This window comes from Mucilaginibacter sp. (assembly GCF_028288185.1).
GTDB lineage: Bacteria > Bacteroidota > Bacteroidia > Sphingobacteriales > Sphingobacteriaceae > Mucilaginibacter.
This window is the reverse complement of the sequence record NZ_JAQBOF010000035.1, coordinates 1-230686: the sequence shown is the minus strand read 5'-3', so window position 1 is coordinate 230686 and position 230686 is coordinate 1. Positions and strand designations below refer to the sequence as shown.

Below are 230686 nucleotides of genomic sequence, written 5' to 3'. Positions count from 1 at the left end.
ATAATATTGTGCACTGCAATGGGATTACGTAGTACCATGCCGGACAAACTGCGGCAACGACTTAACGCAACATAAGCCTGGCCGTGGGCGAAGGCTTCGCTTACATCAATGATCGCCTTATCAAAACTTAGCCCCTGGCTTTTATGTATGGTGATAGACCAGGCCAGCTTGAGCGGGATCTGGGCAAAGCTGCCGACATTTGTTTCATTGATCTCATCATCGGCCATTTGATATTTGATGTTAGTCCATTCTTGAGCCTGTACCTCAATTTCCTGGCTGTCGCTTTGTACCGTGACGCTATCATTAGTTAATTTTATGACCGTGCCGATCTTGCCGTTGTAATACAATTTTGCGGACGAACTATCATTTTTAACAAACATCACCTGTGCGCCAATTTTTAGTTTTAACTCGGTTTCGGTAGGGTAGGCATCCTTAGGGAACTCACCTTTAATAGTGGCTTTAAATTCTATCTGTTCGCCGGCTAGGGCTTCAATAAATTCATTGTTAATTTGTTGAGTTATCGCATTATGCGTCGTCAGTGTAATATAAGGGTCGTCAGCCATCGGCTTGAAATTAGGTACATAGCGCGCATTCAATAGTGCCAGGCTCTGGTCACTGATCATTTGGTTTCGTACTTCATTCAATATATCAACAAATGCCTGTTCCTTTTGCCGGAAGACCTTATCCAATTCAATACGGACGTAGGGTGCCTTTTGCATCGCCAGGCTGCTAAAGAAATAGGGTGTCGTGTAATAACGGCCTAGCATCGCCCATTCCTCATCACGAATGATCGGGCTTAATTGCGATAAGTCACCGATCAATAATAACTGCACCCCACCAAAAGGGTGATTGTTGTCTTTAACGTTACGCAAGATCAGATCCACTTGGTCGAGCACATCCGGCCTTACCATGCTGATCTCATCAATAATGAGTAACTCCAGACTACTCAATAATTCTTTTTTCTCGGGACTATAATGTACCTCGGGCCTTGAATTGCCTGACGGAATAATAGGGCCAAACGGCAACTGAAAAAACGAATGGATCGTCATTCCACCCGCATTAATCGCCGCTACACCTGTTGGTGCCACTACAGCCAGTTTCTTTTTAGATTCTGCCCGGATGCATTGCAAAAACGTAGTCTTACCGGTACCAGCTTTTCCGGTAAGGAAGACTACAGTATTCGTTGATTCTAAATAATCATAAGCTAGCTGCATCATATACCCTGCAATTATACTAATAAATTTAGTAAAACTATAGGGCGATTATGGTGCAATCCCGTTTTTTGGTTTTAGTTCAAGTATAGGTGAGTATTTTATTCTCTTGATTTTTCAAACTCTTCAACTTTATTATCAAAAAAAAAACGTAAATAGGGTATTATTTATACTCGACTTTGTTTTTACTACCATGCAAACTAAAATAGAACTCTACGAAAAGGTAATACCCATTGCGCATTTAGGAATTTGGGAGAGGAATTTAGATACAGGCGAAATATACTGGAACCAGGTTGTGAGTGAAATTTATGAAATCGAACCGGGTTTCTATCCCAACTTGCAGGAAGCTGCTGCTTTTTATGTAGATCCGAATGCGCTTAATAGTTTGTATGAGCAGACGCGTTTGACCGGTAATGCTTCAACTGTTGAGCTTCAGTTGAGGATAGCCCCAAATAAATTGAAATGGGTTAAAATAAGAATACACGCAGATACCGAAAATAGATCAAACATTTACGGCACTATAGAGGATATTTCGGAACAAAAAAACCTGATTAACACCCTTGCGGAAAGAGAACAGCAATTTTATCATGCTTTTGAATTTGCTCCTATCGGGATGGCGATGGTATCAACAGCGGGCGCATGGATCCGGGTTAACCAAGTACTTTGCTTTATGCTTGGCATGGAAAAGGAAGACTTATTGCGTAAAACATTTCAGGATATAACCCATCCAGATGACCTGGATCTTGACTTGGCGCAAATGCATGCGTTACTTGAGGGGAAAACAACTTTTTATCAAATGGAAAAAAGGTACTTTCACAAAAATGGAAGTATTATATGGGTATTGTTAAGTGTAACGCTGGTAAGAGACCCGCAAGGTAATCCGTTATATTTTGTTTCGCAAATTAAAGACATTACAGAGCAGAAGAAGACGGAAATTGAGCGGGATAAAGCGTTGAAAACCGTTAAAGCGCAGAATAGCCGGCTTTTGAATTTCGCATACATTGTGTCGCATAACCTGCGTTCATATGCAGGAAATATTCATATGCTAACCGATATGATTTCACGGGAAGAGGACAATGTAGAAAGGGAAAACATGATAAATATGCTGGGTGTTAATGCGATGGGTTTACAGGAAACGCTTGAACATCTCAACAAGGTGGTTGATATTCAGCCCGGAGAAAGGCAAACGCTCAAATCGTTAAATTTATTAAATGAGATCAAAAAAGTTGAAGCCATATTATCGGAATCACTAAAGCAGACCAAGGCAGATATCACCATACAAGTACCGCCGGATGTCGAGGTAATGTACAATCCGGCTTACTTTGAAAGCATATTGCTAAATTTGCTTACCAATAGTGTTAAATACAGAAAAGCGGATAGCCAACTAAAGATCAGGATAACAGCGGAATCTTTAAATGACCGCATAACACTGACCGTAGAGGACAACGGAAAAGGTATAGACCTTGCCTTATATGGTGAAAAGCTATTTGGGATGTATAATACGTTCCATGGGAATGCGGACGCTCGCGGGGTAGGGCTATTTCTTGTGAAAAACCAGGTGGAAACCATGGGCGGCATTATTACTGTTGAAAGTACTCCGGGGCAGGGCACCAAATTTGAAATTACATTTTAAAACTTGGTGTGAAACTAAAAATTAGAATCGGTGCTGGACACTGAAAACTAATAGTTAAAAAATCAAAACTTCGAAAACGCCGGAGAACAAAGCAAGTCCGGATAACAATTTTTTACCACCAGTTATACATTAAACTCAGCGAAACAATACCCAAACACATAATAAATCAAATTCATGAAGCAGAAAATCAAGATAATAATAGGCACTCTTTTAATTCAAGTATTTGCTTTAGGACAAGCGTTCGCTCAGAAGTCATCATATATTTTCATCTTAAAAAACAGTTCCTCAACTAAGGAAATAGTAACCCGCAATTTGTTTGTCAGTGTTTCAAATACAGCAAATATGCATATGTTCAAAAGAGAGGAAGCAGAAAAAACGTTTGGAAAATTAGACAGCAATACAATTGTGCTAAGCGTAACGTTAAATCCCGGTGTTAAACTTGTTACATTAGGGGAATTTTATAAACGTCGTAATATCAGTGGGAAAGCAAAAAATGCTCCTTTTTTGATTGACGGCGAACTTATAAGAGATACAACTAACTTGTTAATAGACGAGAGTGTTGTTGAAACAGTTAATTCAAACGCGGATTCTATTGTAGTTAAGACACATGGCTATCCAAGGAGGCAGCAGGCAGGACATTAATAGACAAAAAATTATCGTCATCGATTATCAAAAGCACAAACCGATTAAGATCGGTTTGTGCTTTTTTTGCGTTTAGTTTTTCAGATCAGAATCCAACATATAAAAGTTGCAAGTGCGGATAACAATTTTTTCTCCATCGCTTATACATTAAACACAGTGAATCCAAACCCAGGACAATAAAATAAAACTTATGAAACAGACAATCAAAATCATAGTAGGCGCTCTTTTAATTCAAGTATGTGCTTTAGGACAAGCGTTCGCTCAGAAACCATCGTATATTACTATTGTAAAAAACAGTTCATCAACAAAGGAAATAGTGACTCGCCATTTGTTTGTAAATAGCCTAAGCGTAGCAGATATACATGGTATGACACAAATAGAAGCGGAAAAAAGGTTTGGAAAATTAGACAATAATACAAAAGTTATAATCTTAACATTAAACCCAAACGTTAAACTTACTAGTTTGGGCCAATTCTATAAACGTCGTAATATCAGTGGAAAAGCAAAAAATGCCCCGCTTGTGATTGACGGCGAACTTGTAAGAGATACAACTAACTTGTTAATAGACGAGAGTGTTGTTGAAACAGTTAATTCAAACGCGGACTCTATTGTAGTTAAGACACACGGCCATCCACATCAAAAGAGTCAGAAGGCAGGACATTAATAGACAAAAAATTATCGTTATCGATTATCAAAAGCACAAACGATAAGATCGGTTTGTGCTTTTTTGCGTTTAGTATCGATCCAAAGAAGTACTTGCCTTTTCCCGACAGAAGGTTTCGACTACCAAACATAGTGTCAAGATTTTATTTACAAAGTTTACATTTTAATTTACAATACAAATTCTTCAGGCTAAAGGATGTCAGGGTAGATTTGCTGATCAATTTTAATAAGATATGAAAAATAAAAGAAATGTTTTGTACGGTCTGGCTACCATCATGGTTGGACTAATTTATTTTCCTGTGCTGGCTCAGCAAAAAAGTGGCACTCATCGCGTTAGCTTTTCTGGCGAATGGAGAGCCAAAGAGTCGATAGCTATGGACGGAAATATTGTTTGCTGCTATAACTCGGGTGACCGTATGCTAGCTAAAACAATGAAAATAGAAGAGCAGGTAAATTTTCTAACTGTAGAGGTGTCAAGCTCGTTTCCTGGCACAGCTCCTGTTACCAGCCAGGAGAAACTGGCCTTCGACGGTAAAGCAGGCGAAATCGATAATGGCCCGGGAAGAGGAAAGAAGTTTACCGTAAAGTTGTCAGGTGATGGGCAAACGATGACTGTGAACTCAATTGTACATCTGATGGTTGCCACTCCTTACCATGTAAATGTTCAGAAACAAACATTTGTTTACATAACAGAGGTTTGGAAGTTGAGCAATGATGGCCGGTCTATTTCTGTGCAGGCCAGTGCAAAATCAAGCTTAATTGGCAGCGAGCGTTCCTGGAAGACCGTATTTGATAAAGTCGGTTAGCATTCAAATTTTTTTTGTACAAGCCAGACTTTGTTGGGCTAATGGTTTTTTCTTTGAAATGAAGGGGTAGTTAGAGCACCTTGGATACATCCGGCGTTCAATCATAACTTGCTGATTTTGAGACAAAAAAGGCTGCTCTTTTTAGAGCAGCCTACTGATGATTTTGCGGGAATCCGTTTCGTGGAGCCGGAGGGATTTATATTATCCTTGTACCGCTCTGATATTTAATATTTTATAATGGCTTAATTTCTTACTCACCGAAACACTCACCACTTTTTTAAGTACAGATTAATTGCAAATCTTATGAAATAAAGATACAAAAATGAATTGATATAAATCTAAAATTTGAAGTTTAACTCCAACGTGCATATAGAATAATCAAACACTTTTGGCGAAGATAGCCGAAGACTTTTTACCAAACTTTAGTGAGACAAGTCATCATTCTTGATGCCGCGCTTATTCTTTTTGATCTCCTCTTTGAGCTTACCAAAGCGGTAGTTTAAACTCACAGTGAATCTTCTATAATAAACTTGATAATTGCTGGTTTGCAGAAAATCGGGGCCGGTGAGTTGTTCGTTCACATAACGATATTTGGTAAATGGACTACTTACGGCTGCTGAAAGAGTTAATTTATTTTGAACTATATCCTTATTAACACTGAAAGATGATGCCGTAAAGCCGTTAGTTCTTCCCAGCGGTAGTAAAATACCCCCCTTCCTGTATGTAAAATCTGCATTGGCACGCCAACCTTTATTAAAACTGTAACCACTTGAGGCATATGCATAAGCGTCATAGCCTGAATTTTTGAGTGTTACGTTATCTACAAGCCCGTAAAAGGTCACATGTCGAATATCAGTATTCAGGTTAACGTTCCAATGGTCATTGATTTGGTAATTTATATAAATATTGGACTTAAGCACACGACCCTTACCATAATTCTCAAAGCGTGTGAGTGTTATGTTGGTAGTAGGATCATACGAAGAGAAGGCGTTGATGACTTGGTTAAAATATAAATACCCTAACGCTATATTATAGGTTAACTTACCTGATTTCAGGTAGCTTAACTGAAATGCGGTGGAGGTAATGGGCTTAAGATTAGGGTTACCACTTGTTTCGAAATTAGGATTAGATCTGTCGACAAATGGATTTAACTGCGATATTGCAGGACGCTGTATTCTTATTGAATAGGAAAAACTCAAACTGCTGCGATCGTTAAACTTCCTGTTGGCAACGATGGCTGGTAATACATTTAAATACCTTTGTTGTATTTGGTCGCTACCCTGGCTGTAATCACCATTGATAATAGTTTCTTCCGCCCTAAGGCCAGCTTTGAGTTGCCAGTTCGCAGCTTGGTAAGAATAACTATTATAAGCGGCCAGCACATCCTGACTGTTATTGAAAATATTTGAGCCTGTTTGATCCAGGTCATAATTACCAGTTAGCGGGTTCTTTGTTAAATATTGAAAGTCACTTTTATTCTTTCTAAAAATCCCTTTTAAGCCCGCCTCCATTATTATGTTACCAATTGGCTGCACATAATCGGCCTGCACGGTATGTTCAGTCAGGCTCTCGGCGTTGGTCTGATGATAATCCGGATTACTGTAATTGATTTCATTAGACACGTCGATATTATTAAACAAGGAATTGCTATTTTTTAAGTAGCGATAAGAAATGGTTAGCAACTGATCCTTATTCGCTTTAAAACCCAGCTGATAATTAATAGCAGCATCAAGGCCGCGTCCTTCACTGTTATTATCATTGGCCAGGTTGTACTGTTGTAAGTTTGAACCAGTTAGGATAGAAGTTTGAAAAGCCAGCCCTGTCTGTTTACTGCTGTTCCAGTTGAACTGGCTGGAAATCAGATTAAGGGAATCAATTTCATAACTAAGTTCCAGCCCGGCATAGCCTGTATGGCTGTTGCTTTGGTTAGTACTGTGCTGTTCCAGGTTGGTTGGATTGGTTCCTGTAGTTACTCTTGTTAGTTCTCCACTGGTTTCAGGTATGTTATTTCGGCTAATCCCGGCAAGTGTAGACAAACCAAACTTCCCTTCTTTAAAAGTAAAAGCACCGCCTGCGCCTGGCCCGCCTACAGGCCCTTTTTCGTTGATATTAACTGAGCCGTGATATCCGTTAGCGACGTCTTTATTGGTAATAATATTGATGATTCCTGCCAGTCCTTCCGCATCATATTTGGATGGAGGTGTAGTGATTACCTCGATACTTTTGATGGTTGAGGCTGGGATACTGCGTAGCACATCTTTAGGATTTCTTTCCACCATTGCCGATGGCTTGCCGTTTATAAAAACACGGTAACCCGAACTGCCCTTTAGCAGGATATTGTCATCGCCATCCACGGAGAGGTAAGGTACTTTTCGCATCATGTCCAATACGCTGCTTACTTTGCTTTGCGGATCTGCCTGAAGGTCATAAGTGATCCGGTCGGCTTCCTGCCTAATTAATGGACGGCTTCCTGAAATGTTCACGGTGGCCAATTGATGTGGAGCCGATTTTAAAACTATATCCGTTAGTTCAACCATTTTCGAATCAGCTACTGTGATTTTCATCGTTAAACTGTCTGTTTCGATAGAAGATACGGTCAATAGGTAATCACCTTGTTCATAAACAATTATATTGAACTTTCCACTGGTGTCTGCCAGTGTGGTTGAAATAATTTTGGTACTACCGACTTTGGCAATTCTCAAAGTAGCCAATTCAACGGGCTTATGATCTACTCCTGTTACCCTGCCTGTAATCGTATAATCAGTTTGCTGTTTTTTTTCCAGTAAAATATTCCCATCGATCTGCCTGAAAGTGAAACCTGTATTTTTTAGTAACTCTTCAAGTGTTTTTTCAACAGTACGACTGCCAGTGATCAAGTTTAAATCAGACAGCATTTGCACATCCAATCTGCGGTAATAAAACCGTAGCGACGTTTGTTGTTCTATCTTTTTAAGGCCGCTAACCAGATCCTCATGATTAAGACCGACCGTAACCTTCTCCTTGTGCATGTCTTGTCCTTTGGTTGTAGTGGCCCACAATACCTGTAAAGTGGTTAGAATAATTAATGTGACTACAACGCTGACACGCATTACTTGACGGATAATTTGTTTATTTGATATTAGACCCCCGAGGCAGGTATATAATGCCCCCGGTTTCCGCATATTTGCAGAAATATTCATACTTTTAAATGTTTTAAGTGACTACAGATTATTTAAAACCCCGGTTCTCCGGGATACCTGTAAGCCGATGACCGTCGGTTTACAGGTTCTTACTTTCTATCCCGCCTGGAGGACAAAAGCTTATATGAGCTTAAATACTTTTCATTTTAATTTCGGTTCATAGTTACTTGCAGCCTGCCCCGTCGATAACGATGCTGCCATCTGATTTAGTTTGATAAGTAGCATTATTAAATGCGCAGATGACTTTTAGGATATTATCCAATTTCTCGCCGTTTAATGAAGTTCCGGTAAAGCGGCAGCCTTTTAATTTATCATTGGCGAAATTGATTTTTACATTAAAACGCTGTCGTAACTGTGATACAGCATCGGCAAAGCTCACATCATCGAAATGCAATTCGCTTTGCTGCCATGCAATTACCAATTCAGCATTTACTGTTTCCTTAATTGCTTCCTCTTTTAACGTATTAAAGCTGATCTGCTGGTTTGGTGTAAGTACGCCCAACAGTTTTTCACCGTTTGCTACGCTAACTTTACCACGGGTTACAGTAATCTCGATGGTGTTTTTGCTTTTGTCTTCCCTGATATTGAAAGCTGTGCCCAATACGGTGGTTACCACGTTACCCGTGTGAATGATAAAAGGCTTATGGGCATCATGCGCAATATCAAAGTAAGCCTCCCCGGAAAGATAAACTTCTCTGACTTTGCCAGTAAAAACTTTCGGGTATTTTATTTCCGAGCCAGCATTTACCCACACCTGACTGCCATCTGCAAGGGTAATTTCCTTTTTTTGATTAACGGGTACTTGAAGTGCTGTAAGCTGTACAGGGTGTAAGCGGCTTTGTAAAGCTGGCCATTCTATGTATAGCACGGAAAAGATTATCAATACCGCTGCGGCTGCGGCAACGCTTCGCCACAAAAAATGCTTCCTTTGTGGCAACTGTATGACTTTAGCTTCCCCGCCACGAATAGTGTTTTTGATATCCCCAAAAACACTGGAAAGCCATTCGTCTTTACCTGATTGATCCAAGCTTGTCCAATCCGCATTGGAGTTGCCATTCTTTTCCAGCCAGCGTTCTACCAACGCATTTTCTTCCGTTGATGCTTCGCCTTTGATATAACGATCCAGTAAGGCTTCGATTTGGTTACGACTCATTTCTATCAGAATTTGACAGTAGTCGTTTGAAATGACGTTTGGTACTATAAGAAAATGAAATATTTTTTTTGAGTTAAAATAGCTCAGGAAAGCAACCACATTGTTAGGGCGGTAGTGGTGACTACAGTCAGTGATTGACGTAAATGTTTTAATGCAGCGGTCAACTGGTTTTTTACAGTTTGTTCCGAAAGTTTCAATTGCTTAGCAATATCAGGGGTGCTAAGATTTTGTTCCCGGCTTAATAAATAGATCTCTTTTACTCTCGGTGATAATTCTTCAAGGGATCTTTCGATGTTCTTCTGTAATTCTTTTGCGGCTATTTGTTGCTCAATAGTTATTTCATGAACGGTGCTTAATGCCATTACCATTACGGCGTATTCTTCGCGGGTAACATTTTTCCTGATCTTATCAACGATGCGATAACGTACTAAAGTAAACAGATATGCTTTTAAATTACTGTTAACCTGCAATTGCTTCCTATCCATCCAAAGTTTCACAAACAAGTCGTGGATAATATCCCTTGCATCTTCCAGGTTAAATAATTTGGATGATGCGAAACCTGCCAATTGCTCTGCATAACGGCCATAAATCTCGGCAAATGCATCCTTATCATCTTTTTTTAAAAGATCGATCAGCTGCAAATCGGTTAAAATATGATAGGCTCCCATTATTCGTTAAAACGAAAGTACAATCAAACAGACACATTTTAAGTATTGATTGTTACATTTTGGTAATAAAATAAGTATTTCGCACACCACCCCATTTTCAACGCTTAGGCACCAAAAGCGCAAGGCGGGTGAAATGTCAAGGCCGAAGCACCGCTAAAAAACAAATTAAAATGCTTCGCTTGTATAGCCCGCTTTGATAGTTTTTTGGCTTTTTTAAATAAAAAAGCAAGCTGAAATTAGTTTTCATAATGTTTTAAGCATTAAAAAGTGAAACAAAATTAAGCTTGCAATCACATCTTTACAAGATGTTCAAAATTTTAACACCTTGATTATCAAAGCAATAAGTCGTTTTGGCGAGTAGGTAATTTAAAATATACTCACCGAATCGCGCTCCTTTTTATTGCGAAATGGTGAATACTATAGTCATTTGACTAAAAACAAAAGCCTGCAATCATTTGATTTGCAGGCTTTTAGTCTGTTTTAACATTGAACTTTGTGGAGCCGGAGGGATTCGAACCCTCGTCCAAACATGGTACAAGATATGCTTTCTACGTGCTTAGCATCTGTTTAATTGTAGGGAAGGGGAAGGTCAGCTGCTTACCTGTACCGTCTTCCTTAGGTGTTTTGTTTCGCCTGCTATGCACACCGTTAAGCAGGCTAGTTTCATTTTTCGATGCCCCGGTTGCCGATCCAATAAAACGGAGAACCGGCGGGACAAAAGCTAGCTAAATTCTAAATTAAGCAGCTAAGGCGTAGTTATTTTCGCCATTTGTGATTTTGAACGTTCAGATTTAAGCGCTAATTCATCCAACGCGCTGCATGCTTACATACTCATCTCCATCCTGTCAATTCCGGTCGACCCCATTTTTGCAGAGTTGCCCTGTTTAGTGGCAGTAGCGGATTATAGAACAACAAATATACCAATTTTTGAGATGTTAGCTAACAATATCTCATTTCTGCCAAAATAACATCGCTAACCTAACACTGAGTAATTAAGCTAAACTTTTAAGACCCGGGCTGGTTTAATAAATGATTAGGTGATATTGGAAATCGCATCGAAAACACCATGGAAAACAGAAGACTTACCCTTGCAATTATTATAAGCGCTATAATAGGGGCTGTAATAATAAGTTGTAAAACACAATTTGCCACCACAAAAGATACCTATACGGCCACAGCGTCTGACGCTCGGTTTGAGCGTGGTAAGGTGTTAACCTATAGTATTTGCGGCGGTTGTCATTATGATAAATTGACTAAAAAATTTATCGGAGCGCCAATTCATGATATCCCGGGTATCGCCGGGAAAGTGGTTTCAGCAAATCTCACACATTCAAAAACAGGGGTTATTGACCACTATAACGATGCCGAAATACGGTATCTGCTTAAAACAGGAATCGCGCGCGATGGACGTTTTTTAAATTATATGCTACGCCCCAATATGGCCGATGAGGATATAAATGCCATTATTGTTTATCTGCGATCAAACGATGCCGCTGTACAAGCTGATGGCACTACTGTTGGGGTAACACATCTTACATTTATAGGCAAAGCTTATATGAATTTAAAGGCCAAACCCGTGCCGTATAAAGCAGACGTTAAGTTGCCTTCGGATGGTAATCATGTAGCTATGGGTTATTACCTGGTTGACAATTTGGGCTGCTTTCATTGTCATTCTAAAAAACTTACTTCATTAAATTATCAATATCCAAATCAAACTAAAGGTTATTTAGCCGGTGGTATCAAATTTAAGGGTGAAAATGGAACTATTGTAAAGGCCGCCAATATCACGCCTGATAAAAATACAGGTATTGGCGATTATACCCAAGAGCAGTTTTTACGGGCGATGAAAGAAGGGGTTACTCCCGATGGCGAGAAACTTAAACCTCCTATGCCTAAGTTTAAGATTTTGAAGAATGAAGAGATTAACGACATTTATGCCTACTTGCAAACAGTGCCGGCAAAAGCTCATACAATTAAATAAACTATAAAAAACGGCAACGATATTAATCGCCGCCGTTTTTTATAGTTTTATAAGCTTACGGCTAATAGTTCATTGTCAATTGTTCGTCCGGGATATACTTTCAGGGCTTCATCTAAAACGATCATGGCTTTTGCAAGGTCATCATTGTTTAAAACGTAAGCCAGGCGAACTTCTTTTAAGCCGGCACCTGACGTACTGTAAAACCCTGTGGCAGGTGCCATCATTACAGTTTGGTTTTGATAGCTAAATTTTTCCAGCATCCATTGGCAAAACTTGTCAGAATCATCAATAGGCAGTTGCGCCATCACATAAAACGCGCCACCGGGATTAGGGCAATAAACGCCGTCCATATTGTTAAGGGCTGTCACTATTGTATTTCTGCGGGTAGTGTACTCGGCTTTTACTCTTTCAAAATATTCGTCAGGCGTGTCAATAGCAGCTTCGCCGGCTATTTGCTCAACCATGCCGGGGCTAAGCCTTGCCTGGGCAAATTTTATGGCGGTATTCCAAAATTTACGGTTCTTGGTAATAATACAACCCAAACGCGCACCACATGCGCTGTAACGTTTGCTTACGGTATCAATAATGATCACGTTCTCGTCCAATCCATCTAAATGCATGGGCGAAACAAACTCCTGGTTGTTATAGCAAAACTCGCGATAGGCCTCATCAGCAAATAAATACAAATCATGCTTTAAAACCAGTGCTTTTAAGGCTTCCATTTCTTCGCGCGAGTACAAGTAACCTGTAGGATTATTAGGGCTGCAAATAAATATTGCTCTTGTTTTATCGGTTATGGTCTTTTCAAATTCGCTAATAGGCGGCAACGCGAAACCATTGCTAATGTGTGATAATATAGGTTTTACCACAATATCGCTCTGGCTTGCAAAACTGTTGTAATTGGCGTAAAAAGGCTCGGGTACTATCACCTCATCACCGGCATCAAGGCAGGTCATAAAGGTTATAGATATAGCTTCCGATCCGCCTGTGGTAACAATTATATCCTCTGGAGTAATATTATAGCCTGCCTTGTTATAGTACTTAGTAAGTTGTTTACGATAAGATAGCGTACCTTCTGACGGGGTATAGGCCCAAACTTTAAAATCGATATTTTTAATAGCGTCTATCATACCCACCGGAGTTTCAATATCCGGCTGACCGATATTTAGGTGATATACTGTTTTGCCTTCCAGTTTAGCTTTGTCGGCAAAGGGTGTTAGTTTTCGTATAGGTGAAGCGGGCATTCGCTGCCCCTTGTGCGATATATTTGGCATGTTGCAAAAATAGTAAAAAGATGATATTTTGTCGATGGAATTAGTAGATAATGTATAAACAAAAAGGCCCGAAATATTTCGGGCCTTTTTGTTATGTATTTAGACCCTTTATCTTTTTGCAGAGATCAAGGGTTGTGGTCTTAATCGCTATCTGGTGCTTGGTGCCGCAGCTTTGGCTACGACTTCGCCAACAATAGTTAAATATTTTTGTGGCGTTTTAGCGTTTGATGTTACTATAATAGCTTTAGTAAACGGCGCAACTACAGCCGCGTTATAAGTAATGGTTATTTTACCGGTTTCGCCTTTTTTAACAGGGGTTTTAGTATAATCAGCAATAGTACAACCGCAAGTAGGCCTAACTTCTGCCAAAATAAGCGGCTCAAAGCCAGTGTTTACAAAAGTAAATACAGTAGTTACAGGCGTGCCTTGTGGTATTTTACCAAAGTCATGCTTTTCTTCGTTAAATTTAAATTCGGCTTTTTGATTATCCTGTGCAGATACGTTAAACACAAAACCTAAAATTACAGCGCACATTAAAATTAGTTTTTTCATATTGTTGATTTGAGTATTACAAATATAAAAGGTTTAATGTAAAAACCATTATAACGGATAAATTTAACTATTTGTTGCAGATTATGCTAAGTGTAAGTAATAATGTCGCCCCCAATAATTAAAATCAAAATATTTTTTCATAAAATCATATTGAGTATTAGCAGTATATGTACAACAATGATGTTCCCATGTAAAAGTTATGGTGCCAATTCAAAACTTATCCATAAATTGTACCTTTTATTAGGTGTTTATACTAATTACAAAATAGATTTATAATTTTACATTCTAAATAAAATTCTATGCCCGAAACTGCAAATTCTGGTACCGGTAAATTAGATCTTGCTGAGCTAAGTTTTGATGATTTCAAGAATATTGTAATTAATGATTACCGGATAGCGTACGAGAGCAGGCAGGCCAGTTTAATAGGTCGGCGCGAAGTACTAACAGGAAAGGCTAAGTTTGGCATATTTGGCGATGGTAAAGAAGTTGCCCAATTAGCCATGGCTAAGGTTTTCCGTAAGGGCGACTGGCGCGCGGGCTATTACCGCGACCAAACTTTTATGTTTGCCACAGGCATGAGCAACCTGAAAGAGTTTTTTGGCCAGCTATATGCTAACCCTGATATTGAGGAAGATCCTGCATCAGGCGGCAGGCAAATGAATTGCCACTACGCTACCCGTTTTATTAATGCTGATGGCAGCTGGAAAAATCAGGTGGAGAGCATGAATTGCTCGGCTGATATGTCAACTACAAGTGGCCACATGCCGCGTTTGTTGGGCTTGGCTTATGCATCAAAATTATATCGCCAAAACAAAGAACTTAAATCGTTAGATACCTTTTCTGTTAACGGTAATGAAGTTGCTTTTGGCACTATTGGCAATGGCGCTACATCCGAAGGTTTATTTTTCGAGGTATTTAATGCCGCCGGCGTATTGCAGGTGCCTATGGCTATTTCTGTTTGGGATGATGCTTATGCTATATCTGTACCTGCCAGTATACAAACTACTAAAGAGGATATATCCGAAATATTAAAGGGCTTTCAGCGTGAACATGGTACAAACGGATACGAGATATTTAAAGTTCGCGGCTGGGATTATGTGGCGCTTTGCGAAACTTATGAACGCGCTATAGCTGTTTGCAGAGAGGAACATGTGCCGGTATTGATACACGTTGTTGAAATGACGCAGCCGCAAGGCCACTCTACATCTGGATCTCATGAGCGTTATAAAACTAAGGACCGTTTAACCTGGGAAGGTGATCATGACTGCTTGCTGCAAATGCGCAACTGGATGGTCGAATCGGCTATTATTACTGAAGATAATGTTACCGCTTTAGAAGACGAAGCGAAAAAATATGTGCGCGAATGTCAGCGCGAAGCCTGGAATAAACTGGGTGATAAAATAAAGATAGATATTGACGAAGCTGTACATTTAATTGGCGAATTAACCCATGTATCCGAATTAAAGAACGAATTAGAAGATGTTGTTGCCGAGCTATTAGCTTGTATTGACCCCGGCCGTAAAGACGCGGTAGCTGCTATACGCAAGGCACTAAGATTAACTGTTTGGGAAACGTCCACCGAAAAAACTGCTTTAGCTGAATGGTTGACCCGGGAGAATATAAAAAACCATGATCGATTTAACTCTAAACTGTTTACAGGGTCGCCTTCATCGCCATTAAATGTTAGGGTAAACCCTGTAGATTATGCAGAAGATGCCCCATTGATAGATGGGCGTGAAATACTAAACGCTTGTTTTGAATCTAATTTTGAGCGCGATAAAACCCTGGTAGCCTTTGGCGAAGATGTTGGCGCAATAGGTGATGTTAATCAGGGCTTTGCCGGTTTGCAAAATAAATTTGGCAATCTGCGTGTAACCGATACCGGTATTCGTGAGGCTTCTATAGTAGGTAAGGGTATTGGCCTGGCTATGCGCGGCCTTAAACCTATTGCCGAAATACAATATTTAGATTACCTGTTATACGCCATAACCGTTTTAAGTGATGACCTGGCGAGTTTAAGTTATCGCACAGCAGGCGGCCAAAAAGCGCCGGTTATTGTTCGTACGCGCGGACACAGGCTGGAAGGTATCTGGCATTCAGGCTCGCCGCTGGGTATGATATTAAATACGCTACGCGGATTATATATTTGTGTGCCGCGTAACATGACACAGGCCGCCGGTATGTATAATACGCTGATCCGTGGTGATGAGCCCGCATTGGTTATTGAGTGCCTTAACGGTTATCGCTTAAAAGAAAAGTTACCTGCCAATATAGGCGAGTTTACCGTTCCGCTTGGCAAGGCCGAGATATTAAGAGGAGGTACAGATATGACCGTAGTTTCTTATGGCTCGACTCTTCGTATTGTACTGGAAGCCGCGGTTGAACTGGAGAAGCTGGGCGTTAATATTGAAGTGATTGACCCGCAAACTTTATATCCGTTTGATACGGATAATATTTGTGGCGCGTCTTTACAAAAAACCAATAAGTTATTAGTGGTTGACGAAGATCTGCCTGGCGCGGCATCGGCTTATATCCTGCAAAAAGTACTGGAGGGCCAAAGCGGCTATTACGCTTTAGACTCGCCGCCAAAAACATTAAGCGCAAAAGAGCACAGGCCGCCTTATGGGTCAGACGGTGATTACTTTAGCAAGCCATCTGTTGATGACGTTGTGGAAGCAGTTTACGCCATGATGAGCGAGAGCAATCCCGGTAAATATCCGGCGATATATCGATGAAGCGCTTTTTTATACTTTGCTTAATAAGTATGCTGCACTTTGCTGCACATAGCCAGGATACATCAGGTACAAAAAAACAAGTTGTCACGGTTATAAGGCATTCTGTGCGCCTGGATACTAACCGTGTGGTTTATGATGAACAGGGTAATGCCTTACATTATTACCAATACAGTAAACTTTTAAATAGCGGCGACTATACCATGCGGTCAACAGGCGGGCTGTCTGACGCGACCGGCAGCAAAATTGTTTTGATGAAAATATCGCTGGAGCAAAAAATGGCAATGTACCAGAGGCTTAAAACGCAAATGGCCATTAAAAATTCGCCATTACGCGATGGCGCGCAATTTGATATTACCCCGCTGCTTGATATTGTTAATAGGGATGACCTAGAAAGAAAGGTTATTGTACTGATTTTTTGGGACCCGGACTGCCCGCCCTGTACCGAAGCTTTTCAAAGTCTGAATGATTTCCTGAAACAAATACATAACCCCGAGGACCTGATAGTATTGGCTATTACGAATAGTAATGAGCTAGTTGCCGCGACCAAATTAAAACAAAAGCCACTGTTGTACGCACATTTGATAGGCGGTGCAGGGTCGGTTAGCAATGCTTATCATGTTTACAGCCTGCCATCGTATGTAGTGGTTGATAAAAGCCGGGTTGTTCGTTTTGCGGTTTCGGGGCAGTCACCCATTACCCTGTCTGCCTTTAAGGATGTTATACGGCAGGTTTTGGAACAGTAGATTTAAAATTCATTCCACATGAAATTTTATTTGCGTTTTACTTTTATGGGTTTCATTTAAAAGCATTTTATGTCTGATACATTTTTCACCATACAAACCATCATCCAAAACCGCCGCACCATAAAACCCTTTATGATGAACGGGAATAAGATCCCTGATGAACAAATAACCGACCTGTTGGCTCTTGCCGATTGGGCACCAACCCATGGCCTTACAGAGCCATGGCGATTTGTTGTTTATACCGAACCGGCTGCGTTTTGCCATCAGCATGCCGAAATGTATAAACAAAACACTAGTGCAGATGAGTTTGCTCAAGGGGTTTATGATAACCTGGCGCACCAGGGCGATAAAGCATCGCATGTTATTATAGCCGTTATGCGTAGGGGAGATCTGGCTAAGATACCCGCGTTTGAAGAATTGGCCGCTACAGCTTGCGCGGTGCAAAATTTATTATTGGGGGCTACCGCTTTAAATCTGGCATCGTACTGGGGTACCGGTGGCATGATACTAAAACCTGCTATGAAAGCGTTCTTGAAATTACGCGACGAGGACGAAGTAATGGGTGTTTTATATTTTGGTTATGCCGATGAACATCCCAAAGGTATCAGAATGGTACCTTTGGCCGAAAAGGTTAAATGGATTAAATAAAAGTAACTTTCCGCCCATTATTTCGTAAAAGAAATTATAATTTAATTTAGATATAATTGCTTTGTCATAATTTGAATTATTGTTAATAAATTTTATTTATTAGTAATAATTGCGTATATTTGTATGACAATTATATCAACTCACTCCTGATTTTTTATTAAATTATTGACTTAAAACTCAACAAATATGAGAAAACATTTCTGGTGGATAAGCTGCGTTGCATTGATCTTATTTATAAGTGTTATTGGCTGGACGCCGGTAAGCGCCACAAAAAATTCTGTAATTACTAAAACTACACTTACTGCAAAAGAGTTATTTGCCCAATACGTAAATACGGTTTACCAAACGGCGCGTTTGCAGGAAACAGGTTTAAATGTAGAAGTTTTTCAGAAAGCGTTAACCGGTTATTTTAATTTAAAATCGGCTAATTTACTATCGCAAAGCAGTAATGTTATTACCGTGGTTGATTTTTCAAAACCAAGCCGCCAAAAACGTATGTGGATAATTGATGTATTAAGTAAACATCTTTTGTTAAATACATGGGTTGCACACGGGCAAGGTAGCGGCAATGATATGGCTACTCAATTTTCTGATACTAACGAGTCGCACCAAAGTAGTTTAGGCTTTTATTTGGCTGATGATATTTACGTGGGTAAACATGGTCGTTCATTAAGATTAGATGGCTTAGACGAAGGCTTTAACACCAGCGCGCGTGCTCGTGGTATAGTAATACATGCTGCCGATTACGTAAGCGAAGGCGCCATTGCCCAAATGGGCCGTTTAGGCCGCAGCTTTGGCTGCCCTGCCGTATCACCTTTGGTGGTAAACCAGGTAATTAATACGATAAAAGGTAAGTCGTTGTTTTTTATAAATGGCAACAACCCAACCTATACCTCAAAATATTTAAGTGAGAATGTATTAGCAAATTTTACCTCTCCGGATAGCGATTCAATGGTGGATTCTGTGAAGCTTTAAACCAATTATAAACTAACAAAAAACGCCCCCGAGTTATCGGGGGCGTTTTTTGTTTACATCAAATGTCATTTCGAGCGTAGCGGAGAAATCTATACAAGATAGGGGTGGTGACATGCTTGTGTATAGATCTCTCCGTTGGTCGAGATGACATGTAGAGTAGTTGCGATTATTTCACCTTTCCCAAAGCATTATATAACACCACATCCAATTCATAAATGTCAGGCCTTATTTGTAAGGTACCTGTGGTATCTATCCAACCGGTTACATAGGTTATATATACGGGTACTTTGGGTGTTAAATTAATGGTGGTGGGGTCTGGTTTGTCGGCTGCCATATCTTTGACTATCAGATCATACTTCTTACCCTCGCCAAATAGGTTGAGGGCTAATGCCTGCGGATCGCCTAAACGTACACAACCGTGACTAATCGCACGCATTTTTTTATTAAACGCTTCTTTAGCGGGAGTGTCGTGCAAATAAACACTGCTTTGGTTATTAAACAAGAACTTTATTTTCCCCAATGAATTATTATCGCCGGGCTGTTGTTTAAAGTCGTAATCGCCTTTTGATGCGGTTGTCCAGTCAATATTATCCGGATCGATCAGCTTACCGTCTTTGTAAACGTTAATGCCTTTATTCTCTAAATAATATCTGTCTTTAGCGGCTTCTACCATGATCTCTTTACTGGCTATGCTTTCGGGTATGTTCCAAACGGGGTTAACATCAACACTATGTATCATGCTGCTTAGCTGTGGGGTTGAGTGTATGTTAGGATTATCTACCGTGTTACTATCGGCATAATTCATTAGGGTTACGGCATTGCTTGGGTTACGCCCCTGGCCAACTACAACCTTCATGTTTAGTACTGATCTTCCGTCTTGCATCACATCCAACTGATAATCGGGGATATTAACGATCACGTATTTTTTATCTTGTGGTTTATTTTTCCACCTTAAACGTTCAAGGTTAGTAATAATAACGCGTTTGGTTTCTTCGGGCGATAATCCCGGAGCGGCAGTGCCGGTGGCTAATGCTTTTTGTAACCCAATATACGATGGGCTTTTAGGCTGAATGCTATCCAGGTATTGTTTGATATCCGTTACCCGAAAGATCTTTTGTGCCGATGTGCTATCCGGGCGCAGCGTAGTAGTATAATAGCGCGCGTAAATACTTTTCGGGTTAACTACGCCGTACTGCAACGCGTTGCTATATCTTATTAACGAGTTGGCTGTAAGCAATTCCAGTTCGGCAATGGCATGATAGGCTTGGTCAAGTGTTTTAATTTTTTTATTATTATAGAACTTGTTTATCAGCGTGGCCATTTCATCGGCCTTAAACATTGCGGGATCAAGGCCATGCTCGCCTGCTTTTTGATAATAAATGGTTAGCGTTTTTAGATCTTTATTAAAAATATGGTCCATTACAAAAACCGGGTCGTAACCATTGGCCTTATAAAAGGCGCTTATAGTTTGCGGGTAGGTGAGTTCAGATTTTTCGTCTTGAAGTACTTTTTGAAATACTTCTGCGCAACCATCCGGCGTTACATCTTTAAAAACTTTATTTTGGGTTTTGAGGTAAAGGGTTTTACCCATATCAGAACGGCTTTTTTTACAGCTTTGAAAAGTAAAGGTAAAAGCGAGAAACAAAATTATAGTTAGCCTAGTTAGTTTTTTAGTATCAGATAGCATAAGTTTAAATTAAATATAATTAGCTAATAGCAATAGCTATACCACTAATTATTAAGCATGCAATAATATTTACAGGCTAAAATATAGTTTATTTAAAATACTTATAATAAATGTATGGCAGATAACCACAAACCCGAAGTATGGCTGCGCGGTCCGCTGGAAGGGATACCACTACTATTACAGCCCATAGCACACGCTTTACTACAAGCGCGCGAGGAAGTGAACGATTTGATGTCCGGTTTCCCCGAAATATTATTATGGGTTAAGCCGGTGGGTATGGCATCGCCGGGGTTTCATTTACAGCATTTAGCCGGGGTGCTCGACCGATTATTTACGTATGCAAAAGGCGAGGCGCTTACCCAACATCAGTTAACCAAATTATCATTAGAAGGAAAAATGCCCGAAATAGACTACAGTGTAATTACTTTACTGGAGATATTTAACCGCCAGATTGACGAAGCCATTAAACAATTAAGCGAAACGGATGAGCTGATACTAACCGAAAAAAGAGGAGTGGGCCGGGCGCAACTACCGTCAACCGTAATAGGCTTATACACCCATGCTGCCGAACATATTATGCGGCATGTAGGGCAGTTATTGGTTACAGCGAGGATTTTGAGGGGATAAGCTAAAAAGCTATGTCATCTCGATCGAAGAGAGAGCTATACACATACATTCAAATATTGCGGGTGTATAGATTTCTCACTCGTTCCTCGTTCGAAATGACATTATGATTGTATAGTACCCTTGTACAGCCACCAATACCCTAATGATGATATTATACTCACTGCACCCAGTATCCACCACAATAAATTAAATCCGCCATAAAAAATAACATTGCTGCCCAAAAACGGCGCGATGATCTGTGCTGCCGACCATGACATGCTGTACAATGCCGCATACTCGCCGCGGTTTTGGGCAGTGGTACGGCTTATCCAAAACGAGTTCATGAAGGGCATACTTAACATTTCGCTAAAGGTTATGATGATGACGATAAAAATAGCTGCGACTTGCGTAGCAGGCAGGATGTTTAATAACATATAACCGCAACTACCAAGAGCTACACCACCGATCATGTAGATCATTCCATTTCTTTTGCCCTCCAACTTATGCACCAAAACCATTTCTACAACAGCAATGAGTACACCGTTTAATGCCATCAGGAAACCTATAAAGCGTTCGCTAAAATGCCATTCAATTTTAAAGAATACGGGTTGCATGATCATGAACTGGTAAAAGCACATGGCAAATAAAGTAGCTAATAATATGAATTTAAGGTACACTTTATCTTTATAAGCTGATACTGTAGCTATAGCCTTATCTACTTTCTTTATAGTTTTTGAAACCAGGGCACGTGGCATTAACAACAACAGTAATACAGCCGCTACTATGTTAGTACAACCATCAACCCAAAACAATAAATGATAATTTATAGATGCCAAAAAACCACCCAACGCGCCGCCGACCGCCCAACCCAGGTTTATTGCCAAACGGTTTAAAGAGAAGGAGCGGGTTTTATTAGCATCGCTGCTGTAATGCGCGATAGCGGTTGAGTTTGCCGGACGGAAAGACTCGTTACAAAAACTTAGCACAAAAGTGCCTATTGACATGGTAATAAAGCTATTTAAAAACCCTAAAAGTACAAACAGCAATCCGCCGCTTAACAAAGCGCCAACCTGCAAGTCATAAAAACCGATCCTATCGGTGAGTTTGCCACCTATAAAGGCACCCGTTAGCGCACCCACGCCAAACAACGCCATAATACTACCGGCCTGCACAATGCTAAAATGTAATTGCTGTATACAATAAATGCTTAAAAAAGGCACCACCATAGTGCCGCTACGGTTTATCAGCATCACAATGCATAAGTACCAACTGTTTTTAGACAGGCCGCTATACGCGTTTTTGTATAATTGGATAGTGTAGGTAAGCATTACACAAAGATAGTATTAGATGTGCAGAGATGCGGATATGCAGATGTGCAAATTTTCCGCCAGGTAATTCAAAGTGATTCACTTTTTTATGAATCACTTGAGCGGAATATCAGACTTACGAAGTTTTAAAAACTTCGTAAGTCTTTTGGTTTCGTAAGTCTTTTAAGCCTGCGATAATATCGTATTCCTATTCCTTAACCAATGGTCGGCAATAACCAGGGCGGCCATCGCTTCAACAATAGGTACGGCGCGTGGTACCACGCAAGGATCATGACGGCCCTTGCCTGATATTTCGGCGGCGTTGCCGGAGCTGTCAATAGTAGCCTGGGTTTGCATGATGGTAGCAACCGGTTTAAAGGCCACTTTAAAGTCTATAGGCATCCCGTTGCTTATACCTCCTTGTATACCGCCCGAGTAGTTGGTAATGGTTTTAACATCGCCTAAATGCGTTTTGACGAAGATGTCGTTATGTTCTGATCCGCGCATTTCGCTACCTGCAAAGCCTGATCCAAATTCAAAACCATGTACAGCGTTAATGCTTAGCATAGCTTTGCCTAGTTCGGCATGTAGTTTATCAAATACAGGTTCGCCTAAACCAACGGGGCAGTTTAGTATATGGCAGGTTACTTTGCCGCCTACAGTATCTCCATCCTTACGTACCGAATCAATGAACTCGATCATTTCTTCTGCTGTCGCCGGATCCGCGCAGCGTACGATGTTTTTCTCACGTTCGTTAATAAACTCCTGCGCGCTGGTTATCTCTACGTTAGGCGCGTTTATTTTGCCTACACTGCTAACATGAGCAACGATCTCGATTCCCTGCGTTTTAAGTAACAGTTTGGCCAAAGCGCCTGCCGCTACACGAGCTGCTGTCTCGCGGGCAGATGAACGGCCACCACCACGATGATCGCGGATGCCGTATTTAGTTTGATAGGTATAATCCGCATGCGATGGGCGGAATACATCCGTATTATGGTTATAATCCTTACTGCGCTGGTCCTCGTTAGGGATCAGCATCATGATAGGGGTGCCGGTTGTTTTACCTTCGAAAACGCCTGAAAGGATCCTAACCGTGTCACTCTCTTTACGTTGAGTAGTGATTTTAGACTGGCCGGGCTTACGCTTATCCAACTCGCCCTGGATGTATTCCATATCCACAGGTAATTGCGATGGGCAACCGTCAATAATTACACCAATAGCTTCGCCATGCGACTCGCCAAATGTAGTTATCCTGAATAATTGTCCGAATGAATTGCCTGCCATTTCTATAATGAGTGAATGAGTGATTTTTTGAATAAGTGAATGTTTTGTCATTGCGAGCGTAGCGTGGCAATCGCAAGGAGAAAGGTTCGCGATTGCTTCGTTCCTCGCAATGACAAGTTTTATATATCTTTTACTTCAAATCCCGCCTTTTCCAGATCTGTCCAGAAAGCAGGGTATGATTTTTCTACTACCAGTGAATCTTCAACTTCAAGCTCAGGTATCACTAAAGCCAGTGGCGCAAATGCCATTGCCATGCGGTGGTCATCATAAGTGTTGATAAACATACGTTCTGGTATAAATTTTTCGCTGCAATCCAGCTTGTAGGTTTGGCCCTTCTCTATCAGTTTAACACCCATTTTTCCCAGCTCGTTTTGCAAGGCCAGTATACGGTCTGTTTCTTTGATCTTTAGGGTTTCCAATCCGGTAAAAGTAGCTTCGTGATTTAAAGCCGCGCATACCACAATAATGGTCTGCGCCAGATCAGGGCATTCTTTCAAGTCAAATATTTTACGGCTGATAGGCTTTGCTTCCTTAACCAAATGTACACCACCATCCCTAAATTGCGAGGTGATACCAAAGTTAGCCATGATCTCGGTAATAACGCTATCGCCTTGTAAGCTATATTGGGTTAAGCCATGCAAAAACAGATCAGCTTGATCTGCCAATGCTGCTATAGCGTACCAGTATGAGGCCGCGCTCCAATCAGGTTCAACAGGTAAAAAGGTTTCTTTAAATTCCTGGTTAGCAATGCTGATAATATTACCGTTCCATTGGTGCTGTATGCCTGCCTGTTGTAACATGGCCAGGGTCATCTCCACATACGGGCGCGATGTTAGGTCGCCTTCAATATGCAGTTCTAAACCTTGCGGTAATTTAGCGGCAATTAGCAGCAGTGCAGTAATATACTGGCTGCTGATATTACCTTTTATGCTGATAACATTGGTTTGCTGCTTAATATTACCCTTTATGCGGATAGGAGGGAAGCCCTCGTTTTCCTCATAGCTGATCTCGGCACCTAGCTTGCGCAGAGCATCGACCAAAATACCTATAGGGCGCTGCTTCATGCGTTCGCTGCCGGTTAAAACAACTTCTTCATCCTGCAAAGTATAGTAAGCGGTTAAAAAACGCATGGCAGTACCGGCGGGGCCAATGTTTACTATTTTATGCTCCAACTGGTGGGTTATGGGTTGTGGCTCATAACCTACAGTCTGCAAAGTAAGGCCCAGTACTTTTGATAAAGTCACCGCATCTGCCGCGTCTGATATGTTTTCAACCCGCACCTTATCATTACTTAAAGCCTCAATAACCAGCGCACGGTTGCACTCGCTTTTTGAGCCGGTAAGGTGCACCTCGCCATTTACTGACTTCGATTTTTTAGAAAGCAGAATATTCTGACTCATTGTGTTATTAAACGTGCGTAAGTTTCTCTGCCTGCTGGCCAGCTGCCTGGCCCTCGTTCATGATCTCGGTTTGCTTCCGGATAGACTCGCTGTGAATCAACTCCAGCAATTTCTCTGTAAAATCAGGGCTTAATTTTAATGCTTTACCGTAATTGATACGTTTGTGTAATATCTCATCCCAACGGTTAACCTGTAAGATAGTGATGTTGTTATCTTTTTTGTAGGTACCTATCTGCTCAGCAATTTTCATACGCTCAGCCATTTTCTGGATAATCAGATCGTCAATCTTGTCGATGTTATTACGTAACTCGCTTAGTTTATCGTTTACCTGCGCGTTGTTGGTTTCCGGCTTGCGTAAAGTTAAGTGATCAATTAACTCGGCTAATGCAGCCGGGGTAACTTGTTGTTTAGCATCTGTCCAGGCTACGCTCGGGTCAATATGCGACTCGATCATCAAACCTTGCATATCTAAATCCAGTGCTTTTTGCGATACATAAGCAATCAGGTCACGGTTGCCCGAGATATGGCTCGGGTCGCAAATTAAAGGTAAATGCGGTGCCAGAGTTTTCATGTGGATAGCGATATCCCACATTGGTTCATTACGGAAAGCTGATTTCTCGTATGATGAAAATCCGCGGTGTATAGCTGCCAATTTGGTGATACCTGCATTGTTGATACGCTCTAAAGCACCTATCCATAATGAAATATCAGGGTTAACCGGGTTTTTAACCATAACGGGGATGTCAACACCTTTTAAAGCATCAGCAATTTCCTGTACAGTAAAAGGGTTAGCGGTTGAGCGGGCTCCCACCCATAAAATATCAACACCTGCCTTTAAAGCTTCTTCTACGTGTTTTGCTGTAGCAACTTCAACAGCTGTTGGTAAGCCTGTTTCTGCTTTAGCGCGTTTTAACCACTCTAAACCAATGCTGCCAATTCCTTCAAACTCTCCCGGGCGGGTACGTGGTTTCCAGATACCTGCACGTAACGCGGTAACGCGACCGGTGTTTTTTAATAAATGGGCTGTCGCCACCAACTGATCTTCGGTTTCTGCGCTGCACGGGCCGGCTATTAACAGTGGTTCTTTAGTTGCGGTTATCCAGGTATTTAATGGTTGGATGTTTAAATCAAGTTTCATTGTTTGTTTATATTATTATAATGTCTTTTTTACTATTTAATTGGTGTTTCTATTTTGCCAGTTTTTTAATGCTGATGTATTTTCTTTCGGGCTTAGCCGGTGCAATGTTTAACTGTTTTTCTAAATTGCCTTCGTCCTCATGGCGTTTATACTCACCCAGTATGTTAAAGTTGTGGGTGTATTTTAATATCTGTTTTACAGCTGTATCATAATGCTTGTTTTCTTCCCACTCTACATCAACATAAAAATTATACTCATTACGCTTACCCAATACCGGCATCGACTGTATCTTGCTCATGTTAACACCCTGGTTAGCAAAAATATTCAATACTTTAGCCAAAGCGCCAACCTGGTTGCTTACCTGGAAGCATAACGATGCTTTGTTGGCAGATGCTTGCTTAGCTGCCTTTTCATGCGTGGTTAATATCAGAAAACGTGTGAAATTCTTTTTATTAGATTCGATACGGCGCTCAATGATATCCAAACCATAAAGTTTGGCAGCTAGCGTGTTTGCTATAGCAACAGTATCAGTTAATTTTTCCTCACTTATACGTTTCGCACAGGCAGCAGTATCACTGCTTTCGACAATTTTTAAATGAGGATACTCATCAAAAAAGTCGACACACTGGCGTATAGCGATTGGGTGCGAAGTTACGTATTTTACTTGTTCAAATGCAACTCCCGGCAAAGCCATTAAATGTAACTGTATGGGCAGGTAAATTTCACCAATAACCGGGAAGTTATAATTTAACAATAACGAGTAGTTGGGCAGTATGCTACCGGCTATACTATTCTCTATAGCCATTACCACATAATCAGCCTCATTGTTCTCTAAAGCATCAAATGTTTGCTTAAAAGAGTTACACTCAATAGTCTGGATGTTTTCTCCAAAATATTTAAAGGCAGCCTCTTCGTGAAACGAGGCGCGTATGCCCTGTATGGCAACTCTTGGTTTTTCTTTCTTCATAATGTTGTTAAAACAAAAAATCCCGGCTGTATGGGCCGGGACTTTTAAATTCTTTATATGTGTTTAGTGCATATTAGTCCCGGCTCTTACTGTTAAAGTAAAAGTAGTAACCATAAAAATATGCGCTTGTTAATTTCATTGCTTTTATTTCGGCGTAAATGTAATAGTTAAAATTGACTTGTCAATAGATTATTTTTATTTTTTGTAAAAAAAATGATCAAAACGAATTTTATGTGGTAAATAACTTAAAAACCTATTTAAAATTGGTTTTACAAATTAGTGTAATAACTCAATCCCTCTAAAAGCTCTTCATCGGTACAAATATTATCAATTGTAAACTGGCCTATGGCACTTAGTAGTGTGCAATTTATTTTACCGTTTTGGTTCTTTTTATCTTTTAACATGTATTCTAAAAGCGTGTCGTTATTGGCGGCTTTCAGGTTATATCCAGGGTAAAGGTTAGTAAGTACTTGGGTTATCTCTTGTAGTTCTTCGGCGCTTAAACCGGTTTTTTTGTAAGACAGGTAAGCTTCGCAGATCATGCCGATGGCAATCGCCTCGCCATGTGATAATGAATCTTTGTCGTTGATCAATGAATAAGTCTCGACAGCGTGGCCAATAGTATGGCCAAAGTTTAAAGATTTGCGAATATTCTTTTCGTGCGGATCTTCCAGCACAACCTTGTTTTTTATAGCTACTGATTTATAAATCAGCCCGGCAGTTGTGTTTGACAGATCGCTTGCTTTAAGCTCATTCCAGTAATCAGCATCGCAGATCAGGCCGTGTTTTAACATTTCAGCAGTGCCGGATAGTATCTGGCGTGCAGGCAAGGTCTTTAAAAATTCATCCTCAATAAAAACAGCTTTAGGCTGGGTAAATGTGCCTATGATGTTTTTAATGCTATCAATATCAATACCTGTTTTACCACCAACAGACGCATCAACTTGCGAAAGCAGGGTAGTAGGTACATGCACAAAGTCTATACCGCGTTTAAAGGTAGAGGCTGCAAAACCACCCAGATCGCTTATAACACCGCCACCTAAGTTTATTAACAGGCTTTGACGGTCGGCACCAAAGTCAATCAGCATTTTCCAAACGCCTATACAAAAATCAATGTCCTTGCTTTCTTCGCCGGCGTTAATTTCTATAATATCAAAATTATCAGGGTTGCCTAGTCTTTCTCTTAGCAGTGGTAGGCAATATTTAGCCGTATTTTCATCAGTTAAAACAAAAAAGCGCGAGTAGCGGCCATTTGCTATAAACTGTTTAAGCTCGCCTAAACTATCTTCAAAATATATATTGTAATTGTTGCTTTTTATCGCATCCATAATATCAATTGTGTAGGTATCTGTATCTACTGTATTCATAAATTTTAAATCACTTTTATTTTGTTACCTCTAAATTCAACAATGTCGCCTTTTTTAACTTTTAAGCGTTTGCGATAATCAACTTCTCCATTGTGTTTTACTTCGCCCTCATCCACAACTATTTGCGCTTCGCCGCCGGTGGATACCAGATTGGTAGCTTTTAATAATTGTATCATCGGGATGTATTCGCCGGTAACTTTAAACTCTATCATTAGGCCGCAAAAATAAACTATTCGCAGAATAATGAGTTATATTCCCATCATTTTATAATTTTGCTGCACGCTAACGGGTCCATTTGCTTCTTATCTTATTGGTTTGATAGAAGCTAAAATACATGGATCATGAAAATTAACTATGACAAAACAACCCGGCTTGTCTTTTGAAAACACGGAAATTGCTTTCCGTCATTCATCAAATGCTGATCTGAAACGTGCCTATTGGCTATTCAAAATAATTAATATTAACTTTTTAGTGAAGATCGGTCCGCCCATAACCAACTTTGCTGTTAAGATAGGCCTGCCAATTAAAGGCCTGATAAAAGCTACCATATTTAAACATTTTTGCGGAGGTGAAACCATCCGCGAATGCGAAAAAACTATAAAAACATTAGAGAGCGGCGGTGTAGGAACCATCCTGGATTACTCGATAGAAGGCGAAGATGATGAACGGGTTTTTGATGAAACCTGCGAAGAGATAATCCGTACTATTAAACGCGCGGCTAAAGACAAAGCTATACCTATTACCGTATTTAAAATAACCGGCGTGGGGCGTTTTGGTTTATTGGAAAAACTGGATGTGGGCACTGTATTAACAGAAGATGAGCAGCAAGAATGGCAAAAGGTGCAGGACCGTGTACTGGCGATTTGCGAAAAAGCACACTCGGTTAATATCCCGGTGATGATAGACGCTGAAGAAACCTGGATACAGGATACTATTGACTTGCTGGCCTTGACCATGATGCGCAAATTCAACAAAGAAAAAGCCATTGTGTATAATACTTACCAACTTTACAGGCATGATAAACTGCAATCAATAAAAAACGATAACGAGGTTGCCATAAAAGAGCAATTTATATTAGGGGCCAAGTTAGTGCGCGGCGCTTATATGGAAAAAGAACGCAAGCGCGCCGAAGAAAAGGGCTATCCATCGCCCATACAACCTACCAAAGAAACCACTGATAAAGACTATAATCTGGCACTTAACTATTGCACTGACCATATTAAAACAATAGCTTTTATTGCCGGTACACATAACGAGGATAGCTGCCGGTTACTTACCGAACTGTTAGACAAAAAGAAAATAGACCATAAAGATACGCACGTATATTTTTCGCAACTACTGGGTATGAGCGATAACCTGAGCTTTAACCTGGCCGATGCGGATTACAATGTAGCTAAATACGTTCCTTACGGACCGATAAAAGCTGTATTGCCTTACCTTTTTCGCCGGGCGCAGGAAAATACCGCAATAGCCGGCCAAATGAGCCGTGAGTTGGGTTTAATATCTAAGGAAGTTAAAAGACGCAAGTTATAATTGTTATAAACGCAAGACTTAACTTATCAATAACCATTAAGTGCGTATTACATCCGTATCAACCGGTGTGTAACCTAATAAACGACTCATGGTAAGTATCTGTCCTTTATGATGAAACTCATGCGTTATACCATGCGTAAATAATTGTAAAGGAGTTACAGTTACAACATATTCTTTGCGAGGTAGGTTTTGTGTAAAAGGGAGTGTATAATCTGCGCTATAACGTATTAAAAAATCATTGACGATGGTATCAACCAATTGATATGTTTTTTCAATAGCATCCATACTCGTAATATCAGCAGTTTTTACAAATTCTATATCCGCACTTTTATCAAGCTGGGCCAGCCAATGTATATAGGTATTGGCATTATGAACCAGCAAGCTTATTATGGTTTTATCATTAAAATCAGCAACACCTTTAAACAGGTCGGCATTGTTCAGACTACGGCAATAGCTAAATAGTGCTCCTCTTGCACCTTTAATTTCATTATACTGTGCTGATAAAAGTGAGTTCATAACTATAATAATCCGTTGGTATTAAAATATTTTTGAATGGTATCGGGCGCAGTCATTAAATAAGTTTGCAGACCAAGTTTCTTAGCCGTTTCCAAGTGCTGCGGGCTGTCATCAATAAATAAAGTCTCGGCCGGGTTTAAGTTGTTTTCCTGTAAAACCTGCTCAAAAATTTCGGCATCGGGTTTGCGTTTACCCATTAAATGCGAATAATAGGTTTTTTCGAAAAGGCCGCTGTTATCGGTCATATTATATTCACGTTTTAGATAGTTGTGTACATAATCGTAGTGGATAGCATTAATGTTGCTCAGCAAAAAAGTGCGGTATTTATGTTTTAATTGCAGCAGTAACTCATGATTCCCCTTGGGGACGCCGACAAATATATTGTTCCAGGCACCGTCAATTTGCTCATCGGTTAGCTCGGGTTTATGAGTTAGCTCTCTTATCCTGTTTCTAAATCCCTCAGGCGTAATTTGACCACGCTCTAATGCATTAAACACATCGTCCTGCTGCCGGTGGCCATAAAACTCGTGCGCGTTGGTAATACCCAGTTTTTTCCAGGCTTCTGCAACCTTGTTAAAATCTATATTAAATATTACGTTGCCGTAATCAAAAATGATGTTTTTGATAGTATTCATAAACCTATTATTGATTTAGGGTAAGCCCTAAATTGCAATAATACCTAAAAAAAGCAAATTGACATCGATCATCATTTTCTACATACCTAACATTATGGTTAAATGTTTGTAGTAGTAAATACATATGCGATTTACTATAGGCTGTTACATTTTATTGGTTTCTTTTTTATCTTGTAATCCATCGGATGAAAATACAGATAAAACCAATATCGCAAACAACCCCTACAATAAAATTATCGGCTATCCCAAGGCAGATAGCGCGGGCTATATTACCCATATAAATACCGGAAAGACCAACCCGGCAGATCTTTTGGTCTTTGCCCATACACTGATCGGTATCCCGTACAAATATGCATCTACAGACCCCACAGTAGGGTTTGATTGCTCGGGCTTTATCAGCTATGTTTTTAATCATTTTGGGATATTAGTACCCAGAAGTTCGGTAGACTTTACACCGATACACCGCCAAATAAAACTTCAGGATGCCAAACCTGGTGACCTGATACTTTTTACTGGGACAGACAGCACCATACGCAAAGTAGGACATATGGGTATCATTATATCGTTACCTGGGCAGGAAATTAAGTTTATACACTCAACATCAGGCAAAGCCTATGGCGTTACCGAAACGCCGTTAAATATTTACTATATGGGGCGGTATGTTAAAACTATCCGCGTATTCCCTCAAAACGATAAAAAGTAATCGCTATAACCCTTCGGTTATGGCCTTCATTTTAGCTAAACTGGTTTTAGCAACAAATAACGCATCCTGTTTATAATAGCTTTCATTAAAAACCTCCAGCGAAATAACCACCGGCTTATCCGGGTTTTTAATGGTTTGTAATATTTGTTTAAGCGGAGCGATACCATCGTCCGGGTAAATCCTGTCGGGTTCTGATATTTTTTCGGGGGCTATACCTGCCGGATAATCATTAACATGAAAAATCTCAATGGCGCTTTTACCTACAAAAGGCAAACTATCCAAACTCGACCCACCTTTATAAATATGAAAAACATCCAGCAGCACTAACGCGTTTTTATGCTCGCTTTCGGTAGCTACATACAATACCTGGCTAATTTTTTTAAGGTTATGCGATGATCCCCACATTTCAACCATTGGCACAACGCCAGTTTGATCGCCCATTTGCAGAATAGTTCGGTAGCGATCAGTAATTACATTCAGATCTATCAATGGCAACCCTGTAGCGCCCGATGGGGGAGCAGCTATGCGATGGCAGCCAATTTGTGCTAACAGATCCATTTCATGCTGTAGCTGCGTTAGCGCGGCTTTGCGGACGGCTTCATCATCCACTATCCATTTAGCAAAGCCTATGGCGTTTTCAACAGTGATACCCAGGCCGGCAATTATTTTTTTTGCTTCGGATGTTGATCCGCCATTATGCAGATAAGTTTGAAAGGTATCCATCCAAATTTCGACAGAAGTAAATCCGGCTTTGGCGGCCACCTGCAACTCTTTTATAAACCCTAGTTTTTGGCCACGTATAGTACTCATATTTAATGAGTATTTAAATGCCGCATTAGTTTTTTTTGTAGTGCTCATGGCTGAAACAGAAGTATTTAATAAGGCGGCACCGGCTGTTAAACCTAAAGTTTGCAATGCCTGCCTGCGATTTTGTAGGTGATTACTCATGTAAACAATGGTCTGGTTTAAAAGTATATCGTCAAAAATATGTTATTTTAATTAAAATTGACTTTGTAAATTGAGGGGAAAGTTGTAACATTGCAGCCTGAAATTTAACAAAATTTCTGCGCGCCTATAGCTCAGTTGGTTAGAGTAGAAGACTCATAATCTTTTGGTCCCTGGTTCGAGCCCAGGTGGGCGCACGAATGAGGTCCTACGGTATTTACCGTGGGACCTTGTTATTTATCCCAAATAAAGATTTAAAGTGCCCTTACAAGTCAGAAATGCAGGTTTTTAAATTTAATTAGTAGTTAAGAGTATTCATTTTGCTGTAGCGTTATCGCTTTCATTTTCTACATAGGCATAACGTTTTAAGGTTTCTATTAGGTGTTTTGGCGCATTGTTGGCGCACGGATGGCGCGATTTCGAGTGTCTGTTTCATAAGATTTTAACTAAGTTAATAAATAATTATAAAGCCTACCCAGGTTTGGTGCGATAAAGCAAGGAAGGAAACGGAATAAATGGGCTGTGTAGAGATTGTGGGTTTATGCCGTAGTCTTTCTTGCGCTCAGAAGCACCAGTCCTAACTTTGCGTGCTTAATTATGTATTCTCTCTATATATATTCTAATCCAAGAATATGAGATATCTTACTTTATAAGCATGGTGTAAATCTTGGATTTGCAATTCAAGAAATATTAAAAATCTTTAGTTATACAGGTCGTATAAATCTTGAATTGACTTCTTACAACTTCCAATTTCTTAGTAATTCTTGTTTCTATATAGGGAGTTTACAAACTTTTAAGAATTATTGGAAATACAAAGCTAATTCTAGAGATAAGTCCTTTCCAACCTTACTATTTAAAAGGGAAATTGCTAAGTACTAGTATCGACCAGCTTTGCTAAATCGCGTCTTAACTACAACAACCCCTAACGAAGATGGAGCTTATACTATATGGATTGATACAGCATGCTAAGAATAAATTAGCTTACAAGAAATAGCAAAGCCCAACCGTATAGCTGGGCTTGTTGTAACAACTATTTTGATACACCATCAGTTATTTGCGTACCCTCTGAATTTTTCACAATCAATTCAAAATCAGAAGAATACCAAAGCCTTATATCATCAAGATTAAATTTATTTTCATTCGCTAAATCTAAAAAACAATATTCATGTAGGCGCTCCTTTATCTCGTTTAAATTATAATAATAAACTAAATTAAATTCAGTATAATCATACACTTTAATGGGTGACCTTGTATCATCTCTTGAGCAAAAAAGATAATTTGCGTTATAAAAATACAATTCATTATTTTCTTTTTTTATTAGTTTGTCTGTACTGTTTTTCGTTATAACCAAAACAGCCATTCTTAATTTATCAGGACTATAAATTATTGAGTCAATATATATACTGGTTTTATTATCAAATTGATTCTTAGTTTTAAATGGATGAATATGTTTATTTAACATTTTAATTAAGACTTTATATATTTCAAGCGAATCTTTCATATATAAAGTATGACTAACTATAGAAATATTTTTGTATTCTAGCGGTGTAATCGAAGATTGGTGTTTGCACGATATATTTACAAAGCATATGTTTATAAATAAAAAAATGGTTTTTTTCATAGTTTTTATTGTTTTACCCATTCTCCATCTTGAAAAACGTATGTACCCTCTTCTAATTGATTAATATTATTTATAAATGTCATTATAGAATGATCTGTTTTTAATGGGTCTTCTGTATAAGAGTTTCTATCTTTTTTACCTTGGTCATTATTAAGGCCTTGTTGTTTCCCATCTGCAATTCGATTCATGGGATCATGGACTCCATGTTTTTTAGCATTGTGCGTGTATTGTTCTGTATGCACTCCTTCAATCGCTCTTAATTCTGCACCTTGTAAAGGATCAAAGTCAAATTCACTGATTTTCAATCCATTACTCTGATCTGGATGGTTAATTGCCCATTGAACTATTGCATGGATAAATCCCTTTGCATATGCTCCGCCCATACTATGACTCACAATTTTTAAACTTTCTGTGATAACACCGCCAGATTTATTTAAACTTGTAATAATTGCTTCTGCATCAATTCCCCCTTGTTTCTTACCTGCTTCATACCGATCGCTTGAAAAAAGATTACCATGACCATTTAATCCGCCGGTTGCAAATTGATCAAATAAACTTGTTGCAGTGTTTAGCCATCCACCATCAGCACCATCATAGTATTTGGCTGGTTTCAAATCATTAAAATGCCATTGTACCTCCCAATCAAATGCACCGTTTTTATCTGACCAATATTGATGTGAGGCGCCATTACCAGAATTTTGTCCAGCAATAAAAATTACAAGATGTCCATTAGGGTCAATTGCATTGGTAGGTGTATTTAAAGCATAATTATACGGCGACCAATTAAAATACAATTCAGCCTTTGGGTCTATATGCCCCCACCTTGCAATTACAGGATCGTAGAACCTTGCGCCATAATCGTATTGTTTATCTAAGTCTTTTAGAATCTCCTTCCCGTTATAAAGATAGCGGTTATCATTCGAACTATCAAAAAGCCCGTTACGCAAACCAAAAGCATAATATTCATCTTCCTGTAAAACGCCATTAGCATCCATACTTACCCTAACATTACCTAAATGGTCCTTTAAGTTGTATTGGTATTTATACGTACCTCCGTTAGGTATCGCTCGGCCCTCTTCAGTACTGATAAAGCTTATGGTATTATTATGGTATATAATACCGTTTATGTAGTCCCAGGTGCCATCGGCAGTACTGGTGGTTCGTCGTTTGGTTCCGGTGCCATCGTAAATGTAATTAGCAATAGTTGCACCGCCCTGGCTTAAATTGGAAGGCAAATTAAGAATATTATAAATGAAAGTTTTTGTATTACTGATTTTTCCATCTGTGGTAGCATTACCATTTGGATCATAACCGTAACTGAGGCCTGCACCTAATGTATTACTTACAGTAACCAGCTGATTGCTTTGGTCACTATTGGCGTATGTATAAGAAAGATTTGCCGCGCCACTACCACCACGTATTAACGCTGTGATGTTACCCATCTTATCATAAGTTATAGCCTCATTAAGATTATTACCGGTTGATGTAGCAATTGTTAAACGGTTAAGCGCATCATAAGTATAAGTAAATTGATGGGTTGCAGAACTTGGGTTATGGACATTGTAAACCATAGTGCTGATGTTACCATTCCATTGCTGAATGATACCTGTTCCCGAATTATTATAGTTAAGGCTCAGGTTAAACAAATTACCATCAGTGGTAGAACTGGTTAACCAGCCACGCTCGTTATAATTATAGGTAGCAGCCTGTAAAAAGGTAGTACCATTATCGGTACTATGCAAATGTTTTATGTATTCCTGCCCAATATCGTTAAAGTCGTTTTGGCTAATTAGCGTATTGATGCCATTGTTTATTTGCTCAAAGCTTTGGCGCTTACGGCCCATATGGTCATATACATAAGTATTTGCTATGGTTACCGCAGGGGTGGTGCCGCCAACGGTAGTATAATGTGTCCGGGTGGTATTGGTTATGGCGTTTGTAAAATCATATGTGTTAACTATATGATCGTAATTAGCGGTGTTTAGGCTGGCTGTTCCGCCTAAATAGTGCTGCGTGTAAACATGAGCCATGCGGCCCTTATCATCATAATAGTTTACAGTCCAGAGCATATCATTAGTGCCCAGTATGTTTACCTTGCTAGCGGTAAGCAGCCCGGTAACCATTTGGCTGTTTTCGGTATGGTGATCATAAGGCAAGCCCGTTATATTATAATCATCATAATAGTTAACACTTAATATAGTGTTTAAGCTTGTGGGGTAGGTATTGGTTAGGGTGTAGCCGTAGATTTGGGTATTGTCTTTGGTTTCCCATTTGGTGGTTTGCGCATATACCAGGGTTTTTAAACTTTCCGGGGTTATGGTGGTGTTGCCGTTGTTCCAGATCCCTGTTATAGCTACCCTGCCTTGCCCATCATACTTGGTTATTATCCATTGGTTATTGGCACGCTGGTTAGCATCCTGCGTGGCTACAGGTTGGTCAAGCACGTTATAAACGGTGTATTCCCAACCTTTGCCGGGTAGTTTTTTCTTTGTTACGCGACCCAGCTCATCATACTGGTACTGGTAGCCCAGGTTATCCAGTATGGGTTGGTTCGCGCTACTTGTAAGGCCCGCATCTGGCTCGGCTTTAGGTGGCAGCACAAACGCCAGGTCGCCAAAATCATCATATACATAATAGGTAGACAGCATTTGCACGCCGCTTGTAATACTGTTATAGATGCGTTTTAGTATAACGTGGTTCTCTTTATCTGTATAGGTTTCGGTTGTACCAATACAGCCCAGTGTTGGGGTCCAGTTTTCGTCTTTGGTTATGGTTACGGTTAGCTCGCCATCGGCGTACGTACTGCTGTTGGTAAGCGTGCGGCTGCCATCGGTATTTACACTGGCGGCATAAAACACCACCTGCCTGCTGCCCAGGGTATTGCCGGCGTTAAAAGCTACATTATCATTTAAGGTAGTAATAGTTTTTACGGTATGGCCGTTGCCTGGCTGCCAATCGGTGCCCGGCGCGCCGGTTTCTAATGGCCTGTTCAGCGGCGAAAACTCGGCAAAGATTTGGCTGTACGGCTGTAGCGTGCGCACCACCCCTGGTATACTGGTTGCGGGGCTGTAATAGGTGGCCTGGTCGGCAAACGCCGTGGTACGCAGGCTGCCCGATGTACCCGTGGCGGCATAGGGCAGGTATTTGGTACCCTCTCTCCCGAAAACATCATAGGCATTGGGTATTACTACGTCCTTATCGGCATTGGCGCCGCCTTTGGTTTGCACGGTTTGCAGCAGCCTGCCCAGTCCATCCATATACTTGATGGTTTGCATAACTTGGCAAACATCAAGCAATGGTATGGTAGATGGGTTGGTAATGCCATCTACCCTTAACGTATGGGTTGCAATGTAGTTTTGACCGGCTGATGGAGTTGATGCAAGCGGCACGCAGTTAACCGCCAGCGGGTTTATAAATGCGTGGAGTGTTTGACCCGGTGCGGTAGTGAATCCGTTAGCTAATGTTATGCTGTTGCTAGCCGAATAGGTGCCCGAGGTATTAGGCGATGACAGGGTTAGGTTAGCCTGTGCATGCAAGTTGAGCGTACAGCCAACTAGGCAGGCTGTGCTTAATATGACTGCCCTTAGGTCTTTAAATATCTTCATGTTTCTTTTTTTAAAGAAATAATTTGCTGATTAATTATTTACACAGTTGGTTGACGATGTTTCGGTATAGTTATCACTGTAACTGCCATCGCTAAACAAGTAATGGTAAACACAGGTATACTGGCCGCCGGATGGTGTACTGCTGATGTACTGCTTAGTACCTGTTTCGCAGGTGCCGTTAACTACTTTTTGACCTTCGCCTCCGCATGAGCAGGTACCAAGCAGGTTGGCATTGGCCTGCCCATTGGCTGTAACCTTTGCCTGCGCTTTAGTATTGGCATCGGCAATGCTTATCTCTGACGATACTGTACCCACCGGCACATCATAGTGTACCCGGCTGCCGGTACCCTGGTCGGGTGGGCAATCGTTTTTAAAGAAATTTCCGCCGTAAGCCTGGTCATTATAAAACATGCACTTGCCGTTGGCATTGGCGTAGGCTTGTCCGTTCAAGTTTATCTCTTGCTGGGCCTTTGCATTTGCCGTTGCCTGGTCGGTACCGCTATATTTACCGTACGGAACGCTATAGGTAACGGTAGTCGGCGTAGATCCCGCAGGGCATCCCTGCTTTGTAAACACCTGTTCCATTTCGGCGTTGTAAGCCAGCGTTGTTGACGCCGGTGTGACAGCTACGCCGGGACCATAATTATAACTGTAATTTTGCCTGATACTTTTATACTGGTCCCTGATGTTCACCAGGCGGCTTAATCCATCATAATCATAATATTCTGCCTGTCCTGCTGCTGAAACTCGGCTGTTAGCGCCAATCAGGGGGCTATAGGTAATGGTCTGCATTTGAGCATCTTTCGGATATAGCCGCAGCTCATCGATATTAATGCCCGAGCCGGTAAGCTCTATCAATGTTGTGCCTGTTGGCAGCAGGTGTTCGTAATAGGTCCACCCGTTTATGGTGGTGCCCTGTTTGGTTACCGGGGCGGCTGTGGCTCCATTTACAGTAACCGTGGCCGCGGCGCTTGCCCAATAAGTAACCAACGGCTGATAAGCCTCGCTTGTCAATACCTTGCTTATTTTACTTGTTGAGGTAAATGTGCCCGATTGTTTACCCGTAAACGAAGAAGCTGTATTGATGCCTACCTGGTACAGCGTCCAGCTGCCGCCATTACTCGTGGGTTCAAAGCTGGTATAGGCCACCCTGCGACCGGGCGAATTAGTTACGGAAGCCGTGGGATACAGGGTATTGTAATCCCATACATAAGAAGCAATGGGTGTCGGTACTTTTGACTGCTCCGAAAGATTCCCGTCAGTCGTGTAGGCAAAAACTGCCTCTATCTTATAGGAGGTATTATAAGTGAATACGTTGCCGGTACTAATATCCGACTGCTGAACGGTCGTTAACGGTACCACGCTTTGCAATATCATAGTTGAGTCGATTGCGCCTAAATGGTTCGGCGAATAAATATTGATCATTCCGTCAATATACCGCTTGTTGCTTCCATCGGCCTTTTGCCTGTACTGAAGCACCTCCGCCTCTTTTCCATGCACTTTACTGCTATTTAACAATTTTAAGCCCATTGCCGGTGCATCTGCCGATGAGCCTGTAATGTTGTAATCCTCCGCGTATTTTTTTAACGTAACCACCTCGCCATCGCCGGTAGTGGTCTGCCTGATCTTGGTGGGGTAAATATGGTTAGGATTGTCATAGCTGTAATTATTTGTAAACGTTCTGTAATTATTACTTGCCATATCGTAACTCTTTTCCGTCGTCGATATCAAACTGCTGCGCTGGTTGTTGAACGAATATGTTTCCAGGTAGTAATAGGTGTCTACGGCTTTGCCTTGTGTGCAGTCCGTAGGAGAGTTTTCCCATGCATAGTGCGGGTCCCATACGCCATTGTGGAAGCAGTAAATATTATGGTTGTTTTGGACTGACTTTGGCTTAATATTAAATCCAGAAAAAGTATAGAGCGTGTTATATAAATAGGTGTTTGTAGTTTCTTCCAGTAACTTATTATCGCTGTTGTATATGGCTTTTTTTAAGAGATCGCCACTCGCAATATCATCATCGTGTGCATCAATATAACCTACGTTATAATTATAAACTGTGCGGCCCAATTGATGGCCCAGACCGTCCGTTTGGGTCTCGGTCACCTGCGTATAACCAATATGGCTGCCTTGAACGGAGCCTAGCCCGGTAATAGCGTTCGCGGATACGTTATAAATGACATTCTGATCCTGTGGCTTCCAACAAGGGTCTGGGTCAAACGTCCCCGGCCGCCTCACGTCTGATATGGTTTGCGTCAGGTAGTTTGGCGTTGTGCCGACAAGACCGCTTGTGGCGCCGTCATCGGCCAGGTAGGAATAAGTTTTCCTGGTCGCTATCATCCCGCTTGTCGAGTAGTCATCGATCTCGTTTATTCTCAGACCTCCTACGTTTACAATAGGCGAGCCTGAATCGCTTGCCCTGGCCTGATTGAGCGCGTAGTCAAAGGTGGTATATCCACCGGTAGGATATTGTATTTTATTGAGTATAGTGCAAGCCGAGCCGCCCAGGTCTGGTTCTCTGTTCGCGTTTCCACCCAGCGTAATAGGGCCATAAGAAGCTCCATTGCGCCCAATTACACTTACATTAGGCACCAGCGTGGTGTTGCCGGATGCATTAAAAAAGCCCCAGTGATCCAGGGATGCGGTAAAGCGCGGGGGCACATTCGTATTGTTGTAAGTAAACTGGTAGGGAGGTTTCGATGGGGTTACGCCATCTACAGACATCTCCTGCACCCCGTCTAACCTCAACTTGATATTGGTTCCAAAGTAGCCGTAAGTCAGGTTATACTGCTTTACGAGCGTGGCGTTGCCATCCGCGAAACTATAAACGCTAACCTGATCCAATCTCCGGTCCTCTGCAAAGTCCGAGTCGTTTCGGTTTTGCGATGATGTGAAGTTGATGAAGGAAACGGTTTGTCCGTTTCTTTTGAGCGTAACCTTGTTCAGGAACTTTCGTTGCACGCTGCTGGTTGGCGGGTCAGCAAAATAAGTGTTCGTTTCTCCATTAAATCCAGTACAACTTATCAGTGCAAGAACATCGTACTGATACGAGTAGGATTTGTTTTGGTACGGATTGGTATAAAGGCTTTGCTGTCCGGCTGTAGTGGTGTAATCGAAATCCATTTCCTCCAGGCCATCGGCAGAGGTTATCTTGCTTAGAAAGTAGGCGGATTTGTAGTAATACCAGATTCCCGTTGCGGAATTATTGGTGGCTGCCTGCTCGCCTTCGGTGAAAGAGTAGGTATTGCCATTTTCATCGATGACCGTAAAATAATCGTTATTAATATTATCCGGTATAACGTTCACCATGTCTTGTTTTTTCTTGATAACATTGCTAACAGGTGTCAGCAGAAATTTACCGGCATGTCCGTTGAAATTGTAATAATAGGTATCGGGTTGCGTTTCCAAAACACTGCCCTGGGCGTAATCAATGTAATTGTAAAATGCAGCAATATCAGACTCGTCCGGATGCACTAGTGGATTACTACTGGCATGAAAGTAATTGTTATTCACGTCCGGATTACCGGATACCGCTCTCGAAATTACACCACCTGCGTTCAGAGACCAGCTGCTGCCCACCCACGTTGCCAGTTCCTCAGGCTTGAAACCCGATGCGTTGTAGCTGAGAGAAATAGGTAAACTTAGCGAGTTACCCTTTAATTCGTATAGTGGGACGCTGATGCTGGGCGTACCTGTAAAAAGGCTGACAGGCACGTTGCCATATTTTCCCAATTCGGCCGCAATCGGTGCAGGTGGAATTACCTGCTTGGCCTGGAATTCGGATTTTGCTACGGTAACGTATAGAGCTTCTGTCTGGCCGTAACTGTTAAATACTATTAGCAAGTAACAAACAAGGAGTAGATATTTTTTCATGACAAGGAAATAGGTATTAATTATTAGTCTATTTATTATTGGCTAATTTGTTGATCTGATCCTGCAAAGACTGATTTATTTTTTGTTGTTCAATAAGATACAAGGTCAACTCTTCCACCTTTTTAAGTAACTTAATGTTCATTTCGCCGAGATTCAAGCCATTCTTTTGTATTTCAGCGGCTGATGGTATTTCAGGCAAATGATGGTTTGCATCCAAATAAGTTTTTAGCTCGCTTAATTGAGGAAGTTTATACGTTGGTTCAAACACATAATCAGGAACTGGGATGCTGGTATCTACTTTTACTTCTTTAGAATGGATAGTACCATTAACTGTTAATTTGGTATCAGGTTGAGTAGTGCCTATACCTACATTGCCAAACCTATCGATTCTTAGACGCTCACGAGAGTCAACACCACTGTTATGGGTTACAAATGCCAATTCCGTATTATTATTGCCAATTCCACCAGCGGTATGAACTATCGCCATTCCTGTTGCTCCGTTGTCGCCGCCGGTAAGGTTACCGCCATTAAATGTACCGTCAGCTCCCGTAGTGCCGACGAATGCGAATTGACCTGCGGAAAGAGATGAATATGTGCCTAAGCTAATGCCTCTACCATTTGCGGAAATGGGCATAGTGAGGGGTTGTGTAGGGTTTGTCGTGCCTATGCCTACGTTTCCCGCAGACACCATAAGACCTTTACCATTTATTATTTCTACATAACTTTTCCCAAAACCTGTATTATCACCGGTACCTGCTCCAAGCTGAATACCTGTATCAAATTGCAAACGCAATTGCTGATAAGGCGCACTCCATTCACCGGGCGTACGGTAAATTCCGTACTCAAGTCCGCTGTGCCAAAACAAACCATTTGTTGAGTTAGTAACGACATCGTCACCAAAAGTTATTTGACCAGCGTTGGAAAGATCAAGTTTGCGTTGAGGGGTAATTGTACCAATGCCTACGTTACCCGAACCATAATATATTCCACCAGTTCCTGGATTCCATTGTGCATAAGAAAAATGAGCGATTGCAAATATTGCAACTAGAGTTGTGTAGAGTTTTTTCATGATAAGGTTTTAAACTGCTGGGGTACTGGGTTAAAGATAGTTAGCAATAATCAAAAAGCCAAATAAATGTTAGTCAAATCATTAATCGTATTGAATCTAACATGATAACTACTTATTATCTGTTAACTTTGCCAGCGCTTTTTCTAAAACAGCTATGCGTTCGTCTTGTTGCTTACTCTTTTCTTGTTGTTGCTTTAGAAGTTCAATTTGTTTCTGTTGGTCAATAGCGTATAAAGTCAGCTCTTCAACTTTCTTAAGCAATTTAGTATTCATGTCACCTAGATTGATCCCTTCCTTAGCCATTTGTGCTGCTGACGGTATTTCAGGTAAATGATGATTCTTAACTACATAATCTTTTATCTCTGACAAGGTTATTGGCTTATAGTCGGCATTAAAAACATAGTCCGGACCTGGCACATTTAGATCTACTTTTACTTCTTTGGAATGGATCGTGCCATTTACGGTTAATTTAGCGTCGGGTGTTGTTGTGCCTATACCTATTCTTGCTGCATCTAAAATAAGCGGTTGATTTCCTCCTCCTGTTTTCAAAACTATAGGATAATCATTACTAATAAAATCGGGATTACTTATATCATAGTCTACTTGAAAAGATCGTGCATCTCCAGCACCTATTCTACGTGGAAAAAAAAGAGATTTACCATAAACAGTAAGTGGTGCCTCGGGATTTGTTGTGCCGATGCCGACGTAGCCTGTATTTCTTTGGAATGTCAGTAGCTGGGTGCTCGTGCCGGCATTTACCCTGTTGAGCTGCAGGTCTCCCGTTGTCAGGTCATCTTGCAAGAAGCTAAAGCCGTAGGTCGGGTTCCCGCCCTCCGTAAAAGAAAGCACGGGCGCATAAGCTGCTCCAGCAGGAGAATTGATTTGTAGTTTTGCGCCAGGGCTGGTTGTGCCAATACCGACATTGCCGCTTGATAGGTTTATATCCAATAAATCGTTCAAGGTCGCTGATCCTCCAACTGTATTTCCTGACGATCCCATTATTCGAAACAGGCCTCCGGCTTTGTACAACGATGCTACACTGGAGTTACGAGCAATCCATCCACCACTTGAGAAGTCAACGTCAAAGCCGATGCTCGTATTATCGGGAGCAAAATTAAGAGCAGAAAGGCTCCCTTGTCCATTGGTACTAATGCGAAACTGAGAATTGGACGGTGTAGTGCCTGAATTTATGTGAACCAATGCTTGCGGACTTGTTGTTCCAATACCAACATTATCCATTGTCGTCGTATTACCACTACTAGTATTAAATTGCGCATAAGAAAACTGGGTAAATATGGCTATAGCTAGTGTTAGAAGTATTTTTTTCATTGTGATGTGATTAAGTTTGCCTCTAAGGTAAATAATTGCCTATCAAATAACAATAGCCTTCTTTCTTTCGCGAACCGTTCTACGCGAATAGAGGGTTAGGTCCTTATAGAGATAGCCGCAAGGCGACTATAAGGAATGCATCACAAGGCATTGGCGCTGCATTTGAACAATGCGAGTAGCATTGTAATTGCAAATGCCGTGACAATGCTGATGCCTAACCCGAGGCGTAAGGTGAGCAAAATTATGATTTGCGACTTGATTCAAGCAGATTGAGTGTTGCAAGGTTTACCTGGTTGCAAACCAAGTAACCGAAGCATAAATGAAAATTGCTTAAATCAAGAGAGAGCAAATATGAAGCAACAACTTTGCTATAGTCAAAGCAGGGTGACAGATTGCGAAGTGTGGATCTTAAACAGCACATTTTATGAATGGGTGGTATATGTGTATAGGGTATGAAATAAAAATGTGCCGCAATCCACGCGAAGCATTACCTTATAATGTATGCGTATGCATTCTTTATCAGGTAAGACATCTGGCGACAGCTTTGAAAGCATTGGCAGTTGCGTAATACCATATTTCCTTGTGTGTGAAAGGCCCGGAGCGCCAACAGGAGCGTAGCTAACCTTACCCAATGTAAGCAACAGAAGCGGGTGAGGTTAGTGAAGCTACTGTCATACATTAGAGCCAATCTTTATGACCATCTAAAAATGAAAAATCTTTGTGTCCAAAAGCTTTTGCTTTATAACGTCTGATTACGTCCATTCCTCCTTCAATCAGTGTCCAGTCAAGATTCTTAAGTACGGAGTACTTTTCGACCAACGGCTTGAACTTTTCATCACCATTGGTTGATAGACAGTTATAAACTAATAACAAAAGCTCGTTAGATGATAATTGTGCTCTTATGATGTTCGCATATAGCTTTTTATTTGAAATGCTAGATTCATCAATGAATTTGAAGATATGATACAGATTTCTAAAGTAGTGGCCTAGTACATGCTGATATGAATCATATAGAGAAAGATATGTACTTATTATATCTTCCTCAGCCAGGTTTTTTAGGGGGTTCCACCTTTTAATAAGCCATCCATTGATAGCTATAAAGCTTTCTCGACCAACAGCAATTGCATTTCCTCGCTCATCCCTTGCAGCTGCTGAATTTACTAAATTATGATGCAATGTGACCATCTGAAAGAAGGTGCTTTCAAATCGCTGTAGACTTTGAGTAGCCAATTGCTCAGTATACACTTCTCTGCTAGCTTGAAGTTCAGCGGTTTGAAGTTCAAATTCTTTAATTTGATTAGTTAAAGCATCGGTTTGCAGGCCCAACGCTTTACGATTCACCTCCATGTCTTTACGTTGTTCTGTCAATGCTATGTAGAAAAGTAATACACCAGCTAAAGACCAGAATGTCCCTACTAACCCACTCATAATGGAACCTAAACTGCTCAATTTGCTGTGGTCTATTGTTGTCGATGTTGAGAATACTGTAGAGTCTTTCCAAAGGAATAAGATTAATAAGGTAATGAAGGAACTCGCACCTAAACCAATCAGCCAAAATGCATATGTATCTTTTACTTTCATAGGTTAAATATATACAATCACTAAGTAATGTTGCTATTACTTCTCACACATCTTATAGCACAGCGAACGAAGAGAGTTGCGAAGCAGGTCGGTGTCAGCCGACCATTATCGCAGGTCCGTCTTTTGGAACTTGTAGGATAAAGTCGTTACCATCCCAAGTTGCCTTACATGATGGTAATCGAAAGCAATCTCCTTGATTCCATTGTGCACCTACTATGTTTTCAATCAAGTCGTCTAACCATACATCCTCACCAGCTTTTAGGTTTTTAGGTACGAGGTAGGCTGCATAGGGTGATTGGTTGTGATGTGGGTTATAGTCGGTAAAGTCAATAACTGTTATCAATCCTTTATTGCTACTCTCGGCGCGGAAGTCATGTATTAATTCTATTTCACCTGTGATCGGGTTTTGTAAGACTGCGAACTTGCTTTTAATGGATGGGTTAGGCACTACCAGTTTAACTAAAGGCATATAACCTTTGCTAGCAGCCTTATTAATGGCTTCCTTTGTTCTTGCAGTTAATATTGTGCGCAAGCCTGTAGTTAAATCAATCAAATGTGAGCTTTGCTCCTTGCGGAATAATTTATGTATCATAAGTGATCGTGATGTTAAATTGGTTAATGTCGACCTTTAAGCAAGTGTTGGGGTTTAGCTGTAGGAGTCGTTGTAAATCCCTTTCATTTAAAAGGGCTGTATCTAAAACTTGATGCTGACAAGTAGCACATAGTCTGTCTTGACTATGTGCTATATTCGTTAGTTCGTCCCAATGTTTGTTTAAAGGGCAATGAAGTTTTTTTAAAGCTGTTAAGCTATCTGTAAATAGTGTTTGAGTGATTGGGTTATACTTCATGGTTAGTAAGTAATTGGTACTATTTCTTTAGAACCTTTTAGCAGTAAACGTACAGCTTGCGCTTTGATACTTTCCTCCTTTCTCCGCAACAGTTATAGTTAAAAGCGCGGAAGTTACTACCCCAAGTGTTTTATTGACTGTTAGACGAGCTGTCCACTTTTCCTTTTCACTTTCTTCTGTGACATCATAGTATTCATTAGCAGATATAGCTCTAAGAACTATTGGTTTGGCATCATCCGGCAGTTGTAATTTAACGCTTTTGTCGTAAATAGTGATGATAATCGCTTTGCCTAAGCCTTCAGATGCCTGTTTGTACATTTTATCATTTGATGAGTTAACATCAGTGATTTTAAGGCTTTGCGCATTGGATATGGTTAAAGTGCCAAATACAAGGAAGCATGTGAGAATTAGTTTGTTAAACATAAGATTGTGATTAGCAAGACAGACAAAAGTCTGCCTTGTAGGGTTTAAAGATTAGGTATTAACATAAATTCATGTTTGTCGTTACCAATAGGTACGTCAACGTAAATTTTTTCTTTAAAAGATTTACTTGTGTTAACAATTACATAGCCTTCAATGCTCTGTCCTTTTAAAAGAGTGTTGCTCCGAATAAGTTGCTGACTTATGTTTTGATTTTGCTGAGCAAAGTTTGTTGCCACGTGTTCTAATTCTTGCCTGCTTCTATAGTCTGCTTCTGATACCTTACTCGCATCGTAAGTTGTAGTGGATGAACTTCCTACCGCATAGCTGCCGTTGGATGAAACTACTGCTGCATTGGTTCTTGAAGTAGAATAGCCTGCAGCGGTGTTATTATAACCATCGCTGAACGCCTGCACAGCCATTGCGAAATTTTGCTTTCTCTGTAGCTTGTTGATGTATTGATCAGCGGAATATACTGCATAGGATTTAAGCTTCTTACCGTTTAAGGTATATACTTGAATTTGTTCCGGTATTGCGTCAACTCGGTTGGCGTTGTTGTTAACGTAACCTATTCTCAGTTCAAGTTCACCGTCGACTGGCTTAATGGCTGTTAAGATAACCGAAGTTTCACCCTTCTGCGAGATTGCATAAGCAACTCCATTATTGATGATGATATTATTTTGTCCGGTTGTAAATGGATCTGGTCTGTAGTAAAATCCATGACTACAAGCTGTGGCAAGCATAGCTATGCTTAAGATAAGTAAAGGTTTAAATTTCATTATATGATTTGGTACCATATCAGTCCTCTATGGTAGGTTGGTAAACACAATAAGCGCAAGGACTGAACTTAATTTGTGACTAAGAGGCCCTTGGAAAAGCCCAACACCAACAAACAAGTCTTCGCCCTTACGCTTATCGCGTAGGACGTTGAACTCATCTGTCTTTGGTGTAATTGAAATTTCCAAGGTTTCTTAGCCAAGACAAACAAAGCTTAACGCTTATATCTTAATAATAAAATTTTCTTGTAATGGTATGTTGGCGGTTTCCTCCTTTTTTATTGTAAAGTTAATAAACAGTTGTGATACTATGCAGCCTTCATTTGTTTTCTTCTTACAGCTGCTGGCTTGTACTTAATTAAATGAAAGGTGTGATGCTTCATCTGCTCTTCGAGATATGCGTACATTTCGTCAGGATTATGTATAAAGAAACTTGTTTTAATGCTATCCTCAATGTTCTGAGACGTAGCTTCCCGCATAGTGGCCTTATAAAGAAAGCGTGTAAATGCAACTGTGATATGAGCATAGTCCTCACATGGTTCAAATCCATAACGAATACTAAGCTTGCCGTCAATGTCGCTTTCAAGGCGTAGATAAAGCAACGGATTACAGAACTCGTGGATAATTCTGCTTAGCGAATCACTTAAGCGATCTTCTCTTATCAATGAGTATCTGAGTTCTTCGCGCTCCAATGTAGCAAGCAATGCCTTTGCTTCTTTAAGGATTTTAAAAAATACCGTTTGAACCTCTTTGTTAAAAGGGGATTGCACTGGTTTAGATGGTGTTTGTTTCATAAATTATTTGTTTAGTGAGTTAGTGTAAACGATAAAAGCCCTGGTCGTTAGACCAAGGCTTGATATGTTGTAAGGCAATCTCAAATGATTACCTTGTAAAGGAATGGATGTGTATTGGCTCTTGCACAGCCAATACAGAATTGTAGAAAGTATTAAAGTCAGGTGCAAATTGCTTCTCAATGGCTGCTCTGTCTAACGGATAGGCTTGCATCAGCTTTCTTATCTCTGACTCATAACTGCAATTGTTAAAGGCATAGGTTATTTCATAATTGTAGGTGAATGCACAATCAAGTCTCCAATAAAAATGAGGTGTGAGCAAGGCATGCATACCATAAAGTCCTTCTGACCTATCTTCTTTGTAATCACGTTCAAAATAGACATCTCCAGGCAGCATGTAAAGCGACTTTACGACATTGACAATGCGATGGTAAGCCACTTCAATGGGTTCATTGTGCGTCGTCATTTGGTCATACTTCTTGCGTTGATGAGCAACGGTCCAACGCTTGTTTCCTCGGCTTTGTGATAATGGAAAATGTTGTTGGATGATGTCTCCAACGTGTTTGATCTCTCGCATGTTATGTGGTTTTAGGTAAGTGAATAGAATGAGTTTGTGACTAAGGCATAAGCCGAATTGAAAGCCAGGCAGCAGTGATAGTATGAATGCAAAGCATTCACAGGGTTTCAGCTTTTGCTTGCAAAAGTGTGCTTTCAACATAGGCTGTGTGCCCTTAAGTCCCACACTCAATTTGATTTTATACCGGTATCAGGTAAGGGGGTGAAATTCTAAGCGGCCGATCTCCGGTTTGAACACTCAGAATATATTTCAGGGGAGAACATTTGTTAATACTAAAGCAAAGTGCTATTAAAAAGGGCGGGGTAAGATCATATGGAGCGCCTCAAAAAAATATATTTTGAAAATTGAGTTTGACGGTTATGTGTTTGCTCAGAAAGATGCCCTTGTAAAGTAAAGGGTTGGGAATGGGTATAAAACAAAAAAAGGTGCACTAAGGCACCTTTTTTATAAGTGTAACTTTCTAAAGTCTTCGTACAAGTTTCGGATGGACAGCTTAGAGATTTCATCAATTGCTAATTTTTCCATTTTCAAATTGGCTGCCATTATTGCGAATGAGCTGATCGGCTCGAGTGTCGTGTTTTCATAAATCACTTTGGCTGTTGCTTTAAATAAATCATTTAAAAAGCATTGAGGGCAACTTAAGTCTCCTGATTTACTTATCGAACAGTTAGCTTTCTCATGTCCAGCGATTGTTGTTGTATATTGTGTATCTGATTGCGATAACGTCTCGTTATCAAATTCCTGGGCGAAATAATCCATGGTCATATTATTTTGTGTTATAATAAACTTAAAATATCTTTTGTGGATGCTGCTTGAGCAAATGGAGATCTATAGAAGCGACGAAACGGTTATCATTGCTTTATTAACATAAAGATAAGCAAAAAAGCTCGTGTACACAAAGAAAAGATAAACTTGCAGATGTCAATTATCCAAACCTTTGCTTTAAAAAGGGTACCCTTCTGAAGGATGTAGCATCGAAGTGTTTTGTATTTATAATACCATGTTTCGTTTCGTAATACCAAAACACTGTTTTTACAAGTAAAACATGCTAAACGATGGTTTGAACGAATCGATGTGCAACTAGCTGCTTTGAAACAACAAAACCCGCTTTAAGGCGGGTCTTGAGGCTCTGTTCCTGTTTAGAAACAATTATTTTTCATTCCTCTATAAAGGTAAGTTTTGAACTCCGAGAGGAAACATCAAATTATCACTACTCACGCTGCTTTTAACAGGTTAAAGTAACAATGCTCAATGATGTAACCGTTTACTAGCTTACCGCCTTGTTCTACTTTGCATCCATGCAGTTTATACCTTCCTGGCTCGTTCAGATCGGTAGCATTTGCTTTCTTTACCACTCCAGTCTTGGGGTTGCGTATCTTCAATAGTGTATAAGCGAACTGTAGTATGTTTACCAATCCCTCTATTGAGCAACGTTGGCCAACATCTAAGTTGTGATCTAGGTGAGCCAGTAACAATACTTCTGCATCTGCATTATGCTTTTCAATGAGTGCCGTTCTCACTGCTTTCTGTTTGTATTTTAGTTCAGCTAGCTTTGTCTTGCTTAGTCCATTATAGGCTTCATAGGCAAGAGGATTACTTTTCTGTATGCGTGCAAGCTCCTTTGCAACATGACCCATTACATAATCACCCTGATGCTGTAACAGTTCTTCTATCAACTGAATATCCTCTTTGAGTTTATCAGCTTTAGACTTACGTTGCTTCGATGCTGCTGCGCCATAGGGTTTCATCTCTACTTCATACAACGCCTGTTCCCATGCCTCGTTTATGGTATCAAGGTTGTTAAATTGCTCATTACACACCAATCCGTTTAGCACCTGGTCTAATCTGGTGGTATTGAAAGTTGCGATTCCTGTCTCTTCATCAATATCTGCAAAGCACTCAATAGGCTTAGCATAACTTTCTAAAGGCTTTACTCCAAATGTATTGCAGCGAGCAACATAGCTGTTGTAGCTTTCTATAGGTTGAATGTGTATCTCATACTCTTTCCTGAATTGATCAATAGTTTTCATGCCTTGTATGTGTCTGTTATTAGTTATATGTATGATCTGTTGTGTCGGCTTCCTTAAGCGGCCAATAGCCTGTACACCTTTATTGGTAATACCAACTTTGGTGTGTGCCTTATGTATGTCGGTAACCAGCAGCACTGTTGCGTTCTCCTCGTTAATATCTATGCCCTCAAAGTATTTGCAAGTAAAGAAATTGAAGTCTGCGTACTTATTATCTGTTGGCTCACGTTGAAATACCAATAGGTTATCCGGTAACTTATCAAAGTTGTCTTCATTAGCTGCACAATAGATATGGGCCTGGTCGGCTGTCAACCTGTTACGTTTAATACATTCCGTCATTTCTGTAACTGAGTTATAGAAAATAAATAGCTTGCCTGTAAACGCATCCCTGTTGCTGATATAATAATCAACACAGGCATCAACGTTACCGGTAGGTCTTACGATCACTTTACCCAAGTATGTCTGATGGAACCTGATATAAATAGGCTGAAACTGTTCAAATCGCTTGTCGCTAAATTTAAATGGTGTAGCTGAGATAAAAGTCTTGCGTTTGAAATTCCATAGGTACTTGAATGGATTCAGTATATTCTTTCTGAATGCTTCAGTAATTGCAGTATGACACTCGTCCATAAGCAAGAAATAATCCTGATAGAGTTGTGTTGATTTACCGGTATTAATAGCTGCGGTTATAATTTTACCAAAGCTATCAGGCGTTGACATGATCTTTTTATATTTGGTGGGAGACTGCAGATAAGCCTCAATAGCTTCAACACTAACGTCTCCATCTACGCCGAATAACTCTGAGTGCTTATTGCACTTACTGGTTATAATCCCCTTTGTCGGTACAATTATAATAGAGCAACGTTTGGCTAAAATCTCTAGTGTGGTACCACCTATGCCACATCTTCCTTTATGTATAAACGCGTTTGAAGGTAAGGTCCTAAATGCTTTATCTAAGTAATCGGTGTTGTTCAGGGTAATAATTATTGGTTTTATCATTTCTTTGCATAATACAGTATTTACGTTGTTGATCTGTGGAGTGTAACATGGTGTATCTGGCTTTAAATGATTATCTGTAACAATTGGCGCGGGAGAGGAAATCTTAGGTAAAGAAAAAGCTCTGTTAGCTAAACAGAGCTTTTTATTAAGCCTGTACCGTACTCTGAAATGTTATGTAAATATAAGAAAATATCCCGACTTTATCAAATAAACATCTAAATATCAACATATTAAGTCAATATTCCATTTGCTGCACTTGCGGTCAGGTGAAGCCCCTGAAAACAGGAATTTCAGTTTATTTTACATTTTATTTGAAAATAATAAAATCAATACTATCTTTGTCACCAGCGGGAGCAACCACATGCTTACTTACCGAATTCCCGCTAGGCCGACTACCAAATTAACCAAATAGGCCGTCAATCAACCAACGTACATACCCTCTGGGTAACTGAATTTTTTATGTTCTTTGACATGCTGTATACACTTTAAGCTTATTGCTTAAATTTAAAATTGACCAATAGTAGCTGTACCGGCATGGCCATGCTTTGTACAGATTATATATTGTAGTTCCCTACGTGCACGTAGGGGATGCAAAGGCAGGCTATTGCCTGGGCTGTAATAATCCCATAGTAGCTAGATAAACATTAAGCAAAGAGATCATTAGACGTAACTTTTATATTTAAAAACTTATTCAAATGACAACAAACTTTAATGTTAATGATTTAACAACAACCCAACAACAGAGATACTATTCACTTATAGACACCTACGGTGATCGACAAGCAATAGATATAGTAAAAGGATTAACTAACCGTGGTAAGAGCTCTTATGCGGTCTTTGTAGACAAAAGCGAAGCCGTGATAAAGGCTAAGCACGATGAACAAGATTACTTTACTGCTCTGTATGAGGCATTCGAGTTAAACAAACCTGTTACACCTGGTGATGTAATTCGTATCGTAGGTATCGTTAGGCGTACTCTCGAATTGGATGCTTACAAAACGAAACTTAAGATTCGTAGTGAGGCTGATTTCTTCCAACTCTTTGTGTTTGAGGAACTATATGTAACGAACACTGATACCAATGGTAACGAATTTAGAACACTGACTGGCTATAGCCCGATTGCAAGGGTTAGACCCGAAGTTAGTGACGATGCATCGTAATATTAGGCCCACCCTGCTAAGGTGGGCCTTTTGTTTTTAAAGGGTAGGCGCTGCTTCTTTAAGTTCTTCACTATTGAATTCTCCTAAACTGCGCAGATACTTAAGGGTAACCATAATTGACGAATGACCTAAGAGCTTCTGTAGGAGATATACATCTTTGGTTCGCTTAAAGACTTGGACTGCTGCTGTATGTCTGAATGAGTAAATCGTTTGGTTGTTGAATACTAGGCCTTTCTCAAACATCTTAACCCAATGACGTTTCCATTGCGTATTGAAGTAGGCGTCGTTAAATGGTTTCGGACTACCTGTGAAGATATTATCTGACCGCTCTATGCGGTCTAGGACAGGGATAATCTCTGTTCTTATGTATTCAGGGAGATATACAACTCGGACCTTGCCTCCTTTATTTTCTGATCCCGATAAATGCACTTCCGTATAGTTGTTCATAAAGTGTTCTTTTGTTAATAATCTGACTTCTTCATGAGGTCTTAACCAAGCACCATAAGTGAATAGACAGCATAAGTATAAATTGTAATTCTTTGCTCTAAGATATTCAAGAATGGGCTTGATTTGTTCTTTGTCATACGCTTTATGTAGTCTAGCTTTAACCCTTGCAGGTTCAGTTCTTTTAACCACGTTCAGCGTTTTATCAAGCATGCGACCAACCGATGCAAATAGGACTCCTAAGTCTCTTCGTCTGTCCATGTAATAGGTTCCGGAGGAGTTATAATTAGATAGAAACGCTTCGATTCGAGTTGTAGTTAATGTAGTAATTGGGGAGTTCTGCTCTTGCTCAGTTAGAAATCTTATAAACTGTTCATAGATCAATCTGAGGTTTCGTTTGTAAGTCTTGCTTAGACTTGCATTCATCTTCTTATCAAGCGCGGCTTTTAAAAGGAATTTAGTCCCAGGCTCATCAGCAGGAGCGATATCGATTTCTTTCTTCGCAGGATAGTTGTTAGCTTGTAATGATTTGAGTAACTCAAATTGAAGTTGTCTTAAAAGCTTACCACGCTCCTCTAAAGTAGAAGCACGATTGGGATTGATTGTTAAATTAATGCTTTTCCCGTTGTACTCTCTAACTCGTTTGTTGTCGAGATAGAATGTTATATAGGATCTTGTTTGTAATTCACTCGTTGAAACGATCTTTGGTTCTGTATACATTTGGCGCACATTTGGCGCACTTCTTCATTTATAAGGGAAAATTAGCTCTGCTACGCTCAGTTGGTTCGAGGGTGCAACACTCATAATCTTTTGGTCCCTGGTTCGAGCCCAGGTGGGCGCACGAGGTTTGACAATGGCGGCAAAGCCGGAACCGGCGGGGAAAGATTTTTCTCCGCCGGTTTTTGTTTCTTCTTATTTGGTCTATAACATTGACTTTAACTAACCAAATTTTTGAAGACGATTAATTCGAGGCAATAATTCCCACGTTCATCGATAAATACTGTCTATTAAAGCAAAAATATGCGTGAAAGCAGAATTATGCTTATAATAGCATTTGATCATGTTCAACAGATCCAATTATCGACAAATCATAGATCGTTATCTCCCGGCGATGCTTCACAGCATTGCCTGGCTTGTCTATTTCGCGGCCGTATATAATGGTAATTTTGAGAAAAACGATCTTAATAAATTCATTGTACGTTATAGTCCTAAATTTCTTTTTCAGGCCGCTGTTTTTTATATTAACTATCTGTATTTAATCCAGGAGACACTGGCTAAACTCAAAGTTTTAAAATACCTGTTCTTTAATTGTTTATTAGTATTTTTATTCGCTTTATGCCTGTCTGGCCTAGCACATCAATTACTTTGGATCACGTTTCTAAATATTTCCTGGTTCTTAGTTTTGTCTATACTGATCCGTTTTAGTACCGACTGGTTCTTGCATAAACAGCTGGAAAAGGAAAAGGAAAATCAGCACTTAAAAACAGAACTTGATTTTTTGAAAGGACAAGTTAATCCCCATTTCTTTTTCAATTCTTTAAATAATTTATACGCACTGTCGTTAAAACAAGCGCCCGAGACGCCGGAGACTATTTTAAAAATATCAGGGATCATGCGTTATATGCTCTACGAAACAGATGCTGCCAGGGTGCCGATAAAGCAGGAAGTAGACATGATTAATACGTATATTTCCTTACAGCAGTTAAAAACCAAAACCGAGCATTATGCTCCAATTAAGGTTGTTGGCGAAATTGATACTTTACAGATCGAGCCCCTTTTATTGTTGCCGCTGATCGAAAACGTCTTTAAACATGGTGCGGTTCCGATTGAGATCACTTTGACGGTAACCGAAGGGCATGTACGGCTCACTACATCGAACAAGATAAATGAAGATATATTAACGACTACAGGAGGAATTGGTTTGATTAATTTAAAGCGCCGGTTAGCATTATTGTATCCAGATAGGCATTCATTGAAACTTCAGAAAAACGATGGTACTTTTACAGCCACACTTGCAATAAATTTTTCAAACAAATTATGATCCGGTGCATTGCCATAGACGATGAGTTTTTAGCCCTGGAGGTGATCGAGAACTACGTGGGACGATTGCCATTTCTGGAATTGGCGGGAACTTTTACCAATGCCCTTGAAGCTTTGCCTTTGCTAACGGGCGAACCTGTTGACCTGCTGTTCCTGGATATTGAAATGCCGGACATCAATGGCCTTGCTTTCCTGAAGACCCTTAAAAAAGCGCCGCTGGTCATTTTCACCACAGCTTATGCGCAATTCGCACCCGAGGGCTTTGAAGTGGACGCGGTGGACTATCTGATCAAGCCGATTCCGTTTGACCGGTTTTTAAAAGGGGTACAAAAGGCACAGCAAAGATTGCAGCCAACGGAAACGACTATCCAGCCGGATCATTTATTTATCAAATCCGATTATAAAACGCTCCGGGTTGCCTTAAACGAGATCCTGTACATTGAAGGCATGAAGGACTATGTTTGTATCCATACCATCGGACAATCCATTAATACCTTACTCAGTATCACCGCCCTTTTAGAAAAGCTTCCGGCGACAGGCTTTGTCCGGGTTCACCGTTCCTTTGTTATTGCTTTGAATAAGATCAATAGTATCGAACGCAATACGATTTTAATTGGAGCAATTAAAATACCCATCGGCGATCAATATAGGGAAGAATTGATGAAGCGGATTAGCCCCTAAATATTTGACGCCAAATTTCTGACCGTTGACGGCTAAAATCCCCCCTTTGATGATTTAATTCTTCGCCGGTTTTGCTAAAACATTCCTTTGTTGCTGTAAAACAAACAAAGCAATGGAAGCACGATCAAATATTATCGAAACCCGGAATTTGAATTTCTCCTTTCATCAGGGTGCATCTATCCTGAAGGATATTAACCTCCAGGTACCTGCCGGGAGCATCTACGGTTTTTTAGGGCCAAACGGGGCAGGTAAGACGACCACCCTAAGATTATTATTGGGACTGATCAAACAGGAGCAATCTTCCATTCAAATCTTTGGGCAGGATTTTTGGCCAAACCGAATGGCAGTTTTAAAACGCATCGGTTCACTGATCGAGCAGCCTTCTCTATACGGACACTTAACAGCTAAAGAAAACCTGGAAGTATTCCGGCTTTCTTTTGGGTGTGACAGAAGCCGGATAAGCGAAGTATTGGTTACAGTGGGCTTACAAGCTGCTGCGGATAAAAGGGCAAAGGAATATTCTTTAGGCATGAAGCAAAGGCTGGCTATCGCCATTGCCCTGCTTCATGAACCGGACTTGCTCATCTTGGACGAACCCACCAACGGGCTTGACCCCAACGGCATTGTCGAGATCAGGGACCTGTTACGGAATCTGAACCGGCAATACGGTACTACCATTTTAATTTCCAGCCACCTGTTGCCGGAAGTAGAAAAGATCGTTACGCATTTAGGCATCATTAACGAAGGTAAGCTGATCTTCCAGGGCACCCTGCCTGAATTACAGCAATTTAAAACCGCTAGATTGACATTAGCTGCCGAGGTAGATGATCCGATGAAAGCGACTTCGCTCATTAGCCGCAATTTTAATGTAAAACAAGCCGAAGGCCAGTTGCACATCAGCATCCAAAACAAAGAGCAGGTAGCCGAAATCGCCCGGATATGGATGCAACACCATATTAATATCTACCAGCTAACTTTACTAAAAAGCAATCTGGAAGACCTATTCATGCAAATCATCAACAACTAAGACCATGAACAATTTCTTTTTAAATACCCGTGCGGAGTTCCTGAAAGCCAAAAGGACGTCCGTGATATGGATCACATTGATCGCCGCCCTGTTTGTACCGGTTATCGATTTTATCATTTGCCTGGAGCGACCCGACGTGATGACCCACCGGATGCAGCCCGGTTTCTGGTTGCTTTATCTGCAGTTTGTATGGAAAAACACGGCGGCTATTATCGTGCCTATCTATGCGATACTCATCACCAGCCTTATCGTTCAAATTGAATACCGGAACAATACCTGGAAACAGGTTTATGCTTCACCGCGCAGGTTCGGTGATATCTTCTTTTCCAAACTGATCGTGATCAACACTCTGGTTCTATCCTTCTTTATTTTATTCAGCCTGTTCTTCACTTTATCAGGACTAGCGGTAGGCGCGGCCGATGCAAACTATCACGTTTCAGATCATGCCATCCCTTTTACCGAAATGATAGACACTGCGGCAAGAATCTACTTAGGTATCCTGCCGGTAATGGCCATACAATACTGGCTCAGCCTGCGCTTTAAAAACTTTGCCACGCCACTAGGTATCGGCATGGGTTTGTGGGTAACAGGCGTGATATTGCTGGATTGGGATAAGATCATCTACTACCCGTATATGTACGCGCCGCTCATGTTCTTTTCAGACTTCAGCAAACATCCTGAAAAGCTGCCGCAACTGATGATCAATTCATCGGTGTGCTTGGTCATTGCGCTCCTGTCCGGTGCCTGGAACATTCGCAACCTGAAAGAAAAAGGATAAGCAAGTCCCGTCCACTTACATTTTAAATGCTCATCAAATGAAAACATTATTGCTTTCCATAGCTACGCTATTGACTATACTTCCTGCCAAAGCGCAACAAATCAGCGGCATGGTTAAAGACCCGGACAACCGGCCGCTCAAAGGCACGTCCCTCATCCTGAAAAGAACAAAGGACTTCACCGCAGTTAAACTGGCCGTGACAGATGCCTCCGGGCTTTACCGGTTACCAGCTCCGGCAGGCAGCTACTTTTAACAGCCAGCCATGTCGATTATGAAATAATACGGATGCCCGATCTGGTTTTGAGTACTTGTGCATTGGAAGCCTTTTTACAGCAAGACTTTGACCTGGGCAAGGGTTACCGGGCGAAACTGACTACCCTATACAATTCACCGGCGATCTTACAGGGTACCTTTAAAAGCAAAGCCAATAGCGATGTTGACTTGGGGGTGCAAAAAAATCTATTTTCTGGCAAGGGCTCTCTAAGGGTAGCTGTGACCGATATTTTCCATACACAAAAGAACCAGGTTTCGAGCAATGTTTCCAGACAACAGCTCCAAACCAGCAGCGGCGGCGAAACAACCCTGTTGCGGGTAGCTTTCAATTACCGCTTTGGTAGCAACAAGGTAAAAGCTGGCGCCAGACATCGCACCGGAGCAGAGGAGGAGAGCAGAAGAACCAATTAATATAAGATATCCGGGAAATGGTGCAGATGTTACCCACTAAGGTTCTCACGAATCCTTTAGCAAATTGGCAAGAAGCCGCATGTCGTCTAAAAAATGGTGCGAAAGTTGCACATTTTGGAGCACAAAACGCATCCAGTGCGAAGTCGAAAACCCCTTAAATCACTGATTTAAGGGGTTTTTCATTAGGCTATTTGAGTTAGCTTTAAGGGGCAGATTAAATCAAATGATTTAATAGCATTGACCTCTTCCCTTTATTAGATTTATTATTGATACCCAGGGTTTTGTTGGGCAGCCAATACTGGGTTAGAACTAGTTTCTAACGATGGTATAGGGAATAAAAATCTAAAGTTTGTAGCAGGTAACGCCACAAATGATTTTGTTCCGGCAAAAGGTACACCAGCTGTATAGGTAGCAAATGTAGCATTAGCATAAGCCACTTTTGCAGGCACACCTAAACCACCAAACGTGGCATCTGTTGATAAACGGTGAAGGTCGAACCAGCGTTTACCTTCGCATAAAAATTCTATCCGACGCTCATCCAATATAGCTTGTATCAAAGCATTGCCATTACCAACAAAGTTGGCTGCGGTATATTGGTCTATAACGGTAGGAACAGATCTGTTTCTAATCGCGTTTAGCAATGCTAAAGCGTTAGAACTCGAAGGTGTAGTACGGGCATAGGCTTCGGCTACATTTAATAATACTTCAGCATACCTGGTTATAGGGTTATAATCTGTAAACGTAGCCGGGTCCTTGTATTTGCTGGTGAAATAGGCACGGCCATCATTTATACATAATAGCGTACGCCTTAAATCGTTTGTTTTCCAGAAAGGCATATCCCAAATAATTGGCGATATAGCAATAAGGCCACGGCCCGGAGTTTTAGAGTACATGGTACTTATAGAACCATTGGTGCCCGCATTACGGGTTGTAGAGTGTTCTATAGAGAAAATAGACTCTGCATTTGAACCATTGGCAGCAACAGTAGAGAACGGTCCGTCAGGCGATGCTGTTAAAGCATAGCTGCCGTAACCGGCAGGCGCTGTAAATGGAGCAGCCAAAGCGCTGGTGCCCATTTTTGCGCCTTCGGTAATTACACCGGCATAATCGCCTATGTCAAGTTTGACACGGGTTTTAATAGCTACTGCCGCCCCTTTTGTAGCTCTTGTAACCTTCAAACTCCCGGTACGGGTTGCCGGTAAATTAGTCTCGGCAAAATCAAGGTCAGCTAAAATCTGGGTGGTAACTTCTTTAACAGTCGCGCGGCCCTTTGCTTTTGCTTCGTCCACACGTGATGGTGAAGTGATGGCACTCAACTGAAGCGGAACACCTGCCGCAGCACCTGCCGACAATGAATAAGGCTGAGCGAAATGAGTTAATAATTCATGGTAACACAATGCTCTTAAAAAGCGGCATTCCCCTTCGTAAGCAAGCTCAGTCGCATCATTAATCACTCCACTTACTACCGCTCCTTTTAAACCCTCAATAACAATGTTTGCACGGTTAATAGTAGCATATAATGATGTCCATAACGCTGTATTGTTACCGGTTGTAGCATCATAAGTATTGCCATAAGTTATCAGGAAAAATGAAGGTACGGCAATTACATCTTCGCCACGTGCGTCACCCTGCTCAGTATTGGCAGCCCCAAACGGATAGCCACGGTTATTGCCATCGGTATACGGGCTTGATTGTGCCGCGCTATAAACGCCGGTTACAGCCAGTGCGATACGATCCGTTGATGTAAAAGCGGTAGTTTCTGAAAAACTGTTATTTGGCTGCAGATCGGTAAATTTTTTGCAGGACCCTACTACTATCAATAAGGTTAGCATTGGAATAGCTAAAGCTTTCCTAGGATAAAAATATTTTATATTCATTTTTTTTAATCTTTTAATTAAAAGCCAAGGTTAAGTCCAAAAGTAAATGTGCGTTGTTGCGGGTTACCATTATAATCCACACCAGTAGCAGCAATATTTGGCGAGTTAACAGTATTTACCGTACCTGTTGTACTGGTTTCAGGGTCAAGACCTCTGTACTTGGTAATAACAAATAGGTTTTGTCCGGATATATATAATCTTAAACGGCTAATTTTTAATTTGCTCACAATGTCTGCAGGCAAGGTATAGCCTAAAGTAACATTGTCTAACCTTACATAGCTGCCATCTTCAACAAAACGGGTTGATGCTTGTGTATCTAAATTGATAAATGTGCTGTTACCAAAGTATTGTTTTGGTGTAACACCATCGCCCGGTACAGCAACGCTTTGCCACCTGCCTAATATTTCGGTGCCATTATTTACAAAGTTCTGGTTCAACTCGTCAACACGGGCACGATTATAAATTTTGTTACCGCCAGAAAAACGTAAGAAAACATTCAGATCTAAGTTTTTGTAAGTAACGGTATTATTAAAGCCGCCATAATAGGTTGGCAATATATTACCTAATACTTTACGGTCTGTAGATGCTAATGTTGCTGCAGTAGTTAGCGCTGTTGGATTAGCAGGATCATAATTAAAATATGCCGAAGTACTTACGTTACCTTGAATTACCTGCCCGTTAGATTTAGTGTATAACGGGTTGCCGTTTGCAGGGTTAACACCTGAGTATTGATAACCAAATAACGCGTTCAGCGGTTCGCCTACGCGCCTAACGTTATAGGTACCACTACCAATGGTAAAGAACGAGTCTTGCCCGTCAACCAATGCTAATACCTTGTTATGTTGTGTGCTGAAGTTTAAAGTCGAGGTCCAGCGTACGTCCTTGGTCCTTAATACATCGCCGCTTAACGCTAACTCAATACCTGAGTTTCTAACAGCACCGATGTTACGGTTAATAGTATTACTTGGGATACCTAATGATGGTGGAGTTGGTGCCGCCAATATCAGGTCTTTACTATCTTGTAGATAATAAGCAGCTACTATGCTTGCCCTCCCGCCAAATAAACCGATATCCAATCCGCCGTCATACTTTGATTGTCTTTCCCATTTAAGCTGTGGGTTGCCTGTTTGGTTGTAACCTATACCGCTTTGCCCTGCATAAGCAGCCGCGCCGTAAGTGCCTAAATAAGGAAATGAGCCAATATCAACGTTGCCAACGTTAGCGTATGAACCACGTATGCGCAGATCAGAGATAAAACTTAAAGCCTTAATTTCACTAAAAAATGGTTCTTCTGATATCCGGTAAGCAACAGCCCCACCAGGGAAGTATCCTTTACGTGTTGATGCAGGTAAATTTGATAATTCATCAGAACGCAGTGATCCGCTTATGTAATATCTGTTTTTGTAGTTATAGTTTATACGACCTACGTAAGAGTCAATACTTCTGTACGTTAAACCGCCGCTTGCTGTAGGTGTTACGAAAGTGTTTGTAGTGATGTTTTGGTTAAAGAAAACATCTGATAAATTTGATCCTGTTGCCAGGAAGAAGGACAAACGTGTTTTTTGATACTCATTTACTAAGGTAACATCTAAATGATGATCGTCTGCAATGGTTTTTGTGTAGTTTAAAATATTTTGCCAATCCCAGCTGGTACTTGGTGTATAAGCTTGTTGCAAAAGTCCATTTGCTGCAAATCCATCGCCATGACGGGGGTCTCTAAACTGAAAATCATCAATAAATTGATCATCAATACCAAACACGGTTTTAAATGTTAGTCCCGGAGCCAGGTTTAATTGCATAAACGCATTGCCCAGCAAACGATAAGTTTGTGACCGGTTTTTATTTTTTTCCAATATAAATACCTGGTTTGGTGTATTATCAGATATAGGAGTAAGGTTTGCGCCCAATCCCAATGATTTTCTGTCCGCAGAAATATTGTATCCGGTTGGGTCTGCAGGATTAAAGATAGTTACGTTAGGTAACATACGTATACCACCATATATATCACCTGATATGGCATTGCCACTAACTGTCGGGCCTGTATTGTCCTGGTAAGTTACGCCTGCGTTTATACCTACGCTTATAAATTTATTTACTTTTTGATCTAAATTAGCTCTAAAAGTATAACGTTTTAACGCATTAGAAATAACCACACCTTTTTGGTCTGAGTAGCCTAAAGAGAAGAAATATTTTCCCTTGTCATTACCACCCGAAGCAGAAATAGAATGGTTTTGTTGCGATGCTCTTTTAAAGATATAATCCAGCCAATTGGTATTTACAAAACCGCCATTACCATCAGGAGTTTGAAAAGCCTGCGCTGGGTTACCTGCGTTTACTAAACGCTCATTTGCTACCTCAATAAACTGGTTGGCATTTAATAGGTCATATTTTTTAGAAACTTTTGCAGTAGCATAATAGGCATCATAGTTAAAAGTAGTTACACCCGACTTGCCTTTTTTAGTGTTAATTAAAATTACACCATTTGCTGCTCTTGAACCGTAAATAGCGGTAGCAGCACCATCTTTTAAAATTTCAAAACTTTCAATATCATTGGGGTTAATATCGGCCAATGGATTTGATGCAGTAAAGCCGCCCACATCGCCCGTGTTATTAACGGGTACAGGTATGCCATCAACCACAAATAATGGGCTTGCACCATTATTAATAGAGTTGGTACCACGTATGCGTATCTGGGTGGGTTGACCCAGTATGCCAGATGGGTTTGTAACTTGTACGCCGGTTGCTTTACCAGCAAGGTCCTTATCAAACGATGGAATTGCCCTGTCTGTAAATTCAGCTCCTTTTATGCTGGATAATGACCCGGTTACATCTTTTTTAAGCTGTGTGCCATAACCAACGACCACGATCTCGTTCAACGCGTTCGTCGCCGGAGACAGCGTTACATTTACAGTGCCTTTTGCAGCAACAGTTTGTGTTATAAAGCCGATGTAGGAGAATACTAATGAACTGCCGGTAGCAGCCTGAATGCTATAACGGCCATCTGCATTTGTTTGCGCGCCGGTATTTGTTCCTTTTACAATAACGGTTACACCTGCAATTGGCTGGCCATTATCGCTTGCTGTAACCCGGCCAGTTACTATTCGGTTTTGGGCGAAAGCACTGGTCAACGTGGAAAAGCAAAATAATAAAATAAGTAAATTTTGTTTCATGTTGATTTGTTTTAATAATACTTTAGATTAATGAGTATGGATTGCACGGGGGAGAATAAGTGGTGCCTACAGCCATAGTCATGGCGGATTTGATCTTTTCATAAGTTATAATAATATCAGTTAACAACAGGCCTTACAGGGTTAGCGGGGCCATAATTGTAATATTAGGGAATAAGCCAATGAGCGGATATGCGAAAATCACCATTCGTGACTTTGAGCCGCATTATGACAGCGAAAAAAGTATCAGGCAGGAATTTTAAACCTTGAGGGAGTTATTTGGTATTTGCTTTTAAAAAGCCTGATAAAAGAGCTTGAGCATTCAAAACCAACCAGGTTTACAATTTCATTAACAGAATAATCTGTGGTTTTTAGTAAAATGCGTGCCCGCTGTAGCCTCACCTGTGTTAAAAACTGATAAGGAGATTGGCAGTAAGCTTGTTTAAATGTGCGTAAGAAATGATTAACAGATAGACAGGAATGTTTAGCTATCATATCCAGATCAATACTGTTGTTGTAGTTACTCAGCATGTATTCCTTTGCCAGGTTTAATCGGCGCAAAATCTCAATCTTGGTGCTTTTGTTTAAAAACGTAAGGTTCTCTGATTTTTTTACGATCTCTGTATCATAGATATTATAATAGTTTACCAGGCTATGGTGCAGGTATTCGTTAATGAGCAACTCATCTTGTAAGCCAGCATCCAAGTGCCTTTTTAGGTGTTTAATATTATAATTTATATCTCCTTTAAACGGATAAATTGTTTCATCAAAATCAATAATGCTAATTCTATCCGTTGTATGGTCAAGTAGCTGACTGCTTTTTAACCGCAGGCAGTTTGTAAAATCCTGTAAAAACTGCTGGTCAAAATCAATAGAAAAAGACTCTACGGGTAAGTTTGATTCTATTGTGCTGGTAAACTCTGTACCTTTGTTAATTAATAAAAATGAATCCGGGTGTATAGCAAGCTGCCGTCTTCCCAGGCTATATTTTTCTTCGCCGGATAAAACAAATTTAAAGCTCAGATCCCCAGTCTGCGGTTTTTGATATCGCTGACTTGACACATTGCTGTAAACTTTGTTGTTATTGTTTAGAACTTTTAAATAACCCATTTTATTGATCTGTATAATTGCGTTCTTCAATCAGTAAATAGTTGTTATTTGCCATATCGGCAAATTTGGCTGCCAAACCCATTTCAGAGTATTGGGGGGTACTTAAAAAGTTTATACCCATTGCCCTTAGTTTATGATAATCTTTTAAACAATCAACTGTATTTAAAATAATAAGGTTCATGTAATTATCATTTGCATGCCTTTCAAAAACGCCAAGCATTAAATCAGTTTCTTCATTTTTAAGTAAGATGCAGGAGTTATTATCGAAGATGAGCGAAGGGCCGAAGTTTTTAAATTCAAGGTTCGTTATAAGGAAATCAATTGTTGCTTTAACATTTTTTACGAACACCGGGACGTATTTTATTTTTAAAGACATTACTTATAAATTAATATACAGTTAATAGTTATAAGTAAATTTAATCAAAGGGTAGGCGGCGCGCATCACCCCAGCAGGGGGAAATATGAGAGATTTGGAAAAGGTTTTAGATCTATGTTAAATAAGGGTGAAACGGAGTACTATGGTTTTAAATTAACTTGTTGGCTTTGGCTGTCCGGATGGCATCAGCACGCGAATTTACATCCAATTTAAAGTAAATATTGCGGATATGGCTTTTTACAGTTTCAAGATCGATGAATAATTCTTTAGCTATCTGACTGCGATTTTTACCATCGGCTACCAGTTCAAGCACCTGTGTTTCGCGCTTAGACAAGGGTGAGTCAGGATTTTTTTGAAACGATCTGATAACCAGCCGGGCTATGTTTACACTCATAGGTCCACCGCCTTCCATTACCTCTTTTACAGAGTCAATAATTTTTTGCGCAGGTGTATTTTTAGTAAGATAGCCGGATGCACCATTGGTTAAGGCCTCAAATATCAATTTCTCAGATTCATAGACAGTGAGTATAATAATATGTGTTTCGGGAAGTAATTTTTTTAGTATGGGTATGGCTGCTATGCCATTGGTGCCGGGTAATTCAATATCCAATAATATTACATCAGGCTCATTGCTGGTAATTTTTTTAAGCGCTTCGTCAAAAGATGGGTACGTTGCTACTACTTTATAACCAGGGTTATTGTTAATTAAAAACTCATATCCTTTCCTGATGATTTCATCATCCTCTATAATAATAAGTTTAATTATATCGTTGCCCATCGTTTTAAGTAATTATTTGAGTTTTGCTGGTTTATAGTTTAATTCAAAACTTGTGCTGCCACCGGTAGTTGCGTTAATATTAAGCGTTGCATTAATACGGTTGATACGCTTAAATATATTATTTAATCCTTGCCCTCTTTTTACACTATTAATATCAAATCCTTTGCCATCATCGGTTACTATTATATTAATTTCATTTAATGACAAACATGATACCGTCAGTAAGACGCTAGTAGCTTCAGCATGCTTTAATACGTTATTGAGTAATTCTTTAAATATTAGGTTCAAGTTGCGGCTTTCCTGCATCGCCAGCTTAATTTGCTTAAATTTTATTTCAGGCTTTTCCATCATAAAGTTTACATCGGTATCCATAAACAGCTCGGCACCAAAATCTTTTATATGTAAAAGCAGGTCATGCAAGTTGTCGTTTGCAGGATCAAGCGCCCATAAAATATCTTTTGTGCCATTATACAGGGCTTCCACATTTTGCTTTATCTGGTTTACAAGCCTTCGTTGGTCTGCCTTGTCAGCATCAATTTTTGTATTTAGTATATCGGTTAATACGTTAATACGGGTTAATCTGTTACCCAGATCATCATGAAAATCTTCTGCAGTTTGTACTCTTAATCTTAATTGTTCTTCGGTTTTTATTAATTCAACGGCCATTTTGTCTTTAAGCCGTTTTCTGTCATAATAAGATTTTAAACCAACACCCAGTAAAATGAATGCTAAAATTAATGTCAGCTTAAAAAGTAGTGTTTGGTAAAATGGCGAAAGTATTTCGAATGAGATGGCTGCATTATTAACAGCGTTTAGCCCGTTTTTTGTTAACGATGTAACTACAAACTTATACTTGCCGGGCGGTAGTGCCGGATAATCAACAGTGGAATAGCTTACCGGAGCAGAAAAATCGCTATCTAATCCTACCATCTTGTATTTATAAACAATACTTTGCGGATTTTTTAAATAAGCCCCAATGTATGATATGGTGATATGATTTTGCTTATAGCTTAAAGTGGCATTATCCTGCAAAATATCGCCCCGAATAACCTTATTGGGGTCATTGCTGTGTTTTGAATTCGGCTGGAAATATTGTGCTGATTGGATAATTGTATATGGAGGCGCGGCGTTTTCTTTGCGTAACCGGGTATCAATAACACTAACACCTTTGCTATTACCTATCCACATTTTGTCCTTAACCAACAGCATAGCGTTTTGGTTAGCTTCAAATATTTCGCTTTTAGGCAGATAATAAGGTAATATGTCGCAAGTAATGTTTTTGCTATTTACTATAAGCCTGTTTGTGCCACGCTCTGTACCGGCCCATACAATACCCCTGCTATCAACAGCTAAACTATAAATTATATTAGAGTTTAGGCCATCTTTGGTGGTATACAGTTTAATAATCTTTGTTTTTAAGTTATACAAATAAAGTCCGCTTCCGCTCGAACCATATATTATGTTATCCTTATATCTTAGCATGCATAAAATACCCACATTGTTTAATTCGGGCAAATTAAACTTAGTATCTATTTTTTTATTAATTATTAATCGGGGCCCGGTTTGGCTGCCAACTAAAACAGAGTCTTTACCCAATAGAAGTATTGATGCACAGAACGAGTTTATACCGGGTATTTCAGTAATCTTTCCGTGTTGTATATACCGGCAGCCAAGCGGGGTGCCAACCCATAATGTTTTCTCATCATCAATGGCTATGGCGCTAATAGTATAGCCATAGGTATTTAGCATTAAATTAAACTTATTATTATCATATTGCCATAAACCGCCATGGCGGGTACCAATCCAGATAACGCCATTTTTGTCCTTATAAAAACATTCAATATTGGCTGCATTTTGCATGGTTGAAGGTGGCAACCATATGTTTTTTATTTTCGCTCCGTCAAACCTAAATACACCGCCGCCATCGGTGCCTAATAAAATATTATTTGCCTTATCAAGCGTTAGTCCCATAACAGCGGCATTTTTTATTAGGCCCTGATCTTTACCAAAAAATGCGTAGTTATCACCCTGGAATTTATAAAAACCATCGCCATTGGTGGCAAACCATAAATTATTGTCTTTGTCATTATAAATTTGTGTAACAGCATTGTCTGTAAAACCATTACCTGCGTTAAACCAAACCCAGTTGTTGTTTTTAAAACAGCCGGCCCCGTTAAACGTGCCCAACCATAACTGGTCCTGCTCATCTTCCTCGATTGTTAAAAATGTATTATCACCTGCAGTAGCTAAAGTCTGTATGTTGCCGCTGATTATTTGGTAAATATTTTTTGCTGTTAAAATAAAGTATTTGTTAGGGTCGATTTTATCAAACAATAACTGCCTTATTGATTCTTTGCCCGGCAGTTTTGCTAATACGTGTATCCATGTGTTTTTTTCTAATTTATATAAGTCCTGTGAATTTACAGATACCCATAACTTTCCATTTTTATCGATGGTGATTGCTGATATTGGCCGGTTTTTCCAGGTTTCATCAGCTTCTACTTGACTACCTTTCACACTAAATAAGTTGGACCCAATATGGGCCCAGATCTTCCCGGTTACATCCTGTACTATATTGGTTACCCATCTTTTAGTAACCGAAGAAGGGATTTTACTATTGTAAATACTGTCATGATTAAGGTATGACAAGCCATTGTTGGTGCCAAACCATACACGATTAGACTTATCACTAAAAAGCGAATAAACAAAATTACTTTCAAGGCCCTTTGCTTTGGTATAGGATATAAAGTCTTTACCATCAAAACGGCAAGCGCCGCCAAGGGTAGCTATCCATAAACGATGAGTATTGTCAAGTACCAACTTGTTAACCTGCGATTGGATCAGCCCGTCTTCTATTTCGTAATGCGAAAAAGCATAGCGCTGGGCGTAGCCCCCTATAGCTTTAAGTAAAAATAAGCCAAGAGCAATAATAAAAAGGGGGATATTTAATTTACGCAATGTTTAAATTCTACAATCTTCTAAGCTAGTTAAAATCAATAAAAAAATATTTTAATAGTTAAAAACCACCCTTTAAGGGTGAGTGGAAACTACACTGTAATTGAATTTCATTTAAAAAATAAAGGAATCTGTACCTCGCGTGCAGATTCCTTTTAATTAACTATTAACTGTCTCCTATTAACGTGAAAACAGCACGCTGTAAAGGTATATGACCAATTAATGGTAAAATGTGCAATAATCACCTATATAAATTGTTTGGATTTACTTGAAGATCTCGGGAACGATTTGGCGGTAAGCACAGCCACGATTCACGCAGTGTTCTTCAATACCTTCCGCGAGCCACATTCTTTTGGGGTAAAAGCTGGTTTTATGGCTTTGTTTTTTGGCCCATACGATCACTTCGTTGAGCTGGCTAAGGAGCTTGTTCGAGGCGCGGTGGATGAGGATAAATTGACCCGTTTTCGGCCTTTTTTGACTTAAAAAGCTGCCGTTTTGATGCAAACTGTACCGTGAAATCCCGGGCGGGCAAAATTATATACTTATTTGTTTGTAAATCGCGATAATATCCTCATCACCCAAAGCTGGCTCCGCATCCTGGAATGTTTGATAAGTAACCTCACCAAGCGGCATGGAAAGGCCAATGTCCTTTGCAAGGCGCAGATCTTTCGCGATGTTACTTAATGAGAACAGGGCATTAAAGTTATTGTTGACGATTGCTTCGCTCTTTATTTTAATCAACGGGCTGCCTAATGCACTGTTGTTAATGAGCATCGCGAGGTCTGCACTTTTAATATGTTTCTGTTGCGCAAAAACAAACGCCTCCGCCAACCCCTGGGCTTGTATGCCAAGCAAAGTATTAATAATCAGTTTTGCGGTATTGCCCGCGCCTATATCACCTACCAGCATGGCCATGCGGCCAATTTTTTCAAGTATTGGTTTAACTTTTTCAAATGTATTTTCATCACCACCTGCCATAATAACCAATTGTGCTTCCTGTGCTTGCTTTACACTGCCCGACACAGGCGCATCCAAATATTGATTGCCTTGCTTTGCACAGGCAGCTGCCATCTCCTTACTGATCGCCGGCGACACAGTACTCATGTTAATGATGATCTTCCCGCTGGTGCTTGCACTTAACAGGCCATTGTCCCCTTTAAAGATATCATCGATAGCTTTATCGTCAGTAACCATCAGGATAATAACGTCCGCCTGCTGTATCAAAGCGGCGGGTGTTGATGCAACACCCGCACCGCTTACTTTTAAACCATCTTCTTTTTCTTTACTACGGTTGTATACAATTATCGGAAAGCCAGCCTTTATTAATGATTGTGACATGGGGATACCCATTTTGCCCAACCCTACCCAACCTATTTTTGTTGTGTTCATGATCTTGTATGTTATGGTGTAATGTACCGATTTATTTTTCAGGGATTTTTTACTCTAAAATACAATCTTCGTGTGTGGGCAGATTTTTCCTTTCATCGGTAATTACACCGTTAGTTCCAATTGTTCAAGATAATCTGTAATTATTGCCACTTCTTCTTTGTTTAGTGTACTGTCAATGGCTTTGGCATTTTCGATGGCCTGTTCAGCGTTCCGTGCCCCAACCAGTGTAATGGTAATTCCCGGCTGCGCCAGTGTCCAAAGGATAACCAATTGCCCCAGCGTAATATGTTTTTCGTTAGCAATAGGCTTGATGAGATTTAAAAACTCATTGGTTCTTTCTAAATTGTCATCCTTAAAAAACGACAATTGCCTGCGGTGATCGCCCTCAGCAAATTTGTATCCGGGCTTCATCTTGCCTGTTAAAAGCCCCCGCTCTAACGGGCTGTATGCCAGTATAGATTTATTATTTGCTATACAATAAGGAACAAGCTCTGCTTCAATATCGCGTTTAACCATACTATAAGGTACCTGGTTAGAAGCCAACGAGATATATTTTGCAGCTTCTTCCATTTGGCCGGCGTTATAATTACAAACACCAGCATACCTTACTTTGCCTTGTTCGATTAAGCGGGAAACGGCCTCCATGCTTTCTTCGATTGATGTAGTTGAGTCGGGCCAATGAATCTGGTATAGATCAATGTAGTCGGTTCCCAGGCGTTTTAAACTGTCTTCACATTCTTTAATAATGCTTTCTTTTCCTGCATACTTATAAATGTCAATATTCTCGCCGCTATTGGTTTTACTGCTAAATGAAAAATCACCCTTTTTGAGGTCCCACCTCATACCATATTTGGTCAGAATTTGGATCTGGTCTCGTGGGACTCCTTTGATCGCTTCGCCAACGATTTCCTCGCTGGTCCCCTGTCCATAAATAGGAGCCGTGTCTATAGAAGTTACACCCATGGAGTAGGAAACCCTCATGGCATCAATGGCATCTTTGCGTTCAGTACCGCCCCACATCCAGCCTCCGGCCGCCCATGCTCCAAAAGTAACTTCAGAAAGCAATAGGTCTGTATTTGCTAATTTTCGATATTTCATGATTGTTTAATTTTAGTTACATTCTTTGTTTATTGCACATCAATTATCAACTTTGTGAAGTTCTGCCTGTTGAATAAGGCATTCACTACTACAAAGGAACAAACAATTAACGTGGCAGCCAACGGCTTAACCGTTAATTAGTAACTCATTAACAAGTTAGTATGTCAGAAAGAAAATTAAGTTCCACGAATTTTTATAATCAATCATTCCTGGAAGAAAAGTGCGCGCTTAACGAACTTTTGTATTTGTTGAGTAAGCGATGGATGACCGAGGTTCTTTTCAGCATTGAAGAAGGCAACTCACGCTTTAACAATTTGAAAGAAGATTTGGAACATATCAGTGATCATATTCTTGCCGACAGGCTGAGGAACCTTGAGCAACTTGGGCTGGTCTATAAAAGTTGTATACCGGGTAACCCACCCAGAAGTGAATATACTTTAACCGCTAAAGGTGAAGAATTGAGCGAAATATTAGGGGGATTATGCGATTTTGCAGAAAGCAAAATGCAATTTTGATTACCCATTTTGTAAGATCTGGAAAGTCAACCTGTTTTAGGACGTTACATAATGGTTTCCAAATGTTTACAGGTTTACAAGAGATATGGTCGGGTATACTATAAGCGGGGACGCTTGCAGGAGCGGAGCAGCAGGCAGAGCGGTGCTATTTAGTTGTCGCTGTTCCCAATTTAGCATATTCCACATCATTAGGCTCCCATAATTCAATCTTATTGCCTTCAGGGTCCATCAAATGGATAAAGCTGCCATAACTGGCTTTCTCGATCGTGTCGGTCGGCAGGATACCCGCTGCCTTGAGATTGGCCAGTAGTTGCTGTAGCCCTTCAACCCTATAATTGATCATGAATTGTTTTTCAGAGGGCAGGAAATATTTGGTCGTTTCCTTAAAGGGTGCCCATAGTGTGAACCCTTTTTTGGTGCTGTCGGCACCCTGCCGCCATTCAAAATTAGAACCGTAAGCCCCCATGCGGATACCCAGGTTTTTGCTGTACCAGGTTTTCAGCGCTGCCGGGTCTTTGGCTTTAAAGAAGATCCCGCCAATACCTGTTACACGCGGGCCGGTATTCGGCGTAGTGGTCAAACGGCTAAACCCGAAACCCGCCAAAAAGGCAGCGGCCAGTAATATCGCCAAAGTTATTTTTTTCATTATTAACGTTTTATCACCTAAAGATAAACAAAATCCAATGACTAAGGTTAGATTGAAGGTCATTTCACTAATGATGCCCCGCTTCCATTTAGCGCGAAACCCCGCCTTTGCCAGCCACTCTTTTTTTATTAGGTTTGTGTATGACCAAATCCCCTTCTCAATTTAATCCACATCAGTTTTGTTGTGTTCTGCTGATATTTATGTCTTTAACGGTTAAAACCTATGCTCAAAAAAGTTACCCGTTTACCCAAGGCCTTTCTATAAGGGTTAACGTTAATTATAACCGTGCGGCGCTATACCAGGACCCTTTGGCATATACCATGTATAAGGGCGCATTGGCAACCCCGGTAGAGGGGGGCAATATCGGCAATAACAAAACGGATAACGACCCAAAATGGACCAAGATATCGGCAGATACCGCTAACAAATTCAGGATAAGGGGCGGGGAGGGTACCTATCTTTACTTTAATTACGATTCGCCTAAAGACCAGGTGGCTATCCTCAATATGAATGGCAACAGTGCCGTTTTTGTTAACGGCGAGCTACACATGGGCGACCCTTACAGTTTTGGCTGGATGAATATTGTTGTAAAGCTAAAAAAGGGCCGCAATGACTTTTTTGCCCGCGGGCGAATGGTGCAGGGCAGTTTATCTTTCCCCGACAAACCGGTATTGCTGGATGTAAAGGATGCCACCAAGCCAATTATTGTGGCCGGTACCGGTACAGATAAAATGAAGGCTGCCATAGTAGTTATTAATACTACCGCGGTACCGCTTAAAAATTTGATGATAGTTAGCAGTTTATTGGGCAAAGGAGCCGGCAGCACGTTGCAAACCATCCCGGCCTATGCTACCCGGAAGATCTATTTTACCTTAGATGGAACCGCCATCAAGACGAAAGCGATGAATGATTGCTTGCTGACGTTATTACAAAACGGGAAACCGCTTGATAAGGCAACGCTTAAAATTGAAAGTACAACAAAAGGAGATAAATACAGCGAAACCTTTGTAAGCGCTATTGACGGCAGCTTGCAATATTATTCGGTTGCGCCGCAAGTTGGCGGGCAGCAAGATGGTGCATCATTGTTCTTCTCTGTTCACGGGGCAGGGGTTGAGGCTATTAACCAGGTAAGAGCCTATAAATCTAAAGACTGGGGTAATTTGGTTAGCCCTACCAACCGCAGGCCACGCGGCTTTAACTGGGAAGACTGGGGGCGTTTAGATGCCATGGAAGTATTAGATATTGCAAAAAGAGAATTTAAGCCTGAGCCGCAGCATATTTATCTTACGGGACACTCAATGGGCGGGCATGGTACCTGGTTTTTGGGGGCTACGTACCCGGATAAATGGGCCGCGATTGCACCATGCTCTGGTTACCCGACTTTAAAAACTTATGGCTCGGCAGATGGGATAATTCCGGACACCAGTTCGACTGCTTTTGGCAAGCTGTTATTGAGTGCCAGCAACCAAAGTGATGTGCCCAAGTTAGCGCTAAACTATAAGCAGGTGGGTGTGCATATTTTGCATGGAGATGCAGATGAAACCGTACCCGTAGCATTTGCACGCCAAATGAAACAGCTTTTAGCCGGCTTCCATGCCGATTTTCAGTATTACGAGTATCCGGGTGGGTCGCATTGGTGGAGCGATCAGGCGGTGGATTGGCAGCCTATATTTGATATGTTTAAAAGGCATACTATTCCTCTTGATAATGATATAAATGTCATTGATTTCACAACAGCCAGTCCCGGTATTTCCGCCTCAAATCATTGGGCCACAATATATCAGCAGATTATTCCATTTCAATACAGCAGGATAAGGTTAAACAGGGATAAAAAATTAGCCACAATAACCGGATCATTAGATAATGTAGAGTTGTTAAAGTTGAAACTGGCGGCTTTCCCAAAGAACAAAGTGATAAGTGTTGTTCTGGATGGCTCGAGCCCGGTTAAATACACTACACTGAGTGACAATGACAGCATCTTTTTAAAGAAAGCGGATAAAACATGGAAGCTTGTCGCACAGCCTGATTTGCATGATAAGGGCCCTCATCGTAACGGCACTTTTAAAGACGGTTTCAATAAAAACATGCTGTATGTATACGCGACAGGGGGTACGGAGCAAGAGAAACAGTGGAGTATAGCCAAGGCTCATTATGATGCAGAAAGCTGGTATTACCGCGGTAATGGTGCTTTTGATATTATCAGTGATAAAGAATATTCGAAAGCAAAATATACAGGCAGAAATGTGGTATTGATCGGCAATTCATCTACCAACGCTGCATGGAAAACTTTGCTAAATGATTGCCCTGTAAATGTTTCAAACGGTATGGTGAAAATTGGAACAAAACAATGGACAGGTGGCGATTTGGGAACTTACTTTGTTTGGCCAATGGCGGGGACATCAGACAATACAATCTCTGTAATTGCAGGAACTGGTATTGAGGGAATGAACGCAACAAATGCTAACCAATATTTTACCGGCGGAAGCGGCTTCGCTGACATTATGGTATTCCGTTTGGGTATGTTAAAGGAAGGGGTAGGGCAGTTGGTGCATGCAAGTTTTTATGATAATCAATGGAAAGTGGTACAACCATAGCAGCCAAATTGTAGTTAACTAGACTAATTTCAGTCTGATTAATAAAATCGGCAAGCAAACCCTTCAAATAATTTATATGAAGGGTTTTTTATTTAAATTACAAGCCAGTTATCCCTGTAATTTAAAATCATGCAAAAATCAATTTATCTAACCCTTTTTTGTTTAATAATGGTATTAGGCTCTGTTGCCTGGAGATCCGGTAACACTGCAAAAGTTATCAAACCTCAACGAGATACCAGTGGGCGTAATGTTATTTACGGAAGTAATATCAACAGCGAAGGCAAAAACCAGGCACTAAATATGGATATTTACTATCCGCCAAATATTGTCGATGGTAAAAAATATCCGATGGTAATGTTGATACATGGCGGCACTTTCTTAAATGGAAATAAAGAAAATATGGGCGAGCTTTGTAAACAACTGGCTGATTCTGGATTTGTTGCTGTTACTATAAACTATCGTTTGGGTTGGAATGCGCTAAGCGCGCTTGGCGGTTGCGCAAGTTTAGATATAAATAGTCTTACACTGGCCAACTACCGTGGTATCCAGGATGCGCATGCGGCTATGCGTTTTCTTGTCGCGAACGCGAAAAAGTATCATATAGATACCAAATGGTTATTTATTGGCGGCGGTAGCGCGGGTGGTGTTATAGCATTGGATATAACCTATCTTACTCAAAAATTCGCCAGCGAAAAACTGGGCAATTCCGTTACTACCCTGGGGAATATTAATAATGCAGATAATACCTATGCTGATAAATTTAAAATAAAAGGCATTTGTGATATGTGGGGTGCCTTGCCCGATTCTACTTTAATTACCAAAGCCAATGCGATACCCACCATATTCTATCATGGCACCGCCGATAAAACGGTTCCATACGACAAAGGATACTACATACCTAATTGCACAAGTGCGCCCGAGTTATACGGCTCGGCCTGCCTTTACAGGCAAACATTGGCAGCAGGGCAAACAGCGGTATTTAATACATCAATAGGTGGCAAGCATGGCCCGGTTGAGTTTACCGGTAAAATTATGATGAGCAATGTAGCCTGCTTTTTTCATCATGTAATGCAAGGTACTGCCAAAAGTGCCGGTTATTACAACGCGCAGGCAGGGTGCAGATAAAAAAGACTAAAATGTATCTCTAATATAAAGCTTGTGAAGAATAAATATTACTTCGTTGTATTGCTGTTTTTAAATTGTAGCCTTTTCGCGCAAGTTCCTATTTATTCGGGGGCCCTAAAAGAAGTATTTAAGGCCCCGGCGAATGCTGAACAACGCGACCAATGGTTAGCCGATCTGAGAAAATGGCGGCGTGAAGAAAAGATAAGGATTAAGTACGATAGTACCGCATACTCAAAGCCAGCTTTGCAATGGGTTAAACATACTTTTATATATGCCCAGATGATGGCGCATGACCGTTACTTTTATGATGCGTCAACACATAAATACACCGTAACCCATTATTTAAACGATTTGAAAAAACGCTATGGTGGTATTGATGCCGTATTGATATGGCCAACCTATCCTAATATCGGTGTGGATAACCGCAATCAATTTGACCTTACAGCAGATTTACCGGGAGGTAAAGCCGCGGTAAGACAAATGATAAAAGACTTTAAGCGAAATGGTGTGCATGTGTTTTTCCCAATCATGATATGGGATCATGGCACCAATAGCATCAAACTTATCATGCCGCGAGCTTTAGTTAAAGAGATGAAGGATTTGGGTGCCGATGGCATGAATGGTGATACAATGTCTGGTGTGTCGGAAGACTTCTACCAGGCTGCACAAAGCGAAAACTACCCGCTGGCATTTCAACCCGAATTAAATTTAAAGGACCTTAAAACTATAGAATGGAATACCCTAAGTTGGGGCTATTACTGGGGATATGAATTTAAACCTGGTGTTAGTGTTTATAAATGGTTTGAGCACCGGCATCAGGTTAATATAACCAACAGATGGGCCACTGATAAAACCAACGATCTGCAATATGCTTTTTTTAACGGAATAGGTTATAATTCATGGGAAAATATTTGGAGCGTTTGGAACCAAATACCCGATAGATATGCAGAGGTCATCAGGAGAATAGCTGCTATTTACAGATATTTTCCAAGTGCATGGAGCAATAGGAACTGGGAGCCATTTATACCCGTTCTGCATCAAAATGTTTTTGCATCCAAATTTCCGGATAACAATAAAACCATTTATACATTTATTAACAGGGATAGTACAGAAAGTAGCGGTCGGCAAATAGCTTTGCCATTAACTACAAATGCAAAGTATTATGATTTGTGGAACGGTAAGCAAATCATTCCACAAATTAAAGATAACAAAGCTGTTTTAAGCTTTACCATTGAAGGTAATGGCTATAGTGCATTATTGGTAATGAACAGTGATGCTAAATCATCAACATTAACAGGGTTTTTAACAAAGATGAATAGCAGGAGTAAAAGAAGCCTTAAAAGCTTTTCAGCGGCATGGAATCCTATCCCACAACAAATAACCACCATTAAAAATACAATCCTATCGGCAGCCACTCCGGGAGGGATGATCAAAATACCGGCGATAAATGATTATCACTTTGAATCAGTAGGTGTGATGATCGAGGGAAATGAGCTTCCAACTGCCGTAGGTGTACAACATGAGTGGGAATCCCATCCATCGAGATCACAAAAACATAATATTAACATCAAATCATTTTATATCGATCAATACCCGGTAACTAATAAGCAGTTTAAACAATTTATAAATGCAACCAAATATCATCCGATAGATGATCATAACTTTTTAAAATATTGGGCAAACGGTAGTTATCTAGTCGGATCAGAAAATCAACCCGTTACATGGGTGTCATTAGAAGACGCCCGCGCTTATGCAAATTGGGCCGGAAAAAGATTGCCGCATGAGTGGGAATGGCAATATGCCGCTCAAGGCAATGATGGGCGCTTGTATCCGTGGGGCAATAATAAAGACAATAGTAAATATCCGGCACCAGATACTTCCAGGGTAATGAGGAAACCAACAGATGTAAACGCATACCCACTGGGCGTAAGCCTTTTTGGCGTGATGGATATGGTAGGCAATGTATGGCAGTGGACCGACGAGTACGTCGATTTACACAGCCGGTCTGCTATTTTAAAAGGAAGTAGCTATTACCATGCGCAAACATCGGGCTGGTATTTTCCGGCAGCACTTGAATTAAATAAATATGGAAAGTATTTGCTGATGGCGCCAAGCCTGGATCGGGCAGCTACCATTGGGTTTAGATGTGCTGTAGACAGTAAATAATTGTTTTTTTTTGAACTGACTTGAAATTTAATGTATTTTAAGTTTCTTTGTTATGTATACCGATTCAACAACCATACTGCATTAAAATTTGACAAGGAGGATATTCTATATATGTCTTGTTTTTTGTAGTAATGTATGTACATATTATTAAATCGAATATAACTGTAGCACTTTTATTATGAAAAAGGGATTTTTACTGGTTTGTATGATTAATACCTTAGCACTTATAGCTAATGCGCAATTCGATCAAAAGACTGTTTGGGCCGTTGGTAAGGCTGATAATTTGCCTAACGAATTTTCGCTGGCCCCAAATGGATTTAAAAATTTTATAGAGCATGATTTTGGCTACGAGGATAAATTTTTTGTAATAGGTTACTCTAAAGAGAAAAATGATTTTCCATATGTGCTGCCCGGCCCCGTTGATACCTGGGGCGGTACGTGGCCCACTGCCGGCTGGCGCACAAACCAGGTAAACTTATTGTTTACAGTTAAAGATCTGCCCGCTAAAGGAAGCTATAAGCTGGTTATAAAACTAGCCGACTATGCCAAGAAATTTCTGCCGATGCTTAAAGTGAGTATTAATGAGCAGGACGAGCGCCTGCAACTAACTGCTGCGGGTTACGATGTGAATAAACAACCTAATCCAAAGTTGAATGAAAAGTTTATAGATACCGCCGCATTAGTTGGTAACCTGGCATCGGCAACGCCAAAAACAATTGAAATACCTGTTAAAGCCGGTATGATAAAAAAAGGGGGCAACAGCATTACTATAACTGTTGTACAAGGCTCATGGATAATGTTTGACCAGGTTAGCTTGGAAGGTCCGGCACAAACTGCTTTACAGCAGCCGGGGCAATTATTTGTAAACAGCGTAAAAACTGCCGATTATGAGTTGGCTGATAATGGAAAAAAGACGCAACCTTTAATAGTTGCCGCCAAATATTTAAAAGGTACACCAAAGCTAAGAGTTGAGTTGGATGGTAAAACGATATTTACAGAGACTTTGGAAAAAGGATCATACGAGTTTGAGGCCCCAATGCCGACTGTAACTACAGCAAAGCAAAGTAGCTACAAAATATTCGAGAATGATAGGCTAGTTGAACAAGGCACCGTAAAAAGATCGCCCCAAAGGATACAAACCCTGGCTAATTATGTTGATACCCGTTTAGGCACCGCTCACTCCCGCTGGATGATAGCACCCGGCCCATGGATGCCATTCAGCATGGTTAAAATGAGCCCTGATAACCAAAACGCGGGTTGGCAGGCAGGATATCAGCCCAGTTATGAAAGTATAGGCACGTTTAGCCATATCCACGAGTGGACGATGGGTGGCCTGGGTATTTTCCCAACTAATGGTAAATTAAAAACCGTTGTGGGTAACGAGTTAAAATCAGGCATAGGTTATCGCTCTGCTATTGATAAACGAACCGAGGAAGCGCCGATAGGCTTATACAAAGCACAATTAACCGATTACAATATCAAAGCCGAAGTTACTGCCACTACCCGTTGCGGTTTTGAGCGCTTTACTTTCCCTAAAGATAGGGACAGCGCGAGGATATTGGTTGATCTGCATATACCGGCAGAGTATGATTATCAGCTTAAAAATGTAAAACTTAAAAAGGTTAACGATTACCGTATGGAGGGTTCTTCGCACCAGTTCTCTAAGGGGATATGGAGTACCGATGCTGATCAGGATTATACCATTTACTTTGTTTTGGAGTTTGACAAGCCTATAAAAAATATGGGTAGCTGGATAAATAACGCCATACAACATGGCGATGAGTTGGAAGCAAAAGACATAAAAAATGCAGGTGTGTTTTTACAGTTTGATGCTAAGGTTAACCCGGTTGTGCAGGTGCGGTCGGCAATATCATTGGTTAGTTTGGCAAATGCTGATGAGAATTTAATTACCGAAGTTACCAAGCCGTTCGGTTGGAGTTTTAGCGCGATCAAACAAAACCAGCTAAATGCCTGGAACGATATATTTAACCGTGTAAAAATAACTACCACCAATAGATTGGACAAAATACGATTTTATAACTCTATGTACCGCTCTGTTTGCAGTCGCAGTACGTGGAGCGATATAAACGGGCAATGGCGCGGTACGGATGGCAAAATTCAGCAGTTAAAAAATAAGGATGACGTAGCTATGGGCTGCGATGCGTTCTGGAATACTTTTTGGAACTTGAACCAAATGTGGAACCTGGTAACACCCGAGTGGAGCAACCGCTGGGTAAACTCGCAATTGGCTATGTACGATGCTTACGGCTGGCTGGCAAAGGGCCCTGCCGGGATGAACTTTGTACCGGTCATGGTGGGTGAGCATGAGATCCCGCTGATCGTATCGGCATACCAGATGGGGATTCGAAATTTTGATGCGAATAAGGTTTTGGCCGCCTCGGTAAAAATGCAGACCACACCCGCACAGAAAGTCTTTACAGGTTTTGCGGGTAACAGAGATTTGGTGGCTTATGAAAAATATCATTATGTGCCGTCTGATCTGGGTAGGTTCTCTAATACTATGGAGAGTTCTTATGATGACTGGACAGTGGGGCAACTAGCCAAATCATTAGGTAAAACAGCTATTTACAACAAATTTAATGATAGGGGCTACTGGTGGAAAAACGCCATTGATACGGCTGGCTATTGCCACATGAAACTGAGTAACGGCGAGTGGTCTAAAAATTTCGATCCGTTTAAAAGCGGCGCTAATGAGCAATATGTAGAAGGTAACGCTTGGCAGTTAACCTACTTTGTGCCGCAGGATGTGCCGGCATTGGCTGATATGATAGGTAAGAAGAAATTTATTGACCGCCTGGAGTGGGGTTTTAAACAAAGCGAACCATGGCGCTATAACGGTATGAACGACCAATATTGGGATTACCCGGTAGTGCAGGGCAACCAGCAATCTATGCATTTTGCGTTTTTGTTTAACTGGGCCGGTAAGCCGTGGTCTACCCAAAAGTGGAGCAGATCAATAATGGAGCGTTTTTATGGGTATGATATTGGCGATGCTTACTTAGGCGATGAAGACCAGGGCCAGATGAGTGCTTGGCTGGTGATGGTGGCTATGGGGTTGTTCCAAACGGATGGCGGCACTGCTGCCAACCCGGTTTACGAGATAGGCAGCCCGCTATTTAAGCAAGTGCAGATAGACCTTGGCCATAAGTTTGGCAGGGGCGGCAAGTTTATCATTACCGCTAACAACACATCGCGCAATAATATGTATGTGCAAAAGGCTACGTTAAATGGCAAGCAATTAAACTCGTTTAAGTTTGAGGCAGCCGAGTTATTAAAAGGCGGATCGTTAGTGTTAGAGATGGGGCCAAAGCCCAATGAGCATTGGGGGGTGGAGTAGCAAGTGTGGTGTTTCGAAACACTTCGATATACTGTGCAGCCTATTTATGGGCCACCGGCAGATGATAAGAGTTTTTTACAGGCAAAATATATCCATGCCAAAAGTAATTAGCTTATAGCAAACGATCAGTCCGATACCTTATTAAAAAGGCGACGGCCCGTGACTGCTTCCAAATGGAAATTTATTAATCCTGCCGTGTGTGTGATCGACATGTGCATGGTCACGATACATTTTTTGATTAAAGTTTTGGCAAGGTGTTAATTCTGACTTAGTTTCAGTCTTATCGGGCTGGGCAACTAGGGTAGCTTTTTTCTTCATGGCAACTCCTCCTAATTTTTAATACTTATGTACTAAGTTAAACATAAATCGCTTATTTGCAATTGTTTTTAAGGAAATTTTTTATGGTAATAGTTTGAAAATAAGTGTTTAACGTTTTATTTATTTAATATGGTGCATAGTGTAAATTCTATTACTTTATAAAAGTTTATAGTGATGTATACGTTAAAGGTATTTATATAAATGTTACATAAACTACATGTAATGCTAAACTAAACGTGGTATTTTTGGCTGAATACTAACCACGCCTCCATGAAAATAACATTACCCATTTGCTTTGTTTTATTTCTTACTATCTCTTTTAACACATTTGGGCAAAATGCTACTATTAAAGGGAAAGTAACTGATGCCAAAAATAATTTTTCTATAGAATATGCCAGCGTGGCCCTGTTTAAATCAACAGATTCAACCTTAGTTACAGGGATAGTTACCAAAGAAAATGGTGCATTTGAATTGGTGAAAATACCGCAAGGCAATTACCAATTAAAGGTCATTTTTATTGGCTATGAAACAAAGTATTTTAAAGATATTCATCTGACTAATAACCAAAACCTTGATCTGGGAATCATTGCTCTTAATCCGTCAAGCAAAATGTTGAATGAGGTAGCTGTTGCTGGCCAAAAGGTTACGGCATTAAATAAAATTGAAAAACAAAGTTATAAGGCCGGTCAGTTCGAATCAGCTAAAGGGGGATCGGCTATTGATGTTTTAAAGAACCTGCCGTCAGTAGCGGTTAATTCGCAAGGGGATATTAGTGTACGCGGGTCGGCCGGTTTTATGGTGTTAATTAACGGCAAACCTGTTTTAGCAGATGCGCAGACCGTACTAACCCAATTGCCCGCTAATGCTATTGATAATATTGAATTGATTACCGCGCCATCTGCTAAATATGATCCTGATGGCCGTGGCGGTATTATTAATATTGTTACTAAAAAAGGTGCCAGCGATGGTTTTACAATTACGGCCAATGCGCAAGGCGGCCTGCCAAGCACTACCGACTATGGGAATCTGAAAAAACCTAAACGCTTTGGAGGCGATGCAACCATCAATTTCAAGAAAGCAAAATGGGATATATCTGTAGGCGGCAACTATACCCGTAATGACAATGAGGGTTATCGAGAAGGGAATGTCTACACCAAAAACTTTGTTAATAATACCATTTCGCGCTTCCCATCTAACGGCGAAAGAAGTTTTGACCGGTACAATTATGCCGGAAGGGCCTCCATAAGTTATACAGCCGATGCCAATAACGTAGTTTCAGTTGGGCTTTACAGCGGCAAAAGATACCAGGCACGTTTAGCCAATTTGTTGTACAATAATACCACATCAAACTTAGCAACTAACACGCTTATAAAAAGCACAACTTATTATAACTCTAACCTGCAAACAAAAGAGGGGACTTTTAACCTGGGTAATTTTGATTATACACACACCTTTGCCGATAAATCATCTTTAACCGCGAGTTTGCTTTATGAACATGATAACCTATATGGGGGAACCCAAAATCGTAACTTAAAATACCCAAATACTGCCGATACTATACAATACGTAAATAATCCTTATAAAAGGCCTATTAGTTCCTATCGCTTTAAACTGGATCACAGTATTAATATTGGTAAAGGAAAGTTAGAAAGTGGTTACCAATTCAGGCACGATACCCAGGATGGCATTTTTGATTATTTTGTAACACCTCTTACATCACAATCCGATCTGGCCAAATTTAAAGGTAGTACGCATGCTAAAAACCAGATCAACTCTGTGTACAGCCAATACTCCGGTAAAATGGCAAAGCTGGAATACAGCGGCGGGCTTCGTTATGAGTACGCCACACGTGCGGTTAATTTATCTTATGATGCAAACGCGCATAATCTTAACTTATCTAATTTGTTTCCATCGGCCAGTTTGTTGTATGGCATTAATGATGGTTTGAAACTGAAAGCAGGTTATAGCAAACGCGTGCAGCGCACAACTAACTTAGAACTGAACCCCATACCAGAACGCGAGCATTCTGAAACATTAGAAGAGGGCGACCCGGACCTGTTGCCTGAATTTGTAGACTTGGCTGAACTGGGTCTGATCCGTGAATTTAAAAAAGGATCATTTTTTGCCACCCTATATTATCAGCGTATTAAAAACCCTATACAAAGGCTTAACAGCGTTTATGCCGATACCATTCTTAACCGCGTTTATACCAATGCAGGCAACGCGCGTTTGTTTGGGATGGAGGCCGGCGCCAATCTGGCACCGTTTAAATGGTGGAGTATTTATATTGGTGGTAATCTGTACAATTATAAAATTCAGGGTAATATATCCATATTAAATACACCGGTAACTATTTTAAACAGCAGTTGGGCATATTCTATCAATGGTAATACCAATTTTCAGTTAAGTAAAACATTGAGCCTGGGGGCCAATGTAAATTACCTGTCTAAAAGGCCAACAGGACAGGGCGAAGACGGCCAGTTTTTTGTGCCAAATACTTCTGTAAAAAAAACGTTCATGAATGGTCGGTTATCAGCTTCGCTACTTTGGCAAAACATGAATATGGGTTTCATGGGGGCAAATAAGCAACGCATAACAACCTCGGGTACTGATTTTTATACAACTACTAATTATATCTCTGAAACGGATGTGTTTTTAATAAACCTAAGTTTTAACCTGAACAAGTTTACCAGTAAGTTAAAGCTACCTACCAGCGATGTAGGCGATAAAGAATTTTAGTAAGAACTTATTTAATGCAATCGAAAGACGAGTTACATGCTGAACTATTAGATGATATAAACATCATTGTTAATGACGAAAGACTTTACCATGAAACTAATTTCAATTTAAGGGCGCAGGCCATTGATGACATTGAGTTTCATGTCATTGATAGAATAGCCGGTATTAACAAGCTAACTACCCTGAAGCAATATGCCGAAAAAGTTAAAGACGATCTGGAAGCTGTAAATACCCAAATCTTCTGCCAGCTTCGCGCCAAGATATCAACAGGGGAGTTAAGGGGCCAATTATTGCTGGACCAAATCAGCGAATATTTTGATAACGATTTAAACTCATTTCTTCGGGAGGATAAACCTGGCTATGACAATTTGGATGTGTTTTTTAATGGGTTGCTGACCGATGAAACCCTACCTGCCGAAACGGAGGCCCGTGAGCCCGAAATGGTATTTTATCAAAAAACACCGGTCCGTATAATTTTAGAATTAATTAAACGTGCTGATTTTAAACCGAATGATGTTTTTATCGACATTGGTTCAGGATTAGGGCAGCTAAGCATATTAGTAAACCTATTTACAAGCGTAATAGCAAAGGGCATAGAGTTCGAACCTGCTTTTTGCAGTTATGCATATGTTTGTGCCGCCGGGCTTAATTTAACCGATGTGGAGTTTATTAATACAGATGCCCGCGATGTTGATTATTCATTGGGTACTGTGTTTTTTATGTACACCCCGTTTGAGGGCAAAATGCTGCAGTGTGTATTGCAAAAATTAAATCGTGAAGCGGAAAAGAGAACCATCAGGGTGTTTACATATGGGCCTTGTACGGTTGAGGTTGGTAAGGAGGGGTGGTTGGTGAGTACAGGCAAGAATACGCTAGTTGAGTTTGGGGAGTTTGTTAGTGTGTAGAGCGTGGGCTAATAGTTTAAAAATATCATGCTTTATTTAATAATTTATCACGGCATCTTCTTCGTTTCAATATCCACTATCGCTTGTCCCTGCGAACCCATGTAGCCGGCTATCAGCCCAGGATAAAGCTGCATACCATTGTCAGAATTGGTAAAGATCACCAATGCTCGTTTTGATCTGGGGAACATAAAGGCTATGGTATGTACGCCAGCATCATGCCCGCTATGCGATAGGGCGTACTCGCCGTTTCCAATCGGATCATAAATTGCCCAGCTTAAACCCATGTAGGCACCCGGTTTAGTTTGTACTTGGTGACTCGTCATTTCGGCAAATAATTTTTTTGATAACCCGCCGCCTTGCAGCATCCATTGGATAAATTTAGTGTAGTCGGGTATGGTGGTTTCTAAAAGGTCGGCAGCATTGGGTTTGGTGTTTTTGGTTGCTTCCAGTTGTTTCCCTGTCGCGTCAAAAGGATAGGCGAAGCGGCTTTCGTCTGCATCGTTCCATATAAAATGCGTGTCCTTCATACCCAATGGTTTAAATATGATGGAATCGGCCAGTTGATCCAGGCCACGATGGAATTTACTTTCCAGCGCGCGGCGCAGATATTCAAATCCTTCGCCCGAGTATTGGTATTTTGTTCCGGGATCAGCCTGAAAAGCCAGCTTACCGCCGGGCAATTGAGAGCGCCAGTTAGGGAAACCTGTGCGATGTGTCAATATGTCGCGGGTGGTTAGTTTTTGGCTCCTGGGGTCGTCTTTTAGATCCGGGTCGGTCCAGTAATGTGCCACTGGCTCATCCAACTGCCATTCACCGGAGTTGACTAAGTTAAGCGTAACCATTGTAGTAATGGTTTTAGTTATAGATGCCACATTAAATACAGCGTTTAGTGGGGCGGGTACGCCAGGTTTAAGATCGCCGTATAGCTTCATGTTTTTAACTTTCCCTTTTTCTACATAAGCGATGCCTAATGCGGGGATATGTTTTTCTTGTAGCCATTTGATAACGGCGGTTGAGTCTTTTAGGTTGATGTTGGGCTCTTGCGCTTTAATATGTTTGGTTGTTAAACATAATAATAGCAGTAAGGATAGATATCTCATGTCTCGGGGTTTTGTTATAAGACACAGAAGTGGGTAAGTTGGTTACAGATGTTTGCTTTTATTTGTAACTTCCCAAAGTTTAGTCTAATATGCATCATGAGTTAATATTAGATAACTATTTTCCAATATTGCTTAACAAATAGCTTATTATGCAAAACTTAACAGGCGCAACAAATGCGTTATTTGTAAAACAGTTAATATAAAATACATCACCCGGATATAATAATTACTATGATCCTTAAAAAATTACAATTAGTAGCGCTGTTTACTTTGTTAAGCCTTTCATCAGTTTTTGCGCAAGATGTACAGCATTTAAAAAAGTTGCAGCAACAGTTTGTTGATCTGCGTTTTGGTATGTTCATCCACTTTAACATCCCTACGTATGCGGATGCCGACTGGCCCGACCCGGAAGCATCGCCCTCATTATTTAATCCTACTAAATTAAACTGCGACCAATGGGCAAAAGCGGCAAAATCAGCCAACATGACCTACGGTTGTTTAACCACTAAGCATCATAGCGGTTTTTGTATCTGGGATACTAAAAGTACCGACTATAACGTAATGAATAGTCCGCTTAAACGCGATGTAGTTAAAGAGTATGTTGACGCGTTTAGAGCCAACGGCTTAAAGGTGATGCTGTATTATTCTATACTGGATACGCACCATAAACTGCGCCCTAACCAGATACAGCCCAGCCATATTGAAATGGTTAAAACACAAATAACCGAGCTGTTAACCAAATACGGTAAAATTGAAGCGTTGATTATTGACGGCTGGGATGCGCCATGGTCAAGGATCACTTATGATGATGTACCTTTTGAAGACATTTATCACCTGGTAAAAAAACTACAACCTGATTGTTTATTGATGGACCTTAACGGCGCCAAATATCCTGGCCAGGGTTTATACTACACTGATATTAAAACTTACGAAATGGGTGCCGGCCAACATATGGAAAAAGCCAGCAACTATATGCCGTCATTAGCTTGTTTGCCAATACAAAGCTCATGGTTCTGGAAAACCGATTTCCCTACCACGCCGGTTAAGGATGCCACCAAATTGGTTAATGACCAATTGATAACATTAAATGATGATCGTTGTAATTTTATATTGAACGTTGCGCCAAACCGTGACGGTTTGTTTGATGATAACGCTTTAGAAGGTTTGAAAGCCATTGGTAAGCTATGGAAAAACACCGGCCCGGTTGCTGCATTGCCTGATCTGGACGCGCCGATCATATCGCAAAATCTGGCTAAAAATATGCCGGCAAATTCAAGTTGGAGCGATGATATGAACATCAGCGATTTTGCCAATGATGATAGTTTCAGAAGCTCATGGACATCAAGCCCTACGGTTAAACAGCCCTGGTTAGAAATTAGCTTTAAACGCGAAACCGGCTTTAACACCATTGTAATTGCCGAGAATAGAGCCAACATCAACAAATATAAATTAGAGTATTATGTTGATGGTGCCTGGAAAACTTTGCTGGATGGCGAGATAGCCAAGAACGTTAAAGTACACCGCTTTAACCGTTTATGGGCCAACAAAGTGCGCATACAAATATTAGGTTATAACCGCACGCCGTCTATATCAGAATTTGAAGTTTATAACGAGCAGCGTTAATATTTATTAAAAACGTTACAAGCGAATAACCTTTGGTTATTCGCTTTTTTGTTATTTTGCCATCTACAATTATAACCATGCGCGTTAGGCTTATTATTTTCTTTTTATTGAGTGGGATGATCGCCCGGTCGCAGAACGCCAAACTCCCTGCCGATAAGGAATTGTTATACGGCAAAGATCTGATAGCGCGCACGGCTTATTATTTAGGGCCCAAAGGAAAAGTTGCCGCCTTAACCAACGGTATGAATTGTCAAAATTGCCATAATGATGCAGGAACCAAATTTTATGGATTAAACTTAATGGCTACCGCCGCGACATATCCGCAATATATGCCGCGTACCAATAATGTGATGTCAATAGCCGGACGGATAAATGGCTGCTTTCAGCGAAGTTTAAACGGTAAGACTTTAGATACCACAAGCCGGGAAATGAAAGCCATGATAGCTTATATTAAATGGCTGGGAAAGGATGTGCCAAAAGGGCAAAAACCGGCAGGCAGTAGTGTGCTAAAACTTGCCTATATGGATAAAGCCGCCGACCCGATAAAAGGTAAAACAGTATTTATACAAAAATGCCAGGTTTGCCACGGCGCAACAGGCGACGGGTTGTTATCAGCAGATCAATCGGTTTATATTTACCCGCCTTTGTGGGATAAAAATAGTTATAATGATGGTGCGGGTTTGTATAGGATAACCACTTTCGCAGCGTTTGTTAAGAGCAATATGCCGTTTGGTACTACGTATAAAAATCCGCAGTTAACAGATGAAGAAGCCTGGAATGTTGCGGCGTTTGTTAATTCGCAACCACGGCCGCATTTTGATCAGCATAAAGATTGGAAAGATATTAGTAAAAAACCCATAGACTTTCCATTTGGCCCTTATGCGGATAAGTTTAGCCAAAGCCAGCATAAATTTGGCCCGTATAAACCAATTGCAGATAATCAACAGAAATCAACAACTAAAAAGTCATAACTTTATATTATGAAAAATCTACTTAAATACTTTATAATCATTTTAGCTGTAGCGACAATAAGAACTGCATCAGCCCAAACATCAAACGCTGATTTTAAAGGGGCAACAGCTTCACTATCACATTACAAAGCTCTTTATTTTGTTGATGATACAGCATCCACCAAAATTGGTATGACCCTGCGTAATATCAATAATGCGCTGGAAGATCCACGTTTAAAAGGTAAAGTAGAGATAGAGTTGGTTGCGTTTGCAGGTGGTTATACCATGTTTTTAAAATCGGGCAAGTATGAATCGCTACTATTGGGCTTGCAGAAAAAAGGCGTAATATTGGCAGAGTGCGAGAATACCATAAAAGAAAGAAAGATAGACAAAGCAACCCTGTTTGATTTTATAAGCTATGTGCCAAGTGGTAACGGCGAGATCATCATCCGAGGTAACGAGGGCTGGACTATCGTACATCCATAGTTATTGCCAAAATATACTATTATGAAAAAAGCAGCACTGTTAATAGCTTTTGTAAGCTTTTGGTTTGCTGCTTTTTCGCAGGATATTAAAGGCGATTATGCTATCAAAAACGTGCAGACGGGTATGCTGTTACGTGTAAAAGATGCTGGATCAAAAAACGGTACACCACTGGTAGCCTACTACCCCGAAAACTGGAAGTGCATGACCTGGAACTTTAAAAAGACAGATGAAAACACTTACCAGTTGCAAAACCTGCTAACACATAAAACCTTCCAACCGATTACGTTGGCAAGTGCTGATGTAGCGTTTGATGAGCAACCACTTGTACCCGGCGATACCAAACAGCAGTATGAATTTATAGCGGTTAAGAAAGATACTTATCTAATCAAACTAAAAGGTACTGATCTGTATGTAACCCCGGCGGATAGTAAAGGTATGGTTAACTCGGCCATTATATTAGCAGCAAAGCGTAATACACCCGAACAGTTGTGGAACATTTATCCGCAGGTACCTACTATGTAATTATTCCATGATTAGCTATCAAGCCTTTTTACTGCTTTATCTCTGATAAAGATCAATGCCATAAACGCGCCCAAAAAACCCAGCCCTGCGGATATGCGCATAATGCCCGCATACGCATTTATAAAACCTGCATGATAGGCTTTCTCAATAGCTGTTTTATTTGTAGTTGAAATGCTGATAGGTACTATAGCATTGCCCAGGTTGGTAGCTTGCTGCATTATTAATTGCTTATCCTTTGCGTTAAGTGGCATTGCTTTGAGTTGCTGCTGCAACGCTCCCGAAAAAAACAGCACTGCCAGCGCTCCAAATATCGCGTTAGCAAAAACACCTGATATACGCGTCATAGCATTATTAATACCCGATGCCGTGCCCGAAAAATGATCGCTTACCGAACCCATAACTGCGGCAGTAAGCGGTGCAACTGTAAACGACATGCCTAAACCCAAAACCAATACACCGGGGAAAAAGGTGGTCCAGTAGTCTGCCGGTCCGTTGGTTTGTTTAACAAAGGATAGGATGAGTAAACCCACTCCGGCAATTGCCGGCCCGCCAATTAAAAATAGCCGAGGGCCATGTTTGTCAGCCAGGCCACCGGCAAAGCGGGCAATAGTTATCATTAACACAGTAAAAGGCAAAAAGGTAAGTCCAGATTGCAGCTGGCTATAACCCTGCACTTGTACCAGATTTAATGACAAGAACAACATACCCGCACCTAATCCGGCATATAAGAAAAACGTAAGCAAATTGGCCCCGCTAAAGGTTGCATTGGCAAATAGTTTAAGCGGCATCATGGGATTGCTGCTTTTTATTTCGATGATGATAAATACAATCAGAAAAAGCAAACCCAAAACCAGCGAACCATAAGTTTGTATGTTATATAGGCCCACAGTTGGTACCCGCAAAAACCCAAAGGTTATTAAGGCTAATCCTAAAGCTATGGTTATAGCACCAAGGAAATCAAGACCGGCTTTATTATCCTCGTCTTTTATCTCTTTTACTTTAAATGCCAGCATTAATAATGCAGCTATCCCTATGGGGACGTTAATGAAAAATATGTATCGCCATAAACCTGCATCGGCCAAAGCGCCGCCTAATATGGGGCCGCCCATAGTTACCACCGTTGTAAAAGCCGACCATGTGCCTATAGCCTTACCGCGTTCTTTAGCGTTGATAGATGACGAGATAAGGGATAAGCTCCCTGGTATCATTAACGCGCCGCCTATGCCCTGCAAAATCCTGAAAACAACCAATAGCAACACACTGTCGGCTATACCGCAAGCTGCCGACCCGAGGATAAATATAAATATGCCGGCCATAAATATCTTTTTACGGCCCAGCTTATCGCCCATGGCGCCGCCTATTAATATTAACGAGGCCAGCATGAGCAGATAGGCGTTTAATATCCAAAACAAATCGGCACCGGTAGCTTTTAAACTTTGTTGTAATGATGGTAAAACAACATTTAACGCGGTAGCATCAATAAACGCCATTGCTGATGCCAATATGGTTGATACCATGATCCATTTGCCCGCCGTGCTGCGTAGTGCTACTGTCGACATAAAGAGTTAACGCATTAATAATAAATGAGTTTAATTATTCTGAAAAGGTACGATAAAAATAAAGCGAACAAACCTATTGAATATCCGCTTTTTTACAAGTTAAGCGTGGGTTTGCTGTTATATTATTAAAAGTTAATACGAATACTTAAACACCTGTGCTATTTCGAAAATATTGCCGCGAAATGATAACTACTCAATAATATCCTCCGTTTATTACAAACATCATAATTAAAATGCCATTATATCGCTTAAATGAAATTGGCATGGTGTATTTTAGGTGATTTTATAGTTGGTAGTGGTCCATTTTGTTATTTCGACTCTCAAATCAGGCTATTTTACGTACATTTTGTCAGTAAATGTCAGTCATGTCATGTTTATGACAAATTGGCCGTAAAAATATTTTGTTTTATTAAGGTGATATTAATTGAAGTTTAGAAATGATATTTTTTGCGCAAAAACCTAAAATGGCCGTTATTTTTTTGGTCGAAACTGCATTTTGTATCACTTTTTGAAGTTTTAAGAGCAGAAAATTCGCATTTTTTCCAATTGACAGTGTTTTTTGCATTGATTTCTGATTTTTTCTAAAAATTATTTTTTTTGCCTTTTGTAATAAGCCTTTTTTTTCATGAAGATTTTAAAAAGCAAATAATATCCGGGGAAAATCTAACATTTATAAACGATTATTTTAATTAGTTAATTTCAAAATTTGACTTTGAGGCTCACAAATGACCTCAAAATTTTATGGCATATTTTGTGACGCAGGCTGTACGAAAGAATACAGTTTGTTCTTTCCGATGTGGCTGCTAATTGTAAGATCACCAGGCGTATCAGAAAGAAATAATTGTTTTCTATAAAAGACATAATCATTTAAAAAACATTTAAAACCAAACATCATGTTAGTAGTATTAGAAGTTGTTGCATTATTAGCTGCCATTATTGTTCCTTTAGCTTATCAAGCAAAAAAAGCTGAGTCAAGAAGGGCTAACTAATTGGATATATTCTCCAGTTTACAAAAAAAGGGATAGCAAAAGCTATCCCTTTTTTTGTTGGTTACTTTTTTAAGTAACAATTATACTACAAAAATGGTAGTATTTATCTCACCAAACATTGGCCATAAGCTCTGTTATCGCATAAAAAGCTGTATTGAAAGTTCAAAAAAGCACTTTAATGGTGTTTTAATAGCTCATGCTATGAAATAGATATAAACTTTGCAAATGCATTTAGTGTTTTAAGTATTACATAGCTATTGATTTTGTAGCCATATTAATTAACTTTGTTCATCGCTGTTATTAAAAAGGTATAAGCAAACCATTTGTGCGCTTGTTAAACCTCTTTCCTGATAATAAGTCGTACTAACAATAAAAATCAATTTTAAATTACACACTAATACCAACATGAAGAGGATTACCATCTTAACTGCTTTTATTATCGCAATGTTTGCTGTAAACTCATTTGCACAAACAGTTGTTAAAAAAACCACCAAAAAAACAACTACGGTTGTTAAAAAAACTGCTGTATCAGCTAAACCAAGCGCTGTAGCTCTTGAAGAAGGAAAACAATTGCTTGCAAAGAATGATTGCCTTAGCTGTCATAAAATGGACGTTAAAATTGTAGGTCCTGCTTATATTGATGTTGCTAAAAAATATCCTGCAACAGCAGCTAACTACGAAAAATTAACGCAAAAGGTAATTGCCGGCGGTAGCGGCGTATGGGGCGAAGTACCAATGGCAGCACACCCATCAGTGCCACCAGCTGATGTTAAAAAAATGGTACAATACATTTTATCGCTTAAATAAAAACAAACTTATACAGGTTATGACATCTAACCAATGTGTTTATAACCCCAAATAATAAAGCTTACTAGCCGGTATAGCAATCATATTTATATAGATTACTATACCGGCTTTTAAAATTTTACCAAACCTAACCTAAATTAGGCCATATAGATAATGCTATACTATCCGCCAAACCGCAATGATTTAAGGCGATAGGATATGCTATATTAAAATATTATAAATAGAATTATAAACCATTAAACATGAAGAAAAATTACAAATGGCTTTTAAGTGTGGTATGCGCATCGGTAGTGCTGTTTTACACTTGTAAATCGGTACAAAAGTATGTTACCCAGTATCCCGTACAGCGTGATGCGTCAGGCCGTATATTGGTTGATATGCATCCAGACCCAACCCCAAAATCTCCTATCGAGGAAATGAAGCATATTTATGTACCGCCGGGTTATCACCTGCAATTAGTTGCCAGCGAGCCTATGGTTAGCCAGCCCGTTGCTATTGCCTGGGATGGTGATGCCCGTATGTATGTTGCCGAGCTAAACACCTATATGCTTGATGTTAACGGCAGCCATGAGCATGAAGCAACCTGTAAAATAAAATTATTGGAAGATACCAACGGCGATGGTGTTATGGATAAAATGACCGTATTTGCCGATAACCTGATGTTACCACGTACCCTGCAACCTTTAGATAAGGGACGTTTATTGGTAAGCCAAACATGGACAAACAGTGTTTATTGTTTCCAGGATACCAATGGTGACGGCGTAGCCGATAAAAACTGGCTGGCTTATGAGAACCATGGCACCAATACCAATAACCTGGAGCACCAAAAAAGCGGTTTAATATGGAACCTGGATAACCGTATGTATTTAACTTATGATCCGGTAAGATATACGCTAAAAGGTGATAAAGTAATACCGGATACTTTGGTTGAAGGCACCGCCGGACAATGGGGCATGGGTAATGACGATTATGGACGCTTATTCTACTCGTCAGCCGGTGGCGAAGATCCTGCCTTAATGTTCCAGCAAAACGTTCATTATGGCCAGTTTGATTTTAGAGACCGTTATGACCCGGAATTTATACCCGTATGGCCAATAGTTACTACTCCTGATGTACAGGGTGGTTTTGGACGATTACGCTTGCCTGATAGTACGCTTAATCACTTTACTGCAAGTAACGGTCAGTCTATATTCAGGGGTGATAAATTGCCTGCTGATATGAAAGGCGATCTGTTTATTTGCGAGCCGGTAGGCCGTTTAATACGCCGTTCTAAAGTAACCAATACCAATGGTAAGATAACTTTGAGGAACGCGTATGATAAATCAGAATTCCTGGCTTCTACCGATCTGAATTTCCGGCCGGTAAATACCACTACCGGCCCGGATGGTTGCATGTATATTGTAGATATGTACCACGGCATAATCCAGGAAAGCGAATGGACAAAAGCTGATAGTTACCTGCGCCCTAAGATTCGTCAAAAAGGATTGGATAAAAACGTGGGTCGTGGCCGTATATTCCGTTTGGTGCATGATGATTATAAATTATCAAAAGAGCGTCCGCACATGCTGGAAGAAACCAGTGCCCAATTGGTTGATCACTTAAACAGTCCTAATGGCTGGTGGAGAGATAACGCGCAAAAACTATTGGTTATCAGAGGCGATAAATCTGTAGTGCCTGCTTTAAAAGCATTGGCAGTTAATGGCGGCCAATTAGCACGTATCCATGCTTTATGGACCTTAAACGGTTTAGACGCGATGGATGCCGAAACTTTTGCAATAGCTTTAAAAGATAAAGACCCGGAAGTCCGTAAAACCACCGTTTGGATAGGCGAGGACTTTATGAAAAAAGATAGCAACGCTATTGATATGCTGGAGAAAATGAGCACCGACCTAAGCGCCGATGTGCGTTTCCAGTTATTGTTATCTATGCGCTTTGTTAATTCGGCTAAATCAAAAGCAATAATTGCCGATCTGATCAAAAACTATCCTGATGATCCAATGCTTGCTGCTTCGCAAAGAACTTATGAGAACAAAATACGGGCAAGGGCAGAGCAATTAGCAAGGCAGAAATTGTTAAATGAGCAAGGCGCTAAACTGGTTGCACAAGGGCAGATCGTATTTAAACAACTATGCTTTACCTGCCACGGTGCGGATGGTAAAGGTATCTTATCAGGCGGAACAGAATTGACCGCTCCTGCATTAGCCGGAAACCCTGACGTAAATGCTATGGCTCCTGATAAACTGATAAGGATATTATTATATGGTTTAAGCGGCCCAATTAGGGGTACTACCTATAATGATGCCATGCCTGCGCTGGGCGGTAATGATAATGCTTACATAGCATCTGTATTGAGCTATATCCGCAGTGATTTTGGCAACAAAGGAAGTGTGGTATTGCCGGAAGATGTGCAAAAAATAAGAGACGCAACAACAGGCCGTACCAAAGGTTATACTATGCCTGAGTTGGACCTGATAAAGCCAATGAGAGGTAGATAGATATAATTTATTGATAAAATAAAAAAGGGGCTGTCCGAATAGGGCGGTCCCTTTTTTTATGCTGATTGTACAACACAATTAGCCTTACTGCTTGTTGTTGCTATGCTATGAATATTGAAGAATTAAAACAAACCGCAACGGCATTAATGGCAGGGGATAAGGGTCTGTTAGCAATGGACGAAAGCCTTCCAACCTGCAATAAACGCTTTGCCGAAGCCGGTATCCCCCAAACCGAAGAATATAGAAGAAAATATCGTCAGCTAATAGTTACCACACCCAACTTAGGCGAGTGTATAAGCGGTGCTATATTGTTTGATGAAACCATCTATCAAAAAACAGATGATGGCGTTTTGTTTGTTGATGTATTAAAGCAAGCTGGTATTATCCCCGGTATTAAGGTTGATGAGGGAACTGTTGAAATGCCCGGATCGCCAAATGAAAAAATCACCAATGGTTTGGACGGATTGCCCGAACGGTTAAATAAATATTACAGTCTGGGTGCACGTTTTGCTAAATGGCGTGCAGTTATTACTATAGGTGAAGGCATACCCACTGACGAAAATATAAAAGCCAATACACAAACATTAGCCAAGTATGCAGCATTGTGCCAGCAAGCTAATATAGTGCCCATAGTGGAGCCAGAAGTTTTAATGGATGGCGATCATACGATTGAAGCCTGCCGCCATGTAACCGAAGAAACCATTAAAGAACTATTTAACCAGTTAAAAATACAAGGAGTGAACTTGCAGGGTTTATTGTTAAAACCCAATATGGTAATTGCCGGTACAGATTGCCTCGTACAAAACAGTGCGGACGAGGTAGCAACCGCGACTGTAGAGTGCCTGTTAGCAACAGTACCTCCTGAAGTTGCGGGCGTAGCCTTTTTATCGGGCGGACAGGAGCCATGGGAAGCAACGGGCCATCTAAATGCCATGCATATTAAGTATGAAGATAAACTACCCTGGCCGCTAACCTTTTCATTTGCCAGGGCCATACAGCAACCGGCGTTGGAGATTTGGAAGGGTAAAGACGAAAATGTTATAGCCGCGCAGCAAATGCTTTATTTCAGAGCAAGTATGGATAACCTGGCACGCAGGGGAGAATATAGCGTTGATCTGGAAACCTGGTAGAATTAAATTATATGAAGAAACTAATTGTTTTTGACCTGGATGGCACGCTTGCCGAAAGTAAGGCTGCCATTGATGAGGAGATGATAAAGATATTGAACGCGCTGATTGATGTTGCCAAAGTTGCCATTATATCGGGCGGCGATTGGCCCCAGTTTGAAAAGCAGGTGTTGCTACACCTAACCAATAAAAAATCATTTAAAAACTTATCTATATTGCCCACCTGCGGTACTAAGTTTTACCAATATAAATCGGGCTGGAAAAAATTGTATTCGGAAGATTTTACTGCTGATGAAAAAAAGAAGATCATCACATCATTAAATACCGCAGTTGAAGATCAAGGCTTCAAGCCTGAAAAAACCTGGGGCGAACAAATTGAGGATAGGGGCAGCCAGATCACCTACTCGGCTTTGGGGCAGCAGGCGCCTTTGGATGCTAAAAAAGAATGGGACCCTGGCTTTGCTAAAAGGAAAAAGATACAGGCAGCACTAAACAAAACCATCCCGGAGTTTTCTGTGAACTTAGGCGGCACCACATCGGTTGATATTACTAAGCCGGGTATTGACAAAGCCTACGGTATAAAAAAACTCAAGGAGATATTAAACATCAAAAAGAAAGAAATGATATTTATTGGCGATGCCATTTTCCCGGGTGGTAATGATTATCCTGCTAAAGAAGCCGGTGTTGCTTCTGTCTGTATAAAAGACCCTAATGAAACCAAGCGTGTGATTGAAGGTATAATAGCTTGTTTGGATAAAAAGGGAAAGTATGATAATGCGTTTTAGCTTTAATCAAACAATTTCCATAATTAACCTATTGTATAACAAACACACTGCCATGAATACTAAACTAATCGGAATCGCCCTTATTATCGTTGGTGCCATCATGATCATTTGGACTGGGTTTACCTATACCAAAAAGGAAAAAATTATTGATGCCGGCCCGATACAGGTATCAGCCGACAGGCAAAAAACTGTTAACTGGCCTCCTTACCTGGGTGGTATACTATTAATTGGCGGTATAGTTGTGGTAGCTACTTCTAAAAAATCTGTATAGATCTTAATGATAACAGTTAAAAAAGAAGGAGTCATCCTGCAGACTACCGACCTCGAATTTGAAAACGAAGGCGTTTTAAACCCGGCTATAGTTAAAGAGGGTAATACTGTACATCTTTTTTATCGTGCCGTGCGCAAGGGCAATATATCAACCATTGGTTATTGTAAACTGGATGGGCCGTTAAAGATCACTACCCGTTTAATTGCCCCGCTATTATCGCCTGAGCATGATTACGAAAAGCATGGTATGGAGGACCCCAGGATAGTTAAAATTGATGAGTTGTACTACCTGTCGTACATCGCTTTTGATGGCAATGACGCGTTGGGAGCGGTAGCAACCTCTACAGATTTACAACATTTTACTAAACAAGGCATAATAGTGCCCCAGTTAAAATGCGGTGAGTTTGATAAACTGGCAAAAGGCAACGCTGATATTATTGAACGGTACCGCCGTGATTATGGCAACCCCGATATTATTATGATGGATAAGGATGTTGTTTTCTTTCCACGAAGGATAAATGGTAAACTCACCTTTTTGCATCGCATTAAACCCGATATACAGATAGTTGCGGTTAATAATTTGGATGAGTTAACGGATGATTTTTGGAAAGATTATATCACAAATTTAAAATACAATATCCTGTTAACATCAAAATATCTGCACGAGATAAGTTATGTTGGCAGTGGCTGCCCACCGATTGAAACAGCGCATGGTTGGTTAATTATTTATCATGGTGTAGAACACTTAAATGAAGGATATAAATATTCGGCCTGTGCTGCGTTGTTCGACCTGGATAATCCGCAAAAAGAAATAGCACGTTTACCTTACGCTTTATTTAGCCCCGATCAGGATTATGAATTAGCGGGCGATGTAGACAATGTGTGCTTCCCTACGGGTACCGCTTTGTTTGATGATATGCTATACATTTACTATGGTGCGGGCGATGATATTATAGCTTGTGCATCGGTAAGTTTATCCGCGCTGGTTGCCGAGTTATTGTCGTTTTCCGCTCCGCAAACGATGGCATAGTTTAGTGATTTTATAGTTGATAAAGCAGGTTATAAAAAGTATAATTGCTGTCTGCAAAATTATAACCGCATAATGAAGAATTTCCTTGACGATGACTTTTTACTAGAAAGCAAAACTGCGCAAAAACTATATCATGACTATGCTAAATCGATGCCTATTATTGATTACCATTGCCACCTGCCGCCCGATGAAATAGCCGAAGATAAACAGTTTGCAAACATAACACGCATCTGGTTAAACGGCGATCATTATAAATGGCGCGCTATGCGTGCCAACGGTGTAAACGAAGATTATATTACCGGCAATAAAAGCGACCGAGAAAAATTTGAAAAATGGGCCGCTACAGTGCCTTATACCTTACGTAACCCGTTATACCATTGGACGCACTTAGAATTGCAGCGCTATTTTGGTATCAAAGAAATTTTATCACCATCTACCGCAAAAAATATATATGATGAATGTGCCGAGAAGTTGCAGTCGCCGGAGTTTAGTGTGCGCGGTTTATTAAAACGTTTTAAGGTTGAGGTAGTAGGCACAACAGATGATCCGTTGGATAGCCTTTATTATCATCAAAAAATAAAACAAGATAATTTTGGTGTAAAAGTTTTACCGTCATTCAGGCCTGATAAGGCAATGAATGCTGATAATATAGAGGTGTTAAATACCTATATTGATAAACTGGAAGAAGTATCAGGTACAACTATTAACGACCTGCACAGTTATTTAAAAGCCCTGAAGGACCGCCATGATTATTTTGCAGCCAACGGTAGTAAGTTGTCAGATCACGGCTTAGATCATATCTATGCGGTGGATTATACAAATGGGGAAATTAAAACCATCTTCAATAAAATAAGAAGTAACCGGGCCATATCTGCTGACGAGAATTTGAAATTTAAATCGGCCATGTTACATCAGTTTGCATTATGGGATCATGAAAAAAACTGGGTACAGCAATATCATTTGGGTGCCTTGCGCAATAACAACACTCGCGGACTGGCAACTTTAGGCCCCGATACCGGTTGGGATTCGATAGGCGATTTTAGTCACGGAAAAGCGCTGTCAAGGTTCCTTGATAGACTGGATACTGATAACAAATTGGCCAAAACCATCATATACAACAGCAACCCGGTTAATAATGACCTGTTTGCTGCTATGACGGGTAATTTTAATGATGGCTCTGTCGCCGGTAAAATACAATTTGGATCAGGTTGGTGGTTTATGGATCAAAAAGGGGGGATGATAGACCAACTCAACTCGTTATCAAATATTGGTTTATTAAGCCGTTTGGTGGGTATGCTTACAGATTCGCGCAGCTTTATGTCGTTCCCGAGGCATGAGTATTTTCGCAGGATATTATGTAACCTGTTAGCCACCGATATTGAAAACGGCGAGTTGCCCAATGATATTGAGTGGACCGGTAAAATAGTACAGGATATATGCTACAATAACGCCAGGGAGTATTTTGGGTTTTATGAGTAGAACATAATAAACCACGTCATTACGAATGAAGAACGAGTGTGGCAATCTCTACACGATAGGTTTATGATTACCTGGCATGTAGAGATTGCCACGCTACGCTTGCAATGACGGTTGTATATAAAAAAGAGGGCTGACCACTGGTCAGCCCTTCTTTTTTATATAGTGTTAAATTTACCTATATCTTCACCTTAAATACCAACTTCTTAATCAACCCTTCGCCAATCATTGGGGCATGCACATCCTCGGGGTAAAAAATAACAAACTGACTATCTTTCAGTGCAAAGTACATATCAGGCTTATCGGCAAAAAACAAAACGTCTTTTTCATCACTGTATTCGCCTTTGGGGCTTTTGCAATCGGTGCGGGGTTTCCAGCCAATGGTTTCATTACCGCGTATGCAAAATTGGATATCGATATTTTTATTATGGCACTCAAACTTCTCAGTAGCGGTGTCAGCAGTTTTGCCTTCAGCTTCTGATGCGATTACTATCAGGCCATCAGTAACATCGTATTTCCCCGTGGCTAATGTTTCTAAATCAGTTGCATTAATGTACTCAAACGCAGCCTTAAAGTTTTTATGCAGGCCATAATATTTTTCGGCGCTTGCCAGTGTATCTATGATCATCGGCTAATTATTAACGTTGTACCCTGCCCGAACCATCACCCTTAACCAGTTCCTGAACTTCGCCTAAAGTAGCGTGGTTCAAATCGCCCGGAATGGTGTGTTTAATAGCCGATGCTGCAACGCCAAACTCGGCAGCATCGCTTAATTTCATATTAGTAACCAAACCGTAAATAAATCCGCTGGCGAATGAGTCGCCACTGCCTACCCGGTCGATAATGCGTACTTCGTACTGTTTGGTATGATAAAACTCGGTACCATCATATACCAACGCGCTCCATCCATTATCAGATGCGCTATGGCTCTCTCTTAGCGTTGATGCGATATATTTAAAGCCAAATTTCTCTTTCATTTGCTTGAAAACGCTTTTGTAACCGTCTAAATTCAATTCGCCTTTGGTTACATCAGTACCTTCGCTGGTGAAGCCTAAAGTGGTATCAGCATCTTCTTCGTTGCCTATGCAAACATCAACATATTGGCAAAGCTCGGTCATTACCTGGCGAGCCTTTTCTTTACTCCAAAGTTTCTTACGATAGTTTAAGTCGATGCTGGTAGTAATTCCTTTTGCTTTTGCGGCTTTTAAGGCAGCCAAAGTAAGCGCGGCAGCTTTATCGCTTAAGGCAGGAGTAATACCAGTGGTATGGAACCAATCGGCACCTTCAAATATTTTATCAAAGTCAAATTCGCTGGCATCAACTTCTGATATAGAAGCATCGGCACGATCATAAACAACCTGCGATGCACGCATAGAAGCACCAGTTTCTAAAAAATAAATACCTAAGCGTTTGCCGCCACGAGCAACAAACTGCGTGTCTACACCATAACGGCGCAGGTGGTTTATAGCTGCCTGGCCAATTGGGTTTGCCGGTACTTTAGATACAAATGTTCCGTTTAAGCCATAATTGCAAAGCGCTGCTGCTACGTTAGCTTCGCCGCCACCGTAGGTAACATCAAAACTATCGCTTTGTACAAATCTTTTATAATCAGGAGTTGATAACCTCAACATTATTTCTCCCAGTGTTACCACTTTTTTAGACATCGTTATTGCTTTATTTAAAATTGAAAAATTAAGTTTACAGGTACGGTATAGTTTTACCGAAGCGACCAAAAGTACATTAAACCTAACTAAATACGAAGTTTTAGCATAAAAATCACTACAAACGATTGCATAAGTATTGTAAGTATTTGTAAGGGCCCGTTTATCGTTTTTGAGATTTCTTTTCTACATTTACCATCCAATTATTTAACACAAAATGGATAAGAAAGCCGCGATTTTAAAACTGATACCAGAGCAAGGTATTTTACCACTATTTTTTAATAAAGACGCTGATGTTAGCGTAGATATATTGCATGCTTTATATGCTGCCGGCATAAAGACTATCGAATACACCAATCGCGGCGAAGCCGCGTTAAAAAACTTTGCTAAACTGCGCGAGGTTTGTGATAAAGAGCTGGGCGGAATGTACCTGGGTATCGGTACCATAAAAGACCGCGCAGGCGCACAAGCGTTTATTGATGCAGGTGCCGATTACATCATCAGCCCCGGATTGGTTGACGAGGTAGTTGAGGTTGCAGACAAAAATAACATACTTTGGGTGCCGGGCTGCATGACCCCGTCAGAGATCATTAAAGCCGAGAATTTAGGCGCTAAGGTTATTAAGCTGTTTCCGGGTAATGTGTTAGGGCCATCGTTTTTATCGGCTGTTAAAGCAGTGTTCCCTAACTTGTTGTTTATGCCTACAGGTGGTGTTGAACTGACCAAAGAAAGCATTGGCGGCTGGTTTAAAGCAGGGGTTTGCGCGGTAGGTATGGGCAGCCAGCTAATAAGCGCGAGCGTTATGGAAGGTAAGAAATATGCCGAACTAACCGAAGCTACTAAACAAGCTATCGCGATAGTAAACGCGAGTCGCCCCCTCTAAATCTCCCCCGGTAGGGGAAACTTCAATATTGTTTTAACAAATATAATTTTAAAACCCTCCCTACCGGGGAGGGTTTGGGAGGGGCTACATGCAGGAACAACCTAACAACAAACTTCATGGTATAACTTTAGAGACTATTCTCACTGAGTTGGTTGCCAAATACGGCTGGCCCGAGTTAGGTTATCGCATCCGCATCAATTGTTTTTTAGAAGATCCGAGCATTAAATCAAGCCTGAAGTTTCTGCGCAAAACCGACTGGGCCAGGAAGAAGGTAGAAGAACTGTATTTGAAGGGTAAGTGACCGACACTGTTGTTTCACGTGAGTGTGAAACAGATGAAACAAGTGAAACAAGATTTTAAGTTATTGTATTGATAATTAGCTGATTGCGAAAACCCGTGAAACAAAATGAAACAACTTATTGGTCAGGATTTTTATTTGTGATATTTGTTTAATTTGCTAATAATCAAATGATTGCAAAATAGATATTTTTCATAGAGTGAAACAAAGCCAGTGAAACAAAAAACTCGCTAAATAGCTATCCAATTACTATTAACCCTATTCTGCAAAATACGTGAAAAGGTACTCCTGGGTGGCAGATCCAGGTATGGGTAAGTAACCTTTGATAAATACAATCCTTGCGGATAAGCCGGGATAATAATAGCCGGAGTTTCTTTGCTGATAAGATACGACTCAAACTCATCCACGCTCATTTTGCCACGGCCGATGTCCAGTAACCTGCCCATAATAATCCTTATCATCTTACTTAAAAACCGATTGGCCGAGATTTGGAAACGCAGCTTATCGCCGCTTTCATCGGCATATAAAGTGGCTGATGATATGTTGCAAATAGTATGGTCGTTCCTGTCAGGGCTTTTGCAGAAACCGCGGTAATCTGTATAGAGCGGTAGTAAGGCTACGGCATCTTTCATTTTATCCAGATCCCAATTCTTTTCTAAATAGAGTGAGCTATACTCGCTTAAAAAAGGGTCCTTATAAGTATGAATAAAATAATCGTATGATCGTTGGATGGCATCAAAGCGGGCGTGGGGGAGGCCCTCCATTGGGATGATGTCAAACACGGCTATATCATCAGGCAATGTTTTATTGAGTCGAAACAACAGGTCGAACTTCCATTCTTGCTTCACATCCATGTGGAAAAAGAACTGGCTGGCATGTACCTGCGCATCTGTACGGCCACAACCTACAATATAGATGGGCGTTTTTAAAAGTCCGCTCAAAGCAGTTTCCAAAACTTCCTGGATATTTAATACACCAGGGTGCTTTTGCCAGCCACTGTATTTAGTGCCATGATAACCTATGTGTACGAAATAGCGCATTGAGCCCCTCCCAAACCCTCCCCGGTAGGGAGGGCTTTTTGAATGTTTTAATTAAGTCTCCCCTACCGGGGGAGATTTAGAGGGGGCTTATTTCTTCGGAGGCAAATCAAACGCAACGGCGTTATGCTCAAAATGGCCTTTGTGCGATCCATCGCAAAATGGTTTATTGGCTGATAAGCCGCAACGGCAAATAGATAATACTGTACGGCCCTGTAAGCCGTAATTGTCGCCCTGCATATCAACAATTTCAAAATCGCCTTCAATCTTTACAGATCCGTTGTTATTAATAGTAAGTTTTGTACTCATGTTATAAATTATGTTTCGGCAAATATAATTTAAAGCAAATGTGTTTTGCCGATTATGTGCTATTCAGAAACTATCTTAGTTTGCTTTTAAGGTTCTCTTTTACAGTATTATGCCATTCATTTTTCAAAATGCTTAGTATAATTGAATCCCGGCGGGTACCATCGTGCAGGGGCATATGGCTTCTTATTACGCCCTCAACCGTACAGCCAATGCTCTTCATAGCAGCAATACTACGATCGTTACGGTTATCGGCCCGAAACTCAACACGCTCGGCACCCAGGGCTTCAAAAGCAAATTGCAGTAGTAAAAATTTGCAATGTTTGTTTAAGCCGGTTCTCCTAAAATCTTTGCCGTACCAGGTGTAGCCTAGTTGTAATGCTTCGTTTTTTGTTTGTATATCATAAAAACGGGTACTGCCAGCATAGGCTTGTGTAGTTTTATCATAAACTATAAAAGCATATTCTGTTCCTGCCGCTCGTGCGGTTATTGCTTCTTCTATATAGGCTTTCAAAGCTTCTTCGCCTGCGGCAGATTTGGAAGAATATTCCCACGTTTCAGGCTCGTTAACAGAAATGGCTAAAAGGTTCGGCGCATCTGTTAATTGCAGTGGTCTTAACAACACGCTATCATCTTCTAACGTATATTCTGCTTCTTTATTGAAGTTTAGGGCCATTTGTTAATTTTTTTATAATTGTTAAAATGTTTTATCCAAACAATCGTCTACATTGGTATTGAGAATTGAAACAATTGCCTAATATTTGCAAATAAACGCACATGCCACCAGAAAAACCACATACCGATCAAAAAAAGCCGCCGGGTATTTTCAGCCTGCTTAAACCGTATGGGGGTATGGTAACGCTCTTACTATTGTTCGCGTTGTTTAGCAATGGTATAAACCTGCTGCTGCCTAAACTTATATCAAAAGGTATTGACGCTTACACGCATAAAAGCTTTGATATTAAGCACATAGTTGCAGAGTTTAGCATAGCCATTGTGCTTATTTTTATATTCGCTTATCTGCAAAGCATTATCCAGACTTACGCTTCAGAGCGTGTGGCTCGCGATCTGCGTACCCGCCTGTCTGACAAAATATCAAAACAAAGCCACGCTTTTATTGAGAAGGCAAATCCATCAAAACTGCTTACTAATTTAACTGCCGATACCGACTCTATAAAACTGTTCGTATCACAGGCCATTGTATCTATAGCATCATCATTATTTATAATAATTGGTGCCAGTGTTTTATTACTATCTATTAATTGGAGATTGGCGCTAACCGTTATTGCCATCATCCCTATAATTGGCGGTACATTTTTTTATGTTTTGAAAAAGGTGCGTGCGCTGTTTATTGAAAGCCGCCAGGTTATAGATTGGTTAAACAAGATCATTAATGAAAGTATATTAGGTGCAGCCTTAATACGTGTAATCAACTCGCAAAGTCTGGAGATCATGAAGTTTCTGGAGGCCAATACCAAGGCCCGTGATTTTGGCTTATCTATCCTGCGGATGTTTGCCGGATTGATACCGGTAATAACTTTCACCGCCAACTTATCAGCCTTAACTATTTTAGCTTTAGGCGGACATTATGTTATAAACGGCACCATGAGTTTGGGCGAGTTTGCGGCCTTTAATAGTTATTTATCTATGCTGATATTCCCGATACTGATTATTGGGTTTATGAGCAATATTATAGCGCAGGCAACCGCCTCATATACTCGTATCAGCATGATATTAAACGCGCCCGATATGGAAGATAGCGGTACTATAACCGATAGGCTTAAAGGCGATATCGGTCTGAAAGATGTAACCGTAACTTACGGGCAAAAACCCGCACTTAAAAATGTATCGTTATCTATAAAGGCCGGGTCAAAAATTGCCATATTAGGCCCTACTGCCGCGGGTAAAACGCAATTGCTTTACCTGCTTACGGGTTTAATTCCTGCGGATAGCGGTGAGGTGGAGTTTGATGGTAAAAACATCAGCAACTATAACAGTGAAGCTTTTCATAGTCAGGTTGGGTTTGTTTTCCAGGATAGTATCATATTCAATATGAGTATCCGCGAGAATATCGCGTTCAGTGATACCGTTACTAACGAATCATTACAAAAAGCCATAGATACCGCCGAACTAAAAGATTTTATTGATGGCTTGCCTGATGGATTAAATACCATCGTATCAGAACGTGGCTCAAGCCTTTCGGGTGGGCAAAAACAGCGTATTATGCTGGCGAGGGCGTTGGCCGTTGACCCGAAAGTTTTATTACTGGATGATTTTACAGCCCGTGTTGATGGCAATACCGAAAAGAAGATATTAGCCAACGTACAAAAAAACTATCCGGAGATAACATTGGTATCAGTAACGCAAAAGATTGCGGCAATTGAACATTATGACCAGATTATTTTATTGATGGAAGGAGAGATCATTGCAAGCGGCGCGCATAACGACCTTATGCACACCAGCCCCGAGTATGTACAAATTTTTAATTCACAACAAAGCACCAGCAACTATGAATTATAATTTGAACAAACTATCAGAGCAAGCCGAAAAAACATCGACCCTTGCTGCGTTAAAGAAGCTGTTGCAACTAATCAGTCACGAAAAGCGCACGCTGATATTAGCTACTATAATCATACTCATCAACTCAACGTTAAACTTATTGGGGCCGCTAATTATTGGGCGTACCATTGATAAATATGTGCAAATCAAGCAGTATCAGGGCGTACTGGTAGCATCGGGCATATTGTTGAGCATGTATTTGGTTGGCTTGGTAACCAGCTATTTGCAAACTATGTTAATGGGTGGGGTAGGGCAACGTATGTTGTTTACGCTGCGCAATGCCATATTTAATAAACTGCAATTATTACCGGTTGATTTTTTTAACCAAAACAAAGCCGGCGATTTAATATCGCGCGTTAATAATGATACGGATAAGTTGAACCAATTTTTCTCGCAATCATTAGTGCAGTTTATTGGCAGCATTGCCACCATGACGGGCGCGGGTATATTTTTATTAGCGATCCATATCCAACTAGGACTGGCAGCTATTGCGCCTATGTTTTTAATACTGATTTTTACTACGTTGGTATCGCCATGGGTGAAAAAAACCAATGCTAAAAACTTAAAAAGTGTTGGCGGTATGAGCGCCGAGATACAGGAAAGCCTGAATAATTTTAAAGTGATCATTGCCTTTAACCGTCGCGATTATTTTAGGAAACGGTTTGACGGCGCTAATCAACAAAACTATAAAACGGCTATAAGCGCCGGCCTGGCCAATAATATATTTATGCCGGTGTATAGCTTGTTCTCGAGTATTGCCCAGCTAACTGTATTGGTATATGGTATTTATTTAATTGGCACTGATTTTTCTATAGGTTTATTAATAGCTTACTTATCATACGTTACGCTGTTTTACAATCCGTTAAGGCAACTGGCGGCTCTATGGGCCAATTTCCAAACCGCTATGGCTGCATGGGACAGGATATCGCAAATACTTGGCTTGGATACAAATCTGATTAATGTTCAAGATACAATTGCTGAACCATCATTAACACTTTTAGAGTTTAAAAATGTACATTTTGGTTATGCCGATGACCATGAAATATTGCACAACGTTAGCTTCAAAATGGAGGCTGGCAAAACTTATGCATTAGTTGGCCCTACAGGTGGTGGTAAAACCACAACGGCATCGTTAATTGCGCGGTTGTATGACCCTAATAAAGGAGAAGTATTATTAAGCGGCAAAGATATCCGCAGTTATGATGACGAGGTACGCTCACAAAAAATTGGCTTTATTTTGCAGGAACCATTTTTATTTACGGGTACCGTACGAGAGAATATTTTATACGGAAACGCGCTTTATAAAGACCATACCAGTGAGCAAATGGAGCAAGTTATAGCCGATGCCGATTTGGGTAGTTTATTAGCGATTTTTGAAAGTGGATTAGATACGCCTGTAACATCAGGCGGTGACAGTATAAGCCTTGGTCAAAAGCAATTAATTGCCTTCATGCGTGCGGTACTGCGTAATCCCGAGTTGTTAATCCTGGACGAAGCAACAGCTAATATCGACACTATTACTGAAAAGTTACTGGGCGATATTTTAAATAACTTACCCGCAACTACTACCCGCGTAATTATAGCGCACCGTTTAAATACTATCGAAAATGCCGATGAGATATTCTTCGTTAATTCGGGCGAAGTAAGCCGCGCAGGGTCATTAAATGATGCTATGGATATGTTGCTTAAAGGCAAGCGGGTTAGTTAGCATTGATAATTCATGGTTGATAGTTCACAGATAGATCATGGTATAATATGATGATTCCAGCTAATGGCTGATGGCAGAGATTTTATTATCAGAGTATTTATACTATGAACCATTAGCTATGATCATCGTCCTCATCTACCAAATCCTTAGGTAGTGTTACAGTAAATGTTGTACCTGCGCCGGGTACTGATTCTACATTGATGGTGCCTTTATGTTTTTCAATAATTCCAAATACTATTGATAGGCCCAGGCCGGTGCCTTCGCCTATATTTTTGGTGGTAAAAAATGGTTCAAATATGCGTTGCTTAACGTTGTTAGTCATGCCTATGCCGGTGTCGGTAATTTTTATAGTGATATGATCGGTATGGTCATAAGTGTAAATGGCAATGCTTTCGTTGTTATGCATCTCTTTCACCGTAATAGCCTGTATACTGTTGTTAATTAAATTGATCAAAGCCTGGTTGATCTTACCCGCGTAACAGTTTAAAGGCTGTAGTTTTTCTAAAATTGGTTTTATTTCTATATAATAAGGGATAGAGCTTCTTAATATAACCAGTGTGCTTAATATGGCTGTATTAATATTTGCCGGTATTAATACCGATTCATCCATGCGGCTAAAGGTGCGCAGGCTTTGTACAATTTCTGCAGTACGGCTGGCTCCGTCCTCAATGCCATCCAGCAAGGTATTTATTTCGTTTTTTACAAAATCAACATTAATTTTATTCTTGTAATTATTGGCATCATCTAACAGCTCGGGTGTGCCGTTATTGGCTGCAAGTTCATACTTGCCAAGTAATTCAAATATCTCATCAAAATCTATACGGAGAGGTTTAACATTAGCGCTTACAAAGTTTATAGGATTGTTAATTTCATGCGCTACACCAGCTGTTAACTGTCCCAACGAAGCCATTTTTTCAGTTTCAATTAACTGTATTTGGGCCGATTTAAGATTGTCAATGGTTACTGATAAATTTTGGTTGGTTTGTATTAATTCTTGCGTACGTTCTTTTACTTTGTTTTCTAAAAATATATTCTGTTCGGTTATTAAGCGTTCATTTTCCCTCGCTATAGTTAAGGCGGCTAATTGCGATTCGGTATTTTCTCGCCTGTAATAATTTATTTTATCAGCCAGCGCAATCGAAAATAATATCAGCTCAATTAACGCGCTGTATATTACTATATTAAGCGTAAAATAATTGAAAGGCACAAACCCGTTATTTCGCGCAATTGAAACCATTATTGATACTAAAAATAATCCCCAGCCTATTATAAAAAACTTGGCTGGTTTAAATCCCCTGTAGTAAAGTACACTAACAATCACCAGCAAGCTTGACGATGTGGTTAACGTGGCCACGGTAGATAATGTATAAGCATTATGTGTATAACCCGTAATAGTTGCTAGTAAAGGAAATGTATACAGCACAAATAAAAACAAGTAAAAATTATAATACCGTTTAATATTTTGTTTGAAATGTAAAAACTCGCCGGCAAATAATAATAACGAATAGCCAAAAAATACTCTTAAAATAGGGATAATGTATTTATTTAAAAGTGGAAGGTCATTAGGAAATAAACTATTACCAAAACCCAGTAATAATGATTGGTTTGCTCCTAAAAACGTTATATATATAACATAATATAAATAGCTTCTGTCGCCCACAATAATAAATAGCATTAAATTATACAGCGCCATTATTATAAACACACCTATAATGGCGCCATTTACCAGGTTCTCAAAACTTCGTTTTTGTACAAATTGCGCCGCGCTATTTATTTCAATGGGGATAACTGTTGACGCGTTACTTTTTATGCGTGCAAAAAAAGTAACGGTAGAGTCAGAGGAGACTGGCGCATTAACCAGCATAACGCTTTGATTTAAAAGATTTGAATTAAATTGCGGATCATGGGCCGATAAATGTTTTAAAAGAAACGTTTTGTGACCTTTATGATACATTGGTTCTAAAAAATAAACATCAAAATCATCTATTATACTTTTGCTAATGGTTATGGGTAAAAATGTTTGGTTGGTTTTATTGGTGACAGCGAATTTTAACCACGTAATTGATTTAGAATATTTTAGCCGTGGAAAGGTAGATGTGATGGTGTGAAAGTGATGGTTGGTTAGAATGTTTTTTATGGATAAAGTGTTATCAGGATCTTCCAGTTCAAGAAAATATTGGTTCGTTAAATATCGGGTTTCGTTCGTGTGAATTTTTAAAGTATCTGTTTGACCAGCGAATACACTAATATTTCGTATCAGAAGACATAAGATTAGTAATATTTTTTTCATTTTTACACGGGGCAGTAGCAGGAAATAGTAATTTCAATAAAAATGCACAGAAAATTAAAATTTCGGGCATAAATTAAAATATATAATCATTATAATCTTTAAGTTTGGTCATGGCAATAGGTGTATTATACGTTGATGATGAGATCAATAACCTGAATAGTTTTAAGGCGGCTTTCAGACGAGATTTTGAAATATTTACAGCAATTTCGGCAAAAGAAGGGCGCAAAATATTAGATAGCCAGGAGATTGGAGTTATTATAACAGACCAACGCATGCCCGGTATGACCGGGATTGAGTTTTTAGAATCAATTTTGTCTATCTATCCGGATACCATACGTATATTATTGACCGGGTTTTCTGATATAAACGCGGTTATGGACGCTATTAACCGTGGCCAGGTTTATAAATACCTGGTAAAGCCCTGGCAAAATGATGAACTGAAAATGTATATTGAAAACGCGCTCGAAATATACAATCTGAGAAAAGAAAATAAGGAACTTGCAAACAAACTTCAGAAGGCTTATGCCGTGCTTGATGCTATGGGTAAATCGCTTACCTGATCATTAACAACCCTTTTATTAAAAGCAGCGTATATTTAGTATACCAATTCAGCAACAGCAACGTTACTGATTAGAAATAAACAATAACTTGAAGAAAATATTTTGCACGATAGTAATTCCCCTGTTACTAATTGTAAGCTGTATAAAAGCTTATTCGCAAAGTAATAAAGGTACTGAGTTCTGGACTGCCTTCATGTCGCACAATAATGGTGTGACCGGTTCTGCCCCTGCCAGCATGGTTTTATACATAACATCTGATATATCAACCACAGGCAGTGTTGAAATAGGAGGGCGTTTGCTGCAAAACTTTACGGTAACGGCAAACGCGGTGACATTTATAAATATACCATCAAGCGCTTATTTAAATGGTTTTGGCAAATTTACCAATAGCGGTATACATATAACATCTGCCAAGCCTATCGCGGTTTACGCGCATATTTATGCCAACAGTGTATCTGGTGCAACTTTGTTACTGCCGGTTAATGCTATGGGTAAAGATTATATATCGCTTAATTATACCCAAAAATCAAATGCTCCAACTACTAATCCGGCATTTTCTACATTTGATATTATTGCGACAGAAGATAACACAACTGTATCTATCACTCCATCGGTGCAGTTATTAGATGGCACGCCGGCCGATGTAGCTTACACCATATCGTTAAATAAAGGGCAGGTGTACCAGGGGCTGGCATCAACAGATCTTACCGGCACAAAAATTCAATCAATAAGCACAAATACGGGTACCTGCAAAAAAATCGCTGTATTTTCTGGCAGCAGCCGTATTGCCATAGGCTGTGGTGTTGGTACCGGCTCTAGCTCTGATAACTTATTTCAACAAGTATATCCAACGTCAACCTGGGGTAAAAACTATATTGCCGCGCCATTAGCCGGAAGGCCCTTTGATGTTTACCGGATAGTTTTAAGCACACCAAACACAACAGTATCCCTAAATGGTACGCAAATTCCGGCATCACTTTTTATTAATAACTTGTATTTTGAATTTAATTCTCAAACCCCCAATATTATATCAGCAGATCAGCCTATACAGGTAGTGCAATATTCGCCAACCCAGGGCCAAACCATAAGTTGTACAAATAATAAAAACAACGGCGATGTAGGTGACCCTGAAATGATTTACCTGAGCCCGATAGAGCAAGGATTAAATCACGTTACACTATACTCAACCGGGTATTATGCCATATTGCGCAGCTTTATTAATGTTGTTATCCCAACAAGTGCAATCAATTCATTTACACTTGATGGTGTCCCGTATAAAAACAGCTTTGCACCTATTGTTAATTCCAACTATTCTTATGCGCAAATCCAGGTAACATCAGGGCCACAATCTAATAATAATAATAACGGAGATTTAACATCGGGTACACATACCATTGATGCCGCGGTGCCGTTTAACGCTATTGCTTATGGCTTTGGTAATGCAGAGTCTTACGGATATGCCGCAGGTACTAATTTGCAGGATTTGAATGAATATGTGGCATTACAAGACCTGGCAGATACTACCAATATTTTAACAACAGGTTGTAGTAATATCACTTATAAATTAGAAGTTACTATACCTTTTCAAACCACCAATATAGCATGGAAAATTGACGGTACGCCAACCCTTGTAGATACAAACCCTATTGTAAAATCAACTACAGTAAAAGATAATAAAACGTTATACACTTACCAGTACACTAAGCCCATTAATTTTGCATCAGGTACGCACATTGCAGTAGCAACTGTATTTAACCCGGTTGCTGATGTATGTGGCACAAACCAGGATGTAGAAAACGGTTTTACAATTACAGACCCGCCCGCAAGCGATTTTAGTGTAGCCGCCAGCACTTGTTTGAGCGATTCGGTTTCATTTACCGATAAAACAATGCTGACTAACGGAAGCACAGTTAAATCATGGCTTTGGGATTTTGGAGATAACACAACATCAACCCTGCAAAACCCCAAGCATAAATATGCAGTAGCTAATAATTATGTGGTACATTTAACTACCACCGATTATAATGGTTGCACAAACGTTTCATCGGCAAAAACAGTGCATCTTATAGCAAGCCCTGTAGCCTTGTTTACGGTGTCGACTCCAGATTGCCCCGGGCAAATCATTACTTTTAATAGTTCAGCATCACACGCACCCGAAGGAACTATTACTAATTGGGCATGGGATTTTGGAGATACTACAAAAACTGCAATGGCCAATGGCTTGCCAATTACACATAGCTACACTAAGCCCGGAGCTTATACAGTTACATTAACAGTTACTACAGATGGCGGGTGTGTTAGTGATGTATTTACTAAGGTTTTAACAATTAATCCATTACCCGTGGCAGACTTTGCGCTGCCTGATATATGCCTGCATGACCCATACGCTCAGTTTACCTCAACAAGCACTATTGCAGACAATACAGAGTCAGCTTTTGTTTATTTATGGGATTTTGGTGACGCTGCTACTGGTAACTTAAATACATCCACGCAACAAAATCCGCGACATGTTTATCATATCCAGGGGAATTATACGGCTAAACTTACAGTAACATCAAAGTATGGGTGTGTAAGTTCTGTATCCAAATCATTTGCAGTAACCGGCTTTAACCCAGTTGCCGACTTTAATACACAAAACGGAACTAATTTATGCAGTAGTGATAGCGTTACCTTTGTTGATGTATCAACGGTTGATTTTGGTGATGTAAGTAAGCTGGTGTTTTTTTATGATTTTGATAACCATCCTACGGATAGTGTTATATATGATAGAACCACAATGCGGAGTGATAAAAAATACACCCATTTTTATGGCATAAATAATACAACCATAGCGCAAAACTATCATGTAGTGTTGCATGCCTATTCGGGACAAACGTGTTGGAGCCCTTATCAACAAACAATTACTATAAACCCAAGTCCGATAGTTTCATTATTGTTAAATGACACTACATTCTATAAAAATCCGGTAACATTATGCCAGGGGGACTCTCCCGGACGTTTCTCCGGTAAATCCAATTTGCCAGGTAAAGATAAATTTACAGGAACAGGTATAACCTCGGATGGCATATTTGACCCTGCTACTGCCGGGCCGGGCACTTTTACTATTAATTACCTGTTTACTGCCGATAATTCGGGATGTACTTATGCAACTAGTTTCCAAATTGTTGTTAAGCCAACGCCTACTGTATCTTTACCTGTCGAATATCCTGTGCTGGAAAGCGGGCAGGTTACATTAACCCCGATAGCCAATATAAATAGCGGAGCGCTTATTTATAAATGGACCCCGGCTACAGGTTTAGACCATGATGATATTAAAAACCCGGTTGCCAAGGTGACAACAGACACGAAATATACTTTAACAGTTACATCAGATAACGCTTGTGCCACTGTTGTACAAACTACAGTAAGAGTTTTAAAAATACCCATTGTGCCTAACGCGTTTACACCTAACGGCGATGGTATAAATGATACCTGGGAAATTAAATACTTAGGTTCATATCCTAATGTTACGGTAGAAATATTTAACAGGTATGGTGGTAAAGTGTTTCGCTCTAACGGTTACGCAACGCCCTGGGATGGGCGATTTAATGGTGGTGATTTGCCTATTGGTACCTATTATTACATTATAAGCCCAAATAGCGGGCGTAAACCAATAACGGGCTACTTAACAATTATACGATAGTGTTGTAATACCTGTTTTATAAATATTTGCTTTTATTTAGTTAATAGTCAGCCGAATTACCTAATTTAGATCAACCATTTATTGCCTTGAATCTATCAGCTATACCCTACAGAGCAAAATATGTAATAAGCCATTTGCTTTTTACAGCTGGTTTATTGTGCCTTTTTTTTTCGAGTGTTAAAGTAAAAGCACAAAGCGATATAACAGTAAAAAATGGCGATGTTGTAAGTGTTGCACCTTTCCCTACTACAAGTTGTATATATCAATGGGTAAACAACAATCCGGCAATTGGCTTGCCGGCAAAGGGTTCTGGTAATATCCCTGCTTTTACAGCTGTTAATAACGGTTATCAACCTATTAAAGCCACTATAACAGGTACGCCTGCGCCTGCGCCACCGTTTATTTATTCATACGCTGGTGCCAATTATGTTGCTGTTTTAGACCCTACAACCTTCCAGCAGGTAGCTACTATACCTGTACCTTATGGCAATTTAAGAGCTACGGGCCTTAATGGAGATTTGTATTTTGGCAACATACGCGATGTAAGTAAATTGTATATAGCCAATCCTGTTGATAATACTGTAATGGCAACCATTGATGTGCCGGCAGGAGTCGGAGGCATTGCGCAAAGCCCTGATGGAAAAAAACTTTATGTATCCGGCGCCCAAGGGCGGGCAATCACTGTTATTAATGCCATCACAAGGACAGTAGAAAGTGTAATAAACTTAAATACAGGTTATAACAGTACACCTATAATAAGTCCTGACAGTAAAAAAATATACTTGATAAACCAAACGGGAAATTATATTTCTGTAATCGATGCAACCTCAAATACCATCACATCTACCATAAATGTCCAAACACCTAAGCAGATGATATTTACTACTGACGGTAGCAGGGCTTATATAACCAGCACATCGTCTGATGTACTATCTACATTAAATACATCAACAGGGACAATATCAACGGTTTCGTTAGGCGTAATTCCTTCCCAGATCCTTTTGGGGTACGGCGAGAAAAACTTATATGCAACATCCACTAGTGTGACTGATGATAGAATAACAATACTAGATACTCAAACATTGCAGATATCAACAGTTGCAGCTGGGTTTGTAGGTGCAATGTATATAAACCCGGCCAGGGATATTGTTTATGTTTTTGGTGGGTCAGCTCAAATAGCGGTAATAGACGGAGCCGCTGATAAATTAATAACCACTATTATTACCTATCACCTTTCTTTTAATGACGGCTATCATAGTACTGGCATAGGTTTCGCCGTTAGCGCTAGTGGCGATCAAATTTATGTTACTCACGCTACTCAAAATTATTACTTTAACTATAATAATAAATATATGTCGGTTATAAATACCGGCAACAATTTAGTAGTAGATTCAATCCCCAACGGTACTATTCCGCCGCAACCCAAAACTAGCATGTGTAGCGGCGCTACTATAACATTTACCATAACTGTAAACCCACCACCCCCCGCAATTTTTCCTACAGGTGCTTTATCAGCAAAAAATACTATCTATGGTACGCCTTCAACTTCAACCGGTTTTAGTGTATCGGGTACCTATATATCGTCAGGCATATTGGTAACGCCACCCGATGGTTTTGAGGTGAGTACAGATGATATAACTTTCAGTAATACGGTCACGGTGGGCACAGATGGAACTGTGCCGGTCACGCAGGTATATGTGCGGTTAAAGGCATCTGCAAGTGTGGGTGGTCATTCAGGTGATATTGTTTTAACCAGTGGGGCTACTACTGCAACAATTGCTACAGTTTTAAGTGAAGTAACACCAGTGCCGTTAACTATAACTGCCGGTATTATAACCAAAGCCTATGGCTCTGTGCTGACAACAGGTCCGGGTTCAATAATTTTCACTTCGACAGGATTGAAAAATAATGAAACCATTGGCAGTGTGACAGCAGCCTATGGCAACGGATCAGCCGCGACAGCCACTTTAGGTACTTATCCCGGTTCGGTCACACTATCAGCAGCCACAGGCGGCACATTTACAGCAAGTAATTATACCATTACGTATGTAAAAGGCGATATAGAAGTAACAAAAGCGCCATTAACCATAACTGTCGAGAATAAAACCAGGTATTTTGGCGATGCTAATCCCCCCTTTACTGTAAAATACAGCGGGTTTGTAAACAATGAAGATGCTTCACAATTAACAACCCTGCCTGTAGTGGCAACTACTGCGGTTAAATTATCATTAGTTGGGCAATACCCAATTACCGTAAGCGGGGCATCGGCAAATAATTATGACATTACGTATGTGCCGGGCGTACTAACTGTAGAGCCTCAACAACTTATAGTGGCCAATGCTTTTACGCCCAATGGCGATGGAGTAAATGATACCTGGGACATAAAGAACATAGCCCAGTACCCTAACTGTACTATCAATATATTTACCCGTTATGGCGAAAAAGTATTTTACTCGTCAGGTTACATTACTGCCTGGAACGGCAAACACAATGGAGCAAATTTACCGGTAGGGGCCTATTATTACATTATAAATCTTAATAATGGCGCTAAACAAATTACAGGTAGTTTAACAATTATAAGGTAAATGAATTGGCACAAAATGTTAAATAAATGCAATAGAGAATAAATATTACAGCTAACTATATATCAGATAATTTAGAAAAGCTATATTCGTTAAATCAAATATGTTATTTTAGCATAATAATTAAATGATAAAATCTGTTTATCTATCTTATCATAAGCATAGTTACAACCAATAAGATGCGTGCGTAAAATATGTGGTGTAAATTTTTAATGAGGAAATATATATATTTATTGGTGTTTTTTGCTTTTTCCATCAGCACGGTTAATGCACAACAATTGCCGCAGTATACTCAGTATGTATTTAATAATTATTTGCTAAATCCGGCTGTAAGTGGTATTGAAAACTATACTGATGCCAAACTGGGTTATCGCAGCCAGTGGACGGGTTTAAACGGCGCCCCGGTAACCAGTTTCTTAACTGTAAACGCACCAATTGGAAATAATTTTATAAATGGTGATGCTACTGCTTTCCCCGGTGGTGGCGAAACCAATCCAAGCAGCAGGCTTTATACTCAAAACTACCAGGCTTCAGAACCGCATCATGGTATTGGCTTCATGTTAGTAACTGATAAAGCCGGCCCTATTACACAAACCAATGTTGCTGCTACTTATGCTTATCATATTGGTCTGGCCCCGCGTTTAAATTTAGCAGTTGGGGTAGCCGCGGGTTTTAACCGTATCAGTTTAAATACATCCGAAATTACATTAGCGACCTCATTTGACCCGGCAATTGCAAATGGTAATAACACCCAATGGAAACCCGACCTTGGAGTAGGAGCGTGGCTATATTCGGGCGATTTTTATGCAGGTGTATCTGTTCAACAATTATTAAAACAAAGCCTTTATTTCAGTACAACAACTACAACTGTGGATGTAAGCCAAACTGTGCCGCATTATTTCTTTACAGCCGGTACTAAGTTATATGTATCAGATGATATTACACTTTTGCCTTCTTTTCTGATTAAAGTTATACAGCCGGTGCCTATGACCTATGATATTAATCTTAAAGCTTCATTCCAGGATAAATTTTGGTTAGGCGGCTCATATCGTCATAATGACTCCTTTGGAATATTAGCGGGATTTAACCTAAGCTCATTTATAAATGTAGGTTACTCTTATGATATCACTACATCATCATTAAACACCGTAAGTAACGGTACGCATGAAATTGTGATTGGCTTATTGCTTAACAATAAATATAAGGTTACTTGCCCGCAACATGGGTTTTAAATCAGTTTGCAGTTAGCGATAAAACACTGCAAACTAACAGCTGCAAACTGCTAACTTATTACAGTTCCTTCCTCAGCCTCGCTACTGGTATATTCATTTGCTCGCGATATTTTGCTACTGTGCGGCGTGCTATGTTGTAGCCGGCGTCTTTTAATATATCGGTAAGTTTTTCATCGGCAAGAGGGTGTCGTTTGTCTTCTTTGCCAATGTGCTCTTCCAGTATTTTTTTAACTTCTTTGTTTGACACTTCTTCACCACTTTCGGTTTGGATAGCCTCTGAGAAGAATGATTTTAACAAAAAGGTACCGTGCTCGGTTTGTACATATTTAGAATTAGCCACACGCGATACAGTTGAAATATCCATACCTATCTTATCGGCAATGTCTTTCAATATCATCGGTTTAAGGCTCTTATCATCACCTGTTAAAAAAAAATCGTATTGGTAATGCATAATAGCATTCATTGTTTTTAACAAGGTTTGCTGGCGCTGTTTAATAGCATCAATAAACCATTTTGCCGAATCTAATTTTTGTTTTACAAACTGTACCGCCTCTTTTAGCTTTTTATCTTTTTGCGATGCCTTATCATAATGCTGAAACATCTCCTGGTAAGAGCGGCTCACCCTTAATTCGGGCGCGTTTTTAGAGTTTAGGGTAAGTATCAGCACGCCATCACTATTCTTGATATGAAAATCAGGAATAACTTGCATTTGCTTGGTATTTACCTCGTTCGAGTCGCCGGGTTTGGGGTTAAGCTTTAATATCTCATTCACCACACCACGTAATTCAATTGATGTCATGTTTAATGATTTTTCCAGCTTGTCATAATGCTTGCGGGTAAATTCATCCAAATGATGTTCAACAACCAATATCGCTTTAATTATTATTAGATCATTCTGATCTTTTCTGCGTAACTGGATTAGTAAACATTCCTGCAAGCTGCGGGCACCAACGCCCGGAGGATCAAAGCTTTGTATCAGCTTTAACATATCCTCCACTTCTTCATCCTCGGCCATTACATTTTGTGAAAAGGCAAGATCATCAGTAAGCGAAGTTATGGGCCTGCGCAAGTAACCGTCATCATCTAAACTGCCAATAATCTGGTTGGCTATCTTAAAGTCTTTGTCAGACATGGGCAACATATCCAGTTGTGCTTGTAGGGCCTCAAAAAACGAACTTTGTACGGCAAATGGTATCTCTTTACGGTCATCTTCATCATCACCATTCTGATCATAGCGCGATCCATATTCGTTCACATTATCTTCCTGCAGGTAATCGTCAATATTAAATTCATCCGCCTCGCCACGCTCTTCATCGCCGTTAAAAGTATCTTCGTCAGGGTCTCGGTCCGGGTATTGTTCTTCAGGCTCGTTAAGGTTGGTTAAGCTTAGATCTTCGAGCGCTGGGTTCTCTTCCAACTCCTCTTTTATACGGGTGTCTAACGACACAGTAGGTACCTGCAACAGTTTAATAAACTGTATTTGCTGCGGCGACAGCTTCTGTAATAATTTCTGTTGGAGGTTTTGTTTTAGCATAAATCAGACAAGGGCAAATCTACATCAATTACCTATAACTTTAAAACTTAGTTAAAAGGAAAACGTTCTATGAGTAAATGCCTGAAGGCAACATTTGTTTGGATGATAATGGAATTATATAATAACTTTACGTATGTAACTTGTAAACTATGGCTATTGTAAAAGAATTTAAAGAGTTTGCCATGCGTGGCAACGTGGTTGACCTGGCAGTTGCTGTTGTAATAGGCGGTGCTTTTAGTAAAATTGTTAGTTCGATGGTAGATGATATTATCACCCCTGCCATACTTACACCGGCACTTAAAGCTGCACACTTAACTAACTTAGCAGAGTTGGTGGTATCGGGAACAGCGATAAAATATGGAAACTTTTTGTCGCAAATTATTGCCTTCCTGATTGTGGCAATAGCCTTATTTCTTATTATTAAAGCAATTAACTCTACCAAAAAGAAAGAAGAGGTTGTACCGGCACCTGATCCGACTCCAACAAAAGAAGAAACATTACTTACAGAGATACGCGACTTACTGGCAAAGAAACAGTAGTAGTCCATAGTTAATGGACGATAGTTCATAGAAGCCGCACATTCACTATGAACCGTCATCCATGATCTAACGAACTTTTTTCAAATGTATATTTGAAAAAACAAATAATTACACTACATTTGCGCTCTTTGTTTTTAAAAACAAAATAGAATAAAAAAGTCATGAAAAGAACGTTTCAGCCTTCTCAAAGAAAAAGAAGAAATAAACACGGATTCCGTGAGCGCATGTCTACTGCTAACGGTAGAAGAATTTTAGCAGCCAGAAGAGCTAAAGGCAGAAAAAAATTATCTGTATCTAGCGAAGGTCGTCATAAAGCATAAATCTTGGTTACTTTCTCTGTTACAGGGGATTTGAACCGCTTGTATTAAATTTCGGTTCAATTTATATAGTAACTATGTACACTTTTAAAAAAGAAGAACGGTTATGTAATAAAAAGCTTATTGATGAGCTTTTTCATAACGGTTCTTCTTTTTTATGTTATCCTTTTAAAGCTTCGTGGTTGTTGGTTGGTGACGTGCAGCAGGTGCCCGCGCAAATTTTGTTTTCGGTATCAAAAAGGCGTTATAAACGTGCTGTTGACCGTAATTTAATAAAAAGGCGCATGCGCGAAGCCTATAGGCTAAGTAAACAGCAACAATTATATGAGCAGCTTAACGCCGCTGATAAAAAGATAGTGCTATCTGTAGGATATATTGGTAAGGAAATTGCCCCGTATGAACTGATAGAGAAAAAAATGCTTAAACTTTTAGTGCAGCTTAGTGCTGAGCTTGTAAAATGAGAGCCATAGCAGACATATTTAAAGCGCTTATAGGCGCTTTTTTTGTATTGCTGATAAGAATATACCAGTACTTTATATCGCCGCTTACAGGTGCCTCATGTCGTTATACGCCAACTTGTTCGCAATATGGGGTAGAAGCTATAAAAAAACACGGCGCTTTTAAAGGCGGATGGTTAACTTTAAAGCGTATTGCCAGTTGCAACCCCTGGGGTGGGCATGGGCATGACCCGGTACCTTGAATAGTTACCAGTTGTGAGTGTTGAACTATGAGTATTATAGTTTTTAACTCACCACTCAAAACTTACCACTCAAAACTCAAAAAATGACTTATATACTGCAAATAGAAACTGCTACTACCGTATGCTCTGTTGCTTTAGCAAAGGATGGGGAGGTTATTGCATTTAAACAATTGGATGAGCGTAATATCCATGCAGAAATAATTACTTTATTTATTGACGAACTAATTGCCGGTGCAGGCTTACAATACAAAGATATTGACGCGGTAGCGGTAAGCAGCGGACCGGGATCATACACCGGGTTGCGTATAGGTGTATCAACAGCCAAGGGGTTATGCTTCGCGATGGATAGGCCATTGATAGCCGTTGAAACCCTGGCTGCTATGGCGCAAGGGATGATTTCCGAATGTAATATAGATAACCAAACACTGCTTTGCCCTATGATAGATGCTCGCAGGATGGAAGTTTATACCGCTTTATTTAATGTAAGGGGCAATGTGGTAAAACCAACTTCGGCCGAAATTATTGATCAGGATAGCTTTGTTGATCAATTAAAAGATCACAAAATATTGTTTTTTGGCGATGGCGCAGAAAAGTGCCGAGAGGTATTAAGTGTGAGTTCAAATGCGCAATTTATATCCGGATTTACCAACTCTGCTACTTATCTCACAACAAAAGCTGCAGAAAAATTTGCTAATGCTGAGTTTGAAGATGTGGCCTATTTTGAGCCTTATTATCTGAAAGATTTTTTGGTTACTAAGCCGAGGGCTTAGTAGTTTTTGTCTTTATTGAACAGGTTTTCCCATATCCTGCCAATAAAGCCTTTGTCGCCGTTTGGTATCGAGCTTGAATTTAACCTGCGCTCAATAAGCGACCCAAATTTATAAGATACACCTATAAAGAAATCCATCCCCGAAAAAGCGCTTTGAGTGATCTTTGTTTGGGTTTGTTGATTTGTGCTTCCTTTAGCCGCATCACCAATTAATGCGCCTGTTCTGAAAGCGCGTTCACTGCCAATAAAAAATTCGGAATTATCTGATTTTATCATAAACTGACCACCCAGGTTAAATAGCTTTAAATCGTTATATGACGATGTAAGGGTTACAGAATATTTGCCAAATAGCACGGGAGCTACCAAAGCAGCTGTAAAACCATTGTAAAAAAGTTCTTTAGACGCTATAAGAGTAGGAGAAAATTTAAAGACTTCGTTATCATCCAACCAATATGATTTATTGATGCTTAACTCAAGCAAACCATTTATATACGAATTAAAACCGGTTGTTTTCTGAGAACTGCTGGTAAGGCTATCCAAACGGCCTGTAATATTTTTTTCGCGATCGTTTGTTGAGAATCCCGTTATTGTCTTACTGCCTTCAAATGACGAAATTAAAGAACTGCTGTTCCAATGAATAAATCCAAGATCCTTAACATTACCTTGCCATTTATAGCCGCTCTCGTCAATGTATGATGTGCCTATACTTATTGCCGCACCGGGGTTTTTAAATGTTGGCAATGCTTTTTGTGCGTCAGATTCGCCAGTTGTTCCATTGGAGTAATTAGTGCCTTGCAAAGATAATGTAGCGGCATCATTGGCTTTATCAAATGTTATGCTTGATTTATATATACTGGTCTTTCGATAAGTAAGCCCTGATAATGCACTTAGTTTTAAACCAAATGCAAATCGTTTGGTAACTTGCTCGCGGTAGGTAAAGCTTATTTGATGATATGCCTGGTAATAAAAATTATCATTAAATACGTTAGGATAACTGTTGGCAGGGAAGTTTGTGAACCCGTTAAATAACGCAACAGATTCATCGGTAAAGAACCCCCTCATTTCGGCCTTGGTATTAACTGAAAACCCTACTTCCTGGTCGCCATTTTCACTGGCGAATACTTTAAACATTACAGAGTAGTAATTAAGATTAACATTCATACGGTTGTATCCGGCTTGGCCGGTTACCAGATTAGCTGTATTGTAATAGGATGAAAATAGCCGGGTTTTTAATGCTTCCTGGGCATTGCCTGCTATAAATAAATTAGCGCTGAAGGTTGGGATGAAAAAATTGAAAGCAAACTGTTTGGTGGTATCTGGTATAAATGCCCTTTGCGCCGGATTCTCAAAAGAATCATATAATGAACCTGTATTGTACTGCGAAAATTGCTGGCCAAAAACTTTAACCGTAATCAAAAAAAAGCACCAAAAAAATAAAGTTTTCTTCATTTATAACTAATGATAGTATATAATATTATTGTCTAAAGATAAAATTCAAAATCTATTATTTGTAATATAAATTCAATTAAATTACTCCCTTAGTCAAAATATAAAGAACTAGTTAAGTGTATATTATCAGTTCTGTTGTTTATTACGAGTATCGGGTTTAGTAAGGTTCATACAAAAGCTGGTATAGAAGTTTTTATCAGATGCAATTAACTGGTATGAGGCCGCGTAAAAGCTTTTCCAGCCGGTTTCATTTCTTTCAAAATTAACGTAAAAAGCATCGTTTAAATCTTGTTTTAAAATAGACTGCGCGTTTTTAAAGTTAATGTACCAGGCAACATTGCTTCTTTCGGCTATCAGTTTATCAAACTGGTTATACTGTTGTATTTTGCTTTGAAATTTGTGGTTGATGTAGGTGTCGTTATAACTTTTTAACTCCAACTCGCTGTTTGCTAAGATCAAATAGTTATCAATGATTATAAACCAGGGGTGATTAAACGCGCTAAAGGCGTCGCCCAATAAAAAAAATGGGAGTTTGTTGTAATTTAACTGGCCCATATCGTCATTACTCATGTTACTGATGTACTTCATTACCGGCTTAAACGCGCTGCCATCTTTTAAACTGATGATGGCAATTTTTTCCATATAGCGGGTAGTAACTACGGCAAACTCATTATTTAACACCTGGTTAAATTCGGTTATCAAATTAATGCCGGTTTCGGCTTTTACTTTAGTAAATATCGAATCTTTCTCGTGCTGCATTTTGGCTTTAATCTGCCAGTCGGACAGATCTGACTTGAATTTTTTAGGATCAGATACCGCGAAACTTATGCTATAAGCTGTGGTTGACGGGAAGATATCTTTTAAATGGTTGGTAACGGGTTGCTGTCCCGCAAATAAATTTAAATAAGTTGATGGTTGATTTGGCTGGATGTTTGAAAACCCGGTAAATAATAATGCATCGCTTTTAAAGTTAATGTTTAGTGCAGCAAGCGCGGGCAGCAACCTGAAATTTTTAAATATGTCGGTATTTTTATTTTTAAATAATACCTCAAAAAGTGGGTTTAAACAGTTGTAATTGATGTACAAGTTAGCCAGCGAATTTGTGTTTTGTTGAGCGGGCAGCATTAAAAAATGCTGTTTGTTTTTTTGTGGGATGTAATGGGCGCTTTGTTCTATCAGTTCTTTCGAAAAACTGCCGGTATAAATACCTTCCTCTTTATTGATCAAATAAAACCGCTTCTTTAATATGCCTGAGTAAATAGTGTATGTTTTTTTTCCATCAATGGTATCCGGGGTAACTAATAATCCTTTGTTTAATTGCTTCGGCAGCTTATCCATATCAGCAGGGTTAAACCCTTTTGATGCAGCGATAGTGATCAATAATTCAATTGTATTGTCTTTTAATGGATGTAACGATATAAAAGTATTTTGGCCCGTAAAATGTTTTTGAAGTGGTGGATTTGATAACAATTGGTTACGCAAGGTGTCCAGATCGGCCAGTTGCTTTTGGCCAATAACAGCGGCAAAGAGTTTATTGCCATTAAAAATATCATAAAAGCTGTCTTCGTTATTAAATTCAAGTACCAGCGCGGCGTTATCGGGGATGGTGCGCATGGTTTCGCCATTGTGTAAACCGGGAGTATTTAAATTTTTAAAATAGACAACTGTTATAGCCGCTGCGGCTATAAGCAAAATTATTGTGGTAATAATTAATCGTCTCATAAATAGTTTACGCTGCAAGTTAGATTTTTACAGCGAGGCATTCAAGTAATACTTTCAATTGGTTAACTTAGCCTTTTAAACTTACCATGAATAAGTCAATAATTATTACCGCTGCTATATTTGGCATGGTGGCTGTTATAGCTGGCGCCTTTGGTGCACACGGCTTAAAAGCATTAATTGAACCAACGCAATTAGCAGTGTGGCATACTGCTGTCGAGTATAATTTTTACCATGTTTTTGCTTTGTTGTTTGTTTCAATATTACCTCAAAATAAAACTAAGTGGGTTACTGTTAGCTACTATATGTTTACGTTTGGTATTGTGTTTTTTTCGGGATCATTATATCTATTAGCCTGTCGCGAACTATTGCACATGGACTGGCTTTGGATAATGGGCCCAATAACTCCGGTAGGTGGTTTGCTTTTTATTGTGGGATGGCTGTCGCTTGCAATGGCTGCAACCAGGATGAAATAACATATGCTTGAATTTGCCGAAGCACCATACGCTGATAGAAAAACACTTTTTGTAGAGGTAATTTTGCCGCTTGCCATAGCTAAAAATTACACCTACAGGGTGCCTTTCGAATTAAATAATTTAATTGCCATTGGTAAACGCGTTGTTGTGCAGTTTGGTAAAAGTAAGCTCTATACGGCCGTTGTAGCCGCTATAACAGAGCATCCACCCGAAAAATATGAAGCCAAATATTTACTGGAGATCTTAGACGACCGTCCCGTTGTAACTGAGCGTCAATTACATTTTTGGAAATGGCTGGGCGAGTACTATATGTGTAACGATGGCGAAGTGATGAACGCCGCGCTACCATCAGCCTTAAAATTAGCCAGCGAAACCAAAATAGAACTTAATAAGGAATTTGAATACGATAAAGCCACCTTACACGATAAAGAGTTTTTAATTGTTGAGGCGCTTGAGATCCAGCCTGAGCTAACCATAAGCGATATAGCCAAACTGTTGAGCCAAAAAACAGTAATGCCACTACTGAAAGGGCTGTTCGAGAAAAACATCATCAATATCTCCGAAGAGGTAAACGACCGTTACAAGCCCCGTAAGCGTACTTTTTTAACGCTTAGCCCGGTATACCAAGACCAGGAGAATTTAAAAGAACTGTTTGCCATACTAGAGAAACGCGCCCCCAAGCAAGCTGATGCGGTATTGGCTTATATTAAGCTGACACGTCATCAAAAAACCGTATCAAAAAACGAATTAATTGAGGAGAGTGGCGCAGGCGCTTCAAGTATTGCTTCATTAATTGAAAAAGAGATATTAATTGCCGAAGAAAAAAATGTAAGCCGCCTTTATTTTGAGGAGGAAGACTTAAATGCAAATTTTGAACTAAGTGAGCAGCAACAGCAAGTTTTAACGAATATAAAACATCAGTTTGCGCAAAAAGATGTGGTACTGTTGCACGGGGTAACATCGTCAGGCAAAACGCAGATCTATATCAGGCTGATAGAGCAAATGATAGCGCAGGGCAAACAGGTGCTTTATTTACTGCCCGAGATTGCACTTACCACCCATATTATTGAACGTTTACGCCAATACTTCGGTACCAGCATAGGTGTATATCATTCGCGTTTTAATGATAACGAGCGGGTAGAGGTTTGGCAGAAAGTGTTGAACAATGAATATAAGGTAGTGCTGGGGGCGCGGTCATCTGTATTCCTGCCGTATGCCGATCTGGGGATGATCATAGTTGATGAAGAACACGAAACCTCCTACAAACAATTTGACCCGGCACCGCGCTATAACGCCCGCGATGCAGCCATATTTCTGGCTAATATGCACCAGGGTAAAGTATTGCTGGGGTCGGCTACGCCATCGTTTGAGAGTTATTTTAATGCGCGAACACATAAATACGGCTTCGCCGAATTAACCGAGCGTTATGGCGGTGTAGAGCTACCCACTATTGAGGTAGTTAGCATTGCTGAGGAAACCAAAAAGAAAACCATACAATCGCACTTTACAAGCGTGTTGATGGCTGATATACAAACGGCGCTTACTAATAAAGAACAAGTAATACTATTCCAAAATCGCAGGGGATATGCGCCGGTTTTACTATGTAAAATATGCGCCTATACACCTAAATGTATCAACTGCGATGTAAGCCTTACCTATCATAAACATAGTGGTAAACTGCATTGCCATTATTGCGGCTATAAGGAAGATACGCCACCTATCTGCCCGGCCTGCGGATCGACACATTTGGAGTACCGGGGCTTTGGTACAGAGAAGATAGAGGATGAACTAAGTATTATTCTGCCGGAAGCGCGTATTACCCGAATGGATTTGGATACAACGCGATCCAAAAACTCGCTGCAAAATATATTGAATGATCTGGAGGAGAAAAAGATAGATATATTGGTGGGCACCCAAATGGTAGCCAAAGGGCTTGATTTTGCCGATGTTACCGTAATAGGTATCATTAATGCCGATAGCTTATTAAAATACCCAGACTATCGCGCCAACGAGCGCAGTTACCAAATGCTGGCGCAGGTAAGTGGCAGGGCAGGGCGTAGAGGCAAACAAGGCAAGGTGGTGATACAAACTTATGACCCATCGCATAGGGTTATTAAACAGGTGATAGAGAATAATTACAGCGATCTGTATTTTACCGAAATGGAAGAGCGCAAAGCTTTTCATTACCCGCCGTTTTATCGCATTATCAATTTAGATATCAAACATAAAAATCCCGAGATACTGCATAATCAGGCAACTTACTTAGGCAACCAATTACGTAAACACTTTGGCGATGAACGAGTAATAGGGCCACAAGTACCATTAGTTAGCCGTATCCGTAATTATTATATACAATCCATTATGCTCAAGTTTGAGAAGGACGGCGTATCTATTAATAAAGTAAAAGCTACTGTAAGAGAGGTGATAACCCAGTTTCAAACTACTAAACTAAGTAAAGGTAGTGTGGTTCAACCAGATGTAGATCCGTACTAGATCTTGCTATAAAATGCCGTAAATCCTATTAACTTTGGGCAACAATGGGATACAAATACATAGATAATTACCGGGAGCAGGGCGCAAGAAAAAAACTGGTTGAAGAGCTACGAAAAAAAGGAATTGAAGACGAAAACGTACTTAAAGCCATAGGTAAAATTACCCGCCACTTTTTTTTCGATGAAACTTTCTGGAACCAGGCTTATAAAGATATCGCTTTCCCGATAGGCGAGGGGCAAACCATTTCACAACCCTATACAGTTGCTTATCAAACCGAATTGCTGCACATAAAAAAAGATGATAAAGTACTGGAGATAGGTACCGGGTCCGGCTATCAAACCTGCGTGTTGATTGAAGTTGGTGCCAAAGTTTACACTATTGAGCGCCAGGAAAAGCTGTATGAGCGTACCAAACTCATCCTGCCCAAAATGGGCTATAAAGCCAAATTCTTTTTAGGTGACGGCTCTAAAGGCATAGCCAGCCATGCACCTTACGATAAGATAATTGTAACAGCAGGTGCACCAACCGTGCCCGAGATACTGTTAAATCAACTAAATATTGGCGGTATACTGGTTATCCCGGTAGGAGATGAGCAATCGCAAAAAATGGTTACCATACTAAAAGTTGGCGAGCACGATTACGAAAAGCATGTGTTGGATACATTTAGGTTTGTGCCGTTGGTAGGCGAGAGAGCCTGGTAGCTTCAGTTTGCAGTTTTAAGTTAGCGGTTTGCAGTTGTTTTTGCCCACTGCAAACTATTAACTGCCAACTACCTTTTCATCGCTCTATCTATCTCCACCTTGGTATCACGCTCTTTCAAGGTTTCGCGCTTATCAAAAGTCTTTTTACCCTGGGCCAGGCCAATTTCCAATTTGGCAAAACCGCGCTCACTGATGAATAATGCTAGTGGTACTATGGTCAATCCTTTTTCTTCGCCGCGGGTTTGGAGCTTTTTTAGCTCTTTTTTGTTGAGCAATAAAATACGGTCGCGTTTGGCTTCGTGGTTGTAAAATGAGCCGAACGAATATTCGGCAATATGCAGATTACGTACATAAAGTTGGTCACTAATAAACGTGCAAAACGCATCATTAATATTAGCCTTACCCTGGCGGATAGATTTGATCTCGGTACCCAATAGCTTTAGTCCGGCGGTATAGGTATCCAGGATATGGTATTCAAAATAAGCCTTTTTATTCTTTATGTATATTTTATCCTCAGTCATAACTTCTTCGGTGCAAACTTAAAGAAATTAGTGATTAGTTAATTGGCGATTAGAGATTAGTTGGAAAACGTTATTTATACTAATCACCAATTCACTAATCTCTATTGCTGCGGTTTAACCACCAATACCGGTATATTCACCAAGTGCCTAACCTTATTAAGGGTTGTGCCAAATATCAGATCCTTCAATGCTTTGTGACCGTGCGATCCCATTACTACAAAGTCTATTTTTTCTTTGTTAATTATGTCGACTATAGCCCTGGCCGCAATGCCGTAACCTATTTGTGGCTCGGCATGGTAGCCTAGTTTTTTTAGGGCGATAACATATTGTTCCAGGTTATCGACATCGCTTTGGGTTTCGTGGTCCATTACCTCGCCACCGTAGTACTGGGCTCCTGCAGTTTCAACCACATGTATTAATGTGTATTTAGCTTTTTTGCCACCCTGCATAATTGCGTGGCGCAAAGTGTTGGTGTCGTTTTCAGAAAAATCAATACTAACGCCTATGTGATGATACTCTATCGCGTCTAAATTATTAATAGCGCTGGCAATACCATGCGGGATAAAAATAGGGGCATCAGCATGTTTAAATAGCATTGGTCTAAAAAATACATATAGTAAAAGTAACAGTATGCCTATCACAACAGGTATCACCAATACATACATCCAAAAAGCGGTTGATGGCGAAGTGGTGGCCCAGCTATTTATCTGCTCGTAAACCAACTTGGCATTTAACCCAACAATAATAAAAGCGCTTGCCCAGGCTGCAATTTTAACTTTTAAACTGATGGCGAAATTGCCCATCTTCTTTTTATCAGATGTAAAATGTATTAGCGGAATAACCGCAAAACCCAATTGTAAACTTAATACCACCTGGCTTAATATAATAAGGTTACCCAAGCCATCCTCGCCCGAATAAATAATAGTGAACACAGCCGGAACAATCGCCAGTACGCGTGTTAGCAACCTACGCAGCCATGGCTCAATCCGGAGGTTAATGTGGCCCTCCATAATGATCTGTCCGGCAAGGGTACCTGTTATGGTCGAACTTTGGCCTGCGGCGATGAGCGCTATAGCAAACAATACTGGTGCGGTACGGCCAAAAATATGTTCTAATAATTTATACGCATCCTGTATCTCGGCAATATGGAAATAGCCATTTTTAAAGAATGCGCTGGCCGCCAATATCAATATAGCCGCGTTTACTAAAAACGCCAGGTTAAGCGCTATTACGGTATCAAACAGGTTGAATTTTATAGCGGTTTTAATACCAACGTCTGTTCGGGTTATTTGCCGGGTTTGTACTAATGAAGAATGGAGATATAAGTTATGCGGCATTACCGTTGCGCCTATAATACCAATAGCTATATATAAAGCGCTACCGGTTAAATTGCCGGGGATAAAGCCTTTTGCTACTTCTTTAACATCAGGCGTAACAATAAACATTTCTATTAAGAAAGATAGGCCCACAATAAATATCATAGATACTATAAAGGCCTCCAGTTTGCGCATGCCTTTATTCATCAGGAAGAGCATTAGCAAAGTATCAGTAATGGTAAGCGATACGCCCCAAATCAGCGGTAAATGAAACAGTAGGTTTAACCCAATAGCCATGCCGATGATCTCGGCCAGGTCGCAGGCTATTATGGCTATCTGTGCCAGTATATACAGACAAAAGTTAATAAAGCGGGGGTAGGTGATTTTAGAAGCTTGCGCCAGATCCAGTCCACGCACAATACCTAATCGTGCGCTTAATGATTGTAGCAATAGCGCGATAAGATTTGATGCAAACAGCACCCAAATCAACTTATAACCAAAAGCGCTGCCGCCGGCAATATCGGTGGCCCAGTTGCCGGGGTCCATATAACCAACGCTAACTAAATAGGCAGGGCCAACAAAGGCTAATATCTTTTTCCAACCGGTTTTGTTTTCAGTAGTAACCGATCCGTGAACATTTTCTAATGATTCTTTGTATCCCCTACTCATATCACTATCAATAAGTTTTTGGCTACTTCACGGCTTATATGGGTAGTTGTTTGCTCAACCTGTAGTATCATGGAGTGGTCGTAATCTATTATTTCTGTAACTGTTATTTTTTTGCCGATGGTGAGTTGCTGCTTTTCCAGGTATTGCAAAAAAGTTGCCGAGTGGTCGCGTACCCCGGATATTATTCCGCCCTCATTAACAGCGAGTGAAGCAATTGGTTTAAGTTCATGTTTTTTAAAATTACCGTCCCGGTCGGGGATAGGGTCGCCATGCGGATCATGCTTGGGGTAGTCCATAAATTTATCCAGCCGGTCTATTAATTCTACAGAGGAGATATGCTCCATTTCCTCGGCCATTTCATGCACTTCATCCCATTTAAAATTTAACTTCTCTACCAAAAAATATTCCCAAAGGCGGTGCTTGCGGATGATCTGCAAAGCGATCTTCTTGCCCACTGCGGTAAGCGTAACCCCCTGGTATTTTTCGTAGTTAATAAGTTCTTTATCAGCCAGCTTTTTTAGCATATCCGTTACCGATGCAGCTTTGGTATTTAGCGCGGCGGCTATTTGATTGGTGCTAACATTGGCATCACTTAATGATAAATGATAAATGGCTTTTAAATAATTTTCTTCGGCTAAAGTATTCATTTAAGCAAATCTAATAAAAAATTTAGACTTGTCTAAAAATAAATGTTTAAAAAATTATATTTTACATATCTTGATATTGAAAAATATAATTTTGTACTTTGTTGCAAATTATACAAGTAGTTATGGCTGCAGAACTAGACAGGATTGACCTGCAAATACTTAAAACCTTACAAGAGAACGGAAGAATTACCAATCTCCAGCTATCTACCGAGATCGGCCTATCGCCGGCCCCAACGCTGGAGCGTGTGCGCAAACTGGAAAATGCCGAATATATAAAAAGCTATCATGCCTTGGTTGACGAAGAAAAACTAGGCCTGGGTATCAAAACATTTATACAGATATCGCTTGATTTTCATCAGAAAAATACCATCCAAACTTTTATTAGCGAGATACAGCAAATTAAAGAAGTGACCGAGTGCCACCACGTAACCGGCCAATGCGATTTCCTTTTGAAAGTTTATGTGCGCGACATCAAATCATACGAACAACTGATCATGGAAAAGATAAGTCGCATTAGCGTGGTTAAAACTTTCCAGACAATGATGATCATGTCGACCAGTAAGAAAGAGCCGATAGTACCGCTGGAATATTAATGAGTGAATGAGTGAGTTTTGAATGAGTGATGATTTGAAATTGATATAATGAACAGGAAGAAAATAATTATAAGAATAGTATTAGTTTGTTTACTGGTCTCTATGATAACTCATTGGCGCGATGTGAAAAATGGCTTTATAGACGGTTTTAATGAAGGATTTAACAGCATCCCCGCCAAGTAACATTCCTCAATCACTCATTAATAATTCACTCATTCCTTTATACTCCAATCAATAGGCTTCTTACCCTCTTTTTCTAAATAGGCGTTTGTTCTTGAAAACGGCTTCGAGCCAAAGAATCCGCCGTGGCTTACTGCTAGGGGCGATGGATGGGTTGATTTGATAATCAGATGTTTATTGGTATCTATTAGCACTGCTTTTGATTGCGCGTAGGCCCCCCATAAAATAAATACCACACCTTCTTTTTTGTCGGATATGGTCTTGATTACCGTGTCGGTAAATTTTTCCCATCCCTTTTTTTGATGCGAGCCGGCATTTGCAGCCTGTACGGTTAATGTGGCGTTGAGTAAGAGTACGCCTTGTTCGGCCCATGCGGTTAAATCACCGGATTGAGGGATGGTAAAACCGGGTATATCGGTAGATAATTCTTTATAGATGTTTTTTAAAGATGGTGGTACAGCAACCCCTTTTTGTACAGAGAATGATAAGCCATGCGCCTGCCCGGGGCCATGGTAGGGGTCCTGGCCAATTATAACTACCTTAACATTATCAAACGGAGTTTTGGCAAAAGCGTTAAATATGTCGCTGCTTTTTGGGTATATAGTTTTGCCGGTTTGCTTCTCCTCTTTTAAAAATTGTTTAAGTTTTTGCATGTAATCCTGCTCAAACTCGCTGCTTAAAACCTTCAGCCATGACGACTCTAATTCAATTGCCATAAATATTGATGTAGATGTTGATTAAGACTACAAATAAACGGATATTTGCACTTTAATTTATAGGATAACAAATTATGTCAAATATAATTCGGCTGATTGCAGCCTGTGTTTTTTTTGGTGCCGCGGTTGCACTTTGTGTATTTGGATTTTGGGGATGGGGGATATTGGTACTGCTGTTAGGCGGTATCATCCTATTATCGTTCTTCTTTAACGAGAACATGATCATAGCACAATATTTTCTGCGTAAAGAAAATTCAGACAAAGCAGATGCGTGGTTATTAAAAATAGCTAATTACGAAAAGCAACTTCATAAAAACCAACATGGCTATTATAACCTGTTACTGGGTTTAATAGAATCGCGCAAAGCGCCTTTAAAATCAGAGAAATATTTTAAAAAAGCCTTACAATTGGGCATGACCATGTCGCACAACACAGCTTTGGCCAAGTTAAGCCTGGCGGGCATAGCAATGGCTAAACGCAATAAGCGTGAAGCGACAATGTATTTGCAGGAAGCGGCTAAAGATGATAAGAATAAATTGCTGACAGATCAGATCAAAATGATGAAACAGCAAATGGCTCAGATGGACAAACAGGTAATAAAGGGCGGATATCGCCAACAGTTTTAATCAAGAAAAATAGCCTTTAAAACATTGCGTTTTAGAGGCTATTTTTCTTCTATTGAGCTGAAATAATCTGGCTCAGACTGGTGGCTTTGATTATAGCTGATGTTCCTGTCTGGTGTAGCCGTACTTTCCTCGGATGGGTTTGCCACTTCAACCATCTTTAATAAGCTCCTGATAAATGATAAGTTGAAATTCGATCGGTTCAGCTTGATCAGGTACTCGCTTTCCGTAATTTCTAAGATTGAGTTAACCATAATTTTTTCAATAAGTGTTTGTATGTAAACATACGCAACACATTGGATGCCAAAGTTTCCGGAGTTTTATCTTTGTATTAAAGAATTGTTAATAACGATTGTGGAAAACGTTATTTTATAGGTAGAGACGCAAATACTTTGCGTCTCTTTTTGCATTATCCTAAGAGGCAAGGCATTGCGTCTCTACAAATTTTTATTCAAACCACGCCATCACTACCTCTTTTGCAGGCATAGTAATTTCCAGCTTCAATTTTTTACGCATACCGCCCAGATCATTAAACACCTTGTTGGGGTTTCCGGCTTTTAGCTCTTCAACCGTATTAAAGCCCATCTTGTTTAAAACTGGCACCCACTCGGCAGGTACGCCAATGTTTATAAAATCATCGGCAGTAACAACTTTGGCTTTTTTCTCGGGGCGCATTTGCGGGAAGAACAATACTTCCTGTATAGTGCTTTGGTTGGTTAATAACATCACCAAGCGGTCAATACCAATACCCAGGCCAGATGTCGGTGGCATACCGTACTCAAGGGCGCGTAAAAAGTCATCATCCATAGCCATAGCTTCATCATCGCCACGGCCTGCCAGTATCAATTGTTCTTCTAAACGTTCGCGTTGATCAATTGGGTCGTTTAATTCAGAATAGGCATTAGCTATCTCTTTACCATTAACAAACAGCTCGAAACGCTCAACCAGGCCATCTTTGGTGCGGTGCTTTTTAGCAAGCGGTGTCATTTCGATCGGGTAGTCGGTAATGTAGGTTGGCTGTATCAGACTGGCTTCCACTTTGGCGCTAAATATCTCATCTATCAGTTTGCCTTTACCCATGGTTGCATCAACTTCAATTTTCAAGTCAGCACAGGTTTCGCGTAAGCCAGCCTCATCCATTGCTGATACATCAATGCCGGTATATTTTAGTATCGACTCATACATAGTTAACCTGGTGTACGGCCCGGCGAAGTTGATCTCGTTAGCGCCTACCTGTACAGCGGCAATACCATGTACGGCACGGGCCACTTCTTCCAAACATTCTTCCACCATAGCCATCATCCAGATATAATCTTTATAGGCTACGTATATTTCCATAGCGGTAAATTCGGGGTTATGGGTGCGGTCCATGCCTTCGTTACGGAACATTTTACCAAACTCATAAACGCCGTCAAAACCGGCTACTATTAATCTTTTTAAATATAACTCGTTAGCTATGCGCAAAAATAAAGGCATATCCAACGTATTATGATGCGTACCAAACGGACGCGCTGCCGCGCCACCATGTACAGGCTGTAGGATAGGTGTTTCTACCTCCATCCATCCCTGGTTATTAAAGTAGTTACGCATGGCGCTAATTACTTTTGATCTTTTAATGAAGATCTGTTTAAATTCCGGGTTAACCGTTAAATCAACATAGCGCTGGCGGTAACGCATTTCGGGATCAGTAAATCCATCATGGATGTTGCCTTCTTCATCGCGTTTTACAACAGGTAGCGGTTTAAGCGATTTTGATAGTATGGTCAACTCTTGTACATGTACAGAGATCTCTCCGGTTTGGGTTAAAAACACGTAGCCTTTAATACCTACGTAATCGCCAATATCCAGCAGTTTTTTAAATACGGTATTGTATAAGGTTTTATCCTCGCCAGGGCAAATATCATCGCGTTTCAGGTATATCTGCATACGGCCGGTACTATCCTGTATCTCGGCGAACGATGCGCTGCCCATGATACGGCGCGTCATGATACGCCCGGCAATAGTTACATTTTTATAAGTATTAGGGAAAGTTGCAAAGTTATCAGTGATATCTTGTGCGAAAGCGGTAACCTTATATTCCTCGGCAGGATACGGGTTAATGCCCAGGGCACGTAATTGTTGTAATGATTCGCGGCGTATAATTTCCTGTTCGGATAGTGCAATACTCATGTTTTGTAACGATATTTTATTAAAGGTGCAAAAATAGGATTTTTTTGCGGTTGTCTGTTAGGATAAGCTTAACATTTGACCAGCGCTGAAATCAAGTAGGACAGACACGGATAGTTAGCGCGGATAATGTATTTATCTTGCCCAACCAATTATCTCAAACCTGTATAATGAACCGAATATTTTTTATAGTGGCTTTTGTAGCGCTATGTTTTATAAATACAATTGCACTTGCCCAGGACGCATTGCTTTCCGGCTTTAAAAACCCACCAACCTCTGCTAAAGCCCGTACATGGTGGCATTGGATAGACGGCAATATAACCAAGGAAGGCATAACTGCGGACCTGGAAGCTATGAAATTTGTAGGCATACAAGAAGCGCAAATATTTAATGTTGGGCAAGGCTATCCCGATGGGCCGGCGACTTATCTGAGTCCCCAATGGCTGGAGCTTTTCAAATTCGCGATATCCGAGGCTAAGCGATTGGGTTTGGAAATCGCGTTTCATAATGGCCCGGGTTGGTCATCAAGCGGTGGCCCTTGGGTTAAGCCGGAGGATGCTATGCAAACGGTAGTTTACAGCCAGGTACTGCTAAAGAGCGGCGAAGTATATAATCAGAAACTACCACAACCAGTAACTAAATTTAACTACTATAAAGATATTGCGGTATTAGCTTTTCCGACGCCTAAAAGCACTGAACGGATAAGCAACCTGAGTGATAAATCACTTTCGGGCGGATTTGTGCCTACGCATATTTATCCCAGCGATAAAATAATTACCCCCACAGCTATAGTAGATAAAAACGAGATCATTAACCTGACCTCAAAAATGGCAACAGATGGTTCGCTGAACTGGACAGTCCCTGCCGGTGATTGGACGATCCTACGCATTGGTCACACACCTAACGGGACGGAGAATCATCCCTCAGAAACAGGCGGCCGGGGTTTAGAAGTTGATAAAATGAGCCGTAAAGCCATGGATGCCTATTGGGCCGGCGGCATCAAACCTATTTTGGATAAAGTTGGCCCACTGGTAGGGCCTACACTTAATAATTGCCTGATAGATAGTTACGAAGTAGGCTGCAACAATTGGACGGACGGATTTGATAGAGAGTTTAGAAAACGCCGCGGTTATGATATACTACAGTATCTGCCTGCACTTGCCGGTTATTATGTTGAAAGTGGTGAAGTGAGTGAACGTTTTTTATGGGATTTTCGTAAAACCATTGGCGATCTGATGGTTAATAACTATTACGGTTATTTTGGAGAACTTTGCCATAAAGCCGGGATGAAATTTTCTACAGAACCTTATGGCGGTCCGTTCGAGGGTTTGAAAGCAGGCGCTACCAGTGATATTGTGATGGGCGAGTTCTGGCTAGCAAATAATACTTCTTCAGAGTCGACCAAGTTGGCTGCCTCTATCGCGCATTTAAAAGGCAGCCCGATTGTAGGTGCAGAATCATTTACCAGCATAGGGGGGTGGAAAAATCATCCCGCTACCATGAAGCAACTGGGCGATATGATGTGGACAGAAGGCATAAACCGTTTTATATTTCACACTTACGCTCATCAACCCTGGAACATTGGCCCAGGTATGACTTTCCACCAGTATGGAATGGAAATGAACCGCAATAACACCTGGTGGCAGCAAAGCAGGGTGTATATGGATTATATAGCACGTTCTCAGTATTTGCTGCAACAAGGCAAAAGCATGGGCGACGTGTTAGTTTTTTCGGATGAGTCGTCGCCAAATGACGCTATAATCAGGCCAGATATAAAGGCCTTGGGTTATGATTATGACGAGATCGGCCCGGATCAATTAGCACAATTAACAGCCAGGAATGGAAAAATATACGGTGGTAATGGCTTAGCTTATCGTTTATTGGTACTGCCCGAAACTTACTGGGCCACACCGCAATTATTAGCCAAACTAAAAAGCTTAATTGCTGGCGGAGCGATAATCATCGGCCCAAAGCCTGTAAAATCTCCGAGCCTGCAAGGCTACCCGGCTTGCGATAAGGAAGTCACCCAGTTGGCTAACGAATTATGGCCCGGTAAAATATCCACAGACCTTTCTATGGCTAATGCCTTTAAAAAATTGGCTATCGCTCCTGATTTTTCGGGAGGGCCCACCGGGTCTGATTTAAAATTTATTCATCGTGTGGTAGATAATGATGATGTTTATTTCATAAGCAATCCACAAGCAGAGCAACGTGATGAAGTATGTAAATTCAGAATTGCAGGTAAAAAACCACAGTTATGGAACCCTGAAACCGGTAAAACTGAAGATATAGCTGTTTGGAAAAAGGTTGACAACAACATCACTGAAATTTCGATCTCATTTAATACTAGCGGAGCTGTATTTGTGATTTTTAGAGGAGCTAAGTCTCCGGTAATCAATCACATTATCAACGTTAAAACCACATTGGATCACCCAGAGCTAAAGCCCTTGCCTGATCTAAAAATTATTAAAGCCGAATATGGTACTTTCCTTCCGGAGGGAATCATTGATGTTACTGACATTGTCAAATCAAAAGTTACAAGTGATGGGGTACATTTGTCGGCCAGCAATGGTTTATTTACCGATCCTGCCGGAGGATCGGTAAAAGAGTTGCGGGTAGAATATGAATTAGCCGGAAAGCTGCATGAGTTAACCGTCGATGAAAACAAACAAGACGATATCAAATTCAACAACCAGGATTTTAAACTGGTAAGAGCGCTATATGGCCGCTTTACCCCGGACATGAAAGGCATGTTGCCTAAATACCCAGTATACGACGTGGTGGCTAAGATCAATGATCTGGTTGCTAAAAACACATTGACATTTGCTATTACTGATCAGGTATTTGACGCAGCACCCGTTAGTGGTATTAGGAGAGAGTTACGTTTGGAATATGCAACCGGTGGAGATATGCGCCATGTTACCATTAGCGAAGGTAGTATGCTTCATTTGGAGTGGGACGGCCCGCAACCGAAAGTGGTTTTTGAAAATGGTAAGCCCGCCTGGGTTACACCTTATAGCGGAAAGATAAATTATACAACAGCATCCGGAACGATTAAAACAACTAGGGTAGCAGCAGTATATAAGCCCATTGAGTTGACAGGCCCATGGGAGGTAAGTTTCCCCAAAAACACCGGTGCGGCAAATAAAACAACTTTTGATAAGCTGGTTTCGTGGCCAACGTTAACCGATGAAAGTATCAAATACTTTTCGGGCACGGCTGTATACAAAAAGCAGTTTACATTAACCAATGCTATTTTACAGAAAGGTAATTCCCTGGAGTTGGATTTGACCAGCGTTGGTGTTATAGCTGAAGTTATTATTAATGGAAAAAACCTGGGGATACTTTGGAAAATACCGTTTAGGATTGAACTTGGTAATGCTGTACATGCAGGCAAGAACAACCTGGAAATACGCGTTACTAATTTATGGGTAAACCGTTTGGTAGGTGATGCGCATTTACCTGATGACTTAAAGTGGAACGGCGTTGTACCTGGTGCATGGCCTGATTGGGTGAACGATAAGGGTAAGCGCGAATCTAAGCGTATTAGCTTTTCTACCTATCGTCATTGGGATGAAAAGTCGCCACTGCTGCCGTCTGGTCTGTTGGGGCCGGTTATTATAAGGTCTTATCAGCATATAAAGTTAATTGAGTAGCGTGTTTATACCATTATTGTACAGCCGGTCAGGAAAGCCCGTGGTAGTATTTTCGATGTAAGTTATCTTTGATACATTTGCATTATGGACATTAAAGTAATTGCTTTTGATGCTGATGATACCCTCTGGGTGAATGAGCCCTATTTCAGGGCATCAGAAGAAGCGTTTTGTACTTTACTTGAAGAATACCTGCCGCTCCATGAACTGGAGCGTGAGCTGCTTAAAATTGAAATTGGTAACCTTGGTTTATATGGTTACGGTATAAAAGGCTTTGTACTATCTATGATAGAAACCGCCATGACCGTTACCAATAACATGATAAGCGCCAAAGCCATAGGCGAGATTATTGACTTGGGCAAGCAAATGCTTAACCAGCCTATTGAACTGCTGGATGGGGTTGAGGAAGTGCTGCGCGCGCTAAAAGGTAAGTACCGCCTGGTAGTAGCCACCAAAGGCGACCTGCTTGACCAAGAGCGCAAATTGCGCAAATCAAACTTGAACAACTACTTTCACCATGTAGAGATCATGTCTGAAAAGGATGATGCCAATTACTTAAAATTGATTAAACATTTAGACATCCGCCCCAGCGAATTACTAATGGTGGGCAACTCGCTTAAAAGCGATGTACTGCCGGTACTAAACGTTGGCGGCTATGCTATTCACGTACCTTACCACATTACCTGGGCCCACGAAGAAATTGAGCATAGTATTGATAGCGGTATGTTTAAAAGTGTGGAGAGTATTAAGGATATATTGGGATTTGTGTAATCCGCATTTAGATTTGACAACTTTTAAAAAGTTGTCAAATCTCTAATCCGTTCCCGCTTCCCAGGTATATAACTCTTCAATCGCGTTAGCATATTTCTGTTCAATCACCTTGCGTTTAGCTTTCATGGTAGGGGTGATCTCGCCATCTTCCATGCTGAAGGGTTTACGTTTGATCTTGAAGTTTTTAATCCGCTCAAATTTTGCCAACTCGTTGGATAGTTTCCTGATATCCTGGTTCAGCCAGTCTTTTATTTCCTTGTTCTCAATAAAAGGATCTGCCTCTTCAAAGAATTTTTCGTCCAGTCCGAATTGTTCCTGTAGTGCTTCTTTTGCAGGGATGATGAACGCGGTAATAAACTCGCGTTTATCGCCTAATAAAAATACGCCTTCAATTTTGGGGCTTTTCAGATAAGTGTTCTCTACTGGTGTAGGATATATGTTTTTGCCGTATGCGTTTACCAGCATATTTTTTAGGCGGTCGGTAATTTGCAGGTTGCCTTTGTAAAAGCGACCGATATCGCCGGTATGCAGCCAGCCTTGTGGGTCAATGGTCGCTGCGGTTTCTTCGGGTTTGTTTAAGTAGCCCTTCATAACGCAATGCCCGCAAACAATAATCTCGCCCTCTTCCGACTGAAAATTTTCTTTAAATGATTCGTGGGTTTGTATGGTATAGACCTCTTTGGTATCCACATTTTGTATAGCCACCTCAATACCTGGTACAATACGGCCAACGGTGCCATACACCTGGCGGTGATACTCGGTAACAGCCATAACCGGCGATGTTTCAGTTAAACCAAAGCCCTCCAGTACTTTTATACCCAGATCGCCAAAAAACTCGCCGATATTTTTAGGTAACGCGCCACCGCCTGATAACATGATCTTTAAATTACCGCCCGTACGCTCTTTTATCTTGCTAAATACCAGCTTCTCGGCAAGAGCATGTTCAGCATTTAATATCAAGCCTGATTTTTTACCATCCTCGTTAGCTATGCGGTATTTTCGGCCAATATCTAAAGCCCACAAAAATATTTTAGATTTTATGCCGCCCGCGCTGGTGCCGTTTTTCATGGCGCGATCATGTATTCGCTCTAATAATCGCGGAACGCAATTCATAACACTTGGTTTAACCTCACTCATGTTTTTGGCCAGTAGCTCCAGGCTTTGCGCGAAGGCTATTTTAGCGCCCGAGTATAAGCAAACATGATAAGTTGCCGTACGCTCAAATACATGCGATAGGGGCAGGAAAGACAAAAATATATCAGTCTTTTCAATAATAGGGATTTGCAATAAACTTACCCTTACATTCTCTACCAGGTTTTTATGCGTAAGCATTACGCCTTTAGGTATGCCCGTTGTGCCCGATGTATAGATCAAACAAGAAAGATCAGAGGGCAAAATAGCTTCACGTGCTATATTAATAGCCGACCGGTGTTTATCAACCAAAGTAAATCCGATTGTAATTAATTCTTTAAACCCAATTACTCCGGCGTTTAGCCGTTGCTTCTCCATGTGCTTTTCGTAATCATCAAAAGCCGGGATAATACGTTCTATGGATGGACAGCTATTAGCTATCTTCAGCACTTTCCTAAACAAGAAAGGGTTGCCGCAAATAATGGTACGCGCGCTTGAATCATTTAAAATATACTCTATCTCTGTTTCGGTAAGGGTAGGATAAATAGAGGTATTAACCGCGCCAATTTGCTGTAGCGCCTGGTCGTAATAAATGTAGTCGGGGCCGTTCTCAATAATAAGTGCCAGCCGGTCGCCTTTTTTTATGCCAATATCTATGAACCAGGCCGATATAGCATCAATATTTTCTAACGCTTCGCGATAGGTTATATCAACCCATTCATCGCCCACTTTATGCGCCAAAAAGTTGTGTGTATCAGGGTGGATATTTTTTACTAAATAACGTATAAGGCTGGGTACGGTTGGGCGCTCAGTTGCTTGGTTCATTTATGTATAATCAGGTTTATAAGAGAAACAAAGCTAATTTTATTTTTTAAAAATGGAAATGTTTAAAGAAGCCGTTGTTTGTGTCCTCACAAACAACTAATGAATCGTGTCCAATTGCTGTTTGTGAGGACACAAACAGTGGAGACAGTGTCCTCACAGACAACTAATAGACAATTATTTTAAAATATTACGTATGTTTCACTTATGGAATTAGACACGGTTTACTTTTACACTGTAGCTATTGTTGACTGGATACCGCTTTTAAAAACAAAAAAATTTAAACTAATTGTTTTAAATAGCCTTATCCATCTTGTAGAAAAGAAAAAACTGGTTGTTTATGGCTTTGTAATAATGCCTAATCATATTCATATTATTTGGTCATCGTCAGAAAAAAATGATAAGGAAATGCCTTATGCAAGCTTTATGAAATTTACGGGCCATGCATTTTTGGATGAGTTACGACAAACAAATGATCTCTATTAGAAAAATTTAAGACCGACAGAAATAGCCGGAATCACCAGTTTTGGCAAAGAAATGGCTTGCCGATTATGATGTATAATAGAAGATATTAGAACAAAAGTTAGATTATATACACTTTAATCCTTTGCAAGAGCATTGGAGTTTGGTTAAAGATCCAAATGATTACTTCTTTTCATCGTGTTCTTTTTATGAGCAGGAAGACAGTCGGTTTAGTTGGTTAACACACTATATGGATGCGTTTTAGTTGGTTGCCTGTGAGGACACAGGCAACGGTGGGAAAAACAAAAAACACCGACCCTGTTTTCACATAATCGGTGTAATTAAATATAAAAATCGTTGTAATCCCTAACTATACAGAAAAACTCTCGCCGCAACCACAGGTGCGGCTGGCGTTAGGGTTATGGAAATTAAATCCTTTACCGTTCAACCCGTCCGAAAAATCAAGCTCTGTGCCCGCCAGGTATAGAAAAGATTTCATATCCAAAGCCATGCGTACGCCTTTATCTTCGAAAAATTGGTCGCCCTTTTTCTCTTCGTTATCAAAGTCGAGATTATACGATAACCCTGAACATCCTCCACCCTGAACAGAAACCCGCAGGAAATAAGAAGCATCAAGACCCGAATCACGCATCAGGTCTTCTACTTTGCTTTTTGCTTTATCAGTTACAGTTACCATTTCTTTTAGAGTCAAGAGACAAGAAGCAAGAGTCAAGAAATAAAACGCGGACGTCTTGATTCTTGACTCTTATTTCTTGATTCTTATTAATGATGTGCTTTTTCGCTTTCAATTGCTTCCATGCCATTTTTAACGCGGAAATCATTGATAGCTGCCTTAATAGCATCCTCTGCCAAAACAGAACAGTGAATTTTTACCGGCGGCAATGCTAATTCTTCAACAATATCCATGTTGTCAATTTTCATTGCATCATCAATAGATTTTCCTTTTAACCACTCGGTAGCTAATGATGATGACGCTATAGCCGAGCCGCAGCCAAAAGTTTTAAATTTAGCATCGGTGATGATGTTGTCATCGCCAACTTCAATTTGCAAGCGCATAACGTCGCCGCACTCTGGCGCACCAACTAAGCCGGTACCTACCTTATGACTGCTTTTGTCTAAGGTACCAACATTGCGTGGGTTGGTGTAATGATCGATTACTTTATCTGAATATGCCATTTCTTGTGTGTTTAATATTTGTTATACGTATCGTTTTACGTAGTACGTTGGGTTGTATTATATTATTTATTAACGTAAAACGTACAACGTTCCACGTATAACCTATTTAGTGTTCTGCCCACTCAATCGAGTCAAGGTCAATTCCTTCTTTAAACATTTCCCAAAGCGGCGACATGTTACGTAAGTTGGTAACGGCTGTTTTGGTTACTTCAATAGCGTAATCAACCTCTTCTTCCGTAGTAAATCTACCTAAACCAAAACGTATCGAAGAGTGTGCCAAATCATCAGACAAGCCTAAACTTTTTAATACGTATGATGGCTCTAATGATGCTGATGTACAAGCCGATCCTGATGATACAGCCAGATCTTTCATCGCCATCATCAAACCTTCGCCCTCAACATATTTAAAGCTGATGTTAGCCACATGGGGTAAGCGATGCTCAACGTTTCCGTTTACATAACTTTCTTCCAATACAGTTAATCCAGCTTGTAATTTATCGCGTAAAGCCGATAATCGTTTTGCTTCGCTTTCCATTTCAAGCATACAAAGTTCGGCAGCTTTACCTAAGCCAACAATACCCGGTACGTTTAACGTGCCTGACCGCATACCGCGTTCGTGGCCGCCACCGTCCATTTGCGCGGTAACTATAACACGTGGTCCTTTACGTCTAACGTATAATGCGCCAACGCCCTTAGGCCCGTAAAATTTATGTGCAGATAATGCTAATAGGTCAATTCCGTCCTTGTTAACATCAACCGGTATTTTACCAACTGCCTGCACAGCGTCTGTCATAAACAAGGCGCCATATTTATGGGCAATTGCTGATATTTCTTTTATAGGTTGTATAACACCTATCTCATTATTGCCATACATAACCGATACTAAAATAGTTTCGTTGGTCATGGCAGCTTCTAATAAGGCCAGATCAAGCAAACCGTCTTCCTGAACAGGTAGGTAAGTAACCTTACCACCCATTTTTTCAACATGTTTGCAAGCGTCTAATACAGCCTTATGCTCGGTAACCGTAGTTATAATGTGGTTACCTTTTTCTTTATACATTTCAAAAACACCTTTTATAGCAAGGTTGTCAGATTCGGTAGCACCGGATGTAAAGATGATCTCTTTCTCGCTGGCGCCAATTAATTTAGCCACCTGCTCACGTGCGTAATCAACACCTTCTTCGGCTACCCAGCCAAACGGATGGTTACGGCTGGCCGCGTTACCAAACTTTTGTGTAAAGTAAGGTATCATAGCTTCCAGTACCCGTGGGTCCATGGGTGTTGTAGCGTTATTATCAAGGTAAATTGGGATATTCATACTTTAATATATTAATAGTACAAAGATATGCAAACATTTTTATTTAAAATCATTCAATATAAGGATAAATGGTCATATTAAACTAATAATTTGAGTGTGATATGATTAAAAAAATACAGATATGCCAAACAAGCCGTTACTTTGCATATAATTAATACGCTTGCTTTTTTTATAAACATGTCGCCAAATTCTTAAAAATATCGTATTTTTAAGGCTTCTTAATAATGATAATGGCAACAGTAAATAACAAACTCCTACGTGTATGAATATCACCTACAATAAAGATATTGGCACAAAACAAAAAGCCCTTGCCATTAACCTTGATCCTGAGATATATGGCTCATTTGCAGAGATAGGCGCGGGCCAGGATGTTGCTGCAAACTTTTTCAAAGCCGGCGCATCATCGGGTACCATTGCCAAAACCATGTCGGCTTATGACATGACCGTGTCTGACGCTATTTATGGCGCGCTAAAAGTTAAACGTTATGTAAGCGAGTCGCGCCTGATGGCCATGCTTGGCCACGAGTATAGCTTATTAATTGAGCGTTTAGCCAAGCAGCGTGGGGATAACACTACTTTCTTCGCTTTTTCTGATACGGTATCAACCTTAAACTACCATAAAACCAACGAGGCTCATGGCTGGATGGGACTACGCTTTCAACTGGAACCAAACGGCGCTTTTAATGATGTGGTGATACACGTAAAGCTGTTAGATACAGATAGTAATTTGCAGCAACAGGCAGTGGGAGTATTAGGTGTTAACCTGCTCTATGCCTGCTTTTATTATCATGAAACGCCCACTGTTTTCTTACTATCGCTAATGGATGAATTGTCGAAAGATCGCATCCAGATAGATATGATCCGGTTTGATGGGCCAAATTTCGAAAAGGTTGATAACCGGTTGATGAGTTTGCATCTGGTTAAATACGGATTCTCTGACGCTGCCCTGTTTGGCCCTGATGGTGAAAATCAGCAACCATCCGAAGCGCTATATAAAAAGCATATTGTAGTTATTCGTGGCCGTTTCCGCCCGATAATTAATGTGCACATGGATATGTTAAACACCGGTGTAAAGCAATTTAAGCAGGAGCCCGATGTAGATAAAAAGAACGTAGCCGTAATTAGTGAGCTTACTCTACAATCGTTAAAAGAACGTAACGCTGCCGAAAACGCCGAGATTGACGAAAAAGATTTCCTTGACCGGGTAGATATCCTTTGCTCATTAGGGCAAACGGTGCTGATATCCAATTTCCACGAGTATTATAAACTGGTATCCTACCTGTCAAAAATTACTAACTTAAAAATGGGCGTTGTGCTGGGTTATCCCAACCTGGAATATATTTTTGGCGAAGAACATTATACTGATTTGCCGGGTGGTATCCTGGAGTCGTTTGCTACGCTGTTTAGCCGTAAGGTAAAGCTGTTTATATACCCAACGCTGCGCAATGGCGTTATTATGAACTGCCTGCGCTTTTTCCCGCCCCCACATTTAATCGATCTGTATCGCTACCTGATAGCGAACAATAAAATAGAAGACATCCGCAATTACAACGAGAATAACCTGCACGTACAAACTGATATTGTGTTACAGCTTATAAAACAAGGTGTGGAAGGCTGGGAGCAATATGTACCAGCAGAGGTTGCTACCATGATAAAAGCCCGTTGCTTGTTTGGCTATCCTTGCCCGGTCGATCCGACAACAGGTGCGTCTATTAAGATTGACGAGGCGGCAGCCAAATAATTTAGTTAATAAATTATTTCACCATATTTGTTCATGAACAAAATAGAACATATAGGCATTGCCGTAGCCGACCTAAAAGCCGCCGGCAGCCTGTATGAAAAGCTATTAAACACCACCATTTATAAAACAGAGGACGTAACCAGCGAGGGCGTAAAAACCGCGTTCCTGCAAAGCGGGCCCAATAAAATAGAACTGTTGGAAGCATCTGCAGAGGGCAGTCCCATAGCCAAATTCATCGCCAAAAAAGGAGAGGGGATCCATCACATCGCTTTCGAGGTGGATGATATAAAAGCCGAAATGGCCCGCCTAAAAAGCGAAGGTTTTGTTTTGTTAAGCGATAAGCCTAAACGCGGGGCTGATAATAAATTGGTTTGCTTTGTGCACCCTAAAAGTGCGGGTGGGGTGTTGGTGGAGTTGGTAGAGGAGATTAAATATTAGGCTTTTTACGCAGACTTTCCTCCAACTATCAATCTTTAATAACCCAATCTCTAACCTCTAATCAACTAATCACCAAAAAAAAGTAATTTCCCCTTTTTACTTTTGAATTTAAATACTACATTTGCACCTCTTTTATAAGAAGTAATATAGCAATGAAAAAAGATCTGCATCCATCAAACTATAGATTAGTTGTATTTAAAGATATGTCAAACGACTATTCTTTTATCACTAAATCATGTATCGACACCCGTGAAACTGTAAAGTGGGAAGACGGTAACGAATATCCATTAGTAAAATTAGAGATTTCTCATACATCACATCCTTTCTATACCGGTAAAATGAAACTGGTTGATACTGCTGGTCGTATTGATAAATTCCGTACTCGTTATAACAAGTAATATCAACTTGTTAATAAAATATTTACCAGTCCCGGCTTTGCAGTCGGGACTTTTTTTATTTTTGCGCTATGGCAATTATCCTGTTTGACGATAACGCACACCAATCGCTTCTGCCCTTAACGTACACCCGCCCGGTTGCCGACTTACGTATTGGTATTTTAACTATTGCCGAAAAGTGGGCCAAATACCTGGATACGACGTATTCTTTTAAAACTCAACCCTATTTACAAACTAAGTTCCCGCTAAAAATCGGGACTGATGACCTGTATATAAACGGTTCTGTTTGCCCGGACGAAGGTTTGTTGGAAGCCATCGGACAGTTAAAAACCGGCGAAGCGTTAAAGCAAGGCGATTATTTAATTGCCGCCAAAACTGCTATCGATGCGGATTTCAGCAAAATTATTAACTATGATCCGTTTTTTATCTGCATAAAACATCCCGAGGATATTTTTAGCAAGAACGACATTGAGCTGCGCAAGGATTTTAAGCTGATCACCAAAGGCAGGACCAGCGCTACTATTAGTTCGACAAATACCATCATCGGTACAGATTTTTTTGCCGAGGAAGGTGCGGAGGCCGAATGCTCTACATTTAATACCACCAATGGGCCAATTTATTTAGGTAAAAACAGCAGCATTTGGGAAGGTACCAACATACGTGGCGCTTTCGCGTTGTGCGAACATTCGCAGGTTAAAATGGGTGGCAAGATCTATGGTGCCACTACTATTGGCCCGTATTCAAGAGTCGGCGGCGAGATCAATAACTCGGTTATATGGGGTTATTCATCCAAGGGGCACGATGGCTTTTTGGGTAATGCGGTATTGGGCGAGTGGTGCAATATAGGTGCAGATAGCAATAACTCCAACCTTAAAAATAATTATGCCGAGGTTAAGTTGTGGGATTATACCTCACAGCGTTTCCGTAAAACCGGCCTGCAATTTTGCGGGCTGATAATGGCCGATCATGCTAAATGCGGCATCAACACTATGTTTAATACAGGGACGGTAGTAGGGGTTAGTGCCAATATATTTGGCTCTGGCTACCCACGTAATTTTGTACCTGATTTTGCTTGGGGAGGAGCGCAGGGCTTCGAGGTGTACACTATCAAAAAAATGTTTGAAACAGCTAAATTGGTGTTTGAACGCCGTAATCGTGAGTTTGACGAAATAGAGCAGGAAATATTAAAAACCGTTTTTGAATTGACGGAGAGCTTTAGACAAGTATTTTAACTTATAGCGATGAGTTTAAAACCATCGCTAATTAATTATAACATTAAAACCAATCATGAGAAAAAAAATTGTAGCCGGAAACTGGAAAATGAACTTGGATTATAACGAAGGCTTATCCTTGTTTTCTGAAGTTGTAAATATGGTAAAAGACGAAGCAACCGGCACACAGGAAGTTGTAGTTTGCAGTCCGTTTATACATTTACATAGCCTGGTACAGTTGGCTAAGGGTTCGGCTAAAGTTTCTATCGGTGCCCAAAACGCTCACCAGGCCGAGAGTGGTGCTTATACCGGCGAGGTATCAGCCAGACAAATAAAATCTGTAGGCGCTACTTACGTTATTTTAGGCCACTCAGAGCGTCGCCAGTATTTTGGTGAGAGTAATGAGCTGCTAGCAAAGAAAACCGATACAGCCTTAGCTAATGACCTGAAACCAATATTCTGTATTGGTGAAACCTTGCAGGAGCGCGAGGCAAACCAACATTTTGATATTATTAAGAGCCAATTGACTGAAGGTGTATTTCATTTAGATGCAACACAATTTGCAAGGCTGGTATTAGCTTACGAGCCTATTTGGGCCATTGGTACGGGTGTAACTGCATCGTCAGACCAGGCCCAAGAAATCCACGCGTTTATCCGCAAAGAAATTGCCACTAAGTATGATCAATCAGTTGCTGATGCAACTACTATACTTTACGGCGGAAGCTGTATCCCTAAAAATGCATCAGAACTATTTGCATGCGCAGATATTGATGGTGGCTTAATAGGTGGCGCATCTTTAAAATCACGCGATTTTACCGATATTGTAAAAGCTTTTAACTAGAGCTTAGTAATAAGTATCAAGTAGCTAGTATTAAGATTTATGAAACTATTTTCAAACAAAAATAATGTCTTCCTACTTGATACTAATTACTTGATACCTTAAATGAAGTATTTAATTAAACTCATACTGCCCCCTTTATTTGCTTTTTGGGCGTTCGCCGGATTTATAAAATTTACCCCGTTTTTCCATTACGTTGATACGAAGAGCATAGGCGAAGATTCTATATACGGCTTAATAGCTTATTATAAAATATTCGCACTGGGCCAAATAGTGATAGCCGAGCTTACCCAGTTCTTAATTGTAATACCATTATGGAATAAGATCTTAGCCAGACCCAGGTCAGCCATAACTATTTTTAGCATTATGCTTTTAGTTTGTTTGATCTTTGCATTTGGGCTGGCATATATTATCTGGGACCCGGTAACCAAAATAGGCCACTTATTGGACATTGGCTTGTTTATGACAGGCGTACAACTGTTTTATTGGGTATTAAATTTTTTACTACTATACCTGTTGGACTGGAAAGCGTTTAAAAAAACTGCTCCTGCCACAGAAACCGAAAAATAATCATGAACTATTACGAACTCCATTTTACCACTATTACCACCGAAGATTACCAACAGGATCTGTTAATTAATGCCCTGGGCGAAATAGGTTTTGATACGTTTGAAGAATTGGAGTTTGGCTTTAAGGCATATATCCCTGAAAGCGATTTTAATGAAGATCTATTAGCTGATACCCTGTTGCCTTATAAGGACATGTTTACGTTTAGTTACGAGGCAACACTTATCCCACAAAAAAACTGGAACGAAGTATGGGAAAGTAATTTTGAACCGATATCCATTGGCGACCAGGTTTTTGTACGCGCTACTTTCCACGAGCCACGCCCGGAGTTTAAATATGAGATAGTTATAGACCCCAAAATGGCATTCGGTACCGGCCACCATCAAACCACGGCCATGATGCTGCAACATATACTAGAGAATGATTTTACAGATAAAAAGGTATTGGACATGGGTTGCGGTACCGGCATATTGGCAATTATGGCGGCTAAATTAGGCGCTGCCGATATTGCGGCTATTGATTATGACCCGGTATGTTATGAAAGTACCATAGAGAACTCGCAACTAAATAATATAACCAACATCCAAGCGCTTTGCGGATCAAAAGAAGTCATCCCTGATGAGCAGTATGATATTATCCTGGCTAACATCAACCGCAACATATTAATAGACCAAATGGCCCGCTACGCCGAAGCCTTGAAACCCGACGGCGAGATCTATTTCAGTGGATTTTATGAAATGCCCGATCTGGATATCATTACTGACGAGGCCCGTAAATACGGTTTAAAATACATCAGCCATAAAAAGGATAAAGAGTGGGTGGCTGCTAAGTTTATTAAGTAAACAGTCGCCAGACTTACGAAGTTTAATTCGGTGTTGTTTGTTTTTAAAGGTCTCATTGAGGGCTTCGCCGTTTTAAAACTTCGTAAGTCTTTCGCTTCGCAAACCCAAATCAATTATATTCGTTACTACAAAATGTTATTGGCTTGACAAATTAGCTGTTATAACATGTTAATTTTGTATTTAACTTTTAGACCTAAATAGTCAAAAAGACATATATAATTTTTAATGTCATGAAAACCTATCTGGTACCTATCGATTTTTCGCATGCGTCCACAAACGCTGCCGAGTTTGCGGCCGAACTAAGCAAACAAACCAATGTTGAGCATATAATTTTGTTAAATGCTTATTACGTGTCGCCGATAGAGACAATGTTGCCGAGTCCTGATATGGTGCAATTGTTAGAAGAACAGGTAGAGCAAGAGGCAGCCGACAGAATAAAAAAACTGGAACATTTAAAGCATAAACTAAGTAAACTAGTGAGGGCCGGAGTAGAGATCAGCACACATTTAAACCGATCTCATTTATTACGTGCCGTAATTGAAAATGTAGAAGCCAAAAATGCCGACCTGGTTATTTTGGGCAGTAAAGGCAATACAAGTAAGAGTGATTCGCAAATCGGCGGCCACGTTGTTAAAATATCAAAAGCCAGTCCCGTGCCGGTAATTGTAGTACCTCCTGCTTATAATTTTGAGCATATAAAACGCGTAGTGGTTGCGTGTGATTTTGATAAAGTAAGAGAAACTGTTCCGCTTGAAGCTTTAAAAAGACTACTGGATAGAAAAAAATATGAGTTGCTGGTAGTAAACATTGATAAAGACTCAAGGCACCTGGCTGGTGATGCCGAGCGCATGGCCGAAGAGACAGCTTTGTATGGCATGCTTAAACAGTACAACCCTAAATACAGCTATGTAAATAATACCGATGTTATAAACGGCATACTGCAATTTGCTGCTAATAATGATGCGCAACTGGTAATAGCACTGCCACATAAATACAGCTTTTTCCAATCGTTATTGCACGATAGCGTATCGCAACAACTGGCAGAAAGCGCAGCCGTACCGGTATTATTATTGAAATGATAATTCTTTGTTAAGCCAATAGTTTTTTGCGTTTATTTGCAATCAGAATAAAAAGCATTAACCTGCGAATTACATGAGGGTACATTTTATAGCCATTGGCGGCAGTGCCATGCACAATCTGGCCATTGCTTTACACAAAAAAGGATTTGAAGTAACCGGATCAGACGATGTAATGTTTGAACCGTCCGTTTCTCGCCTGGCAAAGTATGGCATATTACCACCGGAAAATGGCTGGTATCCCGAAAAGATCACTACCAACCTTAATGCCATAATTTTAGGTATGCACGCCCGTATTGATAATCCCGAACTGCTTAAAGCGCAGGAACTGGGCATAAAGGTATACTCCTATCCTGAATATATCTATGAACAATCAAAAGATAAATTGCGGGTAGTAATAGGTGGTAGCCATGGTAAAACCACCATCACTTCCATGATATTACATGTGCTACAAACTGCAGGTAAGGATTTTGATTACCTGGTCGGCGCGCAGTTAGAAGGTTTTGAGACTATGGTTAAACTAACCAAAGATGCCCCGATAATGGTAATTGAGGGTGATGAGTATCTGGCTTCGCCGATTGACAGGCGGCCGAAATTTCATTTATATAAAGCTAATATCGGCGTAATTAGTGGCATCGCTTGGGATCATATCAATGTGTTCCCAACCTTTCAAAGCTATATTGATCAGTTTAAAATATTTATTGAAACTATACAGCCCGGCGGTAAACTTATTTATAGCGAAACTGATGCAGTTTTAAATGATGTGATTGTAAAGGATAATTCGGGCATTGATAAACAACCTTATATCTTGCCTGATTATACCATCGAAAATGGAATAACAACTATAATATCCGATGGTAAAAAATACCCTCTTGAGGTTTTTGGCGACCACAATTTACTAAATATGCAGGCTGCAAGGTTAGTATGCGAAAGCCTTAATATTTCAAGCGCCTATTTTTACCAATATATCACCAGTTTTAAAGGTGCGGCCCGCAGGTTAGAGTTGGTTGGAAAAAACGATAATGCTACCGTTTTTAAAGATTTTGCCCACTCGCCATCAAAATTACAGGCTACCATACATGCGGTTAAAACTCAGTTTCCGAATAGAAAGTTAATTGCTTGTATTGAGCTCCATACCTTTAGCAGTTTAAACAAATATTTTTTGGGAGAATATGCCGGCACGATGGATGAGGCCGACGAGGCAATAGTTTTTATTGATAAGAAAACTTTCGAACAAAAACAGATGGAACCCTACCCGGCCGAAACTGTTAAGGCGGCTTTTTCAAAAAATGATCTCGAGTTTTTTAATGACCCCAAACAGTTGCTTAACCAATTGGAAATAAAAAATTTACATAATGCCAATCTATTAATGATGAGCTCGGGAAACTTTGGAGGGATAAATTTAATTGACCTGAAAAATAAAATATTACAATAATTATTGGAAATAAAAAAATATTATTAACTTTATTAACTATTGAGAAACCCGTACCCTTATTAATAAACCCAAATGAAATCACTAGGAAAAAAAATCAGACTGTTACGTCATCAAAAGGCATGGAGCCAGGAAGATGTAGCAAAAAGGTTAGATATTTCAATTCCTGCCTTTTCTAAAATAGAAACTGGTATAACTGACATTAACCTATCACGACTTGAACAAATATCAAATTTGTTCGAAATGTCGGTCGTTCAGCTACTTACATTTAATGATTTGGAGCAGGAACAAAAATTTGTTAACGAACTGGATGTTGTTAATAAAAAATTAACCGATCGCGAAATTGAGATCATAGAATTGCAAAAGAAAGTTATTGAACTTTTTGAAGAGTTAAGACATAATAAAGCTACCGCCTAAGTTATTAGTGTAGCATTTTAAAAGGCTTACATGTAAATTAATTTTACGATAAGCCTTTTTCTTTTGTGTTAACTTAACTTAAAATATATAGCGCATAGTTAAGTGCTTGTTAGCAAATGTAGCTCCCATGGAATTATGCAGCGCTACCATTTTCTCGTTAAAATCGCCTACCCATGATAGTTCTAAAACATTATATTGGTTAAGCGGTAATACGTATTCGCCTAGTTTTATAAACAGGGCCGATTCAAGTCCGTGGTTTTGATATTTTTGCTTAGTGCCCATTACAATGGCACGCATGCGTGTAACCCCCTTCCATTTATAATATAAAAATTTAAGCTTGCCTATTAGGTCAAGTTTACCGTTTAGGGGTTTAAGCATTTGGTTAGCATCGGGCAAAACAATGTTGAATGAGGCCGGTTCGCCATTTACATAGGCAAACAGTATCAGGTTTTGATCCATTATGGGCTTCATTTTGTTAAAGCTTTCCAGTATGGTGTTGTAAGTTATAGGTACAAAATTTTCAAATCCGGCCCAGGCATCGTTATATATTTCAATAAAATCGGCAGCAAATTTTTCTATTTGCTTAACTTCTAAATGTTTAAACTCATAGCCTGGTTTTTGGCTAACCCATTTAGCTATTTTATAAAAACGCTCAGGAAAAGGCTTATGTATATCCAAATGATTGGTTATCTGCTCATACATTTTTTTAAAGCCATAATCCTCAAAAAAAGCCTGATAATATGGCGGGTTATAGTTCATACCGTATGATGGCGGCGCAAAGCCATCAACTAACAATCCCCAAAAGGTATCATTTTCACCAAAATTTATGGGGCCATCCATGGCCTGCATTCCATTTTCTTTTAGCCAGTTTTTAGCTATATCAAATAACAAAAAAGCGGCTTTCTCATCATTAATACATTCAAAAAATCCCATGCCACCGGTAGGTTGTTCGTAATTAAATGCTTTTTTATCATTGATGAACGCGGCTACACGGCCTATCAATTGTCCTTTATCATTTTTTAATATCCATCGGGTGCATTTACCATATTGGTGAAAGTTATTTTTCTGCGGATCAAAAACAGCTTCAATATCATTGTCAAGCGGGCATACCCAGTTATTATCATCCTTATAAATAATTCGGGCGGTATTTAAAAATGCTTTTTGGGTCGCTTTGTCTTTAACTTCAGTTATCGTCATCCAGGATTTTGAAAAATATAAAAAAAGCATCCGGAAGTATCCAGGATGCTTTAAAATAGGTTACCTAATATAATAATTAATTAATAATCGTCGTCATCATCGTCATCGCCAAACTCTTCAAAGCCCAGGTCATCCAATGGGCCATCAAAGTCATCGTCCTCATCAACTACCTTTTTCTTCGGCGTTGTTTCCAAGTCGTCATCATCATCATCTGCATCCGTGTTCTTAGGAATGTTCTTGTCTGCATTTCTTTTTGGCGTTCCCATTTTGGTGAATGTTTGTTATAAAATTATAAATTAGGATTTGCTTAAACGATATTATAAAAATATTTTTTTAAGAGTGTGTCTATTATTTATTAGTAAAAATAACGAAAAATCATTTTGAAAGAAAAAACATTTAAAATTTATTCTTGCGGCTCTCCAATTGATGATGATGCATCTGTAAGTTCTTTTATATGAGGTAATTCTCCAATATTATTTATGCCAAAATAGTCCATAAATAATGAGCTTGTACCATATAAAATGGGCTTTCCTAAAGCTTCAGACTTCCCATTTATTGTGATTAACTCCTTTTCGAGCAATTTTTGTATGGAATAATCGCAGTTTACGCCACGTATCTGTTCTACATCAGTTTTAGTTACCGGCTGCTTATAAGCAATAATTGCCAGCGTCTCTAAAGCGGCCTGGCTCAACTTCTTTTTTGATCGCTGCAGTTGCAAAAGGCTAATAACCAGGTGGTAAGTTTTCTTGGTTAAGAATTGGTACCCGTTGTTTACATTAATCAACTCAATGGCTAAATTCTCAGCTGAGTATTTAGTTTTAATATTTGCCAGGCTCACGCTTACTTCCTCAATTGTAAAATCGCGTTCGAAGGCTGCCTGCAAGCAATAAAGTATTTCTTCAATACGAATGCTTTGCTCGGATGCAAAAACCAACGCTTCTATATACAATTCGGGATTTTCCATTGTTCGGTAAATTTAGTATTCCCAGCAGGTGTAACAAGTTTTATTTAAAAAAAGCCGGAAAACTAAATATGCTGTCACAATTGTAGTGAAAAATTAATAGTTTATAACCTGCTCTTCTAATTGTGCAGGAACATCGCGCCATTCATATTTTTGGTTGCGTAGTTGTGGTTCAAATCCGGCAGCTATTATAGAATCCTGTATGCCTTTGGCAGTAAAGCGGTGAGGCGCGCCTGCGGCAGATACCACGTTTTCTTCAATCATGATAGAACCAAAATCATTAGCACCGGCATTTAAACAGATCTGGGCAACTTGCTTACCTACGGTTAGCCATGATGCCTGTATGTTTTTAATATTTGGCAGCATGATACGGCTTAAAGCTATCATGCGGATATATTCATCACCGGTTACATTGTTGGTGATACCGCGCACCTTACGTAATAACGTACCATCATCCTGGAATGGCCAGGGGATGAACGCGATAAAGCCATAATGCCCTTCAGGTTTTTCTGACTGTACCTCGCGGATCCAAACCAGATGCTCAAAGCGTTCTTCTATGGTTTCCACGTGTCCAAACATCATAGTGGCCGAGCTTGGCAGATTAAGCTGATGCGCCGCGCGCATAACATCCAACCACTCTTTACCACCGCATTTGCCTTTTGATATCAGGCGGCGGACACGGTCATTCAATATTTCTGCTCCGGCACCGGGTAGTGAGTCCAACCCCGATTCCTTCATCGCTCTTAAAACATCAATATGGCTCATGTTTTCCAGCTTTGCTACGTGTGCAATTTCTGGTGGGCCTAATGAGTGTAATTTAAGTGTTGGATATAGTTTTTTTAATTCGCTAAACAGATCTGTATAAAATTTTAAACCCAGGTCAGGGTGGTGGCCGCCTTGTAGTAAGAGCTGGTCGCCGCCTAAGCGGAAGGTTTCTTCTATCTTTTGTTTGTAGGTTTCAATATCAGTTATATAACTGTCCTCGTGCCCAGGGCGGCGAAAGAAGTTACAGAACTTGCAATTGGCTATACAAACGTTGGTAGTGTTAACATTCCGGTCTATCTGCCAGGTTACTTTACCGTGTGGTACTTGTTTTTTACGCAGCTCGTTAGCCACATACATTAAATCGGCTGTTGATGCATTGTGGTGCAGGTAAACGCCTTCCTCAATACTCAAAAATTCAAACCGCGAAGCACGCTGTAACAGATCGGCAGTATTCATACCACAAATATAGGGATATTGCAGTTAATTGCTGATTAGTTTAGCGGGCAGATCGATCTGCCGTTTGTAAAAAAAATCACACCGGCGTTAGTCGTTAAGTTGGTAGTAAAAAACACCGTTTTTCGGGTATAAGCCCTGACACCGGTAGTAAAAAAGACCATTTATCGGGCATTAACCATATTGCTGGTAGTAAAAATTGGCATTTATCGGGTATTAAACATTTTGCCGGTAGTAGTATTTTTAGGTAATTTATTGTATATCAATTAGTTGATGTTTTATATCAAAGAACAAAGGAGAATTTAAGAAATATAGGAGTTGGAAATTTTAAGTGGCTAACAGCTGGTAGGCGCTTCTATCAAAGATACGATTTTTTTGTTTGAGTTGCTGATTTATTTGATTGTAGGGTTAGTGTGATTTTTTACCTGAGGCACAGATCAATTAAACACTTCCCCCTTCTCCAACTTCAAAACCTTATCCACACTATCCGGGATCTCATGCTGGTAATGGGTTACATATATTAGCGTAACCTTGCTCAAGCTGCAAATGGTATCTACCAGGTTTTTAAAGTGTTGCTGCTGATGACTGTCCATTCCCTGGCAAGGCTCATCAAAAATCAGCAGGGGTGGGTTCTTTATTAAGGCCCGGGCCAGCAGACATAGTCGTTGCGCGCTGGCGGGGATATTTTTTAATAGCGTACGGGCATACTTATCTATCTCTAGCGCCTTCATCCAGCGTAAAGCGGTTTCGGCTTTTTCTTTGCTGCTGGGTCTGAATAATCCCAGCGTATCGTAATAGCCCGATTCAATAACCTGCAAACAACTATTATCCGTAGGGAAATACTGGTGCAACTCGGGCGATACGAAGCCTATTTTCCTTTTAATATCCCAAATACTTTCGCCGGTGCCGCGCTTTTTATCAAACAAAATAATATCATTAGCGTAAGCCTGCGGATTATCGCCATTTATTAAACTTAACAAGGTTGATTTACCAGCACCGTTAGGCCCAAGCAGCGCCCATCTATCGCCGGGATTAACCTGCCAGTCTACATCGTTTAAAATAATATTGCTGCCATATTTAACATGTATCTTATTCATGCTGATGATTTGCTGGTAAGCAGATTCAGTTTTATGTGTATTCAACAGCGATCTTAATTCTTCCTTGTCAATCTTATCTGCCTGTTTTGGTTCAACCAACTCCGGCTTATAATCAGCTTTAGTTATTAAATGGGTAATAGCCCCATTCTTTAACACGGCCACATTGGTTATTGCATCAGGTATCTCATAAGGCGATGTCGCCATTATTACCGTAATGCCTGATGTGGTTATCTCGTCAATAATATTATTAAACTCTTTGCGGGTTTGTACGTCAAGCCCTGTCAACGGACTATCCATTAATAACAAGACCGGGTTCTTTAATAAGGCTGCCGCGATTCTTAAACGTTTGGTTTCGCCGTTTGATAGCTTAATCAATTGCTTATGGCTTAGCTCATCCAGTTTTAGCGTAGCGATGATCTTATCAAAATGCCAGTAGATATTAGGTTGTGGTGCGGGTTTAATAGTGTGCAGATATTCGGCAACCGTTAAAGCATCCTCACTATCTGACGAGTTATAACGTTGCTGATAATAAAAGTCGCCGGTGTTTGATAGATTTTTAAAATGATGCTTAGCCTCGACCAAAGCAACGAGCTTATGATGCGTTAAATGATCTGGATTGCCGGGATGCTGCGCTAAATAATCCTCAAAAAAATGATATCTGATCTCGCCGCCGGTTATGTTAAAATTACCCGCTATAGTTTGTAACAAGGCGCTTTTGCCCGATCCGCTTTCGCCTACCAATGCCCAGTTCTCGCCTTTGTTTACTCTAAAATTTAATTGATTAAACAGTACATTATTTAAAAACCGAACGCTTACGTGCCGGATAGAGAAGATAGGAGATGCCATAGACGGTAAAATTAGTTATCTGCCTCAATTATTCGGGAATAATAAATCAATTTCTAAATAAAGGATACCGTGTAGCTATTGCTATACATTGTTGTAAAGCATGCGCTTATTCCGCAAAGCGGATATTAAAAAGGCCTGGTTATTGTATGCTAATTGTAAACACTTTAACCATGAAAAAATTAAACATATCTCTTATCCTTTTGGCAATGATTGCCTTGAGTGGATGCTCTGTAATAACCGGCATATTTAAAGCGGGTGCATTTGTAGGTATTTTAGCGGTAGTAATAGTAATTGGTATTATTATCTGGGTATTCTCGATGTTTACCGGTGGTAGCAAGTAACTAATTTTAGAAATTAAATTTCTCTTTGGTTAATTTTGGCTCGCTTTTGGCTATATCCATAATAAATAAACCACTATTAAAATGGAAAATAATAAAGCAACAATCGAAACTTTGAACGATCTGGTTCAAATTAACAATGACCGTATTAAAGGTTATGAAAACGCCATTAAGGAAACTAAGAATGACGACGAATTGGTAGCTATTTTTAATAATAAGATATTAGAGAGCCAGCAATTTAAATCAACTTTAACCGAAGAGGTGCAGGTGTTAGGAGCTGATGCGGATAATACCAATTCAATAAGTGGTACCATACATCGTACCTGGCTTGAAGTTAAGGCGACTTTTACCGGCCATAGCGAAAAAAGTATTTTAGAAGATTGCGAGTTTGGCGAAGATGCCATTAAAAAAGCGTATCAATCTGCTTTAGATGAAGAGTATTTGCCGGCATACATCAGGGATATCCTGAACGACCAGCAAGCCATATTATCACAATCACATGATGAGATCAAAGCACTACGCGATTCGGTAGAACAACATTAGTAAATATGTAAATCTTGAAAACAAAAAAGCCTCCACGATAAATCGGGAGGCTTTTTTGTTTGTGATCAGCAAAGATTACATTTTTTTAGTAGTGTCTTTTTTTGCTGTGTCAACTTTTACAGTGTCTTTCTTAGAAGTGTCAACTTTAGTTGAATCAGTTTTAACTGAATCTGTAGTTGCAGTGCTAGAACCTTTACAAGCAGCGAAAGAAGCGATAACTAAAGCTAAAGCTGCGATTTTGAATGAATTTTTCATGTTAATTTTTTTAAAGTGACTATATAGTTTTGTTATTAATACAATAAACAACAAAAGGTAACCCACTATTTGTAAAATAATGTACTGCCTTTTGATAAAAAACTAATAATCAGCTATAAAAGATGCGAAATTTATTTTTTAACTGCGTCTTTTTTTACGGTTGTTGTAACCAAATCAAACAAAAACGAGGTAGTTATTTAAAAAATAACTACCTCGTTTTTGTTATAAACGCTAAAGATTACATTTTTTTCATTGAATCTTTTTTCACTGTTGTAATTACTTTAGTAGTGTCTTTTTTTGCTGAGTCAACTTTTACTGTAGTGTCTTTTTTAGTTGAATCAACTTTTACAGAATCTGTCGTAGTTGTAGATTTACCTTTACAAGATGCAAACGAAGCAACAGTTAAAGCTACTAAGGCAATTTTGAATGAATTTTTCATTTTGTTGTGTTGTTGGGTTTAAATAATGTGAATAATTACCTTTTATACGCTGAGCATATAAAATTTGTGACCAATATAACCAATAAAAAAACAAAATATAAATAACTGTAGATTTTTGTGGCCAAATAAAAAAGGGCAGGCCAAATATAATTGCCTGCCCTTTAGTGCTTTAATAAGCGCTAATATACCTTACGGTCTTTTCTTAATCTCGGTAGTATTAGTTTTAACTTCTGTTTTTTTAGTAGTTATAGTGGTATCCTTTTTCAACGAGTCGGGTACAGAGGTAGTGTCTTTTTTAGTAGAGTCGGTAACTGAAGTAATACTGGACGAATCTGTTTTTACAGAATCAACAGCAGCAGAGCCTTTCCCTTTACAGGCGGCAAATGATGTGGCTATAGCCAACGCCAATAAACCGGTTTTGAATGAGTTTTTCATGATTGTTTTATTAAAGTGCATCAGTAAATAGAAGAGTTAATAATTCTATAATAATTTATAACCCATCTACATTAAACATGCCAATATTTTTATTGTGTATTATTTAAGTATTTGCAAATGAAAGTGTTATTGATTTTATAGGGTTAAATACCACTAAAAAGGATATATTTAGGAGGAAAATATTAAAACGCCAACCGTAATATTTATTTAATTTAGATTTTTATTGCCGGCAATGGGTTACAATTTTGTATTAATAGTATTAAGTATAGTTATTAAGTAGTGAATAAACATTTAAAAGATTCAACACCGACAGATAGCGAGGTTATCCTCGGAATACTTAATAACTCGGAAAGCGCCTTAAAACGATTGTATACGGCGTATTTCCCGATGGTATTGCAGCTGATTATTAACAACAATGGTAATGAGGATGATGCCAAGGACATATACCAGGAGGCTATAATTGTTCTTTATAATAAGGTTAAAGCCGGTGATTTTGAATTAAGCAGTAAGCTTAAAACTTACCTCTATTCAATTTGCCGCAGGCTTTGGTTAAAAAGATTAACCCAGATCAACAGATATGGTGGCGATATCCGGGATTTCCAGGAGTTTTTGCCGATAGAAGAAGAGGATGTTGATCAACATAGTGACAGGGATATACAGTTTAACAAAATGGAAAGTGCACTCCGGTTGTTAGGCGAACCCTGCAAAACCATTATGGAAGATTTTTACATACACAACAGATCAATGCAGGATATCTGCGAACGTTTTGGTTATACAAATGCAGACAATGCCAAAACGCAAAAATATAAATGCCTGCAAAGGCTGAAGAAATTGTTTTTTCAGCAGAAATAAGTAGAGGAGTAAGAAAATGAGTGATAACCAGCTTTTAGAAGTAATTGAACGATACCTTAACGGCGAAATGAAAGCCGATGAGCGTAAGAAATTTGAAGTGCTTCGTAAGGAAAATGCAGAGGTGGATGGAAAAGTTGTTGAACATAAGCTTTTTACCAACCTGTTAAAGCAATATGGTGAGCGTGTTGAATTGGAGACCCGTCTAAACGCAATCCATGATGAGATTGATGTACATACGCTAAAAGAAAACCTAATGGTGCATCCGGTATGGATAGTACAATTATGGCGCAACCATCATTCAAAAATATCTGTAGCGGCATCGGTAGCCATATTTGGTGTTTTAGTATCGTTATGGTCTACAGGTAAATTAAATACAGGCGATAACACCAATATTGTCGAATTGAAAAACAAGGTAGACAGGCTGGATAAATCGAATACAAATTTAAGCCGGTCTATAAACGCTATCAAATCAGAAAAAGGAAAATCTACCGTAGTTGATAAATACAGTGCTACCGCTACCGGTTTTGCTATTACTGCTGATGGCCTGATAGCTACCAATTATCATGTTGTAGATGGTGCCAACGCGGTATCTGTACAAAATGCTGATGGCGAAAGCTACAAGGCAGAAGTATTATATACCGAGCCGCAGCATGATATTGCTATTTTAAAGATCATTGATAAATCATTTACAGGATTAAAAACAGTGCCATATACCTTTAAAAGAGCAGAAAGCAACATAGCCGAGCAGATATCTACTTATGGTTATCCTGATGGTTTCCCTGCTTATAGCCCTGGTTCATTATCATCATTGGTAGGCCAAAATGGTGATAGTGTTCATTATAAAGTTACCATACCTATTAACCCCGGTAACAGTGGCGGCCCGTTATGGGACAGCAAAGGAAATGTAATTGGCATAACTGATGCCAAACAATCGCAAATTGAAGGCGAACATTTTGCTATCAAGATAAGATACCTGCTAAATGCTATAAAAAATATCCCTGCTGACTCGCTTGATAACAAAGTACTGCTAAACAAAAAGAATACTTTAGCAGGTTTAAGCGAAGCCCAAAAAACAGAAAAGACCAAGAACTTTGTATTTATGGTTAAAGTTTATAACTAATAAATACTCCATTTACCTATGGACTGGAAGAGGCGCTTTATGGCGCCTTTCTTGTATAAACACGATTTTTAAGATTTAAGGATTAATCACGATTGATATTTAATTTTAATCGTGAATTAATCGTAAATCAATCACGATAATCTCAAAATCATTAAATCGTGTCTACCTATCCACTTCCCCCAAAACAAAATCAATACTACCTACAATAGCTATCAAATCAGCTATCATAACGCCTTTGGCAATTTCTGGCAGTACAGACAAGTTGTTGAAGCTAGGGGCACGCACTTTGGCGCGGAATGGTATTTCAGATCGTGTATCAGTATGCATAAAGTAAAAGCCAAGTTCGCCTTTGGCGCCTTCGCATCTTACATAATAGTCCTGCGGTTTAGGGGTTAGCTTACGCGGAAGTTTGGCACGCGGGTCAAAATCAACCGTGCGTTTTAATTCGTTCTGTAAACGATCAAGGCATTGCTCCATGATCTTTACAGATTGCTCTATCTCGTCAATACGTACTTTATAACGGTCCCAGCAGTCGCCTACGGTACCCATCAGTCCGGTACCTACAGGGATCTCAAAATCTAGTTCAGGATATACCGAATAGCCATCTATACGGCGCAGATCCCACTTTAAACCAGATCCACGCAGCATAGGGCCCGAGCAGCCGTAGTTAATAGCTACATCGCGTGGTAATACGCCAACGTTAGCCGTACGACTGATGAATATCTGGTTATCGGTTAATAGCTGATTTAACTCAACCATTTTAGGTTTAAAATAGTTAATAAACTCGCGGCACCGCTCTTCAAAACCAACAGGCAGATCATAAAATAAACCACCCACCCAAATATAATTATATAACATGCGCGAACCTGATGCCCACTCCAACATGCCCATAATATGTTCGCGATCTTTAAAGCACCATAAAAAAGGGGTGAAAGCACCAATATCAATACCATAAGTACCAACGGCTATCAGGTGTGATGCGATGCGATTCATTTCGCAAACCAGCACACGTATGTATTCGACACGTTTGGGGATGTCTTTATCAATACCCAACATGCGCTCAACGCCCATAACCCAGGCGTGGCTGTTATTCATAGATGCCAGGTAATCCAACCTGTCGGTAAATGGAATAGTTTGCTGATAGGTTAAATTTTCGGCGTGCTTTTCAAAACAGCGATGCAGGTACCCCATGTGCGGGATAACCTCTTTAACGATCTCGCCATCGGTTATCAGCTCCAACCGCAAAACCCCATGAGTAGACGGATGCTGCGGCCCCATGTTAAGCACCATATCCTCAACAGATGCTGCGGCTATTTTGTTGTTATATGCTTGTAGTGCGTCAGTCACTTTAATTTCGGATTTCGGATGTTCGATTTCGGATTTATTTATTTTTTTGAATTTTTTATTCTTTGATTTTCCTTAGCAGTTTTACCTATCGCAGTAAATATAGCGGTAAGTTCATTTGCTTCTTTTCTTAATGGAGCTATAACAATAGGTGAAACTAATTCAGCTTCTTCCATCAAGTCAAACCAATAAATTGACTCATCGGCTTCTTCCTCACAAATTACAATTTTGTTTATAAAATCAGCGGTCGATTTTCCTTTACAGGCGGCACGGTAGTTTGCACCTACTGAAGTTGAACTCCTTAATACTTGATTAGTTAAAACATTCAGTGAACGACTATTTGGTAGAGTTTCAATAAATTTAATTACATCAACAGCAAATTTCTGAGCTCGGCGTTTTAATTCTGTTTTATCCATAGATGTAATTTCAAATATATAAATTGAAATATAGGATATTCAAATAAATCCGAAATCGAACATCCGAAATCCGATATCAGAAATCTATTTTAATTCCTTTATAATATTCAGCTGTTTTATAGTCTTTTCGGAGAGGGTAGCCCTCCCAATCATCCGGTAATAAAATTCGACGTAGGTCCGGATGGCCTTCAAAAAATATCCCTACCAGGTCATAAGCTTCACGCTCATGCCAGTCGGCAGTACGGTAAACGGATGTTATACTTTTAAAAACAGGCTCGCCATTTGCCCGGTCATGTTCTTTACTGATCTTTAATGTCAGTTGTAATTTGTAAGGTATTGAAGCCAGGTGATAAACCACACCGAAACTATTAGCTTCGACACCATAATCAACCCCGGTAAGGCATGATAAAAAATCAAAATAGGTTTTTGAATTATTGCGCAGTTCAAGGCATACATCAACTATGCGGTCTGGATCTATCAGCAGGGCAGGCTGTAAACCGCCTGTTTCCTCACCGACAATTATATCAGCGCCAAATTTCTCAACCAGCAATAATTTAATATCCTCAAAACTCATGGGGCAACGCGTACTTTTTTCCAGTTTTTGTTATCAATCTTTTTGTACACAATACGGTCGTGTAAGCGGCTAGGGCGCCCTTGCCAAAATTCTATGAGGCGGGGTTTTAAAATATAGCCACCCCAAAAAGATGGTTTGGGTACGTCCTTGTCTGCATACTCTTCTTCCAATTGGCTTATCTTAGTTTCTAAAATATCGCGGCTGGCAATTTCCTGGCTTTGTGGGGATGCCACCGCACTGATCTGACTTCCTTTAGGGCGCGACTGAAAATATTTTTCGGATTGCTCTTTACTCAACTTCTCAATATTGCCTTCAATACGTACTTGTCTTTCCAATTCGCCCCAGTAAAAAGTAATGGCACCTAATGGATTTTTGGTTATTTCTTTCCCTTTACGGCTTAGATAGTTGGTATAAAAAGCAAAGCCATTTATATCAAATCCTTTTAGCAAAACTATACGGGCAGACGGGCGACCGTCTGTAGTGGCGGTGGCCAGCGTCATGGCATTCGGCTCATGTATTTGGGCTTCAAGCGCTTCATTAAACCAAATATCAAATTGTTTTATTGGATTTACATTTATGCTGGTTTCTGATAGTGTAGCAGCACTGTAATCATTTCTTAAACTCTGTAATTCTTCCTGATTCATTTACTGCAAACTTACAAATTAATTATACCGTAAATAGTTAATATTGTATTTCAATTATACATGGCCGAACATATTTTACGTTTGCTTGTTAATTTAGTCTATATTATAAATTACTAACATGTTAAATTCTATCACAGCCGCGGCAGGCCGCTTGTTAATTTCGGAGCCATTTATGATGGACCCAAACTTTAAAAGATCGGTAATTTTACTCACAGAATATGCCGAAAGCGGTGCTATGGGTTTTATACTAAACCACCAAAGCGATTATTTGCTGGGTGATGTTTTGCCCGATACCTCATACTCCGAAATACCTGTTTACACCGGCGGACCGGTGGCTGCCAACACCCTGCATTTTATACATTGTGCTCCTGATAAAATTGACGGCGGCATTGAAATTTGTGATGGCATATACTGGGGCGGCGATTTTGAAAACATAAAACAATTGATATCGGACTATCAATTAAATGAAACAGAGGTCAAGTTTTTTATGGGTTATTCCGGCTGGACACCAACCCAACTGGATGATGAACTGAAAGAAAATAGCTGGATAATTGCAGAGAAGTGTAGCGCCGGAACCATTTTTAACGTTTCAGAACAAAACATGTGGAAAGAGGTGGTGATTAGCTTAGGCAATCGCTACGCCCATATTGCTAACTTTCCAGAAAACCCGCAATTAAACTAAACAAGCGGACAATGAGAGGTTAGAAATTGTTTTTTATTTGTTAACCTTAAAAACCTCTGATTATGTTTAAGAAGTTACTTGTTTTATTAATAATTGCATCTACCCTTGGATGTCACAAAAAAACGCAGGAAGAAAATTCTGCGTGTAACCCTAATGGTGTTTGCACAACCATTTATGCTATAGTTACAATTAAGTTTACCGATAAAAATGGTAATGCTATGGCGGTACAAAATTATAGCGTTACCAACCAGCGTACGCATTTAAAAATAGTTAATTCCGGTTCGGCGGCAATAGACCTGATTTATGGGTCTTATATAGTAGCTGACGATAGCGCCAAATCACAACTATCTACCGATGGTGACGATGTATTAATATCAGCAACTAACCCAACTACGGGGCAAACTAAAACCGTGACGTTGAAGATCTCAGGCGGATGTAATTGTCATGTCAATAAAATATCGGGGGTTGACGTTGTGGCGTTTGATTAATTGCCGTTTTTCATTTCCTCTGCCGATTCTTCAACCTTTTTCTTTAAAGTTTCTTTGTAAGCGATCAGGTTTTTAACTATTGCCTCATCCGCGGTCGAAATAATTTGAGCTGCTAATATGCCCGCGTTTTTTGCGGCGTTTAAAGCTACAGTAGCTACCGGGATACCATTAGGCATTTGCAGAATAGACAGGATAGAGTCCCAACCATCAATAGAGTTGCTTGACTTTACGGGTACGCCAATAACCGGCAAATGCGTTAATGATGCTACCATGCCCGGCAAATGCGCCGCGCCGCCTGCACCGGCAATAATAACTTTAATGCCACGGCCAGCAGCCTCACGGGCGTAAGTAAACATACGATCGGGTGTGCGGTGCGCTGATACTACGGTAATTTCGTAAGCGACACCTAATTCTGTTAATACATCGGCAGCGTCCTGCATAATCGGAAGATCCGATTTGCTGCCCATGATGATTCCTATTTTGGGTTGGCTCATATTTGTCGATAGACCATAGTCCATGGTCAATAGTTTTTTTAATTTTATGAACCATGCATCTATGGACTATCGACCATTGACCATGGACTAACTTAACTTACTACTTTTAATGTTTTCTGCACATAACGCGCCGTCTCAATCGCTTTTTCCCTGTCCGCATCCACAATAGTAACATGCCCCATTTTGCGAAACGGTTTAGTTAGCGCTTTGCCATATAAATGTACATATACGCCGGGGCATTTTAATATTTTTTCTATTCCCTGGTAAACCGCGGGGCCTTCAAAACCTGGTTCGCCCAATATGTTTATCATTACGGCGTTGTTCAGGCTTGATGTATCGCCCAAAGGTTGGTCAAATATCGCGCGCAAATGCTGCTCAAATTGTGATACCACATTACCCTCAATACTTTGGTGGCCGCTGTTGTGCGGGCGTGGTGCCAACTCATTAACCAATATCTGCCCGTCCTTAGTTAAAAACATTTCGACAGCCAATAGGCCAACTATTTTAAGATCCTCGGCAATTTTTTTGGCAATGCGTTCGGCTTCTTGCTGTATCACGAAAGATAAGGTAGACGGCGATATCAGGAACTCCACCAAATTAACATCGGGATTAAATTCCATCTCAACCAACGGAAAGGTACTAACCTCGCCGCTTTCATTACGGGCTACTATTACGCCTATCTCTTTTTCAAAATCTATTAAACGTTCTACGATGCTTGGCTCGGTGAAGGCATTGGCCAGATAGCTTTTGTCAATCACTTTATAAACACCACGGCCATCATAGCCATCGCGCCTTAATTTTTGTATGTATGGGTAGGGGATATCGATTTGCTTCAGATCATCTACAGAGGATATCACCTTAAATTCGGCAGTGGGGATATTATTCTCTTTAAAAAATTGCTTTTGCAGGCCCTTATCCTGTATCAGGCGGATTATTCGAGGTTGAGGGTAAACTAATACACCTTCTTTCTCCAGTTGCTCCAGCGCGTCTACATTTACCTTTTCTATCTCGATGGTAAGCAGATCAACCTTTTTGCCGAATTTATAAACGGTTTCATAATCGCCTAACGAGCCAACTACAAATTCATCGCATAATTTACGGCAGGGGGCTTCGCGGTCAGGGTCAAGTACTTTAACAGTTACGTTATAGTTTATGGCTTGTTGTATTAACATGCGGCCCAGTTGTCCGCCGCCTAAAATACCCAGTTTAAGATCTCCGTAAAATGCTTTCATTATTATAGTGCAAGTTTACCGTTAATCTTTCAAAAAGCATAAATGAATTTGGGATTAGGTGGGTATGGCGGTTAAGTTTCGTACCTACGGCACGAGATATGAGATATGTTATTATATGCTACCGACTTTTTGCCCCTACGGGGCAAGGATACTCTAAACAAATATTGCCCCGTAGGGGCAAAAGGTCGGTAGAAAAAAGGAATTAAGATATTTTGCCCCTACGGGGCAAGGATGCTCTAAACAAATATTGCCCCGTAGGGGCAAAAGGTCGGTAGAAAAAAAGGAATTAAGATATTTTGCCCCGTAGGGGCAACACTTAACCGACAGTTATTCTAATGGCTTGAAAATATATCGTTCATCAAATTCAATTTCAAAATGTTCAAGGAACTGCTGATACTCCTTCAGGAATGTTTTTTTGCGATGATGCTCTTCCTGGTTTTCAATATATTCTGCAACTGTCTTTATCTGCGATCGCGAATACGAAAAAGCACCGTAACCTTCTTGCCAACTAAACTTTGATTTAATGAAACCTTGCTTATTCAACCATTCAGACGACTCACCCTTTACCAATCTCATTAAATCAGACAGCGATTGGTCGGGTCTAAATCCAAAAAACAAATGCAAATGATCGGGCATACTATTTATTGCTATCATTTTATGCCCGTTGTTTTGTACTATCCCGGTAATGTATTGATTCAATCTTTCTTTCCATTCGGTACCAATAAGCGATTGCCGAAATTTAACAGCCATAATACATTGAATATGTATTTGAGTATAAGTATTAGCCATTAATTTTTAGATTTTCTTCAACAACTTCCTGCTCGCAACCAACACTACCGGCAATCCAAAACATATCATCAGCACTACCGCGTTAATAATAATGCCGCTTGGCTTGCTTGGGAATTTGCCGATCTTACTCATCGGCACCACAATTAAATTCATAATGACCCAGGCGGTGCTGCCGTACAGAACTGCCAAAACATATTTATTCTTTACTGCTGATATACAGGTTGGATAGGCCAGGTAAAATATCGTGGTAAATAAGTAAGCCAAACAATAGTGAAACAATACACCAAAAACAATCATTTCCGGTCCGCCGGTAAATGCGGCTTTGCCGAATAAAGCACTAGCTATATACCTGAAAATGGTTTCGGCGCCTAGTTTCCAATTAAGCAGGATGGCAGATGTGCCGTCCATTGTGCCGGTTAAAAATCCTAACAAAAGTATGGTTGGTAAAGCATTGCTTTTAAAGTTGTTAGTTGAGGCCATAGATCAAATATAAAAATATTTTGATCTGTTTATCCTTTAACTAAACTTTCGCCTTCTATCTTTTTTTGGAGTTCTAAAATAGCGCCGATCAATGCTTCGGGGCGCGGAGGACAGCCCTGCACATATATATCAACCGGGATAACCCGATCAACACCTTTTACTACGTGATAGCCGTGCTGCCAATATGGCCCGCCGCAGTTAGAGCACGAACCCATGGATATAACATATTTAGGCTCGGGCATTTGCTCATACAGGCGTTTAATACGTTCGGCCATTTTAAAGGTGACGGTACCTGCAATAATTATAACATCGGCTTGACGGGCCGATGGCCTTGGAAATACACCCAGCCTGTCCATATCGTAAGTTGACGCGTACGACCCCATCATTTCTATCGCGCAGCAAGCTATACCGAACCCCATGGGCCATAATGATGATAGCCTTGACCAATTTAACAGGTCATTTAATTTGGTGACTACTACGCCGCCGCTTTCGCTGTTTATATCGTTACTCATCGGCTGGTTTTTTAAAGGTAGGCTTAAACATGGGTTTGCGTATTGGTGCCGGTTCTGTAGCTGCAGTAACTGGTGCAACAGTAGTTTGTATCGGTTCTAAAGCAAAAGCACTTACCTTAAAAACGCTTTGCTCCATATTTAATTGTTCATATAATGATGCCGGAATGCTGGTATTGGTAGTAGGTATTACCGGTTTTGGCTTTATCCAGTCCAGATCGCCTTTAACCCAAACGTATATTAGTCCCAATATCAATATTCCCAGGAACACAAACATTTCGGCTAGCGAGAACCAGCCCCAGCGTGCATCGGCAGCGATAATTTCATGGCTGCCAAATACGGTTGCCCACGGAAAGATGAACACCATCTCCACATCAAACAACAAAAATATAAGTGCGATAACATAAAAGCGAGAGTTAAAAGGCAGCCACGCATTGCCGGTTGGTTCCTCGCCGCACTCGTATGAGGTTAGCTTTTCGGGAGTGGGGTTATTAGGCGCGATAAGTCGGTTTAAAAAAAATATCAGCCCTACCAGGATAATTCCTGTAATTAAAAAGATAAGTATCTTTCCAAATTCTGATATTTGCGAAACTTCAACCATGTCGGCAAATTTAATAAAACAAACAGATTTTGATGCTATAATTATTGGCGGTGGCGCGTGTGGATTAATGTGTGCCGTTCAAGCCGGGTTTTTAGGCAAGCGCACGCTGATACTAGAGAAGAACGATAAAGTAGGAGCCAAGATATTGATCAGCGGCGGCGGCAGATGTAATTACACTAATCTGTATTCTTCACCGAAGCAATTTATATCTCAGAATGAACATTTTAGTAAATCGGCCTTTGCGCAATGGACGGTTGATGATACCGTTAGTTTTTTTGAAACTTATGGTATTGAAGGTAAAGAAAAAACGCTCGGGCAGCTTTTCCCGGTAAGCGATAAGGCAAAAGATATTGTAAAAGTTTTTACTGACTTATGCAATGACCTGGGCCAGGAGATCCGTTGTGATGCTGATGTGAAAAGCATTGAGCAAACCACCGATGGCTTTGAGGTTATATATGAAAAGCACGGACGGGAAATAAAATTACAAACCCCTAAAGTAGTTATCGCCGCAGGCGGACTACCCATACAAAAAATGGGTGCTACTGATTTTGGCCTGCGCACCGCACGTAAATTTGGACTAAATATTATTGATACAGCGCCCGCATTGGTGCCGTTAACTATTACGGGTAAAGATCAGCAATGGTATGAGCAATTATCAGGTAATAGTATTTTCTGCAGAGTGTGGAATGATAGGGCTAGCTTTGAAGAAAATATACTGTTTACCCATTGGGGATTAAGCGGCCCGGCAATATTACAGATCTCATCCTACTGGAAAGCCGGTGAGTTTATTTACATTGACGTGTTACCCAATGAAAACATTACCGAACTGATACAAGAGGAGCGGGAAATGAATGGCAAGAAAACATTACTAAACTATCTATCCACGATATACACCCGCAAATTTGCTGAGGCATTGAGCGGCTATTTACCGATAGAAAAGAACCTGGCGACTTTAAGCAATGTCGATTTAGAAAACATTGATAATCTTATCCATTATTTTAAAGTTAAGCCTGCCGGCGATAAGGGATATGATAAAGCCGAGGTTATGCGCGGAGGGGTATCAACAGATGAGTTATCCTCCAAATCATTAGAAGCTAAAAAAGTACCGGGCCTATATTTTGGCGGCGAATGTGTTGATGTTACCGGCTGGTTGGGTGGCTATAATTTTCAATGGGCCTGGGCAAGCGGGTTTGTAATAGCGCAAAATTTATAAGAAAGATTTGACAACTTTTTAAAAGTTGTCAAATCTAAAACTACCAATAAGTCAAAATTTAAAAATAATTGTAATATTGCTGCTATGACCAACAAACGGGTTCTTTATTTAAGCGGGTACCAATGGCTTTGGGTATTATACATTGCTGTCGCGGCTTACACCTGCCTGTTTAAATACACCCGTAATATTGATAATAATTACAAAATATTTCGTGCCTCATACTATCACGCCAAGGCCGAAAAGAACCTCTATGAAGCGTATCCGCAAGAGTATGGGGACATGTATTTTTACGGCCCTGTATTCCCGGTAATTGTAGCGCCATCTGCCTTGTTGCCGCATGGCTGGGGTTTTTTATTGTGGGAGATTGCCAATGCAGTGGCGATATTACTAGCCATACATTTCCTGCCATTTACCGTCCGGCAAAAAAACCAATTGTTACTGCTCTGTGCTATTGAATATGCCAACTCGGTGTTTTATATGCAGTTTAATCCGGCTATAACAGCCATGATACTGTTGAGCTTTATACTGGTTGAGCGGGGTAAAGATCAATGGGCTACACTGTTTATTGTGCTGGGATTTTTAATAAAGTTATATCCAATCATCGGCCTTACGTTCTTTTTATTTTCGAGGAATAAAGGCCGGTTTATATTATGGTCGGCAATATGGCTGGTAGTGTTTTTGGCTTTGCCGATGGTATTAAGCAGCCCGGCGTTTGTGCTTAATTCCTATCCGCAATGGCTTGCCGCCGTGCATGGTAAAGTAGGGCTTAACGCTTATTTTGATTCGCCGCAGGATATTTGTGTGATGGGGGTGGTAAGGCGCGTAACCGGAAATATCAACGTGCCTAATCTGCCTTTTATAATTGCCGGGGCGATATTGTTCCTTTTACCTTTATTGAGGTTTAGCCAGTATAAATCATTCATGTATCGCGCGCAGGTACTGGCATCTGCGTTAATATTTATTGTGATATTTAGCACTGGTGCAGAGCATCCAACTTATATAATTGCCGTAACAGGTGTATTTATCTGGATGTTGATACAGGATAAACCATATACAACAACCAACATTATCTTCCTGGTTTTGGTGCTGGTAATAACCGGATTAGGGCTAACCGATGCCGTACCAAAATTTATACGCCAACCGTACATAGCCCGTTACTCCATGAAAGCCTGGCCGGTTATCATCATCTGGGGAAAGATTGTTTACGAACTATTGTTTAAAAACTTTGTAGCCGCCAATTCAAAAATCGACCAGCAATATAATCGTTTAGTGAATAAAGATTGGTTGGTGAAGATTAGTTGATTAGAGTTAGTTAGCCCGCTATCCAACTAATCTTTATGTACCTGATGAAAATAGTCTAATAGCTTAGCCATATTGCCGGGCCCAAACTTTTTGGTTTGTATTTTTTCAACTACATCGGGTTCATCGCCCATAATTTCGCTCATTACGTCAATAAAGTTTTCGTTGGTAATTAGCTTCATTTCGGCAGTGTTGGCGCCATAAAAATATAGGGTCTTGGCACTTCCTCGCCTGCCACCACCGCCAATTGGGATAGATATGCCGCCGCCTAATCCTCCACCAAAGCCACTGCCACCATAACCGCCTGCGCCTATCCCCGTACCTACACTTATGCCGGGGCTAAACCCCGAACCGCCGTCGCCTGTACTGCCTTTAACCTCAAATAACCGTATCGGTCCGTCAACTGCAACCTTTACAAAGTCAAGGTCGTAGTTAGACCAGCCTTCTCTTGGTGCAGCTGCAACTATAAAACTGTCACGCCCCGCTACGAATGACCGCAAATCGCTGGCGCTTAGCTTCATTGATTGGGCTTTAGCGTCTTCTTTATATTCAATAAAACCTTCACCTTTTATGGGGCCTTTTCCGCGTGGGTTTACGCTTATAAGTCCGGTATTTTTCGTTCCTTTAACGTCATAAAAATAGCCGGGTTGCCAGGTTTGTGATTTTGCTGTCGAAACTAACAGCATTAAGCATAAAATTGTTAAAATTGGGCGCATATATAGATCAAAATACAAATAACGCATTTTTTAAATATTTAATATGATGACTGTTGATTTACGCAGCGATACCGTAACTAAACCCACCGCCGGAATGCTGGAGGCCATGTTCAACGCCAAAGTAGGCGATGATGTTTTTGGCGAGGACGAAACGATAAATGAGTTAGAACAAAAAGCCGCGGCGATCTTCGGGATGGAGGCAGGGATCTACTGCCCATCAGGTACTATGACTAACCAGATAGCTATTAAGTGTTTTACCCAACCAATGGACGAATTAATTGCCGACCAAACCGCGCACGTTTACCGTTACGAGGGTGGAGGCATAGCGTTTAATTCGGGGGTATCAGCGCGTTTGTTAAATGGATACAGGGGAATACTTACGCCCGAAATGATTGAACCGGAGATCAACGCTGAAAACATCCATTACCCGCATACCAGCTTGGTGGTACTAGAAAATACTGTAAACAAAGGCGGCGGAAGCTGCTATACACTTGATCAAATTAAACCGATAGCCGCGCTTTGTAAAGAGAAGGGCTTGAAACTCCACTTAGATGGCGCACGCATATTTAACGCATTGACTTATACGGGCGATAAAGCGGTTGATTATGGTAAATACTTCGATGGTATATCGGTTTGTTTATCTAAAGGATTAGGCGCGCCTGTCGGTTCGGTTTTACTGGCTGATAAGGATACTATTAAATATGCCCGCCGTATTCGCAAGGTTTTTGGGGGTGGTATGCGCCAGGCGGGCTTTTTAGCAGCCGCAGGTATTTACGCTTTAGATCATCATGTGGAGCGGTTAAAGATAGACCATGCTCACTCGCAGATCTTAGCCGAGGCGCTCGGCAGATCATCAGCGGTAACTAATGTATTACCTGCCGAAACCAATATTGTTTTATTTGATACCGTTGAACCGGCTGATGCAGTATTAGCAAAACTAGCCGAGCAAGGCATTCAGGCTATGTCTACCGATAAACACCGTATCCGTTTTGTATTGCATTTGGATGTGCATCCGGAACAGGTGGAATATGTTGTTAAAGTGGTGAGTGGTGGGTTTTGAGTAATGAGTTAAAGACTCACCACTCAAAACCTATAACTCATTACTTAACTACCCTATCACCCATCTGTCTTTCAACCATCCAGCCGGGATATTCTTTGGACAAAGCACTTACTTCGTCAAGCCTTTTTAGTTCATCGGTTGACAATGCGATCTCGATAGATTTTAAATTATCGTTTAACTGATCAATAGTTTTAGCGCCTATGATGGTGCTGGTTACGCCTTTTTGCAAACGCACCCAGGCTAGTGCAACCTGCGCTACCGATACGTTATGCGCTTTGCTGATATCGGCTAATACATCAATAATATCATAAGCCCTTTCTTTATTTATCGGCGGGAAATCAAACTTTTCTCTGCGCGAGTCGCCCGGTGTTTCGTTTGTGCGGGTGTACTTGCCTGATAAGAAACCACCTGCTAACGGGCTCCACGGCATAATAGCCAAGTTTTGATCGGCAGCCAGGGGTACAACTTCGCGCTCAATATCACGGCCTGATAATGAGTAAAAATATTGCAATCCTACAAATTTGTTCCACCCATATTTATCAGCAATGCCTTGCGCTTTCATAACCATCCAGGCGGGCCAGTTACAAATGGCTATGTAGCGTACCTTACCGGTTAATACAATATCATTTAACGCACGTACGGTTTCCTCTATCGGGGTATACAGATCAACGCCATGGACATATAAAATATCCATGTGGTCCATCTGCAGGCGTTTCAAACTGGCATCAACCGATTGAAAAATATTGAAACGGCTTAACCCTACATTATTAGCATCGGCACTCATGCGGCCGCGTACTTTGGTGGCTATTATTAGTTCGTTACGGTTTAGTCCAAGATCAATTAATGATTGTCCAAGCAGTTCTTCAGATTTTCCATATGAGTAAACGTTGGCCGTATCAATAAAATTGATGCCCGTGTCTACAACGGTTTTCATCATTTCATTAACTTCCTGTTGCTGTACTTTGCCTATGTTACTCCAAATGCCGGTATCGCTACCACCAAAGGTCATGGTGCCGAAACAAATTTCGGACACATAAACGCCGGTATTACCTAAAAGATTGTATTTCATAAGTTGGTAGTTGTTAGATAAAGTATAAAGTTGGTTATTGTGTTTTAATAAAATGGTCAGCGGTTGGTCAAAAAGCCTCAACGCGACCCTTCTACAAAGAGTAATAGCATAAAAAGACATAGCTCATTTATAAAGCATGGGGCCTGTGCGATTCCCTCCCAACGGGAGGGTGTAGGGAGGGGTTTGTACGCCATAAAAGCGTAAAACCCTTCCTGCCAACGCTCGGCCAGCCGCACCCCTCCCGTGGGGAGGGAACATATTCTGCAAAAACAAAGCACTGTCTAATGATGGGCTATTACTCTCAAAAGGAGAGGGATTTAGGGTGGGCTTTACAAACTTATTTTATTTACAATCGTTGCTATACCAATGAACAGACTGGTAAAAAAACTCGAAAAAATAGGCCGCGACCCTAAAACAACAGCGAAGGCGGTGGGCTTGCGTTATGCAGCAGATTCAACCCCGGGCTATACCCGCAAAAAAGTTGGAACAGGGTGGAGCTATGTTGATGCCGATGGGAAAGCGGTTAAGAACAAAGAGTTGATCAATCGGTTTAACAAGCTGGTTATCCCGCCCGCTTATACCAATGTCTGGATATCACCTTATGATAATGGGCACCTGCAATTTACGGGTACCGATGCCGCAGGCCGTAAACAATATCGTTATCATGCCGACTGGAACAAGATCCGTAACCAATCAAAATATTATCGACTACAAACTTTTGCAAGCCATTTACCGGGTATACGCGAGCAGGTGGATAAAGATCTGTTGCGCCGAAAGCTGGATCATGAAAAAGTTGTGGCTTTGGTTGTGCGTTTAATGGAGTTAACCAGCATTAGGGTAGGGAACGAATCTTATAAAAAACTATACGGATCATTCGGTTTAACCACTTTGCAGGACAGACATGTTAAGATAGAGGGGACAAGTTTAAAGTTTGAGTTTAAGGGTAAGAAGGGAGTGTTTCACAAAGTTGCATTGCAAAGCCGTAAACTGGCTAAACTGGTAAAGCAATGCCGTGATATACCGGGGAAGGAATTGTTCCAGTTTTATAATGAGGAGGGTAAACGCTGTCCTATAGGGTCGGGTGATATTAATACTTATTTGAAAGATATTACCGGCGAAGATTTTACCGCCAAAGATTTCAGGACATGGGCAGGCAGCGTGGGCGCTTTATATGCTTTTAAAGAAGCAGGCGAATTTGACACCATAACCGAATGTAAAAAGAAGATAGTAAGTGTGTTAGACGAAGTTGCCATTAACCTGGGTAATACACGTACAGTTTGTAAAAAATATTACGTGCATCCTGCCGTAATTAAAAGTTATGAAGAGGGCCGCTTGTTTAATTATATTAAAGAATTGGATGAGGACAAAGAAGTTAAAGCAACTGAATTAAATGTTGCCGAAAAAGCATTGTTGGAAATATTGGATAAAGAGAAATTGGCGGAAGCGAGTTGAAGTTTACATACTTGACAGATTTACGAAGTTTCTAAAACTTCGTAAATCTCATTATAATTAACTATGGTAACGATATACAAGTTGGGACAAAGGAGTTAAAGTCATGTTTAAAATGCTATATTAATTCGAACCTAAAAAGAGCATTGTCGTGAATATCCATATCCTTAAAAGTTTTAGCATTTGTAGGATAAATAGTTGAAAAGGTAAATTTTTTTGTTCCGAAAAATAAGTTATCAAATGCTTCCATACTAATCCTTTCTATTTTAAGCGACAGAATTGGGTTTTCAATATCCGGAATAAATACATCTAAATAAAAACTCCAACCCGAACCAAATTTTTCAAGTATGATTTTTTGCGGACTTTCATTATTTACGGAAATATTATCTCCCTTGACATGGAGTAAAAAGTAGGGAGTATCTATGCATTTCCATTTCCCTTGTAAATTTAACAGAATTTCATCACCACTCATGAAATTTGCGTCACGCTTAGTTTTTAGATTCATGATTCTGTATAAGTACTCATAGTTTAAGTGAATATAAATAAAAAGCCTCACTTAGAGGTTTCGTTTTTCTTTATCTTCTTTAGGCTTAATGAAAAACACTTTCATAGCCTCGTCAAACGTGCCATTAATAGCTAAGTCGCTTTTCTCGTACTTTTTAGGACGTGGCTTCGCCTCTGTAATTTTCTTTAGTCTGGTAATATTTTCGTTCCAGGTTTAACATCAAAAAGTTAGTGCCATCAAAAACAGATTTTTCACGGGCACTAATTAACTCAAACTGTAATTTCCCTGCGGCACTTTTACCCTGATAAGTTTGCACAACTTCATTGTTATCGCCCCATGGCGCCTCATTTTTAGTTACAGAGATATAACTTATGCTTTTAAATGAATTCACTTTAACTACAAATTTGTTTAACAACTCTGTTTGCGCTTTTGCGTTTACTGCTGATAAGTAAATAATTGCAACTAACAGTAATGTTGGTTTGTTCATGGCGGTTATTAGGTTTTTGGTTGGGATAAATATAGCACAACTTGGGCTTTGCAGATTACAGCATCAATATATATCTTTTGGGTTGATGTTCAAACTTCGGATAGTCTATTACTACTTTGTTTTTACCGGCTACTTCACCAACTTATACTCACCCCAAAAGTCGGTAGCCGATTTTACAATTAACTATTAATTTTTCTTGGTGGTAATAAATACTACTCCGTTTTTGGCTTTATCGCCATATTGCTTTACCATTTCTGGTCCGTCTTTAACATTTACGGTTTTTATTTCGGCAGGGGGTATTTTTTTCCAGGCTTTATCATCAGCATCCATTGTTTTACCGTCAATTACGGTAAGTAAATTAGCCTGCTCGTTAATGTTTAGGTCGTTGGTTTTAAATATATATTTTTCGCCGTTACCGCCCATTAATGCCGCATGGGTGATTTTAATATCTCCCGAAGTGAGTGGGCCATGAAGAAATTTTACTCTTATACGTTTAATAGTATCGGTTTTACTTCCACGGATGTAGGCGTTGGTCGAGTCGTTCAACTTTCTTATCATTACAAATTCCATGTGCTTTGCAGTTCCGCTATCTGGCGCGCTTAAATCACCATGCGAATTTCCTTTAAGTATCGATATTATCTTTTTCGAGTTCGCACTGCCGCCATAACTGTCAACTACCTGTATGGTTTCCAGATCAGCAGGCTGCAGTTTTTTAAAGTCGGCATGGGTGACTTTTTCGCCATTAATAAAATAAGTTAATGAGTCTTCGCCAGGAAGCCTGAAAGCATTAAACGTAAAGTTTTTGCGGACAAGTGTATCTTTATGAAACTCCATCACCATTTCTTTTACAGCATTAGCAGAGATAGCTTTTTTTGCAAGTTTTTCAGGAACGCTGGTGCTCTTAGGTTTTGTAATATCTACCAGATGATGTACCGAAGCCGTTATAATTTTATAAGCATGTTGGCTTTTTTTAACAAAGCCGGCTTTTGTTACGCTAAAGGTAAACAGGCATATTAATACAACAGGCACTAACAGTGCATAGCGCGTAAGATTTACGTTTGATGATCTTTTAGCGTTCATCATTTTAATGCGCTTTTTAAGTGTCGAGAAATTAAAATGATTGGTAATGCCTGATGGTGTTGTGGCTGCAACGCTTACATTTAATAAGCTGTATTGATAGATTTTACTATCAATGCCTTTTTGTAATATTTTACGATCGGTAATAAACTCAACATTCTCCCGCACCGCTTTTTTCATCAACCAAACACCGGGATTAAACCAATAGAATATCACACTTATTTCGGCCAATAAAATATCCAGCGTATGCCATTCTTTAACGTGTACCTGCTCATGTTGTAAAACGCTTTTCAGGTCGTTGGGGTCTAAGTTTTTCGGGTTAATATAAATACTTTGCCAGAAGGAAAACGGGCTGATATCAGCATCGGTCAACCTAACATCATGATCTTGTATAGTTGCCGGTTTTGAATTTTTATAGAGTTTGTATAATGAGAATAGCTGTATTAATAATCGCGCGGCAAATACGATTGCACCTATCCAAAATAATAGGGTGGCCCAATACCAATAGCCGGGTTGTTGTATAAATTGCTCGGCAGGGCCCCTCCAGTTTATTACAACCCTATGTACCGGTATAACTAACTGCTGATGCCGTTGTAAAAAATTATTAAGGTTGATAAACGGATAAACTGACGAAAAAATTATAGCAAGTCCCAGGTAAAACCTGTTTAATGTATAAAAGGTAAGATTGCGCAAAACCAGATAATAGCCTAAACAAAAAATTATCAACGCTATGTTTACTTTAAGCAGGAAGACAAATAATGCAGGCATGGCTTTTTATGATTTAGGGTTCTCAATCATTTTAATGATCTCTTTTAACTCGCTGGCGCTTATCTTTTTATCCTTCGCGAAAAAGGTAACCAGGTCTTTATAAGAGTTTTCAAAGTAATCGCTCACAAAACCATTCATAAAGCGCTTTTTATATTCTTCCTCTTTAATAGCCGCTTTATAACGGAACGAATTAGCAACCTTTTCGCTAGTTACAAACTCTTTACGCTCCAGATTTTTTATGGTTGATGCTAACGTGGTGTACGGTGGTTTTGGCTCAACTATTACTTCTAAAAAATCTTTTATAAAACCCTCGCCGCATTGCCATACCGCTTGCATTGCTTCTTCTTCTTGTACTGATAATTTTTCCATTTTGTTACGGTCGTATCGTAAATCTACGACTTGTTCGTAATTATACAAATTTATTTTTGTAACATCTTTGGTATGTCCCTAACTTTAACATACTTTAACAACATGGCAATAACTACTACTGTAATAACCGGTGCCACATCGGGCATTGGCGAGGCAACAGCTTTTGAATTGGCAAAAAAGGGCCACGCGCTATATTTATTAGTGCGCAATGTGCCAAAAGGCGAGGAGCTTAAAAAGCGGATCATTATTGAAACCGGCAATAAGAACATCAATATTATCAACTGCGATCTATCTGATCTGGCTAGTGTTGCCGCTGCCGCCAATCAATTAAAAGAGAAGCTATTTAATATCAACATACTTATAAACAACGCAGGCGGCATGTTTAATGATTTTATATTAAGTAAGGACGGTTTCGAAATGACCTTCGCTTTAAATCATTTGGGGCATTTTTTATTAACCACCAGCTTGATGCCTTTGCTGGAGAAGGGCCACGCACGCATAATTAACGTAAGCTCTGACATGCATAAAATGGGTAAGCCTGATTTTGACAGTCTGCAAAACCCCGAAAAATATTCGGCCATGAAAGCTTATGGCAATAGTAAATTATTCAATATCTATTTTACTAAATCAATAGCAGAAAAATATGGCGATAAAGGTGTTACCGCATACGCCCTGCATCCCGGTATTGTGAAGACCAATTTTAACTCCAAACTGAAAGGGTTTTTAAAGGTGTTTTTCTCGTTAGCAACACCATTTATGATCGCGCCCGAAAAAGGTGCCGAAACATCAATTTACCTGGCTACCGCGCCAAAGCTGGAAACAAAAAATGGCTTGTATTTTTATAAAAGGAAAGTAACCAAAACAGCCCCTGTTGCCAACTATGTAAATGCACGTAACCAGTTATGGGAATTGAGTGAAGAACTAACCAAGAAATTTATAGTGTAATAATCATAATACAGTAAAATAATTGTTGGAACATTCAAAAGAATCCTCTATTTTAGATGACTTAAACATGACAAATATGCGTTTCAATAAAAAACTATTAATCCCGATATGTTTGCTTTCAGGAGTGATACTCCTGGCATCAATGACCTTGATACAACAACAAACCCCTAAAGAAGATGATGAAAAAGCAGTTAACTTAAAAGTATTGCCTAAACATATCTCTCATAAAGACCTTGATAAAATAATGGGTCAGTGGGCTTCATCATTAGGTGTAAAATGTAATTTTTGCCATGCCCGAAATGACGAAACCAAAAAGATGGATTTTGCCAGCGATGCCAAACCAGAAAAGAAAATGGCCCGCGAAATGTATTTAATGGCAACCAAGATCAATAAAAAGTATTTTAAATCAGGCGATAAAGATTCTATCGGCGTAGCAAAATTAGGTAGCGTAAATTGCTATACCTGCCACCGTGGTGTAGCGCATTTAGAAGCTGCAACCTGGCCAAAACGTGGCGGTGGTGGTCCGGGCGGCCCCGGAATGGGTGCGCCTGGCGCACCGGGTACAGGTGGTCCGGGTGGCCAGCCAAGGCCACAAGGTGGCGGCGGTGGTCGCTAGTCCTATAAATAAAGAAATAATGAAAGCCTTCTGATGAAAAATCAGGAGGCTTTTATGTTATTGTCATTTAAACAAATCTGCTACATTTGTTAGGTATGCAAAAAATATTGATCGCCAATAGGGGCGAGATCGCTTTAAGGGTAATGCGCTCGGCGCGCGAAATGGGTATTAAAACGGTGGCGGTTTATTCGGCTGCTGATAGGGATGCCCTGCACGTACGCTATGCCGATGAAGCCGTTTATATTGGCGAAGCACCGTCTAATCAATCATACCTGGTTGGTGATAAAATAATTGATGCCTGCAAACAAACAGGTGCCCAGGGCATACACCCCGGCTATGGTTTTTTAAGCGAGAATGCCGCCTTTGCGCGCCAGGTGCGCGATGCCGGATTAATACTAATAGGCCCATCGCCGGAGGCTATGGAGATAATGGGTAATAAGCTGTCGGCCAAAGCCGCCGCCATGAGATATAATATCCCCATGGTGCCGGGTACAGAAGAAGCTATTACTGATATTAATGAAGCAAAGCAACGCGCGGTTGAAGTGGGTTTCCCTATCCTGATAAAAGCGGCTGCCGGTGGTGGTGGTAAGGGTATGCGCATTGTTGATACGGTTGCTGATTTTGAAGAGCAAATGCAGTTGGCCGTATCAGAAGCAACATCAGCTTTTGGTGATGGTTCTGTTTTTATTGAGCGATATGTATCATCGCCTAAACACATTGAGATACAGGTGCTGGGCGATACGCATGGCAACATAGTACATTTATTTGAGCGCGATTGCTCTGTACAACGCCGGCATCAAAAGGTTATTGAAGAAGCACCGTCATCTATATTAACTCCGCAGATACGCGTGGCTATGGGTAAATGCGCCGTTGATGTGGCAAGATCTGTTAACTATACCGGCGCTGGTACGGTAGAGTTTATCATGGACGATCAGCTCAATTTCTATTTTTTAGAAATGAATACCCGTTTGCAGGTTGAGCACCCCGTAACCGAATTAATAACCGGCATTGACCTGGTAAAAGAACAAATACAAATTGCAAGGGGAGAGGCTATCAGTTTTAAACAAGATGACCTTAAAATAAACGGCCATGCGATTGAGCTGCGTGTTTATGCCGAAGATCCTGCCAATAATTTCCTGCCGGATATTGGTACACTGCAAACCTATATTACCCCAAAAGGCCCGGGCATACGGGTTGATGATGGCTTTGAGCAAGGCATGGAAATCCCCATCTACTACGACCCTATGATAGCCAAATTGATTGCCTATGGTAAAGACAGGACAGAGGCTATAGAGCGCCTGTTACGCGCTATTAATGAATACCAAATAACTGGTATTACTACCACATTGGGTTTCGGCAGGTTTGTAATGCAGCATGAGGCATTTACATCTGGCAATTTTGATACCCACTTTGTAAAGAAATATTTTACGCCAGAAGTACTGCAAACCGGTAATGAAGAAGAGGCTTTAATTGCAGCCTTGGTAATGGAACAATTACTAAGCGCTACCAAAAGCACGGTTGAAGAAGCTGCTAATATCCCATCTAATTGGGTTAAAAATCGCAAATAACCGGGTAGAGACGCAATGCATCGCGTTTCTATGTTAAGATTTGATCCAGTAATTTTTTAATTTTTACAGGGTCGATAGTCATATCCTCATTAAGATTTCTGTAATGTGATTCCTGTATGTCCTGCTGGAAAATTGCAAAATATTTTAATTCACAAACTGTAGCCAGGTATCTAAAATAGTCAGGGTAATAGTTATTAGGGAAAAGTTCAATAAGGACAGTCCCGGCTTTGCAATTTATTATATTGGTATATGATGCACCGTGCGGGCCAATTATCACTTTGGCGGTATGATATATGGCTATTTGTTCGGCTACAGTTCTGGGCGCGTCTTCAATTATGGTAAAGCCGTATTCCTTCAACAGATTTATTACATCAACCTCATTGATTAGTTTTCTTCTGCCTTTTCTTTGGATGTATATACGTTCGCCGGTAACAACAGGTGTTTTTACTGATGCTAGCTTATCTTTTAATACCAACAAGTCGTGCTTGTTATGGAAATACCAGCTATCATTATTGGCCAGGTAATAGCTATCGGCAGTTACGTTGTATTTCCTGCTGTCAACTAGTTGTTCTGCATTAACGCCTGCATAGGTCATTAGTTCTTTTTCGAAAGCGGTATTCACCAAGGGGTAAACTATTTTTGCCTGCTTAAACTCTGCATCGCTCATTACAGCTTTTATCCGCAGTATTTTAGCGAAGATAAAATAGGTATAATCATAATAACCATTACCCCACTCGTGCGACCATAGCACGATGCACACATCGCACTTTAAAGGTGTGCGCTTATCAGCCTTTAGCAAGGTCTTTACAAACAGCGCCGAGCCAAAATCCATGTCTAAAACGTCGCGGTTAAGCTTCACGCCACCGTAGGGAAATATCTTTACCTTATTAGTACCATGAATGTTGTAAACAGCTACTGTTGATGTTATAACAGGCTCATTATTATTAAAATTTACAGGAGCTTCAGTGCTGATTACCCCGGCTGATGGGATGATTATTTCTTCGCCGTTTTTAATGAAGATCTGATAAGCTTTTAGTTTCGCTAACGTAGCCTGCTTATCTAATAAATTTGCACCAAAAAATTTAGCTAAAAGAGGAATGGCTTGCTTGGCCTGACTATATAATAAGGCTTTGATCTTTTTCATGGCGCTACTACAATAATAGCAATATTATGCCTTATAACACAACCGATTCTAACTCATCAATTAATGCCACTTGTGCCGGATTGATCTTTATCTTAGCGACCTCCGCTTCAAACCATGCGGCACGATCAACTTCAGCGAATCTGGCCATCTTTCCCGTGCGCGGCGGCCATTCCATTTCAAATACATTGCTTTGGATATTCTCAGCATCAATATCGCCTTCAACTGCCCAGGCCGATACAACCTTACCGCTTTTTAATTTAACAGGTTGTAATTTAATAAAATCGCCGTCAATAATCTGCATACCTGTTTCCTCAAAAAACTCACGCTTTGCGGCAATTAAAGGGTCCTCATCCTCCAGGTATTCCCCTTTAGGTATAGACCATGCACCCTCATCTTTATTTTTAAAGAACGGCCCACCCGGATGTACCAAAAAAACTTCGAGATAGTTATTTATGTTGCGATACAGTAAAATTCCGGCGCTTTGTTTAGAGATATTCATAGCTGTTAGATAAACCTAAATTAATATAATTAGTTTTGCTTTTCAAAAAGCTCCCCTTTTAGGGCGCTGGGGGTGAATATGTTTACAGGCATCATAGAAACTTTAGGCAAAATAACAGATCTGCGTACAGATCAGGGTAATTTACATATCACAGTCGAGTCGGTTATATCAAACGAGTTAAGGATAGATCAATCGGTTGCGCATAACGGCGTATGCCTTACCGTAGTTGCAGTAGCCGATGGTAAACACACCGTTACGGCTATTGAAGAAACGTTGAACAAAACCAGCCTGGGCCATTTAAAAACTGGCGAGCCGGTTAACCTGGAACGTTGCATGCAAATGAACGCACGGTTGGATGGCCACATCGTACAGGGCCATGTGGATCAGACCGCTGTTTGTACCGCCTTTAAAGCGTTAGACGGTAGCTGGGAATATACCTTTGAATATGACGCATCTATAGGTAATGTTACGGTTGAAAAAGGATCTATTTGTGTTAACGGGATTAGTTTAACGGTAGTTAATTCGCAAGCCAATAGTTTTTCGGTAGCCATTATACCTTATACTTTCGAGCATACTAATCTCCACAATGTTAATGAAGGATCTGTAGTTAACCTGGAATTTGATATTATTGGTAAATATGTTGCAAGGTTAATGCAGCGTTAATTATTTCCTCGGCATGTAAATAATAATACAAGCCCCCGCAACAGCCATCACCGCACCAATAATATCATATTTATCCGGTCTGAAACCATCAATCTTCCAGGCCCATATCAAAGCCATAATGATAAATATACCGCCATACGCCGCATAAACGCGACCGAAATTTGCGGTTTGCCAGGTGGCTACCACGCCATAAGCTACTAATATTAAGCCACCAACTAAACCGTACCATAAAGGTTTTTCTTCTTTAAGCCAGAGCCATATCAGGTAGCCGCCACCAATTTCGCATAAGCCGGCCAGCATAAACAGGAAGAGTGATCTAAGTATTGCCATAGAATAAGTTATTAGCCTAATATAGCAATAATGCTTTTATTTTCCACCCAGCGCTGCTATCCGGGCGATGCTGTAATTTATATAGGTTTCTTGTTTTTTGTCTGGTTTGCCTGCGATATATTTTTTATAATATTTAAGCGCGCTTTTTTTATCTTTTAATTCCGCATCAAACATAGTAGCCAAATAATAATAAGTTAAAGGCTTATCATCATACAATAGCGCTTTTTGATAATTGGTTTTTGCTTTTATAAACTGCTTTAGCGTTTCGTAACTATCGGCCATTTCATTATAATAGGTACCTGTACTTGGCGAAATACTTAAAGTAATAGCTTTCTTAAAATAAGTTATGGCTTGTTGCTGGTCCTTTAACATTTTATAACAAGCCGCGGTAAAATAGGCAGTGATCTCTGTTTGATTTGGCTCCGGTATTTTAGTTAGTATTGCTATACCACAAGTGTAGTTTTTAATTTGATAATAAGCCCTGCCCAATTTTGATATGGTTGATGTTGTGCTATCGCCCAGTAACAATAATTGCTCGCCGGTTTTCACCGTTTCGCGCCATTTGCTTTCAATATAATTTAATCGAAGTAAAGCTTGCTGCAAAATAATATTTGAAGGATCAGCAGCTATCGCGATAGCTAATACTTTTTCGGCTTTAGGCGATTGATCATCCAGCATATAGGCCTCACTCAGATCAAATGCTACATCAGCATCAATCGGGTTTAGCTTGTTAGCCTTTTCAAAATAAAAGATCTCATTTTTTATACCACCACTTTTATCACGATTTATTTGTGCAAGGCGGTTATAGGCTTCAAAATTAGTAGTATCTAACGCTACCAGCTTTTTAAAATAAACCTCGGCTTTATTATTGTTTCCCCTGCGCTGATTTATACTGGCCAAATTATATAGCACAGTTAAGTTAGTAGAATCCTTATCATATACCCGCTGATAAAAACCCTCGGCATCCGGCAATAGGTGCGCCATTGCCGAGGTATAGGCTAGTCGGGATAATTCCTTTGTATCTGTTACCGGCTCTGTATAAATACCTTTTAAATAGGTTAGGGCATCGGCGAAGCGCTGGTTTTGATAATATTCTAATAACAAAGCATCATCCGCTTTTCGTGCTTGTTGTGCATGGCAAATATTAATTACTGCTATTGAAAAAAAGACCGAGAAGAGTAAAGGTTTCATTAAACTAAAGTATTAGTTATAAATGATAAATGCAAATAATCAAACAAAAAGGGCATGAGTGGGTTGTTATTTATACATAAACATTAACATATATTAACTAAAGAAAATACACTATGGATACCTTAAAGAAATTTGGACTGATGGAAAAGATTGTCCATGAACTAGAAGATTTGAAAAACAGCCAGCAGGCTATCATAACAAAACTGACTAAAATTGAAGTTGATAATATGGAGCTTGGCGATAAAAAATTAGAAAAGGAACTACCTGATATGCATCAACGCGTATCAGACAACCTGGACACTATTGCGGGGTTGCTGGAAGACTTTGCCAGCCAAACAGATACCTTCAGTAATAAAAATAACATAACTGCGCTGAAGGAACAGGAAGCGCTGAAAGCATAATAAAAAAAGAGGCTGATCATTTTGAGATCGCCTCTTTTTTGTTATAAAGTGGTAAAGAAACCGTTGTAGGTTATGATTTTATAATTTTCGATGGTTAGCTCAAGCTTGGCGGTTCCGTCAGGCTTCAAATCAAAAACATATTTGGTAACCTTGCTGCCGTCTTTAGGCTTTATGGTTATGGTAACCTTGCCGTCTTTCTTTTGTTTTACATCGTAATCATAAGCGGTAGTCGAAAATTTGCTAGGGTCCTCTAGAATCGTTGTCGTACTATTGGTGGTTCCTTCCGCCTTTGTTGTGCTTTTGTCAAAGTAGGGCAGATATGATGATACGGAGTCCGGTGTCATCGAGGCGGAATATGCTGTACTCAGTGTCTTATGGTTATCCTGAGTAGCTTCAGAACTAACTGACGCGCCGGCACGGTCGGCATCTACAGGTAATACAGCAGTTTTAGCATTAAACCGAAATTTCTTCTCATCGGCCATTTTTTTGATATCTGTGGCCGAAAAGGGTTTTGGCTGATCTTGTGCATAAGTGATATCGATGCTTACCATGGTAAATATCAGCAATAATAAGTGTTTCATTTTTTTAGATGTGAGCGTTAACAAAATGAACCGATTATATAATTACAAATACAGCTAACTATCTGTTTTAAAATTTATTATTATTTTTATTAGAAATAAGTTAACTGTAAAAACGTCATGACTGTAAACGAAATAATGGCCGACCTGCAAGCTCATGGTAACGAAGGCATTAAAAATATTTTAATTAAGCACGGTGTTAAAGAACCGTTCTTCGGGGTAAAAGTTGAGCATTTAAAAACCATCCAGAAAAAAATAAAAAAGGATTACCAGCTTGCTAAAGATCTTTATGTTACCGGCAATGCCGATGCACAATACCTAGCCGGACTTATTGCCGATGATGCAAAAATGACCAAAGCCGACCTGCAAACCTGGGCCAAAGGGGCCTTGTCTGACAATATTAGCGGGAATACTGTACCATGGGTAGCTGCCGAAGGAAATTATGGATATGAGCTGGCATTAGAGTGGATTGAAAGCCCAGAGGAGTATATAGCCGTGGCTGGCTGGGCAACATTGGGCAGCCTTGCATCATTAAAACCGGATAGCGAATTAGATATGGATTCCCTGAAGTCTTTACTAAACCGCGTTGAAAAGACTATTCACTCATCACCAAACCGTGTACGCGGAACCATGAATAATTTTATAATAAGTGTTGGAGCCTATGTGGCCTCTTTAACTGATTATGCAATAACTGTTGCAAATAATATTGGCCCGGTAACAGTAATTAAAGAAGGCACTGCCTGCAAAACTCCGGCAGCCGTGGAGTACATTGAGAAAGCTAAGGCCAGAGGCAGTTTAGAGAAAAAGAAAAAGACGGTGAAGTGTTAAATTAACCATGTCATTTCGAACGAGGTACGAGAGAGAAATCTTATAAGCCTTGCATGTTGTATAAGATTTCTCGCTATCGCTCGAAATGACATTTTGGTTAGTTACTACTCTATACTCTTCCCCTTCATGGCATGATTAATAGCATGATCCATTAGGCGCTCGGCAAAGGGGCGGGTAAATTCATTTAGCTCGTCAATTTGTTTATGTATGGCATCTTTGTCGCCGCTTGCTAACACAGCTTTCAGGTCGACAATATATTTTTCTGTTGTACTTAGTTCTTCTGCGGATAAAAAGCTGCCGTTTTTCTGTATAAAACGCTCTACCGTATAAACCATTTGCTCGCCTTCGGTACGGGCTTCAATCAGCATACGCTGACTCACATCGTCTTTGGCGTGGGTGATGCTGTCCATCAGCATTTGCTCTACCTGGTCGTCCGTAATACCGTAGGTTGGTTTAACTTCCACTTCCTGTTTAACGCCTGATCTTAGCTCGATAGCCTGTATTTTTAAGATACCATCAGCATTCAGCAAAAAATTAATATCCACTTTAGGGAAACCAGCAGGCATAGATGGTATGCCTTTCAGTTCAAACTCGGCCAGTTTACGATTTTCTTTTATCAGATCGCGCTCGCCCTGGTAAACGGCGATCTTCATGTTTACCTGCCCGTCCTTTGATGTAGTATATTGCCGGCCTGCCTTGGTTGGTATTTTAGAGTTTCGGGGGATGATCACATCCATCAATCCACCCATAGTTTCAATACCTAATGATAGCGGGGTAACGTCAAGCAACAAAATATCTTTACGATTACCGGCTAAAATATCAGCCTGGATAGCGGCACCTAAAGCTACTACTTCGTCCGGGTTAACTTCGTCATGTAAGGGGCGTTTAAAAAAGTCGGCCACCATTTTTTTAACTAACGCGGTGCGTGTTGAGCCACCTACCATAACCACTTCATCAATCTGATGGATAGTTAGTTTGGCATCTCTCAAAGCATTTTCGCAAGCGGTAATAGTTTGCTGTACTTTAACTAATATCAGTTGCTCAAAAGTATCGCGGTCAAGGGTGCACCATATATCACCAACCTTTTCATTAAATAAACTTTGATGGCTAAATGCTTTCTTGGCTTCTTCTGCTTTTAATCGCAGTTCCTGCGCTAGCTCGTGGTTTGCTATCAGATCAGCCCGGTTAAGTTGATTTTTCTCTATCCAGTAATCAACAATAGCACGGTCGAAATCATCGCCGCCTAAAAAGGTATCGCCATTGGTTGATAGCACTTCGAATATCCCGTTCTGTATTTGCAGGATAGATACATCAAACGTACCACCGCCCAGATCGTAAACTGCAATAGTTTTTGTTTCTTCGGGATTTAAGCCTATGCCATAAGCCAGGCTAGCTGCTGTAGGTTCGTTTACAATACGTAAAACATCCAACCCTGCCAGTTTACCGGCATCGCGGGTTGCCTGGCGCTGCGAATCATTAAAATAAGCCGGAACGGTTATTACCGCACGGTTAATTGGAGTTTTTAAGGCGTGTTCGGCACGTGCTTTTAACTCTTTTAATATTAAGCCGGATAACTCAATCGGCGTATAAAATTTATCGCCTACCTTTATTTTAACCAGGCTCTCGCTGTCATCGTCAATAACTTTGTAACTAAAAAAGTCTTTATAGTTCTCAATATCTTTATAACTGCGGCCCAATAATCTTTTTACAGAGAATATGGTGTTTTGCGGGTCGGTAATTAAAAAGTCTTTGGCATCATTACCTACAACAACATCACCGGTTTGGCCAAAATGCACAATGGAAGGTACTAAAACACCTTTACCAGTATCATTAATTACCTGCGCGTTTTTATCAGGATTAATAAAAGCCACCAACGAGTTGGTAGTACCCAGATCAATACCTACAATTATTTCTTCTTTTTGTATAGAACCTGTTGCCAGATTGATAGAAACTTTAGCCATTATGTATTATGTAACAATTGCGCAAATGTAGCTAGTTTTACCTCACGGTATGTCATTATATTGTGAATTGACTTATTTGATTGAAATTTCTTAATTTCACATTTATGCTAAAAAATAAACCTCCCCTGAGAATAGTATTAGTATTGTTAATTTTTACCTCCGTAATTTCTGCAAACGCGCAGCAATTTGGAGGTAATCCACCATCTATAAAATGGAAACAAGTAAATACACCGGTAGCTAAAGTTATATTCCCTGCCGGGATGGATTCGGTAGCATCAAGAGTTGCAGAAATTGTGCAACGAATGAATGGCGCTATACAACCGACCATCGGCTATAAACAAAAGCCGGTTAGTATATTGCTGCAAAATCAAACAACCATATCAAACGCTTATGTGGGTTTGGCCCCCTTTAGAAGCGAATTTTATTTAACTCCCGATCAAAATAGTTTTGAAATAGGCAGCCTGCCGTGGACGGATCAACTGGCTATACATGAGTTTAGGCATGTGCAGCAGTACAATAATTTTAATGTAGGCTTGTCAAAGGCATTACGCGTGGTTTTTGGTGACGGTGGGCAATCATTAGCTAATGACCTGGCTGTACCCAATTGGTTTTTTGAGGGTGATGCTGTTTTTAACGAAACTCATGTAAGCCAACAGGGCAGGGGAAGGTTACCTTATTTTTTTAACGGGTACCGCGCATTATGGGATGCTCATAAAGATTATAGCTGGATGAAGCTGCGTAACGGGTCGTTAATTGATTATATACCCGATTGGTACCCGATGGGATATATGATGGTAGCTTATGGCCGCGAAAAATATGGTGACGATTTCTGGAAAAAAGTAACGCATGATGCGGCATCATTTAACGGGCTGTTTTACCCAATGCAAAAAGCGATAAAAAAATATTCGGGCGAAAATTTTTCGGATTTTAGGAATAGCGGGTTTGCTTATTTTAAGCAACAGTATAAAACTGATGAGGTGACAACTAATAAAGGCAAGCATTTTGTTGCCAACCAGGAATACCCGGTTTATGTGGATGATAATACCATTATCTACATGAAAAGCACTTATAATAAGTTGGCTCAATTTACCATCAACACTAACGGTAAGGAGAAGAAGATAAGTACCAGGTCTTTATCGTTAGATAATTATTTTGCCTACAGCAATGGCAAAATTATTTACGCGGCCTTACACCCTGATGTGCGCTGGGGGTATAGGGATTATAGCGAACTACAGCTTTTAGATATCAATACCGGCGAAGAGCAACGGCTTACCGAACATACTAAATACTTTTCACCATCATTTAGTAATAATGGCAGTAGCATAGTAGCCGTACAGGTTAACCCATCAGGCACTAATCAGCTGTACATATTAAATACGGCTGATGGTAAATTAATATCGGCTATACCAAATAAAGAAAACCTGTTTTATACGTACCCTAAATTTTATGGTGATGATAAACTGGTATCGGCAGTGCGTAATACTGAAGGTAAAATGAGCCTGGCCATTATTGATATTAAAACAGGTAATTCTAAATACTTATTACCGTTTTCGTACCAGCCGGTTGCTTTCCCGGCAGTGCAGGGCGATATGATCTATTTCTCGGCAACTACCGGGATGAATGACCGATTATTTGCGGTTAATGCAACCAACGGTAAACTGTATGCCATTGATAATACAGGTATAAACAGGTATCAACCTGCTGCAACAGCAAATAAGCTGGCCTGGGTAGAGTTTACGGCGTTTGGGTACCAACTTAAACAAGCTAATAATAATGCCGCTCAATGGACCGCATTGCCTGATAATAGCATCCCCGTTGGTTTGCCTGATTTTAATGTGTCTGCTCTAAAAAGAGATTCGTCAACCAATTTATTGGCAGGGGTGCCTAATAAACCAATGCCGGTTACTAAATATAATAAAGGCTACCATTTATTAAATTTCCATAGCCTGATACCCGATTTTAGCGACCCTAACTACACAGTTACATTAGAAGGGGAGAATGTGTTGAATACCCTGCAATCGCAATTGTTGTTTAACTATAACCGGGATGAAGGCTATAAAGAGATCGGCGTTGACGCGGTATATGGTGCGTGGTTCCCATATATATCAGCAGGGTTTGATTATACGCTGGATAGACGAGCCTTATATAAAACCACAAAAATTTATTGGAACGAAAGCGATATACACGGCGGTTTGCAACTGCCTTTTAATTTAAGCAGTGGTAAACAATTAACCGGGTTAAGTATCAGCTCTTCATTACATTATAGCCGTACAATGTTTAGTGGCTTGCAAAGCATATTAAACCAGGCCTATATGTATGTAAACAATACCATATCATTTGCCAGCCATGTACAGCAGGCAAAGCAAAATATTTACCCACGCTTTGGCGAAAGCCTTACCCTTAATTACAAAACAGCTATTACTAATATAAGCGCCAGCCAATTGCTGGCAACAGGGGCATTATATCTCCCCGGATTATTTAGTAACCATAACCTTATTATTAGTGGTGCCCACCAGGAAAAAGGCGCGGACAATGTAATTAGCTTCTCTAATAACTTTCCGTTTAGTCGGGGCTATACCGCCGAGAATTTGTATACTATGAATAAAATTGGGGTTGATTATCATTTCCCTATAGCATACCTGGATGCGGGTATAGCAAACACCGTTTATTTTTTACGGATACGTGGCGATGCTTTTTTTGATTATACACAAGGCAGTTTTTTTCTGACCAACAAAACTTTATATAAAAGCAATTTCCGATCTGCGGGCGCAACGTTGTATTTTGACACCAAATGGTTTAATCAGCAACCTTTAACTTTTGGTGTACGATATAGTTATTTGCTGGATCAGGATCTTTTTGGTGCCGTAGGACCCCATGTGATTGAATTGGTATTGCCGGTTAGCTTTTTTTAATGAGTGAATGAGTGATTGAGTGAATACACTTGCTATTATTACTTCTCGTTAACTTTTTTCAGGAGATTTTTTACACGCTCTGCACTGGTTGCTTCATAGCCATATTCATCGCCATAAGTGCTGCCCATAACAATATAGTCGTTTTTATATTGCATTTTACTTTTAACCGGAGCTACTAACGTACCGTGTATTTCCTTTACGCCGGTTATCATAATAAGGTCTGCTGCGTTTATTTCAGTTATACCACTGCCTGCCATAATTGATATGCGTCCTTTAGCTTTTTTAACCAATTCTGTAATTGCCCGCGCTCCTTCCATAGCCGTACTTTTACCACCCGAAGTAAGTATCCGCTCAAAACCAACTCCAATAATATCTTCAAGGGCGTTGAATTGGTCTGCGCACATATCAAATGCGCGATGAAAGGTAACGCCCAGGCCGGCCTGTTTGGCTAACTGTACCAATTGTGAGCAGCGTTCTTTATCTACCGTGCCATCAGCGTTAAGCATACCTGTTACAATACCATCACAACCTGCTTCAATGCAATATTTCACATCGGCAACCATGGTGTCAAATTCAATGTCGGTATATAAAAAATCACTGCCGCGGGGGCGTATCAATACATATAATTTAATGTGGAGCAGTTTGCGTGCCGTAGTTATTTGACCGGGTGATGGTGTGGTGCCGCCTGCGTATAAGTTATCGCATAGTTCAACCCGTATAGCGCCCCCTTCCTGTGCCGCCAAAGCCGAAGTAATTGAATTTGCACAAACCTCTAAAGAGATCATAAATTAGCCAGGGGATTAATTATTACGTAAATATAAACTATTGGTAATAGTTTAATCCTTTACAGTCTCATAAAAATATTTGCCGGGGATAATCAAATCCTGCTTCTTTGCATCGCATACCGCGAAGGTGAATCCTTTATGTAAGGCGTATGCTCCATATTCTCCTTTTTTGTTGATCGCTAAAAAGCCAACCTGTATTTCCTTAACAGTATCGGGTTTCTTTTTAATAATGCGCCTGCAGGCTTCTTTACAAGCGTCCTGCGGAGAATATCCGTGTCGCATCAATTCGACCACTAAAAAGCTGCCTACATTGCGTATCACTTCTTCGCCTACACCGGTTGATGTTGCGCCGCCTACCTCATTATCTACATATAGGCCAGCGCCAATGATCGGGCTGTCGCCCACCCGGCCATGCATTTTCCATGCCATCCCGCTGGTAGTACAAGCGCCGGATATGTTGCCTTTGGCATCAATAGCCAGCATACCAATAGTATCATGATTGTATTTACCGCCCGGCATTTGGTTCTCGCTATTCATTATAGGTTTATACTCGTGCTTTACCAGCCATTTTTTCCAGGCTATTTCTGATTCGGGGGTTAATAGCTTTTCTGCTTTAAAACCTTGTTCAATAGCGAATTGCCGGGCACCATCGCCAACCAATAAAACGTGTGGGGTTTTTTCCATTACCAACCGCGCTACCGATATAGGGTGAGCTATATCTTCCATTCCCGCTACAGCGCCGCAATTGCCTTGCTCGTCCATAATGCAGGCGTCTAAAGTAACATGGCCATCGCGGTCCGGGTAACCGGCTCTGCCTACACTATGATTCTTTAAATCAGCTTCAGGTATTTTGGCACCGGCCTCAACGGCATCAAGCGAACGCCCGCCTTTCGATAATATTTTCCAGGCTTCTTTATTGGCGGCAACGCCAAAATCCCAGGTTGATATTACAATAGGATGATTTGCCGCCTCGGTTTTTAAAACAGATGCAATTGATGATGCGGATAACGCTGTTAATGAAGCGGTTATAGATGATAGCTTGATGAACTTTCGGCGGTTGTACATTATGCAATATAAAAAATAAGTCCTGTAATTATCTATCCCTATAATTACAATAGTTGAGGTTGTTAGCTTGCAGGCTGATCAAAATTAGTACCGCAATCGGCGCAGGTCCATATACGATGAAGATGTACCGGATAAGTAGATAAAAGAAATGATATAAGTATGCTGAACCAGTTTTTTTTAATGGGAGCAGGCCCATAACTTACGTTTGTTGACTGACAGTTGGGGCAACTGATCAATTCTTCATCAACGGATTGTGGGACAACTTTTTCGGCCAGTATTGCTCTGCATTTTTCAAGATCGTGTTCAAATACTTTTATTTTAACACCACCTATTGCCTGGTTATAAAATGGATTTGCAGCTAAGGTATTTTCATCTGCTAAAAAACAAGGTATACCGTTGGCTTCTAATCGACCAAGTATAATTTCGGCCAGCATAGGGTCGTAATAAGCTTCAAGAGTTACAATTTTGTCTTCCATAATAAGGTAATGTTGATCAAATGTAGTTTGTTTTTTTTAATTTGCGATAATGAATCGGATCGATCGTATATCAGCCATTTTAATACAATTACAATCGCGCAGGATAGTAAAAGCTGCTGATATTGCAGAACGTTTTAATATTAGCCTGCGTACCGTTTACCGCGATGTGAAAACCCTGGAAGAAGCCGGTATACCTTTAATTGGCGAAGCAGGGGTTGGTTATTCTATAATGGATGGTTACCGCTTGCCGCCAGTAATGTTCACCAAAGAAGAAGCCACCGCGTTTTTAACTGCCGAAAAATTTGTAGAGAAGCTAACCGATACATCTACTATGGCGCACTATAAATCGGCTATGTATAAGGTGCGGGCTATATTAAAAACTACCGAAAAGGATTTGTTGGAGGGTATGGATAATAGGATAGAGGTATTAAAAACGATGAACATGCCAGAGACGGCTAACAACGATCATATCCAAACTATACTACATAGCATATCGCAAAAAAAAGTATTGGCGCTTAACTATTTTGCCCAACATAGCCAGGAACATACCAAAAGATATGTAGAGCCTATAGGTATTTTTTTTATGAGCGGATACTGGCATTTAATAGCTTATTGCCGATTAAGAAACGCCTATCGCGATTTCAGGACCGATCGCATAAAAAACCTGACGGTAACTGAAGAGCATTTTACCGAAGAACACCCATCATTGAAAGATTATATAACCCAAACCATAAAAGACAGGGAAGTGGATGCCGTAGTTATATTGGTTGATAAAAGTATTCATTCGCATTTGGAGAATCAGAAATATTATAGCGGCTTTATATCCGAAAAGCAAATAGGCGATAATGTGGAGATGACTTTCTTAACCAATTCGCTCGAAGGTTTTGCCCGCTGGTATATGATGTACGGCGAAAAAGCGGAGATAATAACGCCTGATAGTTTAAAAGATAGGGTGAAGGAGTTGGCAGAGAAGTTATTGCAGCGGAATTTTACTGATATAACGTATTAATAGTCGCCGCCCAATTATTTTAAACCTACTGACATAGGGTTGTCATTAGCACCTGTTTTATTTGCAAACAGATAGAATTACTATCTGTTAATTTTAAACTTAAAGCAAATCATCATGACAAGCATCACTTTAAAAACAACTATTACTGTTAACGCACCTGCTGCGTTGGTTTGGAAAGCATTAACAGACCCGGCAATTGTAAAACAATACTTTTTTGGTACCAATGTACAATCAGACTGGAAAGCGGGCAGCGATATTATATGGAGCGGTGAGTGGGAAGGTAAAACCTACGAAGATCATGGAAAGATATTGGAAATAACACCGGGAACTTATATTAAATATAGTTATTGGAGCAGTATGGGCGGAACGGAAGACAAGCCCGAAAACTACCAGAATGTTAGCTATAACCTTATAGAAAAAGATGGCATAACTACTTTAGAGGTTGGCCAGGAAAATATTAAAGATGAAGCTGCCAAAGAACATTCAGAACAAAATTGGCAGTATATTTTTGGCGCGATGAAAAAAATGATTGAGGATGGGGAGGTGAAGTAAAATTCCCTTTGTCATTGCAAGTGAGGAACGAGCGTGGCAATCGCGAATTGTGCATGACCTACGCTTTTCTGCTTGCGATTGCTACGCTACGCTCGCAATGACAATAGCGTTTTTATCTCACAAAACTCAACCGCTTTCCTGCAACCTCACTAACAAACTTCCCATCGCTCCATGCCAAATTACCTGATACAATGGTATGTTTAATAGCTGACCGGAAAGTTGTCCCTTCAAACGGGCTCCATTTGCATTTGTATAGGATGTTATCTTTATTTACCTGCCATGGTTTGTGCAGGTCAACCAACACCAAATCGGCAAAATAGCCTTCACGGATAAAGCCGCGTTTTTCCATCTCGAAGCAAATAGCCACATTGTGCGCCATTTTCTCGGCTATTTGTTCTAGTGTTATTTTACCGTGGTGGTATAGTTCAAGCATAGCCGGTAAAGCGTGTTGTACCAATGGCCCGCCAGATGGTGCCTGTAAATAGGGTAGTGCTTTTTCTTCTATAGTATGCGGGGCGTGGTCGGTAGCTATAACATCAATACGGCCATCTAAAACTGCCGCTAAAATACCATCACGGTCATTTTCTGTTTTTATCGCAGGGTTCCATTTAATCAGGTTGCCCTTAGTTTCATAATCTTTATTACTGAACCATAGATGATGTACACAAGCCTCGGCAGTTATCCGTTTGTCTTTTAATGGTGTTTTATTATCAAATAAATGCGTTTCTTTTTCTGTTGATATATGCAGGATATGCAAACGTGTATTATGCTTTTTAGCTAAGGCGACAGCCATAGATGATGACAAATAACAAGCCTCTTCGCTGCGTATTTTAGGGTGTAGCCTAACGGGGATATTGTCTCCCATTAATTGTTTGTAATGGGCCAAATTACTTTGTATGGTAGCCTCATCCTCACAATGTGTAGCGATTAGCATAGGCGATTGCGCGAACAATTGCTCCAGCGTAGCCGGGTTATCCACCAGCATATTCCCGGTTGATGATCCCATAAAAACTTTAATGCCGCAAACATTTTTAATATCGGTACGTAAAACCTCATCTAAATTATTGTTAGAGGCACCCATAAAGAAGGAGTAGTTAGCTAATGAATTATTAGCAGCTATGGCATATTTATCTTCGAGTAATTGCTGAGTTAAGGCATTAGGTACTGTATTAGGCATCTCCATAAAAGAAGTAATGCCACCCGCCACAGCCGCGCGTGATTCTGAATGAATATTAGCTTTATGCGTTAACCCCGGCTCGCGAAAATGTACCTGGTCGTCAATAGCGCCAGGTAAAAGATGCAAGCCTTCCGCATTGATCACTTTATCAGCAGTTACATCAATATTCGATGCTATCTTATCGATCAAGCCATCCTTTACTAAAATATCAGCAATGTATTGCTGGTTTTCGTTTACAACGGTGGCGGCTTTGATCAGGATAGTTGACATAGAGCAAATATACAAATGCGCGGCAATAGTTACCGGCTAGTTAACTCAAAAATATCCGGATAAGCTAAGGCGGCTTTCAATATAAAATTTAGAGAGTCGGTTACGTATATTTCGTTGTTGATAGCCATTTTTAATACTTCGGGTGCAGGCACTGTTAACACTTGTATATCCTCGGTAGCATCCAGTTTTTGTACCGTGTTAAACTCGGCATTAAAAAGTATAAAACCGTAGGTAACTTGTTTTAGTTTGGTGGGGTTGTTGGCGATTTTTCCTAATGATATTAACTGGCCGGCAGTGGCTTTGATGCCGGTTTCTTCTTCTAACTCATTTAATGCTGACTGAATAACCGACTTGTTTTTTTGCTGCATACCGCCGGGCAGTTCCAATAAAATTTCGCCTAGCGCATGCTTGTATTGTTTTACCAGCACCACTTCGTTGTTTTTGGTGATGGCAAGCACTTGCACCACATCGCCTAATGGGGAAAAATAATAATCATCAATAATACTTCCATTAGCCAGCTTAACGGTATGTTTAAGCACCGGAAACCACGGACTAGGGGATACATCTTGCTCGTTAATCAGCGTCCATTTTTGTATTTCTTTATCTGCCTGCATGGGGCTAAAAATAGATTATTAAAATCAGGCAATCAAACCTTTTTGTCTTCGTGACTTTCCGTCTTTCGGACTTCCCGACTATAAACCTTATCTTTGCGGCATGGCAGTAACTTTCGAGGATCTTAAATTTAACCGGCAAATTTTAAATGCTATTGCTGATGCCGGTTATACCGAGGCTACGCCTGTACAGCAAAAAGCTATCCCCCCGATATTGAATGGTCAGGATGTAATGGGCATAGCGCAAACAGGCACAGGTAAAACCGCAGCCTATGTATTGCCCATTATTATGCGCCTTAAATATGCTCAAGGCGACCATGCCCGGGCATTGATAATAGCCCCAACACGTGAGCTGGCTATGCAGATAGAAGAGAACGTTAAAGCTTATTCTAAATACACTGACCTGCGTATCGTTTCTGTTTACGGAGGCCTTGGCCCAAAAACTCAAATTGAAATAATAAATAAAGGCGTTGACATTATTGTAGCCACGCCGGGACGTTTCATGGATATTTATCTGGCCGGCCACATTGTTACCAAAACTTTACAGGTTTTAGTGTTAGATGAAGCCGACAAAATGATGGACATGGGCTTTATGCCCCAGATAAACCGGATATTGGAAGTTGTGCCTGTTAAACGCCAAAACCTGCTGTTTTCGGCTACGATGTCTGATAAGATCCAGGAGTTATCAGGTAATTTTCTTGAATTTCCAACGGTTATCGAGGTTAGTCCACAAGCTACACCGGCCGAAACAGTCACACAAAAACTGTATCATGTGCCAAACATGAAAACCAAGATCAACCTGCTGCGCGAATTGTTAAAAGATGAGGGCGATATTACCAAGCTGATGGTTTTCTGTAAAACACGTACCGTTGCAGAGGATGTATATAAATTTTTATTGCGTAAATATGGCGAGGGCCAGGTGAGGGTGCTGCATGCCAACAAAGGGCAAAACACCCGCATTAACTCCATGAACGCGTTTAAGAACGATGAGGTTAAGATATTGGTAGCAACTGATGTGGCGTCGCGCGGTATCGATGTGAGCGATGTGAGCCATGTTATTAACTTTGATGTGCCGGTTGTTTTTGAAGATTATGTACACCGTATCGGCCGTACCGGCAGGGCCCTGCAATCGGGTGTTGCTATAACGTTTTGTAATCCGACTGAAGAGTATTATGTAGGTAAAATTCAAAAGCTAATCAAACAAACTATTCCGGTTGAGCCTATTCCAGCCGAAGTTTTTATTGAAGAAACACCTTACGAGGAACGCCAGGATCAAAATCGCGAGATAGATCTGCAAAAACGGAAAGAAGACCCGGATTTTAAAGGAGCCTTCCACGAAAAGAAAACAATGAACCAGCGCAAAAAGTTTGATGCCGAAAAAGCAAAAAAAAACGGATCGTCCGGGCCGCCTAAAAAAGGTAAGCCAAAGAATTTTAGAAAGAAATAGCTGATAATTAATATCACAATGAAGATCAGAATAACCCCTTTAAACTTTGCCACCGCGTTTTTTTTAATACTATCCGTTTACATTTGGATAAACGGTGCTGCAGTTACCGGCATGACATTTCCGCATTTGGGTGGGGCTATAAGCCTTATATTTTTACTGTTTGCCTTTGTAGTGTCATTTATGGATATAATGTTTCGTAATTTCTTCCCCGAGCTTAAAAAATTGTGGCTGATTGAGCTAAGCTTTATAACTTTGGCAACTATTATATTTTTACTTGTTAAATAATTATTAATGAAAACTGCCGAAATTAAAGTTACCGTAGAACTTGATGATAATAATGTTCCCGAAAATATCTTATGGGAATCAACCGACTCAGCCAATACAGAAGCCGTGCCTGTAAAATCAATTATGTTGGCGCTATGGGATCAGAATTATAAAAATGCTCTGCGTATTGACCTTTGGACAAAAGATATGCCTGTTGACGAAATGAAGGTGTTTTTCTATCAAACCCTTATGACCATGGGCGACAGCTTTTTACGCGCAACCGGCGAAACCAACATCATAGAAGATCTGCGTGATTACTGCGCGCACTTTGCCGAAAAAATGGAAATATCTAAATAGTAATTGCCATGAGGTTACCATCATTTATATCATTTATAGGTTTTGTATTATTAATGGCCGGTACATGGTGCCCGTTGTTGCGTCCGTTCCATTTATTTAATATGGATGTGTATGATCTAAACCGCCCTTACGGGATGGTGATACTGTTAATATCGGTGATAGGTATTCTAGGAGTGATATTAAATCGCATAAAATTAGTGCGCCTTACCGCATGGATCTCCTTAATATTAGTGCTGCTATTGTTTGTAGCGGCTTATATGAAAGTACATACCAGCTTTAGCTTTATTCCATTTAAATCTTTCGCCGGATTTTTAGCCAGCCAGATCAAATTTAAATGGGGATGGTATTTGCTATTCGCAGGGCCGGTTGTTTCGTTAGCAGGGTCGATACTTAAACCATCAAAATATTCCAGGTAGTTGTATATTTTATAAACGCTTTACAAATATTAAATACAACTGTTTACTGCCCTGTTACGTAATGGGAAAAAGTTTTTTACATATTTGTAATACCAAACTATCTATAAATGCTAAAACTATCATTTCGCAATCAGGTTATGGCCGGGTTTGGCGTATCCATTTTGCTTGTTCTTATTGTTGGTATTCTCTCTTACAATAGTATTACTCAATTAGAAAGCGACACCGTAATGGTTGATCACACCCAAAAAGTGATCAAAACATCTACCAACTTATTGCAACTATTGATAGATGCCGAAACAGGTATGCGTGGTTTTGGCGCTACCAATAAAAGAGTTTTTCTTGACCCATATAACGCCGCGCTCCCGGTTATACACGCTGATCTGGAAGGCCTAAGAGGGCTTATTGCTGATAATCCTATACAAGTTAGAAGAGTAGACTCATTAACCATATTAGTAAACGAACAATTAGGCATTTTAAAAACAAACATAGAAACGCGTGAGGCCAAAGGTTTGGACTTTATGGTTCAAAACAACATGTTTATTAATGGCAAGCAAAGTATGGATGAGATCCGCCAGGTCATTACCCACATGATTGATACGGAAAATGAGCTGCTTGGTAATCGCAAAGCCAACTCAAAAGCCGCGTCAACCAACGCTATTATATTTATTGCTGTTGGTTCATTAATATTCCTGCTGATAATTATTGTATTGTTTTATTACATACAACGCACATTTGCCGCACAAAAGAAGATTGAAGAAGAGATAAAAGTAACCAACGTTGAGTTGGAGAAAGTACTAGGCGAAAACGAAGCCAAAAACTGGCTGCTTACCGGTACCGGCCTGCTAAACGAAAAAATGCAGGGCCAGCAAGGCGAAAAACAGCTATCAGAAAATATATTAGCCGAAGTTTGCGCTTACACCAAAGCATTAAGTGGTACCCTATATTTATATAACGATAAGGAGAATCGCCTTGACCTGTATTCAACCTACGCGTTCTCTAACTTTGGGGTAATTAAAAAAATAGTCGCCTTAGGCGAAGGCTGGATTGGCGAGGTTGCCAGAAGCGGTAAGGCTACTGCTGTAAAAGGCAAGCTGAATGATAAGCTGGAACTGCAATCATCAATTTTATTGAATGATCTGATAGAAACTTATATAGTACCTTTCTTTTTTGATAAAAAGTTGAAGGGTATTATAGAGGTTGCTTATAATAATGAGCTAAAGAGCCATGATCTCGATTATTTATCAGCTATAGCAAATGATATTGGTATAGCGGTAAATACCGCCGAGGCACGCACCATAATGCATGACCTGTTTGAAGAAACCCAACAACAAGCCGAAGAACTAGCTGCACAGCAGGAAGAAATGCGCGTTACTAACGAAGAACTGATGAACAAAACAGAAATGTTAGAAGCATCAGACGAAGAGTTAAGAGTGCAGCAGGAAGAATTACGCACTATTAATGCCGAACTGGAAGAGAAAGCCAGCTTACTGGAAGAGAAAAACCAAGCTATTGAGGAAGCCCGTGCGGCCATAAATATCAAGGTTGATGAGCTGGAAACGACCGGCAAGTATAAATCTGAGTTTCTGGCTAACATGAGCCATGAGTTGCGTACGCCTTTAAATAGTATTTTGGTATTGGCCCGGATCTTAAAGGATAACAAACCGGCCAACTTATCAGAAGATCAGATAAAATATGCCAGTGTTATTTTTAATGCCGGTAATGATTTGTTAACGCTGATCAATGATATCCTTGACCTTTCAAAAATTGAATCGGGCAAGCTGGATATGCAAAATGAGGTCGTCAAAATATCTGATATCTTATCGGATATGGAATCGCTGTTCCAGGAAGTTGCATCCAATAAAAAAATACGGTTTATAACCAGCGTAAATAATGTTACACCTACTGTATTCACAGATAAAGTTAGGGTAGAGCAGGTAATCAAAAACTTGCTATCCAATGCGTTTAAGTTTACGTCAGCGAATGGCACTATCGCGATAAACGTAAGTGCGGGTAAATCGCCGCAAACAATAAACTTCTCTATAAAAGATACGGGCATAGGTATTTCTGCCGATAAACAAAAAATAATATTCGAAGCCTTTCAGCAGGCAGATGGTTCAACCAGCCGCAAGTATGGTGGTACCGGTTTAGGCCTTTCAATAAGCCGCGAACTGGCATCGTTGCTGGGTGGTTCTATAACCCTGCACAGCAAGCAGGGCGAGGGTAGCGAATTTACCTTAACTATCCCGGTTCAGGCTAAAGCGGTTATTACTGATAATGAAAACGTGTCAACTGTTGAAACTTTGACTCCGGTAAAAGAATTTTTAAAACCTATTGCTAACCCAAGACAATCAGATAGAGAGCCTTTGGTAGTTATTGTTGAAGATGATAAAAACTTTGCCAACATATTACAGGATTACTCGCGCGATCATGGTTATAAATCGGTAATCGTAAATGAAGGTACTAATGCTGTTCAGATCATTAAAGATAACAACCCAGATGCTGTAATATTAGATATTATGCTGCCCGGTAAAGATGGATGGCAAATATTAAAGGAGTTAAAGCAGGACCCTGAAACAACCAATATTCCGGTGCATTTAATGTCAGCCGGCGATGCCGCTGCTGCCAGGGTACGTAAAGAAGGAGCTATAAGCTTCCTTAAAAAACCGATAGATACCGGCACGTTGGATAAGCTGTTTGGTGATATAATGGCCAATACCGGCACCAGGTTTAAACAAATATTATTGGTTGAAGACCATAAGGTACAAAGCCAGGCATTGAAAGAAATGATGCAGAACAACGGTATTACGGTCGACCAGGCTTTTGATGGTGAATCGGCTTTCCGGATGCTGCATGAAAATGAATACCAATGTGTAATACTGGATCTTAATTTACCTGATATTTCAGGACTAGATCTATTAGACAAAATAAAAGGAGTTGACCGCTTTGCGGCATTACCGGTAATAGTAAATACAGCTATGGAATTGGACAAAACATCAGTAAGCAGATTGATGAAGTATGCCAATGCGATGGTGGTAAAAACAAATAAGTCGTCTGATAGGTTAATTGATGAAGTGAACTTGTTTTTAAATAAGATAAGTACCACTCCACAGCCGGGTACATTTGCCGCCAAAATTGCAGCTATAACAAGTAAGGATGGTGTGAAAGGTAAAAAGGTATTAATAGTAGATGACGATATGCGTAATATTTTCGCCCTAAGCAGTGCTTTGCAAGGCTATGATATGAATGTGGAGATAGCGGGAGATGGTGAAGAAGCCATAACCAAGCTGGAAGAGATTAACGACATTGATATAGTACTCATGGACATAATGATGCCTAAAATGGATGGTTATGAGGCAATGCGCTATATCAGGAAGCAAAGCAAATGGGCAAGGCTGCCGGTTATTGCGTTAACCGCGAAAGCGATGAAAGATGACAGGGAAAAATGTATTGAAGCAGGAGCTAATGATTATATAACCAAACCGGTTGATATGGACAGGTTGATTGCCTTGATGCAGCTATGGCTGGAGAAATAATATGTCAGCTACTGCCGAAACAATAACCGCCCCACAAATAGCCGAGATAATTGATCTGGTTAAAAAAATATATGGTTTTGATTTTGGCAGTTACACAAAAGCATCGTTAAAAAGGAGGATAACCCGTATAATGCAGTTAAAGAAACTGCAGTTTTATGATCTGCGGCATATACTGGTTAATGACAATGCTTTCTTTCAGCAATTCCTGGAAGAGATCACGGTGAACGTTACCGAAATGTTTCGTGATCCGTCTTTTTATAAAGAGTTTAACAATCAGGTTATACCTTACCTGGCATCTTACCAACATAGTAAAATATGGTGTGCCGGTTGCTCATCGGGCGAGGAAGCTTATTCGTTGGCTATTTTAATGGAGCAAGCGGGCCTGCGGAAAAAATCATTTATTTATGGCACAGATATTAATACCGAATGCCTAAAAGAGGCAAGGAAAGGTATTTACAGTCTTCGTAAAATAAAAAGCTATGCCGAAAATTACCAGCTTGCCGGGCTTGAGGGTTCAATAACAGATCATTTTACTATATTATATGATGCGGCAACAATCCATAGCGAATTGAAACAAAATATTTTATTTTCCGTACATAACCTGGTATCCGATAATGTTTTTAATGAATTTCAATTAATAAGCTGTCGTAATGTATTTATCTATTTCGAAATATCATTACAGGATAGGATACTTGATCTTTTTTACAACAGCCTGGCCCCGCTTGGTTTTTTATGCTTGGGTGCTAAAGAAACTATCAGAACCGACAGATTTAAGAAAAAGTTTAAGGTAATTAATCAAAAAGAAAATATATATCAAAAAATTGGCTCTTGACGATAACATAATTCAGCGCTGGCAAAATACCGATCTGTTACTGTTAGGTGGGTCGGCAGGGTCATTTAAACCAATTTATAATTTGATAAAAATATTTCCTGCTGATTTGAATAAAACGGTGATTGTAGTGATCCACCGGAAAAAGAATTTTTTTAGCGAGATAGAAAAACTATTTGCCGAAAGCAGCCGTATGTTGATGCGGGAAATTAGTGACAAAGATTTACTGAATAACAATACTATTTATATAGCGCCTGCAAACTATCACACCCTTATTGAAAAAGATAAATCTTTTAGTTTAGATGTATCAGATGCAGTATGGTACTCCAAGCCGTCAATTGATGTTACTTTCGAGAGCGTGTCTGAAATATATAAAGAACGTTGCACCGCGGTACTTTTTTCTGGAGCTAACCCCGATGGGGCAGAAGGACTACTGAAATTACGTAAAAATGGAGCGTTAACCATAGTACAAGATCCGAATGATGCTGAAATAAGGGAAATGCCGCAAGCGGCTATTGATATGAATGCAGCAGAATATATACTAAAAACGAAAGATATTTTTGAGCTTTTTCAAACTTAATGTTTTAATAACCATACCTTTACCATCATAAATGCCGATCCCTGTAAATATTCTTATTGTTGACGATAGAGAAGAAAATATTGTTGCCCTTGAAGCTTTGCTGCAACGTAACGATATTAAGATTTACTCAACAACATCCCCAAACGAAGGGCTTAAAATTGCCTGGGAAAATAATATTGCCATAGCCCTTGTTGATGTGCAAATGCCCGATATGGATGGTTTTGAGTTTGTAGAAATGCTTAAATCAAACCCGCGCACTAAAGATATATTGGTGATTTTTGTAACAGCCATATCAAAAGAAACAAAATATGCTGTTAAAGGATTGGGTGTTGGTGCTGTTGATTATTTATATAAACCGCTTGACCCATACGTTACATCAGCCAAAGTTGATTCATTTATAAAGTTAGCCCGCGCACAGACCGATATTAAGCAAAAAAATGAAGAGCTGGGAAATTTTGCCCTGGTAGTAAAAAACTCTGCTGATATTATTTGTGTTGTTGATGCTGAAACACTGCGTATAAAAAGTATTAACCCTGCTGTCGAAACTATTCTAGGCTTTAAACAAGCAGAAGTGGTTGGCAAGAGCATTATTGATCGTGTAGTTGACGAAGACAAGACGGCGTTCCGCAAAAGGTTGGGCGATATTATTAAAGACAATCTTAACCTTGCTGTTTTAGATTATCAGTTTGCCACATTCTCTAAAAATCCAATATCAGTAGAGTGCCGGGTGGCTTATCGCAATAAAACATTATTTTTTAATATTAATGATGTTACGCCACAAAAAAGCTACGAGTTGCAGCTAATTAAATCAAAAGAAGCAGCCGAGTTTGGTAAAAAAGCAAAAGAATCTTTTTTGGCTAATATGAGCCATGAGTTACGGACACCTATTAACGGTATTATTGGCTTAACAGCATTGCTGCGCAAAACAGAGGTTACCGACCAGCAAAACAATATGCTTGACCTGTTGGAGGTTTCATCGCAATCATTATTGGGAGTTATAAATGATGTACTGGATATATCAAAAATAGATGCCGGCAAATTCAGTATAGTTCGTACTTCCAATAAACTGGTCGACCTGGTACAGTCCGTTTATCGTTTACTTAAATTTAAAGCTGATGAAGAACATATAGAGTTCTTTTTGGATATAGACCCCGATATACCCGAGTATTTAATGATAGACTCGTTGCGCCTAAATCAGATATTGATGAATTTGCTAAGTAATGCTATTAAGTTTACTAAACGAGGCCATGTTAAACTAAAAATTGCCGTGCTTGATAAAAAAAGTGATAAAGCACAACTTCAATTTACTGTTGAAGATACAGGTATAGGTATACCTAAACATCGTTTAAATGATATTTTCGAATCGTTTGAGCAAGCGGATGATGATATTACAGCTAAATACGGTGGTACAGGCTTAGGCCTTGCCATTGTTAAAAAACTGGTACAATTAAAAGGCGGCGAACTTTCTGTTAATAGCAGGCCGGGCAAGGGCAGCGTATTTACCTTTACAAACAGGTATGCTATAGCTGATAAGCCACAGAAAGAGAAAGTTAAAAGATCAAACGATCACCTTCAACCATTTGATGGTATAAAGGTATTGGTAGCCGAGGATAACCTGATCAATCAATTTATGTTGACAAAAATTTTAAACGATTGGAACATTAAGCCCGATGTGGTAAACAATGGCCTTAAAGCATTAGATAAACTAAGAGAAAACGATTACGACCTGATATTGATGGATACCCACATGCCCGAAATGAACGGTTACCAGACCGCCCGAAAGATCAGGATAGATTTTGATGAACCTAAACGTAGCATCCCAATCATATCATTATCAGCCGCGTCTTTTGATCATGAGCAGCAGGAAGCTCTTTCATCAGGTATGAATGACGTATTGGCTAAACCTTTTCAGCCCGGTCAACTACACGAAAAAATGGTAAAATTATTAGATGATAAAATTAAAACTCAAGCTTAGTTTGGCCAACGCCCAAAACTTTAGCCTCGTGTTCTAATAACCATTGTTTGCGCCATAGGCCACCGGCATAACCCGTTAAGCTCCCGTTAGAGCCGATGACCCGATGGCAGGGTACAACTACCCATAAATTATTTCGACCATTTGCAGCTGCTATGGCCCTAATTGCCAGTGGGCTGTTCATTTGCTGCGATTGTTGCCCATAGCTTATAGTTTTGCCGTAGTCTATTTTCAATAACTCCTGCCAAACCTGTTGCTGAAATTCTGAGCCTTCTTGTTTGATAGGAAAATCAAAAACCTTACGAGTGCCTGCAAAATACTCATCCAATTGCCTCATAGCCTCATTAAGTAAGGGCGATGTAATAGGCTCAATCTTGCATTCCTCATCCATGATGTGTATGCGGCTAATAAAGCCATCGTCCTCTGTTATTTGAGCAATACCAACAGGTGTTTTATAATAAGTAACCGGCATAGCGTAAAGTTAATAAATGTCGAATAGATTAGAAACATACTCCGTTAAACTTACTCTCGTCTGTCATTTCGAGCGAAGGGAGAAATCTATACACTACAAAGTAAGCGCGCGATGTGTATGTATAGATTTCTCCTCGTACCTCGTTCGAAATGACATGTGTTTTTACTAACCTCCAATCACTATATTTGTCAAATATGAAACTCATTGATCAAACATGGGAGCTTTTTAAAAAGGAAGTTGTGCTGGAGTGGCGCTCGAAATACGCGTTTAACGGGGTATTGCTGTATGTAGTTTCTACCGTGTTTGTATGCTATATATCATTTAACCTCACCCCCGGTTTTGAAAAAAGCAACGGCTATAAAGTTGTATGGAACGTATTATTCTGGATCATCATTCTGTTTGCCTCAGTCAATGCCATAGCTAAAAGTTTTATGCAAGAAAGCAAGAGCCGTCTGCTGTATTATTATTCCATTGCTAGTCCCCACGCTATTATCCTGTCTAAAACATTTTACAATATTTTGTTGATGTCATTACTCAGCATATTGGCATTGGTGGTGTACCTTGTTTTTTTTACCAATACCATTGGCGATCCGCTGTTTTATTTCATAGTGGTAATATTGGGTAGTTTTAGTTTTTCAACGGTTTTCACCATGATATCGGCTATTGCATCAAAAGCCGGTAATAACGGCACATTAATGGCCATATTAAGTTTTCCGGTAATTATCCCCGTTATTTTAATACTGATACGCCTCAGCAAAAATGCTATGGATGGCCTGGACCGTAGCTTGAGTTATGGTGATATTGGTGTACTATGCGCTATAAATGCTATTGTTATGGCAACAGCTTTGTTACTCTTCCCATATTTATGGCGCGATTAACAATACCTATACTTAAAGTTCGTTTTAATCATCTTAAAACAGGAATGTAAATTACCCCATGAAGTTGCTCCGAATACTATTTTTAATTCTTCTCCCCATAATTTCAATAGCACAAAATGTAGCTGTTACAGGTAAAGTATTATCGGCAGATACCAAAGCGCCAATAGCGGGGGCCAGTGTTTTTTTGAGTAACTCGTCCTTCGGTACATCAACAACCAATAGTGGTATGTTTACTTTAAATGGATTAAAGCCCGGTCAATACAGCCTGGTTGTTACTACAATAGGGTACGAAGATTATACGCAGATACTAACTGTTAACAATGATCCTGTTAACTTGAATATTGAATTAAGGCCTAAAACGGTTCAGCTTAAAGAGGTAGTTATATCAAACATATCAAAAGCAGATAAGAAACTTGCCCTTGAACAATTTAAGCAGGATTTTATCGGCACTGATCAAAATGCGCTCGACTGTAAAATAGTTAACCCACAGATACTTAATTTTACATTCAGCCAAAATAAAACCGTACTTGAAGCCTATACTGATGAGCTTTTAATAATAGAAAATAATGCGTTGGGATATCGCATTAAATTTCTGCTGAAAACCTTTAAGAGCGAGTTGCTTAGTGGCAATGTAGCTTATTCTGGCAGCCAGTTTTTTGAAGAGATGAAAGGCGGCGATGGAAAAAAGAAAAGGTGGTACAAAAAACGTGATGAAGCCTATTACGGTTCGGCCATGCATTTTTACAGGTCGTTATATAAAGACAGTTTAGCCGATGCCGGTTTTAAAATTTACCGCCTTGCACGCCAGGTTAACTCAAGCCGACCAACAGATGAGGAGATAGAACAAAATCTGGACAAGGCTAAAAAATCAAAAGATGACTCGTTTTTGTATTGGACAAGCATTAAAAATCATACCCGTTACACCAATCAAAAATTTAAGGGGAAATTTGCTGTAAGCGATATATTAAAAAGTACAGAAAGGCCCGGCTTATTGGCTATTACCTTCCCCGATAACTTATATGTGGTTTATACTAAAAGATGGGAAACTAACTATTATAAAGACGTATACCGTATACCTAACGACTTAAATTATGAAACCACTATTGTTAGTTACGTTAATAATAACCAGGCTATATTAATTGACCGGAACGGGACTATTATAGGCAACAGCCCATTATATGAAGGTACATGGTCTAAATTGCGCCTGTCAACTTTACTACCGGTTGATTACGCACCTTATGGTAAACAACAAGTGCCATCAAATTAGAATCGGATTAGAATGTGTAATATTTAACACTTTTTAAACTTGTTTTCATCTATATTTCAACGGTAAATGTTTTAATTAGCATTTTATAAAAAGCTTAAAGTTACCTATGCGGGTTTTCCGGTTAATTGTTTTGTGTTTTATATTGCCCGTTTTTGCAAAGGCGCAAAATGTTAGTATAACAGGTAAAGTAATATCAAAAGAAACAAAATCGCCTATACATAGCGCCAGTGTTTTTTTAAGTAACTCATCATTTGGTACCAGTACTGCCATAGACGGTACCTTCAGTTTAAATAAGATACGACCTGGCCAATACACATTAGTAATTACAACGGTAGGGTATAGCGACTATACACAAAAAATACAGGTAGGGGATGACGATGTTAAAGTACTTGTTGAATTAGAACCTAAAACAATCCAGTTACGTGAAGTAGTAATTTCGACTACTGCCAAAGCCGATTGGAAAAGAAACTTTGAGCAATTTAAAAAAGACTTTTTAGGGGTAGATGAGAACGCTAAGAAGTGCGAAATACTTAACCCGCAAGTGCTCTATTTTACGTATCATAAAAAACTGCTGACCCTGGAAGCAGAGAGCGATAACTTTTTAGTTATAGAAAACCGCGGACTTGGTTACCGTGTAAAATTCCTGCTTAAAAATTTTAAAAGCGATAACATATCAGGCATTATTACTTACGGCGGCGAACGCTTATTTGAGGACCTGCCCGGGTCTGCTTCGCAAAAAAAGATATGGCAAAGAAATCGTGATATGGCGTATTATGGTTCACCAATGGACTTTTACAGATCGCTGTATACCGATAAACTAACAGAAAATGGGTTTGAAATGCGCAGACTAACGCGTTATCCAAACCCGGCCCGCCCAAGCGATGAGATAATTCATCAGAAAATAAACAGATATAAAACAATTGGTCGTGGCGACTCGGCAAACTATTGGGTTGACATTGCCAATCTTTCAAAATATACGATGGATCATCTCACCCAAACGCCATGGTACTCGTTTGAACTATTAAGAAAAACGCAGCAGCCGGGCATCTTCGCAATTACGTTCCCTAATTACTTATATGTAATGTACACCAAAAAGCGCGATGAAACCAACTACAAAGATATTTATCGCCCGCTTGATATGCCCAATTATGAAATTAGTGTGGTTACGTTGTACAATAATCCCCCGTATGCTTTATTCGATAAAAATGGAATTGTGATAGACGGCGAACCACTATATGAAGGCACTTGGAGTAAGTCCCGAATGTCAGAATTATTACCGGTTGATTATGTACCGTCAGAAAAGCGCTAACCCGCGCAACATATTTAGCTGTCAACATAAATAATTGCTACATTTGCTATACAGATCAACATGAAATTTATATATCAAACTTGGTGGAAGGTTATAGTAGTACTACTCATTCTCTCTACGTTTATAACGGGTTTAATACTACCTGTTCCCAGATTAGCGGTTTTGCATGAAACTATACGCAATTTATATTTCCACGTGCCTATGTGGATGGGTATGCTTTCTGTGTTTTCTATATCGGTTTTCTATAGTATTAAATATCTAAATACCGGTAAAGAAGAATATGATCTGGCATCGGTTGAATGTGTAAACACCGGCTTATTGTTTTATACATTAGGTTTAATAACCGGCATGATGTGGGCCAAATATACCTGGGGCGAATTTTGGAGCGGCGACCCTAAGCAAAACAGCGCTGCAATAGCTTTCTTGTTATATTGCGCTTACATAGTACTACGCAACTCTATTGACGAAGAACAGAAACGAGCAAAAATATCTGCCATTTATAATATTTTCGCTTTCCCAATAATGATCGTACTGATATTTGTTTTACCACGAATGACCGATTCTTTACATCCCGGTAGCGGCGGTAACCCGGCCTTTGGTAAATATGACTTGGATAACGGCATGAAACTAGCGTTTTACCCAGCAATGTTAGGGTGGAGTTTTATGGCAATTTGGATAGCCACTTTACGTTACCGTATTCGTTTAATTGAAAACAAAAGAAACAGCATAAACTAATGAAAAAGTTCTTAACCTTAATATTACTCCTGGTATCTTTTTTAACAACCTACGCACAACAATCAAACACTGTTGAAATGGCTGACGCGTTTCGAAGCTCGGGCAAAATATATGTTGTTATAGCTACAATTGTTATAATTTTTATTGGATTAGCTATTTATTTGTTCTCTATTGACAGGCGATTAAAAAAAATCGAAAAAGAAAAATAGCCCGAAAAATAAGCTATAATTGTTTAAACATAGTTTTTATACCATTGTTACTATAAGTATACAGTATGGTGACATAATAAATTGCAATTTTGATAAAATTTGTATCAAATTTGCATCCTTTATTGAGAAAATCATATTTATAAATACCAAATTATGGCTAAAAATAATTCAGCTAATCAAGATACCCATTTCTTTGCCGATGTGTGCGGCAACTTTGATAGTGCAGCACAATTCACTAAACACGATGCCGGTTTATTAGATCAGATAAAATCATGTAACAGCGTTTACCGTTTTCGTTTTCCTATACGCCGTGGTAACGGTTTTGAAGTAATTGACGCGTGGCGTGTTGAACACTCGCACCATCAATCGCCAACTAAAGGCGGTATCCGCTACAGCGAAATGGTTAACGAGGACGAAGTAATGGCGCTTGCCGCGTTAATGACCTATAAATGCGCCATTGTAAACGTTCCGTTTGGCGGCGCTAAAGGCGGCATTAAAATCAACCCAAAAAATTATACGGTGCAGGAGTTAGAGAATATTACCCGCCGTTATACCGTAGAATTAATAAAGAAAAACTTTATAGGCCCCAGCATTGACGTACCTGCACCTGATTATGGGAGTGGCGAGCGCGAAATGAGCTGGATTGCCGATACTTATGCAACCATGAATCCCGGCCAATTAGATGCTATGGGGGCGGTTACCGGTAAGCCAATTGCTTTACACGGTATAGCCGGTCGCCGTGAAGCTACCGGCAGAGGTGTTGCTATTGCCGCGCGCGAATGTGTTAGCGTTGCAGAGGATATGCAGAAAATAGGTTTAACGGCGGGCGTATCAGGTAAAAAAGTTATTGTACAGGGTTTGGGTAATGTAGGTTATTACTCGGCAAAATTTATGGCCGAATTTGGCGCTACCATAGTTGGCTTATGTGAGTTTGAGGGCGCTATCTATAACGAAGATGGTTTAGATGTTGAGGCTGTTTTTCAGCACCGTAAAGCAACCGGATCCATTTTAGGGTACCCGGGTGCCAAAAAAGAATTTAAAAACACCATGGAGGGTCTGGAGCAGCCATGTGATATTTTGATACCTGCCGCGTTAGAGAACCAGTTAACTATAGCTAATATTAAAAACATTAAAGCTAAAATTATAGTGGAAGGCGCTAACGGCCCAACCAGCCCCGAGGCCGAAGCTATGTTTTACCAAATGGGCGGTATTGTTGTGCCCGATATGTATGCAAACGCGGGCGGTGTAACGGTATCATATTTCGAGTGGTTGAAAAATCTTTCGCATGTGGCATTTGGCCGTATCAACCGCAGGTTTGAAGAAACTACCAATCTCAACCTGGTAAACATGGTCGAAGGTATAACCGGTACTTCTTTAACGCCATTACAACGTGCTACAATAGTAAAGGGCGCTTCCGAACTGGAGTTAGTTAACTCGGGATTAGAAGATACCATGATCCGTTCATACCATGAAATTAGAGAGATTTATAAAACCAATGATAAAATAGACGGTATGCGTACTGCCGCTTTGGTAGGCGTTATCAACAAAATAGCGGTGTCTTATCAAAACCTGGGTATTTGGCCATAATATTTTGTTTGGTTTGGTAATACAGAACAAAGGGTAGGTTTAAAGGCCTGCCCTTTGTTGGTTGGCAACCATTACTTTAATTTTAACGTAATGGCATCAGGATACTTTATCTTTAACCAACAAATGTTTCGTGATTATTTTTTAAGCGGTTTCCCCCTGTGTTTAAAAATCTGTTTATATTATTCTTGTTGCTCAGTGTTAAATCATTTGCTCAATTACCTGATAACATCGGGTTTGAAGAGGGGTCATTTAATAATTGGAATTGCAGCGCGGGTAGCATTGATCCGGCTGGAGTTATTACTTTACACAATTCCCGACCCCTTCCAACTCGCCATACGTTATTTAGTCGGGCAAATGATTATGGTGTATTAGATCCTTATGGTGAATTCCCGGTAGTATGTCCCAATGGGAGCAATTACTCGGTACGTTTGGGTAATGAAACTGCTGGTCACGAAGCCGAAGGGATGAATTATACTTTTTTGGCGCCTAACCAGCCTAGCTACAGCCTGGTTTTTAATTACGCGGTAGTATTTCAAAATCCGCCTCATAAATTTTATGAACAACCCAAATTTACCGCGCGTGTTTATGATATTACGGACGATAAATACGTTGATTGCCCCGCGTTTAACTTTGTTGCGAGCTCTAATCTGCCCGGTTTTCAATTATCGTCAACCAGAAAACCCGGCCCAGGCGGTAGGGATACTGCTTTTATTTATTATAAAAAATGGGCAACAGCTACTATCAATCTAACGGGCTACGCCGGTAAGTTATTACGTTTGGAGTTTACAACTAATGATTGTGTACTGGGCGGACACTTTGGCTATGCTTATATCGATATGGATGAGGGTTTATCATCATCGCCTATAACAGGTAATGAAATTTGCTCTACCCAACAAGCATCCATGACATTAAAAGGGCCCGAAGGTTTTCAATCTTACATTTGGTATAACGCAGACCTTTCTGCTGTATTGGGCACGGAACAAAACCTTACAACAGCTAATATACCTCCAGAGGGTACTAAATACGCGTTAAAAGTTTTCCCATATGACGGGCTGGGGTGTGAAGATGTGCTGTTCACTTCAATTAAAAAAGTTGATGACGGGTTAACGTTAAAAGTGATTGACACCATACGTGGTTGCCCCGAAACGGGTGTTAACCTCACAGATAAAACAGTGACAGCCGGCAGCAGTGATGGTTTTGTTTACAATTATTTTATAGATGCCTCGTTAACCACGCATGTACGCGACCCTACATCCGTAGTACTACCGGGCACATATTACATACAAGCTATGGTACCGTTAGGCTGCCAGCATGTATCTACGGTACACGTTAAACTTATACCGCCTGTTATAACGGTTACGCAGCCTGCTCCGGCAACATATCCTACTACGGTTGATATTACCAAAACCTTTGTCAAGCAGGATAACTTTACATATAGTTACTATTCGGATGCATCCGCAACTATATCGTTAAGTAATTATACGTCAATTAGTAAGAGTGGTTTGTATTACATTAAGGTGAAAAATGCTTACGGGTGTGAGCTTGTTACCGCTGTAAATGTAGTTTGTTTACCGCCGCCACCCTATATTGTAACCGGGCCTAATGTGTTTACGCCTAATAATGATGGCATAAATGACAATTTCGGAATGCACATAGAGGGGTATGTAAAGTTTGATGACCTGACTATTTTTAACCGTTATGGGCAGCAGATATTTACCACCAAATCGCAAGACGCTACATGGAATGGTAAATTAAGCGGGCATGACTTACCGTCAGGTACTTACTATTGGATATTTAACGGTATGGATACTTATTACAATGTGCCCATTAAAAAAAGTGGTTATATCTCCATAATACGATAGTTAAGAAAGATTCTAAATAATATATATCCCTTGTAATAAACATTATTACCTGTACGTTTTGTATTTTTGCAAACTTGAATTACAAGAATTAAACCGTCAATGAAAAAATCATCCATATTTGGCCTTGTTGTTATAGCTATCGCTATCGCGGTTATTATAAGTGTTTATTCTACCTCAACAACTTATGGGTCTTTTAAAGATGCCCAAAAATCTGCGAGCGAATTACATATTGTAGGTCATCTTAACAAACAAAAACAACTTTTTTACGATGCTACCAAGGATGCTAATTATTTTTCTTTCTATATGAAAGATAATAAAGGCGAAGAATGTAAGGTAGTATTTACAGGCAGCAAACCGCAGGATTTTGAACGGTCAGAGCAAATTGTGTTAACCGGCGCAATGCGTGGTAATGAGTTTCATGCATCAAAAATATTAATGAAATGTCCATCTAAATATACCCAGGACAAAGTAGAAATTACAGAGGCCAAGGCTAAACAGGCCAGCATATAACAATTATTTAATGGATACAGCTTTTAAAGGCGAACACCTTTTACCGGGCCACCTGGGCCAGTTCTTTACAATTTTGGCATTTGGCTCGTCACTTTTCGCGGCAATAAGCTATTACTTTGCTACCACCAACCCTATTGATATTTCATGGAAACGCCTGGGCCGGATCGGTGCCTGTATAAATACGGTTGCTGTTATCGGTATAGGTGTTTGTTTATACTACATCATTTTAAATCACCTGTTTGAGTATTATTATGCCTGGGAACATTCGTCAAGAGCGTTGCCTACACACTATATCATCTCCAGCTTTTGGGATGGACAGGAGGGGAGCTTTTGGTTGTGGACGTTCTGGCAGGCGGTACTAAGTAATATTTTAATCTGGAAAGCTAAATCATGGGAGTCGCCGGTTTTGGCGGTGATATCTTTATCGCAAGCCATACTAGCTACCATGCTTATTGGAGTTGATATATTTGGCCAGCGTATAGGCACATCGCCATTTATTTTGCTGCGCGAGGCTATTAACCTGAAAGAATCGGCACCGGTATTTGCAACCAACCCTGCGCTTTACCATAACTACTTAACCTATATAAAAGATGGTAACGGTATGAACCCGTTATTGCAAAACTACTGGATGGTAATACATCCGCCAACCTTGTTTTTAGGTTTTGCATCAATGGTGGTTCCGTTTGCTTATGCTATTGCAGGCCTTTGGCAAAAGCGCTATAAAGAATGGGTAAATGCCGCTATCCCATACGCGTTATTTGCTATGATGATATTAGGTACAGGTATTATCATGGGTGCTTTTTGGGCTTATGAGTCATTATCATTCGGTGGCTTTTGGGCATGGGACCCTGTGGAGAATGCGTCTATCATTCCATGGTTAATATTAGTGGGTGCTGTACACGTAATGATCGTTTACAAAAACACCAGTCACTCATACCTTACTGCTACTATTTTAACTTTAACCAGCTTTGTGTTGGTATTATACGCATCATTTTTAACCCGCAGCGGTATATTAGGCGAAACGTCTGTACACGCGTTTACCGATGCAGGTATGTTCTGGCATTTGGTTGCCGATGTAGTGATATTTTTAATTTTATCTATAGTATTATTAGCCATCCGCTGGAAAGATTTACCACGGACTACTAAGGACGAAGAAACCTACTCGCGCGAGTTTTGGATGTTTGTAGGTGCTGTATTTTTAGCCTTGTCATGCTTTCATTTGGTGGTAGTATCGTCTATCCCCGTTTGGAACGCTATGTTCGGTACCAAGCTGGCACCGCCTACTGACCCGGTAAAGCATTATAACATAGTACAGGCCTCATTTGCCGTAGTGGTTACCTTATTAACTGGCTTTACGCAGTTTTTAAAATATAAAAAGACAGATAGCGCCAAATTCTTTATATCAACCGTAGTTTATTTATTAGTTGCGGGTTTAATTACGCTGCCGATAATTTATTTTACAGGGGCCAATAAATTAAACTTTGTATTTATACTGATAATGGTTGGCGCCATCTATTCTATTTTGGCCAACGGCAAAGTATTTATCGATGCCCTTAAAGGCAAATTTAAATTAGCCGGATCGGCAGTAGCGCATATCGGTTTTGGGCTGATCATGGTTGGTGCATTAATCTCTGCGGGAACAAGCAAAGTCATATCAGAAAATACAACCGGCGAGCAGTTCTCTGAGGATTTTGCCAAATCAAAAAATAACCCGCGCGAAAACATCACCCTTTACAAAAATACACCCATTAAAATGGGTAAGTACACGGTTAGTTATATAGGCGACTCGATAGCCCCGCCCAACCATTATTTTAAAGTAAACTATAAAGTAATTGATGCTACAGGTAAAGTAACCGAAGAGTTTTTGCTAAAGCCTAACGCCCAAGCCAACGCTAAAATGGGATTGATCTCATCGCCTGATACCAAGCATTACTTATTTAGTGATTTGTATACACATGTTAACATGTCAAACGCTATTGCAATTGGTGAAGGCACTGACGCGGTAGGTCATGATGAAGAAAGTGATAACAAAAAATATGATGCGCCCATAACTTACGAAGTTAAAACAGGCGATACCATCCGCTTTAGAGAAGGCTATGCTATATTAACCGGTATAGGCCGTATAGATCACGTACAGGATATAGAATTGACGGCTAAAGACGTTGCTATAGGTGCCAAATTGCAAATAGTATCAAACGGCAAAACCTACCAGGCCGAGCCGGTTTATATGATCCGCAATAATAACGCTTTCGATTTTGCCCGTAAGGTTGATGACGCCGGTTTAAAACTGCGTTTTACCAAAGTAATACCACAACAAGGCAAAGTAGAGATAACGCTTTACCAGCAGCCGGAGAGTGCCAAAAAATGGATCGTAATGCGTGCCATACAGTTCCCTGATATTAACTTCCTATGGTCGGGTACTATTATCATGGTTATTGGTATTTTGCTGTCGATATTTAGAAGAAATAAGGAGTTGAAGACTACATAACAGCCCCTCCCAACCCTCCCCGGTAGGGAGGGCTTTAAATTAACATTCAAAAAAGTCTCCCCTACCGGGGGAGATTTAGAGGGGGCTGGGGCTTATGCGTATCACCATAATCGGTTCGGGCAATGTAGCCACACATTTGGCAGCCGCGTTTAAAAACGCGGGGCATCGTATTGTGCAAGTTTATAGCCGCGCTATGCAAAACGCTGCCCTGCTGGCCTATCATGTAAAAGCCGAGCCAATTCATGATCTGATCCAGATCGATCCCGAAACAGACATCTTCGTTATCGCTGTTAAAGATGATGCTATCGGTGTAATAGCCGAGCAATTAGCAGTTCATCAAAAATTAATGGTACATACATCAGGCGCTACCGATATGTTTGCTTTATTGGCTTTCGCTGATAATGTTGGCGTGTTTTATCCATTACAAACTTTCAACAAAACCAAAGAGGTTGATTTCATGAACGTGCCTTTGTGCATAGAAGCTGCTGACGAAAGCATTACTAAACAACTGCAGGAACTGGCGCAAACCATCAGCAATAAGGTTTATCGTATTGATAGCGCCCAGCGCAAAGTATTGCACCTGGCGGCAGTGTTTGCCTGTAATTTCCCCAATTATCTGTATACCATCGCGCAGCAAATTTTAACACAACACCAGCTTGATTTTGAATTGATACGCCCGCTGATATTAGAAACCGCCGAAAAGGTACAAACCGGTTTACCGGCAGCTATGCAAACCGGCCCGGCAGTACGCAACGATGAAACCACCATGAATAACCACCTGCAACTATTAAAAGACACTCCCCATTTGCAGGACCTATACACTTTATTAAGTCAGGGTATTATCAAATTGGATATTGAGCGGCACGGGGACAAGTAATTTTGTTACTTTTGCCAAAATGAATATTTTTAAAGTAAAGATAAACTTTGAGGAGGCAGGTCACGAAACTATCGAGCTGCCTATTGCCGAGGGAGAATCTGTGTTAGATGTTTGCCTGGAAAATGGCATTGAATTGCAGCATAATTGCGGCGGCGTTTGCGGATGCAGTACCTGCCATATATATGTTAACAAGGGTGGTGATAACGTGCAGGAAATTTCTGATAAAGAAGAGGACTTTATTGATCGCGCAGTTAACCCGCGCATTACCTCAAGATTAGGCTGCCAGTGTGTAATGATTGACGGTGATATTGAAGTAACATTGCCTAACCAGTCGCAGTTTTTAGGACACTAGTAGGTTGTACGTATAACGTCAAACGTAATACGTGTTGATGAATTTGATAGACAAAGAACGTACTACGTATAACGTACCACGTAAAACAAAATATAATGACAGACAATAAATTTGCCCTTCCTATTCACTGGAACGATCATGAGGACATTGCCATGTCGCTTTATGAGAAATTTGGCGATGATTTTAACGAATCAAAAATATATCGTATCCGCTTTACTGATCTGTTAGAATGGGTGCTTTCACTACCTAATTTTGCAGGTACCCGTGAGGAATCATCCGAAGGACATTTGGAGCAGATCCAATCGGCTTGGGTTTATGAATGGCGGGATAATCAGTAGACAGTGGGCAGTTTTTAGTTGGCAGTTGGCAGCCGATTTGAACGGTCATTTGTAACTAAACAATATTAAAAAACAAACTGCCAACTAAAAACTGCGAACTGAACAAAATGGAATCATTCCTAACTAAGCTTAAAGATATTACCACCTTTATTTTTGATGTAGATGGTGTATTAACTGATGGTTCTGTATTTGTTACCGAAACCGGCGAGCAAAGTCGTGCCTTTAATATTAAGGATGGTTATGCTTTACAGTTAGCGGTTAAGTGTGGTTATAATGTTTGCGCTATATCCGGCAGTCGTTCAAAAACGGCCATTTATCGTTTAAATAGTTTGGGTATTACTGATGTATTTATCGGTGCCCATGTTAAGATCAATAAGTTTAAAGATTACCTGGAATCAAAACACATCCTGCCTGCTAATGTATTATATATGGGCGATGATATCCCCGATCTGGGTGTAATGAAATTGGCCGGCTTGCCGGTTTGCCCTGCTGATGCCTGCGAAGAAGTTAAAGCCCTAAGCCAATACGTATCACCGCTTGGCGGCGGCAAAGGCTGCGCCCGCGATGTGATAGAGAAAGTGCTGAAGGTACAGGATAAGTGGATGAGTGAAGAGTCTTATAGCTGGTAGGTTTTCAATACTCAATATTTGCCTTCATAGCCAAATCTGTCCCAAAAGGCATAAAATAGGTAAACGGTTGCCATTCATGTTTAAAATTTAGCGCCCAGATATTTAGTTTGTTGCCGGTAATGGGCGATATGCCAATTGCAGGGCGATAGTTGAGTTGCTTTACTTCCTTTTTTAATGCCGGAATATAGTTGTGCGAGAAGCCGGCATTGTAATAATCGCGCAGCCACTCAACAGCTACAAAAAAGGAAGTATGTGGCAGTATAATTTTATATTTTTTTAGATTAATGCTTGCCTGGCTACCTGCACTTTTACTTTCTTCTATTACCTTATTGCAAAGGTCGCGCCCGGGCCCGTTAGTTAATGGGTCAACATCATAGATCCTTAACCTAAATTTGGTAACGTCAAGATGTACCAACCCTGTCCAGGTATGGTCTGAAACGTCCAAACCAAAAGCAAGTCGGTTTAAGGTTATCTCTTTTAAGAATGTCCCTGGCTTAGCTACATAAAATTGCTGCGCCAACTGCAGGTAGTCAAAAGTTGAAATTTCGGTGTTAATACCTGCGTAATGTACAATATCTTGTTTAGGATAGTCATTCAGCAACGTATCATCTTTAAATTTCAATTTTTCGGTATGCGCTTCAATAATATCACGGGCCAACCTTATGGTGTCCATGCCATTTAGTTTGTGCAATGGTATTTTTAATGGTTTATAGGTTTGGGTATTTAATATTACGGTATCGCGCATAACACTTAAATCACCGGGAATCATAAATATACCATCCTTTTCGGTTGTGATAGATAGGTTTGCTCTTATTATTGTTATCGTGGTAGATGCCACTGGTTTGCCGCTTAAACTATCAACAATATGGAATGTGTTAAATTTTTGCTGGGCATTTACCAGTAAAGTAACGGTACAGGCTATAAGTGTAAATATTTTTTTCATACCCGACGTTAATAATGTATAGTGGCAGAGAGTGCAAGGTCAAATGGCTCATACCCACGCGTATATTGCCAGGCTTTCCCAACTTTGATATATAAGTCGGCAGGTTTTAATGTATTGTCATTGGCATAGCCTACTAAAAATGGTTGATAAGAAACCCGGTAATCTGAAGCATCTTTAAATATTTGATAGCCGTGCTTTGTAACCCAATCAAATTTTTGTGTGTTAGATACCTCAATTATCTCGTTATAAGGGGTTATCAGCCATTCTATAGCTACAAAAAACTTTGCAGTCGGGATAACAATGATCTCTTTAGTCAGATCAAAATCAATCCGTGTAGAGTTATCGGTTAATGATACATTTTTGGTAAATAATATTTTACCAGGGCCGCCTGTATCCGCATCCTCGGCCATAACGTGCAATAAAAACGTGGTAAATTTATTTCGGGTGGCATAGCTGGGGCTTGCAGGTAAATCCTGACGGCCCATTGATATACCTGTTAATATGGCGTTAGGATTTGGTGCTGTAAAAAGTTTTGCCAGTGGTGTCCGCTGAACGATAACTCTTGTATAATGGTAATATAAATAGCTCCAGCCAATATTTTTTAAATCGTAAGTAAAGAATCTGCCTAACGTTATAGTTTTAATTTTTGCATCGGTAATGTGCACTTCATTAAGCGAGGTATTGCTGGCTTCGAGCATGATGAAATTTTTCGGCTGAAAGGCCGATACAGGCAGTTTAAAAGTTTTATAACCTATCGAACTGAACTGGAGCGTGTCATTAGCCACAGGATTCCTTGTCGACAAGCTAAAATAACCCTGCTCATTTGTTTGCGTCGCTATCTTCTCTTTTAAAAGCATTACCGTAACACCGGGTATAACAGCTTCGGTTACTTTATTGATAACCTGGCCATAGTACACATCCTGCGCATGACAAAGTGTTGGCACAAAGTAAAATACAGTAAGAATAATAAATAAGGTTTTATAATAGCTTAGGTTTAGCATACTACTAAGCTATTATTATTTTGATATATTATTAAATACTTATAAGTCAGTATTTTTTGTGATGTTTAAACGCCTGATAAATCGTTTTTAAGGATGTTTATCTGCTTAATTAAGAAGCAGTTCACTATTTTTGTAGCAAAATAATATTTAATGAATACATTTCCATCTATCATACTCGCCTCTAAATCGCCGCGCAGGCAAGAACTGTTAAAATTAATGGACCTTGATTTCCGAATCATACTAAAAGAGGTTGATGAATCGTACCCCGACAATTTAACGCCCGAAGAAATAGCCGTTTACATAGCCCAACAAAAAGCTACTGCATTTGATGAAATTGTAGGCGATGAAGTGGTACTTACAGCTGATACTATAGTAAGCATTGATGGCCATATACTGGGCAAGCCCGAAACAGAAGAACATGCCATAGAAATGCTGAAAATGTTGTCGGGCAAAGTTCACCAGGTTATTACAGGGGTTTGTTTGTTTTATAAGCATGAATATCATAGTTTTTATGATGTGTCGGATGTTACTTTCCGCACGCTTACGGATGAGGAAATAGTAAACTATGTAACCAAATATAAGCCGATGGATAAGGCAGGCTCTTACGGTATACAAGAGTGGGTGGGGGTTACGGCTATAGTAAAGATAGACGGATCATACACGAATGTAGTTGGTTTGCCTACTGAAAAGTTGTACCAGGCTTTGTTGAAGATAGAAAAGTGATTTGTCCCTGCTGAATTTAAGCAAGCTAAACTTGCGAAGTTTTTAAAACTTCGTAAGTTTGAGACGGATACCTAAGTTACTTAGGTATGATCCACCCAAGGTGATCCGCCCTGTTTCTGGGCAATTGTAGAAAATTACATAAATAATTTATATACAATTAGTTAAGTGTGATATCTTAAAGTATTACTAGTGATCCAACTTGATCCGCTATTTTTATCAAACAACTTATTTACAGATACTTAACTAAATAAGGTGATCCATGTGATCCACTTTTTAAAGTGGATCACCTCACTACTATTTAACTTTCAAAGTATTGTTCTTTCGGTTCACATCCGGTAGCGCGTTGTCAGGATCTATCGTAACTGATTCTGCCGGGCCGGTGGTTTGTATGGTGAATGTAGTTGCTTTGTTTTGCAGCCAGGTTTCAACAGGCAGGTACATACGTTCTTTGCTGCCATTCTTTAGTTTCGCCTCAACCGTAAACGGCATTGCCATTGGCTCTTTATTAACCACGGTTACCTGTACGCCGCCATCAACAGATTTAGCGCTTATTAATACCAGATCAAGGCTATAATTATTATAGAACCATCCCTTCCAATACCAAGACAGGTCCTCACCGGCACCATTCTCCATTGATCGGAAGAAGTCTTCAGGTTGCGGGTGTTTAAAGGCCCATTTATGTATGTAGTTCCTAAACGCGTAATCAAACCTATCTTTACCTAAAATCTGCTCACGCAATAATATCATACCAAAGGCCGGTTTAAAATAGGTTATAGGATGACGATATTTCTCGGGTACAGCATCAGGCGCGGTCATGATAGTCGGGGCCTGCGGGTCGATAATAGTTGCAACGATCTCATCAGCCGGGTTGCCACCGCCGGGTGAATACTCACCGTCGCGTTTCGGCGCATATTCGCCTTTATTAAATGCGTCTGAAGCGTATACGTCAATAAAAGTATTAAAACCTTCGTCCATCCACGCATAGCGGCGCTCGTTAGAGCCTACTATCATCGGGAACCAGTTATGGCCTATCTCGTGCGCTTTCAGGTGATAGAAGGAAATTTTAGTTCACGCAACATTGAAACTGTGCTCAAGAATCTTGGAATGG

General features: G+C 40.1%; 211 protein-coding genes, 1 tRNA gene and 1 other RNA gene (1 of these 213 cut by a window edge). 111 read left to right on the top strand and 102 right to left on the bottom strand.

The annotated features are described in order from the left end of the window. On the bottom strand, positions 1-1217 hold the 5' portion of the coding sequence (locus tag JWQ34_RS15925; RefSeq protein WP_299358826.1) for an HRDC domain-containing protein. It extends 763 nt beyond the left edge of the window; only the first 1217 of its 1980 coding nucleotides appear in the window; the start codon lies at positions 1215-1217; the stop codon falls past the left edge of the window. 187 nt (positions 1218-1404) lie between these two features. Here JWQ34_RS15925 and JWQ34_RS15920 point away from each other — a divergent pair, with 187 nt between their 5' ends. The 4 genes from JWQ34_RS15920 (at position 1405) to JWQ34_RS15905 (ending at position 4955) form a co-directional block, all read left to right on the top strand. Continuing rightward, positions 1405-2844 (top strand): PAS domain S-box protein, encoded by a 1440-nt coding sequence (locus JWQ34_RS15920; protein ID WP_299358824.1) that lies wholly within the window; start codon positions 1405-1407, stop codon positions 2842-2844. 174 nt (positions 2845-3018) lie between these two features. Beyond that, a complete protein-coding gene (locus tag JWQ34_RS15915; RefSeq protein ID WP_299358822.1) occupies positions 3019-3486 on the top strand; it encodes a hypothetical protein in 468 nt (155 codons plus the stop codon). A gap of 190 nt (positions 3487-3676) precedes the next feature. Next, entirely contained in the window at positions 3677-4150 is a 474-nt protein-coding gene (locus JWQ34_RS15910) for a hypothetical protein (protein WP_299358820.1), read from the top strand. 298 nt (positions 4151-4448) lie between these two features. Beyond that, positions 4449-4955: a hypothetical protein gene (locus tag JWQ34_RS15905; protein ID WP_299358818.1), complete on the top strand. Its 507-nt coding sequence runs from the start codon at positions 4449-4451 to the stop codon at positions 4953-4955. Positions 4956-5377: 422 nt separating this feature from the next. Here JWQ34_RS15905 and JWQ34_RS15900 read toward each other — a convergent pair whose 3' ends face one another. The 4 genes from JWQ34_RS15900 to ssrA form a co-directional block, all read right to left on the bottom strand. Beyond that, positions 5378-8134 carry an outer membrane beta-barrel protein gene (locus JWQ34_RS15900; RefSeq protein WP_299358816.1) on the bottom strand — a complete coding sequence of 919 codons (2757 nt, stop codon included), beginning with the start codon at positions 8132-8134 and terminating at the stop codon, positions 5378-5380. 163 nt (positions 8135-8297) lie between these two features. Further along, the gene (locus tag JWQ34_RS15895) at positions 8298-9287 is read right to left on the bottom strand and encodes a FecR family protein (protein WP_299358814.1); all 990 of its coding nucleotides are present in this window, start codon (positions 9285-9287) and stop codon (positions 8298-8300) included. 83 nt (positions 9288-9370) lie between these two features. After that, positions 9371-9955, bottom strand: coding sequence for an RNA polymerase sigma factor (locus JWQ34_RS15890; RefSeq protein ID WP_299358812.1), 585 nt, complete (start codon positions 9953-9955; stop codon positions 9371-9373). A gap of 493 nt (positions 9956-10448) precedes the next feature. Beyond that, positions 10449-10818, bottom strand: a transfer-messenger RNA (tmRNA) gene (gene ssrA / locus JWQ34_RS15885). Between the two features lie 203 nt (positions 10819-11021). On the opposite strand from ssrA, the gene JWQ34_RS15880 reads away from it, so the two are divergent. Then, the gene (locus tag JWQ34_RS15880) at positions 11022-11936 is read left to right on the top strand and encodes a c-type cytochrome (protein ID WP_299358810.1); all 915 of its coding nucleotides are present in this window, start codon (positions 11022-11024) and stop codon (positions 11934-11936) included. Between the two features lie 47 nt (positions 11937-11983). On the opposite strand, the gene JWQ34_RS15875 is transcribed toward JWQ34_RS15880, so the two are convergent. Together JWQ34_RS15875 and JWQ34_RS15870 are read right to left on the bottom strand one after the other, a co-directional pair. Beyond that, the gene (locus JWQ34_RS15875; protein ID WP_299358808.1) at positions 11984-13210 is read right to left on the bottom strand and encodes a pyridoxal phosphate-dependent aminotransferase; all 1227 of its coding nucleotides are present in this window, start codon (positions 13208-13210) and stop codon (positions 11984-11986) included. Positions 13211-13357: 147 nt separating this feature from the next. Further along, a complete protein-coding gene (locus tag JWQ34_RS15870; RefSeq protein WP_299358806.1) occupies positions 13358-13762 on the bottom strand; it encodes a DUF1573 domain-containing protein in 405 nt (134 codons plus the stop codon). Positions 13763-14061: 299 nt separating this feature from the next. Between JWQ34_RS15870 and JWQ34_RS15865 the strand changes: the two genes are divergently transcribed. From JWQ34_RS15865 to JWQ34_RS15850, 4 genes are all read left to right on the top strand, one after another. After that, positions 14062-16497 carry a thiamine pyrophosphate-dependent enzyme gene (locus JWQ34_RS15865; RefSeq protein WP_299358804.1) on the top strand — a complete coding sequence of 812 codons (2436 nt, stop codon included), beginning with the start codon at positions 14062-14064 and terminating at the stop codon, positions 16495-16497. After that, positions 16494-17240 (top strand): peroxiredoxin, encoded by a 747-nt coding sequence (locus JWQ34_RS15860; protein ID WP_299358802.1) that lies wholly within the window; start codon positions 16494-16496, stop codon positions 17238-17240. Before JWQ34_RS15865 ends, JWQ34_RS15860 begins: the two co-directional genes overlap by 4 nt. Before the next feature lie 69 nt (positions 17241-17309). Further along, a complete protein-coding gene (locus tag JWQ34_RS15855; protein WP_299358800.1) occupies positions 17310-17888 on the top strand; it encodes a nitroreductase in 579 nt (192 codons plus the stop codon). A gap of 186 nt (positions 17889-18074) precedes the next feature. Continuing rightward, complete coding sequence (locus JWQ34_RS15850; protein ID WP_299358798.1) at positions 18075-18863, top strand: murein L,D-transpeptidase catalytic domain family protein; 789 nt, start codon at positions 18075-18077, stop codon at positions 18861-18863. Between the two features lie 166 nt (positions 18864-19029). Here the strand turns inward: JWQ34_RS15850 and JWQ34_RS15845 are convergent, their stop codons facing one another. Then, the gene (locus tag JWQ34_RS15845) at positions 19030-20454 is read right to left on the bottom strand and encodes a L,D-transpeptidase family protein (RefSeq protein ID WP_299358796.1); all 1425 of its coding nucleotides are present in this window, start codon (positions 20452-20454) and stop codon (positions 19030-19032) included. A 210-nt stretch (positions 20455-20664) separates the two neighbouring features. On the opposite strand from JWQ34_RS15845, the gene JWQ34_RS15840 reads away from it, so the two are divergent. Beyond that, positions 20665-21177, top strand: coding sequence for a DinB family protein (locus JWQ34_RS15840; RefSeq protein WP_299358794.1), 513 nt, complete (start codon positions 20665-20667; stop codon positions 21175-21177). A 101-nt stretch (positions 21178-21278) separates the two neighbouring features. Here JWQ34_RS15840 and JWQ34_RS15835 read toward each other — a convergent pair whose 3' ends face one another. From JWQ34_RS15835 to JWQ34_RS15805, 7 genes are all read right to left on the bottom strand, one after another. Then, entirely contained in the window at positions 21279-22484 is a 1206-nt protein-coding gene (locus JWQ34_RS15835; RefSeq protein WP_299358792.1) for an MFS transporter, read from the bottom strand. Between the two features lie 162 nt (positions 22485-22646). Continuing rightward, a complete protein-coding gene (aroC, locus tag JWQ34_RS15830; RefSeq protein WP_299358790.1) occupies positions 22647-23747 on the bottom strand; it encodes a chorismate synthase in 1101 nt (366 codons plus the stop codon). A gap of 119 nt (positions 23748-23866) precedes the next feature. Beyond that, positions 23867-25147: a 3-phosphoshikimate 1-carboxyvinyltransferase gene (gene aroA / locus JWQ34_RS15825; protein WP_299358788.1), complete on the bottom strand. Its 1281-nt coding sequence runs from the start codon at positions 25145-25147 to the stop codon at positions 23867-23869. Positions 25148-25154: 7 nt separating this feature from the next. After that, positions 25155-26285 carry a bifunctional 3-deoxy-7-phosphoheptulonate synthase/chorismate mutase type II gene (locus JWQ34_RS15820; RefSeq protein ID WP_299358785.1) on the bottom strand — a complete coding sequence of 377 codons (1131 nt, stop codon included), beginning with the start codon at positions 26283-26285 and terminating at the stop codon, positions 25155-25157. Between the two features lie 49 nt (positions 26286-26334). After that, complete coding sequence (locus JWQ34_RS15815; RefSeq protein WP_299358783.1) at positions 26335-27252, bottom strand: prephenate dehydratase; 918 nt, start codon at positions 27250-27252, stop codon at positions 26335-26337. 269 nt (positions 27253-27521) lie between these two features. Next, positions 27522-28619 (bottom strand): 3-dehydroquinate synthase, encoded by a 1098-nt coding sequence (gene aroB, locus JWQ34_RS15810; protein ID WP_367278632.1) that lies wholly within the window; start codon positions 28617-28619, stop codon positions 27522-27524. A gap of 5 nt (positions 28620-28624) precedes the next feature. Further along, complete coding sequence (locus JWQ34_RS15805; protein ID WP_299358781.1) at positions 28625-28831, bottom strand: RNA-binding S4 domain-containing protein; 207 nt, start codon at positions 28829-28831, stop codon at positions 28625-28627. Between the two features lie 142 nt (positions 28832-28973). Here JWQ34_RS15805 and JWQ34_RS15800 point away from each other — a divergent pair, with 142 nt between their 5' ends. Further along, positions 28974-30152 (top strand): proline dehydrogenase family protein, encoded by a 1179-nt coding sequence (locus JWQ34_RS15800; RefSeq protein ID WP_299358779.1) that lies wholly within the window; start codon positions 28974-28976, stop codon positions 30150-30152. Between the two features lie 36 nt (positions 30153-30188). Here JWQ34_RS15800 and JWQ34_RS15795 read toward each other — a convergent pair whose 3' ends face one another. Together JWQ34_RS15795 and JWQ34_RS15790 are read right to left on the bottom strand one after the other, a co-directional pair. Then, positions 30189-30668, bottom strand: a complete 480-nt coding sequence (locus tag JWQ34_RS15795; RefSeq protein ID WP_299358777.1) for a DinB family protein — start codon at positions 30666-30668, stop codon at positions 30189-30191. 2 nt (positions 30669-30670) lie between these two features. Next, complete coding sequence (locus JWQ34_RS15790) at positions 30671-31303, bottom strand: HAD family phosphatase (RefSeq protein ID WP_299358775.1); 633 nt, start codon at positions 31301-31303, stop codon at positions 30671-30673. Between the two features lie 124 nt (positions 31304-31427). Between JWQ34_RS15790 and JWQ34_RS15785 the strand changes: the two genes are divergently transcribed. Further along, on the top strand, positions 31428-32006 hold the full coding sequence (locus JWQ34_RS15785; RefSeq protein ID WP_299358773.1) for an NlpC/P60 family protein: 579 nt from the start codon (positions 31428-31430) through the stop codon (positions 32004-32006). Positions 32007-32009: 3 nt separating this feature from the next. On the opposite strand, the gene JWQ34_RS15780 is transcribed toward JWQ34_RS15785, so the two are convergent. Further along, entirely contained in the window at positions 32010-32954 is a 945-nt protein-coding gene (locus tag JWQ34_RS15780; protein ID WP_299358771.1) for a sugar phosphate isomerase/epimerase, read from the bottom strand. A gap of 120 nt (positions 32955-33074) precedes the next feature. On the opposite strand from JWQ34_RS15780, the gene JWQ34_RS15775 reads away from it, so the two are divergent. Beyond that, a tRNA-Ile gene (locus JWQ34_RS15775) sits at positions 33075-33148 on the top strand. 833 nt (positions 33149-33981) lie between these two features. Here the strand turns inward: JWQ34_RS15775 and JWQ34_RS15770 are convergent. The 13 genes from JWQ34_RS15770 to JWQ34_RS15710 form a co-directional block, all read right to left on the bottom strand. Beyond that, positions 33982-34572 (bottom strand): hypothetical protein, encoded by a 591-nt coding sequence (locus JWQ34_RS15770; protein WP_299358769.1) that lies wholly within the window; start codon positions 34570-34572, stop codon positions 33982-33984. 5 nt (positions 34573-34577) lie between these two features. Further along, the gene (locus JWQ34_RS15765) at positions 34578-38177 is read right to left on the bottom strand and encodes a DUF6443 domain-containing protein (protein WP_299358767.1); all 3600 of its coding nucleotides are present in this window, start codon (positions 38175-38177) and stop codon (positions 34578-34580) included. A gap of 30 nt (positions 38178-38207) precedes the next feature. After that, entirely contained in the window at positions 38208-42050 is a 3843-nt protein-coding gene (locus JWQ34_RS15760; protein ID WP_299358765.1) for a DUF5977 domain-containing protein, read from the bottom strand. Positions 42051-42078: 28 nt separating this feature from the next. After that, positions 42079-43119 (bottom strand): hypothetical protein, encoded by a 1041-nt coding sequence (locus JWQ34_RS15755; RefSeq protein ID WP_299358763.1) that lies wholly within the window; start codon positions 43117-43119, stop codon positions 42079-42081. 108 nt (positions 43120-43227) lie between these two features. Beyond that, positions 43228-44448, bottom strand: coding sequence for a hypothetical protein (locus JWQ34_RS15750; RefSeq protein ID WP_299358761.1), 1221 nt, complete (start codon positions 44446-44448; stop codon positions 43228-43230). Between the two features lie 678 nt (positions 44449-45126). Continuing rightward, positions 45127-46029 (bottom strand): putative phage abortive infection protein, encoded by a 903-nt coding sequence (locus JWQ34_RS15745; RefSeq protein WP_299358759.1) that lies wholly within the window; start codon positions 46027-46029, stop codon positions 45127-45129. 94 nt (positions 46030-46123) lie between these two features. Next, the gene (locus JWQ34_RS15740; RefSeq protein ID WP_299358757.1) at positions 46124-46498 is read right to left on the bottom strand and encodes a hypothetical protein; all 375 of its coding nucleotides are present in this window, start codon (positions 46496-46498) and stop codon (positions 46124-46126) included. Positions 46499-46904: 406 nt separating this feature from the next. Beyond that, positions 46905-47300: a hypothetical protein gene (locus JWQ34_RS15735; RefSeq protein WP_299358755.1), complete on the bottom strand. Its 396-nt coding sequence runs from the start codon at positions 47298-47300 to the stop codon at positions 46905-46907. Between the two features lie 44 nt (positions 47301-47344). Then, positions 47345-48076 carry a hypothetical protein gene (locus JWQ34_RS15730; RefSeq protein ID WP_299358753.1) on the bottom strand — a complete coding sequence of 244 codons (732 nt, stop codon included), beginning with the start codon at positions 48074-48076 and terminating at the stop codon, positions 47345-47347. Positions 48077-48381: 305 nt separating this feature from the next. Then, the gene (locus JWQ34_RS15725; RefSeq protein WP_299358751.1) at positions 48382-48867 is read right to left on the bottom strand and encodes a hypothetical protein; all 486 of its coding nucleotides are present in this window, start codon (positions 48865-48867) and stop codon (positions 48382-48384) included. Between the two features lie 88 nt (positions 48868-48955). Beyond that, complete coding sequence (locus JWQ34_RS15720; protein WP_299358749.1) at positions 48956-49441, bottom strand: hypothetical protein; 486 nt, start codon at positions 49439-49441, stop codon at positions 48956-48958. Between the two features lie 444 nt (positions 49442-49885). Next, the gene (locus JWQ34_RS15715; RefSeq protein WP_299358747.1) at positions 49886-50200 is read right to left on the bottom strand and encodes a hypothetical protein; all 315 of its coding nucleotides are present in this window, start codon (positions 50198-50200) and stop codon (positions 49886-49888) included. Between the two features lie 455 nt (positions 50201-50655). Beyond that, positions 50656-52467: a DEAD/DEAH box helicase family protein gene (locus JWQ34_RS15710; RefSeq protein WP_299358745.1), complete on the bottom strand. Its 1812-nt coding sequence runs from the start codon at positions 52465-52467 to the stop codon at positions 50656-50658. A 695-nt stretch (positions 52468-53162) separates the two neighbouring features. Between JWQ34_RS15710 and JWQ34_RS15705 the strand changes: the two genes are divergently transcribed. Beyond that, positions 53163-53627 carry a hypothetical protein gene (locus tag JWQ34_RS15705; RefSeq protein ID WP_299358743.1) on the top strand — a complete coding sequence of 155 codons (465 nt, stop codon included), beginning with the start codon at positions 53163-53165 and terminating at the stop codon, positions 53625-53627. Positions 53628-53663: 36 nt separating this feature from the next. Here JWQ34_RS15705 and JWQ34_RS15700 read toward each other — a convergent pair whose 3' ends face one another. Continuing rightward, a complete protein-coding gene (locus tag JWQ34_RS15700) occupies positions 53664-54791 on the bottom strand; it encodes a tyrosine-type recombinase/integrase (protein ID WP_299358741.1) in 1128 nt (375 codons plus the stop codon). Positions 54792-55182: 391 nt separating this feature from the next. Here JWQ34_RS15700 and JWQ34_RS15695 point away from each other — a divergent pair, with 391 nt between their 5' ends. The 6 genes from JWQ34_RS15695 (at position 55183) to JWQ34_RS15670 (ending at position 59281) form a co-directional block, all read left to right on the top strand. Then, a complete protein-coding gene (locus JWQ34_RS15695; protein WP_299358739.1) occupies positions 55183-56112 on the top strand; it encodes a sensor histidine kinase in 930 nt (309 codons plus the stop codon). Then, positions 56109-56792, top strand: coding sequence for a LytTR family DNA-binding domain-containing protein (locus JWQ34_RS15690; RefSeq protein ID WP_299358738.1), 684 nt, complete (start codon positions 56109-56111; stop codon positions 56790-56792). Before JWQ34_RS15695 ends, JWQ34_RS15690 begins: the two co-directional genes overlap by 4 nt. Positions 56793-56904: 112 nt before the next feature. Further along, positions 56905-57819, top strand: a complete 915-nt coding sequence (locus JWQ34_RS15685; RefSeq protein WP_299358737.1) for an ABC transporter ATP-binding protein — start codon at positions 56905-56907, stop codon at positions 57817-57819. 4 nt (positions 57820-57823) lie between these two features. Next, positions 57824-58597, top strand: a complete 774-nt coding sequence (locus JWQ34_RS15680) for an ABC transporter permease (protein WP_299358736.1) — start codon at positions 57824-57826, stop codon at positions 58595-58597. A gap of 37 nt (positions 58598-58634) precedes the next feature. After that, positions 58635-58850: a carboxypeptidase-like regulatory domain-containing protein gene (locus JWQ34_RS15675; protein ID WP_299358735.1), complete on the top strand. Its 216-nt coding sequence runs from the start codon at positions 58635-58637 to the stop codon at positions 58848-58850. 32 nt (positions 58851-58882) lie between these two features. Beyond that, the gene (locus JWQ34_RS15670) at positions 58883-59281 is read left to right on the top strand and encodes an outer membrane beta-barrel protein (RefSeq protein WP_299358734.1); all 399 of its coding nucleotides are present in this window, start codon (positions 58883-58885) and stop codon (positions 59279-59281) included. Positions 59282-59544: 263 nt separating this feature from the next. Here the strand turns inward: JWQ34_RS15670 and JWQ34_RS15665 are convergent, their stop codons facing one another. The 6 genes from JWQ34_RS15665 to JWQ34_RS15640 all read right to left on the bottom strand — a co-directional run bounded on the left by JWQ34_RS15665 (position 59545) and on the right by JWQ34_RS15640 (position 69547). Continuing rightward, a complete protein-coding gene (locus JWQ34_RS15665; protein ID WP_299358733.1) occupies positions 59545-61158 on the bottom strand; it encodes a RagB/SusD family nutrient uptake outer membrane protein in 1614 nt (537 codons plus the stop codon). A gap of 17 nt (positions 61159-61175) precedes the next feature. Further along, positions 61176-64328 (bottom strand): TonB-dependent receptor, encoded by a 3153-nt coding sequence (locus JWQ34_RS15660; RefSeq protein ID WP_299358732.1) that lies wholly within the window; start codon positions 64326-64328, stop codon positions 61176-61178. 243 nt (positions 64329-64571) lie between these two features. Further along, the gene (locus JWQ34_RS15655) at positions 64572-65465 is read right to left on the bottom strand and encodes a helix-turn-helix transcriptional regulator (RefSeq protein WP_299358730.1); all 894 of its coding nucleotides are present in this window, start codon (positions 65463-65465) and stop codon (positions 64572-64574) included. Next, complete coding sequence (locus JWQ34_RS15650) at positions 65437-65811, bottom strand: hypothetical protein (RefSeq protein ID WP_299358728.1); 375 nt, start codon at positions 65809-65811, stop codon at positions 65437-65439. The genes JWQ34_RS15655 and JWQ34_RS15650 overlap by 29 nt, the downstream gene beginning before the upstream one ends. A 148-nt stretch (positions 65812-65959) precedes the next feature. Beyond that, the gene (locus JWQ34_RS15645; RefSeq protein WP_299358726.1) at positions 65960-66589 is read right to left on the bottom strand and encodes a response regulator transcription factor; all 630 of its coding nucleotides are present in this window, start codon (positions 66587-66589) and stop codon (positions 65960-65962) included. Positions 66590-66601: 12 nt separating this feature from the next. Continuing rightward, positions 66602-69547, bottom strand: a complete 2946-nt coding sequence (locus JWQ34_RS15640) for a two-component regulator propeller domain-containing protein (RefSeq protein ID WP_299358724.1) — start codon at positions 69545-69547, stop codon at positions 66602-66604. A 255-nt stretch (positions 69548-69802) separates the two neighbouring features. Here JWQ34_RS15640 and JWQ34_RS15635 point away from each other — a divergent pair, with 255 nt between their 5' ends. Then, on the top strand, positions 69803-70027 hold the full coding sequence (locus tag JWQ34_RS15635; protein WP_299358722.1) for a hypothetical protein: 225 nt from the start codon (positions 69803-69805) through the stop codon (positions 70025-70027). A 51-nt stretch (positions 70028-70078) separates the two neighbouring features. Here JWQ34_RS15635 and JWQ34_RS15630 read toward each other — a convergent pair whose 3' ends face one another. Together JWQ34_RS15630 and JWQ34_RS15625 are read right to left on the bottom strand one after the other, a co-directional pair. Then, positions 70079-70936, bottom strand: a complete 858-nt coding sequence (locus JWQ34_RS15630) for an NAD(P)-dependent oxidoreductase (RefSeq protein WP_367278634.1) — start codon at positions 70934-70936, stop codon at positions 70079-70081. A 99-nt stretch (positions 70937-71035) separates the two neighbouring features. Continuing rightward, on the bottom strand, positions 71036-72031 hold the full coding sequence (locus tag JWQ34_RS15625; protein WP_299358720.1) for an aldo/keto reductase: 996 nt from the start codon (positions 72029-72031) through the stop codon (positions 71036-71038). A 161-nt stretch (positions 72032-72192) separates the two neighbouring features. On the opposite strand from JWQ34_RS15625, the gene JWQ34_RS15620 reads away from it, so the two are divergent. Then, positions 72193-72546: a helix-turn-helix domain-containing protein gene (locus JWQ34_RS15620; protein ID WP_299358718.1), complete on the top strand. Its 354-nt coding sequence runs from the start codon at positions 72193-72195 to the stop codon at positions 72544-72546. Between the two features lie 145 nt (positions 72547-72691). Here the strand turns inward: JWQ34_RS15620 and JWQ34_RS15615 are convergent, their stop codons facing one another. Further along, positions 72692-73192 carry a VOC family protein gene (locus tag JWQ34_RS15615; protein WP_299358716.1) on the bottom strand — a complete coding sequence of 167 codons (501 nt, stop codon included), beginning with the start codon at positions 73190-73192 and terminating at the stop codon, positions 72692-72694. A gap of 200 nt (positions 73193-73392) precedes the next feature. Between JWQ34_RS15615 and JWQ34_RS15610 the strand changes: the two genes are divergently transcribed. The 4 genes from JWQ34_RS15610 (at position 73393) to JWQ34_RS15595 (ending at position 82435) form a co-directional block, all read left to right on the top strand. After that, entirely contained in the window at positions 73393-75786 is a 2394-nt protein-coding gene (locus tag JWQ34_RS15610) for an alpha/beta hydrolase-fold protein (RefSeq protein ID WP_299358714.1), read from the top strand. A 129-nt stretch (positions 75787-75915) separates the two neighbouring features. Next, complete coding sequence (locus JWQ34_RS15605) at positions 75916-76911, top strand: alpha/beta hydrolase (protein WP_299358712.1); 996 nt, start codon at positions 75916-75918, stop codon at positions 76909-76911. Positions 76912-76944: 33 nt separating this feature from the next. After that, a complete protein-coding gene (locus JWQ34_RS15600; protein WP_299358710.1) occupies positions 76945-79077 on the top strand; it encodes an SUMF1/EgtB/PvdO family nonheme iron enzyme in 2133 nt (710 codons plus the stop codon). A gap of 178 nt (positions 79078-79255) precedes the next feature. After that, complete coding sequence (locus tag JWQ34_RS15595; RefSeq protein ID WP_299358707.1) at positions 79256-82435, top strand: GH92 family glycosyl hydrolase; 3180 nt, start codon at positions 79256-79258, stop codon at positions 82433-82435. A 141-nt stretch (positions 82436-82576) separates the two neighbouring features. On the opposite strand, the gene JWQ34_RS15590 is transcribed toward JWQ34_RS15595, so the two are convergent. Then, positions 82577-82753 (bottom strand): hypothetical protein, encoded by a 177-nt coding sequence (locus JWQ34_RS15590; protein WP_299358705.1) that lies wholly within the window; start codon positions 82751-82753, stop codon positions 82577-82579. A 270-nt stretch (positions 82754-83023) separates the two neighbouring features. Here JWQ34_RS15590 and JWQ34_RS15585 point away from each other — a divergent pair, with 270 nt between their 5' ends. Further along, positions 83024-85492: a TonB-dependent receptor gene (locus tag JWQ34_RS15585; RefSeq protein ID WP_299358703.1), complete on the top strand. Its 2469-nt coding sequence runs from the start codon at positions 83024-83026 to the stop codon at positions 85490-85492. A 14-nt stretch (positions 85493-85506) separates the two neighbouring features. Then, positions 85507-86397, top strand: a complete 891-nt coding sequence (locus tag JWQ34_RS15580; protein WP_299358701.1) for a hypothetical protein — start codon at positions 85507-85509, stop codon at positions 86395-86397. Between the two features lie 47 nt (positions 86398-86444). Here the strand turns inward: JWQ34_RS15580 and JWQ34_RS15575 are convergent, their stop codons facing one another. Then, positions 86445-87497, bottom strand: a complete 1053-nt coding sequence (locus JWQ34_RS15575; protein WP_299358699.1) for a serine hydrolase — start codon at positions 87495-87497, stop codon at positions 86445-86447. A gap of 231 nt (positions 87498-87728) precedes the next feature. Between JWQ34_RS15575 and JWQ34_RS15570 the strand changes: the two genes are divergently transcribed. The 4 genes from JWQ34_RS15570 to JWQ34_RS15555 all read left to right on the top strand — a co-directional run bounded on the left by JWQ34_RS15570 (position 87729) and on the right by JWQ34_RS15555 (position 91078). After that, complete coding sequence (locus JWQ34_RS15570; protein WP_299358697.1) at positions 87729-89120, top strand: alpha-L-fucosidase; 1392 nt, start codon at positions 87729-87731, stop codon at positions 89118-89120. A gap of 77 nt (positions 89121-89197) precedes the next feature. Continuing rightward, the gene (locus tag JWQ34_RS15565) at positions 89198-90091 is read left to right on the top strand and encodes a c-type cytochrome (protein WP_299358695.1); all 894 of its coding nucleotides are present in this window, start codon (positions 89198-89200) and stop codon (positions 90089-90091) included. Between the two features lie 9 nt (positions 90092-90100). Beyond that, complete coding sequence (locus JWQ34_RS15560) at positions 90101-90556, top strand: DsrE family protein (protein WP_299358693.1); 456 nt, start codon at positions 90101-90103, stop codon at positions 90554-90556. A gap of 21 nt (positions 90557-90577) precedes the next feature. Continuing rightward, a complete protein-coding gene (locus JWQ34_RS15555) occupies positions 90578-91078 on the top strand; it encodes an RICIN domain-containing protein (protein ID WP_299358691.1) in 501 nt (166 codons plus the stop codon). 11 nt (positions 91079-91089) lie between these two features. On the opposite strand, the gene JWQ34_RS15550 is transcribed toward JWQ34_RS15555, so the two are convergent. Beyond that, the gene (locus JWQ34_RS15550; protein WP_299358689.1) at positions 91090-92637 is read right to left on the bottom strand and encodes an MFS transporter; all 1548 of its coding nucleotides are present in this window, start codon (positions 92635-92637) and stop codon (positions 91090-91092) included. A gap of 1394 nt (positions 92638-94031) precedes the next feature. On the opposite strand from JWQ34_RS15550, the gene JWQ34_RS15545 reads away from it, so the two are divergent. The 7 genes from JWQ34_RS15545 to uxaC all read left to right on the top strand — a co-directional run bounded on the left by JWQ34_RS15545 (position 94032) and on the right by uxaC (position 101619). Beyond that, the gene (locus tag JWQ34_RS15545; protein WP_299358687.1) at positions 94032-94433 is read left to right on the top strand and encodes a c-type cytochrome; all 402 of its coding nucleotides are present in this window, start codon (positions 94032-94034) and stop codon (positions 94431-94433) included. Between the two features lie 242 nt (positions 94434-94675). Further along, positions 94676-96928: a c-type cytochrome gene (locus tag JWQ34_RS15540; RefSeq protein ID WP_299358685.1), complete on the top strand. Its 2253-nt coding sequence runs from the start codon at positions 94676-94678 to the stop codon at positions 96926-96928. Between the two features lie 107 nt (positions 96929-97035). After that, positions 97036-98058, top strand: coding sequence for a class I fructose-bisphosphate aldolase (locus tag JWQ34_RS15535; RefSeq protein ID WP_299358684.1), 1023 nt, complete (start codon positions 97036-97038; stop codon positions 98056-98058). Between the two features lie 11 nt (positions 98059-98069). Next, positions 98070-98840, top strand: a complete 771-nt coding sequence (locus JWQ34_RS15530; RefSeq protein ID WP_299358682.1) for an HAD-IIB family hydrolase — start codon at positions 98070-98072, stop codon at positions 98838-98840. Positions 98841-98892: 52 nt separating this feature from the next. Further along, positions 98893-99111: a hypothetical protein gene (locus JWQ34_RS15525; RefSeq protein WP_299358680.1), complete on the top strand. Its 219-nt coding sequence runs from the start codon at positions 98893-98895 to the stop codon at positions 99109-99111. 6 nt (positions 99112-99117) lie between these two features. Further along, complete coding sequence (locus JWQ34_RS15520; protein WP_299358678.1) at positions 99118-100140, top strand: hypothetical protein; 1023 nt, start codon at positions 99118-99120, stop codon at positions 100138-100140. A 72-nt stretch (positions 100141-100212) separates the two neighbouring features. Then, positions 100213-101619, top strand: coding sequence for a glucuronate isomerase (uxaC, locus tag JWQ34_RS15515; RefSeq protein ID WP_299358676.1), 1407 nt, complete (start codon positions 100213-100215; stop codon positions 101617-101619). 175 nt (positions 101620-101794) lie between these two features. Here uxaC and JWQ34_RS15510 read toward each other — a convergent pair whose 3' ends face one another. Together JWQ34_RS15510 and JWQ34_RS15505 are read right to left on the bottom strand one after the other, a co-directional pair. Continuing rightward, positions 101795-102244 carry a YhcH/YjgK/YiaL family protein gene (locus JWQ34_RS15510; RefSeq protein WP_299358674.1) on the bottom strand — a complete coding sequence of 150 codons (450 nt, stop codon included), beginning with the start codon at positions 102242-102244 and terminating at the stop codon, positions 101795-101797. A gap of 10 nt (positions 102245-102254) precedes the next feature. Continuing rightward, a complete protein-coding gene (locus tag JWQ34_RS15505; protein WP_299358672.1) occupies positions 102255-103280 on the bottom strand; it encodes a sugar kinase in 1026 nt (341 codons plus the stop codon). Between the two features lie 214 nt (positions 103281-103494). On the opposite strand from JWQ34_RS15505, the gene JWQ34_RS15500 reads away from it, so the two are divergent. After that, complete coding sequence (locus JWQ34_RS15500) at positions 103495-104160, top strand: bifunctional 4-hydroxy-2-oxoglutarate aldolase/2-dehydro-3-deoxy-phosphogluconate aldolase (protein ID WP_299358670.1); 666 nt, start codon at positions 103495-103497, stop codon at positions 104158-104160. Between the two features lie 88 nt (positions 104161-104248). Then, a complete protein-coding gene (locus JWQ34_RS15495; protein WP_299358668.1) occupies positions 104249-104461 on the top strand; it encodes a VF530 family protein in 213 nt (70 codons plus the stop codon). Positions 104462-104688: 227 nt separating this feature from the next. On the opposite strand, the gene JWQ34_RS15490 is transcribed toward JWQ34_RS15495, so the two are convergent. The 3 genes from JWQ34_RS15490 to JWQ34_RS15480 all read right to left on the bottom strand — a co-directional run bounded on the left by JWQ34_RS15490 (position 104689) and on the right by JWQ34_RS15480 (position 106477). Next, complete coding sequence (locus tag JWQ34_RS15490; RefSeq protein WP_299358666.1) at positions 104689-105498, bottom strand: tRNA pseudouridine(38-40) synthase TruA; 810 nt, start codon at positions 105496-105498, stop codon at positions 104689-104691. Between the two features lie 87 nt (positions 105499-105585). Next, positions 105586-105804: a CDGSH iron-sulfur domain-containing protein gene (locus tag JWQ34_RS15485; protein WP_299358664.1), complete on the bottom strand. Its 219-nt coding sequence runs from the start codon at positions 105802-105804 to the stop codon at positions 105586-105588. Between the two features lie 70 nt (positions 105805-105874). Next, on the bottom strand, positions 105875-106477 hold the full coding sequence (locus JWQ34_RS15480) for a GNAT family protein (RefSeq protein WP_299358662.1): 603 nt from the start codon (positions 106475-106477) through the stop codon (positions 105875-105877). A gap of 101 nt (positions 106478-106578) precedes the next feature. Between JWQ34_RS15480 and JWQ34_RS15475 the strand changes: the two genes are divergently transcribed. Next, positions 106579-108321, top strand: coding sequence for an ABC transporter ATP-binding protein (locus JWQ34_RS15475; protein WP_299358660.1), 1743 nt, complete (start codon positions 106579-106581; stop codon positions 108319-108321). Continuing rightward, the gene (locus JWQ34_RS15470; RefSeq protein WP_299358658.1) at positions 108311-110068 is read left to right on the top strand and encodes an ABC transporter ATP-binding protein; all 1758 of its coding nucleotides are present in this window, start codon (positions 108311-108313) and stop codon (positions 110066-110068) included. Before JWQ34_RS15475 ends, JWQ34_RS15470 begins: the two co-directional genes overlap by 11 nt. Before the next feature lie 112 nt (positions 110069-110180). Here JWQ34_RS15470 and JWQ34_RS15465 read toward each other — a convergent pair whose 3' ends face one another. Next, the gene (locus JWQ34_RS15465) at positions 110181-112358 is read right to left on the bottom strand and encodes a 7TM diverse intracellular signaling domain-containing protein (protein WP_299358656.1); all 2178 of its coding nucleotides are present in this window, start codon (positions 112356-112358) and stop codon (positions 110181-110183) included. 110 nt (positions 112359-112468) lie between these two features. Here JWQ34_RS15465 and JWQ34_RS15460 point away from each other — a divergent pair, with 110 nt between their 5' ends. The 4 genes from JWQ34_RS15460 (at position 112469) to JWQ34_RS15445 (ending at position 120414) form a co-directional block, all read left to right on the top strand. Then, a complete protein-coding gene (locus JWQ34_RS15460; RefSeq protein WP_299358654.1) occupies positions 112469-112918 on the top strand; it encodes a response regulator in 450 nt (149 codons plus the stop codon). Between the two features lie 88 nt (positions 112919-113006). Next, positions 113007-116600 carry a PKD domain-containing protein gene (locus tag JWQ34_RS15455; RefSeq protein ID WP_299358652.1) on the top strand — a complete coding sequence of 1198 codons (3594 nt, stop codon included), beginning with the start codon at positions 113007-113009 and terminating at the stop codon, positions 116598-116600. Between the two features lie 86 nt (positions 116601-116686). Further along, on the top strand, positions 116687-119185 hold the full coding sequence (locus tag JWQ34_RS15450; RefSeq protein ID WP_299358650.1) for an MBG domain-containing protein: 2499 nt from the start codon (positions 116687-116689) through the stop codon (positions 119183-119185). Between the two features lie 209 nt (positions 119186-119394). Further along, a complete protein-coding gene (locus JWQ34_RS15445) occupies positions 119395-120414 on the top strand; it encodes a type IX secretion system membrane protein PorP/SprF (RefSeq protein ID WP_299358648.1) in 1020 nt (339 codons plus the stop codon). A gap of 58 nt (positions 120415-120472) precedes the next feature. Here JWQ34_RS15445 and rpoN read toward each other — a convergent pair whose 3' ends face one another. Beyond that, positions 120473-121948, bottom strand: coding sequence for an RNA polymerase factor sigma-54 (gene rpoN, locus JWQ34_RS15440; protein ID WP_299358646.1), 1476 nt, complete (start codon positions 121946-121948; stop codon positions 120473-120475). Positions 121949-122097: 149 nt separating this feature from the next. Between rpoN and mscL the strand changes: the two genes are divergently transcribed. From mscL to tsaB, 5 genes are all read left to right on the top strand, one after another. Then, positions 122098-122487, top strand: coding sequence for a large-conductance mechanosensitive channel protein MscL (gene mscL, locus JWQ34_RS15435; protein ID WP_299358644.1), 390 nt, complete (start codon positions 122098-122100; stop codon positions 122485-122487). A gap of 161 nt (positions 122488-122648) precedes the next feature. After that, positions 122649-122807: a 50S ribosomal protein L34 gene (rpmH, locus tag JWQ34_RS15430; protein ID WP_175268754.1), complete on the top strand. Its 159-nt coding sequence runs from the start codon at positions 122649-122651 to the stop codon at positions 122805-122807. A 74-nt stretch (positions 122808-122881) separates the two neighbouring features. Further along, complete coding sequence (gene rnpA / locus JWQ34_RS15425) at positions 122882-123265, top strand: ribonuclease P protein component (protein WP_299358641.1); 384 nt, start codon at positions 122882-122884, stop codon at positions 123263-123265. Beyond that, positions 123262-123504: a membrane protein insertion efficiency factor YidD gene (gene yidD / locus JWQ34_RS15420; RefSeq protein WP_299358639.1), complete on the top strand. Its 243-nt coding sequence runs from the start codon at positions 123262-123264 to the stop codon at positions 123502-123504. Before rnpA ends, yidD begins: the two co-directional genes overlap by 4 nt. Positions 123505-123587: 83 nt before the next feature. Then, entirely contained in the window at positions 123588-124274 is a 687-nt protein-coding gene (tsaB, locus tag JWQ34_RS15415; RefSeq protein WP_299358637.1) for a tRNA (adenosine(37)-N6)-threonylcarbamoyltransferase complex dimerization subunit type 1 TsaB, read from the top strand. On the opposite strand, the gene JWQ34_RS15410 is transcribed toward tsaB, so the two are convergent. Both JWQ34_RS15410 and JWQ34_RS15405 read right to left on the bottom strand, forming a co-directional pair. Next, positions 124271-125722: a DUF5723 family protein gene (locus tag JWQ34_RS15410; RefSeq protein ID WP_299358635.1), complete on the bottom strand. Its 1452-nt coding sequence runs from the start codon at positions 125720-125722 to the stop codon at positions 124271-124273. The two genes, tsaB and JWQ34_RS15410, sit on opposite strands and share 4 nt — an antisense overlap. 126 nt (positions 125723-125848) lie before the next feature. After that, complete coding sequence (locus tag JWQ34_RS15405; protein ID WP_299358633.1) at positions 125849-127444, bottom strand: hypothetical protein; 1596 nt, start codon at positions 127442-127444, stop codon at positions 125849-125851. An 86-nt stretch (positions 127445-127530) separates the two neighbouring features. Between JWQ34_RS15405 and JWQ34_RS15400 the strand changes: the two genes are divergently transcribed. Genes JWQ34_RS15400 through JWQ34_RS15390 form a run of 3 tightly spaced genes read left to right on the top strand, consistent with a single transcriptional unit; the run spans position 127531 to position 131111 of the window. Further along, positions 127531-127917 (top strand): DUF423 domain-containing protein, encoded by a 387-nt coding sequence (locus JWQ34_RS15400; protein WP_299358631.1) that lies wholly within the window; start codon positions 127531-127533, stop codon positions 127915-127917. A gap of 3 nt (positions 127918-127920) precedes the next feature. Continuing rightward, positions 127921-130410, top strand: a complete 2490-nt coding sequence (gene priA, locus JWQ34_RS15395; RefSeq protein ID WP_299358629.1) for a primosomal protein N' — start codon at positions 127921-127923, stop codon at positions 130408-130410. A gap of 44 nt (positions 130411-130454) precedes the next feature. Next, positions 130455-131111 (top strand): protein-L-isoaspartate(D-aspartate) O-methyltransferase, encoded by a 657-nt coding sequence (locus tag JWQ34_RS15390; protein WP_299358627.1) that lies wholly within the window; start codon positions 130455-130457, stop codon positions 131109-131111. A 68-nt stretch (positions 131112-131179) separates the two neighbouring features. Here JWQ34_RS15390 and smpB read toward each other — a convergent pair whose 3' ends face one another. The 3 genes from smpB to JWQ34_RS15375 all read right to left on the bottom strand — a co-directional run bounded on the left by smpB (position 131180) and on the right by JWQ34_RS15375 (position 134264). Further along, complete coding sequence (gene smpB / locus JWQ34_RS15385) at positions 131180-131632, bottom strand: SsrA-binding protein SmpB (protein ID WP_299358625.1); 453 nt, start codon at positions 131630-131632, stop codon at positions 131180-131182. A gap of 101 nt (positions 131633-131733) precedes the next feature. Continuing rightward, positions 131734-133617 (bottom strand): Nramp family divalent metal transporter, encoded by a 1884-nt coding sequence (locus JWQ34_RS15380; RefSeq protein ID WP_299358623.1) that lies wholly within the window; start codon positions 133615-133617, stop codon positions 131734-131736. Then, complete coding sequence (locus JWQ34_RS15375; RefSeq protein WP_299358621.1) at positions 133614-134264, bottom strand: metal-dependent transcriptional regulator; 651 nt, start codon at positions 134262-134264, stop codon at positions 133614-133616. The genes JWQ34_RS15380 and JWQ34_RS15375 overlap by 4 nt, the downstream gene beginning before the upstream one ends. Positions 134265-134386: 122 nt before the next feature. On the opposite strand from JWQ34_RS15375, the gene JWQ34_RS15370 reads away from it, so the two are divergent. Then, entirely contained in the window at positions 134387-134857 is a 471-nt protein-coding gene (locus JWQ34_RS15370; protein ID WP_299358619.1) for an Lrp/AsnC family transcriptional regulator, read from the top strand. A gap of 212 nt (positions 134858-135069) precedes the next feature. Here the strand turns inward: JWQ34_RS15370 and ung are convergent, their stop codons facing one another. Then, positions 135070-135753, bottom strand: coding sequence for a uracil-DNA glycosylase (gene ung / locus JWQ34_RS15365; protein ID WP_299358617.1), 684 nt, complete (start codon positions 135751-135753; stop codon positions 135070-135072). 74 nt (positions 135754-135827) lie between these two features. On the opposite strand from ung, the gene JWQ34_RS15360 reads away from it, so the two are divergent. Further along, complete coding sequence (locus JWQ34_RS15360) at positions 135828-136379, top strand: DUF2892 domain-containing protein (protein WP_299358615.1); 552 nt, start codon at positions 135828-135830, stop codon at positions 136377-136379. 38 nt (positions 136380-136417) lie between these two features. Here the strand turns inward: JWQ34_RS15360 and JWQ34_RS15355 are convergent, their stop codons facing one another. Both JWQ34_RS15355 and lysS read right to left on the bottom strand, forming a co-directional pair. Beyond that, positions 136418-136630 carry a hypothetical protein gene (locus JWQ34_RS15355; protein ID WP_299358613.1) on the bottom strand — a complete coding sequence of 71 codons (213 nt, stop codon included), beginning with the start codon at positions 136628-136630 and terminating at the stop codon, positions 136418-136420. 193 nt (positions 136631-136823) lie between these two features. Continuing rightward, complete coding sequence (gene lysS / locus JWQ34_RS15350; RefSeq protein WP_299358611.1) at positions 136824-138545, bottom strand: lysine--tRNA ligase; 1722 nt, start codon at positions 138543-138545, stop codon at positions 136824-136826. A gap of 167 nt (positions 138546-138712) precedes the next feature. Here lysS and JWQ34_RS15345 point away from each other — a divergent pair, with 167 nt between their 5' ends. Both JWQ34_RS15345 and JWQ34_RS15340 read left to right on the top strand, forming a co-directional pair. Beyond that, positions 138713-142198 (top strand): glycosyl hydrolase, encoded by a 3486-nt coding sequence (locus JWQ34_RS15345; RefSeq protein WP_299358609.1) that lies wholly within the window; start codon positions 138713-138715, stop codon positions 142196-142198. 84 nt (positions 142199-142282) lie between these two features. After that, positions 142283-142966 (top strand): HAD family hydrolase, encoded by a 684-nt coding sequence (locus JWQ34_RS15340; RefSeq protein ID WP_299358607.1) that lies wholly within the window; start codon positions 142283-142285, stop codon positions 142964-142966. 42 nt (positions 142967-143008) lie between these two features. On the opposite strand, the gene JWQ34_RS15335 is transcribed toward JWQ34_RS15340, so the two are convergent. After that, positions 143009-144922, bottom strand: a complete 1914-nt coding sequence (locus tag JWQ34_RS15335; RefSeq protein ID WP_299358605.1) for a long-chain fatty acid--CoA ligase — start codon at positions 144920-144922, stop codon at positions 143009-143011. Positions 144923-145126: 204 nt separating this feature from the next. Between JWQ34_RS15335 and JWQ34_RS15330 the strand changes: the two genes are divergently transcribed. Next, positions 145127-145405, top strand: a complete 279-nt coding sequence (locus JWQ34_RS15330; protein WP_299358603.1) for a hypothetical protein — start codon at positions 145127-145129, stop codon at positions 145403-145405. 346 nt (positions 145406-145751) lie between these two features. Here the strand turns inward: JWQ34_RS15330 and JWQ34_RS15325 are convergent, their stop codons facing one another. From JWQ34_RS15325 to JWQ34_RS15315, 3 genes are all read right to left on the bottom strand, one after another. After that, positions 145752-146078: an iron-sulfur cluster assembly accessory protein gene (locus JWQ34_RS15325; protein WP_299358601.1), complete on the bottom strand. Its 327-nt coding sequence runs from the start codon at positions 146076-146078 to the stop codon at positions 145752-145754. Positions 146079-146164: 86 nt separating this feature from the next. After that, a complete protein-coding gene (iscU, locus tag JWQ34_RS15320; RefSeq protein WP_299358599.1) occupies positions 146165-146578 on the bottom strand; it encodes a Fe-S cluster assembly scaffold IscU in 414 nt (137 codons plus the stop codon). A 106-nt stretch (positions 146579-146684) separates the two neighbouring features. Beyond that, positions 146685-147896 carry an IscS subfamily cysteine desulfurase gene (locus JWQ34_RS15315; RefSeq protein WP_299358597.1) on the bottom strand — a complete coding sequence of 404 codons (1212 nt, stop codon included), beginning with the start codon at positions 147894-147896 and terminating at the stop codon, positions 146685-146687. A gap of 262 nt (positions 147897-148158) precedes the next feature. On the opposite strand from JWQ34_RS15315, the gene JWQ34_RS15310 reads away from it, so the two are divergent. The 10 genes from JWQ34_RS15310 (at position 148159) to JWQ34_RS15265 (ending at position 156853) form a co-directional block, all read left to right on the top strand. Next, positions 148159-149637 carry a TonB-dependent receptor gene (locus tag JWQ34_RS15310; protein WP_299358595.1) on the top strand — a complete coding sequence of 493 codons (1479 nt, stop codon included), beginning with the start codon at positions 148159-148161 and terminating at the stop codon, positions 149635-149637. Positions 149638-149670: 33 nt separating this feature from the next. Beyond that, a complete protein-coding gene (mce, locus tag JWQ34_RS15305) occupies positions 149671-150075 on the top strand; it encodes a methylmalonyl-CoA epimerase (RefSeq protein ID WP_299358593.1) in 405 nt (134 codons plus the stop codon). Positions 150076-150227: 152 nt separating this feature from the next. Beyond that, positions 150228-150473, top strand: a complete 246-nt coding sequence (locus JWQ34_RS15300) for a type B 50S ribosomal protein L31 (protein WP_175268733.1) — start codon at positions 150228-150230, stop codon at positions 150471-150473. Positions 150474-150541: 68 nt separating this feature from the next. Continuing rightward, complete coding sequence (locus tag JWQ34_RS15295; RefSeq protein ID WP_299358590.1) at positions 150542-151702, top strand: GlmU family protein; 1161 nt, start codon at positions 150542-150544, stop codon at positions 151700-151702. 55 nt (positions 151703-151757) lie between these two features. Continuing rightward, positions 151758-152522: a triose-phosphate isomerase gene (tpiA, locus tag JWQ34_RS15290; protein WP_299358588.1), complete on the top strand. Its 765-nt coding sequence runs from the start codon at positions 151758-151760 to the stop codon at positions 152520-152522. A gap of 102 nt (positions 152523-152624) precedes the next feature. Beyond that, entirely contained in the window at positions 152625-153089 is a 465-nt protein-coding gene (locus tag JWQ34_RS15285; protein ID WP_299358586.1) for a hypothetical protein, read from the top strand. A 2-nt stretch (positions 153090-153091) separates the two neighbouring features. Beyond that, entirely contained in the window at positions 153092-153928 is an 837-nt protein-coding gene (prmA, locus tag JWQ34_RS15280; protein WP_299358584.1) for a 50S ribosomal protein L11 methyltransferase, read from the top strand. Positions 153929-154158: 230 nt separating this feature from the next. After that, positions 154159-155007 carry a universal stress protein gene (locus JWQ34_RS15275; RefSeq protein WP_299358582.1) on the top strand — a complete coding sequence of 283 codons (849 nt, stop codon included), beginning with the start codon at positions 154159-154161 and terminating at the stop codon, positions 155005-155007. Between the two features lie 73 nt (positions 155008-155080). After that, positions 155081-156439, top strand: coding sequence for a Mur ligase family protein (murC, locus tag JWQ34_RS15270; protein ID WP_299358580.1), 1359 nt, complete (start codon positions 155081-155083; stop codon positions 156437-156439). A 72-nt stretch (positions 156440-156511) separates the two neighbouring features. Then, positions 156512-156853 carry a helix-turn-helix transcriptional regulator gene (locus tag JWQ34_RS15265; protein WP_299358578.1) on the top strand — a complete coding sequence of 114 codons (342 nt, stop codon included), beginning with the start codon at positions 156512-156514 and terminating at the stop codon, positions 156851-156853. A 78-nt stretch (positions 156854-156931) separates the two neighbouring features. On the opposite strand, the gene JWQ34_RS15260 is transcribed toward JWQ34_RS15265, so the two are convergent. The 5 genes from JWQ34_RS15260 to JWQ34_RS15240 form a co-directional block, all read right to left on the bottom strand. Further along, positions 156932-158050 (bottom strand): GNAT family N-acetyltransferase, encoded by a 1119-nt coding sequence (locus JWQ34_RS15260; protein WP_299358576.1) that lies wholly within the window; start codon positions 158048-158050, stop codon positions 156932-156934. An 80-nt stretch (positions 158051-158130) separates the two neighbouring features. Next, on the bottom strand, positions 158131-158316 hold the full coding sequence (locus JWQ34_RS15255) for a hypothetical protein (protein WP_299358574.1): 186 nt from the start codon (positions 158314-158316) through the stop codon (positions 158131-158133). A gap of 137 nt (positions 158317-158453) precedes the next feature. Then, positions 158454-159014, bottom strand: a complete 561-nt coding sequence (gene scpB, locus JWQ34_RS15250) for an SMC-Scp complex subunit ScpB (RefSeq protein ID WP_299358572.1) — start codon at positions 159012-159014, stop codon at positions 158454-158456. A 93-nt stretch (positions 159015-159107) separates the two neighbouring features. Beyond that, positions 159108-160232, bottom strand: a complete 1125-nt coding sequence (locus JWQ34_RS15245; protein WP_299358570.1) for a CofH family radical SAM protein — start codon at positions 160230-160232, stop codon at positions 159108-159110. A 434-nt stretch (positions 160233-160666) separates the two neighbouring features. Next, a complete protein-coding gene (locus JWQ34_RS15240; protein WP_299358568.1) occupies positions 160667-162172 on the bottom strand; it encodes an ATP-binding cassette domain-containing protein in 1506 nt (501 codons plus the stop codon). A 170-nt stretch (positions 162173-162342) separates the two neighbouring features. Here JWQ34_RS15240 and JWQ34_RS15235 point away from each other — a divergent pair, with 170 nt between their 5' ends. Then, positions 162343-162513, top strand: a complete 171-nt coding sequence (locus JWQ34_RS15235) for a hypothetical protein (protein ID WP_299358566.1) — start codon at positions 162343-162345, stop codon at positions 162511-162513. An 81-nt stretch (positions 162514-162594) separates the two neighbouring features. After that, positions 162595-163053, top strand: coding sequence for a PA2169 family four-helix-bundle protein (locus JWQ34_RS15230; protein ID WP_299358564.1), 459 nt, complete (start codon positions 162595-162597; stop codon positions 163051-163053). A 75-nt stretch (positions 163054-163128) separates the two neighbouring features. Here the strand turns inward: JWQ34_RS15230 and JWQ34_RS15225 are convergent, their stop codons facing one another. The 3 genes from JWQ34_RS15225 to JWQ34_RS15215 form a co-directional block, all read right to left on the bottom strand. Then, complete coding sequence (locus tag JWQ34_RS15225; RefSeq protein WP_299358562.1) at positions 163129-163308, bottom strand: hypothetical protein; 180 nt, start codon at positions 163306-163308, stop codon at positions 163129-163131. A 238-nt stretch (positions 163309-163546) separates the two neighbouring features. After that, positions 163547-163747: a hypothetical protein gene (locus tag JWQ34_RS15220; RefSeq protein ID WP_299358560.1), complete on the bottom strand. Its 201-nt coding sequence runs from the start codon at positions 163745-163747 to the stop codon at positions 163547-163549. Between the two features lie 189 nt (positions 163748-163936). After that, positions 163937-164182 carry a hypothetical protein gene (locus JWQ34_RS15215; RefSeq protein ID WP_299358558.1) on the bottom strand — a complete coding sequence of 82 codons (246 nt, stop codon included), beginning with the start codon at positions 164180-164182 and terminating at the stop codon, positions 163937-163939. Between the two features lie 279 nt (positions 164183-164461). Here JWQ34_RS15215 and JWQ34_RS15210 point away from each other — a divergent pair, with 279 nt between their 5' ends. Both JWQ34_RS15210 and JWQ34_RS15205 read left to right on the top strand, forming a co-directional pair. Beyond that, positions 164462-165034, top strand: a complete 573-nt coding sequence (locus JWQ34_RS15210; protein WP_299358555.1) for a sigma-70 family RNA polymerase sigma factor — start codon at positions 164462-164464, stop codon at positions 165032-165034. A 16-nt stretch (positions 165035-165050) separates the two neighbouring features. Next, positions 165051-166154, top strand: a complete 1104-nt coding sequence (locus tag JWQ34_RS15205; RefSeq protein WP_299358553.1) for a serine protease — start codon at positions 165051-165053, stop codon at positions 166152-166154. Positions 166155-166316: 162 nt separating this feature from the next. On the opposite strand, the gene JWQ34_RS15200 is transcribed toward JWQ34_RS15205, so the two are convergent. The 4 genes from JWQ34_RS15200 to pdxH form a co-directional block, all read right to left on the bottom strand. Then, the gene (locus tag JWQ34_RS15200) at positions 166317-167444 is read right to left on the bottom strand and encodes an NADH-quinone oxidoreductase subunit D (RefSeq protein ID WP_299358841.1); all 1128 of its coding nucleotides are present in this window, start codon (positions 167442-167444) and stop codon (positions 166317-166319) included. A 95-nt stretch (positions 167445-167539) separates the two neighbouring features. Beyond that, positions 167540-167914 (bottom strand): four helix bundle protein, encoded by a 375-nt coding sequence (locus JWQ34_RS15195; protein WP_299358551.1) that lies wholly within the window; start codon positions 167912-167914, stop codon positions 167540-167542. Between the two features lie 76 nt (positions 167915-167990). Then, positions 167991-168488 (bottom strand): NADH-quinone oxidoreductase subunit C, encoded by a 498-nt coding sequence (locus JWQ34_RS15190; protein ID WP_299358549.1) that lies wholly within the window; start codon positions 168486-168488, stop codon positions 167991-167993. Continuing rightward, the gene (gene pdxH, locus JWQ34_RS15185) at positions 168485-169132 is read right to left on the bottom strand and encodes a pyridoxamine 5'-phosphate oxidase (protein WP_299358524.1); all 648 of its coding nucleotides are present in this window, start codon (positions 169130-169132) and stop codon (positions 168485-168487) included. The genes JWQ34_RS15190 and pdxH overlap by 4 nt, the downstream gene beginning before the upstream one ends. A gap of 118 nt (positions 169133-169250) precedes the next feature. On the opposite strand from pdxH, the gene JWQ34_RS15180 reads away from it, so the two are divergent. Both JWQ34_RS15180 and JWQ34_RS15175 read left to right on the top strand, forming a co-directional pair. Beyond that, positions 169251-169814: a YqgE/AlgH family protein gene (locus tag JWQ34_RS15180; protein ID WP_299358522.1), complete on the top strand. Its 564-nt coding sequence runs from the start codon at positions 169251-169253 to the stop codon at positions 169812-169814. Positions 169815-169876: 62 nt separating this feature from the next. Then, the gene (locus tag JWQ34_RS15175) at positions 169877-170302 is read left to right on the top strand and encodes a hypothetical protein (RefSeq protein ID WP_299358520.1); all 426 of its coding nucleotides are present in this window, start codon (positions 169877-169879) and stop codon (positions 170300-170302) included. On the opposite strand, the gene purE is transcribed toward JWQ34_RS15175, so the two are convergent. The 6 genes from purE to JWQ34_RS15145 all read right to left on the bottom strand — a co-directional run bounded on the left by purE (position 170299) and on the right by JWQ34_RS15145 (position 174407). Next, positions 170299-170796 (bottom strand): 5-(carboxyamino)imidazole ribonucleotide mutase, encoded by a 498-nt coding sequence (gene purE / locus JWQ34_RS15170; protein ID WP_299358838.1) that lies wholly within the window; start codon positions 170794-170796, stop codon positions 170299-170301. The genes JWQ34_RS15175 and purE overlap by 4 nt on opposite strands. A 92-nt stretch (positions 170797-170888) precedes the next feature. Further along, entirely contained in the window at positions 170889-172028 is a 1140-nt protein-coding gene (locus JWQ34_RS15165) for a 5-(carboxyamino)imidazole ribonucleotide synthase (RefSeq protein WP_299358517.1), read from the bottom strand. 327 nt (positions 172029-172355) lie between these two features. Further along, the gene (gene tnpA, locus JWQ34_RS15160) at positions 172356-172817 is read right to left on the bottom strand and encodes an IS200/IS605 family transposase (RefSeq protein ID WP_299358515.1); all 462 of its coding nucleotides are present in this window, start codon (positions 172815-172817) and stop codon (positions 172356-172358) included. A gap of 6 nt (positions 172818-172823) precedes the next feature. Further along, positions 172824-173297: a hypothetical protein gene (locus JWQ34_RS15155; protein ID WP_299358514.1), complete on the bottom strand. Its 474-nt coding sequence runs from the start codon at positions 173295-173297 to the stop codon at positions 172824-172826. Positions 173298-173326: 29 nt separating this feature from the next. Next, the gene (locus JWQ34_RS15150; RefSeq protein WP_299358512.1) at positions 173327-173809 is read right to left on the bottom strand and encodes an NADH-quinone oxidoreductase subunit B; all 483 of its coding nucleotides are present in this window, start codon (positions 173807-173809) and stop codon (positions 173327-173329) included. Further along, positions 173802-174407 carry an NADH-quinone oxidoreductase subunit A gene (locus tag JWQ34_RS15145; protein WP_299358510.1) on the bottom strand — a complete coding sequence of 202 codons (606 nt, stop codon included), beginning with the start codon at positions 174405-174407 and terminating at the stop codon, positions 173802-173804. Before JWQ34_RS15145 ends, JWQ34_RS15150 begins: the two co-directional genes overlap by 8 nt. Here JWQ34_RS15145 and JWQ34_RS15140 point away from each other — a divergent pair. Both JWQ34_RS15140 and JWQ34_RS15135 read left to right on the top strand, forming a co-directional pair. After that, complete coding sequence (locus JWQ34_RS15140; protein ID WP_299358508.1) at positions 174406-175620, top strand: NAD(P)/FAD-dependent oxidoreductase; 1215 nt, start codon at positions 174406-174408, stop codon at positions 175618-175620. The genes JWQ34_RS15145 and JWQ34_RS15140 overlap by 2 nt on opposite strands. Before the next feature lie 84 nt (positions 175621-175704). After that, positions 175705-176922, top strand: a complete 1218-nt coding sequence (locus JWQ34_RS15135; protein ID WP_299358506.1) for a glycosyltransferase family 87 protein — start codon at positions 175705-175707, stop codon at positions 176920-176922. 26 nt (positions 176923-176948) lie between these two features. Here the strand turns inward: JWQ34_RS15135 and JWQ34_RS15130 are convergent, their stop codons facing one another. Then, positions 176949-177605 (bottom strand): hypothetical protein, encoded by a 657-nt coding sequence (locus JWQ34_RS15130; protein WP_299358504.1) that lies wholly within the window; start codon positions 177603-177605, stop codon positions 176949-176951. Positions 177606-177678: 73 nt separating this feature from the next. On the opposite strand from JWQ34_RS15130, the gene JWQ34_RS15125 reads away from it, so the two are divergent. Beyond that, entirely contained in the window at positions 177679-178695 is a 1017-nt protein-coding gene (locus JWQ34_RS15125; protein WP_367278627.1) for a low specificity L-threonine aldolase, read from the top strand. Positions 178696-178735: 40 nt separating this feature from the next. Here JWQ34_RS15125 and JWQ34_RS15120 read toward each other — a convergent pair whose 3' ends face one another. Then, on the bottom strand, positions 178736-179764 hold the full coding sequence (locus JWQ34_RS15120) for an aldo/keto reductase (RefSeq protein WP_299358502.1): 1029 nt from the start codon (positions 179762-179764) through the stop codon (positions 178736-178738). 366 nt (positions 179765-180130) lie between these two features. On the opposite strand from JWQ34_RS15120, the gene JWQ34_RS15115 reads away from it, so the two are divergent. Then, positions 180131-181216, top strand: coding sequence for a DNA topoisomerase IB (locus JWQ34_RS15115; protein WP_299358500.1), 1086 nt, complete (start codon positions 180131-180133; stop codon positions 181214-181216). Between the two features lie 115 nt (positions 181217-181331). Here the strand turns inward: JWQ34_RS15115 and JWQ34_RS15110 are convergent, their stop codons facing one another. From JWQ34_RS15110 to JWQ34_RS15095, 4 genes are all read right to left on the bottom strand, one after another. Continuing rightward, positions 181332-181718, bottom strand: coding sequence for a hypothetical protein (locus tag JWQ34_RS15110; protein ID WP_299358498.1), 387 nt, complete (start codon positions 181716-181718; stop codon positions 181332-181334). A gap of 154 nt (positions 181719-181872) precedes the next feature. After that, positions 181873-182205 (bottom strand): hypothetical protein, encoded by a 333-nt coding sequence (locus JWQ34_RS15105; RefSeq protein WP_299358496.1) that lies wholly within the window; start codon positions 182203-182205, stop codon positions 181873-181875. A 186-nt stretch (positions 182206-182391) separates the two neighbouring features. Beyond that, positions 182392-184050: a M56 family metallopeptidase gene (locus tag JWQ34_RS15100; RefSeq protein WP_299358494.1), complete on the bottom strand. Its 1659-nt coding sequence runs from the start codon at positions 184048-184050 to the stop codon at positions 182392-182394. A gap of 6 nt (positions 184051-184056) precedes the next feature. Further along, positions 184057-184419, bottom strand: a complete 363-nt coding sequence (locus JWQ34_RS15095) for a BlaI/MecI/CopY family transcriptional regulator (RefSeq protein ID WP_299358492.1) — start codon at positions 184417-184419, stop codon at positions 184057-184059. Positions 184420-184521: 102 nt separating this feature from the next. Here JWQ34_RS15095 and JWQ34_RS15090 point away from each other — a divergent pair, with 102 nt between their 5' ends. The 3 genes from JWQ34_RS15090 to accC all read left to right on the top strand — a co-directional run bounded on the left by JWQ34_RS15090 (position 184522) and on the right by accC (position 187548). Then, the gene (locus JWQ34_RS15090; protein ID WP_299358490.1) at positions 184522-185364 is read left to right on the top strand and encodes an SDR family oxidoreductase; all 843 of its coding nucleotides are present in this window, start codon (positions 184522-184524) and stop codon (positions 185362-185364) included. A 76-nt stretch (positions 185365-185440) separates the two neighbouring features. After that, positions 185441-185980 (top strand): c-type cytochrome, encoded by a 540-nt coding sequence (locus JWQ34_RS15085; protein WP_299358488.1) that lies wholly within the window; start codon positions 185441-185443, stop codon positions 185978-185980. A gap of 95 nt (positions 185981-186075) precedes the next feature. Further along, positions 186076-187548 (top strand): acetyl-CoA carboxylase biotin carboxylase subunit, encoded by a 1473-nt coding sequence (gene accC / locus JWQ34_RS15080; RefSeq protein ID WP_299358486.1) that lies wholly within the window; start codon positions 186076-186078, stop codon positions 187546-187548. A 28-nt stretch (positions 187549-187576) separates the two neighbouring features. Here the strand turns inward: accC and JWQ34_RS15075 are convergent, their stop codons facing one another. Continuing rightward, entirely contained in the window at positions 187577-188692 is a 1116-nt protein-coding gene (locus JWQ34_RS15075; protein ID WP_299358484.1) for a DUF563 domain-containing protein, read from the bottom strand. Positions 188693-188723: 31 nt separating this feature from the next. Beyond that, positions 188724-189191 carry an NUDIX domain-containing protein gene (locus tag JWQ34_RS15070; protein ID WP_299358482.1) on the bottom strand — a complete coding sequence of 156 codons (468 nt, stop codon included), beginning with the start codon at positions 189189-189191 and terminating at the stop codon, positions 188724-188726. A gap of 78 nt (positions 189192-189269) precedes the next feature. Between JWQ34_RS15070 and JWQ34_RS15065 the strand changes: the two genes are divergently transcribed. Further along, a complete protein-coding gene (locus tag JWQ34_RS15065; protein WP_299358479.1) occupies positions 189270-189854 on the top strand; it encodes a riboflavin synthase in 585 nt (194 codons plus the stop codon). Here JWQ34_RS15065 and JWQ34_RS15060 read toward each other — a convergent pair whose 3' ends face one another. Then, positions 189855-190184, bottom strand: coding sequence for a YnfA family protein (locus tag JWQ34_RS15060; protein WP_299358477.1), 330 nt, complete (start codon positions 190182-190184; stop codon positions 189855-189857). It abuts the gene before it with no gap. A 36-nt stretch (positions 190185-190220) separates the two neighbouring features. Beyond that, complete coding sequence (locus JWQ34_RS15055) at positions 190221-191375, bottom strand: hypothetical protein (RefSeq protein WP_299358475.1); 1155 nt, start codon at positions 191373-191375, stop codon at positions 190221-190223. Positions 191376-191488: 113 nt separating this feature from the next. Between JWQ34_RS15055 and JWQ34_RS15050 the strand changes: the two genes are divergently transcribed. Next, positions 191489-191776 carry a hypothetical protein gene (locus JWQ34_RS15050; RefSeq protein ID WP_299358473.1) on the top strand — a complete coding sequence of 96 codons (288 nt, stop codon included), beginning with the start codon at positions 191489-191491 and terminating at the stop codon, positions 191774-191776. Positions 191777-191817: 41 nt separating this feature from the next. Here the strand turns inward: JWQ34_RS15050 and JWQ34_RS15045 are convergent, their stop codons facing one another. After that, positions 191818-192357, bottom strand: coding sequence for a DUF4251 domain-containing protein (locus JWQ34_RS15045; protein WP_299358472.1), 540 nt, complete (start codon positions 192355-192357; stop codon positions 191818-191820). 117 nt (positions 192358-192474) lie between these two features. Here JWQ34_RS15045 and JWQ34_RS15040 point away from each other — a divergent pair, with 117 nt between their 5' ends. After that, a complete protein-coding gene (locus tag JWQ34_RS15040) occupies positions 192475-193182 on the top strand; it encodes a DNA alkylation repair protein (protein ID WP_299358470.1) in 708 nt (235 codons plus the stop codon). Between the two features lie 104 nt (positions 193183-193286). Here the strand turns inward: JWQ34_RS15040 and hscA are convergent, their stop codons facing one another. After that, complete coding sequence (hscA, locus tag JWQ34_RS15035; protein ID WP_299358468.1) at positions 193287-195143, bottom strand: Fe-S protein assembly chaperone HscA; 1857 nt, start codon at positions 195141-195143, stop codon at positions 193287-193289. A 104-nt stretch (positions 195144-195247) separates the two neighbouring features. Between hscA and JWQ34_RS15030 the strand changes: the two genes are divergently transcribed. Then, positions 195248-198055: a hypothetical protein gene (locus JWQ34_RS15030; RefSeq protein ID WP_299358466.1), complete on the top strand. Its 2808-nt coding sequence runs from the start codon at positions 195248-195250 to the stop codon at positions 198053-198055. Between the two features lie 38 nt (positions 198056-198093). On the opposite strand, the gene JWQ34_RS15025 is transcribed toward JWQ34_RS15030, so the two are convergent. The 3 genes from JWQ34_RS15025 to JWQ34_RS15015 all read right to left on the bottom strand — a co-directional run bounded on the left by JWQ34_RS15025 (position 198094) and on the right by JWQ34_RS15015 (position 200381). Beyond that, positions 198094-198840, bottom strand: coding sequence for a copper homeostasis protein CutC (locus tag JWQ34_RS15025; protein ID WP_299358464.1), 747 nt, complete (start codon positions 198838-198840; stop codon positions 198094-198096). Positions 198841-198891: 51 nt separating this feature from the next. Continuing rightward, a complete protein-coding gene (locus JWQ34_RS15020) occupies positions 198892-199905 on the bottom strand; it encodes a N(4)-(beta-N-acetylglucosaminyl)-L-asparaginase (protein ID WP_299358462.1) in 1014 nt (337 codons plus the stop codon). A 62-nt stretch (positions 199906-199967) separates the two neighbouring features. Then, complete coding sequence (locus tag JWQ34_RS15015; RefSeq protein ID WP_299358460.1) at positions 199968-200381, bottom strand: DUF2007 domain-containing protein; 414 nt, start codon at positions 200379-200381, stop codon at positions 199968-199970. Between the two features lie 49 nt (positions 200382-200430). Here JWQ34_RS15015 and JWQ34_RS15010 point away from each other — a divergent pair, with 49 nt between their 5' ends. Together JWQ34_RS15010 and JWQ34_RS15005 are read left to right on the top strand one after the other, a co-directional pair. Beyond that, positions 200431-201390: a YafY family protein gene (locus tag JWQ34_RS15010; RefSeq protein WP_299358458.1), complete on the top strand. Its 960-nt coding sequence runs from the start codon at positions 200431-200433 to the stop codon at positions 201388-201390. 114 nt (positions 201391-201504) lie between these two features. Continuing rightward, complete coding sequence (locus JWQ34_RS15005; protein WP_299358456.1) at positions 201505-201942, top strand: SRPBCC family protein; 438 nt, start codon at positions 201505-201507, stop codon at positions 201940-201942. 112 nt (positions 201943-202054) lie between these two features. On the opposite strand, the gene JWQ34_RS15000 is transcribed toward JWQ34_RS15005, so the two are convergent. Then, positions 202055-203389, bottom strand: coding sequence for a dihydroorotase (locus JWQ34_RS15000; protein WP_299358454.1), 1335 nt, complete (start codon positions 203387-203389; stop codon positions 202055-202057). Positions 203390-203418: 29 nt separating this feature from the next. Then, a complete protein-coding gene (locus tag JWQ34_RS14995) occupies positions 203419-204003 on the bottom strand; it encodes an NUDIX hydrolase (protein ID WP_299358452.1) in 585 nt (194 codons plus the stop codon). A gap of 100 nt (positions 204004-204103) precedes the next feature. Here JWQ34_RS14995 and JWQ34_RS14990 point away from each other — a divergent pair, with 100 nt between their 5' ends. The 8 genes from JWQ34_RS14990 (at position 204104) to JWQ34_RS14955 (ending at position 213401) form a co-directional block, all read left to right on the top strand. Then, the gene (locus tag JWQ34_RS14990; protein ID WP_299358450.1) at positions 204104-205447 is read left to right on the top strand and encodes a DEAD/DEAH box helicase; all 1344 of its coding nucleotides are present in this window, start codon (positions 204104-204106) and stop codon (positions 205445-205447) included. Positions 205448-205465: 18 nt separating this feature from the next. Beyond that, positions 205466-205732, top strand: coding sequence for a hypothetical protein (locus tag JWQ34_RS14985; protein WP_299358448.1), 267 nt, complete (start codon positions 205466-205468; stop codon positions 205730-205732). A gap of 6 nt (positions 205733-205738) precedes the next feature. After that, positions 205739-206068 carry a gliding motility protein GldC gene (gene gldC, locus JWQ34_RS14980; RefSeq protein WP_299358446.1) on the top strand — a complete coding sequence of 110 codons (330 nt, stop codon included), beginning with the start codon at positions 205739-205741 and terminating at the stop codon, positions 206066-206068. Positions 206069-206076: 8 nt separating this feature from the next. Then, the gene (locus JWQ34_RS14975) at positions 206077-206484 is read left to right on the top strand and encodes a hypothetical protein (RefSeq protein ID WP_299358444.1); all 408 of its coding nucleotides are present in this window, start codon (positions 206077-206079) and stop codon (positions 206482-206484) included. Between the two features lie 107 nt (positions 206485-206591). Continuing rightward, complete coding sequence (locus JWQ34_RS14970; protein WP_299358442.1) at positions 206592-210017, top strand: response regulator; 3426 nt, start codon at positions 206592-206594, stop codon at positions 210015-210017. Between the two features lies 1 nt (position 210018). Then, on the top strand, positions 210019-210849 hold the full coding sequence (locus JWQ34_RS14965) for a protein-glutamate O-methyltransferase CheR (RefSeq protein WP_299358440.1): 831 nt from the start codon (positions 210019-210021) through the stop codon (positions 210847-210849). Then, positions 210839-211426 (top strand): chemotaxis protein CheB, encoded by a 588-nt coding sequence (locus JWQ34_RS14960; protein ID WP_299358438.1) that lies wholly within the window; start codon positions 210839-210841, stop codon positions 211424-211426. The genes JWQ34_RS14965 and JWQ34_RS14960 overlap by 11 nt, the downstream gene beginning before the upstream one ends. A 31-nt stretch (positions 211427-211457) precedes the next feature. Then, positions 211458-213401: a response regulator gene (locus tag JWQ34_RS14955; protein ID WP_299358436.1), complete on the top strand. Its 1944-nt coding sequence runs from the start codon at positions 211458-211460 to the stop codon at positions 213399-213401. Here the strand turns inward: JWQ34_RS14955 and JWQ34_RS14950 are convergent. Then, complete coding sequence (locus JWQ34_RS14950) at positions 213385-213870, bottom strand: methylated-DNA--[protein]-cysteine S-methyltransferase (RefSeq protein ID WP_299358434.1); 486 nt, start codon at positions 213868-213870, stop codon at positions 213385-213387. The two genes, JWQ34_RS14955 and JWQ34_RS14950, sit on opposite strands and share 17 nt — an antisense overlap. Before the next feature lie 194 nt (positions 213871-214064). Here JWQ34_RS14950 and JWQ34_RS14945 point away from each other — a divergent pair, with 194 nt between their 5' ends. From JWQ34_RS14945 to JWQ34_RS14885, 13 genes are all read left to right on the top strand, one after another. Beyond that, positions 214065-214748, top strand: coding sequence for a heme exporter protein CcmB (locus tag JWQ34_RS14945; RefSeq protein ID WP_299358432.1), 684 nt, complete (start codon positions 214065-214067; stop codon positions 214746-214748). 58 nt (positions 214749-214806) lie between these two features. Next, positions 214807-216015: a carboxypeptidase-like regulatory domain-containing protein gene (locus tag JWQ34_RS14940; RefSeq protein ID WP_299358430.1), complete on the top strand. Its 1209-nt coding sequence runs from the start codon at positions 214807-214809 to the stop codon at positions 216013-216015. Between the two features lie 106 nt (positions 216016-216121). Beyond that, positions 216122-217324, top strand: coding sequence for a carboxypeptidase-like regulatory domain-containing protein (locus JWQ34_RS14935; RefSeq protein WP_299358428.1), 1203 nt, complete (start codon positions 216122-216124; stop codon positions 217322-217324). A 48-nt stretch (positions 217325-217372) separates the two neighbouring features. Then, positions 217373-218059 carry a cytochrome c biogenesis protein gene (locus tag JWQ34_RS14930; RefSeq protein WP_299358834.1) on the top strand — a complete coding sequence of 229 codons (687 nt, stop codon included), beginning with the start codon at positions 217373-217375 and terminating at the stop codon, positions 218057-218059. Next, positions 218059-218268, top strand: coding sequence for a CcmD family protein (locus tag JWQ34_RS14925; protein ID WP_299358426.1), 210 nt, complete (start codon positions 218059-218061; stop codon positions 218266-218268). Before JWQ34_RS14930 ends, JWQ34_RS14925 begins: the two co-directional genes overlap by 1 nt. Positions 218269-218421: 153 nt before the next feature. After that, complete coding sequence (locus tag JWQ34_RS14920) at positions 218422-219855, top strand: Glu/Leu/Phe/Val dehydrogenase (protein ID WP_299358424.1); 1434 nt, start codon at positions 218422-218424, stop codon at positions 219853-219855. A gap of 158 nt (positions 219856-220013) precedes the next feature. Next, complete coding sequence (locus JWQ34_RS14915; RefSeq protein ID WP_299358422.1) at positions 220014-221717, top strand: gliding motility-associated C-terminal domain-containing protein; 1704 nt, start codon at positions 220014-220016, stop codon at positions 221715-221717. A gap of 99 nt (positions 221718-221816) precedes the next feature. After that, the gene (locus tag JWQ34_RS14910) at positions 221817-222227 is read left to right on the top strand and encodes a cytochrome c maturation protein CcmE (RefSeq protein WP_299358420.1); all 411 of its coding nucleotides are present in this window, start codon (positions 221817-221819) and stop codon (positions 222225-222227) included. A 10-nt stretch (positions 222228-222237) separates the two neighbouring features. Beyond that, on the top strand, positions 222238-224715 hold the full coding sequence (gene ccsA, locus JWQ34_RS14905; RefSeq protein ID WP_299358418.1) for a cytochrome c biogenesis protein CcsA: 2478 nt from the start codon (positions 222238-222240) through the stop codon (positions 224713-224715). A 94-nt stretch (positions 224716-224809) separates the two neighbouring features. After that, positions 224810-225592, top strand: a complete 783-nt coding sequence (locus JWQ34_RS14900) for a DUF2520 domain-containing protein (RefSeq protein ID WP_299358416.1) — start codon at positions 224810-224812, stop codon at positions 225590-225592. Positions 225593-225611: 19 nt separating this feature from the next. Next, the gene (locus tag JWQ34_RS14895; protein ID WP_299358414.1) at positions 225612-225944 is read left to right on the top strand and encodes a 2Fe-2S iron-sulfur cluster-binding protein; all 333 of its coding nucleotides are present in this window, start codon (positions 225612-225614) and stop codon (positions 225942-225944) included. A gap of 95 nt (positions 225945-226039) precedes the next feature. Continuing rightward, on the top strand, positions 226040-226282 hold the full coding sequence (iscX, locus tag JWQ34_RS14890) for a Fe-S cluster assembly protein IscX (RefSeq protein ID WP_299358412.1): 243 nt from the start codon (positions 226040-226042) through the stop codon (positions 226280-226282). Between the two features lie 107 nt (positions 226283-226389). Next, positions 226390-226911: an HAD family hydrolase gene (locus tag JWQ34_RS14885; RefSeq protein ID WP_299358410.1), complete on the top strand. Its 522-nt coding sequence runs from the start codon at positions 226390-226392 to the stop codon at positions 226909-226911. A 4-nt stretch (positions 226912-226915) separates the two neighbouring features. On the opposite strand, the gene JWQ34_RS14880 is transcribed toward JWQ34_RS14885, so the two are convergent. Both JWQ34_RS14880 and JWQ34_RS14875 read right to left on the bottom strand, forming a co-directional pair. Further along, positions 226916-227854, bottom strand: coding sequence for a hypothetical protein (locus JWQ34_RS14880; protein ID WP_299358408.1), 939 nt, complete (start codon positions 227852-227854; stop codon positions 226916-226918). Between the two features lie 8 nt (positions 227855-227862). Further along, on the bottom strand, positions 227863-228855 hold the full coding sequence (locus JWQ34_RS14875) for a carboxypeptidase-like regulatory domain-containing protein (RefSeq protein ID WP_299358406.1): 993 nt from the start codon (positions 228853-228855) through the stop codon (positions 227863-227865). A gap of 150 nt (positions 228856-229005) precedes the next feature. Between JWQ34_RS14875 and JWQ34_RS14870 the strand changes: the two genes are divergently transcribed. After that, on the top strand, positions 229006-229578 hold the full coding sequence (locus JWQ34_RS14870; protein ID WP_299358404.1) for a Maf family nucleotide pyrophosphatase: 573 nt from the start codon (positions 229006-229008) through the stop codon (positions 229576-229578). A 294-nt stretch (positions 229579-229872) separates the two neighbouring features. On the opposite strand, the gene JWQ34_RS14865 is transcribed toward JWQ34_RS14870, so the two are convergent. Further along, a complete protein-coding gene (locus JWQ34_RS14865) occupies positions 229873-230610 on the bottom strand; it encodes a M1 family aminopeptidase (protein ID WP_299358832.1) in 738 nt (245 codons plus the stop codon). Between the last annotated feature and the right edge of the window lie 76 nt (positions 230611-230686).

Excerpts from the sequence above, each read along its gene's own strand:
- tnpA (WP_299358515.1), bottom strand. The coding sequence starts at position 172,817 with ATGGCTAATACTTATACTCAAATACATATTCAATGTATTATGGCTGTT.
- JWQ34_RS15115 (WP_299358500.1), top strand. The coding sequence starts at position 180,131 with ATGAACAGACTGGTAAAAAAACTCGAAAAAATAGGCCGCGACCCTAAA.
- JWQ34_RS15050 (WP_299358473.1), top strand. The coding sequence starts at position 191,489 with ATGGATACCTTAAAGAAATTTGGACTGATGGAAAAGATTGTCCATGAA.
- JWQ34_RS15470 (WP_299358658.1), top strand. The coding sequence starts at position 108,311 with ATGAATTATAATTTGAACAAACTATCAGAGCAAGCCGAAAAAACATCG.
- JWQ34_RS15300 (WP_175268733.1), top strand. The coding sequence starts at position 150,228 with ATGAAAAAAGATCTGCATCCATCAAACTATAGATTAGTTGTATTTAAA.
- JWQ34_RS15870 (WP_299358806.1), bottom strand. The coding sequence starts at position 13,762 with ATGAAAAAACTAATTTTAATGTGCGCTGTAATTTTAGGTTTTGTGTTT.
- JWQ34_RS15075 (WP_299358484.1), bottom strand. The coding sequence starts at position 188,692 with ATGAAAAAGATCAAAGCCTTATTATATAGTCAGGCCAAGCAAGCCATT.
- JWQ34_RS15755 (WP_299358763.1), bottom strand. The coding sequence starts at position 43,119 with ATGAAAAAACTCTACACAACTCTAGTTGCAATATTTGCAATCGCTCAT.
- JWQ34_RS15580 (WP_299358701.1), top strand. The coding sequence starts at position 85,507 with ATGCAATCGAAAGACGAGTTACATGCTGAACTATTAGATGATATAAAC.
- JWQ34_RS15850 (WP_299358798.1), top strand. The coding sequence starts at position 18,075 with ATGAGAAAACATTTCTGGTGGATAAGCTGCGTTGCATTGATCTTATTT.
- JWQ34_RS15410 (WP_299358635.1), bottom strand. The coding sequence starts at position 125,722 with ATGAAGAAAACTTTATTTTTTTGGTGCTTTTTTTTGATTACGGTTAAA.
- JWQ34_RS14985 (WP_299358448.1), top strand. The coding sequence starts at position 205,466 with ATGAAGATCAGAATAACCCCTTTAAACTTTGCCACCGCGTTTTTTTTA.
- smpB (WP_299358625.1), bottom strand. The coding sequence starts at position 131,632 with ATGACTGAGGATAAAATATACATAAAGAATAAAAAGGCTTATTTTGAA.
- JWQ34_RS15010 (WP_299358458.1), top strand. The coding sequence starts at position 200,431 with ATGAATCGGATCGATCGTATATCAGCCATTTTAATACAATTACAATCG.
- JWQ34_RS15000 (WP_299358454.1), bottom strand. The coding sequence starts at position 203,389 with ATGTCAACTATCCTGATCAAAGCCGCCACCGTTGTAAACGAAAACCAG.
- JWQ34_RS14945 (WP_299358432.1), top strand. The coding sequence starts at position 214,065 with ATGAAACTCATTGATCAAACATGGGAGCTTTTTAAAAAGGAAGTTGTG.
- JWQ34_RS15590 (WP_299358705.1), bottom strand. The coding sequence starts at position 82,753 with ATGAAGAAAAAAGCTACCCTAGTTGCCCAGCCCGATAAGACTGAAACT.
- JWQ34_RS14885 (WP_299358410.1), top strand. The coding sequence starts at position 226,390 with ATGGAATCATTCCTAACTAAGCTTAAAGATATTACCACCTTTATTTTT.
- JWQ34_RS15130 (WP_299358504.1), bottom strand. The coding sequence starts at position 177,605 with ATGCTGTTAGTTTCGACAGCAAAATCACAAACCTGGCAACCCGGCTAT.
- JWQ34_RS15020 (WP_299358462.1), bottom strand. The coding sequence starts at position 199,905 with ATGTACAACCGCCGAAAGTTCATCAAGCTATCATCTATAACCGCTTCA.
- rpmH (WP_175268754.1), top strand. The coding sequence starts at position 122,649 with ATGAAAAGAACGTTTCAGCCTTCTCAAAGAAAAAGAAGAAATAAACAC.
- JWQ34_RS15025 (WP_299358464.1), bottom strand. The coding sequence starts at position 198,840 with ATGATCTCTTTAGAGGTTTGTGCAAATTCAATTACTTCGGCTTTGGCG.
- aroB (WP_367278632.1), bottom strand. The coding sequence starts at position 28,619 with ATGAATACAGTAGATACAGATACCTACACAATTGATATTATGGATGCG.
- JWQ34_RS15800 (WP_299358779.1), top strand. The coding sequence starts at position 28,974 with ATGACAAAACAACCCGGCTTGTCTTTTGAAAACACGGAAATTGCTTTC.
- JWQ34_RS14920 (WP_299358424.1), top strand. The coding sequence starts at position 218,422 with ATGGCTAAAAATAATTCAGCTAATCAAGATACCCATTTCTTTGCCGAT.
- JWQ34_RS15245 (WP_299358570.1), bottom strand. The coding sequence starts at position 160,232 with ATGAATACTGCCGATCTGTTACAGCGTGCTTCGCGGTTTGAATTTTTG.
- yidD (WP_299358639.1), top strand. The coding sequence starts at position 123,262 with ATGAGAGCCATAGCAGACATATTTAAAGCGCTTATAGGCGCTTTTTTT.
- JWQ34_RS15120 (WP_299358502.1), bottom strand. The coding sequence starts at position 179,764 with ATGAAATACAATCTTTTAGGTAATACCGGCGTTTATGTGTCCGAAATT.
- JWQ34_RS15215 (WP_299358558.1), bottom strand. The coding sequence starts at position 164,182 with ATGAAAAACTCATTCAAAACCGGTTTATTGGCGTTGGCTATAGCCACA.
- JWQ34_RS15585 (WP_299358703.1), top strand. The coding sequence starts at position 83,024 with ATGAAAATAACATTACCCATTTGCTTTGTTTTATTTCTTACTATCTCT.
- JWQ34_RS15895 (WP_299358814.1), bottom strand. The coding sequence starts at position 9,287 with ATGAGTCGTAACCAAATCGAAGCCTTACTGGATCGTTATATCAAAGGC.
- mscL (WP_299358644.1), top strand. The coding sequence starts at position 122,098 with ATGGCTATTGTAAAAGAATTTAAAGAGTTTGCCATGCGTGGCAACGTG.
- JWQ34_RS15325 (WP_299358601.1), bottom strand. The coding sequence starts at position 146,078 with ATGGTAACTGTAACTGATAAAGCAAAAAGCAAAGTAGAAGACCTGATG.
- JWQ34_RS15315 (WP_299358597.1), bottom strand. The coding sequence starts at position 147,896 with ATGAATATCCCAATTTACCTTGATAATAACGCTACAACACCCATGGAC.
- accC (WP_299358486.1), top strand. The coding sequence starts at position 186,076 with ATGCAAAAAATATTGATCGCCAATAGGGGCGAGATCGCTTTAAGGGTA.
- JWQ34_RS15715 (WP_299358747.1), bottom strand. The coding sequence starts at position 50,200 with ATGGATTATTTCGCCCAGGAATTTGATAACGAGACGTTATCGCAATCA.
- JWQ34_RS15695 (WP_299358739.1), top strand. The coding sequence starts at position 55,183 with ATGCTTCACAGCATTGCCTGGCTTGTCTATTTCGCGGCCGTATATAAT.
- JWQ34_RS15700 (WP_299358741.1), bottom strand. The coding sequence starts at position 54,791 with ATGTATACAGAACCAAAGATCGTTTCAACGAGTGAATTACAAACAAGA.
- JWQ34_RS15845 (WP_299358796.1), bottom strand. The coding sequence starts at position 20,454 with ATGGGTAAAACCCTTTACCTCAAAACCCAAAATAAAGTTTTTAAAGAT.
- JWQ34_RS15070 (WP_299358482.1), bottom strand. The coding sequence starts at position 189,191 with ATGAATATCTCTAAACAAAGCGCCGGAATTTTACTGTATCGCAACATA.
- prmA (WP_299358584.1), top strand. The coding sequence starts at position 153,092 with ATGAACTATTACGAACTCCATTTTACCACTATTACCACCGAAGATTAC.
- JWQ34_RS15795 (WP_299358777.1), bottom strand. The coding sequence starts at position 30,668 with ATGAACTCACTTTTATCAGCACAGTATAATGAAATTAAAGGTGCAAGA.
- JWQ34_RS15540 (WP_299358685.1), top strand. The coding sequence starts at position 94,676 with ATGAAGAAAAATTACAAATGGCTTTTAAGTGTGGTATGCGCATCGGTA.
- JWQ34_RS15670 (WP_299358734.1), top strand. The coding sequence starts at position 58,883 with ATGCCCGATCTGGTTTTGAGTACTTGTGCATTGGAAGCCTTTTTACAG.
- JWQ34_RS15710 (WP_299358745.1), bottom strand. The coding sequence starts at position 52,467 with ATGATAAAACCAATAATTATTACCCTGAACAACACCGATTACTTAGAT.
- JWQ34_RS15285 (WP_299358586.1), top strand. The coding sequence starts at position 152,625 with ATGAAGTATTTAATTAAACTCATACTGCCCCCTTTATTTGCTTTTTGG.
- JWQ34_RS15040 (WP_299358470.1), top strand. The coding sequence starts at position 192,475 with ATGACTGTAAACGAAATAATGGCCGACCTGCAAGCTCATGGTAACGAA.
- JWQ34_RS15750 (WP_299358761.1), bottom strand. The coding sequence starts at position 44,448 with ATGAAAAAAATACTTCTAACACTAGCTATAGCCATATTTACCCAGTTT.
- JWQ34_RS15610 (WP_299358714.1), top strand. The coding sequence starts at position 73,393 with ATGTCTTTAACGGTTAAAACCTATGCTCAAAAAAGTTACCCGTTTACC.
- rpoN (WP_299358646.1), bottom strand. The coding sequence starts at position 121,948 with ATGCTAAAACAAAACCTCCAACAGAAATTATTACAGAAGCTGTCGCCG.
- ccsA (WP_299358418.1), top strand. The coding sequence starts at position 222,238 with ATGGATACAGCTTTTAAAGGCGAACACCTTTTACCGGGCCACCTGGGC.
- JWQ34_RS14950 (WP_299358434.1), bottom strand. The coding sequence starts at position 213,870 with ATGCCGGTTACTTATTATAAAACACCTGTTGGTATTGCTCAAATAACA.
- JWQ34_RS14940 (WP_299358430.1), top strand. The coding sequence starts at position 214,807 with ATGAAGTTGCTCCGAATACTATTTTTAATTCTTCTCCCCATAATTTCA.
- scpB (WP_299358572.1), bottom strand. The coding sequence starts at position 159,014 with ATGGAAAATCCCGAATTGTATATAGAAGCGTTGGTTTTTGCATCCGAG.
- JWQ34_RS15620 (WP_299358718.1), top strand. The coding sequence starts at position 72,193 with ATGTCAGAAAGAAAATTAAGTTCCACGAATTTTTATAATCAATCATTC.
- JWQ34_RS15920 (WP_299358824.1), top strand. The coding sequence starts at position 1,405 with ATGCAAACTAAAATAGAACTCTACGAAAAGGTAATACCCATTGCGCAT.
- ung (WP_299358617.1), bottom strand. The coding sequence starts at position 135,753 with ATGGCAATTGAATTAGAGTCGTCATGGCTGAAGGTTTTAAGCAGCGAG.
- JWQ34_RS15485 (WP_299358664.1), bottom strand. The coding sequence starts at position 105,804 with ATGAGTACAAAACTTACTATTAATAACAACGGATCTGTAAAGATTGAA.
- JWQ34_RS15135 (WP_299358506.1), top strand. The coding sequence starts at position 175,705 with ATGACCAACAAACGGGTTCTTTATTTAAGCGGGTACCAATGGCTTTGG.
- mce (WP_299358593.1), top strand. The coding sequence starts at position 149,671 with ATGAACAAAATAGAACATATAGGCATTGCCGTAGCCGACCTAAAAGCC.
- JWQ34_RS15865 (WP_299358804.1), top strand. The coding sequence starts at position 14,062 with ATGCCCGAAACTGCAAATTCTGGTACCGGTAAATTAGATCTTGCTGAG.
- JWQ34_RS15680 (WP_299358736.1), top strand. The coding sequence starts at position 57,824 with ATGAACAATTTCTTTTTAAATACCCGTGCGGAGTTCCTGAAAGCCAAA.
- JWQ34_RS15145 (WP_299358510.1), bottom strand. The coding sequence starts at position 174,407 with ATGGTTGAAGTTTCGCAAATATCAGAATTTGGAAAGATACTTATCTTT.
- JWQ34_RS15725 (WP_299358751.1), bottom strand. The coding sequence starts at position 48,867 with ATGAAACAAACACCATCTAAACCAGTGCAATCCCCTTTTAACAAAGAG.
- JWQ34_RS15260 (WP_299358576.1), bottom strand. The coding sequence starts at position 158,050 with ATGACGATAACTGAAGTTAAAGACAAAGCGACCCAAAAAGCATTTTTA.
- JWQ34_RS15495 (WP_299358668.1), top strand. The coding sequence starts at position 104,249 with ATGCAGGAACAACCTAACAACAAACTTCATGGTATAACTTTAGAGACT.
- JWQ34_RS15060 (WP_299358477.1), bottom strand. The coding sequence starts at position 190,184 with ATGGCAATACTTAGATCACTCTTCCTGTTTATGCTGGCCGGCTTATGC.
- JWQ34_RS15915 (WP_299358822.1), top strand. The coding sequence starts at position 3,019 with ATGAAGCAGAAAATCAAGATAATAATAGGCACTCTTTTAATTCAAGTA.
- JWQ34_RS15165 (WP_299358517.1), bottom strand. The coding sequence starts at position 172,028 with ATGAAAGCATTTTACGGAGATCTTAAACTGGGTATTTTAGGCGGCGGA.
- JWQ34_RS15550 (WP_299358689.1), bottom strand. The coding sequence starts at position 92,637 with ATGTCGACAGTAGCACTACGCAGCACGGCGGGCAAATGGATCATGGTA.
- purE (WP_299358838.1), bottom strand. The coding sequence starts at position 170,796 with ATGAGCCAACCCAAAATAGGAATCATCATGGGCAGCAAATCGGATCTT.
- JWQ34_RS15565 (WP_299358695.1), top strand. The coding sequence starts at position 89,198 with ATGCGCGTTAGGCTTATTATTTTCTTTTTATTGAGTGGGATGATCGCC.
- JWQ34_RS15645 (WP_299358726.1), bottom strand. The coding sequence starts at position 66,589 with ATGGGCAACGATATAATTAAACTTATTATTATAGAGGATGATGAAATC.
- JWQ34_RS15340 (WP_299358607.1), top strand. The coding sequence starts at position 142,283 with ATGGACATTAAAGTAATTGCTTTTGATGCTGATGATACCCTCTGGGTG.
- JWQ34_RS15090 (WP_299358490.1), top strand. The coding sequence starts at position 184,522 with ATGGCAATAACTACTACTGTAATAACCGGTGCCACATCGGGCATTGGC.
- JWQ34_RS15295 (WP_299358590.1), top strand. The coding sequence starts at position 150,542 with ATGGCAATTATCCTGTTTGACGATAACGCACACCAATCGCTTCTGCCC.
- JWQ34_RS15790 (WP_299358775.1), bottom strand. The coding sequence starts at position 31,303 with ATGAATACTATCAAAAACATCATTTTTGATTACGGCAACGTAATATTT.
- JWQ34_RS15225 (WP_299358562.1), bottom strand. The coding sequence starts at position 163,308 with ATGAAAAATTCATTCAAAATCGCAGCTTTAGCTTTAGTTATCGCTTCT.
- gldC (WP_299358446.1), top strand. The coding sequence starts at position 205,739 with ATGAAAACTGCCGAAATTAAAGTTACCGTAGAACTTGATGATAATAAT.
- JWQ34_RS15705 (WP_299358743.1), top strand. The coding sequence starts at position 53,163 with ATGACAACAAACTTTAATGTTAATGATTTAACAACAACCCAACAACAG.
- JWQ34_RS14990 (WP_299358450.1), top strand. The coding sequence starts at position 204,104 with ATGGCAGTAACTTTCGAGGATCTTAAATTTAACCGGCAAATTTTAAAT.
- JWQ34_RS15255 (WP_299358574.1), bottom strand. The coding sequence starts at position 158,316 with ATGGGAACGCCAAAAAGAAATGCAGACAAGAACATTCCTAAGAACACG.
- JWQ34_RS15650 (WP_299358728.1), bottom strand. The coding sequence starts at position 65,811 with ATGTCTTTAAAAATAAAATACGTCCCGGTGTTCGTAAAAAATGTTAAA.
- JWQ34_RS14965 (WP_299358440.1), top strand. The coding sequence starts at position 210,019 with ATGTCAGCTACTGCCGAAACAATAACCGCCCCACAAATAGCCGAGATA.
- JWQ34_RS15820 (WP_299358785.1), bottom strand. The coding sequence starts at position 26,285 with ATGAAACTTGATTTAAACATCCAACCATTAAATACCTGGATAACCGCA.
- JWQ34_RS15720 (WP_299358749.1), bottom strand. The coding sequence starts at position 49,441 with ATGCGAGAGATCAAACACGTTGGAGACATCATCCAACAACATTTTCCA.
- JWQ34_RS15730 (WP_299358753.1), bottom strand. The coding sequence starts at position 48,076 with ATGAAATTTAAACCTTTACTTATCTTAAGCATAGCTATGCTTGCCACA.
- JWQ34_RS15520 (WP_299358678.1), top strand. The coding sequence starts at position 99,118 with ATGATAACAGTTAAAAAAGAAGGAGTCATCCTGCAGACTACCGACCTC.
- JWQ34_RS15405 (WP_299358633.1), bottom strand. The coding sequence starts at position 127,444 with ATGAGACGATTAATTATTACCACAATAATTTTGCTTATAGCCGCAGCG.
- JWQ34_RS15175 (WP_299358520.1), top strand. The coding sequence starts at position 169,877 with ATGTTTAAGAAGTTACTTGTTTTATTAATAATTGCATCTACCCTTGGA.
- JWQ34_RS15055 (WP_299358475.1), bottom strand. The coding sequence starts at position 191,375 with ATGAAACCTTTACTCTTCTCGGTCTTTTTTTCAATAGCAGTAATTAAT.
- JWQ34_RS15625 (WP_299358720.1), bottom strand. The coding sequence starts at position 72,031 with ATGAAATATCGAAAATTAGCAAATACAGACCTATTGCTTTCTGAAGTT.
- JWQ34_RS15780 (WP_299358771.1), bottom strand. The coding sequence starts at position 32,954 with ATGAGTAATCACCTACAAAATCGCAGGCAGGCATTGCAAACTTTAGGT.
- JWQ34_RS14975 (WP_299358444.1), top strand. The coding sequence starts at position 206,077 with ATGAGGTTACCATCATTTATATCATTTATAGGTTTTGTATTATTAATG.
- JWQ34_RS15835 (WP_299358792.1), bottom strand. The coding sequence starts at position 22,484 with ATGCTTACCTACACTATCCAATTATACAAAAACGCGTATAGCGGCCTG.
- JWQ34_RS15860 (WP_299358802.1), top strand. The coding sequence starts at position 16,494 with ATGAAGCGCTTTTTTATACTTTGCTTAATAAGTATGCTGCACTTTGCT.
- JWQ34_RS15330 (WP_299358603.1), top strand. The coding sequence starts at position 145,127 with ATGGAATTAGACACGGTTTACTTTTACACTGTAGCTATTGTTGACTGG.
- JWQ34_RS15275 (WP_299358582.1), top strand. The coding sequence starts at position 154,159 with ATGAAAACCTATCTGGTACCTATCGATTTTTCGCATGCGTCCACAAAC.
- JWQ34_RS15190 (WP_299358549.1), bottom strand. The coding sequence starts at position 168,488 with ATGAGTTTTGAGGATATTAAATTATTGCTGGTTGAGAAATTTGGCGCT.
- JWQ34_RS14970 (WP_299358442.1), top strand. The coding sequence starts at position 206,592 with ATGCTAAAACTATCATTTCGCAATCAGGTTATGGCCGGGTTTGGCGTA.
- JWQ34_RS15785 (WP_299358773.1), top strand. The coding sequence starts at position 31,428 with ATGCGATTTACTATAGGCTGTTACATTTTATTGGTTTCTTTTTTATCT.
- JWQ34_RS15195 (WP_299358551.1), bottom strand. The coding sequence starts at position 167,914 with ATGGATAAAACAGAATTAAAACGCCGAGCTCAGAAATTTGCTGTTGAT.
- JWQ34_RS14895 (WP_299358414.1), top strand. The coding sequence starts at position 225,612 with ATGAATATTTTTAAAGTAAAGATAAACTTTGAGGAGGCAGGTCACGAA.
- uxaC (WP_299358676.1), top strand. The coding sequence starts at position 100,213 with ATGAAGAATTTCCTTGACGATGACTTTTTACTAGAAAGCAAAACTGCG.
- JWQ34_RS15900 (WP_299358816.1), bottom strand. The coding sequence starts at position 8,134 with ATGAATATTTCTGCAAATATGCGGAAACCGGGGGCATTATATACCTGC.
- JWQ34_RS15140 (WP_299358508.1), top strand. The coding sequence starts at position 174,406 with ATGTCGGCAAATTTAATAAAACAAACAGATTTTGATGCTATAATTATT.
- JWQ34_RS15380 (WP_299358623.1), bottom strand. The coding sequence starts at position 133,617 with ATGAGTAGGGGATACAAAGAATCATTAGAAAATGTTCACGGATCGGTT.
- JWQ34_RS15805 (WP_299358781.1), bottom strand. The coding sequence starts at position 28,831 with ATGATAGAGTTTAAAGTTACCGGCGAATACATCCCGATGATACAATTA.
- JWQ34_RS15230 (WP_299358564.1), top strand. The coding sequence starts at position 162,595 with ATGGAAAATAATAAAGCAACAATCGAAACTTTGAACGATCTGGTTCAA.
- JWQ34_RS15890 (WP_299358812.1), bottom strand. The coding sequence starts at position 9,955 with ATGGGAGCCTATCATATTTTAACCGATTTGCAGCTGATCGATCTTTTA.
- JWQ34_RS15400 (WP_299358631.1), top strand. The coding sequence starts at position 127,531 with ATGAATAAGTCAATAATTATTACCGCTGCTATATTTGGCATGGTGGCT.
- JWQ34_RS15770 (WP_299358769.1), bottom strand. The coding sequence starts at position 34,572 with ATGAAAAAAACCATTTTTTTATTTATAAACATATGCTTTGTAAATATA.
- JWQ34_RS15030 (WP_299358466.1), top strand. The coding sequence starts at position 195,248 with ATGCTAAAAAATAAACCTCCCCTGAGAATAGTATTAGTATTGTTAATT.
- JWQ34_RS15660 (WP_299358732.1), bottom strand. The coding sequence starts at position 64,328 with ATGAAACAAAATTTACTTATTTTATTATTTTGCTTTTCCACGTTGACC.
- JWQ34_RS15155 (WP_299358514.1), bottom strand. The coding sequence starts at position 173,297 with ATGGCCTCAACTAACAACTTTAAAAGCAATGCTTTACCAACCATACTT.
- JWQ34_RS15740 (WP_299358757.1), bottom strand. The coding sequence starts at position 46,498 with ATGCCTTTAGTTAAACTGGTAGTGCCTAACCCATCCATTAAAAGCAAG.
- JWQ34_RS15240 (WP_299358568.1), bottom strand. The coding sequence starts at position 162,172 with ATGGCATCTCCTATCTTCTCTATCCGGCACGTAAGCGTTCGGTTTTTA.
- JWQ34_RS15045 (WP_299358472.1), bottom strand. The coding sequence starts at position 192,357 with ATGAAACACTTATTATTGCTGATATTTACCATGGTAAGCATCGATATC.
- JWQ34_RS15685 (WP_299358737.1), top strand. The coding sequence starts at position 56,905 with ATGGAAGCACGATCAAATATTATCGAAACCCGGAATTTGAATTTCTCC.
- JWQ34_RS15065 (WP_299358479.1), top strand. The coding sequence starts at position 189,270 with ATGTTTACAGGCATCATAGAAACTTTAGGCAAAATAACAGATCTGCGT.
- JWQ34_RS15855 (WP_299358800.1), top strand. The coding sequence starts at position 17,310 with ATGTCTGATACATTTTTCACCATACAAACCATCATCCAAAACCGCCGC.
- JWQ34_RS14900 (WP_299358416.1), top strand. The coding sequence starts at position 224,810 with ATGCGTATCACCATAATCGGTTCGGGCAATGTAGCCACACATTTGGCA.
- JWQ34_RS15335 (WP_299358605.1), bottom strand. The coding sequence starts at position 144,922 with ATGAACCAAGCAACTGAGCGCCCAACCGTACCCAGCCTTATACGTTAT.
- JWQ34_RS15840 (WP_299358794.1), top strand. The coding sequence starts at position 20,665 with ATGGCAGATAACCACAAACCCGAAGTATGGCTGCGCGGTCCGCTGGAA.
- JWQ34_RS15675 (WP_299358735.1), top strand. The coding sequence starts at position 58,635 with ATGAAAACATTATTGCTTTCCATAGCTACGCTATTGACTATACTTCCT.
- JWQ34_RS15555 (WP_299358691.1), top strand. The coding sequence starts at position 90,578 with ATGAAAAAAGCAGCACTGTTAATAGCTTTTGTAAGCTTTTGGTTTGCT.
- JWQ34_RS15005 (WP_299358456.1), top strand. The coding sequence starts at position 201,505 with ATGACAAGCATCACTTTAAAAACAACTATTACTGTTAACGCACCTGCT.
- JWQ34_RS14910 (WP_299358420.1), top strand. The coding sequence starts at position 221,817 with ATGAAAAAATCATCCATATTTGGCCTTGTTGTTATAGCTATCGCTATC.
- tpiA (WP_299358588.1), top strand. The coding sequence starts at position 151,758 with ATGAGAAAAAAAATTGTAGCCGGAAACTGGAAAATGAACTTGGATTAT.
- JWQ34_RS15605 (WP_299358712.1), top strand. The coding sequence starts at position 75,916 with ATGCAAAAATCAATTTATCTAACCCTTTTTTGTTTAATAATGGTATTA.
- JWQ34_RS14875 (WP_299358406.1), bottom strand. The coding sequence starts at position 228,855 with ATGCTAAACCTAAGCTATTATAAAACCTTATTTATTATTCTTACTGTA.
- JWQ34_RS15475 (WP_299358660.1), top strand. The coding sequence starts at position 106,579 with ATGCCACCAGAAAAACCACATACCGATCAAAAAAAGCCGCCGGGTATT.
- JWQ34_RS15095 (WP_299358492.1), bottom strand. The coding sequence starts at position 184,419 with ATGGAAAAATTATCAGTACAAGAAGAAGAAGCAATGCAAGCGGTATGG.
- JWQ34_RS15595 (WP_299358707.1), top strand. The coding sequence starts at position 79,256 with ATGAAAAAGGGATTTTTACTGGTTTGTATGATTAATACCTTAGCACTT.
- JWQ34_RS15110 (WP_299358498.1), bottom strand. The coding sequence starts at position 181,718 with ATGAATCTAAAAACTAAGCGTGACGCAAATTTCATGAGTGGTGATGAA.
- JWQ34_RS15505 (WP_299358672.1), bottom strand. The coding sequence starts at position 103,280 with ATGTCTAAAAAAGTGGTAACACTGGGAGAAATAATGTTGAGGTTATCA.
- JWQ34_RS15545 (WP_299358687.1), top strand. The coding sequence starts at position 94,032 with ATGAAGAGGATTACCATCTTAACTGCTTTTATTATCGCAATGTTTGCT.
- JWQ34_RS15615 (WP_299358716.1), bottom strand. The coding sequence starts at position 73,192 with ATGAAAAAAATAACTTTGGCGATATTACTGGCCGCTGCCTTTTTGGCG.
- JWQ34_RS15500 (WP_299358670.1), top strand. The coding sequence starts at position 103,495 with ATGGATAAGAAAGCCGCGATTTTAAAACTGATACCAGAGCAAGGTATT.
- JWQ34_RS15480 (WP_299358662.1), bottom strand. The coding sequence starts at position 106,477 with ATGGCCCTAAACTTCAATAAAGAAGCAGAATATACGTTAGAAGATGAT.
- iscX (WP_299358412.1), top strand. The coding sequence starts at position 226,040 with ATGACAGACAATAAATTTGCCCTTCCTATTCACTGGAACGATCATGAG.
- JWQ34_RS15510 (WP_299358674.1), bottom strand. The coding sequence starts at position 102,244 with ATGATCATAGATACACTGGCAAGCGCCGAAAAATATTATGGCCTGCAT.
- JWQ34_RS15765 (WP_299358767.1), bottom strand. The coding sequence starts at position 38,177 with ATGAAGATATTTAAAGACCTAAGGGCAGTCATATTAAGCACAGCCTGC.
- JWQ34_RS15310 (WP_299358595.1), top strand. The coding sequence starts at position 148,159 with ATGAATATCACCTACAATAAAGATATTGGCACAAAACAAAAAGCCCTT.
- JWQ34_RS14870 (WP_299358404.1), top strand. The coding sequence starts at position 229,006 with ATGAATACATTTCCATCTATCATACTCGCCTCTAAATCGCCGCGCAGG.
- JWQ34_RS14955 (WP_299358436.1), top strand. The coding sequence starts at position 211,458 with ATGCCGATCCCTGTAAATATTCTTATTGTTGACGATAGAGAAGAAAAT.
- JWQ34_RS15445 (WP_299358648.1), top strand. The coding sequence starts at position 119,395 with ATGAGGAAATATATATATTTATTGGTGTTTTTTGCTTTTTCCATCAGC.
- JWQ34_RS14935 (WP_299358428.1), top strand. The coding sequence starts at position 216,122 with ATGCGGGTTTTCCGGTTAATTGTTTTGTGTTTTATATTGCCCGTTTTT.
- JWQ34_RS15880 (WP_299358810.1), top strand. The coding sequence starts at position 11,022 with ATGGAAAACAGAAGACTTACCCTTGCAATTATTATAAGCGCTATAATA.
- JWQ34_RS15530 (WP_299358682.1), top strand. The coding sequence starts at position 98,070 with ATGAAGAAACTAATTGTTTTTGACCTGGATGGCACGCTTGCCGAAAGT.
- JWQ34_RS15760 (WP_299358765.1), bottom strand. The coding sequence starts at position 42,050 with ATGAAAAAATATCTACTCCTTGTTTGTTACTTGCTAATAGTATTTAAC.
- JWQ34_RS15150 (WP_299358512.1), bottom strand. The coding sequence starts at position 173,809 with ATGAGTAACGATATAAACAGCGAAAGCGGCGGCGTAGTAGTCACCAAA.
- JWQ34_RS15180 (WP_299358522.1), top strand. The coding sequence starts at position 169,251 with ATGTTAAATTCTATCACAGCCGCGGCAGGCCGCTTGTTAATTTCGGAG.
- JWQ34_RS15105 (WP_299358496.1), bottom strand. The coding sequence starts at position 182,205 with ATGAACAAACCAACATTACTGTTAGTTGCAATTATTTACTTATCAGCA.
- JWQ34_RS15200 (WP_299358841.1), bottom strand. The coding sequence starts at position 167,444 with ATGGTGCTTAACATGGGGCCGCAGCATCCGTCTACTCATGGGGTTTTG.
- JWQ34_RS15490 (WP_299358666.1), bottom strand. The coding sequence starts at position 105,498 with ATGCGCTATTTCGTACACATAGGTTATCATGGCACTAAATACAGTGGC.
- JWQ34_RS15745 (WP_299358759.1), bottom strand. The coding sequence starts at position 46,029 with ATGAAAGTAAAAGATACATATGCATTTTGGCTGATTGGTTTAGGTGCG.
- JWQ34_RS14880 (WP_299358408.1), bottom strand. The coding sequence starts at position 227,854 with ATGAAAAAAATATTTACACTTATAGCCTGTACCGTTACTTTACTGGTA.
- JWQ34_RS14995 (WP_299358452.1), bottom strand. The coding sequence starts at position 204,003 with ATGCAGGCAGATAAAGAAATACAAAAATGGACGCTGATTAACGAGCAA.
- JWQ34_RS15125 (WP_367278627.1), top strand. The coding sequence starts at position 177,679 with ATGATGACTGTTGATTTACGCAGCGATACCGTAACTAAACCCACCGCC.
- iscU (WP_299358599.1), bottom strand. The coding sequence starts at position 146,578 with ATGGCATATTCAGATAAAGTAATCGATCATTACACCAACCCACGCAAT.
- JWQ34_RS15465 (WP_299358656.1), bottom strand. The coding sequence starts at position 112,358 with ATGAAAAAAATATTACTAATCTTATGTCTTCTGATACGAAATATTAGT.
- JWQ34_RS15015 (WP_299358460.1), bottom strand. The coding sequence starts at position 200,381 with ATGGAAGACAAAATTGTAACTCTTGAAGCTTATTACGACCCTATGCTG.
- rnpA (WP_299358641.1), top strand. The coding sequence starts at position 122,882 with ATGTACACTTTTAAAAAAGAAGAACGGTTATGTAATAAAAAGCTTATT.
- JWQ34_RS15205 (WP_299358553.1), top strand. The coding sequence starts at position 165,051 with ATGAGTGATAACCAGCTTTTAGAAGTAATTGAACGATACCTTAACGGC.
- JWQ34_RS15085 (WP_299358488.1), top strand. The coding sequence starts at position 185,441 with ATGCGTTTCAATAAAAAACTATTAATCCCGATATGTTTGCTTTCAGGA.
- priA (WP_299358629.1), top strand. The coding sequence starts at position 127,921 with ATGCTTGAATTTGCCGAAGCACCATACGCTGATAGAAAAACACTTTTT.
- JWQ34_RS15360 (WP_299358615.1), top strand. The coding sequence starts at position 135,828 with ATGTCAAATATAATTCGGCTGATTGCAGCCTGTGTTTTTTTTGGTGCC.
- JWQ34_RS15690 (WP_299358738.1), top strand. The coding sequence starts at position 56,109 with ATGATCCGGTGCATTGCCATAGACGATGAGTTTTTAGCCCTGGAGGTG.
- JWQ34_RS15735 (WP_299358755.1), bottom strand. The coding sequence starts at position 47,300 with ATGTTTAACAAACTAATTCTCACATGCTTCCTTGTATTTGGCACTTTA.
- pdxH (WP_299358524.1), bottom strand. The coding sequence starts at position 169,132 with ATGAATCAGGAAGAATTACAGAGTTTAAGAAATGATTACAGTGCTGCT.
- JWQ34_RS15665 (WP_299358733.1), bottom strand. The coding sequence starts at position 61,158 with ATGAATATAAAATATTTTTATCCTAGGAAAGCTTTAGCTATTCCAATG.
- JWQ34_RS15355 (WP_299358613.1), bottom strand. The coding sequence starts at position 136,630 with ATGGTTAACTCAATCTTAGAAATTACGGAAAGCGAGTACCTGATCAAG.
- JWQ34_RS15370 (WP_299358619.1), top strand. The coding sequence starts at position 134,387 with ATGGCTGCAGAACTAGACAGGATTGACCTGCAAATACTTAAAACCTTA.
- JWQ34_RS15525 (WP_299358680.1), top strand. The coding sequence starts at position 98,893 with ATGAATACTAAACTAATCGGAATCGCCCTTATTATCGTTGGTGCCATC.
- JWQ34_RS15815 (WP_299358783.1), bottom strand. The coding sequence starts at position 27,252 with ATGAAGAAAGAAAAACCAAGAGTTGCCATACAGGGCATACGCGCCTCG.
- JWQ34_RS15570 (WP_299358697.1), top strand. The coding sequence starts at position 87,729 with ATGATCCTTAAAAAATTACAATTAGTAGCGCTGTTTACTTTGTTAAGC.
- aroA (WP_299358788.1), bottom strand. The coding sequence starts at position 25,147 with ATGAGTCAGAATATTCTGCTTTCTAAAAAATCGAAGTCAGTAAATGGC.
- lysS (WP_299358611.1), bottom strand. The coding sequence starts at position 138,545 with ATGAGTATTGCACTATCCGAACAGGAAATTATACGCCGCGAATCATTA.
- JWQ34_RS15235 (WP_299358566.1), top strand. The coding sequence starts at position 162,343 with ATGAAAAAATTAAACATATCTCTTATCCTTTTGGCAATGATTGCCTTG.
- JWQ34_RS15575 (WP_299358699.1), bottom strand. The coding sequence starts at position 87,497 with ATGAGATATCTATCCTTACTGCTATTATTATGTTTAACAACCAAACAT.
- murC (WP_299358580.1), top strand. The coding sequence starts at position 155,081 with ATGAGGGTACATTTTATAGCCATTGGCGGCAGTGCCATGCACAATCTG.
- JWQ34_RS15345 (WP_299358609.1), top strand. The coding sequence starts at position 138,713 with ATGAACCGAATATTTTTTATAGTGGCTTTTGTAGCGCTATGTTTTATA.
- JWQ34_RS15100 (WP_299358494.1), bottom strand. The coding sequence starts at position 184,050 with ATGCCTGCATTATTTGTCTTCCTGCTTAAAGTAAACATAGCGTTGATA.
- hscA (WP_299358468.1), bottom strand. The coding sequence starts at position 195,143 with ATGGCTAAAGTTTCTATCAATCTGGCAACAGGTTCTATACAAAAAGAA.
- JWQ34_RS15460 (WP_299358654.1), top strand. The coding sequence starts at position 112,469 with ATGGCAATAGGTGTATTATACGTTGATGATGAGATCAATAACCTGAAT.
- JWQ34_RS15875 (WP_299358808.1), bottom strand. The coding sequence starts at position 13,210 with ATGCCAAATATATCGCACAAGGGGCAGCGAATGCCCGCTTCACCTATA.
- tsaB (WP_299358637.1), top strand. The coding sequence starts at position 123,588 with ATGACTTATATACTGCAAATAGAAACTGCTACTACCGTATGCTCTGTT.
- JWQ34_RS15220 (WP_299358560.1), bottom strand. The coding sequence starts at position 163,747 with ATGAAAAATTCATTCAAAATTGCCTTAGTAGCTTTAACTGTTGCTTCG.
- JWQ34_RS15390 (WP_299358627.1), top strand. The coding sequence starts at position 130,455 with ATGGGATACAAATACATAGATAATTACCGGGAGCAGGGCGCAAGAAAA.
- JWQ34_RS14925 (WP_299358426.1), top strand. The coding sequence starts at position 218,059 with ATGAAAAAGTTCTTAACCTTAATATTACTCCTGGTATCTTTTTTAACA.
- aroC (WP_299358790.1), bottom strand. The coding sequence starts at position 23,747 with ATGGCAGGCAATTCATTCGGACAATTATTCAGGATAACTACATTTGGC.
- JWQ34_RS15375 (WP_299358621.1), bottom strand. The coding sequence starts at position 134,264 with ATGAATACTTTAGCCGAAGAAAATTATTTAAAAGCCATTTATCATTTA.
- JWQ34_RS15535 (WP_299358684.1), top strand. The coding sequence starts at position 97,036 with ATGAATATTGAAGAATTAAAACAAACCGCAACGGCATTAATGGCAGGG.
- JWQ34_RS15560 (WP_299358693.1), top strand. The coding sequence starts at position 90,101 with ATGAAAAATCTACTTAAATACTTTATAATCATTTTAGCTGTAGCGACA.
- JWQ34_RS15910 (WP_299358820.1), top strand. The coding sequence starts at position 3,677 with ATGAAACAGACAATCAAAATCATAGTAGGCGCTCTTTTAATTCAAGTA.
- JWQ34_RS15265 (WP_299358578.1), top strand. The coding sequence starts at position 156,512 with ATGAAATCACTAGGAAAAAAAATCAGACTGTTACGTCATCAAAAGGCA.